The sequence below is a fragment of the Verrucomicrobia bacterium S94 genome (assembly GCA_004299845.1).
Lineage (GTDB): Bacteria > Verrucomicrobiota > Kiritimatiellia > Kiritimatiellales > Pontiellaceae > Pontiella.
In genome coordinates, this window is the sequence record CP036201.1 from 2,419,181 (window position 1) to 2,649,866 (window position 230,686).

The 230,686-nt window shown below is 52.8% G+C and carries 225 protein-coding genes, 3 tRNA genes, 2 pseudogenes and 1 riboswitch (2 of these 231 cut by a window edge); of the genes and pseudogenes, 82 read left to right on the forward strand and 148 right to left on the reverse strand.

Annotated elements, in window-relative coordinates:
* From EGM51_10435 to EGM51_10450, 4 genes are all read right to left on the reverse strand, one after another.
* Window positions 1-133, reverse strand: the 5' end (the start) of a protein-coding gene (locus EGM51_10435; protein QBG47789.1) for a 30S ribosomal protein S10. The gene continues 176 nt to the left of window position 1, outside the view; only the first 133 of its 309 coding nucleotides appear in the window; it begins with the start codon at window positions 131-133; its stop codon lies beyond the left edge, outside the window.
* 13 nt (window positions 134-146) lie between these two features.
* Complete coding sequence (fusA, locus tag EGM51_10440) at window positions 147-2,279, reverse strand: elongation factor G (protein QBG47790.1); 2,133 nt, start codon at window positions 2,277-2,279, stop codon at window positions 147-149.
* Between the two features lie 146 nt (window positions 2,280-2,425).
* The gene (locus EGM51_10445; protein QBG47791.1) at window positions 2,426-2,899 is read right to left on the reverse strand and encodes a 30S ribosomal protein S7; all 474 of its coding nucleotides are present in this window, start codon (window positions 2,897-2,899) and stop codon (window positions 2,426-2,428) included.
* A gap of 13 nt (window positions 2,900-2,912) precedes the next feature.
* Window positions 2,913-3,287 (reverse strand): 30S ribosomal protein S12, encoded by a 375-nt coding sequence (locus EGM51_10450; GenBank protein QBG47792.1) that lies wholly within the window; start codon window positions 3,285-3,287, stop codon window positions 2,913-2,915.
* A 654-nt stretch (window positions 3,288-3,941) separates the two neighbouring features.
* Between EGM51_10450 and EGM51_10455 the strand changes: the two genes are divergently transcribed.
* The gene (locus tag EGM51_10455) at window positions 3,942-4,145 is read left to right on the forward strand and encodes a cold-shock protein (GenBank protein ID QBG47793.1); all 204 of its coding nucleotides are present in this window, start codon (window positions 3,942-3,944) and stop codon (window positions 4,143-4,145) included.
* 170 nt (window positions 4,146-4,315) lie between these two features.
* Here the strand turns inward: EGM51_10455 and EGM51_10460 are convergent, their stop codons facing one another.
* The 15 genes and pseudogenes from EGM51_10460 to EGM51_10530 all read right to left on the reverse strand — a co-directional run bounded on the left by EGM51_10460 (window position 4,316) and on the right by EGM51_10530 (window position 20,818).
* Entirely contained in the window at window positions 4,316-5,245 is a 930-nt protein-coding gene (locus tag EGM51_10460) for an IS110 family transposase (GenBank protein QBG47794.1), read from the reverse strand.
* Window positions 5,246-5,636: 391 nt separating this feature from the next.
* Window positions 5,637-7,070: pseudogene (locus tag EGM51_10465) on the reverse strand (nitronate monooxygenase).
* Window positions 7,071-7,134: 64 nt separating this feature from the next.
* The gene (locus tag EGM51_10470; GenBank protein ID QBG47795.1) at window positions 7,135-8,172 is read right to left on the reverse strand and encodes a methylated-DNA--[protein]-cysteine S-methyltransferase; all 1,038 of its coding nucleotides are present in this window, start codon (window positions 8,170-8,172) and stop codon (window positions 7,135-7,137) included.
* Window positions 8,108-12,280 carry a DNA-directed RNA polymerase subunit beta' gene (gene rpoC / locus EGM51_10475; protein ID QBG47796.1) on the reverse strand — a complete coding sequence of 1,391 codons (4,173 nt, stop codon included), beginning with the start codon at window positions 12,278-12,280 and terminating at the stop codon, window positions 8,108-8,110. The genes EGM51_10470 and rpoC overlap by 65 nt, the downstream gene beginning before the upstream one ends.
* A 47-nt stretch (window positions 12,281-12,327) precedes the next feature.
* The gene (gene rpoB, locus EGM51_10480; protein ID QBG47797.1) at window positions 12,328-16,095 is read right to left on the reverse strand and encodes a DNA-directed RNA polymerase subunit beta; all 3,768 of its coding nucleotides are present in this window, start codon (window positions 16,093-16,095) and stop codon (window positions 12,328-12,330) included.
* A gap of 119 nt (window positions 16,096-16,214) precedes the next feature.
* Entirely contained in the window at window positions 16,215-16,589 is a 375-nt protein-coding gene (locus tag EGM51_10485; protein ID QBG49296.1) for a 50S ribosomal protein L7/L12, read from the reverse strand.
* An 87-nt stretch (window positions 16,590-16,676) separates the two neighbouring features.
* Window positions 16,677-17,207 carry a 50S ribosomal protein L10 gene (locus tag EGM51_10490; protein QBG47798.1) on the reverse strand — a complete coding sequence of 177 codons (531 nt, stop codon included), beginning with the start codon at window positions 17,205-17,207 and terminating at the stop codon, window positions 16,677-16,679.
* Window positions 17,208-17,226: 19 nt separating this feature from the next.
* Window positions 17,227-17,919, reverse strand: a complete 693-nt coding sequence (locus EGM51_10495) for a 50S ribosomal protein L1 (protein QBG47799.1) — start codon at window positions 17,917-17,919, stop codon at window positions 17,227-17,229.
* Window positions 17,919-18,344, reverse strand: coding sequence for a 50S ribosomal protein L11 (gene rplK, locus EGM51_10500; protein ID QBG47800.1), 426 nt, complete (start codon window positions 18,342-18,344; stop codon window positions 17,919-17,921). The genes EGM51_10495 and rplK overlap by 1 nt, the downstream gene beginning before the upstream one ends.
* A gap of 20 nt (window positions 18,345-18,364) precedes the next feature.
* Window positions 18,365-18,919, reverse strand: coding sequence for a transcription termination/antitermination protein NusG (gene nusG / locus EGM51_10505; GenBank protein ID QBG47801.1), 555 nt, complete (start codon window positions 18,917-18,919; stop codon window positions 18,365-18,367).
* A 22-nt stretch (window positions 18,920-18,941) separates the two neighbouring features.
* Window positions 18,942-19,145: a preprotein translocase subunit SecE gene (secE, locus tag EGM51_10510; GenBank protein QBG47802.1), complete on the reverse strand. Its 204-nt coding sequence runs from the start codon at window positions 19,143-19,145 to the stop codon at window positions 18,942-18,944.
* Between the two features lie 25 nt (window positions 19,146-19,170).
* Window positions 19,171-19,246: transfer RNA gene (locus EGM51_10515), tRNA-Trp, on the reverse strand.
* A 17-nt stretch (window positions 19,247-19,263) separates the two neighbouring features.
* Window positions 19,264-19,416 (reverse strand): 50S ribosomal protein L33, encoded by a 153-nt coding sequence (rpmG, locus tag EGM51_10520; GenBank protein QBG47803.1) that lies wholly within the window; start codon window positions 19,414-19,416, stop codon window positions 19,264-19,266.
* A gap of 70 nt (window positions 19,417-19,486) precedes the next feature.
* Window positions 19,487-20,686 carry an elongation factor Tu gene (gene tuf / locus EGM51_10525; GenBank protein QBG47804.1) on the reverse strand — a complete coding sequence of 400 codons (1,200 nt, stop codon included), beginning with the start codon at window positions 20,684-20,686 and terminating at the stop codon, window positions 19,487-19,489.
* Between the two features lie 56 nt (window positions 20,687-20,742).
* Window positions 20,743-20,818, reverse strand: a tRNA-Thr gene (locus EGM51_10530).
* Between the two features lie 246 nt (window positions 20,819-21,064).
* Between EGM51_10530 and EGM51_10535 the strand changes: the two genes are divergently transcribed.
* Window positions 21,065-22,984 (forward strand): type II/IV secretion system protein, encoded by a 1,920-nt coding sequence (locus tag EGM51_10535; protein ID QBG47805.1) that lies wholly within the window; start codon window positions 21,065-21,067, stop codon window positions 22,982-22,984.
* Between the two features lie 9 nt (window positions 22,985-22,993).
* Here the strand turns inward: EGM51_10535 and EGM51_10540 are convergent, their stop codons facing one another.
* Window positions 22,994-23,710, reverse strand: a complete 717-nt coding sequence (locus EGM51_10540; protein ID QBG47806.1) for a hypothetical protein — start codon at window positions 23,708-23,710, stop codon at window positions 22,994-22,996.
* 137 nt (window positions 23,711-23,847) lie between these two features.
* On the opposite strand from EGM51_10540, the gene EGM51_10545 reads away from it, so the two are divergent.
* Complete coding sequence (locus tag EGM51_10545; GenBank protein QBG47807.1) at window positions 23,848-24,756, forward strand: SDR family NAD(P)-dependent oxidoreductase; 909 nt, start codon at window positions 23,848-23,850, stop codon at window positions 24,754-24,756.
* On the opposite strand, the gene EGM51_10550 is transcribed toward EGM51_10545, so the two are convergent.
* Window positions 24,713-25,990 (reverse strand): hypothetical protein, encoded by a 1,278-nt coding sequence (locus tag EGM51_10550; GenBank protein ID QBG47808.1) that lies wholly within the window; start codon window positions 25,988-25,990, stop codon window positions 24,713-24,715. The genes EGM51_10545 and EGM51_10550 overlap by 44 nt on opposite strands.
* A gap of 104 nt (window positions 25,991-26,094) precedes the next feature.
* Here EGM51_10550 and EGM51_10555 point away from each other — a divergent pair, with 104 nt between their 5' ends.
* Entirely contained in the window at window positions 26,095-27,282 is a 1,188-nt protein-coding gene (locus EGM51_10555; protein ID QBG47809.1) for a DNA polymerase IV, read from the forward strand.
* A gap of 294 nt (window positions 27,283-27,576) precedes the next feature.
* On the opposite strand, the gene EGM51_10560 is transcribed toward EGM51_10555, so the two are convergent.
* From EGM51_10560 to EGM51_10700, 29 genes are all read right to left on the reverse strand, one after another.
* Window positions 27,577-29,151: a hypothetical protein gene (locus tag EGM51_10560; GenBank protein QBG47810.1), complete on the reverse strand. Its 1,575-nt coding sequence runs from the start codon at window positions 29,149-29,151 to the stop codon at window positions 27,577-27,579.
* Window positions 29,148-30,797, reverse strand: a complete 1,650-nt coding sequence (locus EGM51_10565; protein QBG47811.1) for a hypothetical protein — start codon at window positions 30,795-30,797, stop codon at window positions 29,148-29,150. Before EGM51_10565 ends, EGM51_10560 begins: the two co-directional genes overlap by 4 nt.
* Entirely contained in the window at window positions 30,797-31,351 is a 555-nt protein-coding gene (locus EGM51_10570; GenBank protein QBG47812.1) for a hypothetical protein, read from the reverse strand. The genes EGM51_10565 and EGM51_10570 overlap by 1 nt, the downstream gene beginning before the upstream one ends.
* Window positions 31,348-32,163: a hypothetical protein gene (locus tag EGM51_10575; GenBank protein QBG47813.1), complete on the reverse strand. Its 816-nt coding sequence runs from the start codon at window positions 32,161-32,163 to the stop codon at window positions 31,348-31,350. The genes EGM51_10570 and EGM51_10575 overlap by 4 nt, the downstream gene beginning before the upstream one ends.
* Window positions 32,163-32,756, reverse strand: a complete 594-nt coding sequence (locus EGM51_10580; protein ID QBG47814.1) for a hypothetical protein — start codon at window positions 32,754-32,756, stop codon at window positions 32,163-32,165. Before EGM51_10580 ends, EGM51_10575 begins: the two co-directional genes overlap by 1 nt.
* Before the next feature lie 156 nt (window positions 32,757-32,912).
* On the reverse strand, window positions 32,913-33,164 hold the full coding sequence (locus tag EGM51_10585; protein ID QBG47815.1) for a hypothetical protein: 252 nt from the start codon (window positions 33,162-33,164) through the stop codon (window positions 32,913-32,915).
* 43 nt (window positions 33,165-33,207) lie between these two features.
* The gene (locus EGM51_10590; protein QBG47816.1) at window positions 33,208-33,996 is read right to left on the reverse strand and encodes a hypothetical protein; all 789 of its coding nucleotides are present in this window, start codon (window positions 33,994-33,996) and stop codon (window positions 33,208-33,210) included.
* On the reverse strand, window positions 33,993-34,796 hold the full coding sequence (locus EGM51_10595; GenBank protein ID QBG47817.1) for a hypothetical protein: 804 nt from the start codon (window positions 34,794-34,796) through the stop codon (window positions 33,993-33,995). The genes EGM51_10590 and EGM51_10595 overlap by 4 nt, the downstream gene beginning before the upstream one ends.
* Complete coding sequence (locus EGM51_10600) at window positions 34,793-35,296, reverse strand: hypothetical protein (protein ID QBG47818.1); 504 nt, start codon at window positions 35,294-35,296, stop codon at window positions 34,793-34,795. The genes EGM51_10595 and EGM51_10600 overlap by 4 nt, the downstream gene beginning before the upstream one ends.
* Before the next feature lie 10 nt (window positions 35,297-35,306).
* Entirely contained in the window at window positions 35,307-37,268 is a 1,962-nt protein-coding gene (locus EGM51_10605; protein QBG47819.1) for a hypothetical protein, read from the reverse strand.
* Entirely contained in the window at window positions 37,261-37,971 is a 711-nt protein-coding gene (locus tag EGM51_10610; protein ID QBG47820.1) for a hypothetical protein, read from the reverse strand. The genes EGM51_10605 and EGM51_10610 overlap by 8 nt, the downstream gene beginning before the upstream one ends.
* Window positions 37,880-38,629, reverse strand: a complete 750-nt coding sequence (locus EGM51_10615; protein ID QBG47821.1) for a hypothetical protein — start codon at window positions 38,627-38,629, stop codon at window positions 37,880-37,882. Before EGM51_10615 ends, EGM51_10610 begins: the two co-directional genes overlap by 92 nt.
* Window positions 38,626-39,318, reverse strand: coding sequence for a hypothetical protein (locus EGM51_10620; protein QBG47822.1), 693 nt, complete (start codon window positions 39,316-39,318; stop codon window positions 38,626-38,628). Before EGM51_10620 ends, EGM51_10615 begins: the two co-directional genes overlap by 4 nt.
* Window positions 39,315-39,806, reverse strand: a complete 492-nt coding sequence (locus EGM51_10625; protein ID QBG47823.1) for a hypothetical protein — start codon at window positions 39,804-39,806, stop codon at window positions 39,315-39,317. Before EGM51_10625 ends, EGM51_10620 begins: the two co-directional genes overlap by 4 nt.
* 5 nt (window positions 39,807-39,811) lie before the next feature.
* On the reverse strand, window positions 39,812-40,750 hold the full coding sequence (locus tag EGM51_10630; GenBank protein QBG47824.1) for a hypothetical protein: 939 nt from the start codon (window positions 40,748-40,750) through the stop codon (window positions 39,812-39,814).
* A 14-nt stretch (window positions 40,751-40,764) separates the two neighbouring features.
* Window positions 40,765-41,214 carry a hypothetical protein gene (locus tag EGM51_10635; GenBank protein ID QBG47825.1) on the reverse strand — a complete coding sequence of 150 codons (450 nt, stop codon included), beginning with the start codon at window positions 41,212-41,214 and terminating at the stop codon, window positions 40,765-40,767.
* A complete protein-coding gene (locus tag EGM51_10640; protein ID QBG47826.1) occupies window positions 41,201-41,488 on the reverse strand; it encodes a hypothetical protein in 288 nt (95 codons plus the stop codon). The genes EGM51_10635 and EGM51_10640 overlap by 14 nt, the downstream gene beginning before the upstream one ends.
* Window position 41,489: 1 nt before the next feature.
* Complete coding sequence (locus tag EGM51_10645; GenBank protein QBG47827.1) at window positions 41,490-41,912, reverse strand: hypothetical protein; 423 nt, start codon at window positions 41,910-41,912, stop codon at window positions 41,490-41,492.
* A gap of 60 nt (window positions 41,913-41,972) precedes the next feature.
* A complete protein-coding gene (locus EGM51_10650; GenBank protein QBG47828.1) occupies window positions 41,973-42,941 on the reverse strand; it encodes a hypothetical protein in 969 nt (322 codons plus the stop codon).
* Between the two features lie 25 nt (window positions 42,942-42,966).
* A complete protein-coding gene (locus EGM51_10655; protein ID QBG47829.1) occupies window positions 42,967-43,353 on the reverse strand; it encodes a hypothetical protein in 387 nt (128 codons plus the stop codon).
* Between the two features lie 24 nt (window positions 43,354-43,377).
* Window positions 43,378-44,670, reverse strand: a complete 1,293-nt coding sequence (locus tag EGM51_10660) for a hypothetical protein (protein QBG47830.1) — start codon at window positions 44,668-44,670, stop codon at window positions 43,378-43,380.
* A 152-nt stretch (window positions 44,671-44,822) separates the two neighbouring features.
* Window positions 44,823-46,337 (reverse strand): DUF935 family protein, encoded by a 1,515-nt coding sequence (locus tag EGM51_10665; GenBank protein QBG47831.1) that lies wholly within the window; start codon window positions 46,335-46,337, stop codon window positions 44,823-44,825.
* On the reverse strand, window positions 46,337-47,842 hold the full coding sequence (locus EGM51_10670) for a hypothetical protein (protein ID QBG47832.1): 1,506 nt from the start codon (window positions 47,840-47,842) through the stop codon (window positions 46,337-46,339). Before EGM51_10670 ends, EGM51_10665 begins: the two co-directional genes overlap by 1 nt.
* The gene (locus tag EGM51_10675) at window positions 47,842-48,399 is read right to left on the reverse strand and encodes a hypothetical protein (GenBank protein QBG47833.1); all 558 of its coding nucleotides are present in this window, start codon (window positions 48,397-48,399) and stop codon (window positions 47,842-47,844) included. The genes EGM51_10670 and EGM51_10675 overlap by 1 nt, the downstream gene beginning before the upstream one ends.
* 69 nt (window positions 48,400-48,468) lie before the next feature.
* Complete coding sequence (locus tag EGM51_10680; protein ID QBG47834.1) at window positions 48,469-48,804, reverse strand: hypothetical protein; 336 nt, start codon at window positions 48,802-48,804, stop codon at window positions 48,469-48,471.
* Window positions 48,805-48,817: 13 nt separating this feature from the next.
* Window positions 48,818-49,057 (reverse strand): hypothetical protein, encoded by a 240-nt coding sequence (locus EGM51_10685; GenBank protein QBG47835.1) that lies wholly within the window; start codon window positions 49,055-49,057, stop codon window positions 48,818-48,820.
* Window positions 49,054-49,368, reverse strand: a complete 315-nt coding sequence (locus EGM51_10690; GenBank protein ID QBG47836.1) for a hypothetical protein — start codon at window positions 49,366-49,368, stop codon at window positions 49,054-49,056. Before EGM51_10690 ends, EGM51_10685 begins: the two co-directional genes overlap by 4 nt.
* Window positions 49,369-50,037: 669 nt before the next feature.
* Window positions 50,038-50,484, reverse strand: a complete 447-nt coding sequence (locus EGM51_10695) for a hypothetical protein (protein QBG47837.1) — start codon at window positions 50,482-50,484, stop codon at window positions 50,038-50,040.
* On the reverse strand, window positions 50,481-50,981 hold the full coding sequence (locus EGM51_10700) for an XRE family transcriptional regulator (protein QBG47838.1): 501 nt from the start codon (window positions 50,979-50,981) through the stop codon (window positions 50,481-50,483). The genes EGM51_10695 and EGM51_10700 overlap by 4 nt, the downstream gene beginning before the upstream one ends.
* On the opposite strand from EGM51_10700, the gene EGM51_10705 reads away from it, so the two are divergent.
* The 16 genes from EGM51_10705 to EGM51_10780 all read left to right on the forward strand — a co-directional run bounded on the left by EGM51_10705 (window position 50,939) and on the right by EGM51_10780 (window position 65,679).
* On the forward strand, window positions 50,939-51,139 hold the full coding sequence (locus EGM51_10705; GenBank protein QBG47839.1) for a hypothetical protein: 201 nt from the start codon (window positions 50,939-50,941) through the stop codon (window positions 51,137-51,139). The genes EGM51_10700 and EGM51_10705 overlap by 43 nt on opposite strands.
* The gene (locus tag EGM51_10710) at window positions 51,136-51,423 is read left to right on the forward strand and encodes a DNA-binding protein (GenBank protein QBG47840.1); all 288 of its coding nucleotides are present in this window, start codon (window positions 51,136-51,138) and stop codon (window positions 51,421-51,423) included. Before EGM51_10705 ends, EGM51_10710 begins: the two co-directional genes overlap by 4 nt.
* A gap of 184 nt (window positions 51,424-51,607) precedes the next feature.
* Window positions 51,608-51,862, forward strand: a complete 255-nt coding sequence (locus EGM51_10715; GenBank protein QBG47841.1) for a hypothetical protein — start codon at window positions 51,608-51,610, stop codon at window positions 51,860-51,862.
* A gap of 50 nt (window positions 51,863-51,912) precedes the next feature.
* Entirely contained in the window at window positions 51,913-52,881 is a 969-nt protein-coding gene (locus EGM51_10720; GenBank protein ID QBG47842.1) for a hypothetical protein, read from the forward strand.
* 4 nt (window positions 52,882-52,885) lie between these two features.
* The gene (locus EGM51_10725) at window positions 52,886-54,952 is read left to right on the forward strand and encodes a hypothetical protein (GenBank protein QBG47843.1); all 2,067 of its coding nucleotides are present in this window, start codon (window positions 52,886-52,888) and stop codon (window positions 54,950-54,952) included.
* A 19-nt stretch (window positions 54,953-54,971) separates the two neighbouring features.
* The gene (locus tag EGM51_10730) at window positions 54,972-56,024 is read left to right on the forward strand and encodes a hypothetical protein (protein ID QBG47844.1); all 1,053 of its coding nucleotides are present in this window, start codon (window positions 54,972-54,974) and stop codon (window positions 56,022-56,024) included.
* A gap of 25 nt (window positions 56,025-56,049) precedes the next feature.
* Entirely contained in the window at window positions 56,050-56,490 is a 441-nt protein-coding gene (locus EGM51_10735) for a hypothetical protein (GenBank protein QBG47845.1), read from the forward strand.
* On the forward strand, window positions 56,490-56,705 hold the full coding sequence (locus tag EGM51_10740) for a hypothetical protein (GenBank protein ID QBG47846.1): 216 nt from the start codon (window positions 56,490-56,492) through the stop codon (window positions 56,703-56,705). The genes EGM51_10735 and EGM51_10740 overlap by 1 nt, the downstream gene beginning before the upstream one ends.
* Window positions 56,705-56,902, forward strand: a complete 198-nt coding sequence (locus tag EGM51_10745; GenBank protein QBG47847.1) for a hypothetical protein — start codon at window positions 56,705-56,707, stop codon at window positions 56,900-56,902. Before EGM51_10740 ends, EGM51_10745 begins: the two co-directional genes overlap by 1 nt.
* 31 nt (window positions 56,903-56,933) lie before the next feature.
* Window positions 56,934-57,548: a hypothetical protein gene (locus EGM51_10750; GenBank protein ID QBG47848.1), complete on the forward strand. Its 615-nt coding sequence runs from the start codon at window positions 56,934-56,936 to the stop codon at window positions 57,546-57,548.
* Complete coding sequence (locus tag EGM51_10755; GenBank protein ID QBG47849.1) at window positions 57,548-57,739, forward strand: hypothetical protein; 192 nt, start codon at window positions 57,548-57,550, stop codon at window positions 57,737-57,739. The genes EGM51_10750 and EGM51_10755 overlap by 1 nt, the downstream gene beginning before the upstream one ends.
* Before the next feature lie 44 nt (window positions 57,740-57,783).
* Entirely contained in the window at window positions 57,784-58,353 is a 570-nt protein-coding gene (locus tag EGM51_10760; GenBank protein ID QBG47850.1) for a hypothetical protein, read from the forward strand.
* On the forward strand, window positions 58,350-58,724 hold the full coding sequence (locus tag EGM51_10765; protein QBG47851.1) for an ASCH domain-containing protein: 375 nt from the start codon (window positions 58,350-58,352) through the stop codon (window positions 58,722-58,724). The genes EGM51_10760 and EGM51_10765 overlap by 4 nt, the downstream gene beginning before the upstream one ends.
* 939 nt (window positions 58,725-59,663) lie before the next feature.
* The gene (gene metH / locus EGM51_10770; GenBank protein ID QBG47852.1) at window positions 59,664-63,365 is read left to right on the forward strand and encodes a methionine synthase; all 3,702 of its coding nucleotides are present in this window, start codon (window positions 59,664-59,666) and stop codon (window positions 63,363-63,365) included.
* Window positions 63,362-65,191: a bifunctional homocysteine S-methyltransferase/methylenetetrahydrofolate reductase gene (locus EGM51_10775; protein ID QBG47853.1), complete on the forward strand. Its 1,830-nt coding sequence runs from the start codon at window positions 63,362-63,364 to the stop codon at window positions 65,189-65,191. The genes metH and EGM51_10775 overlap by 4 nt, the downstream gene beginning before the upstream one ends.
* A 68-nt stretch (window positions 65,192-65,259) precedes the next feature.
* Window positions 65,260-65,679: a globin gene (locus EGM51_10780; protein QBG47854.1), complete on the forward strand. Its 420-nt coding sequence runs from the start codon at window positions 65,260-65,262 to the stop codon at window positions 65,677-65,679.
* Here EGM51_10780 and EGM51_10785 read toward each other — a convergent pair.
* Together EGM51_10785 and gltX are read right to left on the reverse strand one after the other, a co-directional pair.
* Entirely contained in the window at window positions 65,676-67,124 is a 1,449-nt protein-coding gene (locus EGM51_10785; protein QBG47855.1) for a response regulator, read from the reverse strand. The two genes, EGM51_10780 and EGM51_10785, sit on opposite strands and share 4 nt — an antisense overlap.
* Window positions 67,125-67,168: 44 nt before the next feature.
* Window positions 67,169-68,476: a glutamate--tRNA ligase gene (gltX, locus tag EGM51_10790; protein ID QBG47856.1), complete on the reverse strand. Its 1,308-nt coding sequence runs from the start codon at window positions 68,474-68,476 to the stop codon at window positions 67,169-67,171.
* A gap of 114 nt (window positions 68,477-68,590) precedes the next feature.
* On the opposite strand from gltX, the gene hpt reads away from it, so the two are divergent.
* From hpt to EGM51_10825, 7 genes are all read left to right on the forward strand, one after another.
* The gene (gene hpt / locus EGM51_10795) at window positions 68,591-69,130 is read left to right on the forward strand and encodes a hypoxanthine phosphoribosyltransferase (GenBank protein QBG47857.1); all 540 of its coding nucleotides are present in this window, start codon (window positions 68,591-68,593) and stop codon (window positions 69,128-69,130) included.
* A gap of 101 nt (window positions 69,131-69,231) precedes the next feature.
* Entirely contained in the window at window positions 69,232-70,464 is a 1,233-nt protein-coding gene (locus tag EGM51_10800; protein ID QBG47858.1) for a lactonase family protein, read from the forward strand.
* Window positions 70,465-70,585: 121 nt separating this feature from the next.
* Entirely contained in the window at window positions 70,586-71,707 is a 1,122-nt protein-coding gene (locus tag EGM51_10805; GenBank protein QBG47859.1) for a hypothetical protein, read from the forward strand.
* Window positions 71,683-73,386 (forward strand): hypothetical protein, encoded by a 1,704-nt coding sequence (locus EGM51_10810; protein QBG47860.1) that lies wholly within the window; start codon window positions 71,683-71,685, stop codon window positions 73,384-73,386. The genes EGM51_10805 and EGM51_10810 overlap by 25 nt, the downstream gene beginning before the upstream one ends.
* Complete coding sequence (locus tag EGM51_10815; GenBank protein QBG47861.1) at window positions 73,247-73,702, forward strand: hypothetical protein; 456 nt, start codon at window positions 73,247-73,249, stop codon at window positions 73,700-73,702. Before EGM51_10810 ends, EGM51_10815 begins: the two co-directional genes overlap by 140 nt.
* A gap of 48 nt (window positions 73,703-73,750) precedes the next feature.
* Window positions 73,751-74,491 (forward strand): polyprenol monophosphomannose synthase, encoded by a 741-nt coding sequence (locus tag EGM51_10820; protein QBG47862.1) that lies wholly within the window; start codon window positions 73,751-73,753, stop codon window positions 74,489-74,491.
* Between the two features lie 4 nt (window positions 74,492-74,495).
* Entirely contained in the window at window positions 74,496-74,780 is a 285-nt protein-coding gene (locus tag EGM51_10825; protein QBG47863.1) for a hypothetical protein, read from the forward strand.
* A gap of 54 nt (window positions 74,781-74,834) precedes the next feature.
* Here the strand turns inward: EGM51_10825 and rsmA are convergent, their stop codons facing one another.
* The 14 genes from rsmA to EGM51_10895 form a co-directional block, all read right to left on the reverse strand.
* A complete protein-coding gene (rsmA, locus tag EGM51_10830; GenBank protein QBG47864.1) occupies window positions 74,835-75,665 on the reverse strand; it encodes a ribosomal RNA small subunit methyltransferase A in 831 nt (276 codons plus the stop codon).
* Window positions 75,662-76,615, reverse strand: coding sequence for a 4-hydroxythreonine-4-phosphate dehydrogenase PdxA (gene pdxA, locus EGM51_10835; protein ID QBG47865.1), 954 nt, complete (start codon window positions 76,613-76,615; stop codon window positions 75,662-75,664). The genes rsmA and pdxA overlap by 4 nt, the downstream gene beginning before the upstream one ends.
* 102 nt (window positions 76,616-76,717) lie before the next feature.
* Window positions 76,718-77,704, reverse strand: coding sequence for a DUF4340 domain-containing protein (locus EGM51_10840; GenBank protein ID QBG47866.1), 987 nt, complete (start codon window positions 77,702-77,704; stop codon window positions 76,718-76,720).
* 10 nt (window positions 77,705-77,714) lie between these two features.
* A complete protein-coding gene (locus EGM51_10845; protein QBG47867.1) occupies window positions 77,715-79,607 on the reverse strand; it encodes a hypothetical protein in 1,893 nt (630 codons plus the stop codon).
* 61 nt (window positions 79,608-79,668) lie between these two features.
* On the reverse strand, window positions 79,669-80,415 hold the full coding sequence (locus EGM51_10850; GenBank protein QBG47868.1) for an ABC transporter permease: 747 nt from the start codon (window positions 80,413-80,415) through the stop codon (window positions 79,669-79,671).
* Window positions 80,415-81,353 (reverse strand): ATP-binding cassette domain-containing protein, encoded by a 939-nt coding sequence (locus EGM51_10855; GenBank protein QBG47869.1) that lies wholly within the window; start codon window positions 81,351-81,353, stop codon window positions 80,415-80,417. The genes EGM51_10850 and EGM51_10855 overlap by 1 nt, the downstream gene beginning before the upstream one ends.
* A 218-nt stretch (window positions 81,354-81,571) precedes the next feature.
* Window positions 81,572-82,054: an Hsp20/alpha crystallin family protein gene (locus tag EGM51_10860; GenBank protein QBG47870.1), complete on the reverse strand. Its 483-nt coding sequence runs from the start codon at window positions 82,052-82,054 to the stop codon at window positions 81,572-81,574.
* Between the two features lie 24 nt (window positions 82,055-82,078).
* A complete protein-coding gene (locus EGM51_10865) occupies window positions 82,079-82,582 on the reverse strand; it encodes an Hsp20/alpha crystallin family protein (protein QBG47871.1) in 504 nt (167 codons plus the stop codon).
* The gene (locus tag EGM51_10870) at window positions 82,482-82,916 is read right to left on the reverse strand and encodes an Hsp20/alpha crystallin family protein (protein QBG47872.1); all 435 of its coding nucleotides are present in this window, start codon (window positions 82,914-82,916) and stop codon (window positions 82,482-82,484) included. The genes EGM51_10865 and EGM51_10870 overlap by 101 nt, the downstream gene beginning before the upstream one ends.
* Window positions 82,917-83,165: 249 nt before the next feature.
* The gene (locus EGM51_10875; GenBank protein QBG47873.1) at window positions 83,166-85,202 is read right to left on the reverse strand and encodes a glutamine synthetase type III; all 2,037 of its coding nucleotides are present in this window, start codon (window positions 85,200-85,202) and stop codon (window positions 83,166-83,168) included.
* A 291-nt stretch (window positions 85,203-85,493) separates the two neighbouring features.
* Window positions 85,494-86,534 carry a UDP-3-O-(3-hydroxymyristoyl)glucosamine N-acyltransferase gene (gene lpxD, locus EGM51_10880; GenBank protein ID QBG47874.1) on the reverse strand — a complete coding sequence of 347 codons (1,041 nt, stop codon included), beginning with the start codon at window positions 86,532-86,534 and terminating at the stop codon, window positions 85,494-85,496.
* Window positions 86,531-87,148, reverse strand: a complete 618-nt coding sequence (locus tag EGM51_10885) for an OmpH family outer membrane protein (GenBank protein ID QBG47875.1) — start codon at window positions 87,146-87,148, stop codon at window positions 86,531-86,533. Before EGM51_10885 ends, lpxD begins: the two co-directional genes overlap by 4 nt.
* A 749-nt stretch (window positions 87,149-87,897) precedes the next feature.
* Window positions 87,898-88,998, reverse strand: a complete 1,101-nt coding sequence (gene ychF, locus EGM51_10890) for a redox-regulated ATPase YchF (protein QBG47876.1) — start codon at window positions 88,996-88,998, stop codon at window positions 87,898-87,900.
* A gap of 74 nt (window positions 88,999-89,072) precedes the next feature.
* Window positions 89,073-89,882: an SDR family oxidoreductase gene (locus EGM51_10895; protein QBG47877.1), complete on the reverse strand. Its 810-nt coding sequence runs from the start codon at window positions 89,880-89,882 to the stop codon at window positions 89,073-89,075.
* 153 nt (window positions 89,883-90,035) lie between these two features.
* Between EGM51_10895 and EGM51_10900 the strand changes: the two genes are divergently transcribed.
* Window positions 90,036-91,646 carry a hypothetical protein gene (locus tag EGM51_10900; GenBank protein ID QBG47878.1) on the forward strand — a complete coding sequence of 537 codons (1,611 nt, stop codon included), beginning with the start codon at window positions 90,036-90,038 and terminating at the stop codon, window positions 91,644-91,646.
* Here the strand turns inward: EGM51_10900 and thiC are convergent.
* Window positions 91,643-93,556: a phosphomethylpyrimidine synthase ThiC gene (gene thiC, locus EGM51_10905; GenBank protein QBG47879.1), complete on the reverse strand. Its 1,914-nt coding sequence runs from the start codon at window positions 93,554-93,556 to the stop codon at window positions 91,643-91,645. The genes EGM51_10900 and thiC overlap by 4 nt on opposite strands.
* A 48-nt stretch (window positions 93,557-93,604) precedes the next feature.
* Window positions 93,605-93,705: riboswitch (TPP riboswitch) on the reverse strand.
* A 138-nt stretch (window positions 93,706-93,843) separates the two neighbouring features.
* Here thiC and bioB point away from each other — a divergent pair.
* A complete protein-coding gene (gene bioB, locus EGM51_10910) occupies window positions 93,844-94,845 on the forward strand; it encodes a biotin synthase BioB (protein ID QBG47880.1) in 1,002 nt (333 codons plus the stop codon).
* A gap of 69 nt (window positions 94,846-94,914) precedes the next feature.
* Window positions 94,915-95,910 carry a tRNA-dihydrouridine synthase gene (locus EGM51_10915; protein QBG47881.1) on the forward strand — a complete coding sequence of 332 codons (996 nt, stop codon included), beginning with the start codon at window positions 94,915-94,917 and terminating at the stop codon, window positions 95,908-95,910.
* Here EGM51_10915 and EGM51_10920 read toward each other — a convergent pair.
* Window positions 95,888-96,583, reverse strand: coding sequence for a hypothetical protein (locus EGM51_10920; GenBank protein ID QBG47882.1), 696 nt, complete (start codon window positions 96,581-96,583; stop codon window positions 95,888-95,890). The genes EGM51_10915 and EGM51_10920 overlap by 23 nt on opposite strands.
* 108 nt (window positions 96,584-96,691) lie before the next feature.
* Window positions 96,692-97,390: a hypothetical protein gene (locus EGM51_10925; protein ID QBG47883.1), complete on the reverse strand. Its 699-nt coding sequence runs from the start codon at window positions 97,388-97,390 to the stop codon at window positions 96,692-96,694.
* A 74-nt stretch (window positions 97,391-97,464) separates the two neighbouring features.
* Here EGM51_10925 and thiE point away from each other — a divergent pair, with 74 nt between their 5' ends.
* From thiE to EGM51_10945, 4 genes are all read left to right on the forward strand, one after another.
* Window positions 97,465-98,157, forward strand: coding sequence for a thiamine phosphate synthase (gene thiE, locus EGM51_10930; GenBank protein ID QBG47884.1), 693 nt, complete (start codon window positions 97,465-97,467; stop codon window positions 98,155-98,157).
* A 48-nt stretch (window positions 98,158-98,205) separates the two neighbouring features.
* Window positions 98,206-98,290 (forward strand) — tRNA-Leu (locus EGM51_10935).
* A 15-nt stretch (window positions 98,291-98,305) separates the two neighbouring features.
* Window positions 98,306-98,638: a hypothetical protein gene (locus EGM51_10940; GenBank protein ID QBG47885.1), complete on the forward strand. Its 333-nt coding sequence runs from the start codon at window positions 98,306-98,308 to the stop codon at window positions 98,636-98,638.
* 54 nt (window positions 98,639-98,692) lie between these two features.
* Window positions 98,693-99,841: a 4-phosphoerythronate dehydrogenase gene (locus tag EGM51_10945; GenBank protein QBG47886.1), complete on the forward strand. Its 1,149-nt coding sequence runs from the start codon at window positions 98,693-98,695 to the stop codon at window positions 99,839-99,841.
* On the opposite strand, the gene EGM51_10950 is transcribed toward EGM51_10945, so the two are convergent.
* The 5 genes from EGM51_10950 to EGM51_10970 form a co-directional block, all read right to left on the reverse strand.
* Entirely contained in the window at window positions 99,838-100,173 is a 336-nt protein-coding gene (locus EGM51_10950; GenBank protein QBG47887.1) for an SET domain-containing protein, read from the reverse strand. The genes EGM51_10945 and EGM51_10950 overlap by 4 nt on opposite strands.
* Window positions 100,166-101,506, reverse strand: a complete 1,341-nt coding sequence (locus tag EGM51_10955) for an ATP-binding cassette domain-containing protein (protein QBG47888.1) — start codon at window positions 101,504-101,506, stop codon at window positions 100,166-100,168. Before EGM51_10955 ends, EGM51_10950 begins: the two co-directional genes overlap by 8 nt.
* A gap of 25 nt (window positions 101,507-101,531) precedes the next feature.
* The gene (gene uvrA / locus EGM51_10960) at window positions 101,532-104,348 is read right to left on the reverse strand and encodes an excinuclease ABC subunit UvrA (GenBank protein ID QBG47889.1); all 2,817 of its coding nucleotides are present in this window, start codon (window positions 104,346-104,348) and stop codon (window positions 101,532-101,534) included.
* A gap of 87 nt (window positions 104,349-104,435) precedes the next feature.
* Window positions 104,436-104,696 carry a hypothetical protein gene (locus EGM51_10965; GenBank protein ID QBG47890.1) on the reverse strand — a complete coding sequence of 87 codons (261 nt, stop codon included), beginning with the start codon at window positions 104,694-104,696 and terminating at the stop codon, window positions 104,436-104,438.
* Between the two features lie 8 nt (window positions 104,697-104,704).
* Window positions 104,705-105,757 (reverse strand): tRNA-dihydrouridine synthase family protein, encoded by a 1,053-nt coding sequence (locus tag EGM51_10970; GenBank protein ID QBG47891.1) that lies wholly within the window; start codon window positions 105,755-105,757, stop codon window positions 104,705-104,707.
* A gap of 110 nt (window positions 105,758-105,867) precedes the next feature.
* Here EGM51_10970 and EGM51_10975 point away from each other — a divergent pair, with 110 nt between their 5' ends.
* The 3 genes from EGM51_10975 (at window position 105,868) to EGM51_10985 (ending at window position 107,864) form a co-directional block, all read left to right on the forward strand.
* Window positions 105,868-106,530 carry a DUF3137 domain-containing protein gene (locus EGM51_10975; GenBank protein ID QBG47892.1) on the forward strand — a complete coding sequence of 221 codons (663 nt, stop codon included), beginning with the start codon at window positions 105,868-105,870 and terminating at the stop codon, window positions 106,528-106,530.
* Window positions 106,531-106,581: 51 nt separating this feature from the next.
* On the forward strand, window positions 106,582-107,307 hold the full coding sequence (locus tag EGM51_10980) for a TIGR00730 family Rossman fold protein (protein ID QBG47893.1): 726 nt from the start codon (window positions 106,582-106,584) through the stop codon (window positions 107,305-107,307).
* Between the two features lie 251 nt (window positions 107,308-107,558).
* Window positions 107,559-107,864: an antibiotic biosynthesis monooxygenase gene (locus tag EGM51_10985; GenBank protein ID QBG49297.1), complete on the forward strand. Its 306-nt coding sequence runs from the start codon at window positions 107,559-107,561 to the stop codon at window positions 107,862-107,864.
* A gap of 46 nt (window positions 107,865-107,910) precedes the next feature.
* Here the strand turns inward: EGM51_10985 and EGM51_10990 are convergent, their stop codons facing one another.
* From EGM51_10990 to EGM51_11000, 3 genes are read right to left on the reverse strand one after another with little or no spacing between them, the layout of a single operon-like run.
* Window positions 107,911-109,512 (reverse strand): hypothetical protein, encoded by a 1,602-nt coding sequence (locus EGM51_10990; protein ID QBG47894.1) that lies wholly within the window; start codon window positions 109,510-109,512, stop codon window positions 107,911-107,913.
* A 14-nt stretch (window positions 109,513-109,526) separates the two neighbouring features.
* Window positions 109,527-110,645, reverse strand: coding sequence for a M48 family peptidase (locus tag EGM51_10995; GenBank protein QBG47895.1), 1,119 nt, complete (start codon window positions 110,643-110,645; stop codon window positions 109,527-109,529).
* Between the two features lie 3 nt (window positions 110,646-110,648).
* Window positions 110,649-111,596 carry a ParB/RepB/Spo0J family partition protein gene (locus EGM51_11000; protein QBG47896.1) on the reverse strand — a complete coding sequence of 316 codons (948 nt, stop codon included), beginning with the start codon at window positions 111,594-111,596 and terminating at the stop codon, window positions 110,649-110,651.
* A gap of 193 nt (window positions 111,597-111,789) precedes the next feature.
* On the opposite strand from EGM51_11000, the gene EGM51_11005 reads away from it, so the two are divergent.
* The 3 genes from EGM51_11005 to EGM51_11015 are packed head-to-tail and all read left to right on the forward strand — an operon-like array spanning window position 111,790 to window position 113,494.
* Window positions 111,790-112,707: a Dyp-type peroxidase gene (locus EGM51_11005; protein ID QBG47897.1), complete on the forward strand. Its 918-nt coding sequence runs from the start codon at window positions 111,790-111,792 to the stop codon at window positions 112,705-112,707.
* A gap of 33 nt (window positions 112,708-112,740) precedes the next feature.
* The gene (locus tag EGM51_11010) at window positions 112,741-113,199 is read left to right on the forward strand and encodes a hypothetical protein (GenBank protein ID QBG47898.1); all 459 of its coding nucleotides are present in this window, start codon (window positions 112,741-112,743) and stop codon (window positions 113,197-113,199) included.
* 7 nt (window positions 113,200-113,206) lie between these two features.
* Window positions 113,207-113,494: a glutaredoxin 3 gene (locus EGM51_11015; GenBank protein QBG47899.1), complete on the forward strand. Its 288-nt coding sequence runs from the start codon at window positions 113,207-113,209 to the stop codon at window positions 113,492-113,494.
* On the opposite strand, the gene EGM51_11020 is transcribed toward EGM51_11015, so the two are convergent.
* The 8 genes from EGM51_11020 to accB form a co-directional block, all read right to left on the reverse strand.
* A complete protein-coding gene (locus EGM51_11020) occupies window positions 113,477-113,983 on the reverse strand; it encodes an O-acetyl-ADP-ribose deacetylase (GenBank protein ID QBG47900.1) in 507 nt (168 codons plus the stop codon). The genes EGM51_11015 and EGM51_11020 overlap by 18 nt on opposite strands.
* 179 nt (window positions 113,984-114,162) lie before the next feature.
* The gene (locus EGM51_11025; GenBank protein ID QBG47901.1) at window positions 114,163-114,498 is read right to left on the reverse strand and encodes a hypothetical protein; all 336 of its coding nucleotides are present in this window, start codon (window positions 114,496-114,498) and stop codon (window positions 114,163-114,165) included.
* Between the two features lie 10 nt (window positions 114,499-114,508).
* Window positions 114,509-115,264, reverse strand: a complete 756-nt coding sequence (locus EGM51_11030) for a hypothetical protein (protein ID QBG47902.1) — start codon at window positions 115,262-115,264, stop codon at window positions 114,509-114,511.
* 5 nt (window positions 115,265-115,269) lie between these two features.
* Window positions 115,270-115,836, reverse strand: coding sequence for an SIS domain-containing protein (locus EGM51_11035; protein QBG47903.1), 567 nt, complete (start codon window positions 115,834-115,836; stop codon window positions 115,270-115,272).
* 10 nt (window positions 115,837-115,846) lie between these two features.
* Window positions 115,847-116,455: an alkaline shock response membrane anchor protein AmaP gene (gene amaP, locus EGM51_11040; GenBank protein QBG47904.1), complete on the reverse strand. Its 609-nt coding sequence runs from the start codon at window positions 116,453-116,455 to the stop codon at window positions 115,847-115,849.
* Complete coding sequence (locus EGM51_11045) at window positions 116,397-116,825, reverse strand: Asp23/Gls24 family envelope stress response protein (protein QBG47905.1); 429 nt, start codon at window positions 116,823-116,825, stop codon at window positions 116,397-116,399. Before EGM51_11045 ends, amaP begins: the two co-directional genes overlap by 59 nt.
* A 21-nt stretch (window positions 116,826-116,846) precedes the next feature.
* Window positions 116,847-118,208: an acetyl-CoA carboxylase biotin carboxylase subunit gene (gene accC / locus EGM51_11050; GenBank protein ID QBG47906.1), complete on the reverse strand. Its 1,362-nt coding sequence runs from the start codon at window positions 118,206-118,208 to the stop codon at window positions 116,847-116,849.
* Between the two features lie 12 nt (window positions 118,209-118,220).
* Window positions 118,221-118,682: an acetyl-CoA carboxylase biotin carboxyl carrier protein gene (accB, locus tag EGM51_11055; protein QBG47907.1), complete on the reverse strand. Its 462-nt coding sequence runs from the start codon at window positions 118,680-118,682 to the stop codon at window positions 118,221-118,223.
* Window positions 118,683-118,870: 188 nt separating this feature from the next.
* On the opposite strand from accB, the gene EGM51_11060 reads away from it, so the two are divergent.
* From EGM51_11060 to EGM51_11070, 3 genes are read left to right on the forward strand one after another with little or no spacing between them, the layout of a single operon-like run.
* Window positions 118,871-119,824 (forward strand): xylose isomerase, encoded by a 954-nt coding sequence (locus EGM51_11060; GenBank protein QBG47908.1) that lies wholly within the window; start codon window positions 118,871-118,873, stop codon window positions 119,822-119,824.
* 13 nt (window positions 119,825-119,837) lie between these two features.
* Entirely contained in the window at window positions 119,838-121,169 is a 1,332-nt protein-coding gene (locus EGM51_11065) for a Gfo/Idh/MocA family oxidoreductase (GenBank protein QBG47909.1), read from the forward strand.
* Entirely contained in the window at window positions 121,162-121,884 is a 723-nt protein-coding gene (locus tag EGM51_11070; GenBank protein ID QBG47910.1) for a DUF1080 domain-containing protein, read from the forward strand. Before EGM51_11065 ends, EGM51_11070 begins: the two co-directional genes overlap by 8 nt.
* 95 nt (window positions 121,885-121,979) lie before the next feature.
* Here the strand turns inward: EGM51_11070 and EGM51_11075 are convergent, their stop codons facing one another.
* The 13 genes from EGM51_11075 to EGM51_11135 form a co-directional block, all read right to left on the reverse strand.
* Complete coding sequence (locus EGM51_11075; protein ID QBG47911.1) at window positions 121,980-123,335, reverse strand: adenylosuccinate lyase; 1,356 nt, start codon at window positions 123,333-123,335, stop codon at window positions 121,980-121,982.
* A gap of 222 nt (window positions 123,336-123,557) precedes the next feature.
* Window positions 123,558-124,151: an XTP/dITP diphosphatase gene (locus EGM51_11080; GenBank protein QBG47912.1), complete on the reverse strand. Its 594-nt coding sequence runs from the start codon at window positions 124,149-124,151 to the stop codon at window positions 123,558-123,560.
* 20 nt (window positions 124,152-124,171) lie between these two features.
* Complete coding sequence (locus EGM51_11085) at window positions 124,172-124,816, reverse strand: hypothetical protein (protein QBG47913.1); 645 nt, start codon at window positions 124,814-124,816, stop codon at window positions 124,172-124,174.
* An 84-nt stretch (window positions 124,817-124,900) separates the two neighbouring features.
* The gene (locus tag EGM51_11090; protein ID QBG47914.1) at window positions 124,901-127,870 is read right to left on the reverse strand and encodes a phosphoribosylformylglycinamidine synthase; all 2,970 of its coding nucleotides are present in this window, start codon (window positions 127,868-127,870) and stop codon (window positions 124,901-124,903) included.
* Window positions 127,871-128,006: 136 nt separating this feature from the next.
* Entirely contained in the window at window positions 128,007-128,792 is a 786-nt protein-coding gene (locus EGM51_11095; protein QBG47915.1) for a TIGR00266 family protein, read from the reverse strand.
* A gap of 12 nt (window positions 128,793-128,804) precedes the next feature.
* Complete coding sequence (locus tag EGM51_11100; protein ID QBG47916.1) at window positions 128,805-130,502, reverse strand: hypothetical protein; 1,698 nt, start codon at window positions 130,500-130,502, stop codon at window positions 128,805-128,807.
* A gap of 83 nt (window positions 130,503-130,585) precedes the next feature.
* Window positions 130,586-131,419 (reverse strand): META domain-containing protein, encoded by an 834-nt coding sequence (locus EGM51_11105; GenBank protein ID QBG47917.1) that lies wholly within the window; start codon window positions 131,417-131,419, stop codon window positions 130,586-130,588.
* Between the two features lie 100 nt (window positions 131,420-131,519).
* Entirely contained in the window at window positions 131,520-133,214 is a 1,695-nt protein-coding gene (locus EGM51_11110; protein ID QBG47918.1) for a DEAD/DEAH box helicase, read from the reverse strand.
* Window positions 133,215-133,462: 248 nt separating this feature from the next.
* Window positions 133,463-135,079, reverse strand: a complete 1,617-nt coding sequence (gene purH / locus EGM51_11115) for a bifunctional phosphoribosylaminoimidazolecarboxamide formyltransferase/IMP cyclohydrolase (GenBank protein QBG47919.1) — start codon at window positions 135,077-135,079, stop codon at window positions 133,463-133,465.
* Between the two features lie 147 nt (window positions 135,080-135,226).
* Window positions 135,227-135,871, reverse strand: coding sequence for a hemolysin III family protein (locus EGM51_11120; GenBank protein ID QBG47920.1), 645 nt, complete (start codon window positions 135,869-135,871; stop codon window positions 135,227-135,229).
* 20 nt (window positions 135,872-135,891) lie between these two features.
* Window positions 135,892-136,368, reverse strand: a complete 477-nt coding sequence (gene msrA / locus EGM51_11125; protein QBG49298.1) for a peptide-methionine (S)-S-oxide reductase — start codon at window positions 136,366-136,368, stop codon at window positions 135,892-135,894.
* A 157-nt stretch (window positions 136,369-136,525) separates the two neighbouring features.
* Window positions 136,526-137,905: a PFL family protein gene (locus tag EGM51_11130; GenBank protein ID QBG47921.1), complete on the reverse strand. Its 1,380-nt coding sequence runs from the start codon at window positions 137,903-137,905 to the stop codon at window positions 136,526-136,528.
* A gap of 31 nt (window positions 137,906-137,936) precedes the next feature.
* Window positions 137,937-138,476: an ACT domain-containing protein gene (locus EGM51_11135; GenBank protein QBG47922.1), complete on the reverse strand. Its 540-nt coding sequence runs from the start codon at window positions 138,474-138,476 to the stop codon at window positions 137,937-137,939.
* Window positions 138,477-138,671: 195 nt separating this feature from the next.
* Between EGM51_11135 and EGM51_11140 the strand changes: the two genes are divergently transcribed.
* A complete protein-coding gene (locus EGM51_11140) occupies window positions 138,672-139,658 on the forward strand; it encodes a hypothetical protein (protein ID QBG47923.1) in 987 nt (328 codons plus the stop codon).
* Here the strand turns inward: EGM51_11140 and EGM51_11145 are convergent, their stop codons facing one another.
* From EGM51_11145 to EGM51_11180, 8 genes are all read right to left on the reverse strand, one after another.
* Entirely contained in the window at window positions 139,659-140,363 is a 705-nt protein-coding gene (locus EGM51_11145) for a two pore domain potassium channel family protein (protein ID QBG47924.1), read from the reverse strand.
* Window positions 140,360-141,793 carry an efflux transporter outer membrane subunit gene (locus tag EGM51_11150; GenBank protein ID QBG47925.1) on the reverse strand — a complete coding sequence of 478 codons (1,434 nt, stop codon included), beginning with the start codon at window positions 141,791-141,793 and terminating at the stop codon, window positions 140,360-140,362. Before EGM51_11150 ends, EGM51_11145 begins: the two co-directional genes overlap by 4 nt.
* A gap of 66 nt (window positions 141,794-141,859) precedes the next feature.
* Window positions 141,860-143,065, reverse strand: coding sequence for a hypothetical protein (locus EGM51_11155; protein ID QBG47926.1), 1,206 nt, complete (start codon window positions 143,063-143,065; stop codon window positions 141,860-141,862).
* A complete protein-coding gene (locus tag EGM51_11160; GenBank protein QBG47927.1) occupies window positions 143,032-144,138 on the reverse strand; it encodes a VanZ family protein in 1,107 nt (368 codons plus the stop codon). The genes EGM51_11155 and EGM51_11160 overlap by 34 nt, the downstream gene beginning before the upstream one ends.
* A gap of 39 nt (window positions 144,139-144,177) precedes the next feature.
* Window positions 144,178-145,179, reverse strand: coding sequence for a cytochrome d ubiquinol oxidase subunit II (gene cydB, locus EGM51_11165; GenBank protein QBG47928.1), 1,002 nt, complete (start codon window positions 145,177-145,179; stop codon window positions 144,178-144,180).
* A 2-nt stretch (window positions 145,180-145,181) separates the two neighbouring features.
* On the reverse strand, window positions 145,182-146,540 hold the full coding sequence (locus EGM51_11170) for a cytochrome ubiquinol oxidase subunit I (protein QBG47929.1): 1,359 nt from the start codon (window positions 146,538-146,540) through the stop codon (window positions 145,182-145,184).
* 257 nt (window positions 146,541-146,797) lie between these two features.
* Window positions 146,798-147,658 carry an NAD(+) kinase gene (locus EGM51_11175; GenBank protein ID QBG47930.1) on the reverse strand — a complete coding sequence of 287 codons (861 nt, stop codon included), beginning with the start codon at window positions 147,656-147,658 and terminating at the stop codon, window positions 146,798-146,800.
* Between the two features lie 184 nt (window positions 147,659-147,842).
* Entirely contained in the window at window positions 147,843-148,175 is a 333-nt protein-coding gene (locus tag EGM51_11180) for a hypothetical protein (GenBank protein QBG47931.1), read from the reverse strand.
* A 220-nt stretch (window positions 148,176-148,395) separates the two neighbouring features.
* Between EGM51_11180 and EGM51_11185 the strand changes: the two genes are divergently transcribed.
* The gene (locus tag EGM51_11185; GenBank protein QBG47932.1) at window positions 148,396-149,862 is read left to right on the forward strand and encodes a hypothetical protein; all 1,467 of its coding nucleotides are present in this window, start codon (window positions 148,396-148,398) and stop codon (window positions 149,860-149,862) included.
* Window positions 149,862-150,836, forward strand: a complete 975-nt coding sequence (locus EGM51_11190; GenBank protein QBG47933.1) for a hypothetical protein — start codon at window positions 149,862-149,864, stop codon at window positions 150,834-150,836. Before EGM51_11185 ends, EGM51_11190 begins: the two co-directional genes overlap by 1 nt.
* On the opposite strand, the gene EGM51_11195 is transcribed toward EGM51_11190, so the two are convergent.
* The 14 genes from EGM51_11195 to EGM51_11260 form a co-directional block, all read right to left on the reverse strand.
* The gene (locus EGM51_11195; GenBank protein QBG47934.1) at window positions 150,833-152,035 is read right to left on the reverse strand and encodes a cation-translocating P-type ATPase; all 1,203 of its coding nucleotides are present in this window, start codon (window positions 152,033-152,035) and stop codon (window positions 150,833-150,835) included. The genes EGM51_11190 and EGM51_11195 overlap by 4 nt on opposite strands.
* Window positions 151,930-153,150, reverse strand: coding sequence for a cation-translocating P-type ATPase (locus EGM51_11200; GenBank protein ID QBG47935.1), 1,221 nt, complete (start codon window positions 153,148-153,150; stop codon window positions 151,930-151,932). The genes EGM51_11195 and EGM51_11200 overlap by 106 nt, the downstream gene beginning before the upstream one ends.
* A complete protein-coding gene (locus tag EGM51_11205; protein QBG47936.1) occupies window positions 153,143-153,820 on the reverse strand; it encodes a sulfite exporter TauE/SafE family protein in 678 nt (225 codons plus the stop codon). Before EGM51_11205 ends, EGM51_11200 begins: the two co-directional genes overlap by 8 nt.
* A gap of 65 nt (window positions 153,821-153,885) precedes the next feature.
* Window positions 153,886-154,566 carry a hypothetical protein gene (locus EGM51_11210; protein ID QBG47937.1) on the reverse strand — a complete coding sequence of 227 codons (681 nt, stop codon included), beginning with the start codon at window positions 154,564-154,566 and terminating at the stop codon, window positions 153,886-153,888.
* Window positions 154,567-154,618: 52 nt separating this feature from the next.
* Complete coding sequence (locus EGM51_11215) at window positions 154,619-155,500, reverse strand: zinc ABC transporter substrate-binding protein (GenBank protein ID QBG47938.1); 882 nt, start codon at window positions 155,498-155,500, stop codon at window positions 154,619-154,621.
* A gap of 72 nt (window positions 155,501-155,572) precedes the next feature.
* Window positions 155,573-156,328, reverse strand: coding sequence for a 4Fe-4S binding protein (locus EGM51_11220; protein QBG47939.1), 756 nt, complete (start codon window positions 156,326-156,328; stop codon window positions 155,573-155,575).
* Window positions 156,329-156,510: 182 nt separating this feature from the next.
* Window positions 156,511-157,095, reverse strand: a complete 585-nt coding sequence (locus EGM51_11225; GenBank protein ID QBG47940.1) for a c-type cytochrome — start codon at window positions 157,093-157,095, stop codon at window positions 156,511-156,513.
* Between the two features lie 13 nt (window positions 157,096-157,108).
* Window positions 157,109-158,227, reverse strand: a complete 1,119-nt coding sequence (locus tag EGM51_11230; GenBank protein ID QBG47941.1) for a cytochrome oxidase — start codon at window positions 158,225-158,227, stop codon at window positions 157,109-157,111.
* Complete coding sequence (locus tag EGM51_11235; protein QBG47942.1) at window positions 158,164-158,493, reverse strand: hypothetical protein; 330 nt, start codon at window positions 158,491-158,493, stop codon at window positions 158,164-158,166. The genes EGM51_11230 and EGM51_11235 overlap by 64 nt, the downstream gene beginning before the upstream one ends.
* The gene (locus EGM51_11240; GenBank protein ID QBG47943.1) at window positions 158,493-160,253 is read right to left on the reverse strand and encodes a c-type cytochrome; all 1,761 of its coding nucleotides are present in this window, start codon (window positions 160,251-160,253) and stop codon (window positions 158,493-158,495) included. The genes EGM51_11235 and EGM51_11240 overlap by 1 nt, the downstream gene beginning before the upstream one ends.
* Window positions 160,254-160,337: 84 nt before the next feature.
* Entirely contained in the window at window positions 160,338-161,597 is a 1,260-nt protein-coding gene (locus tag EGM51_11245; protein ID QBG47944.1) for a DUF4405 domain-containing protein, read from the reverse strand.
* A 27-nt stretch (window positions 161,598-161,624) separates the two neighbouring features.
* On the reverse strand, window positions 161,625-162,098 hold the full coding sequence (locus EGM51_11250; GenBank protein ID QBG47945.1) for a (2Fe-2S)-binding protein: 474 nt from the start codon (window positions 162,096-162,098) through the stop codon (window positions 161,625-161,627).
* Entirely contained in the window at window positions 162,098-162,277 is a 180-nt protein-coding gene (gene ccoS, locus EGM51_11255) for a cbb3-type cytochrome oxidase assembly protein CcoS (protein QBG47946.1), read from the reverse strand. The genes EGM51_11250 and ccoS overlap by 1 nt, the downstream gene beginning before the upstream one ends.
* 9 nt (window positions 162,278-162,286) lie before the next feature.
* A complete protein-coding gene (locus EGM51_11260; GenBank protein QBG47947.1) occupies window positions 162,287-164,074 on the reverse strand; it encodes a 4Fe-4S dicluster domain-containing protein in 1,788 nt (595 codons plus the stop codon).
* Window positions 164,075-164,454: 380 nt separating this feature from the next.
* On the opposite strand from EGM51_11260, the gene EGM51_11265 reads away from it, so the two are divergent.
* Window positions 164,455-164,667: a cold-shock protein gene (locus tag EGM51_11265; protein ID QBG47948.1), complete on the forward strand. Its 213-nt coding sequence runs from the start codon at window positions 164,455-164,457 to the stop codon at window positions 164,665-164,667.
* 89 nt (window positions 164,668-164,756) lie between these two features.
* On the opposite strand, the gene EGM51_11270 is transcribed toward EGM51_11265, so the two are convergent.
* The 3 genes from EGM51_11270 to EGM51_11280 all read right to left on the reverse strand — a co-directional run bounded on the left by EGM51_11270 (window position 164,757) and on the right by EGM51_11280 (window position 166,669).
* Window positions 164,757-165,182 carry a hypothetical protein gene (locus tag EGM51_11270; GenBank protein ID QBG47949.1) on the reverse strand — a complete coding sequence of 142 codons (426 nt, stop codon included), beginning with the start codon at window positions 165,180-165,182 and terminating at the stop codon, window positions 164,757-164,759.
* 133 nt (window positions 165,183-165,315) lie between these two features.
* Window positions 165,316-165,807 carry an 8-oxo-dGTP diphosphatase gene (locus EGM51_11275; protein ID QBG47950.1) on the reverse strand — a complete coding sequence of 164 codons (492 nt, stop codon included), beginning with the start codon at window positions 165,805-165,807 and terminating at the stop codon, window positions 165,316-165,318.
* 76 nt (window positions 165,808-165,883) lie between these two features.
* Entirely contained in the window at window positions 165,884-166,669 is a 786-nt protein-coding gene (locus tag EGM51_11280; GenBank protein QBG49299.1) for a mechanosensitive ion channel, read from the reverse strand.
* Between the two features lie 243 nt (window positions 166,670-166,912).
* Here EGM51_11280 and EGM51_11285 point away from each other — a divergent pair, with 243 nt between their 5' ends.
* The gene (locus tag EGM51_11285) at window positions 166,913-167,779 is read left to right on the forward strand and encodes a methionine synthase (GenBank protein ID QBG47951.1); all 867 of its coding nucleotides are present in this window, start codon (window positions 166,913-166,915) and stop codon (window positions 167,777-167,779) included.
* A gap of 76 nt (window positions 167,780-167,855) precedes the next feature.
* On the opposite strand, the gene EGM51_11290 is transcribed toward EGM51_11285, so the two are convergent.
* The gene (locus tag EGM51_11290; protein QBG47952.1) at window positions 167,856-168,713 is read right to left on the reverse strand and encodes a mechanosensitive ion channel; all 858 of its coding nucleotides are present in this window, start codon (window positions 168,711-168,713) and stop codon (window positions 167,856-167,858) included.
* 176 nt (window positions 168,714-168,889) lie between these two features.
* On the opposite strand from EGM51_11290, the gene EGM51_11295 reads away from it, so the two are divergent.
* Window positions 168,890-169,771: a TraB/GumN family protein gene (locus EGM51_11295; GenBank protein ID QBG47953.1), complete on the forward strand. Its 882-nt coding sequence runs from the start codon at window positions 168,890-168,892 to the stop codon at window positions 169,769-169,771.
* A gap of 28 nt (window positions 169,772-169,799) precedes the next feature.
* On the opposite strand, the gene xth is transcribed toward EGM51_11295, so the two are convergent.
* Window positions 169,800-170,573 carry an exodeoxyribonuclease III gene (gene xth, locus EGM51_11300; GenBank protein QBG47954.1) on the reverse strand — a complete coding sequence of 258 codons (774 nt, stop codon included), beginning with the start codon at window positions 170,571-170,573 and terminating at the stop codon, window positions 169,800-169,802.
* 74 nt (window positions 170,574-170,647) lie between these two features.
* On the opposite strand from xth, the gene EGM51_11305 reads away from it, so the two are divergent.
* The 4 genes from EGM51_11305 (at window position 170,648) to EGM51_11320 (ending at window position 174,026) form a co-directional block, all read left to right on the forward strand.
* Window positions 170,648-171,145, forward strand: coding sequence for a redoxin domain-containing protein (locus EGM51_11305; protein ID QBG47955.1), 498 nt, complete (start codon window positions 170,648-170,650; stop codon window positions 171,143-171,145).
* Window positions 171,138-171,722 (forward strand): thioredoxin family protein, encoded by a 585-nt coding sequence (locus tag EGM51_11310; protein QBG47956.1) that lies wholly within the window; start codon window positions 171,138-171,140, stop codon window positions 171,720-171,722. The genes EGM51_11305 and EGM51_11310 overlap by 8 nt, the downstream gene beginning before the upstream one ends.
* A 145-nt stretch (window positions 171,723-171,867) precedes the next feature.
* Complete coding sequence (locus EGM51_11315) at window positions 171,868-173,523, forward strand: glutamine--tRNA ligase/YqeY domain fusion protein (GenBank protein ID QBG47957.1); 1,656 nt, start codon at window positions 171,868-171,870, stop codon at window positions 173,521-173,523.
* 224 nt (window positions 173,524-173,747) lie between these two features.
* A complete protein-coding gene (locus EGM51_11320; protein QBG47958.1) occupies window positions 173,748-174,026 on the forward strand; it encodes a hypothetical protein in 279 nt (92 codons plus the stop codon).
* 50 nt (window positions 174,027-174,076) lie between these two features.
* Here the strand turns inward: EGM51_11320 and EGM51_11325 are convergent, their stop codons facing one another.
* Window positions 174,077-175,288 carry a uracil-xanthine permease gene (locus EGM51_11325; GenBank protein QBG47959.1) on the reverse strand — a complete coding sequence of 404 codons (1,212 nt, stop codon included), beginning with the start codon at window positions 175,286-175,288 and terminating at the stop codon, window positions 174,077-174,079.
* Window positions 175,289-175,441: 153 nt separating this feature from the next.
* Here EGM51_11325 and EGM51_11330 point away from each other — a divergent pair, with 153 nt between their 5' ends.
* Together EGM51_11330 and EGM51_11335 are read left to right on the forward strand one after the other, a co-directional pair.
* Entirely contained in the window at window positions 175,442-177,742 is a 2,301-nt protein-coding gene (locus EGM51_11330) for an RNA-binding transcriptional accessory protein (protein QBG47960.1), read from the forward strand.
* A gap of 103 nt (window positions 177,743-177,845) precedes the next feature.
* Window positions 177,846-178,886, forward strand: a complete 1,041-nt coding sequence (locus tag EGM51_11335; protein ID QBG47961.1) for a mechanosensitive ion channel — start codon at window positions 177,846-177,848, stop codon at window positions 178,884-178,886.
* A 79-nt stretch (window positions 178,887-178,965) separates the two neighbouring features.
* On the opposite strand, the gene EGM51_11340 is transcribed toward EGM51_11335, so the two are convergent.
* The 3 genes from EGM51_11340 to EGM51_11350 all read right to left on the reverse strand — a co-directional run bounded on the left by EGM51_11340 (window position 178,966) and on the right by EGM51_11350 (window position 182,158).
* Window positions 178,966-180,735 carry a chloride channel protein gene (locus tag EGM51_11340; GenBank protein ID QBG49300.1) on the reverse strand — a complete coding sequence of 590 codons (1,770 nt, stop codon included), beginning with the start codon at window positions 180,733-180,735 and terminating at the stop codon, window positions 178,966-178,968.
* 309 nt (window positions 180,736-181,044) lie between these two features.
* Window positions 181,045-181,587 carry a DJ-1/PfpI family protein gene (locus EGM51_11345; protein ID QBG47962.1) on the reverse strand — a complete coding sequence of 181 codons (543 nt, stop codon included), beginning with the start codon at window positions 181,585-181,587 and terminating at the stop codon, window positions 181,045-181,047.
* Window positions 181,588-181,651: 64 nt separating this feature from the next.
* Window positions 181,652-182,158 (reverse strand): NERD domain-containing protein, encoded by a 507-nt coding sequence (locus tag EGM51_11350; GenBank protein QBG47963.1) that lies wholly within the window; start codon window positions 182,156-182,158, stop codon window positions 181,652-181,654.
* A gap of 341 nt (window positions 182,159-182,499) precedes the next feature.
* On the opposite strand from EGM51_11350, the gene EGM51_11355 reads away from it, so the two are divergent.
* Complete coding sequence (locus EGM51_11355; GenBank protein ID QBG47964.1) at window positions 182,500-183,468, forward strand: formylglycine-generating enzyme family protein; 969 nt, start codon at window positions 182,500-182,502, stop codon at window positions 183,466-183,468.
* An 81-nt stretch (window positions 183,469-183,549) separates the two neighbouring features.
* Here EGM51_11355 and EGM51_11360 read toward each other — a convergent pair whose 3' ends face one another.
* The 10 genes from EGM51_11360 to EGM51_11405 all read right to left on the reverse strand — a co-directional run bounded on the left by EGM51_11360 (window position 183,550) and on the right by EGM51_11405 (window position 192,563).
* Window positions 183,550-184,371, reverse strand: coding sequence for a 4-hydroxy-tetrahydrodipicolinate reductase (locus tag EGM51_11360; GenBank protein ID QBG47965.1), 822 nt, complete (start codon window positions 184,369-184,371; stop codon window positions 183,550-183,552).
* Window positions 184,371-185,240, reverse strand: a complete 870-nt coding sequence (locus EGM51_11365) for a 4-hydroxy-tetrahydrodipicolinate synthase (protein ID QBG47966.1) — start codon at window positions 185,238-185,240, stop codon at window positions 184,371-184,373. Before EGM51_11365 ends, EGM51_11360 begins: the two co-directional genes overlap by 1 nt.
* A 10-nt stretch (window positions 185,241-185,250) precedes the next feature.
* Window positions 185,251-186,516, reverse strand: a complete 1,266-nt coding sequence (locus EGM51_11370; protein QBG47967.1) for a diaminopimelate decarboxylase — start codon at window positions 186,514-186,516, stop codon at window positions 185,251-185,253.
* 124 nt (window positions 186,517-186,640) lie between these two features.
* Complete coding sequence (locus EGM51_11375; protein ID QBG47968.1) at window positions 186,641-187,843, reverse strand: argininosuccinate synthase; 1,203 nt, start codon at window positions 187,841-187,843, stop codon at window positions 186,641-186,643.
* 40 nt (window positions 187,844-187,883) lie between these two features.
* Complete coding sequence (locus tag EGM51_11380) at window positions 187,884-188,243, reverse strand: DUF3127 domain-containing protein (protein QBG47969.1); 360 nt, start codon at window positions 188,241-188,243, stop codon at window positions 187,884-187,886.
* A gap of 23 nt (window positions 188,244-188,266) precedes the next feature.
* Window positions 188,267-189,508 carry an aspartate aminotransferase family protein gene (locus tag EGM51_11385; GenBank protein QBG47970.1) on the reverse strand — a complete coding sequence of 414 codons (1,242 nt, stop codon included), beginning with the start codon at window positions 189,506-189,508 and terminating at the stop codon, window positions 188,267-188,269.
* 4 nt (window positions 189,509-189,512) lie between these two features.
* Window positions 189,513-190,382: an acetylglutamate kinase gene (gene argB, locus EGM51_11390; protein ID QBG47971.1), complete on the reverse strand. Its 870-nt coding sequence runs from the start codon at window positions 190,380-190,382 to the stop codon at window positions 189,513-189,515.
* 32 nt (window positions 190,383-190,414) lie between these two features.
* Window positions 190,415-191,596, reverse strand: a complete 1,182-nt coding sequence (gene argJ / locus EGM51_11395; GenBank protein ID QBG47972.1) for a bifunctional glutamate N-acetyltransferase/amino-acid acetyltransferase ArgJ — start codon at window positions 191,594-191,596, stop codon at window positions 190,415-190,417.
* Between the two features lie 118 nt (window positions 191,597-191,714).
* On the reverse strand, window positions 191,715-192,113 hold the full coding sequence (locus EGM51_11400; GenBank protein QBG47973.1) for a 30S ribosomal protein S9: 399 nt from the start codon (window positions 192,111-192,113) through the stop codon (window positions 191,715-191,717).
* 15 nt (window positions 192,114-192,128) lie between these two features.
* Complete coding sequence (locus tag EGM51_11405) at window positions 192,129-192,563, reverse strand: 50S ribosomal protein L13 (GenBank protein QBG47974.1); 435 nt, start codon at window positions 192,561-192,563, stop codon at window positions 192,129-192,131.
* Window positions 192,564-192,698: 135 nt separating this feature from the next.
* Between EGM51_11405 and EGM51_11410 the strand changes: the two genes are divergently transcribed.
* Window positions 192,699-193,349: a cytosine deaminase gene (locus EGM51_11410; protein QBG47975.1), complete on the forward strand. Its 651-nt coding sequence runs from the start codon at window positions 192,699-192,701 to the stop codon at window positions 193,347-193,349.
* Complete coding sequence (locus EGM51_11415; protein QBG47976.1) at window positions 193,349-193,846, forward strand: GGDEF domain-containing protein; 498 nt, start codon at window positions 193,349-193,351, stop codon at window positions 193,844-193,846. Before EGM51_11410 ends, EGM51_11415 begins: the two co-directional genes overlap by 1 nt.
* Here the strand turns inward: EGM51_11415 and EGM51_11420 are convergent.
* Genes EGM51_11420 through EGM51_11430 form a run of 3 tightly spaced genes read right to left on the reverse strand, consistent with a single transcriptional unit; the run spans window position 193,809 to window position 196,495 of the window.
* Entirely contained in the window at window positions 193,809-194,327 is a 519-nt protein-coding gene (locus EGM51_11420; protein QBG47977.1) for a chromate transporter, read from the reverse strand. The genes EGM51_11415 and EGM51_11420 overlap by 38 nt on opposite strands.
* Window positions 194,324-194,905: a chromate transporter gene (locus EGM51_11425; protein QBG47978.1), complete on the reverse strand. Its 582-nt coding sequence runs from the start codon at window positions 194,903-194,905 to the stop codon at window positions 194,324-194,326. Before EGM51_11425 ends, EGM51_11420 begins: the two co-directional genes overlap by 4 nt.
* A gap of 12 nt (window positions 194,906-194,917) precedes the next feature.
* Complete coding sequence (locus tag EGM51_11430; GenBank protein QBG47979.1) at window positions 194,918-196,495, reverse strand: ACT domain-containing protein; 1,578 nt, start codon at window positions 196,493-196,495, stop codon at window positions 194,918-194,920.
* Window positions 196,496-196,616: 121 nt separating this feature from the next.
* Here EGM51_11430 and EGM51_11435 point away from each other — a divergent pair, with 121 nt between their 5' ends.
* A complete protein-coding gene (locus tag EGM51_11435; GenBank protein ID QBG47980.1) occupies window positions 196,617-197,135 on the forward strand; it encodes a hypothetical protein in 519 nt (172 codons plus the stop codon).
* A gap of 132 nt (window positions 197,136-197,267) precedes the next feature.
* Here EGM51_11435 and rpsT read toward each other — a convergent pair whose 3' ends face one another.
* The 4 genes from rpsT to EGM51_11455 all read right to left on the reverse strand — a co-directional run bounded on the left by rpsT (window position 197,268) and on the right by EGM51_11455 (window position 204,054).
* Window positions 197,268-197,531, reverse strand: a complete 264-nt coding sequence (gene rpsT, locus EGM51_11440; GenBank protein ID QBG47981.1) for a 30S ribosomal protein S20 — start codon at window positions 197,529-197,531, stop codon at window positions 197,268-197,270.
* A gap of 108 nt (window positions 197,532-197,639) precedes the next feature.
* On the reverse strand, window positions 197,640-198,761 hold the full coding sequence (gene lepB, locus EGM51_11445) for a signal peptidase I (GenBank protein QBG47982.1): 1,122 nt from the start codon (window positions 198,759-198,761) through the stop codon (window positions 197,640-197,642).
* Window positions 198,762-198,772: 11 nt separating this feature from the next.
* Window positions 198,773-200,578, reverse strand: a complete 1,806-nt coding sequence (locus tag EGM51_11450) for an elongation factor 4 (GenBank protein ID QBG47983.1) — start codon at window positions 200,576-200,578, stop codon at window positions 198,773-198,775.
* A gap of 128 nt (window positions 200,579-200,706) precedes the next feature.
* Window positions 200,707-204,054, reverse strand: coding sequence for an autotransporter domain-containing protein (locus EGM51_11455; protein ID QBG47984.1), 3,348 nt, complete (start codon window positions 204,052-204,054; stop codon window positions 200,707-200,709).
* A 222-nt stretch (window positions 204,055-204,276) separates the two neighbouring features.
* Between EGM51_11455 and EGM51_11460 the strand changes: the two genes are divergently transcribed.
* The 9 genes from EGM51_11460 (at window position 204,277) to EGM51_11500 (ending at window position 212,442) form a co-directional block, all read left to right on the forward strand.
* Complete coding sequence (locus tag EGM51_11460; protein ID QBG47985.1) at window positions 204,277-205,062, forward strand: dihydroorotate dehydrogenase electron transfer subunit; 786 nt, start codon at window positions 204,277-204,279, stop codon at window positions 205,060-205,062.
* Window positions 205,055-205,972 carry a dihydroorotate dehydrogenase gene (locus tag EGM51_11465; GenBank protein QBG47986.1) on the forward strand — a complete coding sequence of 306 codons (918 nt, stop codon included), beginning with the start codon at window positions 205,055-205,057 and terminating at the stop codon, window positions 205,970-205,972. The genes EGM51_11460 and EGM51_11465 overlap by 8 nt, the downstream gene beginning before the upstream one ends.
* A gap of 366 nt (window positions 205,973-206,338) precedes the next feature.
* Window positions 206,339-207,343 (forward strand): hypothetical protein, encoded by a 1,005-nt coding sequence (locus EGM51_11470; GenBank protein QBG47987.1) that lies wholly within the window; start codon window positions 206,339-206,341, stop codon window positions 207,341-207,343.
* 17 nt (window positions 207,344-207,360) lie between these two features.
* On the forward strand, window positions 207,361-208,218 hold the full coding sequence (locus EGM51_11475; protein ID QBG47988.1) for a hypothetical protein: 858 nt from the start codon (window positions 207,361-207,363) through the stop codon (window positions 208,216-208,218).
* A gap of 18 nt (window positions 208,219-208,236) precedes the next feature.
* A complete protein-coding gene (locus EGM51_11480) occupies window positions 208,237-209,697 on the forward strand; it encodes a hypothetical protein (protein ID QBG47989.1) in 1,461 nt (486 codons plus the stop codon).
* A gap of 8 nt (window positions 209,698-209,705) precedes the next feature.
* On the forward strand, window positions 209,706-210,161 hold the full coding sequence (locus tag EGM51_11485; protein QBG47990.1) for a DUF1425 domain-containing protein: 456 nt from the start codon (window positions 209,706-209,708) through the stop codon (window positions 210,159-210,161).
* A 20-nt stretch (window positions 210,162-210,181) separates the two neighbouring features.
* Complete coding sequence (locus tag EGM51_11490) at window positions 210,182-210,784, forward strand: penicillin-binding protein activator LpoB (protein QBG47991.1); 603 nt, start codon at window positions 210,182-210,184, stop codon at window positions 210,782-210,784.
* A 97-nt stretch (window positions 210,785-210,881) separates the two neighbouring features.
* Entirely contained in the window at window positions 210,882-211,484 is a 603-nt protein-coding gene (locus EGM51_11495) for a hypothetical protein (protein QBG47992.1), read from the forward strand.
* Window positions 211,474-212,442, forward strand: coding sequence for a hypothetical protein (locus EGM51_11500; GenBank protein ID QBG47993.1), 969 nt, complete (start codon window positions 211,474-211,476; stop codon window positions 212,440-212,442). The genes EGM51_11495 and EGM51_11500 overlap by 11 nt, the downstream gene beginning before the upstream one ends.
* Window positions 212,443-213,233: 791 nt before the next feature.
* Here the strand turns inward: EGM51_11500 and EGM51_11505 are convergent.
* Window positions 213,234-213,687, reverse strand: a pseudogene (locus EGM51_11505) (nitrous oxide-stimulated promoter family protein).
* Between the two features lie 93 nt (window positions 213,688-213,780).
* On the opposite strand from EGM51_11505, the gene EGM51_11510 reads away from it, so the two are divergent.
* The 3 genes from EGM51_11510 to EGM51_11520 all read left to right on the forward strand — a co-directional run bounded on the left by EGM51_11510 (window position 213,781) and on the right by EGM51_11520 (window position 218,635).
* Window positions 213,781-215,022 (forward strand): hypothetical protein, encoded by a 1,242-nt coding sequence (locus EGM51_11510; protein QBG47994.1) that lies wholly within the window; start codon window positions 213,781-213,783, stop codon window positions 215,020-215,022.
* Window positions 215,023-215,814: 792 nt separating this feature from the next.
* On the forward strand, window positions 215,815-218,025 hold the full coding sequence (locus EGM51_11515; protein ID QBG47995.1) for a hypothetical protein: 2,211 nt from the start codon (window positions 215,815-215,817) through the stop codon (window positions 218,023-218,025).
* Between the two features lies 1 nt (window position 218,026).
* A complete protein-coding gene (locus tag EGM51_11520; GenBank protein QBG47996.1) occupies window positions 218,027-218,635 on the forward strand; it encodes an RNA polymerase sigma factor in 609 nt (202 codons plus the stop codon).
* Window positions 218,636-219,114: 479 nt separating this feature from the next.
* Here the strand turns inward: EGM51_11520 and EGM51_11525 are convergent, their stop codons facing one another.
* Window positions 219,115-220,548 (reverse strand): MATE family efflux transporter, encoded by a 1,434-nt coding sequence (locus EGM51_11525; GenBank protein ID QBG47997.1) that lies wholly within the window; start codon window positions 220,546-220,548, stop codon window positions 219,115-219,117.
* Between the two features lie 247 nt (window positions 220,549-220,795).
* On the opposite strand from EGM51_11525, the gene EGM51_11530 reads away from it, so the two are divergent.
* From EGM51_11530 to EGM51_11580, 11 genes are all read left to right on the forward strand, one after another.
* Entirely contained in the window at window positions 220,796-221,566 is a 771-nt protein-coding gene (locus tag EGM51_11530) for a PEP-CTERM sorting domain-containing protein (GenBank protein ID QBG47998.1), read from the forward strand.
* Between the two features lie 57 nt (window positions 221,567-221,623).
* Window positions 221,624-223,171 (forward strand): alkaline phosphatase, encoded by a 1,548-nt coding sequence (locus tag EGM51_11535; protein QBG49301.1) that lies wholly within the window; start codon window positions 221,624-221,626, stop codon window positions 223,169-223,171.
* Between the two features lie 81 nt (window positions 223,172-223,252).
* The gene (locus tag EGM51_11540; GenBank protein ID QBG47999.1) at window positions 223,253-224,386 is read left to right on the forward strand and encodes a YibE/F family protein; all 1,134 of its coding nucleotides are present in this window, start codon (window positions 223,253-223,255) and stop codon (window positions 224,384-224,386) included.
* A 54-nt stretch (window positions 224,387-224,440) separates the two neighbouring features.
* Window positions 224,441-224,920: a hypothetical protein gene (locus EGM51_11545; protein QBG48000.1), complete on the forward strand. Its 480-nt coding sequence runs from the start codon at window positions 224,441-224,443 to the stop codon at window positions 224,918-224,920.
* 49 nt (window positions 224,921-224,969) lie between these two features.
* Window positions 224,970-225,497, forward strand: coding sequence for a sigma-70 family RNA polymerase sigma factor (locus tag EGM51_11550; protein ID QBG48001.1), 528 nt, complete (start codon window positions 224,970-224,972; stop codon window positions 225,495-225,497).
* Window positions 225,494-226,153: a hypothetical protein gene (locus EGM51_11555; protein ID QBG48002.1), complete on the forward strand. Its 660-nt coding sequence runs from the start codon at window positions 225,494-225,496 to the stop codon at window positions 226,151-226,153. Before EGM51_11550 ends, EGM51_11555 begins: the two co-directional genes overlap by 4 nt.
* Window positions 226,154-226,235: 82 nt before the next feature.
* A complete protein-coding gene (locus EGM51_11560; GenBank protein QBG48003.1) occupies window positions 226,236-226,463 on the forward strand; it encodes a hypothetical protein in 228 nt (75 codons plus the stop codon).
* An 89-nt stretch (window positions 226,464-226,552) separates the two neighbouring features.
* On the forward strand, window positions 226,553-227,260 hold the full coding sequence (locus tag EGM51_11565) for a TetR/AcrR family transcriptional regulator (GenBank protein QBG48004.1): 708 nt from the start codon (window positions 226,553-226,555) through the stop codon (window positions 227,258-227,260).
* On the forward strand, window positions 227,257-228,660 hold the full coding sequence (locus tag EGM51_11570) for an efflux transporter outer membrane subunit (protein ID QBG48005.1): 1,404 nt from the start codon (window positions 227,257-227,259) through the stop codon (window positions 228,658-228,660). The genes EGM51_11565 and EGM51_11570 overlap by 4 nt, the downstream gene beginning before the upstream one ends.
* Window positions 228,647-229,858, forward strand: coding sequence for an efflux RND transporter periplasmic adaptor subunit (locus tag EGM51_11575; GenBank protein QBG48006.1), 1,212 nt, complete (start codon window positions 228,647-228,649; stop codon window positions 229,856-229,858). The genes EGM51_11570 and EGM51_11575 overlap by 14 nt, the downstream gene beginning before the upstream one ends.
* A 56-nt stretch (window positions 229,859-229,914) precedes the next feature.
* Window positions 229,915-230,686, forward strand: the start of a protein-coding gene (locus EGM51_11580; protein QBG49302.1) for an efflux RND transporter permease subunit. Its footprint extends 2,336 nt past the window's final position; only the first 772 of its 3,108 coding nucleotides appear in the window; its start codon is at window positions 229,915-229,917; its stop codon lies beyond the right edge, outside the window.

Genomic DNA, 230,686 nt, shown 5'->3' on the forward strand with positions numbered 1-230,686 from the left:
GGGTCGGCAACGGAATCGGGCCCGCAACGCGGGCGCCGGTACGACGTGCCGTTTCGACAATTTCAGTGGCGGAAACATCGAGGACACGATGGTCAAACGACTTCAGCCGGATTCTGATTCTCTGGTTTGTCATTATTTTCTCTCTTCTAACGGTTAAGGATAGCGTCTGTCATATGCGACGGAACCGGGTCAAACGCTTGCGGTTCCATCGAATAGCTCGCTCTACCCTTTGTTAAGGAACGCAGACTGGTTGCGTATCCGAAAACTTCGGCAAGCGGAACATCCGCCTGCACGACCTGCAGATCATTTGAAGCCGTAATTTCGCGAATTCGTCCGCGGCGGCTGTTGAGGTCACCCATAACATCGCCCAGGTGCTCCTCGGGGGACTCAATTTCCAATAGCATAATCGGTTCAAGCAGAACCGGACCGGCATTGCGGACCGCTTCGCGTAACGCCATAACCGCTGCTGAACGGAATGCTACTTCGGTCGAATCTATATCGCGGGTCTGGCCGCCGATCACTGTAACTTTTGTATCAATGATGGCAAAATTACCGAGAACACCGGTCAGCAGCGCATCGGCAATCCCCTCTTCAATTCCTTTGCGGAATTCATCGGGAATAATTTTAGTGGAAACATCAAACTGAATAACATTGCCCGCTCCGCTTGTATTCGGCTCTACAGCCAGCGTCAGGGCGGCAAAATGATTTTCATCACCGATAGTGCGTTCAAAGGTAAAGGACCCTTCACCTTTTGCGGAAACCGATTCGCGGTAAGCCACCATCGGCTTACCGGCATTGGCCTGCACTTTATATTCACGCAGAATGCGGTCCCGGATAATTTCGAGATGGAGCTCACCCATGCCTTCGATAATCGTCTGGCCGGTTTCATCGTGAATCGACGTACGGAACGTGGGATCTTCGTCGGCCAGATCTTTGAGCGCTTCAACCAGCGCATCTTTGTCAGCCGTTGATTTCGGCTCAATCGCCATAGAAATTACAGGCTCGGGAAATTCGATATTCTCCAGAACGATCGGATCATTTTCAGCGCAGACCGTATCACCTGTAGTAAACAGTTTCTGACCGACCATGCCGCCGATCTCACCGGCATACAGCACGTCAATATCTTCACGGTGGTTCGCATGCAGTCGCAACAGGCGGCCAATGCGCTCGCGTTTTTTGGTGCGCGGATTATAGATATTCTGACCTTTTTTCAACTGACCGGCATAAACGCGAACAAAGGCGAGCTTCCCGACAAATTTATCGGTCGCCATCTTAAAGACAAGACCGGTCAGCGGTTCAAAATCGGACGCTTCTCGCAACAGCTCTTTTCCCGACTTCGGGTTAACCCCTTCCACAGCCGGAATATCCAGCGGAGAGGGCAACAGGGAAACCACGGCATCAAGCAACGGCTGAACCCCTTTGTTTTTCAAAGAAGAGCCGACCAGCACGGGAACAATGTCGTTGGCAATAGTAGCTCGGCGCAGTGCAGCAATCAGTGCTTCCTCAGAAACCTCCGTATCTTCCATGTAGGCTTCCAGCAGCTCTTCATCGACCTCGGCCACTTTTTCGATCAGCTCGGCACGATACGCCTCAGCGTCGGCCGCCATATCAGCAGGAATATCAACATATTCCACTCTGGCCCCCATGTCGTCTTCAGAGAAGTGCATGGCTTTCATGCTGATAAGGTCGATAAGCCCCACAAAAGTCTCAGCCGCACCGATCGGGAGCTGAATAGCAACAGCCGGAGCTTTCAGCTTATTGCGCATCTGATCAATAACGCTGTAAAAGTCCGCTCCCATCCGATCCATTTTATTCACGAAAGCAAGCCGCGGCACACTGTATTTATTGGCCTGACGCCAGACCGTCTCGGACTGCGGCTGAACACCGCCCACAGCACACAAAACGCCCACTGCGCCGTCAAGGACTCGAAGTGAGCGTTCCACTTCCACGGTAAAATCAACGTGGCCGGGGGTATCGATAATATTGATCTGATGGTCCTGCCAGAAACAGGTGGTTGCTGCAGAGGTAATGGTAATGCCGCGCTCCTGCTCCTGAATCATCCAATCCATGGTGGCGGTACCATCGTGCACTTCACCGATTTTGTGCACTTTACCGGAATAATACAGAATACGTTCGGAGGTCGTTGTTTTACCCGCGTCGATATGGGCAATGATACCGATATTGCGAACAGACGAAAGCGAATGCGCGCGGCCTTCGGCTTCCGTACGGGAACCCGAACCGTTAACTGCTTTCTTTTTGTTTTTGCTCACAACACTCATTTTTCTTTTCAACAACCGGAAGCTTCCACACGGTGGAAGCTTCCTTTCAATCGGCGACCCTCCCCCTGGGAAGGTTTCCTATATCTGCAATTTCCTCTTCCTGCTGTTTAATCAGCAGTCGGAAAGCGGCTATCTACCGAGCCGTATTACCAGCGGTAGTGTGCGAACGCCTTGTTGGCCTGTGCCATCTTATGCGTATCATCACGCTTCTTAATAGCGGCACCCTGCCCTTTGAACGCATCAATAACTTCGTTTGCCAGTGCTTTACGCATCGGAACCCCTTTACGGTTTCCGGCATAAGAGATCAGCCAGCGGGTAGCGAGCGCAATCTGGCGTTTGGGCTTAACTTCAAGCGGAACCTGATAGGTCGCACCACCGACACGACGTGATTTAACCTCAAGGCGCGGGGAAACATTTTCGATCGCTGTAGTAAATACTTCAACCGGATCCTCGTCCTTCAGCTGCGCCTGAATGTCTTCCAGTGCTCCGTAAACAATTTTAGCCGCAACCGATTTTTTACCACGCTCCATTACACAGTTGATCATGTACGCAACCAACTGATTGTTGTAGCGCGGATCAGGAGTCAGCTCACGTTTTTCAGCTCTATGTCTTCTTGCCATAGTTCAAATATCCTTATGCTTTCGGGCGCTTCGCACCATATTTCGAACGGCCACGCTTACGCCCGTCCACTCCAAGACAGTCCAGCGCACCGCGTACGATGTGATAACGAACACCCGGAAGGTCCTTCACACGACCGCCGCGAACCAGAACCATGCTATGCTCCTGCAGATTATGGCCTTCACCGCCGATATAGGCGTTAACTTCACGACCGTTGGTCAGACGCACACGGGCAACTTTACGAAGAGCCGAGTTCGGTTTCTTCGGGGTCTGGGTTTTAACCAGCAGACACACACCACGACGCTGCGGACAGGTTGCCAGCGCGGGCGACTTGCTCTTCTTTTTCTGCAGCGTACGCGGCTTTCTTACCAATTGATTAATAGTCGGCATAATTGCTTTCCTTATTAACTGAAAAACGCACCCAGTGAGATTTAAGCATTAACTGCGATTTTATTCGCAACCCGCTCATCTCCCCGAACAGCGTCTTCCTTAAATCAAAATGCTGTTCCGATTCATGACAACCCTTTCGATTGCACAGTCATCCGGTCCAACAAAACCTAAAAAAGACAGGCGGAGGACAGTAGAGATCTACACCCACCACCGCAAGCGAAAGATGATACATTTTTCGCCTGTATTTTCCCTAGGACCTCCAAACCCTGAAAGTCCCTGTAACCACGAACTGCCCCTAACTTAACTGCAGATGAACATTCCTGCATTTCAGATCGGAACCTAATCCGGTTCGGTCTCCCGATTGCCGGTGCATTCATGATCCCCTTATGCGTGCCCGTGAACTGCCAGCCACTTCTGAAATGAAGAAGATGCAAAGGCAACTGTAGATAAAGCAACTGCCGACTCACACCCTCCTGCAATCCACAGATTGACGCGAAAGGATGGGCAACATAGAGAATCGACAGAAAAAATCCAGCGAAAAGTTGCGCTTTTTTAACGTCATAAATTTTAACCCCGAAAATATAATTTACGATTTCTTTCGCTATTGTCCGCAGAACAGGGTAGACACACATCACATTCAATTAAGGACATACAATGAATACAGGTACAGTAAAATGGTTCGACGCCGAAAAAGGCTTCGGTTTTATCACTCCGGACGAAGGCGGACAGGACATGTTCGTACACCATTCGGAGATTCAGGTTTCCGGATACGCATCCCTCGATGAAGGCCAGAAGGTCTCTTTCGAAGTAGGCGAAGGCCGTAAAGGCCCGTGCGCGACCAACGTTACTCCAATGTAACAACCAGGGGCTTACAAAGCTTTGAAGAAGGCGTCCATTCGGACGCCTTTTTTTTGCGCTCAATATCCATGGCGGCCAGAAAACCCGAACAGCAGGATATGCAGCCCCGGATTTATACCAAACGTTAAAACTTATCCGGTATAAATCTGATCCCTCGCAGAGCAACTGTGTCATAACTCAACCTTTATTTCTGCTTTTCTAAGTTCGGACTGCATGTGGATGAGCATTTTCCTCATCCCTGCGACCATTGCACATTTATAGGGTTTCCCGCGCGATTGGAGTCCATCGGTATAGGCTTTGATTACAGGATTATACATCGCTGCAGTTCCGGTCGCCATATACAGAGCTTTTCTGACCTTCGCACGCTCGCTTTTGATTTTTCGCTTTCCTTTAAATCTGCCGCTGTCTCTGTTGTAGGGGGCAACGCCGGCGAGAGCAACGAGTTCATTTCTGCTGAGCATCGTGATTTCACCGAGGAAGGCCATGATCATCCATGCGCTAACTTCGCCAACGCCTTTGATGGCAGTGAGACAGGATAAACAGGCCGACAGACTCTCATCGGATTTGATCAGTTCCCGGATGCGCTTCTCAATGGCTGTGATTTCTTTTTTCAGGACATTGAGCATGCGTTTGATAGAGGCATGGATGAAGTCCGGGGAGTTCCGGATCCGGTTCTTTTCCCGTGCACCCTGTTCTTTAAGGTGATCGCGCCTGTCGAGCAGGGCGATCAATTCCCTGCGCCGACTCGATACCGGAGCTGCAGGACGTAATTCCTTACTTTTTGCGAACTTGAGGATTACATCCGCATCGATCGGATCGGTCTTGGCCTGTATGCCTTCACTGGCCGCAAATGCCCTTATCCGGGCTGGATTGGCCCTGCAGATCGGTATATCTACTGCATGCATGCTCTCCGGCAACAGGCGTTCGTATCCGCCCGCTGCCTCACAAACAACAAAAGGCAGCTGAGCAGCTCCGGCTGCTTTAATTAAACGGGCAATGCCTTTTTCAGTGTTCGGGACATCAAAAGATCGTTCATCCGTCTGGATTTCCAGCGATTCTTTGCTAACGTCAACCGCAATCAGGGTTAATTCATGTTTCATGGTTTTTCTCCGTCTTGTAGAGGTGAGCTCAAAAGGCTCTGTCAACTGTTTGAGATAAAACCGGAGCAGCTTCGGAGGATCCCTGCTCTGCGATGAACGCTGCCTCCGGCAGGTTCTGGGCGCTGAATGATCTCTTCCGAAACCCCGCCGAGCTTTTCGTCAAAAGCCCGGCGGTTCCCTGGTGCTCCTGAGCTTACTTAACTGAGGAGCTTTTTTCCTCCCCTTTCTCCGACGAGTAATGGTTCCCATTCTCGAAAGGGGAAAAAGCTCAAATGATGTCGGGAGAAACCTACAAGACGCTGAGGACTCAGAGAAATTCAGTCATAAACGGCTCCACACTCTTGCGCGGAATAACGCTGTCGTTAAGACCGGAATGTTTTAGTAAATGGTATTACACCCCGGCCAGAATGGTATTAATCACATCCGCCGCAGAGAAATCAACTGATCTGTCACGACAGAACTGCCCGATATTCTCAAGATCGTCGCCCATCGTCACGAGCGGCTTTTCCAGCGAGCCGTCCGGCAGACGCTGTGGATAGCCAATATCAGCCGCTAGGGCATTACAGAGACATTTTCACCCGACGGTATCTTCTTCCCGTCCCCCTTTAGCGACATAGGCTTTCACCGGCTCAGCCGGACAGCGGTATACGATACTTCCATCCGCCTTTCGACAGGGCGTACGAAGAAATCCTATATCACAGATACGCCGGCGTTTTTCATAAACCGCAGGTTCGGACAGGCTCCCCTTCACATCAGCCACCTTGAACGGGAATCCGGTAGGCGAAGCCACTGGATCCGTAAATACACGCGATGTCCCTTCCAACGCCCCGCGCACCAGCTCACGGCGCGTTTCAGCAATAAGCCCGGACTCCTCACACAAACCGAAAGCCGTACCCACCTGCACTCCGGCAGCTCCCTGCGCCAGCGCATCTTTTAATCCTTCGGCAGAACCGCGCAACCCCGCCAGCCAGAACGGAACCCCAAAATCACGAAACTTCGCCAGCTTAGCATCATCGCGCAAACCGTAAACCGGCTCCCCCGCCTCGCTGAGCGCTCCCCGGCCCCGCGGCGGCGCATTATGCCCACCGGCCTGATGCGCCTCGACGATAAAACCTTCAATACTGCCATTCGCACGTTTAAGCAGAATTCCGGCAAGCGACTCGGTCGTTACAATCGGAAAGAAAGCCGGCCGCGGCAAAGGAGCCTGCCCCTCCCCCTCCATCAGCAATTGCGGATCGAATGAAACAGGAACAGTTTCCACATCACCTTCCAACCCTGTAACGGAAACCGGGTAGACCGTATGCTCGTGCCTCGACAGCGCATCCAGAATGCCGGGAATAGCCAACGGAATCCCCGCCCCCATAATCACAACAGAAACGCCGGCCAGCATAGCCCCGTAGATAGACGGTAGATGTGGAAGCTGAATCTTTTCGAGATAGTTCACCCCAACCGGCCTGTCATGTCCCTCCCGTGCCAGGAAAATTTCTACAAAATTACCAACCACACACAGCTCAATCGCCATCCGCGAACCGTCCACCGTGTGCATCGGGATACGTTTATATGGCTTACCTTCCCCCAGCCCCCCTTCAACAAAATAGGCATCCAGAATACGCTGCGCCATCTGCTGAAAAGGAAAATGTTCCAAAGCACGGCGAACATGCCCTCCGGGATCACCGTCCTGCAACGTTCGCGCGAGCACAGCATCCAAAGCCGTTCCGGAAACAACACCCAGCTGACCGAGTTTTGATACCGCACGGGCTAAACGCCAGTCCGATATTCCGAAGCCCATTCCTCCCTGAATAATTTTCGGTAAATCCTTAAACATAGCACTTAATTATGCCCCATTGCCCTGCAACATGCGACACAAAAAAATATCTGTTAGCAGGGCTTCAGGACTGTCGGGACATTTCCCGAACCAGCATGGCCCGCTTACGCTCTGCCCCCCAGGCATAACCACCGATTTCTCCGTTTCCCCGTATAACACGATGACAGGGAATCAGGTAGCCGATTGGATTATGCCCCACGGCCGAACCAATCGCACGCGCAGCATTCGGCTTCCCGACCTGCTCCGCTAAAGATCCATAACTGACCAGCCAGCCTTCCGGGATTTCCAACAGCGCCTGCCAGACTTTCATCTGAAACTGCGTACCCCGAACAAACAGCCTCAACGGCCGGATATTCTCACGCGTAGCATCTGCGGAAGCGAAAATACGGTCCGCCAGCTCCCCGGCCATTCCTTCGTCACGAACCAGCTCCGCATGAGGCCAATCTTCTTTGAGACGCTTCCACCCCCTGAAATCATCAGATCTTTCAAAAAATGAAAGATGACAGATCCCACGAGGGCTTTCGGCAATCAGACAATCCCCAAAAGGCGAAGCCACCGTTCCCGCCCTAATCCGTAACCCCGCTCCACCGGAACTGACTTCGTCCGGTGACGCCACCTCCAGACAAACGCGGGAATCCTGCCGTCGCTCCGACCCCGGCAGTCTCACATCCAGAGCAGCATCCAGTACAGCGCTGCCCTCCCGCAGGTGGTCGCATGCATGCTCCAATGTCAGGCATTTCATAAAATCATTCGGTATCAATCCCGCCCAACGCAAAAACAGATGACGGAAATGAATCGGGGTTAAACCGGCCACGGCCGCAAGCGTCTTCAGATTCGGTTGTTCTACGTGATGTACCTCGATATAACGAATGACCCGAACGATGTGATCATAATCATTCATAGAAATACTATGGCCATAGCGACCGAAAACCGCACTCGTTTTTTTCCATGAGTTTCCAAAAACGGATCCGAACCATTCAAAAACAAAAAAGCGTCCCATGCGGGACGCTTTTTTCAGAGATTGGATAAACCGATCGTCAGGCTTCGTCGTTGGTCGATTCCTGAGCGAAGGCCAATGGATCGCCCCCAAGGGCATCCTCAACCGAGATTTCCTCGCCGAGTTTCACCGGCTTGATATCGCGGTACATCGGGAACCCGGTACCGGCCGGAATCAGACGGCCCATAATAACGTTTTCCTTGAAGCCACGCAGTCCATCCACCATGCCCAGCGTTGCAGCCTTGGTGAGTACGCGGGTGGTATCCTGGAACGACGCCGCCGAAATAAAGGACTCTGTTTCAAGTGCAGCCTTGGTGATACCCAGCAGCACCGGAGACGCTTCCGCCGGACGACGACCTTCAGCTACCGCCTTCTGGTTGACTTCCTGGAAGGTCTGTTTTTCGACCTGTTCGCCCCAAAGAAACTCTGTATCGCCCGGATCGGTAATCTTGACCTTACGCAACATCTGGCGAACAATCACTTCAATGTGCTTGTCGTTGATTTCCACACCCTGCAGGCGATAAACAGCCTGCACTTCATTTACGAGGTATTCCTGCAGATCCTGAGGACCGCAAACTTCCAGCAGTTCCTGCGGGACAATCGGCCCCTCGGTCAGCTGCTGACCTTTATGTACGAAGTCACCCGGGAACACAATTACATGTTTGTTCATCGGAATCAGATGTTCTTCTTCCGCACCGGTCACGGTGTCACGAACAATCAGCTTCCGCTTACCTTTGGCAATTCCGCCCAGTTCAACAATACCTTCAATCTTGGCAATTTCAGCCGCCTCTTTCGGCGTACGGGCTTCCACCAGTTCAGCCACACGCGGCAGACCACCGGTAATATCCTTGGTACGTACCGTTTTCCGCGGAGTACGGGCCAGCGTGTAACCCGCAGCAATCGTGTCGCCTTCCTTAATCATCACCTGCGCGCCGGCCGGGATGGAATAATGACCGACATTACCGTCATCACCGACAATAAGAATTTCCGGATGAAGGTCTTCCTTATGCTCCATAACCGTCAAACCTTCAACACCGGTTGCCTCATCCACAGTCTTCTGAACAGTTACCCCTTCAATAAAGTCCTGGAATTCAAGCTTACCATTATGTTCGGAAAGAATCGGAACGGAGTACGGATCCCATTCCACAAAGACTTCACCCGCCTCAACGCGGTCTCCGTCATCAATAGATACCTGGGCCCCGATTACCATGGCATAGCGCTCAAGCTCACGTCCTTCCTCGTCTACAACCAGAATGTTACCGTTTTTATTCAGCACGATATTCTGATCGTTGACTTTGACCGAACGAATATTTTCATAGCGCACGGTACCACTTGATTTCGCGGTAACTTTCGGCTGTTTAAACACGGAGGATGCCGTACCACCAATATGGAATGTACGCATCGTCAGCTGTGTACCCGGCTCACCGATGGACTGCGCCGCAATGATACCAACCGGCTGGCCGAGCTGAGCCATCTTGCCGGTCGCGAGGTTTTTGCCATAACACTTGGCACAGACCCCACGACGCGACTCACAGGTCAGCACCGAACGGATAACAACCTGTTCAACACCGGCACTTTCCACCTTCCGGGCCGAATATTTATCAATCAGCTCTCCGGCGGCAACAATCACCTCCAGCGTATGCGGGTTGCAGATATCCTCTGCCGCGGTACGGCCGATAATGCGTGTAGCCAGCGAAACCAGCTCATCATCACCCTCGGAAATCGCCGCAACTTCAATACCGTTAAGCGTATGGCAGTCCTCTTCGGTAATGATAATATCGTGTGAAACGTCTACCAGTTTACGGGTCAGATAACCGGAGTCCGCCGTTTTCAGCGCGGTATCTGCCAGACCTTTACGAGCCCCGTGTGTCGAAATGAAGTATTCAAGTACCGACAGCCCCTCTCGGAAATTCGAGAGAATCGGCCGCTCGATAATTTCACCGGAAGGCTTGGCCATCAGACCGCGCATACCGGCAAGCTGACGGATCTGCTGACGGGAACCACGGGCCCCGGAATCAACCATTACGTAGACCGGATTGAGCTCTTCTTTCGACTTCGCATTTTTCGGATCGTCGTTCTCCTCCAGTACAGCGAACAGCTTATTGGTCAGCTTATCGTTCGTGTCAGTCCAGATATCGATGATCATGTTGTAGCGTTCACCTTCGGTAATCAGACCCTTGCGGTGCTTGGCTTCAACCTCCTCAATTTCTTTACGCGCGGCGGCAACCATAGGCGCTTTATCCTGCGGAATGATCATGTCAGTCAAACCGATAGACATACCGGAACGGGTAGCCTGTTCGTAACCCAGGTTTTTCAGCGCATCAAGAACCCCGACTGTGACGTTGTGGCCAGAGATTTCATAACAGGCCTCAATCAGCTGCCCGACAACCTTTTTCGTGGCGGTTTTATTCACAAAACCAAGCTCATCCGGCCATACTTCATTAAAGAATACGCGACCGACAGTGGTCGTGATAACCGAGCGTTCCATATCGCCGTAACGTGTTTCACGCTGATAATCCGGGTTCCGGAAACGAATTCGGTCATGCAGTTTAACAACCCCTTCGTCATAGGCCGTCTGCACTTCCATAATATCGTTCATCATGCGCAGTTGTTCATCAACCGGCTCACCGTGCTTGCGCTTCATCATGTACGTCTGCGATTCCGACGTCAGGAAGTAGCATCCCAGAGCGATATCCTGTGTCGGCGTGGTGACCGGTTTACCGGAAGACGGCGAGAAGATGTTGTTGGTCGCGAGCATAAGACTCTTAGACTCAACCTGTGCTTCGACAGATAACGGTACGTGTACAGCCATCTGGTCACCGTCAAAGTCTGCATTGTATGCTGTACACACGAGCGGATGCAACTGAATGGCCTCACCCTCAATCAGGATCGGCTCGAACGACTGAATCGAAAGTCTGTGCAACGTCGGCGCACGGTTAAGCATCACCGTATGACCGCGGGTCACTTCATCGAGGATATCCCAGACTTCATCCACTTCACGCTCGATCATTTTCTTCGCACTGCGGACCGTATGCACCACACCACGCTCTTTCAAACGCCGAATGATAAAAGGTTCAAACAGCACAAGAGCCATCTTTTTCGGCAGACCGCACTGATTCAGTTTAAGCGTCGGACCCACAACAATTACAGAACGGCCGGAATAGTCGACACGCTTACCAAGCAGGTTCTGGCGGAAACGGCCCTGTTTACCTTTCAGCATATCGGAAAGGGATTTCAGCGGACGATTGCCCGGACCGGTAACCGCACGGCCATGACGACCGTTATCAAACAGTGCATCAACTGACTGCTGCAGCATGCGTTTTTCGTTACGGATAATCACTTCCGGCGTTTTGAGAGCCAGCAGCGTACGCAGACGGTTGTTCCGGTTGATCACACGGCGATACAGGTCATTCAGATCTGATGTAGCAAACCGGCCGCCTTCGAGCGGAACCAGCGGGCGCAGGTCCGGCGGAATCACCGGCAGCACTTCCATAACCATCCATTCCGGACGGGATCCGGATTTAATGAACCCTTCCATCACCTTCATCTGGTTTACCAGCTTCTTGCGGGTCTGTTTGGAACGGGTGTTCATCATTGCTTCTTCAAGTTCCTGAAGCGTCTTGACCGGATCGATTTTACTCAACAGATCACGTACACCTTCAGCACCGATTTTGGCAACGAAGCTTTCAGCACCATAGTTATCCAGCGCTTCCCGGTATTCCTCTTCGGAAAGGAGCTGCTTTTCTTTCAGCGGAGTTTCTCCGGGATCAACAACGATATAATTATCGTAATACAACACACGCTCCAGGTTGCGCATCGTCATATCCAGAATCAAACCCATCCGGCTCGGTGTGGCTTTGAAAAACCAGATATGTGAAGCCGGCACAGCCAGCTCAATGTGCGCCATACGTTCACGACGAACGCGTGACAGCGTAACTTCAACTCCACAACGGTCACAGATGACCCCTTTGTGTTTGATACGCTTGTACTTTCCGCATGAACATTCCCAGTCCTTGGTCGGACCGAAAATACGTTCACAGAAAAGTCCGCCTTTTTCGGGCTTGAAAGTCCGGTAATTGATCGTTTCCGGATTTTTGACTTCACCGTGACTCCACGAACGGATCGCTTCCGGAGAAGCGAGCGTAATGTTCGCGTAGTCACTTTGTTCCTGCTGCTTGATACCGAAGATGTCGGCTATATTTGAATTTTCCACGAGGCATTCCTCCTGCAGTATAATGGATAGGTATCTAAGTTACGCGACTAGGCCGACAGAATGGGTTCGCCATCCTCGTTCTTCACCTGGAAGTTCAGACCGAGACCCTGCAGCTCCTTAATCAATACGTTAAACGATTCCGGACGACCGGAGTCGAGGACGTTTTCGCCCTTCACAATCGCTTCGTACATACGGGTACGTCCGGCAATATCGTCGGATTTTACCGTCAGGATTTCCTGCAGTGCGTGAGCTGCACCATAGGCCTCGAGTGCCCATACTTCCATTTCTCCGAAACGCTGACCGCCATACTGGGCTTTACCACCGAGCGGTTGCTGCGTTACAAGTGAGTACGGGCCAACTGCACGGGCGTGAATCTTTTCACTGACCAGATGATGCAGTTTAAGCATATACATCACACCGACCACTACGCGCTGTTCCATACGCTCTCCGGTACGTCCGTCATAAAGCTCGGTTTTACCATCTTCAGAAAGACCGGCTTCTCCGAGCATACTGAAAATCTGCTCTTCGGAAATACCATCAAAAATCGGCGTCGCCGCATGAATACCCAGATGCTTGCAGGCCCACCCAAGGTGGGTTTCCAATACCTGGCCCACATTCATACGTGAAGGTACACCCAGCGGGTTCAGAACGATATCCACCGGAGTTCCATCCGGCAGAAACGGCATGTCTTCTTCGGCAACAATCCGGGAAATAACCCCCTTGTTACCATGGCGACCGGCCATTTTATCCCCGACGGACAGTTTCTTCTTCTCAGCCACATAAACCTTAACGGACTTAACGATACCCGCATCGACTTCCTCACCGCTGCCGGCACGATCCATCGAGCGTTCTTTGTCCTGCTTGGCCTCAACGAATTTATTGCGGTATTCGTCAATAATCCCCATAATTTTAATGCGGATCGGAGACGGATCGATTTCAACAAATTCATAGTTGGCAGCCAGCTTACGCAGCAGTGTTTTTGTGATTTTGCGGTTAGCCGGAATAATGACATCACCTGTACTGGAATTCATTACATCCAGCGGAATTTTTTCACCAAGCAGAATATTGGACAGCGCTTCAGTGAGGTCTTCTGTCAGCTGCGCAACCACATCCTCATGGCGCTCAGCGATCTCTCTCTCAAGCTTTTTAACATCCGTCTGTTTTCCTTTATCGGCCGTCGCACCCATCGCATTGTTTTTGGATGACACTTTAACATCCATCACAATACCGTGCGTTCCCGAAGGTGCTTTGAGCGATGTATCACGAACATCTGCGGCTTTTTCACCGAAAATAGCGCGTAGCAGGCGCTCTTCAGGAGCCAGCTCTGTTTCACTCTTCGGTGTGATTTTACCCACAAGGATATCACCCGGTTTCACTTCAGCACCGACCTGAATAATACCGTCATGCGACAGATTTTTCAGAGCTTCTTCTCCAACATTAGGAATGTCGCGGGTGATTTCTTCCGGACCGAGTTTTGTATCACGGGCACCGCATTCGAACTCTTCAATATGAATCGACGTGTAGACGTCTTCGCGGACCAGTTTCTGGTTGATCAGAATCGCATCCTCGAAGTTATAACCGGACCACGGCATAAACGCGACAACCACGTTTTTACCCAGTGCCAGTTCGCCCTCATCTGTACCCGAACCGTCAGCCAGCACATCACCTGCTTTAACTTTCTGTCCTACTTTTACAATCGGACGCTGATTCAGACAGGTTCCCGCATTGGAGCGCATAAATTTGCGCAGTTTATAAATCTGGCATTCATTACCGGATTTTTTAACCGGCATTTTCCCATCTTTCGAAACCACGATACGATCGGCAGAAGCATACGCTACTTTACCGTCCTCTTTCGCAATTACCAGAACACGGGAGTCGCGGGCCAGTCGACCTTCGATACCGGATCCGACAAACGGACGTTCCGACTTCATCAGCGGAACAGCCTGGCGCTGCATGTTCGAACCCATGAGTGCACGGTTGGCATCATCGTGTTCGAGGAACGGGATCAGGCCGGCGGCAATAGACACTACCTGCTTCGGCGAAACGTCCATATATTCCACTTTTTCCGGAGGAACTTCAATAAAGTCGCCCCGGACACGGACCATAACGTGATCATTCACGAAACAGTTCTTTTCATCAAGCGGTGCATTCGCCTGTGCAATCACATAGCGCTCTTCTTCGTCTGCGGTAAGCCAGTCAATCGTTTTACTGACTTTGCCCTTCGAACATTTCAAATACGGCGTAACAATAAAGCCGTATTCGTTCACCTTAGCGAACGTCGAAAGCGAAGAAATCAGTCCGATGTTCGGACCTTCAGGCGTTTCAATCGGACAGATTCGCCCATAGTGCGAACTGTGCACGTCTCGAACTTCGAAACCGGCACGGTCGCGGTTCAAACCGCCCGGACCGAGTGCAGAAAGACGACGTTTATGCGTCAGTTCCGAAAGCGGGTTTGTCTGGTCCATAAATTGCGACAGCTGCGAACGACCGAAGAAGTCTTTGATTACCGCAGACAGCGCCTTCGGATTGATCAGTTTCTGTGAAGAAAGCCGGTCAACCGTCGTATCAAAAATCGTCATTCGTTCTTTAACCAGACGCTGAATACGTGCGAGACCAACACGGCACTGACCTTCGAGCAGCTCACCGACCGTACGAATACGGCGGGATCCAAGGTGGTCAATATCGTCCAGTGTTCCCTCACCCATACGAACCATCAGAAGGTAACGGAGAGCTTCCACCACATCTTCCGTTTCCAGCGTCAGTGATGTGCTTTCAATACCCAGTTTCTGCTGGATTTTATAACGTCCGACGCGGGAAAGACTGAAACGGGCTTCATCAAAGAAAAGACGCTTTATCATCTGACGGGCGGAAGCAGTGGTCGGCGGATCGCCAGGACGCAGCTTCTGATAGAGATCTTTGAGCGCTTCATCAACCGTACGCGTCGTGTCGGCCTGAACGGATTTAAGGAACAGTCCCTGGTCCCAGGAAACATCGACAACCGACACTTTCTTATAACCCGCCAGTTTCATACGCTGGATCATATCCACTGTCAGCTGATCATAGCGGCGACCGATGACCGACTCCGAGTCTGCATCAACGATATCGTCAGAAAGAACGAGGTTTTCGAGATCCTCTTCCTTATAGTTTTTCTTCGAAAGGGAGAACTCCGCAAACTTGTAATACAGTCCGAGGATTTCTTCATCTTTTTCATAACCGAGCGCACGAAGGAACGTGGAAGCAAGGAATTTGCGGCGCCGGCGCTTCCGGTCAAGATAGATATAGATCAGATCACTGGTGTCAAACTGGGCTTCGATCCATGAACCATGATCCGGAATGATACGGAAAGAATGCAGCGTGGACCCGTTAGCGTGCTGCGAAGATTCGAAGCAGATACCCGGCGAACGGTGCAACTGTGAAACGATAACACGTTCCGCACCGTTGATGACGAAACTTCCGCTGTCGGTCATGAGAGGAATTTCCCCCATAAACAACGTGTCTTCGCGCAGGTCTTCACCTTCACGAAGCTTGAACGTCACATACAAAGGAGCCGAGAAGGTCTCGCCTTCACGGATAGATTCCAAATGATCAAGTTTCGGCTTTTTGATTTCGTAACTGACGAAATCGAGAGCGATCTGTCCATCGTAACTTTCAATCGGAAATGCTTCTCCGAGCACTGCCTGCAATCCCATTTTTTTACGACGGGAAGGAGCAACATCCTGCTGCAGAAAGTCGCGATAGGAGTTAAGTTGGATTTCAATTAAGTCTGGCGCATCAAGCGCGTCTGTGAGTACTCCGAAGTTTTTTCTCTCAGCCATTCCGCACCTTCAAGGGTTGTTGTTGGATAACGCATGTTCCCCTTTGGGTCTCAAAGGGGAACAATACACATGCCGCACACAGGCGGCACTATCTGTCAAAGATCAAGGAAAACAAGGTTTTACTTGAGCTCGATAGATGCTCCAACACCCTCGAGTTTTTCTTTCATGGACTCAGCGTCTTCTTTGGAAACACCAGTTTTGATGCTGCTCGGAGCACCATCAACCAGCTCTTTTGCTTCCTTCAGGCCCAGACCGGTGATACCGCGGAGCTCTTTGATTACCTGAATTTTGGATCCACCGGCTGCAGTCAGAACAACTTCAAATTCAGTCTGTTCAGCAGCACCGCCGCCTTCGTCTCCGCCACCGGCCGGCGCTGCAACTGCTACGGCTGCCGGAGCAGCTGCGGTAACACCCAGGCGATCTTCAAGCGCTTTTACGAGCTGAGAAAGCTCCAGAACGGAAATGGTTTCAACCCAGTCAACGAACTCGGCCATTTTACCTTCGAGTACTACTTCATCTTTTACTTCTTCGGACATTTGATACCTCCTAATGAACTGCTATCTGATTCAAATTAATTTTGGTTATGCTTCTTGTTCTTTTTTGTCTTTTACCGCGTTCAGCACATAAACCAGCGTGGAAACCTTCTGGTTCATTACACCGACCAGCTGACTGCAAGGTGCCTGCAGGGTGCCGAGCAACTGTGCACGCAGGACATCCTTGGAAGGAAGTTTTGCGAGTGCTACAACGTCTTTGGCAGTTACCGCTTTGCCTTCAACGAATCCACCGGTTACCACCGGCTTTTCATTTTCCGCAGTAAATTTCTTAATAATTTTGGCCACTTCCACCACGTCGCCATCGCCGTGGATCATGGCGGTCTGCCCCTGAAGCAGATCTGAGATATCCGCATCAACAGCACGACTGAGCATGGTTTTCTTTACAACATTGAAGGAGGCACCGCGTTCCCGCAGCGAATTCTTCAGTGCCGTTGTCGTGGGCATGTCCATGCCGGTATAATCGGCAATGATCATGTAGAGAGCACCGGCAACGCGCTGATCTAACTCAGCCGCTTCGGATACTTTTTCCGGCCGTACGCCTTTTTCTTCAGGTTTCATTTAAATCCCTTCCCCTTCCCTATGCGGAGATTTCCTTCAGGGCGATCCGCAGACCCGGTCCCATCGTGGAGGAAATCGTAACACGTTTAATGTAGGTGCCTTTCGCGCTGGCCGGTCTTGCTCCGTTAATCGCATCAACGATCGCCTGTGCATTTTCCAGCAATGCGCTTTTCTCGAAAGAACGCTTACCGAAAGGAACGGCAATGTTACCGTTACGGTCCATACGGAACTCCACACGACCGGCTTTCAGCTGATTAACAGCCGCAGCGGTGTCATCCGTAACAGTACCGGTCTTCGGATTCGGCATGAGGCCGCGAGGCCCCAAAACACGGGCAACCTTACGGACTTCCTTCATGGCATCCGGTGTGGCAACAGCGGCATCGAAATCGGTCCATCCATCCTGAACTTTTTTAATCAGGTCTTCAAAACCCACTTCTGCGGCCCCCGCTTCACGTGCGGCTTCTGCAGCATCACCGGTTGCGAAAACGATTACACGAACATCCTTACCCGTTCCGTGCGGCAACGCAACGGTAGAACGGATTGCCTGATCCGATTTGGACGGGTCAACACCCATCCGAAACGCGAATTCCAATGTTTCATCAAATTTTGCGGTCGGATTCTCCTTCAGGAATGAAATTGCACCTTCCATGGTGTAATCCTCCTTCAGAACTTTTTCCGCCACAGCACTGTATTTTTTTCCGTGAGTAGCCATTATCCTTCCACCTCGATTCCCATACTGCGCGCAGTGCCTTCAATAATGCGAACGGCGGCTTCCATGTCATTGGCGTTGAGATCATCTTTCTTGGTCTCAACAATCTCCTCGATCTGGGCGCGGGTTACTTTGCCTACTTTATCGCGGTTAGGAACACCGGAACCTTTAGCCAGGCCGGCTGCTTTCTTCAGAAGAACCGCGGCCGGAGGGCTCTTGGTTTCAAATGAGAAGCTGCGATCGTTATATACGGTGATGACCACCGGAATAACCATTCCAGCTTTATCCTGCGTGGCGGCATTGTATGCCTTGCAGAATTCCATAATGTTTACGCCGTGCTGACCCAGGGCGGGACCTACCGGCGGTGCAGGGTTTGCTCCCCCTGCCGGGATCTGCAATTTAATATACCCTGTGATTTCCTTAGCCATAACTATCCTCAATAAATTTTCTATTCGGCCGAACGCTCAACCTGCCAGTATTCCAGCTCAACCGGCGCTTCACGACCGAAGACAGAAACAAGCACTTTCAGGACACCGCGTTCAGGATCGACTTCATCGATTATACCGCTGGAACTGGTAAAGGGTCCGTCGGTAACTTTAACGGTCTCGCCCGGCTCGAACATCACCTTAGGTGCAACAACTTCCTTCTTCTCTTCGATCTGATTGACGATGGCATTCACCTCTTCGTCACTCATCGCCGGCGGTCTGTCTCCGCCTAGGAAACCGATTACACCCGGGGTGTTCTGAATGAACGTCCAGGCTTCTGCATTAACCGACTTATCATCGTTGTACAGGCTGATATTAATCAGCAGGTACCCCGGGAAAAACTTGCGGTTAACCGTTGTCTTTCTGCCTTGTTTAACTTCCGAGACCTTTTCAGAGGGGATCAGAACCTCTCCGATAAGATCTTCCATCTCCTCCTGCTGCACGCGGCTGGCAATGTTCTTCTGAACTTTCAGCTCGTGACCGGAAAGCGCGTGTAGGATGAACCATTGTTTTGGCATGATTTTATATCCCCGAATAAACTTAATGGATGATGAACTGTAGGAAGTTCACATTGACAAGGTCACAAAGACCCACAAATGCGCCGAGAATAATGACCGAAACGATCACTACAATAGACTGACCGACCAGTTCTTTTTTAGTTGGCCATGTGCACTTAAGCAGCTCGACCTTCACTTCCTCAAGAAAAGTCCGCAGACTGCCGACGCCTTCGTTAAGTTTACTCATTGTATGCTTTCCAGTTTCAAGATAGTGGCAGGACGGAAGGGACTCGAACCCCTAACAGCCGGTTTTGGAAACCGGTGCTCTACCAATTGAACTACCGTCCTGTCGTCAAATTGATCAACTATTTGGTTTCACGGTGAAGTGTGTGATTACGGCAGCGTGCACAGTATTTTTTTACTTCACGACGCTGTGTTTCCAGCTTCTTATTGCGTGTACCGGTGTAGTTGCGCTCTTTGCACTCGGTGCAGGCCAGAGTAATAATATCTCTTGGCATGGTTTTATCCTGTTAGATGATAAACGGGTCACGGGCGGCATGCACCGCCCGCCCCGGTTAACCACTGATGTTATTCAACGATTTCGATAACACGTCCGGCACCAACGGTGCGGCCGCCTTCGCGAATTGCGAAGCGCATGTGCTGTTCCATCGCGATCGGGGTGATGAGAGTAACGTCCATAGTGACGTTATCACCAGGCATTACCATTTCCACGCCTTCCGGAAGCTGAATGTCCCCGGTTACGTCCGTTGTACGGAAGTAGAACTGCGGACGGTAGCCCTTGAAAAACGGAGTATGACGTCCACCTTCTTCTTTGGAAAGAACGTATACTTCGCCCTTGAATTTGGTGTGCGGGTTGATGGTTCCCGGCTTTGCCAGAACCTGACCGCGCTGTACTTCTTCTTTTTTCGTACCACGCAGCAGAATGCCCACGTTGTCGCCAGCCTGACCCTCATCAAGGATCTTACGGAACATTTCAACACCTGTGCAGGTGGTTTTTGCCGTATCTCTGATACCGACAATTTCGATTTCGTCGCCGGTATGAATAGTACCACGTTCAACACGACCGGTAACCACTGTACCACGACCTTCAATAGAGAATACGTCTTCGATCGGCATCAGGAAGTCCTGATCGGTAACCCGTTCCGGTTCCGGAATCCAGGCGTCGAGTGCATCCATGAGCTCCTGGATGCATTGAGCTTCAGGACCTTCCGGGTTGTTGATTGCACCCAGTGCAGAACCGCGGATGATCGGAGAATCTTCTTCAAACTCATACTTAGCGAGGAGTTCCTGGATTTCCATTTCAACCAGCTCAATCAGCTCTTCGTCATCAACGAGGTCACATTTGTTGAGGAAAACAACAATTTTCGGAACACCGACCTGGCGAGCCAGGAGAATGTGCTCACGAGTCTGCGGCATCGGACCGGACGGAGCTTCAACCACCAGAATTGCGCCATCCATCTGTGCAGCACCGGTGATCATGTTTTTAACATAGTCAGCATGGCCCGGGCAGTCAACGTGGGCATAGTGACGATTATCGGATTCGTACTCAACGTGCGAAGTCGCGATGGTCAGAATCTTAGTGGAGTCACGACGACCCTGGGATTCCGAAGCTTTTGCAACGCTGTCGTACGCGACGTACTCAGCCAGACCCTTAGCGGCCTGTACACAGGTAATTGCAGCGGTAGTAGTTGTTTTACCATGGTCAACGTGACCAATCGTGCCCACATTCACGTGGGGCTTTGTCCGTTCGAACTTATCCTTAGCCATTTTGTTTACCTCCTGATATCTCTCAGTTAATTCTTATATTTAACAAATCGAATAAATGGAGCCCATGAGCAGATTTGAACTGCTGACCTCATCCTTACCAAGGATGCGCTCTACCAACTGAGCTACATGGGCCTGTTTATCCAAAAAAAACAGACAAACAAGCCTTATGCACACCGGTAAAAGAATGCGCTCGCAAGCTTGTTCCTTCAAAATTGTCCCACCTGCCGCCCGAAGCGGGATTTGGCAAATAAGACGGCGCAATATATAGAACCCCGCGAAAGAGTCAACCCCGAAGCCGAAAAAACTTTACTAATTTCATCCGGCACAACAAATCCCTCTTTCCGTCAGATCACTCAACGTCATTCCCGGCTGCATATTATGACACAATTACGCCTCCCCCCGGAAGTTTATCAGAGAACCCCGAAAAATGACCGCTCCTCAGCTCCGGCGTTATATTTTCTTTCCCCCTTTCGTAAAAACCAAACACAACACCCTCACTTAACGCACCTCGGATCTATCAAGCGGAATATAATAAACTGTTGCTTTTTCCAAACCCCGAATGGCACATTCATAGATGTGATGCTTACTACAACCCCAAGAATCTACGACCTTTTCGCAGCCACAGGCCTGTTTGAAAAAACAAAACTTCAGAACACCCTGAATGAGGCCCGCGCTAATGGAGCACCGGTATGCCGGTTTATTATCGACAACACCGGAATCAAGGAAGAGGAACTCCTTTCCAAACTAGCCGAGGCGATGCAACTGCCCTTTCAGCGCCTCAAAGAGATAGAAATTGAACCCGGTATTCTGGAAAAACTGCCGACCAAAGCCATTTTCCAATACAACATCATTCCGATTACCGAAGAAAACGGATGCCTGAAGGTTGCGACCAGCGACCCCTTTATCCCCGGCCTGGCTGATGCACTTCGGCTGGCGGCTGAAACCCGGATTCGTCTGATTCTCAGCCCTTCGGAAGACATCGAAACTGCCGCCAAAAAATTCTACGGCGTCGGCGCCGAAACCCTTGACCGCATGATGGAAAACGGCGGTCTGGATTTTGACGACGAGGAGGATCTTCTAAAACAGGACCTGAGTGAGCTTGATCAGGAAGCTTCAGTTGTGAAATTTGTAAACCAGATTATCTGGGAAGCCTACAAAGACCGCGCAACTGACATTCATATTGAACCGATGGAAACAGACCTGCGCATTCGCTACCGCATTGACGGCGTCCTGCACGAAACGCCTATGCCCCCGCAGCTCAAACGTTTTCAGTCTTCGGTGATTTCGCGCATAAAAGTGATGTCTAACATGGATATTGCCGAAAAACGCCTCCCGCAGGACGGACGGATCAGTGTCCGCATCAAAGGGGCCGAAATTGATGTCCGGGTATCCACCATGCCTACCGTTTATGGAGAATCCGTCAGCCTTCGTCTTCTTATGCGGGGCGGCGGCCTTGTTACCATGGCCGATCTGGGACTGAACGGCCACGATTCCGATATGCTGAAAAAAATGATCACCCGCCCCCACGGCATCCTTTTGGTCACCGGCCCGACCGGCTCCGGAAAATCCACCTCCCTTTACGCCTGGCTTCACACCATCAACTCCGTCGATAAACGAATCATGTCCGCCGAGGATCCTATTGAATACGAAATGCCCGGCGTCAATCAGGTGCAGATGCGCCCTGAAATCGGGCTGACTTTCGCCAATACCCTGCGCACCTTTCTGCGTCAGGATCCGGACGTCATTATGGTCGGGGAAATCCGCGACAAAGAGACCGCCGAAATCGCCATTCGTGCGGCCCTGACCGGCCACCTGGTATTCAGCACCATTCATACAAACGACTCTGCCAGCACCGTCACCCGCCTGCTGGACATGGGCATCGAACCGTTTCTGGTCGCCTCCTCAGTGGAAGGCATTGTCGCACAGCGCCTGGTGCGCGGGCTATGCAACAACTGCAAGGCTCCCAAAGAATACGATGAAAAATTCCTGAAAGAACACAGCTTCCCAATTGAACGCCTAGTCAATGAAGGCCCGATCTACGAAGCCGTCGGCTGCGATGAATGCCGCGGCAGCGGTTACAAGGGCCGAACCGGCATTTTTGAAATTCTGCACGTCACCGATGAAATCCGCCCGCTGATCATTGCTCACGCGTCTGCCGCCGACATCAAAACCAAAGCCCTGGACCAGGGCGGCATGAGAACGCTGCGCGAAGACGGGTGGGATAAAGTACTCGCCGGCATCACAACGATCGACGAAATTCTCCGCGTTACGGAAGATGACGAGTTCGAGGAAGTTTAATTCTTCGCCTTACTGTCCAGGAGCAGACGGACCGCTCGGCGGAAGAATCCCCTCTGCCACCAACTGATCATCCATTTCCTTGGTCAGCGGAATCGGAAGCGGCGGCATACCCTGGCGAATAACCTCCATCTGATACTGCCGCAGATTTTCACGCACTTCCTCACGCCTGGCCGCCTGCTCCTCGGGAGTCAATTCCGGCTCAGCCGGCTTTGCCGGCTTCTCCGGCCGGCGGAAACCGCTGCCGAATTTGCGTCTCTGCGCGACCGGAGCAGCTGTTTTAGCCGGTGCAGCCGCAACCGCCTGGGTCAGCTCAAAAGTAACCGGCTTTCCATTCATTTCAAGCGTAGCACTGCTGTTCAGCACATCAATATCCGTCAGCTTCATCCCCTGAAAACTCTCATTCAAACGCAACATAATACTGCGGGGATCTCCAGCCTTTGCCCCCTTGTTCTCAAAGCCCGCGCGCAGTTCCCCGTTATCAGCTTCGAGCAGATAGCATAGACGGATTTTCTTTTCCATCTCCTTTGCCAGCTTCGCCGCCTCAGCAGCCTCTTTCTGACTCTGCGCCTGCTCCCTCGCCAGATCAGCCGCAAGTCCCGGATCTTCACCGAAAGGCGAACGCTCCACAATCACATCATAACGTTCGCGCTTATATTCCTCGATATCGGCAGAAACTGTTGCCGTTATTACCAACATCAAAAAGATCTGTATCAGTTTTCCTGCCATTGGAAATTCCTTCGTTCGAATACACAAAACAATGGGCGCTGACCCGCTGTTCGTCAAGCCCGCTTCCAATTCTTGGGAAACAACGTTCCAGGACCAGAAACATTGCCGCTGACGCCCGTTTCTTCTACCCTCTCTCAATGACCGTAAAAACCATTATTATCACCGGAGCCAATTCCGGCATCGGCAAAGCCGCCGCCAAACATATTGCTGCGGCCGGCCACCACGTGATTCTTGCCTGCAGAAACCGTGCAAAAGCCGAACAGGCCCGTCGCGAAACAGGAGGAAAAACCATTGCGGCCGAACTCAACCTGGCTTCCCGGAGCAGCATCCATCAATTCACAGAATGGGCTCACCGCGAACTCGACCAGATCGACGGACTGCTCAACAATGCCGCCGATTTTAATCTATCCAAAACCGACCGCGAACTGACCCCTGACGGTTTTGAGCGCTTCTGGTTCACCAACCACCTTGCACCGGTTCTGCTGACAGACCGCCTGATGGATCAAATCATTGCCAGTCCGCAGGGACGCATTATCAACATCTCCTCAAAAGGATTGCTCGCCCGTCCTTTCCAGACGGTGAATTTGGAAGACCCCATGTTCGGGGAGCGTCATTTCACCCCGACGGCAGCGTACTACCAGTCCAAAATGGCCCAGAACATCTACACTGTCTGGCTTGCGCAGCAGCTCACCGGAACCATGGCAACCGCCAACTGCATCCGCGTCTCCAATGTTAAAATCGACATCAGCCGCTATCCGAACCTGCCGCAGTGGATGAAAAATCTATATACCCTGAAATCACAGTTTTCCATCACCCCGGAAAAAATGGCGGAAACCTATGCGGCAGCCCTGCTCGACCCCGCCTTCAACAACATCTCCGGTGCCCTCATCGATCACTCCGGGGAACCGGTTCCGTTCCCGGCTTACGCAAAAGACCCGCTCTGCGTTGAGCGGGTCATGACTCTCACCTACCGACAGTTGGGCATGGCCCCCTCCATCAGCTTCACCGCCGCTGACGACCAATCGGCACCGACAGGGTTCCATTGAAAAATTCAATAAGATGCCCGCGCTCAACCAGCCAGCTGATCGGTTTCAGCGCCTCCTTGGCCTCCGGCGATTTCGGATCAAGCGAAGGATGAAGAACCTCCAGCAGCTGCTGACGCGTTGACCCCGGGTTCTCCTTCAGAAACATCAGCACTTCGGCAATATTCGGCACCGTGTCCTGCGGCTTGATCGGATGAGGCTTAATATGCGTCACAAAATTGATTTTCCCGGCTTTAAACAAATGCAGATGCATATGCCGGAATGCAGCGCGCATCGAAAACGACAACGTTAACGGAAAACGGCTCTCTTTGCTCCAGACCCGCTTGATGGCAAATGTAACATCCCGGTCATCCAGCACCCGCGCAATTTTGGAAGGAACAATGGCCCGGTGCGTTTTCTCGATCATGGAAGGCAGCTCTTTTTTAAACTCGAGTTCAGCTTTTTTCAAATCCACCGCTTCCGCTTCGGGATCAGACTTCAGCCGATAAACCGTCTGCTTCCGACTCTCTTCCCGCCACTGCTCCACAAGAGCCTCATCTTTCACCGTTTCAACAAATCGCTTATAGTCCTCCAGCGACATATTCGAAAAGTGTGCAGCATGCACTTCAGCCACCTTGTCGTTATAACTGTGGTGATTCGGCGGCCCCAGCAGCGTTCCGGTTTTCGTACATCGCGCAACCCCGGGAAAATTTCCGGCCGGCGGCTCGGTCTCAACCTCTTCCTTTTCATACAGATCTTCCAGATGACTCGAAAGAATATGCTGTTCAATCAGCTCTTCCGATGCAGCAACTGATTTACACTTTTTGCACTGGTAGAGATAAAAATCCGGCGCATCCTTATTGACTTCAATTTTAACCAGATACCCCTCCTCATCATGAATCAGCAGATTGGCCAGATCCATCAGCGGATAGGCGCGGCGCGAATGATGAATCTGCCGAACCAGCGAAGCCAGCCGCTTCTGCTCCGGAAGAAACGAAACACTGATCGGCAGTTCCTTGGCCGGTTCGCGCGACTCCCGGCGCGGGCGGTCATCGCGGCGAGGCCGCCCTGAACGCTCCCGATCGTCCCGCCGTCCCTCACGGCGAGGCCGCTCCTCTCGCCTCGGGCGTTCATCAAAATCCTTTCTGGAATAATGATTTTCTCCCGGAGGCTTCCTGGCCCACTGCGGAACAAAGTTCAGGTCCAAAATCACGTCGCGGGCATCCTGCTTATCCTGGGAATGTATTTTATCTTCCATGGCCATAACCGTGTGTTTTAATAATAAGTGAATTGCAAATCAGTTTAAATGATATTCGCTCTATGAAAAGCATTAACCCGATGTAGATTTCCACCTCAGGAAAAATGAAACCGACCACCCAGACCTTTCTACACGTGGATATGGACGCCTTTTTCGCTTCCGTGGAACAGCGCGATCATCCGGAACTCCGCGGTAAACCCGTAATTGTCGGGGCCGCCGCCGACCGGCGCGGCGTTGTGGCCGCCGCCTCCTACGAAGCACGCAGGTACGGCATTCATTCCGCCATGCCCTCCCGTATCGCCAAACAGAAATGCCCGCATGCTGTTTTTGTTTCCAGCAACATGGCCAACTACAAAGCCGTCTCACGGGAAATCATGCAGATCTTCGAATCGTACACCCCCCACGTCATGCCCCTGTCGATCGATGAAGCTTTTCTCGATGTTACGGGCTCACAGCACCTTTTCGGCGACGGAAAAACGATTGCCGAAAAAATTCGCAACGACATTAAAGAACAAACACAGCTGACCGCCTCCGTCGGCGTCGCTCCGAATATGTTTCTCGCAAAACTGGCTTCCGATATGAATAAACCCGATGGCCTCACCGTGGTTCCGTTCGAACAGGACGCCATCGAAAAAATGCTCGCCCCCATGCCCATCGGCCGCATGTGGGGCGTCGGAAAAGTAACGCAGAAAAAGCTGCTTTCCCTCGGCATCTCCACCATCGGCGACCTGCAGCAATTCGATATTCAAAGGCTGGAAGAAACTCTCGGAAGAAAAGCCGCCTACAGTTTCTCCAGACTTTGCCGCGGAATCGACGAACGGCAAATCGGCTCGGAAACCGATGAAAAAAGCATTTCCAATGAAACCACATTCCGGCACGACGTCATTGACCGCGAACAGATTGAAGCAACCTATAAACACCTGATCGATAAAGTCGGCGCCCGGCTTCGTAAAGCCGGTTTTTTTGCCACTACCATTCATCTGCGGTTACGCTGGAGCGACTTCTCCACCATCACCCGACAGACCAGAATATCCATTCCGGCCAACGACGACATCACCCTGCGCGAAGTCGGCATGGAACTGCTCAACAAGCATCTGCGTCACCGTCCTGTCCGTCTCATCGGCTTCGGAACCAGCGGCCTCACCGAAACCGACCAGCCGCAGACCCTTCAGATGAATCTGTTCGCCCCCCCGACACAGCCGTACACGAAAAGCGAAGCCGCCTCAGCCGGGCTGCAGACGCCATCCGGGAAAAGTACGGTGCCGGCAGCCTCCGCCGGGGATCAGAGTTAGACTGAATGATGATTCAAAACCTTTTTTGTCCAATACACTTCATATACACGCGTTCCATGCTCCGGAGACTTTACTGGTTTCTTCTTCCTATGGGCGCCGCAGGATATACCCCTCTTCCTGCGGCGCCCCTCTTTATTCCTGCTCTGTCGCAGATGCCCTGCAACGGCGGACCGCCCCCGAAAAACCTCCCTCCTCAAATCACAGTATTCGCGAAAACGGTTTGAACCAGATTCGAAACGGTTTGAACCAGATTTTAGATATGCAGCACTTCTGCACGTGAACTGCATGTGGTTGTCAGGTTGCCGATTTCCATGTTCTTCGCAGAGGTTTTGATACTGATCGGTTGGCGCGCAGCATGTCGATGAAGTCGCTGACACCGGCCTGCTCTGGGAAACCGAATTTGATCTGCTCGATCTCGGCCAGCCAATTCCGCGTCACCTGCTGGACGGGTGCCCGCATGTCCTTAAGTTCTTCTTTCCCTCCGTGCAGGCTGATGTTGTGCTGAGGGCTCGCCAGTCGGGATGTCGAGGTTATCTCCTGCGGCACAGTTCCTGAGTAAATAGGCCAGTGACGTGCTTTGTAGATAGCCTCGGCCACTCCGGTCGGAATACTCTCTCCAGGAACGACAATCTGCTCGGTGCTCTCATAATTACCACTCGGAGATGATGTAAACAGAAATGATCGAGACACTCTCTTGGTTATCTTGAGCGGTGAGGGCCATGTGCCGCAAGCGACTCTGTAATCAGGGATCCCAAGCAACGGATGCATCACCCAGTGTTCGACGACGTCCCACCAGACGGTTACCTCGACGGCTGATACGCCGTATCCTTCCTTGTAGCCGGACTCGATGTAGTTCACCGCCGGAGAGCCGCCCTCTGAACCTGAATCAACGATACTGCAGAAATAGTCATCGTTCCCGGGGAACAGGTATTTAACCCACGCCAGATTCGTCGCCCAATCCGTCGGCCAACTCCTGCACACAAGATCAATAGAGCTGTCATTGTTAACCACATAACTACCCTCAACACTGACCGTCTGGACAAGCACATTCTTGCCTGATGTATTGCCGTATGAATCTACCTGTATCTCCTGTGTGGTGCCATCAATCAGTTCGTTTTCGATCTCGTAATAAATAACAACGCCATCAAGCGCCTGATCATCATTCCGCTTCACCGTAACAGATCCGCCGGACGTCAACACCTCGGTCATATCAACCGACAGCGCGACCTCGGAGTCCGCATCGAGGAATCTTATGGTTGCCGGGGAGGTGGAGTAATCGAACCGGGTGAAGACATCCATCTGAAGACGCAGGCATTTAAGCAATGCCTCTGCGCAGGTTAGATCAGTTACTTCGTCCGCCGGCGGCTCGACCGTTAACGCCTCAAGATCAGATGCGATATACTGAATATCGGCGCCCTGACTTATCGCATAATCGAGGATTTCTTTTGCCTGATCACCGCATGTCATGCGCTCACCGGAACTGTCCCGGAAAAGAATAACATGAGATCTGTTGTAGGCTGATGCGGAGAATACCGTGCGCTGGAAAGGGACTGACAGATCAGCCCAGGCATCAACCGCTGTCACAGTATCAAGCGCACGGCCTGACTGCATGGTGCGCTCAGGAGAACCCGATACACGTCCTCGGAAAAGCATTGTCCAACTATCGTCGTCTGCGTCATCATCACGACCGCGCAGCAGAACAATGTCTCCATGGTCATATCGAAACTCGGCATCCACCGCCGTTTCGTAGGACCACGTCAGCTCACCGGCCGCCTGACTGGTTACCGTCTGGTTAAGCGAAAGGAACTCAAGCTCACCGATTGGCGTCCACGAATCTCCCTGTCGAAAGAACTCCAGCTGCACACTCATGACTTAAGACTCCTGATCTGAAACTCAAGCGCGCTGATTCGATCGGCCTGCATCTGCACCTTTGACAATAGCTGAGCGGTAGCATCAAGCTGCTGTTCGCCAATAGATATCGACCGTTCCGCCACTCGCTTCGACTGCTGCCAGTCTGCCGATACCTGTTCCATCGATGTACGCAGCGCAGCGCTTGCCTGCGTCGCTGCGTCCAACGTCTTTCCAGCGGCGGTCTGCATCTCTTCCACGGCCTTTGCTGATGCGTCCGCCGAATCCACCGCAGACGCCGAGGCATCGGCTGAATCGCCGAGGGAATCCATCAGTGCAGCCAAATCCTCCTGATTCAGCTCCCAACTCCTGATCACCGCATCAATTTCATCGGCACTCATACCACTGGCCAGCATACTCGCCAGTTCATCAACCCTCGCCGCCTGATCACTCTTTGCCAGATTTGAATAGAAGATGTCGGCAAAACTCTGCATTGAATTCTCAGACAACTCAACGGTAGACGATAACGCTCGCCCTTCTGCCTCTAACCGTTCCGCCCGAACGATCTCCAGGTTCTCCGCTTTACGTTCGCGGTATTCCCTCGAAAAGAACCCTCCCGATCTTGTTCCGAGTTCCGCATTCGTTCGTGCGGCCGCCTCCTTGTTATCCTGCGACCTGTTAAATATCGCATCCTTAACCGCGTTTCCAATAGTTGCTCCGATGGAAGGAGCCTTCGACAGTATAAACTTAGCCGCTTCAACGCCGCCCTCTTTGAGCTTAATTTTAAGCCAGTCGCCAATCGACTCCGCCAGCACCTTGAGATCCTGCAGTGAGTTTATCTCCTGGACGATGCCCGCGATCAGTTCAGCGAACTCTCGCACCCGTTCCGCCGCAGCCTTAATGATCTCATGAATTTTCCCGGTTTTGGCACTTTCCTGCCACTCCCCGAATTTGGCAATCACCGCATCAAGGCCGTCTTTCAGACCCAGCGACTCCGCCAACGTGCGGCCCACTTCCTCGCGGAAATCGCCGACCGCATTTTTCAGCGCCGCAAACCGGCCTGAGAGCGTCTGGGCGCGGGCCTCCAGTAAACCGCCCCCTTTTTCCGAAAGGGCGGTCATGAGCGAATCCAGGTCCTTAACCTTATCGCCCGTCAAATCAAGGGTTATGCCGTAACGGGAGAACATCGAGAATTCCCCCTCAAGCGCACGCTGCATCGCCAGAGCCGCACCCTGAAGGTTGCCATCCATCAGGGCAGCAAGATTCTTTGTTGCCTCGGCCACCTGGTCAATATTGTCCGACGTCGCGCCGAAGCGCGTCAGCTGCGCGAATGTCTTAAGCCAAACCTCATCACCGATATTGGTCAGCGTCTGATACTGATTGGCCAGCTCCACCAGCTTCTGCCGATACCCATCCGTATCCTGCCCCATCTGCTTCAGCGCCGAAGACAGATCGGTTTCGCCCAGCTCCTGCGCCGCGAAATCCTTCACCGATTTGGTCAGCTGCCAGAACGCCGCCGTCAGCCCGGCCACCGCACCCAGCGCCAGCGCATTGAACGCCCCTTTGATGCGCTGCGTGACACTGTTGACCACATCAGGCAAGCTCTTCAATCCGGAGATCGACAGCTTGTCCTTAATATAGATGAGCACTTCCGACGCTTTAGCCATTAGCCGCGATCCCCCTGCATATCTGTCCACACTCTCAAGTCATCAACCACCTGCTCGCGGATATCCTTATCTGTCGGAAGGACAGACGGGTCCGGGCGATGCACCGCCTGCGTCGTCACGGCGTACAGGACGCGCGAACCCAGCGTCACCACCCCTTTGCCGCTGCGGCGGTTGATGACCCAACTCGCGCTATCGCCAAATTCGCGCACCCGGCGGCCATGCGCCGCAGGGTCCACCGGAATAGTCAGATACTTCGCAATGCGCGGACGCACTGTTCCGCCGAAGCGGCGCAGTCCGATCCCCACATGGTCGATATTTACGACAGCCTGACGTCCCCGCACCTCGCCCTTGGTTGAGCTCGCCGCCTGCCGGTAAAAATGAAACGGGGAAGTCCCGCGATGCCGCTCCTTTTCCAGTTTAAGGAAATGCGCCTTCACCACATTCGCGCCGGATGCCGCCATAATTTTCCGGTGCGTTCCTTTTTCATACGCCCGGCGAAGCGCCTCGGTCTTCGGTATCGCGGAATCTTTGACGGTTACATCAAAATTAATCACCGCAACGCCTCCATAACAATTCGTCCTGCCTGCACCTTGAACATATCCATCAACGTCTTTTTGAGCCCCTCCGAAATCCCCGAAGGCATCGCAACCGACACCTCCTCATTAATAAGGTTGCGCTGATCCGGCTGCACCACCGTACTGTGCCTGATCACGCCCAGCCGTTCGGCCTCATCGCGGCGAACATCGCGGACGCCCATCCCGGAATTATAATCGAACGGCGGATAAGGAACGCCAAAGGCCGACAGCTTTGACCACACCGTATCATCCTTCCGGGCAATCATCCGGCCGCCGTAAAACGACCCGCCGGCCGCCGACCAGCGCTGCTCCCAATCGAGGCGAGGATCATTGCGGGCTTCCGTGCGAACGAACTCCTGACACGGCCAAAGGTCAAGCAGGTCTGGATCCTGCGCGGCCATATGCTGGCCGTATCCGTGCGCAAATTTTTCCTGCATGTCCGCAATCAGATTAAGCCGGGCATCGCTTCCAAGATCCTGAACCGACCCCGGCCGCTCCGGCTCATAACCCAGTTTTGCCAGCTCATCGCGCATCTGCAAACGGAACTGCGCCACATCAACCGCCATTTCTCCGCGCTGCTTCCGCGCCGCCGGCGAGATCATATCCGACAGCATTCGGTCCATCTTCGCCAGATAGCCGGCGTTCGTTGTGCGCGCCGAAAACAACGCTCTTTCACGAATATCAGCCCCTAACGACGCAAGTTCAGCCGATCCTGCCGAGGTCGGCAGCACCCGCTGCGCGGCCCGATACTCAAGTGCTTCCGCAAAAGGAATTGGCTTATCAAAGATCATCAGCGCAGTCCCTCTTTAAGCTGGATGACCGGCCTGCCGTTGCGGACCCATGGCGTTCCCGTCTTCCATTTTCCCGCCGACATCTGCACAGGAGAATGACTCATATCAACAGGACTTGTCTGGTAAGGCATGATATTCTTTAGGAACAGATAGCCGATCTGCCTGAACCCCTGCATTATCAGCTGAGAGCAGAATACAGAATCCCGCCCGTGCGCATGATCGGCCCGCAGGGTAAATCCAGAGATAACGCCGCGAAAACCGTACTTCGCCTTTGGATCAGCCGCCTTGCGTTCAAAGTAAAGAATGAGTTCAATGTATTTGGCGTCAGACAACGGAATGGCCTCTAAATCGACCTCCGTACCCGGCGTGTGCAGATCACCTGCAACCCCCTTGCGAACGCCTCGCCGCGATGCGCCCTTAGCCTTGCGATGCCAGCTCTCATAAATGGTGCCGGCAGGGATGAAATAATGACGACCGTGATGCATGAACGAAAAATCGCGATCAACAATCCATGCAACGTGAGAGTAATCTCCCCAGGTCCGCCACTTGATCAGGCGCGACACCAAGCTCTTTCCTTTAAAATATGCAATCATCAATCGAACTCCCCCTCAAAACCGATCGTCGGCAGCTCAATTGCCTTGTACGTCATCGGGATATCAAAATATTTCCATTTGTATTCAACGGTTAAACGGGCTGAAGAACAGCCGGACAGCAGAGCCGCCAGCAGCGGAAGTAAAAATAGATTTTTTTTATTTTTCATTATCTTCTCCAGGTAAGGCCGGCGGCGCGTTGGTTGTGGCGGCCGCGAGGGTGTTGGTCGTGGCTTCGATCAGCGGCTTTGTGGCGGTGTATTTTATGCGGAAAAACTCGGCGTCTTTTACCTCCGGCAGATAAATCAATACGCTTTCCGACCGGTTGCTCGCCGCGCCGAAAACCTTCCAGTCGTTGGAAGTCAGGTTGGTGCATTGTTCGACGTGCCAGGGGTGCAGGCTCTTATCCACCTTAATCTCAACGACTACTTGCGGAATAATCGTAATCTCCGGCTCAGATTGATTTGCGGCCGCCGCCGGGAGGATGCATGAAAGAGAGGAGAAAAAACCTGCTGCGGCGACCGCAAAAGTGATTGACATAAAACGACTCATTCGGACTCCCCCAAACCGTACTCAAACTGCCTGACCCGGCATTAAAAAACAGGTTCGCACTTACGCGGTCATAGAAGCCGCCGTTGGCGGTGGGGATTAGTACAACACTGTCGTCTATCGTGATGCTGTAAATTACACCAACAAACGATTGCCAGCTACTAGAAAAATCATTGCCAAATAGGACACGCAACCTGTTGAGGTTAGATGTATTAAAAGAACCATTGATTATAGTCTCGACTAACGTGCTGTCTCGGTAAAACCTCACGGAAGTTCCGTCTACCTCTATGCGATATACGTGTCGTCCTGCGGTGAAATAAATATTATTAGACAATTCCCCGGACACACCATTACGCTGTATAAATACTCTACCGACAGCATCGGCAACTATACGATCAGAGGAGCCAGCAGATGTTAGATATCTGTTGATGCCATCAAACATGGCCGGATCACATACCATATCAAATTCAATCGTCGTCCACTCTTTTTTAAAACCAAGCTCAACATACTGCCCCGACCCATCACTCTGAACGGCCGCATCATAGCCGGCGAACGTCGCAACACACGCGGCATTGGTGAACGGATCGCTGAATCCGCTGAACGTCTCAACCCCGTTGGTGGAAATACGCATCTGCAGCGTATCCGCAAAGGCGCTGCAGGCCATGAAAAGAATAATCAGCAAGCGAATCATCATGGCGTGTAGAACTCCCATACGCCGTTTGTGGCGGTAATCGACATGCCCGACGGCCAGGTGACCGTATCACCGTCAAATGAGTAACCGTTAATCGTGACATCCCGGCTCGTAACACTCAGGCAACGGAAAAATGCCGTTTCCGCGTCCGGCGGCTCTATCGTAATCGAATAACGATTAGATGATGCCGTCGGCCAGTCCTCATCAATCACCGTCACCGGCCGCCACTCTAAATGACCGTCCGCCGCGCACCACTCAATCTCGGGGCGATAGCTCACCCCGTTGGTGCTGACGGACATCACGATATTTGTGGATGACGCAGCATCGATCTGCACCTCATGCGCCGCCACCTCAATGTCAAGACCGATCATATCAAAGCCGCCGAAGTTGATGGTTGCGCTGCTGCTGTTGGTCGTCTGCGCCGTCTCAAAATGCCAGTTGTTCCCCAGCTGCACGATCGATCCGCGCACGACCTTGGCGGCATCATTGCCGTAATCCTCAATCCTGGTCACCGCGTATTCCGTCGCATTGGTGTAATATTCCCGCACGGTATCAAGGCGCGCCGCATGCAGCGAATAGGTCGGCGGAGATACGATATAGTTGTTGGGGACATAATACCCGCCCGACAGCAGTTCCGGATTTTCGAAACCGGTAATCACTATATTGGTCGGGATGCGGATTTCATCCTCCCAGTCAAAACCGGGCACCGAAAAAAAACCGCTGCGCGCAATCCGAAGCCTGGCATCGGTGCCGAAATAGGGAAGATCAACCGGCGTTTGCGTGGAGTTGGTATAGACCGTCACCGACCACTGATTACCCCATCATGATCAATTCCTGTCAGATCATAGCTGTTTATCCCGGCAGTCAGCGGTGGCGACTCCAGCCACGCGCCCGCCCCCTGCAACGCAATCGCGCCGTTTGTCAGCAGCTCAACATCACCATAGACCGACCAGCCCAGCCAGTCAGCATCCGGACTCATATCAACCGTTTCAACACGCGGAACACCGCCGTCTGTTCCCAGCGCACGGACAAGCCGCTCCCCATCGCTAACAGCGATCGGTACGGACGCATCGCCGGTTACCGCATAGACGGTGCCGGTAGCGGGAACCGCCATGTGATCAAGCATATCTTTTGTCACATACTGCACCTGCAGCGCAGAGGCAGACACGGCAAATAACATGATCGACGCCAGCAGAGCTGGAATGGGGTAATCGCTCATAATTATCAACCTACCTCCGCCGGACCCATTCCGGCGCGAGGGAACCACTCTGCCGACGCCGATCAAATCAAATCGATTAAACATACCCATCTCCTCAGAACTCCGTGAATCCGCTCAGATCAACCGTTTCCCACTCGTTGGTGTCGCCAATGGCCCGCGCTCCGGCCATAATCGCATCATAGTGCCACACGGCCGAACTCCATGGAGCACCTGCTCCGGCAAACGTGGCCGTAGCCGTCAGCGCCAAATCATCGCCGATCTTTATCAGCGTCGGACTGCTTGAATCACCGACAATCTTTGCCCGATAGAAATCAACATACGTATCCCTGCGCTGGAAATAGAACCCTCCAGGAGGATTGAAAAGATGCGGCTCACTGTAATTCGGATAGTCGGAATTATAACTGCGACCATAAAGCCCGATATAATAACTCTCAACAATGCTCAGGCGCTCTAGATGATCGGTAATGACCATCGGATAATTCACCTGATACCTCTTGTTATTAAGTAAATTTGTAAACCCCTGATCATACGGAATATAATCAAGCCAGTCTTCCGGCAGACGCTTAACCGGCGTGATCGAGTCCGGCAACGGGGAGTCCAAATGGAATACAATGTAATCAGGACTTAGATTTGTCGGAACAAAATGCCACGTTTCTGGATCAATCTGATATGCCGCCATCATATTGGTAACCGACCAATCCGCATTGGTGATCACCAGATGATCCACACAGCGCCTGATAACCACATCGTTATCATTATCGACGAAACGTATCTCGAAATCGCCATACACTTTATTAGTATCAGACCACCAGCTACTGTCCTGACTCGGATAATAGTGTGCCGATCCAATCACTGTCTGCGGTGTTATCGCCGTCAGAGCGCGGAACTGACCGCTCGGCACCCCATACTTATTCGCCAGCGATCCATCGCCGATCTCATTCCACGGGCTCAGGCCGGTAAGGTCCATCTGTCCATACGCCCAGCAGTTCGTGTTGCGAACATAATTGGTATTCGCGTGATCCTGCAGAGAGAATACCTCGAGCACGGAATCATCCGTACCGTCAAAACCGGCAATCATGGCGGCCATGTTCGTATTAACGTACTCCTTCACCGACCCGGCAATGTAGGTGTGATTGCTCAGCACCTCGACATACCCTTCATCACCAATCGCAGTTGCCGCCGCCGTCAGCGTCTGCGTCCGCGTCAGACTGTCAGACACCAGCGCTATCTTCCCGACGCCATCCACCACACTCACCGCATAGCCGTTCGTCTCGTTAACGTCGAAATAACCATCAAGCGAATAAAACCGCACCGTCTCCGGCGCATCGCCGACAACAACATCATAACCCGATGTATATGCAAGAGGCGTCAGCTCCGCATAATACGTAATAACGTCAGCATTGTTCGTAATCGTCGTTTCCGGCGTAACCGTCTGCGCCATCCGCGCCAGCCCGCCGACCGTCGGTTCAAACCACCATTCCATCGGATACCCGCTGGAATCAGCACCTCCATCCTCAAGCTCGGCAACTTTCGAGCTCAGCAGATCGATCCTCGCCGCATTATCAGCAATCGCTCCCGGAACCTCAGTCGACAGTATAATCTGCCATGGATCAACAAGATCCAAACCGTCGGACGACGGCGACCATCGAACATCGGCATTAATCCAGGCCAGCACGGTCTGACTCCCGCCTGATACCGCCAACGCATAGGCGTTATAGGTACCCTCAGGCAGGTTGGCCTGTTCCGGGCTCAGCCTCCAGCTGGCTGTGGTCCCGCTAACCGTCCCGGTGGCCGACAGATAGGCATTGGTGCCGCTCCAGTCGGTCACCTCGAAAATAACACTCGATCCGTCCAGATCAAATGCATCCCGACCGATGACCGGCCGAAGATCAATCTGCACCGACTCTCCAGCGAACCACTGCATCGGCAGCCGCCGGTTCGGTCCGTTTCGAACATCCCATTTAACATCGATCGGACGATTGGCAGACCATGCTGCAGCACTCGCTGCAAGCACCATGCAAATCATTAACCTGCTCACCGTTCTCATATCATTCATAACCAACAGACCCCTGATAAACGACCATATCCAGCGTGGCGGTAACCTTCTCTGCCGACTCAAAGGTCTCAAATACCACTCGGCCCTTCGAATCCGTACGCTCACAGAGCACGAACTGTGCAGCGGCGGCCGGCTTAACCTTCCGATACGCCACCCCTGGACCGCGCGCAGGGTGTGAAAATGCACGTTCCTCCTGAATGGTTATAATATCCGACACATAAGCCGGGATGAAATAACCCGGCGACATCTTAAAGGTGTAGTATCGTTCAGTACCCGCCGAATATCCATACGGCGTGACATCGAACCGTACAACCACCAGACACCGGCGCTCGCCGACCACGGAACTGAAATCAATTGTTTTCGGCGTTCCGACCGTACATAACCCCAGATCAAACGATACATCCGGGAAAGACACAATCCCGGCCTCAACATCGAGATCCTCGACGGCCGAAATCTGACTCTGAGCATTCGAAAGCGCAATCCCAGTCTCTAATGCAGCATTCAGATCGGCGAGCGTCCAGCCGCTCGATCCAAGACTTCCCGACCAACTCTCCAGCACATCAAGCCGATCAACCGTGTTTGAATTATCCAAACCAATACCCAGCGCGATGTTAATTTCCGCCGGCGTCAGAACCGTCTCCACCGCCGCATTCGACCCAAAAGCGACCTGCAGCAGCAATGTAATTATTAAAGGCCTCATCATTCCCCCTCCCGATAAACCCAATAACCCGTATGTTTCCGGTTCCCCATCGATCAGACACTTCGATTACACCGTTTGTGTCAGTTATTGCCGATATGATATAGGGATAACTTCCGCCATCATCTGTCCATAGCGTGGTCTCGGAAATTCCGCCATAAACAGCACCGACAGTCCCCGGCGTGCGGGCCGACAGATAGCTGTAGGAGAAAGGGCCGCGCGCAACCGGTTCGTACTCAAGCAGCACAAATGCTTTATTCGATCCGACAACTGAGCTCAAATCAATAGACTGATATGCGTACTCATTGCTACTGACCAGCACATCTGACGATGAGATCAACGAGAACACACCGGCCGACCCCACCGCACTCTGCGCAAGATCATCATCAATAGCATCAAGCCGCTCAGGCGCATCGGCATTGACAAGCAGATTGTTGAGCGCTGAGTCAATCTGCTCTGTGTCATATAGGATGTTTGACGCTCCGTCGGTATCAGACATGAACACCTCCAACTTAGTCAGCCGCTCAGGCGCATTCGACACAGCCATCCCGGTCTGCAGCGCGGAAAGAATATCCGCTGCACTGTAATTAAGGTTTGTCACCGCCCCCAACGAAAGAGAAGAGGAGGCGCAGCACAACAGCATCAACCAAAAGAATCGCATCATTCATCTCCTTTATTTATGACCGCCGCAAGAAGCCTGAACTCCACGCGATCAGGATCAGCATTCCTGTAATTAACCCACAGCCAGCCGTCCTCTCCGGTAAACCCGAGAAGTCGGTAATTACCTCCAACCTCAACGCCGGAAGACACCGCGATTCCGTCGTACCAGATCGGTGAGTTAGTCTCTAAGACCGGCGACACACGGAACGTACCCACATCAGGCGTATCGAGCGGCTTAAGCTGAACAAGCACAATGGCAGAATTATTCGTGCCTACATAACTGCTCAAATCATATCTCATCCAGTGAGCGGAATTGGTACTGATAACCGCCGAGCTGATCACCGCATTCGGGTAGATGACCGAATATATATTTGTTGCGGAAACGTTATCTGTATAATTCGTCAGAGCCGCCGCACGAGCTGCCGTGTTCGTATTGCGGGCGGCGGAATCAAGAGCGAGGGCAACATAATCATCACTGTAAGCCGTCTCGCTCAATCCGGTAAGGCTTCCGTCAATCATAGCATAGAGCGCATCGGTCCGGCTCACACTGTTGCTGTTCTGCAGCAGCCAGTTAAGCGACGGGTTAACATCATCGGGGCTGAAATCGAAATTAACATTCGTTGTCCCCGACACTTCCTGTGCCTGTACCCGGCACAACAAGACCACCATCAAAATCAATAGTTTCCTCATCATATCAGCTCTCCTGAGACTCCTTCCGTCGACACCCATTGCTCCCCGCCGAAGCTGATGGTCACTCCATCCTCGTCAGCAAGCACGGTCTGCGCAGGAATCGGCTTAATTCCGCCGAAGGTGAGTGTCCAGGCAACCGTGGTAAGCACACCGACAGGGGCTGATGCGGAGAATTCAATGACGCATTCGGGAAGAAGGTATCGGGTTTCTCCGTCAGACAGCTCCACATCAACATCAGCCTGCAACGGAACCAGCGTGTGCAGCTCGATCAGATACTGCTCAGCATCTTTCTGAGAGTCATGCTCTGTCTGGATCGTAAACGTCCAGGTGCGGTAGGTATTGCCGCGCGCCTTAGGTTTGGCAAATTCTCCCTGCACAAACGTCAGCACATCCTTGTTCCGCACCACCTGCGGAACGAAGTTTGATGGGCCGCCGCGACCGTGATCGCAGAGAACCACCTCTTCTTCGCCGTTGTTTGTCCAGATCTTCAACGCCGTTACTCCTCGATCAATCCGAGGCTGAATACCTGTGAGTTCATCCCGTTAAGGCTAACGAGCGAGAGTTCGCCAACGCGGTTAGACTCCGCACCGAAATTTGAGACGTTGTTGCTGATCACTGCCTTGCTGAGCGTAAAGGTAGGATCGCCGGCCTGCTCACCGGCCAGCACCAGATCCTTCGCCAGGCCGTACATGCTGCGGCCGCGCCGTGCGCCGATTCCCTGAACTCCGAGAGCGGTAAGCACCTGTTCCGGAGTAATTCCCTGCGGAACAAAGGTGGCCGTAACGCTCAGGCCGGTGATCTTCTTGTCGGCAATGCCGTAGGCATCGTTCATCTTGTCGGCAAGCTCCAGATTGAACGACACGACCACACCGCCTTCGGTTTCGATATCATCCCACGGCGCAGATTCTCCCCATGCCGCTGCATAATGAAGACGAAGATCTTTGGTCCGATCAAAGCTCGTATCAGTAAATACCTTTGACTGCACAGCGGAAAAGTGATCGGTTCCCGACCATGCTTCGGTGCAGTCACCCAGACAGGTAAACACCGCCTCTCCGTCATAAAGCGGGAGGTCGGCCCCGAAGGCCAGCCCCGGCATCTGGGTCAGTGCGCCGTGTTTATAGGTGTACTCCTTCCCGTCAACAGACCAGACCACAATGTCGTCAGGCGTTGCGCCGTAGATCGAGGATCCAAGCACCGGCGTGTGATATGGGAAGAGGACGTCGAAATAGGCCTGCGTGGCCATCGGAGCAGGCTTAAAAGATACGGTGTGCAACACACTCGATTGAAACTCATCATATTTTCCCATCACCGAGTTCCGGCCCTCAACGGTGGCCACCTCTGCGGTAACGACTACATTCTCTTCGGTGTAAAGGATTGTTGACCCCTTTTTAATTACGGCCGGGCCTGTGATAATATCTGTTCTGCTGTCAAGCATCGCTGTCTCCTGTATTAGGTGGTTCCTAATTTAAAATTGGCATCAAAAGTAAGAAGGTCTTCCGAGTTACCGGGCTCAATGGCATTCCTGGCAGAGTAGATCGTATAGTTCGAAAATCCGGTATCAACAGGCCGCCAATGGTGCAACCGGCGATGTGCCTGCATGGCCAGCGACAGCGCATCAAGTTGACTGCTTCCCGGCGTTCGGTTAAGCATCACGTTTTCCGCAACGCTCACCACAAAGGTAAGCCCGTCAAACTGCGGGCCTGGAAGGTTCGGATTATTTACGGCCGCCGTCGCCACACCGACCACCATACATGCGCCAAGCTTCGCCATGGCGATCTCGATACGATTGCTCAGATCCTGTTCATCCTCGGCAATGATCTCCACCCGGCTCAGCAGGGGATCACCTTTAAGGCGTTCAACCACCGCCCCCTGCAGTGTGGTTAATTCATTCCCCCTCATCAGCAGCCTCCAGCATGACCGTCAGCACCAGCAGATCTGCAGGCACACAGGGAAAGATTCTGCAGTCCGCCTGCAAGCCGAGTGCAGAGCACACCTCAGCGGCACGGAATTCGCCGTCGTCGGATTTCAGCCCGGCCGGTTTAAGCAGCAGTTTAACGGTTCCGTCCTTGCGAACAGCGGCTTTAATCAGTAGATAACCGGCCCGTTCAAGCTCTTCGCTGATGCGCTCATCCGTCAATGGTTCGGTACGGATATTTTCCTGCAGATTTTCCATATCAGAGTCCTCTCATCGTATCGCGAGTTACGCGCGGCGATCGACGGCCGACAACCGACACCCCGCCATCAACCGACTGCTCGACACCGGTCACCGGATCATCGACCGAAAACTTTCCGGCCGCCACATCGCGCAACCGCTGCAGGGCTTCGTCTTTGGCATCCTTGCGATGCCCTTTGGGGTCAACAAGCGTGCCGCCAAGCGAGATGTACGCATCAACCAGGATGATCGCGCAGGCCGAACCGATGAGACGGTCGGGAATGGTCGTCGGATCCTCATCCATCTCCGCGCCGGAGCTGGCCACATAACCGCGCACCATATCGGTAACGGTGGTCATGACGTCATAGACCACATTGCTGACCGCGCTAAGCTCTGCCTCGGTCATTTTCTGCAGCAGATCATCTTCTGTAATTGCTCGCCACATGATTTGCCTGATGTTGAGGGTTAAGCGCAGCCCGCATCAGATCGGGCTGCGCTGTGGTCATCAGCTGTCCGAAACTGTGAATTTCCGAATGCCGGTTGTGTCTGTCGCGGCAATGGTTGAATACTGCTCAACCACCACCTCAACCGTCTTGGCCTTGGAATCGTCCACATAAACGCGGAACTGCTCGCCGCCGTCGCAGGGCGTCCAGAAGCGTTTGATGTTAGAGGCATCGTCCTTTGAGACCACATCATCCGTATAGTACGCATAGATGAGATTGCTCATGAAGGCCGTCTTGCTGCCGGACTTCGTCGGCTTGGTGACGGTCTTGGACACATGGAATTTATCCACCCCAAGCACACCTGCCACATCAGACGGAGTCATTGCGGCCAGCGAGAGCGATCCCGCTTTGGTAGATGCGCGATAGGCGGCTTTCCGGTAGGCCCACGCTGTCATGCCGGAAACCACAATGTTCGGATAGATACCGCGTGCTCCGTGCGCCGCGAGAAGACCGGTCTCAATCAGACCGTCAGGATCAGTCGAGCTGGAGAATGTCACATTGGTATTCGTTGCGGCGGCAGCAAGCACCGCATTGACGCGCAGCAGATCGTTGCGCAGCAGAATGGCGGTCAGCCACTTGGCGGTCTGCTCGAGCGAGCCGTCAACCATCTCATCGCGGTCCAGCGTATAGCTCAGACCTCGGTTTGCGGTCTTGGCACTCACCGTCGTGCCACGAGCATCGAGCTTGCGGAAGTCGGCGCCGATAGCGCGTTCGTCGTCCTGGTCGGCAAGGAAAGACAGCCCGGCCGGCGATGTCATGTATTCAAAGCGCCGAGCTGTACGCACCGGCGGAGCCAGCATATCCAGCTCGGTCTGCAGCGGCATCAGATCGGAACCAAGTACGCCGACCACGAATTCAGTGACCGCCTCACTGTAGGTAGATCCTTCCAGGCGGTTTTCATTGGCCAGCGCAAGCACGCCGGACTGACCGGCCTGCGATGCGGGGGCAACTGCGTGTTCGAGTGATTTCATATTTCTATCTCCTTAAATGTTATGGTTAGGAACCGGACACGGTGACGGTGAACGGGACGCACGAATCAACCTCGATCTCATCGCCGTCGCCACCTCCGGTGAGCGCAACGCCTACGCAGAAATAATCGCCATTGGCCTCCGGCAGGGTGGACACCTCGCCGCCTGCGGCGGCGAATACGCGCTCGCCGGCTTCGATCGTCTCCGAAGCTACCATGGTGATGGAGCCGGGGAAGGACCCAAGAAGATGCACGGCTGCGGAATCATCCGCTGCGGGGGTATCGGCACAGGTGCCGATCGGTGCGTCAGACGCTCCGGCCACCGCAATGTGATCGGCATCGCTGCCGAATTTAACGAGCAAATGCTGTGTCGACAGCGCAGCATCTGCGATCTTGGTCATGGAACCTTGGTACATAATTATCTCCTAATTTAGGTTCATTTACTGCGCGTCGGCCTGTTCCGCCGGGAACAGGTGCGCAAATTCGTCGGTACTCTTGAGCGAGGCATAGGCGGTCTCGTAGCTCATTGACTTCTCATTGGCCAGCTGCGTGGCCGCACGGCGCAGATCAGCGTGCGTGGCCGCGATGTTGCTTTCCGGCCGCTTGCCTTTAGTCACCGACCCGGTCTTCATGATCGGGTCGATGGAATCGAGTTCATTGGCCAGCGCTTCGAAATCGGCATCTTCGGCGGCAAACCGACTTTCCCACTTCCCGCGAGTGGCCGGTGTAATTCGTCCGTCGGCCAGTGCCACATCAAGCAGCACATTCTTCAGCCGGGATTCCCGTGCGGCCAGAGCTTCGTTCGCCAGCTCCATCTCAGCACTCAGCTGCTCAATGGTTGCCGTTGCTGACTCGGGCACCGTCTCGTTGGCCAGCTGCAGCTCTGCCGCATTGGCTTCGGCCAGAACTCCGAGGTATGCGGCCAACCCGGCTACCGGATCTTCATTTTCCAGTGCCATATAGGCGGCGTCTTCCGCCTTCCATCGCTCCTGCTGGGAGTCGCGTAGCGCCTTAAGCCCCTCCAGCATCTTCTGGAAGATAGAGACAAGCTCGTCTTCCGTTTTCACATTTTCCTGCACCTTTTCGGGCAGCAGCGCTTTCAAACGCTCAAGCAGCTTATTCATGCTGTCTCCTTGGTTAATGATTTCCTGATCATCGCCGCCGTCTTCGCAGGCCAGCGCTAAATATTCGATCATCGGGGTATGGGTCAGCCCGACGCTGATCATTTTAAACGGCAGTGCTTCGCCTGCGCCGCCTTTTACGGCCAGCCAGTTCGGCGAAAAATAAGCGAAGTGTTCGTTGGTCAGCAGTTGCCGGCCCGGCTCGTTCCATTCGACCGTCAGTTCCAGCTTCCGGTCGGCATCGTTGGCGATCATATCGACGACCCATCCGTAGGCTCGATGATCCTGATACTTGTCACGGAAACTTTTCACATCCGGATGACCTATATATACGGGCAGGCCGCGAAATCCGTCTTTAACCGATGCTGTCATGAATTCATCAACCATCATGGCGGCGGTCTTGGAGTTGATCAGCTGCGTCACTCTGCCGACCTTGTGTGGGTATGAGCCATAAGGGATCACCAGCGGCCGGTCGGCGGCAGTCAGTTCGTTGCTCAGGCCTATAAATCTAAGATGTTCTTTCATGCCGCTCATTCTCCAGAAAATGAATATCGATGTACGGTTGCGGTTTGCTCGGTTCGGATAAAAGATGATGCGATTTCCGCACAGCATCACTGATCTTCCCGATAGAACTTGCGGCGACGTTATAAATGCGCCTGCAAATCACCGGAACCGTGTTGCAAAGCTCGAAACAAATCACCGGCGAGCAATAAGGTGCATTTGCCGATAAACAGCTCAGACGCAAAATACGGGCGTTTTTATAATTAAGCATCACGACCCTCCCTTACCTCACTCATACCGTTGAACAGATTGGCAGACATGGCATCGGAGATAGCATCAGCGGCGGACGGGTCGGTCAGCACATCAGCGGCCAGCGCCGGAAGCTCATCAACCTGGAAACGCTCCAGCGCATCCAGCAGCGCATCGTAGTCATCGTGGTCATCGAGAATCTGCTCGAGCCGCCTGACGACCGGGGACAGATCATCGGCAATCGCAACCGCAAGCGCACTGCGCGTGGCAGCTCGAAGCCCGGCGGCACGGTCATCGACCGCATCCTCATTCGCCAGCGGCGTCGACGGAAGTGCCTGTCGGCGCAGCGTTGAGCGATTGTATCGCCGCTGCAGATCTGACTCGTCCTGCTCATAACCCATCTCATGCAGGCCACGGTCTATTTCAAGATCATGTTTTATATCATCGCGCGCACCGGTCTTAATTTTCACCCAAGCCTTCGGCTCGGTGTCGCCGGTGGCGTAATAGATCGCCCATCGGTCGAGCTGCTCGTTCAACACATCGGTAATATTCTGCGCGTCGTCATCTTCCAGCAGATCGGTCTCATCGGCCTGCAGACTCGCCCCCTGATTATCGGCCGAGATGGTGCTCAGATCAGCACCGCGCCAAACGGTGGCAATCGATCTATCCATTCGCTCAACGAGTGCCGGCTGCGGCAGGTTGGTCATTGTTCCAACGTTTGGAAATTCGACAGAGCCGCTGGCACTGATCACCACGCCGTCGCAATTCCCCAGCGCGGCGGCGGCATCTTCTGCGGCTTTCCAGTTGTCATCGCCGGGATTCCCGGTCGTCTTCACCACCGGTATCGGGATGCCGTATTTTTCCGACACGAGCAGCCAGTCCTGCAGCGGAAGGTGTTTGTACATATAGGCCACCGCGACCGATTCCATCACGCCGCTTCCCGCGTTAACGATCCACTCTCCCGGTTGCAGCTCCTCTCCGGTCAGATCGCCGATACCGTTCAGCAGGCGCAGTTCGCCGGTGGTGTTGGAGAAATACCAGAGCGGCACAAAGACCAGCTCGGCGGTCAACCCGTTCGGCGTCGGTTTCCAGATGATCTCGTGAGCGGCATAGCGTTTGCCCTCCGCGTCCATCATGTTGCGTATAGCCAGGGGCAGCCCCCCGCGAATATTACGGTCATCGCACCGGGTAGCCACCAGCTGGTCGTAAAAGTACTTCAGCACCTCTGCGTGCTGCCTGGCCTTTGGCGAGTCATCATCAGTAATGATCTCGAACCCATGCCGGCTTACCGCCTTCTTCCGCTTCTGTGCGGCAACCAGACAAACATCGTCGGTGCGCTCGATCGCATCCCAAAGCTTTGCCGCTTCTTTAAGCCGGCCGGCGTTGAACTCCTCATGCACCCGGACAATATAACCAGGCTCCACCCGCCGAAGCGGATTAAAGCGGCTCATCCGTTCAATCGCCACGCGCCGGGCATCAACCGAACTCCCGGGCTTCCGTTTAAATCGTTTTGCAAATTTCTTAATCATTATCCGATGGCTCCTGTTCGTTTGCGGGCGCGGCGGCCGAACAGGCCGCCATCTCGGCGCTTATCCCTCCCCGGAACCGTAACCGAAAACGGGCCGGCATTTGTTTCCGCCGCATAGATAGCCAGCGCTTTTGCCCAGAAATGGTCGGCGTGGTCCTCCGAATTGCGACTGGCAGCGATACTTACACGGCCGCCGGGCGACACAATGCGTTCGGGCAGGCGGAGGTCGTCGCGCATGCGCTGGTCATAGACATGCTCAATCAGGCCATCTTCGTAAACACGCAAAAGCAATGTGGCCATGTGCTCCGTGACCTTGATAGTCTCACCCTTGCGGCCGGTCCTCTGCACCTCGGCAGAGATTGGCACCGTGCTTGAAAAGTTGACGCCCTGAATACGGAGGTATCCATATTTCTCCTGGGTGTACTCGGTCACGCCAAGCCCGATGCCGGTCATATCTATCTTTGCACAGCGGAAGCAGGGGTGCTGCACAATAACTTCAAGGCGTGCCTGCTGGGCAGGCAGCCGCATATCAGCGAGGCGCAGCGTTACTCGTTCACGGAAGATCGGCCCGACCTTTTCCATTACGCTGATCACGGAGATATCGCGCTTGCGGCCGACATCATATCCGACATAGATCGGGTTTGTTATTTCCGCCAGTTTATCCAGCGCGGCTCTGCTCCACTCCTGTTCACAGATAACTCCGACGCCCTCACGTTCAGCCTTGCCTATCAACTCGTAGGTGAGCAGGTTCGAATTTTCATCAGCCCACTTCAGTTCATAGTTCTGGTCATAGGCCTTCTTATCGATGGCGGCGGCGCGGGCTTCATCCGGCGTGATCTCTTTTCGCGTTGTCGGGTGATAAATCTTAAGCCCCTGCTTATAAGCATCGGAGCGGCGCACTTTGACCACCTTATATTGCCCGCAGGTAACCATGACGTAGAACATATTCTGCGTGCCGTTCGGAGTTGATGCGATGCGGCAAAGAAAATCCGGGTTAGATGAAAGTATTGGTTCCGCTGCTTCCCAGATCGCTTTGCCATTTTCGTGGAAGGCAAACTCATCCAGCACCAGGTCGCCGGAGAACCCGCGCGCCGTTCGCGGGTTGGCTGCAAGCACCTTGCATCGGCTCACTTTGCCGTCAACCTCGATGCGACTCTCCATATTCATATTTTCGTACTTCAGATCTTCGGAAAGATCTTCCTGCTGAACCACCTCTCCGAGGAGGTCACATATTTCGCGCACTTTCTGGTTGAGCTCTGCCCCGTTGTCTCGGCTGTTCGACAATACTGTGATCAGCCGACCAGGCCGGGTCAACATGCGGTCAACAATCCAGCAGGCCAGGGTGAAGGATTTCCCGATCTGGCGGGACCAGAACCAAATGCAGATGCCACTGGTGCGGTCAAGAAACGGTTCCTCCTGATATGCGCGAAATCTGATTTTTGCGATTCTCGCGACCTTCTCAGGATCCTGCGCGACATCATGCGCCTGCTTTGCAAAAGGAGCCATTACTCGCCATCCTCCGGAATTACGCTGAACAGTTTGCGGCGGGCAGCAGTAATTTTATCATCCGACGACATCGATCGATCTGACTGAATTGATTTAAGCGTTGCGACATTATCCAGAGCAGCTTTGGCTGCATCAAACTGAAAGCGGTCAATCTGCAACTCCAGCTGCTTCTCATCCAGCGCGGCCTTCTGAATGCGCAGCAGCACGTTGGTGAGTTTGGTTAAGCCGTCTTCGTCTTTCGTAAGCACCGCTTCAAACGCCGCCTGCTTGAGGGCGGCCTCCATAGCCTGGTCAATGCGCGGCAGGTTATCGGCTGCAGCGCCGAGAATTGCATCAGCACCGGTTACGGCCTGGAGAATGCGATTCTCGCTCTCCTGCTGCGCCCAATACTGATAGGCTGCATGGAGCGCGCCGGTGCTGACCTTTACGCCGAGATTTTCCGCAATCCACAGCCGCGCCTTGGTGTAACCAAGACGCTTAACGGCATCATAGGCCTGCGCCTGATCTTCGTCGGGCAGGTTAAGCAGCTTGCTGTCTGATCGTGGTTTTCTGCTCATTATTGATCTCAGTAAAATTAAATTGGCCGGGCGGCGGCAACGGAGGAACCGCCGCCCGGCCGGGTGCTGTTATGGAGAAACCGGCGCGGATTCCGCGCCCTCAGTTCTTCGCCTGATGCGCACTTTTGTGCCGTCGGGCGCAGTAATCAGAAACCCACCTTCTTCGGTAAGCTCGTAGATTATTCCGGTCTGCAGAGATCGGTATGTCGCTTCGGTAATCGAGCCGTCAACCATCACGAACCGATTGCCGAAATTGTCCTGCCATTCGACGGAGACGTCGACAGGAAGGTCGATCTTCCCGTTTCCTAAGGTGTCACAGCCGGTGATAAAGAATGCGGCCAAAAAAACCAGCACAGAGACAGCCACAATGTACAGCATCTTCAGCGCTCTCTTAAATGATCTCATAATTACTCCTAGGTTAGTTGTTGAGGTAGGCCTTGCCGGGGCCGGTGATGCGGTAGCGTTTATCGAGCGTGATCTGATCTACCTCGTAGTCGATCATGCCCTTGGACAGCAGGGACTTCAGGGCCGCCTGATATTCGGCATCGCCGACCGGGGCGCGATGCCTGGTTTCGATTTCAGTGCGCAGCACATCGTGTGGCATCATGTAGGGGTCTGATGCGTTGCAGATCTGTAGTATAGAGGTTTTTATATTCATTTGATCTTCTCCACGTGCGCCTTAAGAATTCCGGACAATTCGCGTAGTTCTCCAAACACATCATTGATGCGTGCATGCAGCGCGCCGATCTGTCGTGAGATCTTGTCCTCGTGATCCGACAGTCGTGACTTCGTGGCGTCCAGGTCTTTTTCGATATTGTCCAGCCTGGTGTTTAATGTGCCCAGGTCGGTATCGACCGATGGATTCCGCCGTGTTGCTGCAATCGTCCTTTTCCAGCTCAGCCCGAACAGCCCAAGCTGCAGCAGAATAATGATAACTGCCCAGCCGACGCTGGGATCAATCGTTCCCATTCTTAACCCCTGTTCTCGTGTTCATGGGGCTTATCTAAACAAAATCATGCCGAAAAGATCCGCACACGGTTCGCTTGGTTTGGATAAAAAAAAGACCCTGAAAACAGGGTCTTTGGTCAAACAATATGTGCAAACGATCTATTCAAGACCGGTCTTCTTCCGAAGCCATGACGTCAGCTTCATGCCGTCGGCCGACGCCGACCGGACCAGCTGCGCCTTTTCGCGCGGACGCAGCTTCCAGGTGATGCGTGCGGTCTTTGCCTCTCCCTCCGGCTTCTTCGCGTTTTTATTGCCAATTCTTCCTGACATTGCAAATCTCCTGTTACCCCGCAGAGGCGGGGTTGGTTGCGATTGGTTATCTTGCGATGTCGCCGGTTGAGATGAGCTGATCTCCTGCGACGTCGTAGACCTCGCCGGTGTTATCGATGATCTTGTGGCTTCCCGGTTCCGCCGGGTCGGTGGCACTGCTGCCCTTTCGATGGTTTATAAGCTAAATCTCTCTTTTCGTTTTGGCAACCCTAAACGAAAGAAAAAAGCATTTTATTTTCAAAAAACATCAAAAACCCAATAAAAACGGCCATTTTACGTGGTGGAAAAACGAAACTTCCACCAGGTGGAAATTTCCACCATGGTGGAAGTTCCACCTGGTGGAACATTCTGCGCAGCGCATTAGAGATCGACGTTGGCGTCTTCCGGTCCCCATAAATGTGAGGAGTATGCCGCGAGATACAGCGACATCTTTCCGGTTGCAGCATCGAATACAGCAACAGCGTCATCACTGCGCAACCAGATCTCCTTACCGGAAAACCGATCGGCGAACACCGGCGGTATATCCATCTTCGACCATTGCTGTCCATCAGCATTAGCCGCCAGGATTGCCGGCTTATCATCGTCATATATGCGGCCGGTGCGTTTCTCGTAGACCACCGCAACAGCAAGACCATGTCGGAAAACGCAAATGAGGTCATAATGGCGGGTGCTGTATACAGATCCGCCGTCAAATTCTGACACGGCTTTCCCGTAGCGTTGATCGCACTCGGGTTCTGACTCTCCCAACCTTGCGTGCAGGTTAAGTGCAGCGGCCATACAGGCCGCAAGAACGATTGTTTTTTTCATACCTTTTCCCTCTTTCTTATCTCATAGGCAATAGCTTCAACCGCCGGCCAGTCGCGCAGCGCACGTGCGGCATCAAGCATTGCCTCAAGCGTCTCTACCCTGCATGCCGGTAGGCCGCGCGTGTGATAACCGGTCAGCTCTTCACCAAGAGTGGAATTCCCCTGATAATTCTCGTCGAATTCCTCGATTGAATCCACATTCACTGAGAAGAATTCAGCTATAGCTTTTTGCTTGGCAGGGTCAGCAATTCTCCGTTTACCCTTTTCTGCGGCGCTTATATGCGATACGGAGATTCCTGTGGATTTTGACACATCACCCTGTGTAATTCCTCGGCTTTTCCGCAATGTTTTCAAACTATATGTGGAATTCTTCAATTTTCTACCTGCCGCCTGTGTAAATTCTACTAAATTTCGCTGTGTAAAACCTACACAGGGCAATACACCCGGAGAATTTAATGAGCAAGACAAAAACCGATCTGAAATTAAGCCCGCCTGAATACCGGGGGGAACTAATCAAGCGCGGAATGACGGTATCCGGCTGGGCGCGCAAGCATGGCTACCGCCCGACAACCGTGTTCGAGGCGATTAAAGGAAACCGGCACGGAAAGATCTCAAAACAGATAATTAATAAGATCAATAGGGAGGTGGACGCATGAAGCAGAATCCGCAGCTGGAATTCGTTGATTTGCGACGGGATCGAGCAAGGCCGGCCGGCGGCGGCCAGCTTGTCGACGGCGCATTCGTTTTCGACGCCATTGTTCAGCGCGTCGATCAGGTCGCATACACAATCGGCTGCGACCCCGTACATATCTACCACCTCATTCAGGAGGGGGCTTTCCCTAACGCACGAGACATATCATCAACTAGCGCTAAACGCGCTCATTATCGAATCCCTCGATGCGATGTAATCGCCTACCTCGACAACACGAAGCTTAACTAGGAGAACAGACATGCTCATCATCATCGGAGCAATAACCCTTTATATCGGAATTGCGCTCGGAATTATAACCCTGGTTGCCCGCAGCCGCATGATGCTCATCACGTCGGCCGTGCTTGGCCTCCTGATCGGCCCGGCACTCATCATTATCGGCACCATTTAACTTAACCAAAACGGAGAAAAGAACATGCTAAATGCAATAACACACGGAATTGAGGTTGATATTGACAGTGTACGTCAATACCTCGATCTAGCATCACGCACTCTCAATCGTGCCATGGGCTCGGCCCAGGCCGAACGCTTCCGGGCTACGACGGAAGAGCGCGAAGAACTTGACCGGCTGATTGATCAGTGCAAGGCCGAACAACAGCTGATCTCTCACGCCTGCGACGCTCACCAGGGTATTGACATCTCATTCATCAAGAATGCGAGGGCCTGCTGATGCACTTCCTTGATCTAACATCTGATCAGCAGCTCGAGAGTGTCGACCGTATGAGCAGGTGCGAACTTGTTGAAATATGCAGTATGGATCTTGACCATCCCGTCAGATTCTGCGCCGAAAAGAAGCTCTACGCCGATCTCGATGTCGGTGACGATACCTACCGCTGGAACGTCGGCTACGCCGATACTGTGACCATCAAACGCCGTACATTCGGAAAAGACGGGAAAAGCTACGGCGGTTGGTCTACGGTCGCCAAATTCTCAGCAGAAGAGCGGGATAATGCATACAACACCTGGTCGGATCTCTGCTTCAGGTCGGAGAATCCAATGCTGCCTGGAACAGAGAGTGTCGACATCGACACTGAAGACATGCAGCCGATAGAAACAGGTTCCGACCATTACCGAACGCCGATGGATATTGCTGTTCAGCGTGCGATCGAACTCGTTGATCTATCTAAAAAATTCGCAAAAGTATCCGTCATCTGTGCCGCTCAGGCCGGAGCTGAGTTCGCACGGATAAAAGATCACTGCGAGCGCGGCGAGTGGATGAAGGTCCTGAACGAACTGCCGTTCGGTAAATCAACGGTCTATAAATACATACGCGTTGCAGATGAGATGCAGACTCGTCTTGCTGAGGGTGAGACCGCTATTGACCTGCATCACCTTCCTTCTCCCGAAGAATTGATATCAGGCGATCATGCCGATGTTATCGACCGCATCAATGCGGTTACCGGCGAGCAGAGCCTGCGGCAGCTCTATTTCGACTGGGGGATCCTTAAATCCCCGGAGAAGACCGCCGTAAAAAAACCGGCACAGGACAATAATACGCCGGCACAGCTGGCGGAAATCCGCCGGCGAGATGCAAACGAGGCGATAGGTTCTCTTTGCGTTGACCTGCAGAACATCTGCATCAACGAAAAGCGATGTATCGAGCGTGCCGACCTTGACCATATAAGGACGTTGGAGGGAGACCTCATAGACGCGCTGAAGAACGTAAGAACCATCATAACCGCAGGATAATATCATGAATTCGCCCGCAACCCTTTCAACCACCGACATTGACGAAATGGCCCAGCTGCCGCTGGAGGTAAGAGATGAGATCTTTGAACTCATAGCGGTATGCGAGCAGATCGACGCAGCGGCCAGCGTGAGTGCCGGTATTCGGGAGGCGCGGGCGAATGGTTATAAGGAAAGCACCATCAAACGGAAATACTACCGCTGGAAAAAATTCGGTTGGCGCGGTCTGGTAAACAACGCCAAGGTTGGAAAACAGAAGGCCGCCATCGACATCGGCGATGTTTACAAGTCGTATTGCGAACAGAATCAGCGCTCATCACGTGAGGCCTGGCGCCAGATGATGCGCGACTTCCGCAACGGAAAGTTGTTCCCGGAAGTTGGCACCTGGCGGGAGGTCTGGGCCGCTGAACATCCTGACATTGCCACTCCTGAGCGGTGTCCGAATGACTACACTCCGAGGGGTTGGACCTATTCAAACCTGCAGAAGAGCTGCGGACTGTCAAAATATGAGATCTTCGCCAGCCGTATCGGACGCGGACGGGCCAAAGATCTCCTGCCGTCAGTATACTCAACACGCGTAGGTCTTCAGGTCGGAGCCATCTACATGTTCGACGACATGTGGTGGGATATGAAAGTCAACTACCCGGGCAATGCCAGAGCTCAGCGGGTGATCGAGCTGGCGGCGGTTGATGTGGCCAGTGCCTGCCGTTTTGCATGGGGCGCAAAGCCAAGACGGGAGGACCTGGACACGGGAAAAATGAAGAACCTTAACGAGTGCGACATGCGCCAGATGCTTGCACACGTTTTGATAAATGTCGGCTTTCACCCGGATGGGTGCAGATTGATCGTCGAACACGGAACAGCAGCCGCGTCTGATGATCTTGAGGGCCTGATCGGCCGACTGTCTCAGGGCCGTGTGACCTTTGAGCGGTCAGGAATTATATCAGCGCCTGTACATAAGGGCCTCTATTGCGGCCAGCCGCGCGGGAACTACAAACGCAAGGCGGCGCTGGAGTCGCAGCACAGTCTATGTCACACGGTAGCCGCCGCGCTCCAGGGACAGATCGGCAAAGATCGTGACCACGCGCCAGAACATATGTACGGACTGGAGCAGTACAACACCTCTCTGCTTAAGGTGGCAGCAGCGCTGCCGCCTGAACGCGCGAAGCTGCTGATGATGCCGGTGCTTGATTTCAACCGTGCGGTGGCGGTGATGGGAGACCTGTATCGAGAAATGAATCTCCGCACATGGCACAACTTAGAGGGTTGGGAGGAATGCGGATACACAGCAACGGAATTCAGGCTAAGCCCGATGTCCGATGAGTGGCTTCCGATGGAGAGCATCACCGACCTTCCGGCTGATGAGTACCTTATGATTTACAATGCCATTCATTCAATGCCGGAAAAGTTAAGCAGGACAGTAAATCTATCACCACAGCATGTGTTCGACAGCGGCCGTTCGGATTTCGTTCGGCTCCCTAAATCATGCATGCCGCAGATATTAGGGAATAGGCTGGCAGTCATGAAAACAATACGCGAAGACGGCCTGATCACGTATTCGAACCAGGAATTCGGACCGAACGAATTCCGCTATCTGGCACGATCGGTACGTGATGTTAACGGCTTTTCCATCGCGCTCAATCCCGGTCGAAAGGTGGCTGTTCACATCAACCCGTTCAACACCGACGAATGTTTTATATCAGACCCTGATTCCGGTGCTTACATAGGGCTTGCTGAACGGTGGCAGACGGTCGGCAAGTTGGACGTCGAAGCCCTTGAACGGCAGGCCGGAAGACAGGCAAAAATTGAAAGTAAGTTGCGCGCTCCGATGGCGCGGCGCGGCGCGAAGATAATCAAGGAGCGCACGGAGATGCTGCGTAACAATCTTTCCGTGATGCGTGGAGAGCCGATCACAGAAGAGGATAAAAGCGAACTTGTGCGCATCAGGAAAAACAAGGAATCGGCGGACTCTTTCCTGACCGAACCAGATCCCGACATGCTTGCGGAAGAGATGACGATTGACGATTCAGGCGAAGGCTTCTGCGACATATTCGGGAGTGAATTTGACAACTAACACGGAGGAACAGTAAGAAATGAATAACGGACCGAAACAGAAGCCTGACTACATCAGAAAGATGCACAACATCGCGATGCGCGATTACGGCGTATCTGAAGCTGATGCAGAGTTAGTTTTCTGGCTTTACTCTTATGCCTGCGATAAGGGGCTGAACAACACCGAAGTCGCCCGATTAACAGGCATCGATGCATCAAACATCACCCGCATTTATGAGCTTACCTATAACGGAGGAAAGCTTGGTAAAGAGGTATTGGGCAAGATACAGCGAACGAAGGATGATGCAGAGGTTGAGCTTGAGCGCGAACTCTATGGACATGCCGGATTTGTCGAAACACGCCTTTCAAAAGGCATCTTTGAAGCATGTCATGCGTGCAGGGTGTCTCAGGAGATCTCTCAGATCTGGGGGGAGCCTCAGACCGGTAAGAGTGAGGCGCTGAAGCGATACGCACAGCTAAACAACTCCGGCCGCACGCGCTACATTGAGCTGAAGTCCGGCATGTCTCATCGCCACTTCATGCAGTACGTAGCCGAATGCTGCCATGTATCAACGTCAGGCGATGTCAATGTTCTGCGCCATGCGATCAACCGAGTGCTAACGCCGAACACGCTGCTGATTTTCGACGAACTTCATAAGCCGATACTGCATGCGACCAAAGGCACACGTCTTAAGATCATGGACTCGATTCGCGATTTCAACGACGAGATAGGATGCGGAATCATGATCTGCGGGACCAACACCCTGCGCGATGAAATTACCCAAGGCAACATGAAGGACTTCCTCGATCAGCTTAATAGACGTGGAGTCATCAAGGTTCAATGCCCGGACACGCTGCCTTTGCCTGACCTGTGGCGGTTCGCTGCATCATACGGCCTGCCTCAGCCAAAAGCTGGAACTACCGAACATCAGCTATGCCAGCGCATCATCAGAAACAACGGCATCGGCGTGTTCTCAAAGTTCCTTAAAAACGGAATGAAATACGCGAAGAATCAAAAGGAGAGGTACGGCTGGAAGCATTTCATTTCCGCTCACGACATCATCGTTAAACGCAACCGGCCGGGCTGGTGCTGAAAAACATAAAAAGGAGATATAAATTATGATCAAACAATGGGCAGAATGGAAAGTAGGACAGGCTGGAGCCCGAAAGGCGATGGCGAGAATAAAGCTGTCAACAAAGGGAACGCTTACATGCTCTAAGTGCCAGGCTCCGGCTCAGCATGTACTCTTCGAAGGAGGAAGGTGCGCGAAGTGCTTCCGGCCAAAACGGATTTCCGAGTCACAGCTTCCGCTTAACACAACGGCCGCGCCGTCTGAAGTGGTGGTCCATCCGGAAACAGAAGCGCTGAAAACACGGTTCTCAATACTGATGAACACGCTTGATGTTGATTCAGTCAGCACGATCGCAGGCATCCTTCAGCTTCCTGTTGCGTCAACGTATAAATGGTATAATGACGAACTGCATTCGCTAGGTCAGCATCGAATGAATGCGCGTATCACGAACGCTATCGACCGGTTTGAACGGGGAGCGGTTGCATAATGGCCACCAAAGCCGATCAGCGCCGTAAGGTCGACAGTTCCCTCGCGATCATGCACGCCGTGCGTGATCGAGAGGGCGTGCATCGGCCTTTTTCAATAGCCGAGATTGCCGACGTCTGCGACTGCAGCATCCAGTTGATCAGAGAGATCGAGCAGCGTGCGCTGCGAAAACTTCGCCACCCAGCACGGGCTGAGATCCTCAAGGAGATGATTTAATGACTTACCGCACGGTAACCGCCGAAAACAACACCTTCCATGTGATATGGAAAGGTAATCTTACCGCCCCGGTCTGCGCCTGCAACGACATTCGCGATGCCCACCGCATCACCGCAGCGCTGAACCTGTTGCAGCGACTGCTCGACTCAGGGCTGACCCCGAACGACATCACAGACATGATAAAGGAGATCAAATGAAATACATCGCACGAAGCATCGTCACCGCCGTATGCATTGCCGGAAGCATTGCGGCGGCAGAACTGGAAAACCCGAAGACCGGAGCGGTCCTGCTGACGCTCGGGGTCATTGCCGCACTGGTGGCGCTGTCCGGAGGAAAGGAAGCATGAAGCGCATCGACGACCAACGTATTGCCACCGCAGAAGAGGCTGACCAGGTGATGGCTCAGATCAATACCCGCGAGGCTAGAAAAGCCAAGATCACTGCCGTGGCGGAATCAAAAATCGCCACCATAAAATCACAGCTGGTGAAGGATCTGGCCCGCTACGACGAAGACCTGCAGCCGCTCTACGAACGGATGAAGACATTTATCAATGCCAACCCCGGATTGTTCCAACGTCCGAAAAAACGGAAGACCCCGGCCGGCGAGTATGGACTGCAGGCGGCCACCGAGCTGATCATATCAAACGAAGAGGATCTGATCGCATGGCTGAAAAAAGAGGAACTCACTGACTGCATCAAGGTGACGGAAGCGCCGATCAAAAAAGAAGTCACCAAGCTGCTGAAAAATAAACAGCAGGTGCCCGGCTGCACCCTTAAAACGGGCGACACCGCCGTCATTAAGCCGGACCCGGACACCATTCGTTACGCGAAGGAGATCGACTGATGCACACGCTTAAAAGCAGAATAAAGAACCTCTTCACCGTGGCCGACCTGAAAAAAGCTATCGCTGAAATCGACCCGAAGTACGACCACGCACCAATTCAATGCAACCTGGAGAACACCGTCTGCATCGAGCACTGGGTGCCTGATGAGGATACGGAGTTCCCTGAATATTTCGAAATCGACGGACAGTAATTGTGCGGGCGGCAATCGTGCCGCCCAAGCCACGGAGGATAACAATGCCGATAAGCAGAGGACAACAGGGAAAATACCGAACACTGGTCGACGCGGCCTACATGGCCGAGGCCCAGCGGCTGCGCGGAGAAATACCGAGAAAAGACGAATGGCGCAGACAACTCAACGTCAGGACCACCGGAAAGTATTCCACCAAACAAATGAACAGCACAACGGACTTCGATGCGGTGATGCTTGAGCTCGCCATCATCGCCGACGACTATTACTGGATAAACCGCCTCAGCACCGCCGCTGAACGGCGCCTACGACACATCATCGAATGGTTTATCTATGACCTCGAATACCTCACCAAGCAGACGATCACCTGGAAATATATACAGGGAATATGCAAACAGGCCGGCTATGCGGACTCCCTTATGGATTGCCCCGCTGAACACCTTGCAAAGGTAATGCAGATGACCGACACGCACGTAAGGCGCCTCGCAAATAAAGTCGATATAGCACGGTCAGACCTGCCCAGTGCCTATATGCGAAAAGGCCTGTCCGACGCCGAAGCCATCGCCCGTTTCCGCCACGACCACCATCACCACATCAACCACAGGAGCGCAGCGTGAGAAATATCTCATTCCTTATGACCACTGATCAGATCTTGGACAGATCGAAGTCAGTTACCCGCCGCCTCGGGTGGAAATTCCTGGAGCCCGGCGACACCCTTCAGGGCGTTGTTAAATGTCAGGGACTCAAGAAGGGGGAGAAAATTCAAACCCTGCGCAAAGTGCGCGTTGTCTCCGTGCGACGAGAACGGCTATCCGCCATGCTGCACGAACCATACGGCACAAATGAAGCCGCGCGGGAAGTATTCCCTGGAATGAGAGGCCGCGAATTCGTTTCAATGTTCGCAAAAAACATGCGGTGTTTTGTTAACAGAACCAAAGGCGCGGGCGTTTTTGCGATAGCCTCTAGCCGCTGGTTCGATTTTTATTAGGAGATAATATCATGCCATCAAGCGTATCCAGTAACATCGAAATCCCGCTCTTTGCATATCGCCGGAAGTCCGACGGAGCTATTTGGTGTTGCGATGATGATAACAAAGAATCATGGGCAATTCCTGCGACGTATAGCGACGATAAACTTTTCCCGAAGGATGGATGCGAGATCATTGTAATTCAATCGAACGACCAAGATGAGACGCGGGGAACAGAAACATGATTGAGGATGAAAGTGGAATGCAGTTCGTTGAATGCACCAGAAAGCGTTGCCCGGCCTTTGATGGAAGCAGACTTTGTACGGCGTTAGAATGTACTCAACGCATTCCGCCGAACTCCGAACAACTGGCGACGGCCCCCGTCGAACCTCAATCGGCTGGTTGGGATGAGTCGCTCGAACGCGAGCTGAGAGATCGGTTTCGGCATTTTTTTATGCGAGTTGATGGAACATATGTTTTCCCTAATTCGATGGAGGGCGACTTGCTTAAGATGACTCACAAACTGCTTCAAGGGAAGAATCCCAACAGAGTGTTAGACATAAATATAATTTAATATCATATTCACAACGTTGCGATTGCTCCGTCTACGCTGTCAGCATTTGTCAGCGTTTTTTTTTGCCGACACATCGTTTGCAAGCTATTCGCACGTCCTGTGCAAATGTATTGCGCATTGGTTCAAACCTATTCGAATATATGCAGATTGATGACAATTTGGCTCAATCCGTAATAACGCATATTATCCATTCATGATCCACATTATACCCCCTGTTTTCAGTGTCTTTCGGGATGTTTCATCATTTTTCATGCTGGCTCAATCCTTCTTCCTCATCTGCTCACCGCTTAAAAACCCGTATTTTAATTGCATGCCGCTTTTATATTGCAATATCCGGATAAACGGATATACACCCTTTCAATCTTTGAAATTCGAGGTCTTCTGTTATGAAAGAAACTGCATACACATCCGACGCCGGCAACCGCTTTGCTCAACTGCTGAAAAAACAGCACCTGATGCTCGATGGCGCCATGGGCACCATGATTCAGCAGCATAAACTCGAAGAGGCGGACTTTCGCGGTGAACGCTTCGCCGACCACCCCTCCGATCTGAAGGGCAACAACGATCTGCTGGTGATTACCAAGCCGCAGATCATTGAAGATATTCATGTAAAGTTTATCGAAGCCGGCGCTGACATCATTGAAACCAACACCTTCAGTTCCACCACCATTTCCCAGGCCGATTACGGCCTCGAACCGCTCGTCCGCGAACTGAATATTGCGGCCGCCCAGGTGGCGCGCAAAGCCGTGAACCGGGTGCTTGAAAAAAATCCGGAACGCTCCCTGTTTGTTGCCGGCTCCATCGGTCCGACCAACCGGACGGCATCCATTTCACCGGACGTGAACGACCCGGGCTATCGCGCCGTCACTTTTGATGACCTCGTCACCGCCTATGCTGAACAGACCGAAGCCCTGATTGAAGGCGGTGTGGACATCCTGCTGGTTGAAACCATTTTCGATACCCTTAACGCCAAGGCCGCCCTCTTCGCCATTGAGGAGGTTTTTGAAAAAACCGGAACCCGGCTTCCCGTGATGATTTCCGTGACCATTACCGACAAATCCGGCCGGACGCTTTCCGGTCAGACGCCGGAGGCATTCTGGTATTCCATCGAACATGCCAATCCGATTTCGGTGGGTCTTAACTGCGCGCTGGGCGCCGCAGATATGCGCCCCTATCTCGAAGAGCTTTCCAATGCGGCCCACTGCTTTATCAGCATTTATGCAAACGCCGGCCTGCCCAATGCGTTCGGCGGCTATGACGATACCCCTGAAGATATGGCCCGAGTCTACGACGACTTTGCAAAGCACGGCCTCGCCAATATCTGGGGCGGATGCTGCGGTACGACCCCCGACCATATTCGGGAGCTGGCCGCTGCGGTAAAAAAATATCCGCCGCGTGTTCCTCCCGCACGATCCACCACACCGCGGTTCAGCGGACTTGAACCCCTGCGGATCACCCCCGAAATGAATCTGGTGATGGTGGGCGAACGGTCCAACATTACCGGTTCACCGAAATTTGCCCGACTGATCCGTGAAGGAAATCTCGACGAAGCCCTTCAGATTGCCCGTCATCAGGTGGAAAACGGGGCCAACCTCATTGATATCAATATGGATGAAGGTCTCATTGATTCCAAAGATATGATGGTCAGATTTCTGAATCTGGTCGCTTCCGAACCCGACATCTGCCGCGTTCCGATCATGATCGATTCATCCAAATGGGAGGTCATTGAAGCCGGTCTTAAATGCATTCAGGGCAAAGGAATCGTCAACTCGATCAGCCTTAAAGAAGGCGAAGATCAGTTCCGCGAACACGCACGCAAAATCCAGCGCTACGGTGCCGGCATGGTGGTTATGGCTTTTGACGAAAAGGGGCAGGCCGACACCACCGAGCGGCGTATCGCAATCTGTACACGGGCCTACCGCATTCTCGTGGATGAAATCGGAATCGATCCGACCGATATTATTTTCGACCCCAACGTTTTTCCGGTCGGCACCGGCATGGAAGAGCACCGCATCAATGCCGTCTCCTTCTTTGAAGCCACCAAAGTCATACGCGAAACCCTGCCCGGCGTTTCCGTAAGCGGCGGCATCAGCAATGTCTCATTCTCCTTCCGCGGCAACAACCGGGTACGCGAAGCCATCCACGCCGCCTTCCTCTATCACGGCATGGAGGCCGGCCTGAATATGGGCATCGTTAATCCAGGGATGCTCGAAGTGTATGATGAAGTACCTAAAGAACTGATGACACTCGTAGAAGACGTAGTGCTGAACCGCAGCGAAGAGGCCACAGAAAAACTGATTGACTATGCCGAACAGATCAAAGCCGAAGGCAACGGCGCAAAAAAAGAGGTTGAAACCCAGGCCTGGCGTGAGGAAAGCGTGGAAAAACGGCTTAAACATGCTCTAGTGAAAGGCATCGTCGAATATGTTGAAGACGACGTCGAGGAGGCCCGGCAGAAATACGACCGCCCGCTGCATGTGATTGAAGGACCGCTGATGGCTGGAATGGATGTGGTCGGCGACCTGTTCGGTTCCGGTAAAATGTTCCTCCCGCAGGTTGTGAAAAGCGCGCGCGTCATGAAAAAGGCCGTCGCCTATCTCCTCCCCTACATGGAGGAGGAAAAAGAAGACGGCGAAGTCACCACCGCCGGAAAAGTCCTGCTCGCCACGGTGAAAGGCGATGTACACGACATCGGCAAAAATATCGTCGGCGTCGTTCTGGCCTGCAACAACTTCGAGGTCAAAGATATCGGCGTCATGGTGCCATGCGAAACCATCCTGAAAGAAGCCCGCGAATGGGGAGCCGATATCATCGGCCTCTCCGGCCTGATCACGCCGTCGCTCGATGAAATGGTGCACGTGGCCAAAGAGATGGAACGCGAAGGCCTGAAAACGCCCCTGCTGATCGGCGGCGCCACCACCAGCAAAAAACATACGGCGGTGAAAATCGCCCCCGAATTCAGCGGACTCTCCATGCATGTGCTCGATGCATCCCGTGCGGTTACGGTCGTGCAGTCCATCCTGAGTAATGATGAAAAATTCCGGAAGGCCGTGAAGTTTGAATACAACGCCATCAAAGAACAGCACGAAGCCTCGCAGGAGGTTCGCGAATTCCAGACGCTTGAAAATGCGCGGGCACGTGCCCTGCCCTTCGACTGGGAAAACTATACACCGCCCACGCCGGAATTCATCGGTATTCGCGAGGTGAATGTAACCCTGAAAGAGCTGGCCGAATGGATCGACTGGACACCGTTTTTCTGGACCTGGGAACTGGAAGGCAAATATCCGACCATCCTGGAAAAACCCGGCGAACCCGGTGCCCGCGCCCGCGAGGTTTTTGACGATGCCCAGGCTATGCTCAAACAGATTATTGAAGAGGACTGGTTTACCCCGAAGGGTGTTCACGCCTTTTTCCCGGCGGCGCGTGTCGGCGACAGCATCGAAGTTTATGCCGATGAATCGCGTACCGAAAAAATAAATACCCTTCATTTTCTGCGACAGCAGATGATTAAAAAAGACAAAACACCGAATCGCAGCCTGTGCGATTTCATCGCTCCGAAAGACTCCGGCTGTACCGACTATATCGGCGCCTTCTCTGTCACGGCAGGCCCCGAAGCCGTCGTTAAAGCCAATGCATTCAAAGCCGATCACGACGATTACAACGCCATCATGGTGCAGGCGCTCGGCGACCGGCTTGCCGAAGCCTTCGCGGAGTACCTGCACAAACAGACGCGCGATGCCTGGGGCTATGGGAAAACGGAAACCTGTACTATTGAGCAGATGATCAAAGAAAAATATCAGGGAATCCGCCCGGCGGCCGGCTATCCGGCCTGTCCTGATCACACCGAGAAAAAGACCATTTTCCAGCTCCTGGAAACGACAAAGAGAACCGGCATTGAATTGACCGAATCCATGGCCATGACCCCGCCGAGCTCTGTTTCCGGACTCTATTTCTCGCATCCGGAGTCCCGCTATTTCCCGCTCGGCCGCATCAATAGAGATCAGGTCGCCGACTATGCCGAACGCAAAGGCTGGGATATGGAAACCGCCGAAAAATGGCTCGCACCTAACTTAGGATACAACAAATGAAATCAATCCTCGAACGCATGAAAGACCATCCCCTCATTTTTGACGGGGCAATGGGTACAATGATCTATTCGAAGGGGGTGTTCATTAACACCTGTTATGAACACCTGTGTGTGACCAACCCGAAACTGATTCGCGGAATTCATCAGGAATATGCCGATGCCGGGGCGGATGTGATTGAAACCAACTCCTTCGGGGCCAATCGCAAAAAACTGGAAGCCCACGGCCTGGCCGCCGAGCTCGAAGCCATCAACCGCGCAGCTGTGAAACTGGCGCGGGAAGTGGCCGGAGACGAAGCACTGATTGCCGGCTCTGTAGGTCCTGTCCTGAAAGCCGGTCAGGTTTATCTCGAAAACCGGGCAGCAGAACTCGAAGAAATTTTTCACGAACAGATTTCCGTTCTGGCCGACGAAGGCGTCGATTTCTTTATTTTCGAAACCTTTTCTCATGTACAGGAAGCGCAGCTTGCCGCAAAAGTGGCCCGGAAATTCGATGTGCCGGTTTTTGTTTCCATGACCGTTGGCAAGGAGGGCGAAACCGTAAAAGGCCGACCGGTTGAACAGATTATCCAAATTCTGGAAAACGACACCAATGTCGATGGCATCGGGCTGAACTGCGGCGTCGGCCCGGCGGCAGCCTACAGCAATGCCGAACGCGCCCTGCCCCACACCACCAAACCCTTTATCATCATGGCCAATGCCGGTCTGCCGCAGGAGGTCGATGGCCGGATGATCTACATGGCCTCGCCGGAATATTTTACGGAGTATGCAAAACGCATGATTGAGCTCGGTGTTCGCGGCGTCGGCGGATGCTGCGGTACGACCCCGGCCGACATCGCCACTATGGCCAAAAGCGTCAAATCGATGACCGGCGTTAAAAAGCACGTCACAATTTCCAGTCATACCGAGCAGACTGCTCCGGAAGTGGATATCATTCCCCTGGCGGAAAAATGCAGTTTCGCGGCCAAGCTGGCCCGGGGCGAAAAAGTGACCAGCGTGGAAATTACGCCGCCGCGCTCCATTGACCTGCAGCCAATGCTCGAAAAATGCCGGAAATGCAAGGACGCCGGCATTGATGCCATCAATATTCCCGACGGCCCGCGTGCTTCGGCGCGTATTTCCCCGATGGTTGCCGCTTTGGCCGTTGAACGCGAAGTCGGAATCGAAACCGTGCTGCACTACTGCTGCCGCGACCGGAACCTGATCGGTATGCAGTCCGACCTGCTCGGCGGATATGCCGGCGGCCTGCGCAACTATCTCATCATTACCGGCGACCCGCCGAAACTCGGCGATTATCCGGATTCCACCGCTGTGTTCGACGTCGATGCGGTCGGCCTGACTCAGGTGGTGAACAATCTGAATCATGGTATCGACGTCGGCGGAAATATCATTGATCCGCCAACCGGCATCCTGATCGGAGTCGGGGCCAATCCCTGTGCCGTGGAACCGGAGCGCGAACTCCAGCACTTCCTCAACAAGATCAACGCCGGCGCAGAATATGCCATTACCCAGCCGATTTTCGATCCCGAGGCCCTGCTGCGTTTTCTGGATCACGCCGATGCCAGAGGCGGAAACATTCCGGTCGTCGCCGGCGTCTGGCCGCTCGTCTCTCTGCGCAATGCCGAGTTTCTGGCCAAAGAGGTTCCCGGGGTTGAAATTCCGGATGCCATCCTCGAACGCATGAGCCATGCGAAAACAAAAGAGGACGGTCGCGCTCTGGGCATTGAAATCGCCCGCGAAATCTGCGAGACCATTTCCGACCGCGTTGCCGGCTATCAGGTCAGCGCCCCGTTCGGTATCGTTGATCTGGCCCTTCAGGTTCTTAAATAAAAGTATGCCGAGGCTGGAAATTCAGCGGCCCCGCGAATATAGTACCTTTTCAGTGAGGTATTAAATTTATGGCACAGGATTTGGAAAAACTTTTTGAGTATTACCGCGAAGGCGATAACCAGTTTAGAATCGCCGGCGGTGTGGAGGGTTGCTATAAACTCGCCAACGATTTTTATGATATCATGGAAACGCTTCCGGAAGCCCGGAAGATTCTGTTCATGCACCCAAGCGACCTGACGGAATCGCGCGATAAACTCGCCTGTTTTCTTTCCGGTTATATGAACGGTCCGGAACTGTACGAGGAAAAATACGGCCCGCTCGCGCTCGGCGCAGCGCACGCGCATCTGCCCATTTCAGGCAAAGAAAAAGATATGTGGCTGCTCTGCATGGAAAAGGCCCTCGAGAAACAGGACTGGCCGGAAGAATTCAAAGCCTTCATGCTGATGCGGCTCAGAACCCCTGCATCGCGAATCCAGAACCGGCCCTAGTTTTCCAATGTCTGGAAAATAATATTGGAGAGATCAGCGACATTGATAGGCTTGGTGATATACCCGTCCATGCCGGATTCCAGACAGCGTTCACGGTCGCCGCTGAGTGCGTGGGCGGTCATGGCAATAATGGGCATTCTCGTCAGGCCGGTTTCTTTTTCCAGCCCGCGGATAACCTGCGTGGTTTCAAGCCCGTCCATTTTCGGCATCTGAACATCCATCAGGATCATGTCGTATGCCTGATTTTTAACCCGTTCAATGGCTTCTTCACCGTCGCTGACCGCCTCCGCATGAACCCCCATTTTTATCAGCGTACGTACCGCCACGGTCTGATTGACGCGATTATCTTCAACCACCAGAATCCGCAGTTCATTCTCCAGTTCGCGAATACGGCGGCGGGTGGCAACCATGATGTCCCTGGCCTCTGAAGGATCATCTTTTCCGCTGCGGCCTGACGATTTTTCAAAATCAAACATCGCCTGCCCATGGACTTTCTGCAGATCCACAGGGATCTCAAACCAGAAGAGCGAACCCGCTCCGGGAGTACTGGTCACCCCGATTTCACCACCCATAATTTCAACCAGCTGCTTACAGATCGTCAACCCCAGACCGGTTCCCCCGTATTTCCGTGATGTGGAGGTATCCTGCTGCTGAAAGGCCTCGAAAACATACGGCAGTTTATCCTCTGCAATACCGATTCCCGTATCCTTCACCTCAAACCGAAGGTGGATATGCTCCGAACGCTTATCGGCCACCCGGACAGACAGCGAGACTTCGCCCTCATCGGTAAACTTAATGGCATTGCCGAGCAGATTGGTAAGAATCTGCCGCAACCGGGCCACATCACCACAGAGCTTTTCCGGCGCACCCGGATCAACCCGGACATGCAGGCCGATGTCCTTTTTCGCAGCCTGCACGGTCAACATAGCCTTAAGGTCATCCAGCACTTCCATCAGATTAAAGTCGCGGATCTCCATCGCCATATGACCGGCTTCAATTTTTGAAAAATCGAGAATATCATTCACAATGCAAAGCAGGGCTTTACCGCTACGCTGAACAGTTGAGGCCAGTTCCTGCTGCTCTTCATTCAGATTGGAGTCCAACAGCAGATTGGTTACGCCGATAATACCGTTCATCGGCGTCCGGATCTCATGACTCATATTGGCCAGAAACTGACTTTTGGCCACACTGGCCGCCTGGGCCTCAATGGCCAGTTTGTTGGCCCGGGCAATGGACTCCTGTAACTGCGCGTTGGCTTCCTGCAGTTTTTCGCGCGCCTCCTGCGTATCCTCGTTCATGCTGACCAGAATCGCAATATCCGCATCCCGCTTACTGACATCCCGGGCATCTTTCAGCAAACGTCGAAGAGAACGGTTCTGAACCACCAGAATGATGATTACCGTCACTGCAGTTACTAGCGCAAGAATTAAGAACGTCAGGTCCATTTCCTCCAATCGCGGAAGTGCTGTATGCCCTCCACTGCCGGTGACTATTTCAGAAACCGGTCTATGGTTCGATCTATTCGCGCAATGACCCGCTCACGCCCGAGCACGGCGAGCATCGGAAAAAGATCCGGTCCGGACTGCATACCCGACACCGCCAGACGCGTCGGCGCCATCACAGCCCCGAAACCCAGTCCCGATTCTTCGACAAAATCATGCAGTGCTTTATCAGCGGAGGCCTCATCAAAAACCTCCAGCGACTGAAAGATCGCCTTCACCCGGCTGAGCGTATCCGCCACGCCCTCTTTCTGCAGTTTTTTACGCACGCCCTTTTCATCGTACTCAAAATCTTCGGTGAAAAAGTATCCGGTCATGGGAACAATTTCCTTTGCATTTTTAACACGGTCGCGGATGAGTGCGATGACTGATTTTCCGTATTTGTTATCAGCATCCACTCCGGCCTCGCTCAGTTCCGAAAGAGCCATGGTTTCAAATTCGGTGGCGGGAAGTTTCTGGAGGTATTCCCCGTTCATCCAGGTCAGTTTTTTCATATCAAACTGTGCCGGAGACGACTGGCAGCGCTCCAGCGTGAATGCTTCAACCATTTCGTCGCGGGTCATCACTTCCCGGTCATCGCCCGGAGACCAGCCAAGCAGAGCCAGATAGTTGAACAGGGCATCGGCGCAGAATCCTTTTTCCCGGAAATCACCGACAAAGGCATCGCCATCGCGCTTCGAATAGGGCTTTCCCTGCCGGTTTACAATCATAGGCAGATGCGCAAACTGCGGCACTTCTGCACCAAGTGCTTCATAGAGTGCGATATGACGGAAGGTATTTTCAACATGGTCGTCGCCGCGGATGACATGCGTAATGCCCTGCTCTATATCGTCGAGCACGTTGGCTAGATGGAACACCGGCGTACCGTTGGAACGGACAATGACAAAGTCCTGCATATTTTCGGCCTTTTTCGTCATTGCCCCCTTAATGCCGTCCACAAAGCTGACATCTTTACCCGGCATTCTGAACACCACACACTCGCCCTGTCCGGTACCACCTTTATCCTCTTTGTATGCCAGCCCTTTTTCCAGCAGCATTTCAGCGGCCGCAAGATGCGCCTCCTGACGGGTGGTCTGATAGAGATGTTCACCGTCAATATCAAAACCGAGCCACTCCATGGCATCGAGCATAGCCTGAATAGCCTCCGGCGTGGACCGTTCAATATCCGTGTCCTCCACCCGAAGGACAAACTCGCCGCCGGTATGACGTGCAAACAGCCAGTTATAAATGGCTACCCGGATATTTCCGATATGAACTTTCCCGGTTGGACTCGGGGCAAAACGTGTACGCACTTTCATTACATCACTCCAGCTGTATCACCGGAAAACTAAACCTTATCCGGTTTATCCTGTTATCCGGCCAAAAAATTATTCACATTACTTTTTTCGAATTTTGAACTGCGGAGACTACCCATGAGAGAACATGATGTAAAAGAAATCCTGATTGATAAAACAGCAATTGCCAGGCGCGTAGATGCCCTGGTGGATGAAATTGTAGAGGCTGAGCAGCCCGATCGCCTTGTCGTGATCGGCATTTTAAAAGGCAGTTTTATGTTTTTTGCCGATCTGATGCGCAGTTTCTACCGCCATAATGCCCATCCCCATATCGATTTCATGACCCTCTCCAGCTACGGCGCCGGAACTGTCTCCTCCGGTTCCGTTGAAATCATTCACGACATCCGCGAAAATCTCACCGATGCCGACGTCCTGCTCGTCGATGACATTCTTGATTCCGGCCGCACCCTCGCCTTCACCAAAAAACTGATGCTCGAGCGCGGCGCCAAAACGGTGCACTCCTGCGTGCTGCTGGACAAAAAAACCAACCGCGCCGTCGAATTTGAGGCGGACTATGCCGGATTTCAGATCGATGACCTCTTCGTCGTCGGCTACGGACTCGACTACGACAATAAATACCGCGAGCTCCCCCACATCGCCCGCGTGAACTTCCACTGACAGAAAAACCGTTCCATCCAGATTGATTACAGCCGGGATCTCTCAGATCCCGGCTTTTTTTCGCTTTTTACATGCACTGAATTCCACGGTCTGTTAAGCTGATGCCGCTTGGCACAGCTTACACTTTCGGCTGCCGGGCAGAAAACCCGAGCCCTCGTCACAGGCCCTCATTTAAAAAGTTCCAGGGTTTGGAAACCCGCCGCTGTTTTACTACTATGCCCCTCATACTGATCGGGAGTTTTTATATGAAAGCCATCTTGCTGTCTCTGGCCGTCGCGTCGCTTCTTTCCGGATGCACCACCGCAAAAACCGAACGCATTTATATCGGAACCGGAAAAGGCGGCGGAATTTATTTCACCGACCTCGATACCGGAACCGGCCGCCTGTCACCTCCGGTCAAAGCTTCCGATACCCGGGGCGCCGGTTTTATAACCGTTTCCCCCGACAACCGCTTTCTCTACGCCACCGGCGTCGCCTCCTTTAAAATCAATGAAAACGGAACACTTACTCAGCTCAGCGAACAGCAGAGCGGTGAAAAAGGCTCCTGTTATGTCAGCACCGACCATACCGGACAAATGCTGATGACCGCCTACTACAGCTCGGGAAGCGTCGCCTCCTTTAAAATTTCCGATGGAACCCTTTCCGAAGCCATTTCCATTCACCGCCACACCGGATCCGGCCAACATCCCAACCGCCAGAAAAAACCCTTCGGCCACTCTGTCGTTCCGAACCCCGAAAATACCCATGCCTATGTTGCCGATCTCGGCATCGATAAAATCATGATCTATAGCATGAATCCCGAAGAAGGCACACTCTCTCCTGCCGGTGAAGCCGTCGTCCCCGGCGGCGCCATGGGACCGCGGCATATGAAATTCTCACCGGATGGCAAAAGACTGTATGTTCTTAACGAACTCGACCTCAGCGTCTCCACGTTCCGGACTCTGGCCAACGGCCGCCTCAACTTCCTCAGCACCACCCCCATGCTGCCCGAAAACGCAGACAAAACCGACCTCACCGCAGCCGAGATCCGAATTCATCCCAACGGAAAGTTTATCTTTACCTCCCTCCGCGATGGCTCCGACCGCCGCCGCGATTCCATCATCACCTACCGCATCATCTCCGATGGACTTCAGCGGATACAAACCACACCTGCGCAAGTGTGGGTCCCGCGCAACTTCAACATCGATTCCTCCGGCAAATGCCTCATCGTCGGCGGCCAGCTCTCCAAAGATATTGTCACCTTCAGAATCGATCCGAAAACCGCCGCCCTTACGTTTACCGACTCACGGATTCCGCTGGAAAGCGAGCCCATCTGCTTCGAATTCACCCATTAAGCCACTTACAAATCCACACTTCCCCTGATCTTCGACCTACATCTAAAGGGCTCTATCGCGCCAGCAAAGATTTTCCATTCCGGCTTCTGCCGACTTTCAAAGGGCTTTATAGTTTCTCTTTATGAATATTGTGTACAATGCTTCTGCCGGAACCGGGAAAACCTATCAGGTGACCGGTCTCTACGAAAAACTGGTGCTTGAGGAAAATATTGACCCGCGCAAAATTCTCCTGATGACGTTTACGGAGAATGCCGCGGCCGAACTGCGGATGCGCGTGGCGCACCGGTTTCAGAAAGCCCGGCGCACCGCCGAACAGCATGACGATTTTGAAACCGCCGAACGGGCCATCACCGCACTCAATCATCTGCCTTCAGCGCCTATCGGAACGATTCACTCCTTCTGCACCAAACTGCTGCGCGAACATGCGCTCGATGCAGGACTCTCACCGGCGTTTAGCGTACTGCAGGGCGATGAACACAAGGAACTGCTGGACCGTATCTGCCGGGAAGAACTGCTTCAGAAACTCGAAACAGACCCGGATTTCCGTGATCTCTGCTCAGGCATGCACATCATCGGAACCGGCGGATTCGGCTCCAGCATTACCGAAAGTATTCCGAAGCTTTTCGAGGCCGCCGATTCCGCCGGCATCACCCTCGACCACGCCGTCAACCTGCTCCCCTCCCCGCAGTCTCTCCCCTCGTTGGCCGATTTTTCATCGATTCTGGAACGGATGAAAGAGCTGCCGAAACTCACCGCCAAAGCACAACCGGTTTTCCAGGCCCTGGAAACGCTGATTCCGACCGTTGGCAGTCCGGAAGAACTGATTGAAAAACTGAGCGCACTCCATCTGGGAAAATTCGGGGCGGGCAAAGGGCAGAAACCGATATCGGATGATTTTTTTGCGTTGCTCGAAAACGGCACCAACACCCTCGGCTATACCCAACGTTTTCCGGCAGCCAAAGCATATGCAGAATATGCCCAGATCGTTTACCGGAAGTTCAAACAGGCGAAACACGAAACGGATGCCGTCGATTTCGCCGACCAGCTGCATATGGCAGCAACGCTGTTGAAATCCGGAAAAGCAAAGCCCGAATTCCGCTATGTAATCGTCGACGAAGTGCAGGACACCTCCCGGATTCAGTGCGAACTGATTCAGTCCCTTTGGAACGAAGAAACCTATCTGGTGATCTGCGGAGATAAAAAGCAAAGCATCTACACTTGGCGGGGGCCGATCCGCAGGTGATGCCCGACCTTGAAAAGGCCATCCTTTCGCGGGAAAACTGCAGACGTGAAAACCTGCAGATCAGCTACCGATCCAAAGCACCGATTATCGACTGTGTAAATGCTCTTTTCAGTACAGTCTATGCTTCCGAGGACTATGCGGAGGGTGATCAGCTGAAAACCAACGAGGCCTTTAATACCGACGGTGAAAAATCCTGCGTTGAATTCCTGCTTTATGACGGAGACGATGAAATGTCCCGCCCCGAAAAAACGGCACAGGAAATGGAAGCTGTCGCCAACCGGATCCGGCTGCTGGTCAGCGGCTCCGCCGATTGGAAACCGAATTTCCGATATTCCGACGGATTCCAGCCGTCGGAATACAACAACACCTACCGCTATTCCGATATCCTGATTCTGCTTCGCCGTACCACCAATCAGTCGGCACTTGAGCATGCCCTGCAGCATGCCGGCATTCCCTACACGCTCGGCGGAAAAGGGCGAGGTCTGTTCAGCCGGCAGGAAACCAAAGACGTTTCTCTCTTTCTCACCGCCATAACCAATCCCGACGACGCGCTTTCGCTCATCGGCTTTCTCCGCTCTCCCTGGATCGGACTTTCCGACGAACAGATTGCCCGGCTGGCCTGCAGCAAAACCGGATTTTCAATCGATGAACTTAAAGCTTCGTACGATGAGGAAACGGATGTCATCGACCGCTATGCCGCATTGACCGGAACCCACCTCGCCTCAGAACTCGTACGTATGCTGATTGCGGAAACCGGCTACGATGCTCTGCTGGCGGGACTGCCGCGGGGCGAACAGCGACTTGCCAACCTGCGGAAAGTGCTCGACTGGCTTCGCGAAACGGAACGCGGAGCACAAACCACCACGGCCATGGTTGCCCGAAAGCTGGCCGAAATGATTGCCGAACCGCCGCAGGTTCCTGAAGCCGCTCTGCTTGATCCTGCACAGAATGCCGTAACCATTATGACCGTGCATGGTTCCAAAGGACTGACTAAACGCGTGGTGATGATTCCTGACTGCAGCTTTTCCGATAACGGCGACAAAGGCTTCACCCGTATCCATGAAAATGCGCTGGAGATCCGGCTGACCAACCCCGATAAAACCCAGGCTGAATCGCCTGGATTTGCCAAAGCCAGCGCCGCAGCCAAAGCCGTCCGCCAGCACGAAGACAAAAACCTGTTTTATGTGGCCATGACCCGCGCACGTGACCTGGTCGTAACTTCAGCCACCGTCGGCCGGAGTCCTGCCGGCTGGCTGAAATATCTGGAACCCATGATCGGCAATCAAATCCCTGCCATTACGTACACCGAACTGGCGGAGGCCGTTGACCGGATTCAGACCAGTCCCTGCAACATTCCCACCGAAGCCGAACTGCAGGCCGCCCTGAATCAGCTTCCCGCCCCCCCGAAAAACCGAAACTTGAGCGCATCCCCGCCACCCGCTTTGCGAAAGAGCAGGATGAACTGGAGGAATATGATGAGGTTTACGCCCCCTCTTCCCCGTCCCCCCTCTCCCCCCGACCGGAAAAAATGCCGCAGCTATGGGCTCCCTCGGCCACGCGGTCCTCGAACAGCTGGCACTGAATATCTGGCAGGGCGACATCTTCGAATGGCTGGAAAAACTGAGAAAAGAGTTCGGCGTATCCAAAACCGACGCCGCTGGCCTGTCCGAACGGATTGAAGAGGTGCGCCGCAAGATGGTTACAGCAACAGAAGGCATGAAACGGCTTCGCCCGGAACTGCCTTTTGTGCTGCATCAGGACGGAAAACTGATCGACGGAACGATCGATCTGCTCTGCGAAACACGCACCGGCTATGCACTTTTTGACTATAAATTCACGGAAGCTCCGGATGAACACGTCATAGCCGTCTACCGGAGCCAAATGGAACTCTACGCACGGGCCGCGAACCGGTTTTATCCCTCCGCCGCCGATGCGTCCGTTCATCTGGTGGTTGTTTCCGAAAAGGGCCCCCGCATGATCCCTATCGAAATTTAACCGGCAAGCACTTGATGTTTTGCGGTCATTCAGCCTACATTTTTTACTATGAACGATATAGACACGCTGGTCATCATCCCGACCTACAATGAAAAAGAGAACATCAACAAGATGGCCATGGCTGTGCTGGATGCATCGCCGCATGTCGACATTCTGATCGTTGATGATAATTCACCGGACGGAACCGGCGAGCTGGCGGATGCCATTTCCAGCAAGGAAACACGCGTCCACGTTATGCACCGGACTTCCAAAGACGGCCTAGGGCGTGCCTATATCGCCGGCTTCAAATGGGCGCTGGAACGGAATTATAAATATGTCATGGAGATGGACTGCGACTTTTCGCACGATCCGCAGGAAATCCCCAATTTCCGCGATAAAATCATCGCCGGTCATGACCTGGTCATCGGCTCCCGCTACTGCGGCGGCATTCGCGTTCTGAACTGGCCGATGTCCCGCCTGCTGCTCAGCCGCGGCGCGGCAGTATACGTGCACCTCATCACCGGCATGCCGGTCTCGGACCCCACCGGCGGCTTCAAATGCTTCCGCCGCGAAGTGCTCGAATCCTGCGATTTCGACCTGGTCAAAGCCAACGGCTACGGTTTTCAGATTGAAATGACACACAAGGCCTGGATGAAAGGTTTCCGCATCGGCGAAGTCCCGATCGTCTTTGAAGACCGTCAGGAAGGTACGTCAAAAATGAGCGGCAACATTGTCTACGAAGCCCTATGGGTGGTCTGGACCCTCGCCATCCGCAACGGCTTCCGGCGAAAGCCGAAAGCAAAGAAATAGTTTCATGGATCGAGAGGTCATTGGATTAACCATTGTCGGAATTTACACCCTCCTGCTCATGGTGTATTCAACCTGCGTCATCGTATCGGTTAAAAAATTCCTGAGACGCCATGGCGACCGGTCGTTCAAGATCCCCTGCAGACTTTCCTTTTTTGACCTCATCGAAGGATACAGACTCGTTCGTCTGACTGGCGAACGTCCGTACTTCGTCATCGGCGTACCCATCGCTGCGGGGGCCTTCGTCATTGCAGTTTGCCTCTTCGCGGTTTGCGAAAAATATTTTTTCTGACGAACAATCAGAAATACGTGGATTCCCGACCAGGCGACGAATAACTCTAACCGTTTATTTAAGCAAATACGCCAGCTCCGCCCAGCGTTCGATTTCGATGCGTTCAGGGCGCTCGGCATGCTCGATCCCTGCATCGAAAAGAATATCGTCGACCGGTGAAACACCCAGCTTTTTAAGGATGGTGCCGATCTGCTTTCTGCGTTGGGAGAAACAGTGCTTCACCAGTTTCTTGAAAGTTGGATAGACATCACTGCCAACCATTGGAACTTTGCGGCACTGCATTTTCACCACAGCCGACCACACTTTCGGCGGCGGCAGAAAACAGGTCGGGCTGATTTTTTTGACCAGGGTGTTTTTATAATAAACGCCGGTCAAAACCGACAAGACCCCGTAATGTTTATCCCCCGCCGGCGCGCACAGGCGGTCCGCAACCTCTTTCTGAATGGTAAGCGACATCAATTCCGGCCGGTGTTCACACTCGGCAATATCGACCATTAACCGGCTCGCCACGGAATACGGAAGATTCGCCGCCACCTTCGTGATGCCTTCCGCGAAGAGCTGCTCCATATCCACATCCAGTGCATCGGATTCAATAAGGTTAAAATCGCTGAACCGCGTTTTCAGATAGCTCGCCATCACCGGATCTTTCTCGATACACGTAACCCCCGCCGATTTCGGAATAATCCGCTCCGTCAACGCCCCGAGACCTGGACCGATTTCGAGTACTTTTTCCGAAAGTTGGATATCGGCCGTATTGGCGATGATATCCAGAATATTGGCATCGATCAGATAGTTCTGCCCCAGCCCCTTATTCGGCCGGTGCCCCAGCTTTTCCAGCAACGCCCGTACATCCTTCGGGCTCGTTAATCTGAATTCTTCACTCATGGCTTCCAGGGATTGGGTTTTCCAGCGAGATCAACAGCAAGTTCAATGGCATTCCGCATACTTTTCGCAGAGGCTTTGTTCCGGCCGGCAATCCCGAATGCAGTACCGTGGTCGGGCGATGTACGGATGATCGGCAGACCGAGCGTAATATTGATCCCCTCGTCAAACCCGATCATTTTCAGCGGGCCGAGGCCCTGGTCATGATACATGGCCACAACAGCGGCGTAGTCGCCCCGCAGGGCTTCGTAGAAAATGGTGTCGGCCGGAATGGCATCAGTAACCTTAAAACCCTTTTTGCGTGCGAGCTCGATGGCCGGATTGATGATTTCAATTTCTTCGCGACCAATCACCCCGCCGTCACCCGCATGCGGGTTCAATCCGCACACGCCGATTTTTCCATCATTCAATCCAAACCATTTAAGGGCATTTCCGGTGAGTTCAATATGCAGCTGAATTGTCTTTTTACTCAATGCTGATGCCACCGCTGAAACCGGAATATGCCGCGTCACAAGCATAACCCGCAGTCCGCCGCCCATCAGCATCATGCCGAAATTTTCCGTCTTCGTAAGCTCCGCCAGATATTCCGTATGCCCGGGAATCATGATCCCCGCTTTATGCATGCCCTCTTTGCAGATCGGTGCCGTGACCATGGCATCCAGCTCGCCCGAAAGACAACCTTCCACCGCACTGCGGATTGCTTCTTCCGCCATCAGCGAAGCTTTCTCCTCGATTTTTCCGGGCTCCCATTTCGGCTCCGTTTCCTGAGATTGAAAATGAATTTTCCGGGAAACCGGAAGATTCATGGTCTTCGCCTGCTCGCGTACGACCTGTTCCGACCCTAGGAACACAAATTCCACATCGCCGGGCCAGCGCCCATAGGCCACCGCCTTAAGGGCCACCTCGGGACCGATTCCATTCACATCACCGATTGTGATTCCGATTCGTTTCATAGGCGAAGGGTTCTAGCATAACCCCCTTCGGCCATGCAAAGAGAAAGCCCCCGGCAGAAGCCGGGGGCGATGAGGAGGAGGTAATGAGTAGCCAGCAGATCACTACTCGCCGTTTTCATCCTCTCCCGCTTCGTCCGGTTCCTTTTCTTTAACCAGTTTTTCACGGGGAATGATGAAATCGTCAGCATCGTAACTGCGTACGACATAGGTCCAGTTCGTGAGCGTTTCCGGAACATCACCGGACAAACGCACATAACGTCCGTCATCGGCTTCGCTACCGACCTGAACGGTATAGGTTTTATTGGTGGTTGAAGCCGTATAAACCACGGCATTGGTAAACCCGAGCTCCGCATCCGACAGCGCGGGGTCGGCCACGGTGGTGCAGTTCAGATACTGCAGCGCCCGACGGAGTTTATCGGCCTCCGAGGACTGGAACTCCTCGGTTTCTTCGTCGAGATCCACCAGAGTCCAGGAATTACTGACACTGTGCAGCTCCACATCGCCGACCTTCACCGATACAATATCCGACGAAGAAATGTTCACCAGTTCCGTTTCAATCCACTCTTCGGGCTCCACGGAAAACGGCCGGAAATCATAATCGACCAGATAGATATTTTCCGATCCGCTCTTTCGCAGAAAATGCTGGTTGGCCCAGCCCGCCGCGCTTGATCCTTCCCGCCTTGCTCCGACTTCCACCGTCAACTCTTCAGAATCCTGACTTTTGAGCGTGATATTCTTCGCCTTATCCAGACCGTATTCTGAAGCATCGACGTTGGCCGAACGTACCGGATCACCCATTTTGACCTCGGCCATATCCTGCAGCGCATCGGCCAGCTTTCCGAAATCGGCCGGATAATCGAACAGCGAAGTCACCACCCATTTTCCATCCTTCTTCGCCAGTGCCGTACGGCCTTCTTCGTCCGAAATTTCAATTGCCTCAATACGATTGAGCTCCAGTCCCTGCAACAGGGTTGCTCCGTTTTCCGTTTTTCCCGAACGATGCTTTTTCCCGCCGGCATTCTGTAAAAGAGCAATGCCGGCCAGTACCACCAGCGCAATCGCCATACCTATCAGTTTTTTTGAATTCATCGTATTCCCCCTATCGCGTCTTTTTCATCCAGATACCACGACCGATTCCGAAAGCAGCCACCAGCAGCGGAATGCCCAGAATATTGAACGCCTTCAGCCGAACGCCGAGCATTTCAATATCGCGCCGCAGGCTTTTGCGGACTTCCTTGAGCGACTGCTGCGTCTGGAAGACCTCTTCACGGAATTTTTTAATTTCAGCCTCCTGCTCCGGAGTCAGGAACATCTGCTGGCCGTCATCCCGCGACTGCTGGAGTTGCGAAAGTTTAGCCTGCGTAGCCTGAAGCTGTGCATTCAACCGCTCCTCTTCCGCTTTCCATTTGAACGCCGCCTCCTTTTCCAGAGCAATCACCCGGTCGAACGGCCGGTCAAATGCATTCCGGCTGCGCAGACCGATCAACGCTTCACTGCCGCAAAGCTGCTCTACCATATTCACGGCAAAAGTCAGATTGTCGTTCCGCGGCTGAACAATGGTCTGCCCCATAAAGTTCACGCTGTCGGTTGCTATACGGTCGGCCAGCATATCGACATCAGAAACCAGAATGACCACGCCGGGTTTCTCCGATTCTTTCAGTCCCTCTTCACGATCCGGGAAAGCGGTTTTGAACGTTCCGGTAATCCGGAGAGCAAGCGGAACACGTTTTTTGAGCGCCGGGATATCAATATCGCCTGTGCGGGCCGCCATCGTACCGGCGGTGAAACCGTCATCCGCGGTAAAGACCAGCTCGGTCACTTCGACTCCGTTACTGGCCGCAACTTCAAACGCCCCGGCGAAAGGAAGCATCAGATCATTGAGGGAACCTGTTGCAATATCTTCGCGGTTAATATTCTGCTCTCGAAGCGAAAGCCAGGTGGCATTACGCTGTGCCCGACCGCCTCCGGCATTCAGCAGACTGGCTGCCGCTTCATCCGCTGCCAGTTGTCCGGGCATCATTTCAATCCCCCAGGCCGACGTCAGCGCATTGAGATCCGACTCCGTTTGCGGAGGCGGCATACCCATCTGCATCATCTGAGGATTCACAGATTCCTGTGCAGTAATACACATGGCATCCGTAAAGGCCAGCAACCGGCCGCCCCGCAGCACAAACTGGTCAAGGGCATAGAGCGTATCCTCCGAAATATCCGCCGGATGAATGAGCACCAAGGTATCAATATCCTCTGCAATATTGGTGGCCGTCATATCAACCTGCTCAACCTGATACTGGCGTTCGATTTCCGACACCACCGCCCAGGAGCGGCCGGCACCCTGCTGCATCATCATCGGATTCATGGCTGATGAACCGTTCACCGGAAGCGCGCTCATGATGCCTACTTTAGCCGACTTTTCGGACGAAACTTCAGACACCATGCGGGTCAGCAGATATTCCAGTCGCGGCTCCGCACTTTGCGACAATACCGGAATTACCGCCTCGCGGTTACCGGATACCGCAACGATGCCGAAATAGAGACCTCCGTCGAGCCCGAACATATCCACAGTCTGCGGCTGCAGTCCATAACGCTGCGCCCATTCCTCTTCGTCGGAATCGGGCTTCGGATCATATTCCTCCACCACAAGATATCCGCCGGAACGCGATTCATATTCGCTGAGCAGATCCCGCACACGTGAAGCAAAGTTTTTCAACGGCACCGGCAGCCGGTCGTTACTTTTGGAAAAATAGAATTTAAGCGTCACATCGCGGTCCAAATCACTCAGCAGCTGCTTGGTTCCATCAGACAGCGTGTAGAGTTTATCCTCAGTAACATCGGCCCGCAGCCGCACCGGTTTCAGTACCGCATTGAATGCAATAAGAATGCCCAGCAATAGAAATATGCCCGCCAGGCCGGTCATTTTTTTCATCTGATTCATTTCGTGTTCCTGAATGTTGATTTTAAATGCTGATTTTAGATCCGGGGTTCTCCAACGCATCGCTCTTTAAAAGATCGACGCCGCCTGAGCCCCCTCAACAATCTTAATCCGGAAATCCTCCCTATCTGCCGACCTTGCTTTTCAGCACCACCTGCGTAGTAAAGAGCATGAAAATCATCACCGATGCAAAATAGACCAGGTCGCGCAGATCAATCACTCCGCGCTGAAGCGTTTCGTAGTGAGTCATGAAACTGAACGATGCAACCCCATCGACCATCCATAAAGGCGCCCAGCGGGACAGCAGATCAGTTACAGGAGGATATCCGGCCAGGATAAGAAACAGCCCTATCACCACCGCAAGAATAAAGCTGATCACCTGATTGCGGGTCAGAGCGGAGGTGAAAATTCCGGCGGCCACATAAGCACCGGCCAGCAGACCGCTTCCAATATAGCCCGAAACGATGGTGCCGCCGTCGGGAGATCCAAGATAAGCCGCCGTCATCGGCACCGGAAAAGTGAGCAGCAAAGCCAGCAGCATAAAAAGCCACGCCGCCAGAAATTTGCCGAGCAGCGCCTGCAGCGGTGTTACCGAAACGGTGAATAGCAGCTCAATCGTTCCCGACCGTCGCTCCTCGGCCCAGAGGCGCATGGCCACAGCGGGTACCAGAATCATGTAAAGCCACGGGTGCCATTGAAAAAATCCATTCAAATCGGCCTGCCCCGCTTCATAAAACTGCGCCAGCGAAAAGGTAAAGAATCCGGCCAGCATGAGGAAAATGATGATAAACACGTAGGCAACTGGCGAATCAAAATAGGCCCGCCATTCGCGTTTGGCTACCGCCAGAACATGAGAAGCTGCTTCGTTCATCAGGCCACCTCCTTCTTCTTCGTATCCTCTGTCGTGGTAATCTGGTGGAACACATCATCCAGTCGCCCTTCATCCACTTTGATATCTGAAACCGACCATTTATGCTGCTGAGCGGCACCGAGAATATCCGGAGCAATGGATTTTCCACCCTTTGGAAACGCCACGATTTTTCCATTGTCGAGGGTTTCAACCTTACCGATATTCGGAAGTTTTTTGAGCGTATCCACAATCCCCTTACCTTCGGCGGAAAGGGTAACCGCATTGTATTTGGTGCTGCGGGTTTTCAGTTCGACCGGAGTATCGTCGGCAACCACTTTTCCGCCACTGATAATAATAGCCCGTGTACAGATGGCTTCCACCTCTTCCAGCACATGGGTCGAAAGCATCACCACACGCTCTGCAGCCATTTCGCGGATCATCTCCCGCACCACCTGCTTCTGATTCGGGTCCAGGCCTTCGGTCGGCTCGTCGAGCAGAAGAATATCGGGATCATGCAACAGGGTTTGCGCAAGGCAGGTGCGTTGGCGGTAACCTTTAGACAGCGTATCAATCGTCTGATTCCGGACCGGGCCCAGAAAACAGCGTTCGATGGAACGGTCAACCCGCGAATCCCGCTCCTTCCCGCTGAACCCGCGGACTTCAGCAAGAAACCGAAGAAATCCAGACACCGTCATATCCTCATAAAGCGGAGTGGTTTCCGGCATGTAACCGATATGTTTCTGAGCAGCTACCGGATTTTCAGCCACGTTGATTCCCTTCACATCAACGGTTCCTGATGTCGGAGGCAGAAAACCCGCAACCATCCGGATCGTAGTCGTTTTCCCGGCCCCGTTGGGCCCCAGGAAGCCGAGCACGGTTCCCTTTTCGACTTCGAACGACACGCCATCCACAGCACGGCGCGTCCCGAAGTCCCTGACCAAACCCACAGCTTTGATCATCTCTCAACTTCTCCTTGTTTAACTTATAATTATTCCTTTCTTCGGTGGAGCCTTTCAGCCATCTCCCCCATTCCATCCCTCCCGGGGCTGGAAAGTTAAATCAGACTCACAAAGTCTGAACGCGTTGAAAAAATCAGCGTAAAAATTTCCACCAACAACTGAGCATTTTATACAAAAGCAGAACAGGGACCTCCGAAACCGCCCCTGCTCTGCAGATCTTAATCGATGGTGACCGGGATGCGTTTCTGCTTCAGTCCGGACTGCCCGGTCTTCGGTAATTTCAGCGTCAGCAGTCCGCGCTTGAACTTCGCCTCAGCGCGGTCACTGTCCACCGATACCGGCAGCCGGATGGAACGGCTTACCCCGCCATAGTTCACTTCGGAGATATGATAATTCCGCTTGCGATGCTCCCGCTCCTCTTTCCTCACCGCACGGATTGTCAGAATATCTTCATCCAGCGACACCCGTATATCTTTCCGGCTCATCCCCGGGAGCTCTGCATGAACGATTACGTGCTGATCCGTCTCCGACAGCTCAACACCGAAATCGTGTTCCATGAAATCACCCACCTCACTCAGTCTGCCATGGTAGGTATTCATGAGATTATCGATTTCCCGCGACAGCCGGGTAAACGGATCATAATCCCACTCATGCGAACTGCGCATCGACCGTTTTCTGAATGGCATCAATGCGTGCTTCATCGCGCTTGAACCTCCTTGTTGCTGCTATGCGGTGACCTTGATCTTTCTCGGTTTCGCCTGTTCAACTTTGGGAAGCTCCAGATTAAGCACTCCATTGCGCAGGTGTGCCGCAATCCGATCACGGTCAATGCGCTGCGGGATCGTGAATTTCCGGCGGAATACGCCGTCGTCGTATTCTCCGACAATCAGATCCATTCCTTCGAGATTGACCTCATGCTGCGGAGCCGAAACCTGAAGCTCCGTGTTATCCAGCCGGATATCAATCTCATCCTGCGCCACTCCGGGGACATCAAAACGAATGATAACCGCCTCATCCGTTTCATAAATATCCGCTGCCGGCAGGTATTCCCGTCTCTGACGGCTTACTTCTTTGCGGTCTTTTTTCTGAACAGCTTTTTCTTTGCTTTCTCTCATCACGATCACCTCCTCAGGACGCTTTGATTTCGATACGTTTGGGTTTTGTGGCTTCGTGCCTCGGCATATAAATGCACAGAATGCCGTTTTCATACCTTGCCGATACACGGTCATTTTCAACACTGTAGGGCAGACGTACTGTACGCACAAACCGTCCTGTATCGCGCTCGCAACGATGGCACACCGCATCTTCCGACGGTCTGTCGTCTTTACGTTCACCTTTGATCGTTAACTGGTTGTCAACCACGCTGATATCGATCTCGTCCGGATTCAGTCCGGGCAGTTCCGCAGTGACAACAACCTGCTCTTCGCTGCCCCACACATTCAATGCAGGGAAACGGGACATAGCAGTCCCTCCGTCGAGGCCGTCGAACAGCCGATTCATGTCCCTCTGCAGGGAACGGAGCTCATCAAACGGGCTCCATGCGATGGGATCATTCCAATACATTTTGCACTCCTTTCGTTTGCAGTTATCCGCTCCGCATACTGCACGGAAGCTTTGTTTACACCTGTGCTCTAATCAAAAAATGTGCCATTCGCCATCCTCTGGTTTTCCCGAGAAAATCCGGAAATCTCCCCGTCTGGGCTGTGAAAAAAAGTGCCACTTCCGCTTCCCGGCTGAGTCAATTTTTCACACACCAGACACAAAAAAAGGCCCCCGGAATCCGGGAGCCTTTCATCGATTACGTCGAGGACTTTATACTTCGAGCAGTTCGTCGTAACTCGGCAGCGGCCAGAGCTCTGCCGGAACAATCGCTTCAAGCGAATCAATCGTCTCACGAAGTGCACCCATGGCTTCGATCTGTGCAGCCGGGCCTTCAGCCGCTTCAAGTGCTTTCACTTCAGCTAGTGCTTTTTCGGTCAGCGAAGACATTTCTTCGGTCAGACTGGCCACCGCCGGAACGGAAGCATATTCATTGATCGCCATAACCGCAGCCGGAATCAGCATGGTTTTCGCGATGTCCGCAGCCGTTGCCGCTTCGATCGCAATCAGCGTTTCATAGGTTTCACTGTAGATATTATAGCGCGATTCAAGCTCTTCGTTGGTCAGTACATTGTACTTCGCGAAGAGATCTTTAGCCTTCTGCGTCTGCAGCACCGGAAGGGCATCCGCTGTAGTAACCAGATTCGGCAATCCGCGCACTTCAGTGGCTTCCTTGATCCACTCGTCAGTATAACCGTCACCGTTATAAAGAATGCGCTTGTGCTCTTTGATCACACCGGCCAGCACCTCCTGCAGTACCGCATTGAATTCGCCGCCTTTTTCAAGACCGGATTCAATTTCGGTGCAGATGTAATCGAAGGCTTCGGCAACGATCGTGTTCAGCACCACGTTAGCACCCGCCGGACTTTGATTGGAACCGACCGCACGGAATTCAAAGCGGTTGCCCACAAATGCAAACGGAGATGTGCGGTTGCGGTCCGTGTTGCCGCGCGGAAGCTTCGGAAGCATATCTACGCCGAGCTCGATGTGGCCGCCACTTTTGGACTCTTTGGCCCCGCCGGCTTCTATCTGTTCAATAATGTCGGTCAGCTGATCGCCGAGGAAGATAGATACCACAGCAGGAGGTGCCTCATTGGCCCCTAGGCGATGGTCGTTACCGGCCGATGCCACCGAAACTCGCAACAGATCGGCATGCGTATCAACCGCTTTCATCAGAGCGACAACAATCGTCATGAATTTGGCATTTTCATGCGGGTTGTCTCCCGGCGACAGCCAGTTTTTACCATCCGGTCCTGCAAGAGCCCAGTTGTTGTGTTTACCGGATCCGTTCACACCGGCGAACGGTTTTTCGTGCAGCAGGCAGGCAAAGCCATGCTTTTCTGCAGTCACTTTCAGCGTTTCCATCGTGATCATGTTGCGATCAACCGAAACATTGAGCGTTTCAAAGACCGGAGCAATCTCGAACTGTGCCGGGCACACTTCGTTATGACGGGTTTTTGCCAGCACGCCGGATTCCCAGAGCGCTTTATCGAGATCAGCCATGAAGGCCGCAACACGATGTTTGATGGCTCCGAAATAGTGGTCGTCGAGCTGCTGATGTTTAGACGCCGGTTTACCAAAGAGTGTACGACCGGTACGGATCAGGTCCGGACGTTGAGCATAAAGATCGGCGTCGATCAGGAAATATTCCTGTTCGGAACCGAGGGTCGCTTTAGCCATGGCATCGCCGCAGTCAATGCCGAAGAGTTTACCAAGACGCACAGTCTGTTCGGACAGCGCTTTCATCGAACGCAGCAGCGGAGTCTTCTTGTCGAGCGCTTCACCGTTATACCCGCAGAAAACCGTCGGAATGGTCAGCGTCGGTGCGCCGCAGGAGTCGTATTTAATAAACGCCGGACTGGACGGATCCCAACCGGTGTATCCACGCGCTTCAAATGTTGCACGCAAACCGCCGGACGGGAAGGAGGAAGCATCGGGTTCTCCCTGAATCAGCTCATCACCGCTGAACTGAGTAACCACACCGCCTTTAAAATCGGGAAAAATGAACGAGTCATGTTTTTCGGCCGTAGAGCCGGTGAGCGGCTGGAACCAGTGCGTGTAGTGAGTTGCACCCTTTTCCATGGCCCACTCTTTCATGGCTTCTGCAACTTCATCCGCAATCGAGGGATCAAGTGCGGTGCCGGAGTCGATCGTCTTTTTCAGCGATTCAAAGGTCGGAGCCGACAGACGGGCTTCCATTTCAGGCAGGCCGAATACCAGATCACCGAATGCTTCGATATTATTACTCATGTTATCTCCTTAATAATTAAATCACCGCCGGTGCCCGACGGTAATGCACCCTACTTTCAAGAAATCCAGTCTTCCAAACCGAGGAAAAACCAGCTCTGACAAAATCAGATGTTTCTAAAATAAGTGCTTACCTTGGAGCATGTAGTGTACCAAACGGCAACGCCATTTCTATCCACCATAAAACCAGCATGTTACAAATATTTCCGAATTCCACAGCGAATTCCGATTAAACATATTTGTAATCAGCGGATGCACAATAATACATAAATGGAATATTGTATTTTCGGCCTGTCAGTCGTTTTTTTCGGCCATGAGCTTTGCAACTTCAGCTTCGAGCTTTTTCACTTTTTCCTTCAGTTTCGGAAGCGTTACGGTACCCGCAATAATTTTTTTCGCCTGGAGATGATTCATGGCCGGAGACCCGATGACAAAATCTCTGGCCGGTACATCACGCATCACACCCGACTGAGCCCCGACGATGGCGCCGTCACCCACCTCCAGATGACCGGCAAGCCCGGCCTGTCCGGCCAGGATCACCTTCGAACCGATAATTGAACTTCCCGAAACACCGGCCTGGCCGCACATTACCGAATGCTCTCCAACGACCACATTATGAGCAATCTGCACGAGATTATCAATTTTCGTGCCCTTACCGATTCTGGTTTTTCCAAAACGCGCACGATCAATGGCCACATTCGCACCCAGTTCCACATCGTCTTCGATAACCACTTTTCCAATCTGTGGAATTTTGGTACGTGATCCATCCTCCTGCACGGCATAACCGAATCCGTCCGAACCGATCACCGTGCCGTTGTGAACTATAACGTTGTTTCCAATCTCTGTATATTCGCGCGTAGAAACCTGCGGATAAAAATGACAGTTACTGCCGATTATCGTTTTATAGCCAATAAAGCATTGCGGTTCGATGATTGTGCCATCGCCGATCACCACGCCCTCTTCGATCACCACGTGAGCACCGATCGATACGTCCTCTCCCAGTGTTGCACTCGCAGCCACAACAGCGGAAGGATGCACCCCGGCACACGGCTTCGGTACAGGTTCGTGAAAAAATTCCGCAACCTGAGCAAATGCCTGATCCGAATTCACCACACGTATCAACGCGCATTTTACTGCACGGTCCCAATCCTGCGGAACAATAACAGCGGAAGCATGGGTGCCGGCAACCAGGGCCGCATATTTCGGATTTGCAAGAAAGCTGATATCTCCCCGGACGGCCTCCCGCAAACCGGCTACAGCGGTAATCTCCAGATCACCGTTTCCTTCGAGCACGCCTCCTACACGCTCAGCAATTTCTGAAAGTTTCATGCTTATTCCTCCACCTTCGACCCGGCGGAAAAAGTCGCCCGCTCCTTTTTAGTTGGTTCACGCCCCTCGTTGAGCACGGCCAATACCTCAGCGGTAATATCAACTTTCGGGCTCGTGTAAAGAATGGTTTCCGTACCGATGCGACTCTGTGCCGAGCGGTCAATCACCGCCGAATAGCCCTTCGCTTTAGCATGCTGAATGATCACTTCATGAATTTCATCGAACAGTTTCTTGGTCATCCGTGCATTCTGCTGCTCCATCTGCTCCCTGCGCAGCTTCTCAAAGTCAGCCATATCCTTCTCTTTACGCTGCAGCTCAACCAGTTTTTCCTCAAGCAGGTCGCGTTTATTCCGGCGCACATCCTCCGGCAGTGTTTTATCGCGGGAATCCTTGCGCAGCACATCAATTTCCTCTTTGAGCACTTTCACCTCATCTTCAATCTCATCGCGCTCCAGCTTGATATCATCCGCCTGCTGCCGGATCTGATCCTGAGCCAGCTGTGTTTTATAGAACTGCTTGAACACCTCCTGCAGATCGACAAAAGCGATTTCATTGGCAGCCCGGGCACTGCCGAGCAAAAAGAACAGAGAGAGAAAACATGCAGAAAACAGTCTATTCATGGAATTATCCTTTCGGTGAAAAACAGGAGAAAACTCTAACCAACCCGCAACCACCTGACAATCTATTCATTGACCTTTCCAAATTCCGAACCCGCCCCGGAGATGAACATCATCATTCGATAAAAAAGACTCGAATCGGAGTAAAGTCCAGCTTGACCCTCCCCAAAAAAGCGATTTTCCCTATCTATTATTACTCCTTGAATAAGAGCACATAATGCTGGTTGTCGCGCAAAAAAGTGAAAATTAGATAAAAATTTTGCTGGTCAACCATCAGCTTTCATGATCAATTGTCGCCGTTCTCAGGGAATGAGAACCACAATTTATTTAAAAATGGGTATCTTGTTGGGTTCCCGTTTTTCGGCGGAAGGTTTCCCTCCTCTTTTCCTTCCGCCGTTTTTTTGTTTAATTCCTGGCTCGGAAAAAAACTCGATATTTTTTGAACCTTTTTCCGAAAACAGGTCTAACACTCCGTAACAACTCCCTGAAAAACGGAAACCTTGTTGGGTTCTCTGTTTTTAGCGGCTCAAGGTTTCCTCCTCTTTTCCTTGGGTCGCTTTTTTTATTTCAGATTCCGTTGAACATTTTTCCCCGAAACAGTCTAAGGAATTACCAACAACTCCCTGAGACGCACGCCCCGCGTCTGACAGCGCGCAGGTTTTCCTCCCCTTACTGCGCGCTGTTTTTTATCTGCACAAAAAAGCCCGCACTGCAACAGAACGGGCTTTTTTCCGGTATACCGCGCTACGTCCTCAGACATTGAACAGGAATTCGATCACATCGCCGTCCTGAACAACATATTCCTTACCTTCCGTACGCAGCAGTCCAGCCTCCCGGCAGGCTGTTTCGCCGCCCTTCTCAATAAAATCATCGTATGAAATCACCTGTGCCCGAATAAATCCGCGCTCGAAGTCGGAATGAATCACCCCGGCCGCTTTCGGTGCCGTGTCACCGCGGTGAATGGTCCACGCACGCGTCTCCTTCGGCCCCTGAGTCAGGTAGCTGATAAGTCCGAGCGTGCGGTAACCGGTATGAATAATCTGATCAAGTCCGCTCTCTTTCACGCCGAATTCCGCCAGGAACTCATCACGCTCCTCGTCCGACATGCCGTTGAGCTCTTCTTCCATTTTTGCACAGATTTTCACCACGTCAGCCCCGCGCTCAGCCGCATAAGCCTTAACCGCCTTGACGTAGTCATTGTCCTCCATCAGGCCGTCTTCATCCACGTTGCAGCAGTAAATCACCTTCTTGTCCGTCAGAAACTGCGATTCCCGGAAGACCGTCCTGGCCGCGTCTGATTCTTTATCCTCAAACGTATAGGCCATTTTTCCTTCACCCAAATGAGCCAGCAGCCCCTCGAAAACAGGCAGCGTTGCCGCAATCGCTTTATCTCCGCGCGCTGCTTTCACCACACGGTTATGCCGGTTCTCCATCATCTGGAAATCGGCAATGATCAGCTCTGCTTCAATAATCTCAATATCGCGCACCGGATCAACCGATCCATCGACATGCACCACGTTGGGATCATCAAAACAGCGGACCACCTGCAGAATCGCATCCGTTTCACGAATATTGGTCAGAAATTTATTCCCCAGTCCCTCGCCCTGACTGGCCCCTTTCACCAGCCCGGCGATATCCACAAAATCCACCGTCGCCGGAAGAATCTTCTGCGAACCCGCAATTTCGGCCAGTTTGGCCAGTCGCGGATCCGGCACCGGCACCACCGCCTTATTCGGCTCAATGGTGCAGAACGGATAGTTGGCACTCTCCGCATTCTGTTCGCGCGTCAACGCATTAAAGATGGTCGATTTTCCAACGTTTGGAAGTCCAACGATTCCGATACTCAGTCCCATGGTCTTTCTCCTGACAAGTGAAACGTGAGCCGTGAAATTCATCACGCCTCACGTTTTCACGGATCATGCAAAGGTTACTTTGCAGGTTTTTCGTAATCCATCAGCACTCCGCCGATAAAGTTTGCACCCCCGTCCACAAACAACGTCTGTCCGGTGATCTTTTTCGAATATTTACCAAGCATGAAAACACAGGCATTGGCCACTTCCACCTTATCTTCAATCGTATCCCACGGAAGCGGGCTGATTTCGTCCCATGTTTTCGCAAGATGGTCAAAATACGGAATTGAAGATGCCGCCTTCGTCGTCAGCGGACCGGCAGACACGGCATTTACACGAATATAATCCTTACCCATATTACGCGCCAGCGCCTTAACCAGCGCTTCCAGAGCCGCCTTGTTCACACCCATCCAGTTATAATACGGAAACGGCCGGCCGGCTTCAAAAGACAGCGTCACAATCGAGCCCCCGTTTTTCATCTTCGGAGCAGCGAAATGCGCTACCGTGGCCAGCGAGGCGGCGGAAATATGGAACCCCTGCAACACATCCTGCGATGCTTCGGTATACATTTCCTCACCGCCCAGACAGGTTTTCGGGTTGGCATACCCGATCGAGTGCAGCACTCCGTCAATATCACCGACTTCCTCAAAAAGGGCTTCAACCTCGGAATCGACCGTTACGTCGCAGTATTTGAAATCCATAGCGTCTTTCTCTTCCTGCGTCAGATCTTTACAACCCCGGTCGAAAAAGATTTTCTTCATGCGCTCATTCTGCGCTGTCCAGATTACCTTGCCGCCCAGCTCTTCAATCAACTTCCCCGTTGCATATGCGATGGAATCGGTATTCAGAATACCCATCACCACATATTTGCTTCCTGGTTCAATCATAGTCTCTACGCTCCTGTTTGTTAAAAAACGGCTGATAACCTATGTGATTTCACCCCGGCATTGCAATCCATGAAACCACCCTTGTTCTGTAGCGGCCCATTTCGTGCCCGTCGGAAACTTGATCATTTACCCTTGATGCTGTAGTTAATACTCATGCACAAAAAGACCGTTTCAGTCCTGTTTGCATTCACTTATGCGGCTCTCGCCGCAAAAAATGCGGCCTACATCCATGGTGATGTGGCTTCTGACGGCACCATCCCTTCAGGCAGTTCCCCTGCCTATGATCAGATGCTGCTGACCGACACCGGAACCACCGGCTGCTCTCAGTTCAAAGCCATGGTCGAGGCCGAGGGATACACCATTTCCCAGCACTATGATCAAGATACAACGCTGGATGCCGCTTTCCTGCATTCGTTCGACGTCATCATCTTCGGCCTACACCAGAAGATCTGGTCCAGCACCGAAAAAAACGCCCTTGATACCTGGATCCGTGCCGGCGGCGGCATCCTGATGTACAGCGATTCCGCAGCAGGAGGAAAATACAACGTCGTAGGGATAAACAATCCAACCGGCCAAAACGCAGTAAACAACATTCTTTCCCAATACGGAATGGAAGTGACCGTCGACCAGGGCGGCGGGGTTCGCTCTTATTTCCCGGATGCGGAGTCTTCGAATCCGATAATTTGGGATCAGCCCGTTTTCGAAGGCGAGGGCGTCTCTCCCGTCGCCGTGGATCCGAACAGCAGTGCACAGGTGCTGATTCCGTTCAGTGACAGCAACAAACTGACCGGTACAAGCATGAACTCACCCGCCGCCGGCGGCATAACCATCGCCAATCCTCAATGGGCGGTAATCGCCGTCAACCAGATCGGCGACGGAAACGTTATAGCAATATTCGACCGGCAGCCCATATGGAATTCGGGGCCCGGCTCCGACATCAACAAAGAGGATAACAAGGAAATCCTGCGCCGCATCGTGCGCTACCTCGCCCGCGACTACGGCAATTCCGGCGAATGGATCAACCTCGTTTCCACCAATCAACTCGAACTCACCTACCGCCAGTGGACCGGTGGAACCGGCATTCCCGGAATCGACTACACCGCAAAAAATACACGGATCACGATTGAACACGCCTCCGCTCTCACCAACAGCACGTGGTCCGCGAATTCAAACTGGGTCCAATATGTATCCTCAACCCCCGAATCTTCAGAAACAGAACGCACCACGGTACGGATTCTTCCAGACTCCGGAAACCTGCACCGCTTCGCCCGAGTGGTCATCAAACCGGCCGCAAATGCACCGCCCATTGTAACAAATTCAGCCGTAGTAGCAATCAACTGCGGCAGTACCGGCACCTTTACAGGAACAGATGGGACCCAGTATCAGGCCGATGCTTATTATGTGGGCGGTCATACCGATAATGTCCTGGGTACGGCGGTTGCAAACACCGACGACGACGCGCTCTATAACGAAGCTCGTTCGAACTTCACCGCCTATAACATTCCATTGACGAACGGCAGCTACACGGTGACCCTTAAATTTGCCGAAACCTGGGCAATCACATCAAATCAGCGCGTTTTTGATATTTCCCTCGAAGGAAATCAGGTAATCGACAACCTCGACCTCTTCGCCACCGCTCCCGGAAAATGGGTCGCATACGACCTCGAATTCCCGGTTACGATTAACGACGGACAACTGAATCTGACCGCATCAGCAAGCATCAACAATGTCCTGCTGAATGCGATCGTGATCATGCCCGACTAGGTATAAATCTCGGCACCCTGCTCGGTAAATTCCTGCGACTTTTCCTGCATCCCTTTTTCAATGGCCTCTTCTTCGGAGAGCCCCTGTTCGGCGGCATACTGACGCACGTCTTCCGAGATCCGCATCGAGCAGAACTTCGGCCCGCACATGGAGCAGAAATGCGCGGTTTTCGCCTCCTCGCCCGGCAGCGTTGAATCGTGGTACGACCGCGCGGTCACCGGATCAAGTGCCAGATTGAACTGGTCCTCCCAGCGGAATTCAAACCGCGCTTTGCTCAGTGCATTATCACGCACCTGCGCTCCGGGGAACCCTTTCGCCAGATCCGCAGCATGAGCCGCGATTTTATAGGTGATCACACCCGTTTTCACATCCTCTTTATTCGGCAGACCCAGGTGCTCCTTCGGCGTCACATAACAAAGCATCGCGCAGCCGTACCAGCCGATATTCGCCGCGCCGATGCCGCTGGTGATGTGATCATAGCCCGGTGCCACATCGGTGGTCAGCGGACCGAGCGTGTAAAACGGAGCTTCGTGGCAGACATCCAGTTCCCACTCCATATTTTCCTTCACGCCGTGCAGCGGAACATGGCCCGGACCTTCAATCATCACCTGCACATCATGCTCCCAGGCCATCTTCGTCAGTTCACCCAGCGTTTCCAGTTCGCCCAGCTGCGCTTCATCGTTGGCATCGGCAATGGCTCCCGGGCGCATGCCGTCGCCCAGCGACAGCGAAACGTCGTACTGTTTGCAGATTTCACAGATTTCGTGAAAATTTTCGTAAAGAAAACTCTCTTTATGATGCGACACACACCACTTCGCCATGATCGATCCGCCACGACTGACAATACCGCAGACCCGCTGTGCCGTCATCGGCACATAACGCAGTCGAACGCCGGCATGGATCGTAAAATAGTCGACGCCCTGCTGAGCCTGCTCAATCAGCGTATCACGGAACAGCTCCCAGGTCAGATCCTCCGGCCGCTCACCCACTTTCTGCAATGCCTGATAAATCGGAACCGTACCGACCGGCACCGGGCAGTTACGCAGATTCCATTCACGCGTATCATGAATATTTTCCCCAGTGGAAAGATCCATAATCGTATCCGCGCCCCAAAGCGTCGACCACTGCACTTTTTCAACCTCTTCGCCGATACTCGATGTCACCGCCGAATTACCGATATTGGCATTAACTTTCACCAGAAAATTGCGGCCGATAATCATCGGTTCCGCTTCCGGATGGTTGATGTTCGCCGGAATAATCGCACGCCCCGCCGCCACTTCGTCACGAACAAATTCAGGCGTAATAAAATCCGGAATATTGGCCCCGAACGATTGACCCGGATGCTGATGATGCGGAGAACGCATACCGGCGGTCTGCGCCTGCTTCAGCAGACCGGTGTCATGCTCGGATTTCATGTAGACCGATTTAAAAGCTTCCTGGCGGCCGAGGTTTTCGCGGATTGCAATAAATTCCATCTCCGGCGTAATAATGCCTTTTCTCGCATAATGCATCTGCGAAACATTCGCCCCGGTTTTCGCAACACGCACCGTTTTATCCGATGACCGGAACGGCATGCGGTTGACGTCGCCGCCCTGCCCGTCATCGCCCGGCTGAAAACCACGGGCTTCGACTTTGACGGTATCGCCGCGCTCTTCAATCCACGCCTCACGCAGTTTCGGCAGCCCTTTTTCAAGATCAAGCGTGTAATTCGGGTCCGTCATCGGTCCGCTGGTGTCATACACCATCACCGGCGGGTTTTCCTCGACCGATCCATCGGCTCTTTTTGTATCCGTCAACCTGATTTCACGCATCGGCACCCGGATATCCGGTCGACTTCCGGTGATATAAACCTTACGAGAATTGGGGTAATCGGTTCCATAGTCGTCATACGTATGCTTTTCCTGAATCATGGCTCGCTCCTAATCTGATTTATTCCAAGGTCTGGAAAACGCGGAGCGGAAAGCAGAAATTCGCTTCCCTACGCCGGCATTATCCGTACAGGTTCCAAGGGTTATTCTCAGCCCGCCTCCTCTTAAACCGGGCACCCCTAGCGATGAATTGCAGAAAATCTACTCTTCGGCGAAACAGAGTCAAATTATAATACCGACTATATTGATCATATTTACCCCTTTGAGCGGTTTACAACCGCGCACTCCGTGTTAGTATGCGGCCCCTTAACCTTTTTTGGAGAGCAATTATGAACTGGAAAGCAATTGGCGACCGCATACTGGACGGCGGTAAAATAACCAAGGAAGAGGCTCTTGCTGTTTTGGAATCCTCGAACGATGAACTGTTGGAGATCGTCCAGGCCGCTTACCGCATCCGCCTGAAATATTTCGGAAAAACCGTATCCATCCACCTGCTTCAGAATGTAAAGAGCGGAAAATGTCCCGAGGACTGCACCTTCTGCTCGCAGTCCTCCAAATACAAAAACGATGTCGAGCGTTACAGCATGCAGACCGTCGAGACCATCGTCAATGGAGCCCAGGCCGCCGTCGACCGCAATGCCAAACGCTACTGCATGGTCGCCAGCTCCCGCGCCCCGAGTCCGAAAGAACTTGAAATCATCTGCGAAGCTACCCGCCAGATTAAACAGAAACACCCGAACCTCGAAATCTGCTCCTCGCTCGGACTCCTCACCGAAGAAAAAGCTCTGCAGCTCAAAGAGGCCGGCGTCAACCGCTTTAACCACAACCTGGAAACCTCTGAAAACTATTTCCCGGAAGTGGTCACCACCCACGACTTTGAAGAACGAATCCATACCGCGCGCGTCGCTAAAAAAGTCGGTCTGGACCTCTGCTGCGGCGGCCTTTACGGTATGGGCGAAAGCCTGCAGGACCGCGTCGATCTCGCCTTTGCACTGGCCGACCTTGATGTCGATTCCGTACCGGTCAATTTTCTCGACCCGCGACCGGGCACACCGTTCTACGGAAAACCCAACCCGCTCAGCCCGAACGACTGCATCCGTGCGCTCTGCATGATGCGTTTTGTCTGTCCTTCATCCGAAATACGTGTAGCCGGCGGACGCGAAAAAACGCTGCGCGGCCTGCAGTCGCTCGCCCTCTACCCGGCCAACTCCATTTTCACCGCCGGTTACCTGACCACCGGCGGGGCGGAATATGAAGAAGACAAACAGATGATTGAAGATGCCGGATTTGAAATCGAAATTCAGGGCGCAAAAGAGCCCGCAAACACATAAACCGGCAGCAACGGATATCCCCTTTTCCCGGAGGAGAGAAAATACTCCTCCGTCCCTCTCTCTGAATCTATGAACTTCTGGAATTCCATAGACCGCCCCATCATCGCCCTGGCACCGATGGAGGATGTCACCGACACCGTACTGCGCGAACTGCTGCTCGACGTCGCCGATCCGTCAGCCATTCACGTCGTGATGACCGAGTTCGTCTCAACCGACGGACTGGTTCACCCGAAAGCACGCAAACGGATCATCCACCGCCTCCGCGTAACCGACGAGGAACGACGACTGCTTAAAGCAAAAAACGTCAAAATCGTGGCGCAGATCTGGGGAAACACGCCGGAAAACTATCAGCAGGTGATTCGGGAAATCACCGACGAAATGGAATTCGACGGCATCGACATCAATATGGGGTGCCCCGTTCCCAAAGTGGTACGCCGCGGCTGCTGTTCAGGACTGATTGGGAATCCGGCACTCGCCAAAGAAATTATCTATGCCGCCAAAGAGGCCTCAAGCCTCCCCGTCTCCGTCAAAACCCGCATCGGCCTGAAAACGGTGCAGACTGAAGAGTGGATAAACCACGTTCTCGAAACCGATCCCGCCGCCCTCACCATCCACGGCCGCACGCAGAAACAGATGTCCGACGGATTGGCTGACTGGTCTGAAATCGCCAAAGCCGTAACCATTCGTGATGAACGCGGCCTGAATCTTCCAATCCTTGGCAACGGTGACATCCAGTCTCTGGAAGAAGCCCGCGCCAAATGCAAAACATTCAACCTCGACGGAGCGATGATCGGGCGCGGCATTTTCAATAATCCCTGGCTCTTCATGGAAGAGCAGCGCGAGCGCACCAAAGAGGAAAAACTCGAGATGCTGTGGAAACATACCGAGCTGTTCGACCGCGTCTGGCAGGGCTCAAAAAACTTTCACATCCTGCGCCGTTACTATTCCATCTATTCCAAAGGCTTCAATGGTGCGGCCGAACTCCGAGCCAACCTCATGCGCACTGAAAGTATTGAGGATGTAAAACTGCTACTGAGCAGTATCAGCGATTCTGTCTCCAGGTAAATTTATCCTGCAGTCTTTCAGGATCGCAGATGTTCCGAACAAAGCGCTTTCCAGATGGCGTAGTATACGTAAGCTTCACCCAGACCCCTTCAAGATCATCCTCACTGATCTTATTATATGATGTACTCATCGAACGTCCACCATACTGATCATATGAAACTTCGGTTTGCTCTTTATACCTGCGGTATAGCTTCACCTGATCTGAGGTAATATTCTTCCGTGCACCCGGTTTCAACTGAAGATCCTCTTCTGATCCGGTAATGAGCTTTAATTCATCATCCCCCTGAGCAAGATCGCTCACAGCATAAATACAATACTCAACCGTCAATCCAGTAAGATCGGTATCAGAACGGTTCTCAAGGTTTATTTCGTAATAGACGGGTGGTTTTGGACGCTTGGTTTCAGAACGATCTTCTTCAACCGGTTGCTTCCGCCGATTGAGCTCAACCTTCAACTTCGCTTCAGACATGAAATCCTGAACCTTCAGCCATTCCCTGATGTAAACCTGATCGGGCTCGGAAAAAATATTCAGAGGAACCGTTGCTTTTCTTTGATTTTCACGCTCAAGCGTAATTTTCCGAGACCGTATATCAATACGGACGATTTTTGCACGAATTTCCCGGCCTTCACCATCTGTAAAAACTCTATACTCCTCCTGCGCCGCACCCGACATAGAAACTCCGAATAAGAACGCACATAAAATTCGCTTCATGCTTCATCCCTCTGGCCATTATCGTCACATCCCCTGTCAGGCCGTTCCGGGGGATGCATTCTGCTCTATTTACCAGGTATATTTACCGGCAATAGACGACGGACTGTAAACATCACGGATCACTTCATTTCCACTCTCGAGCTTAACAATCAACCGGATCCAGATGCCCAGCAGTTCACCACCGGTGGATTCCGGATCTCCGCCGGGCACATAATAATTAGAGGTATTGAACTCAAATTCCTCCAGAACCACTTCCTTGGTCGTGCGCGATATTTTGGCTTTGGCGGGCACCGTCACCTCAGTAATTTCATCTTTTAATGTTCGCTGATGAGTATCCACTTTTTTTGTCGTGGAGTTGTTCTCCTCCTGCTCATAGAAGATTTTGTATTCCACGCGCATCGGTCCGATGTCACTTTCATTGCGGTTTTCAAATTCGATCTCGTAGACAAAATGTTCATATTTCCGCTGAAAGGCATCATTTTCATCCTTTCGCTGGTTTGTTTTTTTCTTTGAGCAGGTAACCCGGAACGCGGACTCGCTCCTGAACCCTTCCAGCAGGCCCCACTCCCGGATATATACCTGATCGGCTTCGGAAAATACGGACACCGGAACGGTCGCTTTTCTCCGGTTATCCCGTTCAATAGTCACCGCATCCCGCCTATTATCAAACGACAAAATCCGTCCGCGAATAGCCTTCCCGTCCGCACTCATAAAGTCCCGATACCCGTCTGCGATCACCCCGGTCGCCAGCACCAAAAAACAACTCATTAACGCAATCAGTCTCATCGTATCCCCAAGTAACGTTCAGCTAAGCTTAAAATTATTTAAATAAAAATCGCAAGATGAAAATGCTGCTTCCCGGAATATCGCCATTTAAAACCGAAGCCGCATCCAGTATAAACAAGCCGATGAAAGAACATTTTGGACTCTATCTTATTCTGACCGATCCCGTTGCCGGCTACGAAGCCTGCGCTGAAGCCGCTGTGACCGAAAATATCCGTTATCTGCAGCTCCGCATGAAGCATGCTGCACGGGCCGACGTGGTCGCCATGGGCAAACGCCTTAAATCAATTACCGCCGGCACAGCCACCCGCCTCATTATCAACGACGATCTCGAAAGTGCCATGGACTGCGATGCTGATGGTATTCACCTGGGACAGCACGACCTCAATCTGGCTGAAGCGCGAAAACGCTGGTCGGCAAAGGATAAATGTTTCGGTCTTTCCACCCATAGCCTGGCACAGGCTTTTCAGGCTCTGGAACTGCAGCCCGACTACATCGGCATCGGCCCCGTTTTCCCCACACAAACCAAATCCGATGCTGATCCCGAACTCGGAGCCGCCGAAGCCGGACATATTGCAACGACCATTCCGCTCACCTCCGTCGTGATCGGAGGAATCAACCCGAACAATCTGGCGGAAGTCCTGCAGGCTGGAGCCTCCAACTACTGTGTCGTCAGTGCTGTCAATGCTTCGCCTACCCCGCGCACGGCCATCCAGACGCTTCAGAACGTCTGGAAAAAGCATACAAATTGACTTGAGCCTCCTGCCATCCGCCCTCTATGTTCTTCGAGCTTTTTTCACGGACGAGTGGTGAAATTGGTAGACACGCGGGATTTAGGTTCCCGTGCCCAACAGCGTGAGGGTTCGAGTCCCTCCTCGTCCACCATTTTCAGGAAATAGAATGCAAGCAGGAAAAGTACCCCAGTTTACTATGCGCCCGCATCCCGCCGTAACCGGCGGGCTGATCATGGTTCTGCTCATCGGTATTCTTCTGGCACTGTCTTTCTTCTCCAAAGAAGACGGGACCGGTATATGGAAACAACGCGGCATCCTGACGCTTATCATCACCGGTATTCTCAGCTCTTTTTTCATCATTCTGGCTACCGCCAAATTCTGGCACACCCACCTCTGGAAAAGAAACTCCACGCACGCTCGCCATCACCAGCACACCGAACACCATCCTGCCATGCGTGAAAAACGGATGCAGGCTCAGCAGCACCGGCGGACACACTGATTTTTCCGAATTTTGAAACTTGTGCAGAATTCCTGATCAGCAGAGAATCCCCCCATGAAAATTATCTGTGCAGAAACGGTGCTTCTGGGAAACCATGCCTTTTCCCATGCCGGCGAAACGGTGGTGCTCCCCGACCGGGAAATCTGCCGCAACGATCTGCTCGATGCCGATGCACTGATCATCCGCTCAAAAACCAAAGCGACGGAAGAACTGCTGCACGAAACCCCGGTTAAATTTGTCGGCACTGCCACCGCCGGCACCGACCATCTCGACACCGAGTGGATGGAACGGCACGGCATCTACTGGTGCGCATCCCCCGGCTGCAACGCCAACAGTGTATCCGAATACCTCGTGGCCGGCCTGCTCACCCTCGGAAACCGACACGGCTTCACCCTCGAAAACAAAACCATCGGTGTCATCGGATGTGGCAATGTCGGCAGCCGTGTCGTCAAGAAATGTCACGGTCTCGGCATGAATGTTCTGCGCAATGATCCCCCGCTTTCAGCGGTTTCCGCCGATCCCGACTTCCAGCCGCTGGAAAATCTCCTTCCCGAATCCGACATTGTCACGCTCCATGTCCCGCTGGTGAAACATAAACCCTGGCCGACAGAACGCATGGCCGACTGGCTCTTTTTCGAACAGATGAAACCCGGCGCCATTTTCATTAACGCCGCACGCGGAAGCGTCTGCGATTATGACGCCCTGCTCGATGCCCGGAACTGCGGTGCCGTTGCCCAGACCATCATTGACGTCTGGTCTCCGGAACCCGCCTTCAGAACCGACGTGCTTAAACTGACCGATCTGGCCTCACCGCATATTGCAGGGCACTCCTACGAAGGAAAACTTAACGGAACCATTGCCTGCTACAATGAGCTCTGCAACTTTTTCGAACTCCGGAAAACATGGGACATCGCCTCATCACTTCCCGAACCCGAAGTTCCGGAAATTGAAATGGACTGCGCCGGCCGTGACGATGAAGAAATTCTGCTCGATATCATTCGCCAGGTGTACAACATCGAAGAAGATGACCGGATGATCCGTGAAGCCGCTGTTCACTGCGAAATCGAACGCGCCCGGAATTTTGACCAGCTACGCAAAAACTACCGCACGCGCAGGGAATTTCATAATACCACACTCCGGCTGCATGATGCATCGAACCCACTGATCCGGAAATGCAGAACACTGGGATTTAACGTCGCCTAGTCATCCTCGGCGATAGATGCAAGCCACTCCTCAAAGATCTCTCCGTAATGGAAAGTGATCTCTTCGCCGGGCAGAATATCGCGTAGCGCATAGAGTTCATCACCGTCAAACTCGGCATTCGGTTCCTGAGAATGATTCAGAAATTTCAGGTCCGATGTTCCGTCAATTCCATATTCCCTGCCATTTTCATCGGTCACCCAAAGCACATACGTATCGTCCTCGTCGGTCTCATTGCCATGGTACGTACCGATCATCGTCCCCGCTTCGATTTTCTCTTTGGCATAAACCCCACGCCCGTGGATCGGACTTTTTTTCACTTCAATTTTATGCATGTTCGGCATGCTTATTCCCCATTTTCAATTGCCGTTTAATACACGGAATTTCATCTGTTGCGTGATGTGAAACATACAGCAGCGTCGTTTCGCTGTTTTCTCCGATATAGTTAATCAGATTCAGAACCATCCGTCGGTTGACTTCATCCAGCCCCTGGCAGGGCTCATCCAGAATCAGCAGCTCCGGCCGCTTGATCATCGCCCGCGCAATCAACACCAGCCGCTGCTCGCCATACGACAGCCGCCGCAGCGGCTGGTCCATCTTACGCCCAAGATCCAGCAGATTAATCCACTCCTTTGCACAGCGGATTTCATGCAGCGACGGCTGACAGTAAACACCGATCGAATCGTGCAGCCCCGAAATCACCACATTCAGGATCGAGGTCGAAACCCGGTAATTCACCTGCACCGCCGACGAAACATGACCGATATGTTTTTTAATATCCCACACGCTCTCACCCGAGCCTCGCTGAATTCCAAACACCCGGATATCGTTGGCATACAACTGCGGCAGATCCCCGCTCACCATTTCCAGCAGCGTCGTTTTACCACAGCCGTTCGGCCCGGAAATCTGCCAGTGCTCGCCGCGTTCCACCCGCCAGTCCAATCCCTGAAAAACAACATTTCCACCATAGGCCACCTGCGCATGCTTCACCTCGATTAAAGGCTCCCCCGAATCAATCTTCAGCCGTTCCCGCTCCGGCGGTTCCGGCAGCACAGCCGGCAGCTCATTCATTTTGAAAAACCGTTCCAGCTCCTCCCCGGCCTCCACCCGGCCCACCTGCCCCGACTCATCAATGAGAAAGAGGGCTTTAATTGCAGCAGGAACTTCATCCACCCGGTTCAACAGCACAACAACCTGAAGCCCCTCATCCACTAATTCTTCCAGCAAAGCTGACAGTTCAGATTGAGAGACCGCATCCAGCCCTTCGAAAGGCTCATCCAATATCAGGCGTCGGGGCTCCGAAGCAAGTACCCGGCAAATCTGCGCTTTCCTGAACTCTCCTGTTGAAAGAAACTTCAGCCCGCGCGCCAGAATCGAATCCATTCCAAAACGCGAAAACCGGCGTTTCAGCTCAGGAGTCACTGCACCGCCTTCCGAAACAAAATCCAGCACCGATCGCCCCGGATCCGGACGATTCATAAAATCCGAATCATCATTCCGTCGCTCTTCCTCAATTACCGCAATCTGCTGCTCCAGAGAAACCAGCGCACACGGCACTTCCGAGGTCCGGAAAATCTCTTCCGCCAGCAGACTCTTGCCCGATCCATTTGTTCCGAGAATCACACACGACGAACCTGTTTTCAAAACCTGTTGAATTTCTTCGATCATAATAAAACGGAGGGCGAAACAGCCCTTAAAGCAATTCCTTCAGATACTGCCCGGTAAAGGACTCCTCGCATTTAGCGACCTTTTCCGGCGGACCGGAAACAACGACCTTTCCGCCGTTCACCCCGCCACCCGGGCCCATATCCACAATATAATCTGCGCGTTTAATCATATCGAGATTGTGTTCAATCACAATGACGGTATTGCCCTCATCACGCAGACGTTCCAGCACTTCAAGCAGTTTATGAACATCCGCAAAATGCAGACCGGTCGTCGGCTCGTCCAGAATATAAACCGTCTGGCCTGTAGAGCGCTTACTCAGTTCTGTCGAAAGTTTTACCCGCTGTGCCTCACCGCCTGAAAGTGTTGTAGCCGGCTGACCCAGCTTCAGATAGCCCAGCCCCACATCGCACAGCGTCTTCATCTTCCGCTGAATTTTCGGCACCGCATCAAAAAAGTCCAGCGCCTCATTGATCGTCATATCCAGCACATCGGCAATGCTTTTTCCTTTGTAATGAACCTCCAGCGTCTCCTTGTTGTACCGTTTCTCGTTGCACTGTTCACACGGTACATACACATCCGGCAGGAAATGCATCTCGATCTTCAGAATACCATCGCCCTTGCACCGCTCGCAGCGACCGCCTTTGACATTAAAACTGAAACGCCCCGGTTTGTAACCGCGCATTTTCGACGCCGGCAACGTGGCAAACAGATCGCGGATATCCGTAAATGCGCCGGTATAAGTAGCCGGGTTCGACCGCGGCGTCCGGCCGATCGGTGACTGATCGATCACAATCATCTTATCCACAAATTCAAGACCTTTGATTTCCCGGTGCTTTCCCGGGAGCGCTTTGGACCCGTTAAAATGACGTGCCAGCGCACGTTTCAGCGTGTAATCAGTCAGCGTACTTTTCCCGCTGCCCGAAACCCCGGTCACACAGGTGAACAATCCCAGCGGAAATTTCACATTCACCTTTTTCAGGTTGTTCGCCTCCGCCCCCTTCAGTTCAATCCAGCCCTTGTACGGCTTCGTCCGTTTTTCCGGCACCTCCACCTTCAGCTCTTCACGGAGATATTTCGCCGTCAGCGTATCTGCCCTCATCAGCTTATCGGTCCGGCCCGCAAACACCACCTCGCCGCCATGCCGTCCGGCAGCCGGCCCCATATCAACCACATAATCCGCCGTACGGATGGTCTGCTCATCGTGCTCCACCACAATGACCGTATTGCCCAGATCTCGCAGTCCCTGCAACGTATGAATCAGCCGGTCATTATCCTTCTGATGCAGCCCGATGCTCGGCTCATCCAGCACATAAACCACGCCCACCAGCCCCGCACCGATCTGCGTTGCCAGCCGGATGCGCTGCGCCTCCCCGCCGGAAAGCGTTCCGCTTTCACGGTCGAGGTTCAGATAATCCAGCCCCACATTCACCATAAAACCGAGGCGCGAACGGATCTCTTTCAGGATTTCCTTCGTGATGACCTCTTCCTGCTTCGTCAGTTCCAGCGAATCAAAGAACTTCTGAGCATCCAGTACGGAATCGGAAATAATCTCGCGGATATTCCGCCCGTTCATCCGGCAGGCCAGCACTTCCGGCCGCAGCCGCGCGCCGTTGCAGTCCGGGCAGACCCTACGGGTCATATAGCCGCGCAGCCAGTGGCTCATGGCTTCGCTCTCATTATTCTCCACCCGCTCGTTCAGCATGTCAAACACGCCGCGAAACGGCTTCCTGATCAGACGACGGCGCATATAATATTCAATCGGTTCATCGCCCGTACCGTGGAAAATCTGCTGCTGCACCTTTTTCGGCAGTTCATTAAACGGCGTCGCCGGATCAATCCCGTTTTTAGCCGCCACCGCCTGCAGCAGTTTTTTATGATAAATAATCATCCGCCGACCGCCGTAGCGCCACGGATGCACACACGACTCCAGCGCCATCGTCCTGTCCGGTACCACCTGATCTTCATCAAAAACCATCTGCGTCCCCAGACCGTGACACGTCGGACAGGCACCATAAGGACTGTTAAACGAAAAATGCCGCGCCTCAAGCTTGTCGAAACTGATGCCGCAATCAAGGCAGGCATTGTGTTCCGAAAACATCCGTTCCTCCCAGTTTCCATCCTCTTTGGCAATCAGCACGGTCACCAGTCCGCCCGCCTCACCCAGCGCCAGCTCCACCGAATCCGTCATACGACTGCGGATATCACCGGTAATCGCCAGACGGTCCACCACCGCTTCTATGGTGTGTTTATAAGTCTTCTTCAGCTTCGGGACGTTTTCGATTTCATAGGTTTCCCCATCCACGCGGGCCCGCACAAAACCCTGTTTTCGCATCGTTTCATATACCTCGACATGCTCGCCTTTGCGACCACGCACATACGGCGCAAGAATCATCAGCTTCGTCTTCTTCGGCAGCAGCATCAGCTGTTCGACAATCTCTTCCGCACTCTGACTCGTCACCGGCTTACCGCATTTATAGCAGTGCGGTTTTCCGATGCTCGCAAACAGCAGGCGCAGATAGTCATAAATTTCGGTCGTCGTAGCGACAATCGATCGCGGGTTCGCACCGGCCGTGCGCTGTTCAATGGAAACCGCCGGAGAAAGCCCTTCAATATAATCCACATCCGGTTTCTGCATCTGCCCCAGAAACTGGCGCGCGTAGGCGGACAGGCTTTCCACATATTTGCGCTGTCCTTCGGCATAAATCGTATCAAAAGCCAGCGACGATTTACCCGATCCGCTCAGTCCCGTCACCACGGTAAGCTCATCACGCGGAATCTTCACATGCACATCCTTCAGGTTGTGCTCCCGCGCGCCCGCTACATTGATCCATTGTTTCGCCATATTTCTTTCCTCAAACCCAGTTGAAGCTGAAAACGGTGTATCCGCCCGTTCTTCACCGGAACAACGAAGCGGCCTCCTTCGTTTACACTAAAGATCCTTTTTCCCGCGATAGGTAAACAGATCCTCCCAGGTATAGGATTCCGGCGCGCTGTAGATATTCAGCGTATCGAGAATCTTCTGCTGCATATGCATCGTCAGCCGGCGTCCTTTCCGGCCCTTCTGGATCTGCTTATGGTTAATAAATCCCGGCGGCGCAATCGAAACCAGATCGTTGTTCTTAATACCCTTTTCGGTCATCAACGCATCCAGCGGCTGGGTCCCGACATTCATTTCCAGTTCTTCACTCATTCTTATCCTTAACGTGCCTCGCACGATTTATTCTTTTCAACCAGTCTATCGACTTCTTCCATGATCGCCTTGACGGTCATAAGGCTCGCAAGCTTCATCAGCAACTGCTTCTTATCAAACATCCCCTTCACATAATAGGGAATATGGGTACGGAACTGAATACAGGCCGCCTCTTCAGCCGTATAACGCTTCGCCCTTGCAGTCATTTCCTGCTTTTGTTCATTCAGTTCCACCAGCCGCCGCAAATGCTCCGCCATCATTTCCCGCTTTTCCCGGAGCCGGTTCGAAACAGACAACACATCGGTACCGGCCACCTTCAGTGGTCCCCGCTGCATTTCGTTGAAAATCCACGGATTCCCGATCGCCCCGCGCCCGATCATTACGCCGTCTACTCCGGAGATTTCCACCATTCGTTCAGCATCTTCCAGATACTGAACGCCGCCGTTTCCCAACACCGGAATCTTCAGCAGCTGCTTCATTTCGCCCAACTTTTCAAAATCCGGCTCTCCGCCGTGAAAATGTTTGGCCAGCCGCGCATGCACGGCAATCATATCCGCCCCGTTTTCCTCCACCACCCGGGCGATTTCAAGATGATCTGCCGTATCGTGGTTGAAACCGATCCGCGTCTTCACCGACAGCGGCAGCGAGACCGCCTTACGAACACTGGAAATCATCTTTCCGAGGCTCGGAAGATCCTTCAGCAACGCCGCTCCCGCGCCGCGCGATACCACCTTTTTCACCGGACAGCCGCAGTTCAGATCAATCCAGTCAAACTGCCCGGTCTGCTCCACATATCGCGCCGCCTCGGCCATCGCTTCCGGATCGCGCCCGAAAATATGTCCGGCAACGGGATGTTCATCACCCGCAGTTTTCAGTACAGCAAACGTATGCTGCGAATCACGCCGAATACCCTCGGCGCTCGTCAGCTCCGTATACACCGCACCAGCCCCCTGCTCCAGGCAGAGCGTGCGCATCGCCGCATCCGTATACCCCGCCATCGGGGCGAGTACCACGGGAAAATCAATCGTAACAGAGCCAAAGTGGAGAGGTTTTAAATTCATCGGGCAGGAAATATTTCTCAGACGTTCAAATTTGTAAACTGTGAACGAAATTATAATCGGAATCCGATCCGCAAACCGCTTAAATAGATGCAATTTTCAAGGAGAAGTTCATGGGCGGAGCCATTATTGCAGTAATCTGTATTATCGGAGCGGTTATCTGGGGTATTTGTGCCGGAAAAAAACGGCGCGACGGCATGACGCTGCTGGCCGAAGAACTCGGGCTTGATTGCCATCATGAGCGGAATTATCAACTGGCCGATCGCTACCGTTTTCCGGACAAACTGCGCCAGGGCTCCAATTGCTATGCCTGCAATATTCTATCCGGAAACTACCGTGACCATGAAATCGCGGCATTTAATTACCACTACGAAACCTACTCCACCGATGCCGACGGGAAACGCCAAACCGATCACCACCACTTTTCTTTTTTCATCCTCACCCTTCCGAAATGCTTTCCGGAACTGACCATTGCCAAAGAGGACCTCTTTTCAAAAATCGCCCGGACCGTGAGCGATGAAGATATCGATTTTGAAAACCGCGAGTTTGCAAAGCAGTTTACGGTTCGTTGCACAGATAAAAAATTCGCCTACAATTTCTGCAACACACACATGATGGAATTTCTGCTCAGTCATCCCGACATCAATATTGAGCTCGATCAGAATCAGCTGGCGGTCGGCTACCACTCGCAACTGAAGGTTGAGGAAATCCGTCCCCGCCTCGACCATCTGATTGAAATCAGAAACCTGATGCCGGATGCGCTCTTCGCGGACTGATCCTGCCGTTCACGCCCTGCGGGAAACTTTAAACATAAATCTGGAGGACCTATGATTGCACCACCGAAAGCCTATGAAAATATCTCATTTCTAAACTCGCCCTATTGCCGGCCCGTACGGTTGCAGCTCGAATACCTGCATCCGGAAGTGACGATGCAGGAACAGGGCGTCAAATCCACCATCGTTCTCTTCGGCAGCGCCCGCATTCCTTCTCCGGAAAAAGCCGGCGAATGCAAAAACGAAAAACTGGCGGCGCTGGCCCCCTACTACGAGGAAGCCCGTAAGCTGTCGCATCTGGTCAGCACCACCTGCCAGACCAACCATGATTGCGAATATGTAGTCATCACCGGCGGGGGCGGCGGTATTATGGAAGCGGGCAACCGCGGAGCGATGGAAGCCGGCTGTAAATCGATCTCGCTGAATATCCAGCTGCCCTTCGAACAGGAGGCCAATCCCTATGTAACCCCCGAGCTGAACTTTGAGTTCCACTATTTCCACATGCGCAAAATGCATTTTCTGCAACGCGCCAAAGCCGTGGTGATTTTTCCGGGCGGTTTCGGCACTTTCGATGAACTCTTTGAAGCGCTCACTCTGATCCAGACCGGAAAAATCGACCCCATGCCGGTTATTCTCTTCGATTCCCGACATTGGAAAAAACTGGTCAACTGGGACTATCTGGCCGAGTGCGGCCTGATCAGTCCGAAAGACCTCGATATCATCACGTTCTGCGACAAGGCAGAAGAGGCCTGGGAAGTCATCACAGCGTTCTACGAATAGCTGAAAGGAAAAAGATCATGAAAAACACGATCATCCTGTTCACCGCATTGACCGCCTTCACCCTGCTCTCCGGCTGTAACATCGCCCGTTTTTCAGCCGCACAGCAGCATGCGGTAGGCCGGGAACTGCTCGACCTGCATGAAGCGCATACGAAGAGGATTATCAGTGATGCAGAATACACCCGGCTGAGAAACCGGGTTCTGGCATCCGTTCACGACACAAACCTGCAACAGGAAGGAAACAACAAAACCATGATTCATGTCATTGCATTCATTAAAGTCAAACCGGAGCATCGGAAGGAGTTCATCCGTATCTTCAAAGCCAACGTTCCGAACGTACGGGCAGAAGACGGTTGCATCCAGTACACCCTGACCACCGATACCGACAGCGGCATCGACATTCAGTCCAAAGATCCGGACATCCTGACGGTCATCGAAAAATGGGCCTCCAGAGAGACGCTGCAGACGCATCTGGCGTCCCCTCATATGGAGCAGTACCGGAAAGATACCGAAGGCATGACCGAAGGACTCGACCTGCGTGTGCTTGAAGACGTCTGAGCGCTGAGACAGACTGCCGAAACCGCTCCGGATTCCGGGGCGGTTTTTATTTTACCAGAAACTGAAGTACCGTATTCAAACGCGGAATATCCAGTGCCTGGAAATCCTCCGTATCCTCCCTGCGAATCAGGCCCAGATAGCGGATACAAAGCACAAACAGCAGCAGATAAACCAGACCGATAATGAACAGCTGCCCGATATTCAGCCACTGATTTTCCAGCCAGAGAAACAGTTTGATTTTATCGCTCAACAGATGCAGCAGCAAGGCCAGTGCCGTCAGGACGAAGGTGATACGGAAAAAAAAGGCGGTCGGAAAATAGAGACCACCCAATACGCGACGGATTACGATGGTCCGGAACGGAATGGTGCAGACAAATGTCCCCGCCACCGCACTGATTCCACCCCAGACCCCCAGCCGGAACTTTACAATCAGCAGCCAGTCGAGAAACAGATTGACCACGATCTGAAGAATAAGCATGGGCACCATATGCAGCACTTTCTCTTTTGCTTTAATGGCGGCGGAAAGCGGCATGGAAAAAAGCGGCATCAGCAGCACAATACAGAATACAGAAGCCAGTGCGCCCGCTTCATTCATCGTCCCTTTATACAGAATCCGATAGGCGTCCGGTGCATAGAACGCCCCCAAAATGCCCACCGGAAGCGCCAGCAGCATCAGTATTTTATAATAGGAGCTGATCAGACGGCCCAGACAGCTGCGGTCCCGCACATAAGCCTCCGCAAACGCCGAAGTGAAAATCGGAAGCAATGCAAGGGGCAGGAATGTGATAACGGTGTACGGAAGCGTGTAACCGAGATCATAAACACCGGCCACTGTAGCCCCGCCGATGGCCGCAATAAAAAACACCTCGGAGTATTTAAACATGACCATACGCAGAATCGTGCTGAGCATCACCGTGCCGGAAAAGGTCAGCGTGCGTCGCTTTCCGATGCCCGTTTCATCCGTATTCCAGGGCAATGTATGAACATGACGATACAGAAGTACCGCTCCGAAAGAATAGATGCAGATAATCGAAAGCATCTGCACAAAAAAAACCACGCCCACCTCAGGGGAATGCCGCAGCCAGACAATAAGCAGTACCAGCCAGATCGCCCCATGCGTCATGGAAAGAAGGGCAACCGTACGCGTTTTGAAAAGCGAGGTAAAAACCGTGCCCACAAAATCTTTGAGCAACAGCAGGCCCGCCAGACCGCACGCGAGTGCCAGAAAGAATTCAAAATGCACCACATGTTCAGCCAGAAACAGACGCTGAAGCGGAATCCGCAGCAAAAGCAGAACCATGGAAACCACCACCACGGCAATACACTGTAACGCCGCTGTTTTCCAAATGAGATGCAACAGCCCGCGACGATTTCTCCGTGCAGCGAGCTCCGGAATATACCGCATCAGTGCTGCACCCAGCCCGAGACTGCACATCACAACCATATACTGAGAGATATTGGTCATCAGGCTGTAGACGCCGTACTTCTCTTTGCCCAGACCGTTCACCGTAAGCATGCTGATACCGAAATAGACAAAAAACAGCACCAGCTTGCCCAGAATCATCCACGGAACACTGCCGACGGCTTCCCGCGAAAAAAAGCCCGGTTCCCGGGAATTTTTTCGCGCACTCTGGGCCTCACTATCCATATTTCATGGCCGGGTCAGCCGTTGCGCGCCCGATCAATGCGCCGCCCCATCGAAGGATGACTGTGCAGTAGAAATTCAACCCAGGCCGCTGGCTCTTTATTCGCAAGATTCTGATCGGCCAGTTTTTCAAGCGCGGAAACCAGCGGACCGGGCGCCCCCATCGTCGCCACCGCATAGGCATCAGCCGCAAATTCCCGACGCCGCGAATGCATATTCGAAAACGGCATCGAAATGAGAGAAAAAACAAAAAGAGAGAAAATAAACACCGGCGCAGCCGCAATGTCATAGATTTCGCCCAGGTTCAACAGCCCGGTCAACCGGATCAGGCAGAAATTCGCCACAAAAAATCCCAGGAGCGCCAGCACGGACGCAGTAGCCATAAGACGCCAGGTATCCTTGTTTTTATAATGACCGACTTCGTGGGCCAGAATGGCCAGAATTTCCTCTTTTGAATAGCCGCTCAACAGCGTATCCCCGAGAATAATGCGCTTGGTTTTCCCGAATCCGGCAAATGCAGCATTCGCCGTACTCGTTTTTTCCTCCAGCCCCCACTTAAAGACTCCGACCACTTTAATGCCCGCCTCTTCCATCATGCTCCGCACAGCATCGGTCAATTCCCCCTCTTCCAGGGGTTCGAACTTATGAAACAGCGGCATAATCAGCACCGGAGCCAACGTGGAAATCACCACGGAAAAAAGGATATAGAATACAGCGGAAGCAAGCCACCACCAGTCGGGAATCCACCGCAGCAGCGCATAAATAACCGAAAACAGCACCGCAGCCAGCAGCATATCAATGCACAGCGACTTCACAAAATCCGCCAGCCACTCGCCAAACGTTTCGTTCGACAATTCATAATGGTGCTCCAGCACATAGCCGCTGTAATAGGTGAACGGAAGCATGAAGGCCGAAAACCCAAAGACGGCAACGGCAGTATACACTGCATTTGTCACAAACCACAGCCCCTCACCGAACCGGGTCTCCAGCCCTGCCGCAAGTGCCGAGGATGCCCCCGAAAACTGAAATGCGGCCAGCAGCACAATCATGACGATAATTTCGACGACAAAAAGACGGTTGTGGACGGCATCATATTCCTTGGCCATCGCTTCGCGGTTGTGTTGTTTTTCAGCCATAACTTAAAGATCGCTCACATAACCGATGATCGTCAGCAGACGGTCAAGTTCATCGTTGTCATGATAATCTATTTCAAGCGAACCCTTCACTTTCTTTCCGTTTGCCAACGTTTTTGAAGGCGTAATCCGGATGCTTGTTCCCAGATACTGATGCAGCTCATCGGTGAGTGTCTGCAGATAATCACTCGGCAAATCCGATTTTTCCGCCCGCGGTTTTTTCGGCGGAGAGGTCATTTTCTTAACCAGCTTTTCAAGCGCCCGTACAGACAAACCGTCTTTGATCGCTTTGCGGGCAAGAACGGACTGATTCTTCTCCGAATCAAGCGAAAGCAGCACCTTTGCATGCCCCACCGAAAGCAGCCCTTCGGCCACATATTTCCGAATCGAGTCCGGCAGTTCCAGCAGCCGCAGCGCATTGGCCACCGAGGCCCGCGCCTTCCCCACCTGACGGGCAACCTGATCCTGCGTCATATTAAATTTTTTCTGCAGCAGCGCATACCCCTCCGCCTCTTCAATCGGATTCAGGTCTTCGCGCTGCAGGTTTTCAATCAGAGCAATTTCCAAGGCTTTTTCATCAGAAGCTTCGATCACAATCACCGGCACACGCTTCAACATCGCCGCCTGAGACGCACGCAGCCGTCGTTCACCGGCAATCAGTTCAAATTTGCTTCCCACTTCGCGCACCAGCAACGGTTGCAGAACACCGTGCACCTTAATCGACTCTACCAGTTCCGTAAGGGCATCCGCCTCGAATACGCTTCGGGGCTGCCAAGGACTGGCCACTATTTTGGCCACCGGGACCTCCCGCACACCGCCGGCATCAGCTTCCGCCGTTTTCTTCGGCACCGCCTTGGCCGATGCTTTTCCAGCCGGCGTTTTTCTTCCGGTTGTGGAGCCATCCTTAATAAGTACATCGAGCCCTCGCCCGAGCGCTGGTTTTTTCCCCGCCATAAATCTTCCTCTCACTTGCCTTAAAGCTTCGAATATTCCCTGCAAAACAGGCAAAAATAAAGGCTAATCGTCGCACAATCGCGCTCACAGCCCAACTACAGAAACCGGCATCCGCCACTTATTTTCCACTATTTTCTGACGGCGGCTATTCCTTAATCTATACAATACTCCGTCACAACACAGGAAAAGAACTATGACATATTATCAGACCGGAATCGTTGATAATCTCCCGGCCCATGGACGCTACCTCACCTTTGAACATCTCCCCGGAACGCCACCGACCGGAGCTCTCCAGCGCCTGCAGACCGTGGCCGACGGCAGTGAGCTGGTCGTCGGTCTGGGCCGCTCGCTGACCCTCGAGCTGAATGCCGACATTCCAAACCTTGGAACTTTTCCGGCCGATCCGAAGGCGCGTATCGAAGTTCCCTCCACGCCCGCTGCACTGTGGTGCTGGCTGCGCGGTGCCGAACGTGGCGACCTGATCCACCGAAGCCGCGAACTTAAAAACCAGCTTTCTGAGGCCTTTGAATGTATCAACACGATTGATGCATTCAAACACGGCTCCGGCCGCGATCTTACCGGCTATGAAGACGGCACGGAAAATCCAGAAGGTCAGGAAGCACTGGATGCCGCATTGCTGCGGGGAGCCGGTGACGGCCTCGACGGATCAAGCTATGCCGCCGTACAGACCTGGGTGCATAACCTCAACCGATTTAAAGCCCTGCCTCCAAACAAGCAGGATCACACCATCGGCCGGCGACTGAGCGATAACGAAGAGCTCGCTGATGCTCCGCCATCAGCACACACCAAACGCACCGAGCAGGAAAGCTTTTCCCCAGAAGCATTTATGATGCGACGCTCCATGCCCTGGGCCGACTCATCAGCCGAAGGACTAAATTTTGTGGCCTTCGGGCGCGATTTCCGCTCTTTCGAAGTGCAGCTGGCCCGCATGGTCGGTATCGAAGACGGCATCACCGATGCCCTGTTTAATTTTTCGAGGCCGGTGACCGGAAACTATTTCTGGTGCCCGCCAGTTTTTCAGGGCCGGCTGGATCTCCGCGCCCTGAACCTGCAGCAACCGGACCTTGCCGCACTTCCGAACTTCGGATAACGTTCATCCATTAAAATAACAGAGGAACTACCGATGAAAAAATTCTTACTGCTTGGTGCCGCCCTGCTTACCGCCGGATATGTACTGGCCGACACCAGCCTTTCGGCTTATGGAACCTATTGGGAAGCGGATTCATCCGGACTCGGTGCCGGGCTTCGCCTGAAAAAAACCATTCTGGGCTTCGGAGCCGTTGAAGCGCGCGGCGGCTATGTGAACTTCGACAATATTGAAACCGACATGATTCCGCTCGACGCCTCCATCAATGTCCGCCTCCCCTTCATGATTTCGCCGTATGCCGGCGTGGGAGCCGGATATTATTTTCTGGATTCCGATTCCGGCGGCATAGACGATACTTCCGGCGTTTTTGCCCAGATCGGTGTGGAAGCCACATTGATCTGGTTTGGTGCTCTTGCGGAAATCCGGTATTATGACCTCAACGAAAATTATTTTGACGGCCCGACCTACAATGTCGGCCTCTTGCTGAAATGGTAAAAAGTTTATGAATGTTGATATATACTACGCCAAAGTCTGCGGTCTGTGTACCGAAGCCATCCATTTCCTGCATAAACGCGGGATCACCTTCACCGCCTATGCCGTCGAATACGACGCTGCAGCCGATCAATTTGTCGATTCAGAAAATACCCGGGAGATGTACCGGCGCTGCGGCGGCCCGGTCGATATTGTGCCGCAGATCTTCATCGGTGACCGCCATTTTGCCGGCTGGCGTCAACTCGAACCGCTGATTCAATCCGGCGAAATCGACCGTATTCTACCCGAAGGTGGATAGAATCCGCTGATACAGCTCGAAATCTTCATCGGAAAAGCAGACGCAGAAAACCTGTTTCACGCGACTGCCCTCGCCCAGCGCCCGAAAAATTTCGCACAACGCGATTCCGCAGGCACGCTCGAACGGAAAATTATAAACACCGGTGCTGATGCATGGAAAGGCCAGCGAATCAATGCGATGTTCCTCTGCCAATCTGAAACAGGCCCGATAGCAGGAAGCCAGTAGTTCATCCTCGCCCTGATCCCCGCCATGCCAGACCGGCCCGACCGCATGAATAACGAAACGTGCAGGAAGATCATAGCCCTCGGTCAGTTTTGCTGACCCGGTCGGACAGCCGCCGACCATGGCGCATTCGGCTTTCAACCGGGGACCGGCTGCACGATGAATCGCTCCGTCAACTCCGCCGCCGCCCAGCAGCGTCGGATTAGCCGCATTCACAATAGCATCTACCCTTAATGTAGTGATATCGCCTTTGATGATCTCTACCATGACGGTTGCATAGTGCTTTACACCGCAGTGGTTTTCAAACGGAAAATATCAGGGTATGCATGGCTAACCCCTCAGCGGCAACGTTAGCCCTTACAGCCCCCGGCAACGGAAGGATTCCGAACTCTGGAAAATGCGTTCTGAAGATCAACAGAAGAATGGGACCGGCTGATACGACACCGTTAGCTGAATGTGGATCCGTTCCAGCCCCAGTGATCCCGCTCAAGCGACTCAAAATTGATATAAATCCGTTCCGGCGGAATATCGAGTTTCATATGGAGCAGCTCACACAGATTTTCACTGATTGACCGGTTCACAGCGGCGTTCAGTCCACCCAGACTTTTAACCTCTGCAAAGGCGGCATCGCCCTCGATCCCGGCCATCATAATCGTTGCTTTTTCAGCAACCACCATGACGTATTGCTCCGGCTTTCCGATGCCTCCGGCGATAAGACCGGACAGTTCGGGAAGAAGTTCAGCAGGAATTTCCTTTGTACATTTCAGATTAAGCATCGGCATATTCGCCTCCTTATTTCAACGCGGAAGGAATCTCAATGGTATAGCCGGAAACCGTATGTCTTCGCAGAATCTTCAGATGAGGCTCAATAATCTCAAGCGCCGTATCACGCTGCACACTACCGAGCGTTTCCAGCCAGGCATCAATATCAATGCAAAGCCATTCCGGACTCCGGGGATTCGGTTTGGTAAAACGGATCATTTTCGGATACGCCTCGGGACAGGCCGCTTTCAGATCACGCATCATCCGATAGGACCGGGCGTAAGGATTTTTTTTTGAACGATTGAAGTGCCGCCCCCAATCGCCCCAGAGTTTGTTTTTCTCGGTGCAGATTTCTTCGGAGAAAACCGTGGCAAACCCTTCCATATACCAGTCCTTGATACGGGCATTCATCAAATGCCCGCACTCATGCGTCAGCAACGGATAGAAATTCTTTTTTCCCGCATCGACACCGATATAAACCACAAAAACACCATTGGACGGATCAATGCACTGGGTCAGCGAAAAATCCTCAGCAATGCGGTAGCGACGCGCTGTTTCGTCCTTCCTGGAACGCCGGAAAATCACCTCATTCACCGGCACATCGGGGTTTCCGTACTCCTCAGTCAATTCGTCCAGACACCGGAAAAAGAAGGCTTCGGCCTCAGGCTCACCGAGAGGCTGATAGGCGGCGTGAATCGGGCCTTCCGGAAGTCCATTGATCACGGTGCTGCAACTGCACATTAACACAGAGACCATCAACGCCGCAGTGACCGGTAGCCAGCGCATAGAAATCAGCCTTCCATAAGCTCTTCAAGGCGCTCACAGATCAGGTGCATCATAAGTTCATGTCCTTCCTGAATACGCGGGGTATGCGATGAGCAGGAAACCACCAGTGCATAATCGGAAAGAGGAAGTATTTTCCCGCCGCTTCCTCCAAGAAAAGCGACGGTTTTAATCCCCAGCTCTTTCGCCGCTTCAAATGCTTTCAGTACATTCCCCGAATTTCCGGAAGTTGAAAAGCCCACCAGAATATCACCGGAACGCCCCAGCCCTTCCACCTGTTTAGAGAAAATCTCTTCATAGGAAAAATCGTTGCTGATTGAAGTCAATACAGACGCATCGGTGTTGAGTGCAAGACCGGCATAGGGCTTCCGGTTCATCAGAAACCGGTTTACCAGTTCCCCGGCAAAATGCTGGGCATCGGCAGAGCTTCCGCCATTCCCGCAGGCCATCACTTTTCCGCCGGCTTTAAGACAGTCTGCCATCAAAACCGCAATTTGCTCCACAGCGGGAATCAGCTCCTGAAAAACCTGATCCGACACAGCGCGGGACTCCGCCTTAATTCCTGCAATATCCATAACATATCCTCTATTCCTCAACCAGCGGCGCATCGGCGGTTTTACGAGTTGATTCTCCGACAATTTCAGCAATCTTGACGGTTATATTCCCAATTCCCTCAATACCCAGCGATTCGCGCACACGCTCACGGACCCGTTGCTGCAATTTCTGAGTCAATTCGGGAATCTTCGTGTCGGACACCACTTTGATACTGATGACAATATCGACACTTCCTTTGTTATGTACCAACCGACTATCAATACTTTTTACGGAATCAAATTCCTTGCCTACACGTTCGATAAAGTCCCGGATGGCCTTTGTGCTGATTCCGACGTTGCCGTCATCGGACTGGAAATCAATAAACTTTTCCTTTTTTCCGACAAAACGGGCAGCCCGGCTGAGAATAACAGCAGCAATCATTACACTGCCGAGAACCAGGCTGCCAAGCGGGGTCGACAGCACTTTACTTATACGTACACCCAGCTCGCGATTGAAGGTATTGCCGTATACCAGCGCACCACCGAGAATCAGCAGCACGGCATTAGTAATGATACTGCCCATTCCGGTTCGTTTCATCACTTTATTCCTCAATCGCCCGTTTATCGCCCTGATTGTTGCGAATCCCCTGAACGACGACATTCACAGCATAAACCTGTTTCCCGGTCATATCCTCAATGGTCTTTTTAACCGCCGCCTGCAGCTGCAGGCAGATCTCGGGAATGTTAACTCCAAACTCAAGAACCACCGTCAGATTAACCGTCAGAAGATCCTGCTCCTCTTCAACACGAATCCCCTTATCCTTGGCTTTTTTCCCAATGATTCCGGCAATGCCGTCCGCGAGCGAACCCTGCAGTTCAACCACACCGGGAACCTCTTTGGCCGTCTCGTGCGCAATAATAGCAAAAACGTTAGGATTGATACTGATCTGTCCATATTCGGAACCCGAAGTTTCCGGTGATACAGTCAGATCCTGCGTATCCAGTACAGCATTCCCTGCGGTGTTCTCCATAGTCTGCGTCCCCTCCTTATTCTATCCGTTCAGAAATACCTCATGCATGAATTTTTCAAGATAGGCCGTGTTGTAGCTCCCGTCAATAAAGGCCTTATCCGTCATCAGTGCCTCACCCAGCGGAACCGAAGTATGGGGCCCGCTGATGGTGAACTCTTCGAGAGCGCGGCGCATACGCATAATCGCTTCTTCACGATCTTTACCTCGAACAATGATTTTCGCGATCATACTGTCGTAATACGGTGAAATATTATACCCGGAATAGACATGAGAATCGATTCGAATGCCGGGTCCGCCCGGAAAATGAACCGCTTCGACAGGCCCCGGTGCCGGTGTAAAGTTGTTGTATGGATCTTCCGCATTGACCCGGTATTCAATCGCGTGGCCGGTAATCTTCACATCGTCCTGGGTGAACGACAGTTTTTCCCCGGCAGCAACCCGAATCTGTTCTTTCATGAGATCAATGCCGGAAACCTCTTCAGAAACCGTATGCTCCACCTGAATCCGGGTGTTCATTTCCATGAAGTAGAATTTTTTCTCAATTTCGTCATAGAGAAATTCCAGCGTTCCCGCACTGTTATATCCAACAGCCTTACCGGCTTTAACCGCTGCATCGCCGAGCGCTTTACGCTCTTCATCTGTGAGCGTCGGACACGGAGCCTCTTCAACCAGTTTCTGATGCCGCCGCTGAATCGAGCAGTCACGCTCTCCCACATGGCAGACATTTCCATGCTTGTCGCCGATAATCTGCACTTCAACATGCCGGGCTGACTCTATATATTTTTCCATGAACAGATCCGGGTTCCCGAATGATGCCTCACCCTCGGCGGAAGCCGCCATAAACCCCTGAACCAGAGAAACATCGTTGCGCGCAACACGCATCCCTTTGCCGCCACCACCGGCCACTGCTTTGAGCAGCACCGGATAACCCATTTTCTTAGCCAGTGCCAGTGCATCATCGGGCGTCTTCAGCACTCCGTCGGAACCCGGAGTGATCGGCACACCGGCCGCTTTCATGGTATCGCGCGCAATGGCTTTATCACCCATCTGATTGATGCATTCTGCGGAAGGGCCGATAAATGTGATATTGCAGTTGGCACAGATTTCAGCAAAATGAGCGTTTTCCGCCAGAAAACCATACCCGGGATGAATGGCATCCACATCTGCCACTTCTGCCGCACTGATGATATTGGTGATTTTCAGATAGCTGTCGGTCGCCGCTGCAGGTCCGATACAGACAGCTTCATCAGCCATCTGAACATGCAGCGAATCAGCATCTGCCTCGGAATAAACCGCAACGGATTGAATGCCCAGTTCCTTGCACGCACGGATGATGCGCAGGGCAATTTCGCCGCGGTTGGCAATGAGTACCTTCTTAAACATCGGCAACCCCTTTTATTTCGGTTCTACGAGGAAGAGCGGCTGGCCATACTGTACCGGCGAAGCGTCATCAACAAGGACCTTCCGAATGATCCCCTTCACTTCGGCTTTGATTTCGTTCATCACCTTCATAGCCTCAACAATACAGACGACCGTATCTTCCGTCACTTCCATGCCGACATCTGCAAAGTTATCCGCATCCGGCGCCGGTTTGCGATAAAACGTTCCGACAATCGGAGAAGGAATCTCAACCAGTCCTTCATTTTCATCTACAGCAGGAGCTGCCTCAGCCGGCGCAACAGCGGCAGCCGCAACAGGAGCGGTTCCAACAGGAGCTGCCGGAGGAGCGGCATAGACCACCGTCTCTTCACCGCCACGCTTCATCGCCAGTTCAAAATCGTTGTCCTTCATTGAGAACTCGGTCAGCTCGTTCGCTTTCATCAACTCAACGATGCGCTTAATATCCTTGATTTCCATAGTCAGCCTCTCCTGTTAGAAAATAGTTCAATCTCTGCCGACTAAACTAAATTTGGGCACTAATGCCCAGCCCTAATCGAAAACTAGTGAACGTATAAAATAGCCATGGGGAAATGTCCATTTTCACGATCAATTCACGTCTTTTTAAACACGACAAGGGATTTCAGAATCCCGGGAGAGCTGTACACATGAACAGAAGATCATTCGGAGCCGCCGGAGCATTGCTGGCTGCCGGAACGGCTGCATCGGGCATATCCGGAACGGAAACCGACAGTCCCGGACAGGTATTCCGGATGAATTATGCGCCGGGCTTCCGTCATTTTGTACACAGCGCGGGAAAAGATCCGCTCGACCAGATCCAGTTTATGTACGACCACGGATTCCGGGCCATTGAAGACAACGGCATGATGAACCGGCCACCCGAACTGCAGCAGAAAATCGGCGATCGGCTCGCAGCTCTGGACATGACCATGGGTGTATTTGTCACCGGATTCGGCATGAACAGCCTGATGCTCACCTCCAACATTATGGGCGACAAATACCGCGGAAAAGGCATCACCCCCGATAAAAAAGCCGTCAGGGCTGAACTGAAAAAAAATTGCGAGAAAGCGATCACTACCGCCAAACGCGTGAATGCCAGATGGACCACCGTTGTTCTGGGCGCATACAACCCGAACCTCAACGCGGAATATCAGTTTGCCAATGTAGTGGAAAACCTCAGATTCTGTTCGGAACTGATGGAGCCGCACGGACTGATCATGGTAATGGAACCGCTGAATTACATAAACCATCCCGGTGTATTTCTGAAAACAGTCCCCCAGGCCTATGCCATTGCCAAAGCCGTCGACAGCCCGTCATGCAAAATTCTCGATGATCTCTATCACGAACAGATACAGAACGGGAACCTGATTCACAACCTTGACCGCGCCTGGGACGAAATCGCCTACATCCAGGTCGGCGATGTGCCGGGCCGCAAGGAACCGACCACCGGTGAAATTAATTATAAGAACATTTTTCAACACCTTCATCAAAAAGGTTACAAAGGCATCATCGGTATGGAACACGGCATCAGCCGGCCCGGTATCGAAGGTGAACGGAGCCTGATTCAGGCCTACCGTGAAGTCGATAACTTTGAACTCTGAAACGGAGAACCGCATGAGTATTGAAACCAGAAGAAGAACATTCCTCGCCTCATCAATAGCCACAGGTGCCGGCCTGACCATCCTCCCCTCAGGTTCACTCGCCGGGAAAGGACCCGGCGGAAAAATCAACATCGCGTTAATCGGCGCCTACGGGCGCGGCAAACAGCACTATCACGATCTCAAGACCCAGAATGTGGTAGCTATCTGCGATGTCCACAGCGAATGCATGAAATTTGCCGCAAAGGAATTCCCCAAAGCCAAGCAGTACACCGACTGGCGGAAATGCCTTGAACAGAAAGATCTGGATGCCGTTGTTATCTGCACCCCCGATCACCACCACGCCTTTATCTCAATCTGGGCTATGAACCGCGGACTGCACGTCTACTGCGAAAAACCGCTGGGCGACTGCGTAGCCGAAGCCCGCGCTGTGCGCGAAGTCTACCTGCAAAACAAGAATAAACTGGCGACCCAGCACGGCACACAGCGGCATGCCAATCCCAACTTTGACCGGGTTGCAGAAATGATCAAAGGCGGTGCCATCGGCGAGCTCCAGGACGTACACACCTGGGGAAACCGCACGCACAACAAAACCGCCTACCTGCCCGATGCCGGCAAACCGCCGGCCGGAATCAACTGGAACCAATGGATCGGACCGGTCCAGTGGCACCCCTACAACCCCGGCTACTTCGATTTACACCCCGGCCGCGGCTGTCTGAGCTGGAACATGTATGACGATTTCGGAAGCTGGCAGATCGGCGACATGGGCAGCCATACCGTTGATCTGGCCTGGAACACGATTGATGCCGAAGCCCCCACCAAAATCAAAGCCTTCGGCGACCCGCCCAGCCCCTATGTCTGCCCCTCCAAACTGACGGCAATTTTCACTCTTCCCGCAAATGACTGGCGCGATGAAATCCGCCTGGCCTGGTATCAGGGAGGACCGCTTCCGAAATCACCGAACAATGCCATCGACCTCAGAAAAATCAGCCACGGCGCCATGTTCAAAGGAACCAAGGGCGTTCTGATTGCCGATTTCAACAACCGCATTCTGCTTCCGCTCGGAAAAGACACGGATATGACCTACTACACCCCGCCCCACAAAGCCCGTGCACCGATCGGCGGCTTTATGCAGCAGTGGTTCAATGCCTGCAAAGGCGACCTGAAAACCGACTGCGATTTTGATTATGCCGGCACCATGATTGAAACGCTAATGCTCGGGCTGGTGGCACACAAGGTCGGCAAAGAGCTGACCTACGACCGTAAAACCGGGAAAGTAACCAACAACGAAAAAGCGAACGAATATCTCTCCAAACCCTATCGTGAAGGCTGGGTACTCAATGGTTAAACCTCTGCTGTATTTAATCATTGCCGCATCAGCGGCTCTTGCCGGAAGCGACTGGGAGAACTGCTTCAACGGAAAAAATCTGGAAGGCTGGATCGTTAAAGTAAACGGCTTTGAACCCGGAGAAAATCCCGGCAACCTGTTCCGCGTCGAAAACGGTCTGCTCACCGTCTCGTACGAAGATTTCCGGAACAATCGCTTTAAAGATGAATTCGGCCACATCTTCATCAACAGGCCCTTCACGAATTATCATTTTTACTGCGAATACCGTTTTATTGGGGAGCAGTTCCCCGGCGGGCCGGAGTGGGCCCATTCAAACAGCGGAGCCATGCTCTCCGGTCAGGCCCCGGAAACCATGGAAATAAATCAGAAATTTCCGATATCCCTCGAATTCCAGTTCCTGGCTCAGGACGAATCCGGCACACGAACAACCGGCTCCATCTGCACACCGGGAACATACGTTGACGTCAACGGCGAAACCGTTAAACAGCACGTCATCCCAAGCCGCGGCATTGCGCGGCCCCTCGGTGAATGGGTTCAGGCTGAAGCTGTTTTTCAGGACGGAAAAATCAAACACATCATCAATGGCGAAACCGTCATAGAATACAGCAACCCGAAATACGACGACGGAACCCCCATCACTCATGGCTGGATTTCACTTCAGGCCGAAAGCCACCCTATACAGTTTCGTAACATCCGGATCAAAGAACTCGATTAAATCACTCACACCGGAAAAACCACCGCCGGCTTTTCAGAAACCGGCATAAAAAAAGGCGGCCATCGAAGACCGCCTTCACCATGCATAGATGCCGGCTAAAGCATATCTGCAATTTTTTCCGCCATGCCCACATAAGAAGCCGGCGTCATTTGCAACAGCCGCTGCTTATCGGTGTCATCGATTTCCAGCCCTTGAACAAATTCACGGATCGTCTCTTTGGTGATTCCGTCTTTACCTCGGGTGAGGTCTTTGAGTTTTTCATAGGGTTTTTCAATACCCGCTTTACGCATAACCGTCTGCACCGGTTCAGCCAGCACTTCCCAGGCATGATCAAGATCGGAAGCGAGAACCTCCTCCCGCAACTTGAGTTTACCGAATCCTTTAAGTGTGGAAAGATAGGCGATTACAGAATAACCGAAACCGACCCCCATATTACGCAGGACGGTGGAATCGGTCAGATCACGCTGCAGACGGGAAATCGGAAGCTTGGCAGACAGATGACCAAAAAGCGCATTGGCTAGGCCGAGATTACCTTCCGAGTTCTCGAAGTCGATGGGATTGACCTTATGCGGCATGGTGGAGGATCCCACCTCACCCTTGATGGTTTTCTGACCGAAATAGCCCATCGAAATATAGGTCCAGATATCCCGGTCGACATCGATCAGAACAGTATTGAAGCGGCTGAACGCATCGAAAATTTCCGCCATGTAATCGTGCGGCTCGATCTGCGTAGTAAACAGGTTCTGTTTCAGACCCAGCTTATCTTCAATTACCCCTTTCGCCAACGACAGCCAGTCGACATCCGGATAAGCCGAAAGATGTGCATTGAAATTACCCACCGCTCCATTCAGCTTACCGAGAATCTCAACCGATTCGATTTTCCGTTTCTGCGTAGCCAGCCGATCGGCGAAAACAGCAAGTTCTTTACCGATTGTCGTCGGAGACGCGGTCTGCCCATGTGTGCGGGCGAGCATCGACACTTTTTTCCAATCCTTGGCAAAGGATTTCAGCTGACTGATGATTTCCTGCTGATGCGGCAGAACGGCTGCCAGTCCATCTTTAAGCATCAGCGCATGGGACAGATTGTTGATATCTTCAGACGTGCAGGCAAAATGAAGAAATTCAGAAAGTTCCTCAACCGTTGTGCCCTCGATCTTCTGTTTGAGATAATATTCAACCGCTTTGACATCGTGATTCGTGGTGCGCTCGATGGCCTTGACTTTCTCGGCCTCCTGTGGCGTGAAATCTTCAACAATCCCCATCAGCAGAATCTCTTCTTCGCTGGTGAGCGCACGGCACTCCGGAATTCCTGATTCGTCACACAACGCCATAAGCCAGAGCACTTCAACACGCACACGGTTGCGTACCAGTGCATATTCTGAAAAACATTCGGTCAGTTCGGCAACCTTCGAAGCATAGCGCCCGTCAATCGGGCTGATGGCAGTAATCATTTATTTTCTCCTGAATCTGTTCGCAAAAGCGGGAATATAGACACCCCGATCCCATTGAGCAAAATAAAAGCCGCCCGATATTCCGGTTCGTTGCCGTTATCCCGGAATCTCATCAGGTTTCTGCAGGCCGAACCGAACAAGGCGTGCAGATCCATAAGCAGCCTTCTCCGTTGCAGCGGAGAACACATACCCGGTAACGGACAGCACCGATTAGAATTGCATTTACAACGCCGCCAGCCGGGCGCCCCATTTTTCCTGAGCAGCCTTCAGCGCATTCGCCCGATGCGAAATACTGTTTTTTACAGAAGCATCAAGTTCAGCAAAAGTTTCGTCATACCCCTCGGGCACAAAAAGCGGATCATATCCGAACCCGTTTCTGCCGCGTTGCTGCTCGATGATACGGCCTTCACATTTTCCGGAAACCGTTTCCACCTTTCCGGAAGGATCAGAAAGCGCTATCACTGTCCGGAAACGGGCCGAGCGTTCATTTTGTCCATTCAGTTCACGCAACAGCCTGGCATTGTTCTTTTCATACGAACACGGCTCACCGGCATACCGGGCAGAGTAAACTCCCGGCGCACCTCCCAGCGCATCAACCTCCAGACCGGAATCGTCCGCCAACGCCCAGCAACCCGTCGCCAACGCAATTTCAACCGCTTTTTTACAGGCATTGCCTTCAAAAGTATCCGCATCCTCAACCACATCAGGAAGTTCCGGAAAATCAATAGCCGACAACACCTCCAAACACCGGAAATCAAATACGGCCCGAATCTCTTCGAGTTTATGCGGGTTGCGGGTTGCGATAACCAGTTTCATACCATACTCCTGCCCGATTTTTATCCGTTGTGCGGACGGGCAATACGGGCTGCCCGTTCTAAAAATGAATCACGATTCGATTTAACAGCAATCGGGTTTCCGAACCGGTCCCAGACCACCAGAACATACCCCGCATAAACTCGACCCGATTTTGCAGAGCTCTTCGCCAACTTAATCGAAGAGGTTTCAAATTCGACAGGAACTCCATGTTTTTCGGGAAGTGTAAAGGTGAATTCTTTCGAAGCTCCCGCTTTTGAAAATGCACCGGTTCGCATTTCCTCTGCGATGATAACGAGAACTGCCGTCAGTTCACCTTTGTATGAACGGGTATTCGCCTTTTTTATGGAAGCCCGGCAGATGATGGACTCGGCCTTACCCGATGTGCTGCTGTCCGACGATTTGGAAACATCAAGACTCAACCGGGGAGGAATTATTTCCTCCAGATAAGACACATCATTTTCAGAAAGTTCATCGGGGCTGTACTCCTGCTTTTTTCCGTCCCGATCCTGAATAACCACTTTGCCGGCATTCATAGTAACGAATTCACCCTCCCAGACCTTCCCGGCTTTATCCTCCCAAATACGGAATTCAGCGAAAGAAGCGGAAATCAGAAAGCATGCGATACCTATCACCGAAAATGATTTATACATGAATTCCCTCACCATCTCTAAAACTGAACGTAAAGGCCATTTCAGCCACCACCCTTCCAGCAGAGCTATTGAAAAACGGGTGTCAATGCCCGTTTTTCATCAGATGCCGTGCAGCGTCGCTTTAAACGGTTTTACAAGTGCATCAATATCCACATTCACCGAACCGGCCACTTTCAGAACTCTGTCAGCCGTCACTGTTCCGACCTTCGTGATCGGCAACCCGCTGAAGAGCGCTTCCAGTTCTGCAGTTTTTTCCGGAGCAACAGAGACCACAAAGCGGCTGTTGGATTCGGAGAAGAGTGCGGTTTCGTTATCCACACCCAGTACAGACAGATCCACATCCGCGCCCAGCTGCCCGCCGATGCAGACCAGCGCCAGCGAAACCGCCAGGCCGCCCTTGTTCGGCGTAGTGGCCGATTTCAGCAGACCGGCGTCCGTAGCTTTATTCATTGCCGCGTAGATTTTCAGCGCCTTTTCGCCATCCACCGCCGGAACCGTTCCGCCATAGTTAAGCGGCGTACCCTGTTCTTCCGCCAGCATACGATAATACGCCGAAGCTCCGAGCTCTTCCCTGGTGTCGCCGATCACATAGATCACATCCCCGGCCGCTTTAAGCGGCATCGTAACCGCTTTTTTCACATCATCAATCTGACCAATTGAAGAAATGAGCAGCGTCGGCGGAATAGAGATTTTCTTTCCGCCCCGCGTAGAATCGTTTTTACACGAATCCTTACCGGAAACCGCCGGCGTTTTATACAGTGTGGTGTAATCGTAAAGCGCTTTATTGGAACGAACCAGCTGCGCCATTTTATACGCGCCGTCCGGCGTTTTTTCCGATTCAACCGGATCCGGCCAGCAGTAGTTATCCAGAATCGCAATCCGGTTCAGGTCGCCGCCGACTGCAATCACACGGCGAACCGCTTCGTCGATAACCGATGCCGTCATATCGTAGGTATCAATATCGGAAAACCACGGGTTGATCCCTTCCGCAAGAACCGCACCGCGATCGTTGTCGTATTCCACCCGCATCACCGTCGCATCGGACGGAACATCGGCATTCACACCGACAAACGGCTTCACCACAGAGAGGCCTTTCACTTCGCCGTCATAGATCCGACTCTTATATTCACGCGAACAGATGTTCAGATCACCCATCAGCTTGGTCAGCGTTCCGGAATAATCGGTCTGCTTTTCAACCTGCGGTGCCGGAATATTCGGTTTTTTCCAGACACCGGGCATCACCAGCGTCGGGCAACCGGTTTCATAGAGGAAATCCATATCCAGACTGGCGATTACTTTCCCATCCTGTTTGACGGTAAAATAGCCGGAATCGTTGTATTTGCCCATGAAGGCAACTTCAACGTCACGCTGTTTAGCCAACGCTTCAAATGCCTCCCGTTTTTCCGGCGGCACCGCAAGTGTCATGCGCTCCTGCGCCTCGGAAACCAAAACCTCCCAAGGCTGGAGACCCTCATATTTAAGCGGCGCACCTGCCAGCTCGCACTCGCAGCCGCCGGAATATTTACCCATTTCGCCGAACGAGCACGAAATTCCTCCCGCACCGTTATCAGTAATACAACGGAACAGACCGAGATCGCGCGCTTCGATCAGAAATTCATACAGCTTACGCTGCGTCAGCGGGTCACCGATCTGTACCGCCTGCGCCGGCGATTCCGTACGCAGTTCTTCCGACGAGAAAGTCGCGCCGTGAATCCCGTCTTTACCGATACGGCCGCCGCACATGACCGTCCAGTCGCCGACCTCGATCTCTTTGCGCTCGGATGGGCGGCCGTTGACTTTTACCGGAATCGTACCCATCGTTCCGCAATAGACCAGCGGTTTTCCGAGGTAGCGTTCATCAAAACACTCAAATCCGCGGCTGTACGGAATGCCCGACTGATTGCCGCCGTCGATCACTCCTTCATGCACACCGTCACGAATGCGGCGCGGATGCATCAGGCCTTCCGGCACTTCCTTATCGTAGAACGGCGAACCAAGACAGTAACCCCACACATTGGAAACCAGCGACGCACCCATACCGGTACCCAGCGGGTCGCGGTTAACACCGACAATACCGGTCATGGAACCGCCGTACGGATCCAGGGCCGACGGTGAATTATGGGTTTCCACTTTATAAACCAGGTGCAGATCTTCATCGAACTTCACGATGCCGGCGTTGTCCGTGAAAACAGAAACCAGCCAGTCAATCGACTCTTCCACCTTTTTGGTCGAGGCTTTGACGTAGGTCTTGTAAAGTGAGTGGATCGTTTCCGATTCGCCGGTCTCTTCATCTTTATACTCAACCGTACCGGCAAAAATCTTGTGCGAGCAATGTTCCGACCAGGTCTGGGCAATACACTCCAGCTCAATATCGGTCGGCCACTCCGGCAGATCGAGCTCTTTGCGATGCGCCTTCACGTCTTCACGCAGATAATGATTCCGGATCGCGCGCATTTCCTCCAAAGAAAGCGACAGAATCCCTTCCGATGAAATTTTCATCAACGCTTCGTCGTCGTCCGGCAGCTCAATCACATTCACCTTGATTTCCGGATGATCATCAAAGATCGGAGCAGTCATATCCGGCTCAGAGGCCAGCCACTCCTCTTTCGAGAAAACCTGAATCGTCTGAATCAGGGTATTGGCAAGCAGATCACTGCCCAGACGCTCCACATCTTCGCGGCTCAGGTCGCCGGTCAGGAAATACTGAATGCAGGTGTAAACCTGTTCTTCCCACTCCAGCTCGCGGCCTACTTCGTCCTGCAGCGCCCCGCGCGCCGTACGACCGACGTTATCGGTGACACCGGGTTTAAAACCGACTTCGAGCATCCAGTCGAACGTTTCCGGGGCAGGAAGACGGCCCATAGCCGATTCTGCAACCACCGGATCAGCAAACGCCCGCTGAACCTCCGCCGCTTTTTCCTCATCGATGTTCGCCACCACTTTATACACATCACGCGTGCGGCACTCAGTAATATCCATTTTCAGAGCGCCCTGCGCCCGATAAATCACTCCGCGACCGCGCGCATCCGGCACACCATCTTTCAATCCGATTTCAATCCGATAAATCATAGTCCTGCTCCACCCGATTTAGGTTCTTTCAAGTAAAACAGGGACCTTAGCCATTAAGACGGGCCGGTGAAACCCAGAAATGAAAAATCCCGCCGAAACCGACGGGATTATTAAATTTTACAAGGCAGGAAACAGCTCAGCGTCCGCCAATAAGGTCGCCCAGACCGCCGAGTACAGAGCCCTCGCCCTGACGTTCTCCACCGACCGACGGCGCGTGTTCGATGATCCGGTCCGCCAGACGGGAGAACGGAAGACTCTGCAGATAGACCGTTCCGGTGCCGCGAAGCGTGGCCAGGAACAATCCCTCACCGCCGAAAAAGGCGGATTTGAGACCGACGCCTTCGATACTGTAATCAATTCCCGGCGTAAACCCGACAATACAGCCGGTATCCACTTTAATCACCCCATTGTTCAGCTCTTTCTTCACAATGGTTCCGCCGGCATGCAGAAACGCCATGCCGTCACCCTGAATCCGCTGGAGAATAAACCCTTCACCGCCGAAAAAACCGGCTCCGAACTTTTTGGTGAAAGCAATCCCTATAGAGGTGCCCTTGGCGGCACAGAGAAAAGCATCTTTCTGACAGAGCATTTCCCCGCCGCACTGTGCCATATCCAGCGGAACAATCTTTCCGGGATACGGCGCACCGAAAGTCACCGAACGTTTGCCACTGCCCTGATTGGTAAAATGGGTCATAAACAGACTCTCACCGGTCAATGCACGTTTTCCGACGCTGAAAAGTTTGCCCATCAGCCCTTCATTGGCCTGCGATCCGTCACCCATGCGGGCTTCAAACGTAATGCCGTCATCCATCCAGTTCATGGCACCGGCTTCAGCCACCACCGTTTCGCCCGGATCAAGTTCCACCTCCACCGTCTGCAGGTCATCACCAATGATCGTATAATCCACTTCATGACATTTCATGGTCGTTCTCCTCTACTGTTCCGGTACAGCCGGCGCACTTCCCGGGGCACCCGGACCCGGCTGCGACGACTGCATATTCTGCATCTGCACCATCATGATCATCTGACCGTATTTTGCAATCAGATCGCCGGGAATCGTTACGCTCCAGCTGACCATGCCGTCTTTTCTGAATCCGGCAGAGGTAACCGGGCTCGTTCCCTTGAACATCGTGCTCATCTGCTGCTTCATCATGGCGGCAGACGGACCTGCAGGAAGGGATTCTGCAACAAAGGCCATGTATTCACCCATATCCCAGTCCAGATAATAGAAACCGCCTGCAGGATACCGGGTATGCGCTTCGATTTTCGCGGCATCTTTTCCGGACTTCACTTCAGCCACGAGCGTTTCAACCCCGCCCTTTTCCGCATAAAAAAGCTTCCCGTCAGTGATGGCCAGATCGAACATCATTTTCTGAACGCCCATGGACTCCATCTGCTTTCGCTGCTCTTCCGGCATAGCAGAGAGGTCGTATTCAAATCCGAAGGCATGAACCTTCAGTCCATCGGCATCACGGACATTTTCTTTAAACGTCATCGATACCGGCATTCCGAGCGATTCATACATTTTCAGGAACGGCGCCATATCGCTGTTCATTTCCCGCAGGGCCTGCAACGTCCGGGCTTCGTCCGCCACCCCCATCACATAGCGCACATTGTATCCATTCTCATCGAATGAAACCACTTCACAACCGGTCCCAGCAAAAATATTCATCCACTTGGTCATCGTACCGGCCAGCGCATCGGCATCAACATCCACAAGATCAAGCGCCTTCACGGCTTTGAGCGTTTCGGCCACAACAAAACGGGAAAGAGCTTCCGGATTAGCAAATCTCATATCGAGCCGCAGGGTGCCGTCGCCCAGCACTCCGGCGTGCAGTTTCGCATTTTCCTGATAAACCACCGGTGCATTCACCAGCTCCGCCAGCGGCGTTCCGGCATTCGGAACAAAGGTTTCACTTAATACCAGCGATCCGTTTTGCGGTGCCAGTTTAATCTCGGCTTCCGAGCACTGCTCCGCAAGCGACAGCAGAACCAGCAATTCGGCCTGAAGCAGTTTAGAGAGACTTTCCGTGGAATCCAGCGTGGCCCCCGGCTGATGCATCATACTCATACCCAGCATAGCCGGCATCATCTGTATAAATCCGTCAACCGCCTCGCGATTCTGTTCAATCACATCCGCCGGCTGCATCGCCAGACTCAGGACCGGATCCTTACCCGCCAGCAGAGCGGACTTCGCAGCTCCGGCATTGGCCTTTGCCGTTTCCAAAGCAACAGCATTTCCGGCCACTACCACGGCACCATCGAGATATACCGCCTGCAGCTTCTGGGCTTTCGCCATATTCAGATAGGCCGAAGACTGTGCCTCCGAAACCTCCAGCACCGCAAAAATATTGGTTGTATCCATCGCCACAATCGAAATCCCGCCATCGGCCGGAATACCGGCAAGGTTCATATCGCCCAGCTGCATGCCGATCATACTTTTAAGCATCGCCCCGTTCATCATCGGCGATGCTTTTGCCGCCACAAGTCCGACTTCATCGAGAAACCCATGTATTCCCGGAATGGAAACCGAAAGCATGGCTTTATCCATCACCACCGGTTTTTTCACCTGCGCCTGTGCGCTGATCACCATAGACAGAACGGTTACTGTCGTTATCCTACTCCATTTCATGCCATGCTCCTTTTTGTTGTGCGGACATCATCCCGGCGGCCGCCCGCTTCTGCCATTATAAATTGTTCCAATGATTGGAACCTCTATTTCACTACACCTTTAACCTGTAACCCACCGGATTCGTCCCGCAATTCCAGAACGCCCATCTTGATGTTACAACTCTTCGAATGTTCCAACGCCTGAAGAAAGACGGCTTCCTGTTCCATGACCCCTTCAGGCTGAAAACACATCCGGCGGGTTGTCGCCAGCGAACTGAACCGGATGGTCTCACCGTTCAATACGTAGCTTCCATTGAATACATTGCACCCTGCCGAACCCGACACCGCACCATCCTGCGTAAATTCGAGCGTAATTTCGGAGCCGGTCAGCAGGCCGGTCATACCGCCTTTTCCGTTATTTACCCCCGTGACTTTCCAGACCGTGGAAAAAAGCGGCGGCTCTACACGCCGCTTCATCGTTACCATAACATCCTGATCCGCATTCCGTAACCGCAGCTCACCATCGATGATCCGATAATCGACGGTTTCACCCAGCACTTTCAGCAACCGCATTTCCTGCGCCATCAGTTCCGGCGTACCCATCATCATGCCGGAGCCGGTAAGCGAAAAGCGGATCGTACGCCCCGATAAAACATACTCGCCGAAAAAACGATTCGCCCCCGCATTTCCCGTAATCCGGCCCTCAGACAGTTTAAACCAGACCTGCGCATTCTGAACCGGCGGAATCAGATTTCCCTCCGAATCGGAAATTCCGGAAAGTTCCCATGCGATCCCTTCAATCTGAGGCACCTCCTGCACCGGTGTTTTACAGGAAACACTCAGCATTACACCCAGGAAACAAGCCAACACTGCCCATCGATTCATCATACGCTCCAACACGGTCAATAAAGTACCGGAGCATGATGACTCCACAGACATTCTGCAAATTGAAAAGAGTTTTTTTCAGAAACAGAACAGCCGGTCAACGACGGTACCGAGCAGGAGTCATTTCCGGCTGTGCTGCAGATACTTCCGAAAACTAATCGCGATTACGACCTTTACGGGGACCGCCGCGTCCACCCTGTCCTCCGCCAGCGGCGCGCCCACTCGCAGAGCGGATGCTGACCTTACGGCCGTCGAGTTTCAGGTTCTGCAACCCTTTTCGGATATCATTGGCAACATCCTTGGCGACTTCAAAGTTTGAAGAGTCGCGTCCGAGATCAATCGCCCCGATTTTATTGGATTTAATCCCGCTGTGCTCACAGACCAACCGGACAATAGCACCGGCATTCACGCCGTGCACCCGGCCGATATTAATCGAAAACCGCTTGGTATCATAGGCTTCCATCCGGCGGTTACGTTTGGCATTTTCAGAACGCGGCTGTCCCGCCTGACGTTCCCGGCGCGGCTTGGATTTGGCATTCAGATCTTCCGCATTCCGGTAGTAATCGAGGAAGTGATTAAACTCAACAGCAATAAACCGTTTGATAATTTCTTTCTTATCGAGATGGCAAAGGGCTTCGTAGGCCGGAGGGAGATAATCGCCGATCTCCTCCTCGTTCACCTTCACATCCACCACCCGATGAATCAACGCCAGCAGCTGGTTTTCACAGATGGCCTTTGCATCCGGAATTTTTTCCAGCTTGATCCGGATATTGTTACGGCGTTCCAGATCCGCGATACGACGGCGCTCATGCATGTTGACCAGCGCAATCGACACACCGGATTTACCGGCACGTGCAGTACGGCCTGATCGGTGTGTATAAGCGGCAGCTTCATCCGAAAGTTTATAATGGATCACGTGCGTGATGTCGTTCACATCGATGCCACGCGCGGCCACGTCCGTCGCCACCAGCATCTGCACCGTCTTGGCACGAAACTTACGCATCACCGCATCGCGCTGCGCCTGCGAAAGTTCACCATGCAGCGCTTCGGCCGAATACCCATCAGCCATCAGCTTTTCCGCCACCGTCTGGGTTTCAGCCCGGGTGCGGCAGAAAATCACCCCGTAAATTTCCGGGAGATAATCGAGAATCCGCTTCAGTGCCGGGTAACGGTCTTTTTCGTGCACCATAAAACAGAAGTGTTCGATGTTGGCCGCCGCTTCGTTACGGCCGCCCACCGAAACTTCCACCGGGTCGGTCTGATAGTTGGCGGCAATACGAGCCACCCCCTTGGCCATCGTGGCCGAGAACAGCCAGGTAACGCGATCTTCCGGTGCCTTCTGCAGGATGGCGTCCAGCTCATCCTTAAAGCCCATATTGAGCATTTCGTCCGCTTCGTCCAAAACGACTACGGATATCTGATCGAGTTTTGCCGCACGGCGCTCGATCAGATCAAGCAGGCGACCGGGAGTCGCTACAATAATCTGTGTACCACGCTTCAGATCGCGAATCTGCGTGGAAATGTTGGAGCCGCCGTAAACGGCCGTGATTTTTACATGCTGGTGCCGGGCAAATTTTTTCAGGTCATCGGCAATCTGCAGACAGAGTTCACGGGTCGGCGAAAGAATAATGCCCTGAGGCATATCGTTTGACGGATCGACCCGTTCGAGCAGCGGCAGACCGAATGCCGCAGTTTTTCCGGTACCGGTCGACGCCAGACCGACAAAGTCCCTGGAACCTTCCAGCAGAATGGGAATGGCCTGTTCCTGAATCGGAGTCGGGGTTTCAAAGCCTAGAACCTGAATAGATTTAAGTGTATCGGGGCTCAGCCCCAAATCGGAGAATGTCATATGTTTTCCTACGTTGCGGAGCAACAGCACGAATGCCGTTCATAGACGATGCAACCATCGCCTCTCCAGACTACAGGGCACTTTTCCCGCGCCCATCGCAGAAAATTGACCCCGAATGAACAGAACGCTTAAAACGTGGTTCTGTAAAAACGAAGGGCGGTTATACGCATATATTTTTTATTAGCAATCTTTTAAATGAAAAAAGCCCGCTCTTATGAACGGGCTTCCTCACACCTTAAAAATAAGAATCAATGTTTAAAGTGGCGCATGCCGGTCATCGCCATGGCAATGCCGTATTTATTGCAGGCTTCGATCACTTCATCGTCACGGATCGAACCGCCCGGCTGCACGATAAACTTCGCACCCATTTCGCTGGCCGCATCAATACTGTCCGCAAACGGGAAGAACGCTTCGGAAACAAAGACACATTCGCCGATGACGTTCTGAATCTCCTCTTCAGTAATGTCCGGATTTTCGGTTTTCAGGTTTTCCACCGCTTTGGAAACCGAAAGTTTTTTCAGCGCGTCCACGCGGTTCGGCTGACCGGCCCCCATACCGAGCACACGGAACTGGCCCGGTTTATACTCCTGCACCAGCACGATGGCGTTGGATTTGGTATGTTTAGCCGCAGCGATTCCGAAAAGCGCGAGCTCTTTTTTATTTTCATCGAACGGAGCTTCTGTAGGAACGTCCCACTTCTCCAGAATTTCCGTATCCACATCCTGCACCAGCAGACCGCCGTTAATGTGCTTAACCATCCGCTGCGGCAGCGCCTTACCCATCGGCTCGTTGAGCTTCAGAATACGCAGGTTCTTTTTCTTCTTCAGATGATCCAGAGCATCTTCGTCGTAACCCGGAGCAATGATAGCTTCGATGAAACGGCCGTCGAGACACTGAGCGGTCGCCATATCCACCTTTTCAGTCACAGCAATCACGGACCCGAAAGCCGAAACCGGATCACCCGCCCACGCCGCTTCAAACGCTTCCGCCAGTGTTTCACCGGTGGCGTATCCGCATGGGTTGGTGTGCTTAATCACAGAGACACCCGGCCGGCCGGCCAGATCCTTCACGGCTTCGAGTGCACCATCGCCATCAACATAGTTATTGTAGCTCATTTCCTTACCGTGCAGAACGTTCGCCAGCGCGATAGTGGATTCACGGGAGTCGGCATCTTTATAGAGCCAGGCTTTCTGATGGGAATTTTCACCATAGCGCAGTTCCGTGCCATCGGAATACGCCTTCACAAACGGTTTCGCCAGTTTCTGTTCAGCAACCTGTTCAGCGAGATACGCAGCAATCGCGGCATTGTATTCCGCAACACGGGCATACACTTTCTGCCCCAGCACAAAACGGAAAGACTCCGTGGTGGCCCCGCCGTTGGCTTTCATTTCGTCAATCACCCGCGCATAATCCGCCGGATCAGTGACAACCGTCACAAATTTCATATTTTTCGCTGCAGAACGAATCATCGTCGGACCGCCGATATCAATCTGCTCAATCGCTTCCGGCAGGGTGACCCCCTCTTTGGCAATGGTTTCTTCAAACGGATAAAGATTCACACATACGAGATCGATTTGACCGAGGCCGTGATCCGCCATGGTCTGCACATGCTCTTCGTTGTCGCGCATGTAGAGAATACCGGCATGAACCTGCGGAGTGAGCGTTTTCACGCGGCCATCGAGCATTTCCGGGAACCCGGTGAATTCAGAAACATCCTTTACAGGAATACCGGCCTCGCGAATCGCCTTCGCGGTACCGCCGGTGGAAAGCAGCTCCACGTCCATTTCGTGCAGGTGACGGGCAAAGTCCAGAATCCCCGCTTTATCGGATACACTTAAAAGTGCGCGCTCAATCTTTACGTTCATGCAAATACTCCCTTGGGTTTGGCTCAAAGGCGTTGTTTTTACCGATCACCCGCCCTGAACGCACGCCCTTTTTTCCAAAGGGTGGAACTTTTCACAGTACTTGTATCTGAGAAGCACGATCGCGTCCCTCAGATGCAAGCCCCCGAATTATAAAGCGATGCCGAAAAGAATACTGAAAAAATGACAGAGACTGCCCGCAAGAACAAACAGGTGCCAGATGGCATGAGACCACTTTACCGATTTCATGGCGTAGAATACCGCACCGATAGTATAACACAGGCCGCCGACCACAAAAAATACAAATCCCGTCGTGGAGAGCGATTCAAACAGCGGTTTCACTGCAATCACACAAAGCCAGCCCATAAAGAGATAGCTCCCCAAAGAGACCCATTTATAGCGTCCGGTAAAAAAGGCCTTAAGCACAATGCCGATCAGCGCACAGCTCCAGATGATGCCGAAAATACTCCACCCCAGAGCACCGCGCAGAGGGGCCAGCGTGAAGGGCGTATAGGTTCCGGCAATCAGCAGATAAATGGCGGAATGATCAATAATCTTCATCACCTTCCGCACCTTCGGCTGCCTTGAGGAATGATAAAGTGTGGAACCGAGGAACAGGATGATGAACGTCGCCCCGTAAATTGCACAACTGACAATTTCCCACGGTCCTTTCCGAAGCGCACTGAAGACAACCAGCAGAACCAGCGCCGCCACACCGATGACTGCGCCGATTCCGTGTGTAATGGCATTTACCAGCTCCTCGCCGGCACTGTAATCCGGTTTTTTACGGTCCATGACTCCCCGCAATCCCCCTCTTACCAATCCCGCAGATAATGACAGCCGTGCGGCCCGTGTTTTTTGAAGTAATTCTGATGATACTCTTCAGCCCTGTAGAAAGCAGAGGCCTTTGTAATTTCGGTAACGATCGGTTTTTTCCAACGTTTCTGCGCTTCGGGAAGAACCTTTTCCGCCACAGCTTTCTGCTCATCGTTCAGATAGAAAATGGCGGAACGATACTGCGACCCGCGGTCGGGACCCTGCCGATTCAGGGTGGTCGGATCATGCAGACGCCAGAAATAGATACAGAGTTCTTCGTAGGAAACTTTTTCAGGATCATAGATGACCTCAACAGCTTCGGCATGGCCGGTATCCTGATAACAGATCTCTTTATAGGTCGGATTTTCAGTGTGTCCGCCGGTATATCCCGAAGTCGCTTCCTGCACGCCGTCCAGTTCTTCAAACAACGCCTCAACGCCCCAGAAACACCCCGCCGCAAAAATAGCCTTTTCCATATCCGACTCCTTTTCTACTGCACCGGCCGTAACAGCCAATCCCAACAATGCACATAGCGCAAACCGTCTTGTGATCATATCGCCCTCCTGACTGCCTTAGAGCATCTTCAGTTTTTTTCGTTCAACGGGCCGGAACGGAAGAACCATTCACCGGTTCTCAGTTTTTCAGACTGTGGATCGGAGCCGGGATTCGACCGCCGAATTTTACAAAGCGCGAAGAACGTCCCGCATTGCGGACCGGCATCACCACACTGGCCCCGAACAAACCGCCGAAAGAGACATATTCCCCCGCCGCTTTTCCAGGCACCGGAATCAAGCGCGCAGCAGTCGTTTTCGAATTAATTACGCCGATCATCAATTCATCGGCAATAATCGCCGCAATCGTTTCCGGACTGGTGTCTCCGGGAATCGGCACCATATCCAGACCCACCGAGCAGACACAGGTCATCGCTTCGAGCTTTTCAAGAATCAGACATTCCCGCTCGGCGGCCTCGGCCAGCACCGAATCCTCCATCACCGGAATAAATGCACCGCTCAGCCCTCCGACACTCTGGGATGCAAAGGAACCGCCTTTTTTAACGGCGTCGTTCAGCATCGCCACAATCGCCGTCGAACCCGGTGCACCAATATCATCCACTCCAAGAATATTCAGAATTTCGCCGACTGAATCGCCGACCGACGGTGTCGGAGCCAGCGAGAGATCAACCACACCGAACGGAAGATCGAGCGCTTCCGCCACCTGACGGCCGATCAGCTCGCCGCAACGGGTAACGCGGAACGTCGCCTGCTTAATCTCTTCCGCCAGATCATCCAGCCCCAGATTCTCCGCACCTTCGGCCTCAATTTTACGTTCCAGCGCCCGCGCAATCACTCCCGGTCCGCTGACACCGACATTGATCACGGCTTCAGCTTCGCCGAGACCGTGTATCGCCCCCGCCATAAACGGATTATCGCCGGGCTGATTGGAAAAAACCACAAATTTGGCTGCACCGAATCCGCCGGATTCCCTACTCGCTTCGGCCGCCGCTTTCACGGTTTCGCCCAGCAGAGCCACGGCATCCATATTCAGCCCATGGCGCGTTGAGCCTGCATTAATCGAGGAACAGACGCGGCTGGTCGTGGCCAGTGCCTCGGGCACCGCCTGAATCAACTTCAGATCGCCCTGACTGATCCCCTTCTCCACATTGGCCGAGTAACCGCCGATAATATCGATGCCCACTTCCTCGGCGGCGGCATCAAGCGCTTTGGCCAACCGAACGAAACCCTCGTGTGAAAAGCCTGCCCCCACATGAGCAATCGGCGTAACCGATATCCGTTTATTCACCACCGGCACGCCATACATCCCGCCGATCCGGTCGCAGGTCTCCACAAAATCGCCTGCCAGCAGACGAATCTTTTCCTGTATTTTCTGTGCAGTGGTTTCGGCATCGCCGGTACGGCAGTCCAGCAGGCTGATACCCATGGTCACGGCGCGCACATCCAGATGTTCTTTCTGGATCATGTCGACGGTTTTAAGAATCTGGTCAGAGCGGATCATTTCAGTTTTTCCATTTCAAATTTCAGGTTGTTCAGATTTCGTTGGTGGCACGGAAGATATCGTTGTGCTGCAGAACCAGATTCAGGCCGCTGGCCTTTCCGAAGTCGGAAAGCTCAGTCCTGAAAGTCTCCAGCTTCCGGATATCCGGAAATTCCAATTGAAGCATCATGGTGTACTGATCGCCGTCAACATAGGAGGCAAGATCAAGGATGTTGACCCCGCGATCGTAACAGAAACGCGAAACCTGGGCCACAAGTCCAACGCGGTCTTTCGCCACAGCCGACAGAATATAGGTCTGCTCCGAACGATCGACTTCATCAAGCATTCCCTCCACCTGTTCAACGGAAACATGAGAGGTTTTTCCGGTTGCAAGCGCTTTCTGCACCTGCTCTACCGTCACTTCAACCGGGAAATCGACCACCAGGATCATTGTGAAGTAGCCGCAAAGCACTGATTCCCGGAGGTCCGCCAGATTGCCGCCAAGCGAGCTGATTCCCTCCGTCACCTCGGCCACAATGCCCGGCCGGTCACGGTCCATTACTGATATTACCAAATTGTTTCTGTTCGCCATTTCTACCTTTCCAGTGATTGGACAAACACTATCGCTCTTTTTCCATCTATTGGAATTAAAAAAAAGACCTCTTTAGGGAAAGCGGTTTTTCTGGATTGCGTTTCGACGGTGATGACATAGCATTACGCTATGTTTTCCCGTCGATCCATGTTAAGCGCATTGCGGATACTCCTTGTACTTCCGGGCACGAAACTGATGGCGGAGGCAAACCCACCGACCGTATGCGAAGTCTGCGGAGAGCCGTTGCCCGGACGTTACTGGAATTATGAGGGCCACGCCTGCTGTTCCCAGCAGTGTGTCGATGTACTTCGTCCGAAATGCGCAAAATGCGGGCGACCGATCAGCGGCCAGTATATTGAGGCGGACGGAAAGATCTACTGCTCGCAGAAGTGTTTCAACAGCACCCTGCCGCGTTGCGAAATCTGCGGGGTGCATATCGAGTCGGGATACAGTATTACCCGGCACAACTATTGCGACGAATGCCTGAAAAACAGCCCGACCTGCTTTTCCTGCGGTCTGCCGGCAAAAAATCCGACCGAGCTCAGCGACGGACGTATTGTGTGCAGTATCTGCCGGAGCGCATCGGCGGACACGATCGACGTCGCACTGAAGCATTACGACCTCGCCCGTCGGGAACTGGAAAGCTGGTGCGGGTTACAGATGCAGACCGTTCCACAGCTTAAACTGGTGGATCGCGACGATATGGGAGAACTGTCCGGCACCCTTCGCAAAACGGATGAACCGGTGACCATCCGCGGGCTATACAGCCGGCAGACCATGCTGGTTAAACGCGGCCTGTTCGGCAGCTGGCGCAAAGATGAAGGGCAGTCGAACGAATCCATCTATATTCTGGACCATCTCCATGAGGAAGTTTTCCGTGTTGCCGCCATACACGAACTGATGCACGACCTGGTACATGAACATTTTCCAAAGCTCGAAAATGCTCCGCTGTGGGTTCACGAAGGGATCTCTCAGTTTGCCGCCGCGGAATACTGCCGGAAGCGGAACTATCTGGATGCCCTCGATACCATTGAAACCAGTAAAGACCCGGACTATGGCGACGGGTATCGCTATTTCAACGCACTGGCCGGATCCGGGGGCTGGCCCGCTCTCCGGCACTGGATTGAAAAAGTAGAGGTTTCCGGACTTCCCCCTCAGGCTCCGCTTCCCGCAGCACAATGATTATTCCGGCTCGTTCACATGAGTCCGTTCATGTGAAATATGCAGTGCTATGAGCCGGGCCACAATGACCGCCAGAAAAACCTGACCGATAACCGCCTCCATCATCGCATAGGACTGTGCAAGCGGCGTCTGTGGCGTAATATCGCCGTAGCCGAGCGTGGTCAGGGTGGTAAAACTGAAATAAACCGCCCAGAAACTGTTTACAGAACTATACGACAACCAGGCTTCAGGCACATTGAATGACACCGGATTATGGATAAAAAATCCGGTGTACACAAAGGACCAGATTACCCCCATCAGAAAGTAGGCGGAGACAGCCCCGTAAATTTTATCCCCGGTGACCGCATCATTCATCAGGACAAACCGCATGATGCTGAAGAAGACGAGCACAAAATAAATCACCTTGAACCCGACAACGGCCAGCAGAAATCCGTTGGTCTCGCCCGTATTTACCAGCTCAACGCCGCTCAGCACCATATTGACGAGCGTCAGCAGTGTCATACCCACAAAAAACTTCCGCGTATTGGAAACCGCACGGAGACAGGACAGAAGAACCACAATACCGAGCCAGCCTAAAACCTGATCAACCAGAACCCGATTATCTCCCGCCAGCGGCATAATAAAAAACATGGCCACCATAGTGGAGAGAAATAAACTGAAACGCCCCTTCAGAAACGCCTCAAGAACCGGGCGGGTATGCATCATTCAGCCGCCTCGTCCGGAAGGGCCCATCCACCGCCGAGCGATTTATAAACCCCGACCAGATAAGAACTGACCATTCCTCTGCTCAACGCCAGCTGATCCTGCTGTTCCAGCAGAGCCTGCTCCATGTTCAGCACATTCTGAAAATCCGTCAGTCCCGAAGTATACAGTTCTCTCACCAGCTCAACCGATTTTTCCGCCGATTCCGCCGCCACTTCCAAAGACTCGATCCGGTCTTTTTCATAGGCATAGGCCGACATGTTATCTTCGACCTCTTCCAGTGCCAGCAGCAACGTCTGCTCATACGTGTGCAGCGCCGCACGGGTTCCGGCTTTTTCAGCATCCACCTGACTGCGGATACGACGGCCGTTGAAAATGCTCCATTTCAATTGAGGCCCGAAACTGTAGTAAGTATTCGCTCCACTGAAAAGATCGCCCCCTGAGGATTCCACAGCCAGCGTGCCCGGCAGCGTCAGCGTCGGATACAGCTCCGCCTTAGTCGCTCCGATCAGCGCATGCTGAGCGGCCAGCTCGCGCTCAGCCCGGCGGACATCCGGCCGCTGGCGCAGAAGATCCGCCGGCACACCAGCCATCAGTTCCTCCGGAGGAACAGGAATCGGCTTACGCACCCCCAATTCCTTTTCAAGCGCATAAGGCATTTCGCCCACCAGTACACTGAGTCGGTTGATCGCGACCACCAGTTCCTGCCGCAATGACGGAATTGCTGATTGGGTACGGAAAAAATTCAACTGCGACTGCGACACATCAAGCGCCGGAACAAGTCCGGAGTCAAAACGGTTCCTGGTCAGTTTCAGCGTTTCACCCTGAGCTTTCAGGTTGTTTTCCGCCAAATGAATACGCTCCTGCAACGTACGGACGTTTATATAGTTCTGCGCAATATCAGCATAAAGAACGACGAGAATATCCCGGTAGTTTTCCACCTGCGCCTGCAGCGATGCATCAGCCGATTCAACCGACCGGCGCACCCGGCCCCAGAGATCGAGCTCCCACGCCATGGAAAGAGAAGCGTCATAAAGCTCTCCCTTCCGGTCAACGGCTCCGCCAAACGTATTGTCCCTGGTCAGCTGATAACTGCTGGCAGAAGCGCCGGCCATGATTTCCGGCCACCAGAGGCCGGCATTGACACCGCGCAACGCGGCCGCCTGCTCAATCCGGGCCGCAGCAGTCTTCAGATCGTAGTTTTTCGTAGCAGCACGTTCGATCAGAGCGTTGAGTGTGGGATCATTGAACGCCGTCCACCAGCTCTGAAGATCCGGCTTTCCGCTCTTGAATTCATCCTGGACGGCATCGTGCCAGGCATCGGGCGTGGATTCCTCGGGCATTTCATAATCCGGGCCCACAGAAGGCAGGGAGGAACAGCCGCTGAGCAGAGCCAGACCGGCAATGGAATACAGAAACCAACGAAACTTCATGGAGGAACTCCCTTATTAGAGTGATCATTAATTGAGGGTATATGATAGAAACCCCATCTCTGTAAGTCAAACGCCGAAACGGGATCCGGCCTGCCCGTTTCCGGGAAAGACCGGAATGATGAAACGAACCGCACCAAACAGCAGCAGGGCCAGCAGCATACCGTAAACATCAACCATCCAGTCACTGCATCCCGGCGTCCGGTCCATGGTGAGATACTGCAGCGATTCCGATATCGCGGCAAAAAGCAGAATATCAAAGGCCACCTTCAGCACATATCCCCGGCCCTGCCCCTCCAGTGCAGCCGAGCAATAGACCAGAAAACAGAGTGATGCAAAGAGTACAAAATGGCCGATGCGATGCACCTGTTCCACGGCTTCAATCATGCCGTCGACGGCCGAGGTTTCCTTTTCAAAAACCACGGATCCGGATGCGGATTTTTCCGGTGACTTCGCTTTCGGAACTTCCGCTTTTTTCGAAGGAGCCTTCTGCTCCCGGACCTGCAGACGTTTCTGCAGCTGTTCCAGCCGTTCCTTCACACCGTCGACCGGCTTCTGAATCCAGACGGTCGGCACCAGCGTACCGAAGAGAATGGCAATAACATTCAGCAGAATCAGAATGCGCAGTTTCCGGTGGTCCAGCCGGCAGCGCCGGAAATAGAGAACCCCCATCCACAGCCACGCCACCATAAATACCAGACGCATGGGAAGACAGGATGGCTTTACCTCAACCGGTACGGCAACAACCTGATCAAACCATGCCGTCCCTGATTTCCCGATCTGTTGCAGCACAACCTCTACCGTGGCCGCCTCGGGAAAGATTTCAAACTCCTGCTGCTGAAAGGTCCACGGCACGGTTCCCTCTTCATCGAGAAGACCATGTGTTCCCGGAATCCATTTGCCTTTTGCATCGCGCTGAATCAGCAGCAGTCGTGCACTGCTCCACCGGTATTTGCCACGCACCACATCCTCCGTCCGGATTCGACCCTGCAGGCGAATTTTTGATACCGTCGGATTTTCCAGTATCCGGAAACGCACCTCCGCAGTTTTGCCCCCTTTCGGAACCAGCAGGCGGTAAAGGCCGTTGGTTTGGACCACATCACCACGCATTCGCCATGCGTCTCCGAGCTTCGGCATCTCCAGCAACGGTTCGCCCAGCGGTCGATAGCAGTCGTAGCTGCCCCAGAACAGCAAAGTGATCCCCAGCATCAGTAACGCCGGAAGCCGCAGTTTAAGCTTTTTCAGTCCGTCTGTCTGCACTCCGCCAAATTCCATACTTTTTTAACCCCCATAAACAACAGCATCGCAGCCAGCATCCCGTATGCATTGCAGAGCATGTCCTGAATATCGACGGTGCGTTCGACCGCAAAATACTGAAGAGACTCGGTCACCGCACCGAACAGCAGAATATCGAGCCCGGCCCTCGGATAAAACCGGTATTCCCTACGCTCCAGTGCTCCGGAAAGAAACGTTAAAAACGACAGCGATCCGAAAAAAAGAAAATGGCCGGCAGAACGCCCGATAATGTATTTGAAATGATCCAGCAGACCGCCTCCCAGCCCGGCACTCACCAGCTCATATGCCGGCGAAACAGCCGGAACCGCCTGCATTTCGAGCAGAGAAAACCAGCGCAGAAATCCCGGCCCGTACTGGAACCAGCGTGTCGGCAGCATCACTCCGATAATAATCACCAGCGCATTAAGTAGAAGCAGGTGCCGCAGCGGCCGCTCATGAAGACGGCAGATCCGGTAATAAAGCATGCCGAGTAGACACCAGGTCAGAATGAATCCCCAGCGGATAAAAGGATAGAATCCGCTCCACTGTACCGGAACCGCCCGGATTGAATCGAACGAAGCCGTGCCCACCGAACCGTGACGCGACAGCACCACCTGTGCGGAAACCGCATCGCTCTCCAGAATGTAGTCCTGAATAAAAAAAGAGCGCTTAAGAGTGCCAACGGCCGACATCCGGTGCCAGCTTCCGCGTAAAATCCGCTCGTCGGCCAGCTTCTGATCCAGCCGCAGCGCTACAGTATGCCCCGCATGAATATCCGGAACCGGAGCCGCCTGCAGATAGCCGCTCAGACGGATGATTTCATAGCGGGATACATTACCCAGATCAAAGATCACTTCCGGATGGTCGCCTGCGGCATGCTGATTGATCTGAATAACGCCATCCGATGCGGAGCAATCACCATGAACAAAATCAGCTTCAGCCAGCGACGGATAGTCAAGCAACGGCTCGGCGGACGGGCGGCAGGGATCAACCGCAGGCCAGATAAACAAAGTGGCTGCCAGCATGATCAACGCAGGCAGCCGTTTTTTCAGTTGGTTCATTCCTTCATCCATCGACCGGAAAACATACCACCGGCAGAACGGATGCCGAACCTAATCTTTGTGGACTTTAACCTTATCACGGAAGACGCGATGAATGAACCAGGTGTAGCCCAGTACAAGCGGCATACCGATGAGGGCAATACCCAGCATCCACCCCAGAGTGCGCATCGAGGAGGAGGAATTGAAAACGGTAAGGCCCCAGTCCGGCTCGTTGGTACACGGGACAATATTCGGGAAAAGCGCCGCCGCAACGGACAGCATAACCAGTGCAATCGTGGCCGATGAAGAAAGGAATGCCGCCACTGCTTTGCCTTTTTTATTGAAGGCAAAAGCCAGAAAATTGGTCACAAGCGCCAGCACAACCAGCATCATACAAATAACTTTATAATCCCCGCTGATGCAGAACTTCACCCCATAGGCCAGCGTCGGCATAAAAGCGAACAGGAATGCATACCAGGCTTTCTGCGCCCACTTTCCGGCTTTTTCGGCGGTTTCACCTTCGAGCTTCATCGTCAGATAGAGCGCGCCGTGGTGTGCAAACATAGCCAGACCGACAATACCGCAGAACAGTGCAAACGGGTTCAGCAACGCAAAAAATCCGCCGGTATAATCGCCGATGGCGTTGAGTTCCAATCCCTGAAGAATGTTGCCAATGGCAACGCCGTAGAGAATGGTCGGTAGTACTGAACCGAACGCAAAGGCGCCGTCCCACGCCTTAACCCATTTTTCAGATTCAATCTTATTGCGGAATTCGATCGCAACCGCGCGGAAGATCAGCCCGAGCAGCACCAGCATCATCGCCAGATAAAAACCGCTGAATACGGTGGCATAGACCGGCGGAAACGCTGCGAACAGTGCTCCGCCTGCGGTCAGCAGCCAAACTTCGTTGCCGTCCCAGAACGGTTCGATGGAATGAATAAACGCAGTGCGCTCGCCTTTCTTCCGGGCAAAGAGATGCCAGAAACCGACGCCCAGATCAAATCCGTCGAGAATCGAATAGCCGATAACGAGAATACCGATAAGCAGGAACCAGACAATTTGCAGTGCTTCCATAATTATTCAACCTCCCCTTCAAGGGCTTCAACGGATTCGGGCCCTTTGGCAAACTGGTTTTTCAGCAGATAAATCCAGAGTCCGAAGAGCAGTGCATAGATGATGGAAAACATAATAATCGAGGCCAATACCTGTCCGGCCGGCACCGATTTGGATACGGCCTCTTTTGTGCGCAGCAGATTATAGACGACCCACGGCTGGCGCCCGACTTCGGCCGCAATCCAACCGACCTCGTTGGCAAGGAATGGAATCGGAACCGTGAAAGCACAGATTTTTAGATAAAGCCGGTGGTCAAGCAGCTTTTTGTTGAGCCAGAAAATCACCCCGATGAAGGCGACAAAAGCCATCCACATCCCCATGTAGAACATCAGATGAAATGCCCAGAACGAAATCGCCACCGGCGGACGGTCCTCCTTCGGGAAGTCTTTCAGACCCTGAATTTCCGTATCAAAACGTCCGCCGACCATCAGACTGACCATACCGGGAATCCGGATGGCAAAATGGTTTTTTTCGGCATCCTGATCCGGCAGGCCGAAAAGCATGAGCGGTGCATTCGGTCCGCTTTCCCAGATCCCTTCAAAAGCCGCCAGCTTGGCCGGTTGCGTTTCAGCCACCTGATGACCGTGTTTATGACCTACAAACATAGTAATCAGAATGACCATGAAAGCCGGAACAATGGCCGTACGCATGGAGGCACGGAAAAATTCCACATTCCGCTTTTTAACCACCTGCCAGGCCGACGTGCCGAGAATAAAAAATACACCGACGGTCAGTGCTCCGGTGATGACGTGGGAATAACGCGGCAGCGTGGATGGATTAAATACCGCCTGCCAGAAGTTGGTGAGCACCGCTTTCTGAATTTCGATGCCGTTTACCGTTTCAGTGACCACTTCGTAACCGGCCGGCGTCTGCTGCCACGAATTGGCCACCACGATCCAGAAGGCCGACATGGTTGCACCGAGGGCCACCATAAAACTGGAAAACCAGTACAGCTTCTGCGATACACGTTTCCGTCCGTACAGCAGAATGCCGAGGAAACTCGATTCCAGGAAAAAGGCGAACACGCCCTCCGCCGCCAGCGGAGCCCCGAAAATATCACCGACAAAGCGGGAATAACCCGCCCAGTTGGTGCCGAACTGGAATTCCATTACAATACCGGTTGCCACTCCAATGATAAACGAAATCGCAAACACCTTCGTCCAGAAATGGGCCAGCTGCCGGAAAAGCGGATTTCCGTTTTCCTGATAGCGCGTGTTGTACATAAAGATCATCCAGCCCAGACCGATGGTCAGCGGCGGGAAGATATAGTGGAACATGATCGTCAGCGCGAACTGTATGCGCGCAAGTAACACTGCATCCATTCAACTCTCCAGTTTCGGTGAAAATTTTAAAACAGGTATATGCTTGTACATGAATTGAAGCTACATGGATACATTGAGCATTTCGGCAATTCAATACCTATTTATCGATAAATATCAAACCATTAAAGTGATCATGTTTTACTTGTTTTTATTTGCCGGCACAGAGCGCCAAAACAGGAATACCCGTCCGGCCGGCACTTGTATTTAAAGATAGAATACAACTGAATACCCTGACATCAACCGAAACATCCGATTGATCAAAGACTTGAACCGCGCCAGTGCAGCTTCTGGGCAAGGACCGAAAAATAGCTGTGATTTTCGAGCTGAAGAAACCGTACACCGTACTCACTGCGCCGGATTTCGATCCGTCCGCCCTGCTCCATCAGAAACTCATCCTGTCCGTCAATCGAAAGAATCAGCTCTTTCACCGCCTTGACCACCCGGATTTCAATGCAGCTGGTATTCGGCACCACCAACGGCCGGGAACTGAGCGTATGCGGACAGATAACATTGATACCGAAACCGCATACTCCGGGATGCAGAATCGGCCCGCCCGCCGAGAGTGAATGCGCGGTACTGCCGGTAGGCGTCGAAACAATCATGCCATCGCACATAAACGAGCTCACATCTTCTCCATCGATGACCAGATTGAAGGTATTGATGCGCGACGACGCGCCCCAGCCCAGAACAATATCGTTCAGCGAACGCTGCTCGCCGATCAATTCCCCGTTCCGGAAAACCCGGCATTCCGCCACATCGCGCACAGAAACGTTGTAAGTCCCGTTTTTTATGGCTTCCAGAGCCGGCCGGATTTCCGAATCACTCACGCTGGTAAGAAACCCCAGACTACCGAGATTCACCCCCATAATCGGCACGCCGGAACCGTGCAGCGCAAGTGCCGTGTAAAGCACAGTACCATCACCGCCCAGCGCAAGTGCCACATCAACCTCACGCCCGAATTCAGATGCCGGAAGCAGTCCGGCTCCCAGCGCTTCCGCCATTTCCGGCTTCTCCGCAAAAAGCTGAAAGTCAAACGCCGCAGCGAGATCCCGCAGTTCATTCAGCACATGCGCCGCACGCGGGCGCTTCGTATTTACAATAACACCGATTTTTTTCACGATTCCGAATGTAGCTGTTTCAAAACGCCGGCGCAATCGCCGAAACGGATGCTTCGAACCTTCGGAACGTTACGCGAAAGCAATCACCGGTCGTGCTCCTCCGCGACGGACTTACACAATACCGATCTGAAACGGATGATCCGCCTCCGCAGAATAATTGAAAACACTGGCCCGATACCGAAATTCAGATGGAAAATCCGTCGAACAGCAGAATCACAAAAGTCAGCAGACAGACACCGCAGAGGGCAAAGGAAAAAAACGGCAGCGGAGACCCGTCAATCTTTCGACGGCCCATTTTTGAAAAAACAGATAATGCGGCCAGCACAAAAGTCAGTAGCAGAACCGTCAGAAAAGCAACTTTGTTCTTCCCGGCATGCTCCACCCGGCTTCCCGCCGGTCCCACCAGCGGGAGAATCATACAGAGAAAAAAGAAGGAAAGTCCCGAGGCAACCGCGAGCCCGGTACCGACGGCCGGTCTGAACATCACATCGTTTTCGTATTTCTGATCCTGATCCATACTGCTGTTTCCAAGGGTTGGAATTTAAGAGCCTGAATTTATAGGCCGATTTCCCCGCTGTTGGAAGCAAAAAGCGGTTTCAGACCTCCCGGATACCCTATCCTTTCCACTTTCCCTTACGTCAGCGTTTTTACCAATCTCATCGATTGCTTTGACTTTCCGGGAGGGGTTTGCATAAACTTTTGCGGTTGGTTAACTCGGTGTGTTGAGCAAGGGGCCTATGGAAGTTCAGAAAACAAAAAAGCGCATTGCCAGTTCCAGCGCGGCACTCATAAGCATCCTACTGCACGCGGCGCTCCTTCTCGTGGCCGGCGGTGTGGTGGCCCTGAAATATTACCAGAAACAGGGGGCTGCGTTCCAGGTTGAAAAACAGCGTCCGAAACTGGAACGCCGCAAACTCCAGATGCCGGTCAAGGCACAGCCCTTCATGGAGCAGATGTCCAAACCCAAAGCGCGGACCACTACGCGCATCACCGCCAATGCACCGCAACTGGTCAACATTCCGGAACAGGGCGAATATGTAAAAATGGCCCCGATGCCTACATTTAAAGGTAATTATACCAACTTTGTGCAGATGGACCGCACACTGGAATTCAATTCAAAATACCGCGATGTCAATTTCGGGATTTCTTCGGTCGACTTTTTCGGAACACGCGGAAAAGCGGAGAAAGTTGTAGTCGTGGTTGATGCCTCCCGCTCCATGCTCTATGACGACCGCGGCGGAATTGATTCCTATGATATGGTCCGTGAAGATCTGCGCGAAGTGATCGGCAGCATGCGCTCAGCCACCCTGTTTAACGTCATCCTCTTTGATGACCAGCAGGTCGCCCTGTTCAACGCCAATATGGTCCCGGCCACGCCCACTGCAAAAACCAACGTCATTGAATGGGTCAGCGGCATCAACACCAATCTTGATTTTGTCGGACTTCCGGACGACATCGCAAACTATACCCCGAAACGCGCTTATGATATTCCCATGGCCAACAACGATATTACCGGCTGGCTGAAAGGTCTGCAGGCGGCGATCGAACAGAAGCCGGAAATTATTTTTCTGCTCACGGCCGACTGGGGCAACGTCACCTCCATGAACTACGGCATTTCCTACTTCCTGAAAAAAGACATGTTTAAAGAATACCAGAAACGGCGGATCGAATATTTTCTGGAAGACGAGAGCTTTGCCGAAGACTGGGAAGGCTATCTGGCCGAATATGATGAACTGCGCACCGTCGCCATCAAAATGCTGGAGCTTGAAAATCAGGCGCGCTACGAAGCCGAAATGCAGCCCAAAGTGGTCCGCGACTGGGACGAAATCCTTTATGACAATGAGGTGGAACTGCCGGATGCCCCGCTTGCCGAAGACCAGCAGGCGGTCGGCATGATGCCCGCCGAAACCCGATACACCTTCGATGAAGTGCTCGAATCCTTTTTTGTGATCGTGATGGATAACTACCGGAATCTCGGTTTTCCCCAACTCAACTTTGTACTGCTGCAAGGCGACGGCGCAGCCAACTACACCGCAGAGACGGCCTCAATGATGACATCCGACATCAAATTTCAGAATCTCAGCAGAATGGTCGGCGGGCATTTCCGCTTTCTGAAAGGTATGCCGAGAATCAGCAATCTGCTCAACCTGAATATTGATGATGCCATGGATGCCGTTTTGCAGGATGAAGAAGGAGAATTCTGATGAAACGGATCCTCTGCCTGCTCCTCCTCACCGCCTCTGCCGCTGTGGCACAGTTTGACCGGACCGAACTCCACACCTTCACCAACAGCGAAGGCAAAACCCTCACCGACCGCATTGCAAAATATGATGTGGAAAAACAGGAGGTTCTGCTCGAAAAAAGCGGAAAAGTTCCTCTCGAAACTTTCAGCGAAGCCGATCAGGCCTACATTCTTCACTGGAACCAGGTCGAAGGATTCAGCTCCGCACTGCGCTTTAAAATGGAGCTGAAAAAGAATACCTGGTCTAGCATGAAGCATGAACAGAACATTACCCCCTACTACATGGACGCCATTCAGATTCCCGGCAAACGAACCCCGAATCACAATGTAATTCTGCTGGAGGATTACGAGGAATACAGCGCGGTCTATCTGCAGGCCGAAGGCTACGAAATCACGCTCCGGAATCAGAACCTTTTTCCCATCGAAAATATCACTGTGGAAAGCAAGATTTTCTATGAACAGGAACAGTACATTGTTCCCGACAGTCTTTTTGCCAGTGAGGATAATGATTACTTCGACACCGTGCTGACCAACAAATACCGCTATATGTCCGAAACCATACCGATCATGGTTACACGTGAAGAAGTCGTCCTGCATTCCGAAGCCGCGATTATTGCAGATCATCAGATCGAACGAAATGCCCTCATTACTTCGACACAGGACGACGGGGAAGATCAAGTCAGTGACGGCTCCACGGATATTGAAGGATTCGGCGAATGGGACGATCACGGCCGGCGGCGCAAAGGGCGGGTTATCGGCGCATGGTTCCGGGTCGGCATCAAAGGGCTCGACGGCAACATGGTCTGGCGCGATATCGCCTCACCCTCTTCGCTGATCGACAGATGGCCCTCTTTCGAAACAGCCGGTCTCCCGGAACAGGCACAGAATGACCGAGAGAAAAACGCACCTGCCGATCCGCCGTCTACCGGAGATTAAACCGTTTTCCGTACCGCTTTCGGAAGATTCATGCCGTAGACCGAATTGAAGATGACCACCAGGTTGGAGAAGACCATGCCGACTGCACAGTATTTCGGGGACAGCCAGCCGACACCGGCCAGAAACATCCCTGTAATATTGTAGGCAAACGCCCAGCCGTAATTCAGACGGATTTTATGCCGCACCTTGCGTTGCATAAACGGCAGGCTGGACAGTTTTCCAATCTCCGGAACCATAAACACGCCGTCGGCACTCATTTTTGCCGGAATCTGTCCGGAAAACACCGCAAGACCGAAGTCGGCCGCCGCCAATGCCTGCGCATCATTAATGCCGTCGCCCACCATCATCACGCTGTTTCCATCGGCCTGAAGCCGGGCAATTTCCTGCTGTTTATCGCCGCTGCCCATTTCTCCGAAATAATGCTCAATTCCCAATTCACCGGCCACCTGCTCAACCACCGGTTTACGGTCGCCCGAAAAAATATAGGGTTTGACGCCGTTGTTCTTCAGATCCTGAATGAGACCGCCCGACTCTTCACGAACGGTATCCCTGAGCCCGACAATACAGTCGCACTGCTCAGGCGTACCGAACATCACAAGCGTTGAATCCCGCAGGTCGGGCGGAATTCCAATGTCCGGAAAAAGACCGGCACTGCCGGCGACATAGTGCTTCCCATCCACTTTCCCCGAAACCACAGTACGCGCAATGGTCCGCTCCTCCACCGGCTTCGGCGTTCCGATTGCCGCCAGAGCGCGGGCGATCGGATGCTCAATCCCGTTTTCAAGCGAAGCCAGCAGGTCGAGTTTTTTTTCGTTCTTTTCCGTAAGCCAGACCACACGGTGCACCTCCGGTGTCCCGCGGGTCAGTGTGCCGGTTTTATCAAAAACCGCCACCGCCGGTTTAAGAGCCAGCACAGTGCCATTAAAAATCTGAATACCCAGTCCACGCACCTTTTCAATGGCGGCGGTGAGTACGAGCGGTTCGGCAATCCCGAATGCACAGGGACAGGCCACAATCAGCACCGACAGCATACGGATAATCGCATCATTACGATCGCCCCAGAACACATTGCCCGTCAGCACAATCAGCGAAATCAGCACCACAACCGGCACAAAATACTGGCTGATATGATCCCCGAACGACAACTGTTCCTTGCGGGTGTTGAAAGCCTCAATCGTGCTTTCAACAATCTTTTTAATAAGGTTGCTCTGCCCCCGGCCGGCACGGAAAGTCTGGCATCATCGGAGAGCAGTCGGGCACCGGCTCCGACATAGTGACCCTGTTCCAGCGAAACACCGTGCGATTCCCCGGTGATCAGACTGAAGTCAAATTCGGCCGGTCCCATCAGTATACCATCGGTCGGAACAAACTCATCGCGCTTCACCAGAAATTCTGTACCGGGCTCCAGCTCTTCCACGGCAGCATAATCTTCATCAACGTCATTCCCTTTGATCCGCGCTTTTTTCGGCAGCTGCCATGAAAGTGAGCTGACGCGGCGGCTCAGTTTTTTGTAGAACGAACCTGAAATCAGGTTTCCGGTTTCAATCAGCATCAGCAGCAGTGTAACCACATCAAAATAGAGATGGGCAAAATCGCCGGTGAGCATGGAATAGACCGAATAGATCCAGGCCGCAGAAGTGGAGAGCACCACAAGACTCTCCATACGGAACTGACGACTGACAATCTGCCGCCAGCCCATCACCATCGTGGTCCTGGCGGCATAAAACGGAACCAGTGTGCCGAACAGAGCCAGCAGAATGGAACAGACCAGCTGCATGGCGAACGGCACATCCCAGCTTTCGGCCGAATAAACGACAAACGAAATCATCATATTATTCAGCGCAAAAAACCAGCCGGCTCCAAAACGGAAATAGTCGAACGAATCGCGTTGTGCGTCCTCACCTTCGTAGTATTTATAACCGAGTTTTTCGATATTCGACTGAATGGTATCCTTACCGATCTGCATCGGGTCATAGGAAAGAGTGCACGTTTCGGCAATAAAGTTAAGGTTTACATTTCCAACCCCGGGAAGTTTCCCCAGACTGTTGTGCACCAGCCAGGAACAGGCGGGACAGACCATGCCGCCCACGAGAAAACAGAGATCCTGTCCGTTTTCAATTTCCTTCTCTTCCGTCTCCACTTCCCGTCCATCGGGAAAAACACCTTCCAGAAGCTGGGCAATACGTTCATCGCGCTCCGCCCCGTCGAGCTCCATTTTACCGATAATGACGTGTACAGCAGCGCAGCCGGGACAACAGAAATCGCCCTCGCCTCCCGGAACCGTGCGGTTACAGACTATGCAGTGATCAGCCATTTTCCGCCGGAGTGATTCGAAGTACAAAAAGCACGCAGTACACGATGCCGATGATCAGACAGAGCCACGGAAAAGCTTTCTCGAAACGGGCACCCCATTTTTTATCGACCAGCCTGCCGAGCGAAATACCAAGCTGCATGAAAAAGGTCTGGGTGATCACAAACGCCAGCATAAAGGCCCCGCCCTTCCACCAGCTCCCCTGACCGACCGCCATAGCGAACGCAGCATAGAGCATGCCGCACGGAATCAGCGATGTGCAGGCTCCTCCAAGTGTCAGCTTACCCAGCCCTCCGCTGAAAAAACGGGACAGCCAGTTGTTTTTCGGCGCTTTGAGTCCCTTGCGGCGGAAAGCATAAAACGCGATAAAAAACATGATCACTCCAGGAAACAGCAGCGACAGCAACGCTCCGCGAACCGGGTTAAGACCGATCTGACAGCAGAAGTGTGCGGGCCCGATATCGATGAACTCCCCGAATGCGCCGAACAGAATACCCGCCAGGGTATACCCCGCAATCCGGCCCAGATTGAAAAGCGATAACGCCTTCAGACTTTTTTCGCGGTGAAGTGCACAGACGGAGACGTGCAACGGTCCGCACATCGCATAACAATGAGGAATGGCGGTGAAACCGATTCCGGCTCCGAGAATGATTGCGGCAATAAGCTGTTCCATAATTATGCAGAATCCTATCACATTTTCCCGCAAACACAATTCCACCCCATGGGAAAAGCGGGGCTTCAGCGGTTCATCGGAGTACGATTATAAAAAGACGCCGTATCCGTGTTAATATAAGGGTTTTCCTCTTCAGCTTTGAAAATTCGGTGCTCACGGCGAGCCGGTTTACCGTAATGCGCCGGCTTCCGGTAGCGGTAAAAACAGTCTCTCCGATAGGATGTGGAATACCCGTAAGTAATCGTGGTTGTCCGGCGGCGGCTCTCGCCGTTCAGCAGACTGCGGGCACGGTCGGTGTCGATTTTTTCCCTTTCAAGAACGGCCTGTTCCCGCGCCAGCTGAATGCGCTGTTTTTCAAGATCCAGCCGGTGTTCCTCCCGACGCTGAAGGAGCTCTTCTTTCTCTTGCGGAGTCATCCAGTTGCCTTCAAATTCGATCAGTCCCTTTTCGCGCTGTGCCAGTTCAAACGCGCTGCGCCGGGCTTCCGCCTCCGTCACACGCGCCTGACGCGCCGCATAACGCTGCAACTCCACCTTCACCTTTTCCCGCTGTGCAGCCGAAAGCGAATCCGCCACAAGATCCCTGAAATAAACCTGACTACCGCCGCCATCGTGAACAATCAGCATATGGTCCGGGCTCGCCGAAATGATTTCAGCGTTACGAAAGACCGTTCCATCCCGCAACTGCAACGACTCAGCTCCGGCTGCACTGCAGAACATCGCAAAAACAATCAACAGATTTTTCATGGCCGATCCCTCCGGATTACCGGGCAAGTATAGCACCGCCGTCAAACTCCGGCTATTTTATCGTTTTTACCGCCGCAAGATTGGCCTGCATCACCGTCATAAAATCGCCGTCATCCGGTCGGTTTCCACAGGGGTTGAATACGATGCTTTTTATTCCTTTTTCGGCCAGCGCTTGTTTAACCTGCGGAAGCGGATCATCCTCCCAGAGCATCACATCGGCATGATGGGTCTCGAGTATATCCTCCAGCTCGCGCCACATTGCCGAATCCGGTTCGCTATCCGGTTCCCAGTGCACACTTTCCATGCTCAGATCATAGCGCGCAGCGAGATACTGATAAACCGGATGCGATCCCAGCAACGGCCGACCTTCAAGAGCCTGGAAAGCCTGCGCCAGGTCAGCATCCAGCGCTTCAAGATCCGCAATCAGTTTCTCCAGATCCCCCTCTTTCACTTCAGCGATTGAAGCGAGAGCCTGATACACCGCAGCAGCCTGCTGAACCGCCAGTTCAGGATTCAGCCAGAGGGTAAATGCAATATCGCCATGCACATGAGCCGCACCTTCGCTATGAGTATGACTTCCGGTTCCATTCAGCGCAATAAACTCCGCCTCCAGCCCCGCCGCCGTATTGACCGTGCGCTCCGGCGGGAACGAAACAGCAGGCACCCACTTCGCATAATCCGCCCCGTTAAGCAGAATGAGATCCGCCTTTTTAAACGCTTCAATCTGATCAGACTCCGGTTGCCAGAATGCGGGATCACCATCCATTTCAGGGAAAACGGTTTCAACCTGATCCCCGGCAATGCGCTCCGCAAAATAGGCCAGCGGATAATTGACGGTATAGACTGTCGGCCGGGTTGTCAGTCCACCCTGCTCCGCCCGGTATACGCATCCGGCGAGCAACAGCCCGGCAACAAAAAGATATCCTGATTTCATGTCATTCCTTCGATTAAATATGTTTCCGGTTTAAGCTAAACATTACCACGCCACTCCGTAATCGGAGCAGATTTACTGCGTAACGTTTTCCGGTTCCGGATCGTGAAAATGAAACAGCGTATTTCCAGGTCCAAGCTCGGACGTACAGGCTTCAGCACATAGGTTGCAGTTGGTGCAGTCAGGCCCTTTGCTTTCAAAGCGGGCCCGCAGATTCATCGGGCAGATATCTTCGCACTTGCGGCAGTTCGTACAGCTTTTCTCCGGATTCTCAAATTTCATCATCCGGGTGAGATCGGTCTGCAGCAGCATCTGAATCAGCGCATAAGGACAACCCTTTTTGCAGAATCGTTCCTGATATCCGACAAAAAGGAACATAAAACCGCCAAACAGCGCAACCCCTGTTCCAAGGATGGGAAGGTTTCCGGCAGCGGCCAGCTTAACCTGGTTTTCCAGCGGCTGGAAAAAAGAAAGAATCACTTCCGTCAGAATCCCCGAAAAAAGCAGTGACCAAAGTAGAACAATTCGTTTCCGGTGTGCCGTGGTTCTGTTTTTCGGGTTGTTTACTTTTTCAAGAAACATGTGCATCGGACAGAGATGTGAACAGAAAATCCGCCCTTTTTTCATTCCGATTCCCACCACTAACAGCAGCAGCGCAACAATGCCGAACAGCGGATAGAACATCGTGGCCAGCCCGAACTCGGCCCCGAACAGCCGAATACATTCGCCATCGAGATCAAAACAGAAAAAACGAAGCGGTATACTCAGCAGCACCAGAACGCTCAGCGTCTGGATGAGCCTGCGCCGCTTCGTATAGAGGTCTCCACTCATCAGCCCGGACAGATCGGCCTAAGGATTGAAATTCAGAATGAGGTAAACAATACAGACAATCGTCAGAATAATTTCAACTGCGATATTGAATTTGCCGACATCCGCGTGGCCCTGTTTTATTTCTGTGGTTGTTTCAAAATCATATTTTTTTTCTTCAGCCATAGTACTCCTTTCAGACTCCGTTATTTTTCGTAGTCGTTCAGCGGATTTCCGTCTTTATCCACGCGCCAGTTTTTATTGCGCCCCAGCGTTTGAATATAAGCCGTCAGATCGGCGATCTCTTCATCGGTCAGATAAGCAAACGACGGCATGATGGAAGCTTTTTCATAAATCCCTTTACGGTCGGGAAATTTATCGCCCATATCCCGCGGATTCTTGAAATGCGCATAATGCCATTCCGAGGAATATTTTCCGCCGACACGCGCCAGATCCGGCCCCGTGCGCTTGGTACCGAGAAAGTGCTGCTTATCATTTACATATTCCCAGGATTCAGAAGGCGGCGCTTCTACAAGACGCCATCCATAACGGCGCTGATCGGAATCAAGATGACGCACCTGCTGCGTGTGGCAGTATACGCAGCCTTCCCGTTTATAGATGGCAATGCCGCGCAGTTCCTGCTCGGTGTATTCATGCACATCGTGATCGGTTTTATACATCACCGGTGAAACAATCGGTGGAAGAACCGTTGTACATACAGCACCGACAGCAAAAATGGCAAAGGCCCCGACCGACGTCCAGAGTAAGCTTTTTTCTACATCAATTTTCATGAATCTTTTCCTCTTACTGCGCTGCTGCAGTTTCTGCTTCTGCCACTTCCTGCTCTTCCGCTTCTTCCGGATATTTACCGAAGAAGGTCTGCAGAATGTTATACAGGAACAGGAAGTATGCGATGAAGATCAGCCCGCCGGTCGAAAAACGCATCCAGTGGGCATGCTTCAGTGCCGCCAATGTATCGACAAAAGTATTCTCCGGATTCAGCCAGGCGAAGCCCTGAATAACCCCGCCGATCCAGAGCACCGCGAAAAACGGCACACTGGCCAGCGTCATGAGCCAGAACTGGGTATCGCCTAATTTTTCGGAATACAGTCGGCGTCCCGCCATTTTCGGAGCAACATAATAGATGCCGGCCATGGCGAAATAGGAAAAAGCTCCGAACAGCGCCATATGCGCATGCCCGACCACCCAGTCGGTTTTACTGGTGATTTCGTTGACCGAACGGATGGCCTGGAACGGCCCCTGCAGACAGGTGAAAACATAATAAACCGTGCCCATCATCAGCAGCTTCGGAATCGGCCCTTTCATCCGGGTTCCCCGCGGCGCAGTGGCAAAGGTTCCGAAGAAGTTGGTGATTACCGCCATCACAGGTATGATGAGGCTGAATGAGAAAATGATCGAAACCGTCTGCAGCCAGTGCGGTTGCGGACCGTGGATCATATGGTGCGCGCCGGTCCAGACATAGACAAAGGAAATGACCCAGAATCCAATCATGGAAAGTTTATGTGAATAGATCGGCGTATTGAGCTGTTTGGGAATCATGTAGTAGGCAATCGCCACCCCCAGCGGAGTGAAAATCAGGCCCACCGCATTATGAACATAGAACCAGATCAGGTTGGCCTGATTGACGCCGGTGACCATCGGCATCTGACTGAACATGTTCCCCGTAATGTAAACAAAGGTCGTCCAGATGACGGCTCCGAGGGTATACCAGACCGTAACGTAAAGGTATTTCACTTTACGGATCATAACCGTTCCGAACACGTTAATGGCAAACATCACCCAGCAGGTTGCAATCAGATAGTCAAACGGCGGAGGAATTTCTCCGTATTCAACATTTTTCACATGCCCGAGCACAATGGAAGCGATGCCGCCGACAACAGCAATGTTATACAGCACACCCATCGCCACCCGAGTTTTTCGGAAAAAAGCCGGGTATGCAGAATACGCGGAAGCACCCAGAACAGAACCCCCATATTCGCCTGGAGCAGCCACCCGAACAGATTGAGGTTGGTATGCATCATCCGGACGCGCGGCATCGAGAGATATTCAATTTCCCCGACCGTTGGAACCACAAATTTAAGCGCGGTCAACAGGCCCATAGTCAGCGCCATACCGAAGTAGACGCACGATGCAATAACCATCGTTTTTGCAGCAGTATCTTGTTTCATTATTCAGCCTCCCTGGTGTTCGCGCGGATGTAGGCGATAATATCAATTATGGTCTGATCCGACAGATGGTCGTGCGGCGGCATCGGTGTACCGGCAACGCCCAGCAGAATCGACTGATAAAGGCGCTCATCCGTCACACCTTCCTGATTTAAAAACGCCTTGTTCAACAGGTTGCGCGGCAGCGGATGGTGTAGATTGTATGCATTCGGCCCTTTGCCGTTTGCGAGCTTTCCATGACACGACGTGCAGTATTGCTGAAACGCAACGGCACCATTCTCAGCGTCTCCGGCCTGAATCACTTTTCCTTTGTTTTTCCAGTCGCGACGGTCAGGATCACCAATCTCCGGAAGGCTTGCCTCCACGCGTCTGAATTTATCCGGCACATTTTCCAGCGCCTTCTCATGAATAAAGTTCACCAGCAGTTCCACATCCTGTTCGCTCAGCGTATTCTTCCAGGCCGGCATCGCGGTACCGGCCACACCGTTGAGAATGGAATGTTTGAACCGCTCTTCATAGGCACTCACAAACTGATGACGACTGAAATCGCGCGGAAGCGGATCGAGCATTTCTGAAATCACACCGCGCCCATCCAGGTTTTCACCATGACAGGAAATGCAGTAGGTGTCATACAGCATCTGCGCCTTGGTATCCGACGCGACTTCATAATCAAACGTCGAAAGGAACATCACAAGGCTCTCAAGTTCGGCATCGTTATAATCCCTGAACGTCGGCATAATGGAATCAGGGACATGCTCGCGGGCATTCACGATGTGCTCCCGAACATATTCCCTGCCCCGGTTGCGGATCGACCAGGTCAGCTCCGGACCGATATGACCGCCGGCCAGCTGGCCTTCATCGTTACGGAAGGCATGGCAGTTTATGCAGCCTCCGCGACTGAGGGAACCTTCATACGGAATCCCGGCAAACAGGGCACGGCCGGCCTCCACACTCGGCTCGCTAATCCGTATTTCATCGGCTTTCGGCTTAATGTATCCGATCGGCGCGGTTTCTTCAGAGCGCAGTTTGGTTTTCTGCAGCCCTTTCAGATACGTCGCCAGCGCCACCACTGTTTCATGGTCATGAACCCAGTCAAATTCCGGCATTTTTGAATTGGCGTCATTGGCCTTCGGATGGACGATCGATTCATACAGATAATCAAAGGTGTATTTTCCGCCGGCATTCGACAGCTCCGGCGCCTGCGACGACGTAGAAACGCCGGCCACGGTATGGCAGCCCCAGCACGCTTTTTCCAGAAACAGTTCCCGGCCTTTTTCAAATTGTTCTGCTCCGGCCAGATGACCGCTTTCCATCGCATGACAGCGCACGCAGTTGGCCTGAGCAATCTTTCCGCTCACCAGCGGTGCAATCCATCCATGCGCCTTGCCGTGGGCAAGATGTTCATCCAGATCGCGGCTTGAACCATCGTGGCAGACGGCACAGCCGATTTTATTGAAGTCATGCGGATCTTCCGCAGCTCCCGGAACGATCGGCGGATGAGCAGTCAGCGGCATTTCAAAATCCCGGGCGGCAGGATTGGACGCGCCGATATGGCAGCTCTGACAGCGGTCAACCAGCATCGATGAAGGCGTCTTTACGTTCACCTGCTTTACCACAGGACCGGGAAAGTCTTCACCGAGCGCTTCATAGTAGGCTTTCTGGTAGCGGATATAATCCTCATCAAACCCTTTGCGGATGGCCAGACCGAGCAGAACCAATCCCAACAGACCGATAAACAGAAGAATACGATAATCCTTAATCATCTTAGTGTCCTCCTCCTGCGGCCTGTTCCACCCAGGGGTAGACAATCGACCAGTTTTCACCGCGGAAGTACACGCCGATAATGATCAGCGTAAGCATGAACAGATACATGCCGATGAAGAGCGCATTTTCAATCCAGCGTTCACGCGCAAACCAGACACCGGGAATATTTTTCCGGTAGGTTTTCGTAAAGGTTTCCAACGCAATTTCAACGTACGGCAGGAACATGACACCCCCGCCAGAATACCCGGTATGACAATACCTCCGATAAATCCGTCGTAGGAGGTCAGTTCCTGCAGACCCAGGAAATACCACGGCGCCTTTGCCGGGTTGGTCGGATGGCTCGGATCGGCCGGACCCTCCAGCGGTGCATCAAAGAATACGGAGATCAGACTCATGACCACCATGAGACCGGCAAAAACCATCAATTCACGAACAATCAGTTTCGGCCAGGCGAACATCATCTGATCCACTTCCTCGTTCACCTTCGGTTCGTTGCCCTTCACAATTTCAACCAGTTTATAACTGCGCGCCGCTTTGAAAACCGAGTTGTTTTTCACTTCGCCGAACTCCTCATCCGGAATCTGTTTTTCGTTGGAGGTATCCGCCGGCCGGGCCAGCCCGCCGTCTTTTCGGATGCGGAAAAAGTGGACCGCAATCAGGAAACCCATCACACTCGGAAGCACCGCCACGTGAAGCACATAGAAGCGGATCAGCGCTTCCGCTCCCACGTCGGTATCACCCAGCAGCACGGCACGAATCAGCGCACCACCCGGAGCGATTTTCGCAATTTCAGTACCGACTTTCACCCCCCAGAAGGCCAGCTGGTCCCAGGGCAGCAGATAACCGGTATAGGAAAGGAAAACAGTCAGCAGACCGAGCAGACAGCCAACCACCCAGTTGAATTCACGCCCGCCGCGGTGGGCGCCCGCCAGATAAACCCGCAGCATGTGCAGCGCCACAAACGCCACCATACCATGAGCCGACCAGCGGTGCATGTTCCGCAGAAAATCGCCCCAGAATACGTTGGAACGCAGGTTGACCATGCGGCTGTAGGCATCCGGCAGTCCATCCGGACCGATCGCCGTCGACGGCACATAATGGAACATCAGCAGAATACCGGTCGTTGCCAGCAGCAGAAACAGGTAGAAGGTAATCAGTCCGAGCCCCATCGTGGTCTTGAACTTCACCGTACGTTTGTGAATCTTGACCGGTTGAATATGCAGCAGCACATTGCTGAACATAATCTTGGATTTGGTCAAACCCGTATTATCCATGCGATGCCGGAAGAAGGAATAATACAGTTTATTCCCGAATTCCTTCATCTGTTTTCTCAATTCATCCATCAGCTATCCCCTTACAAGATGAAGCAATTAGGCTATATTAAAAGTTGTACCTTCCGGCAGTGCCGTACCGGTATCGATTTCCAGCTGTCCGCCCGGAACAGGTTTAATTTCAAGCCAGGGCAGCGTTTTCGGAGCCGGACCGCCGACCACAATACCGTCGGTATCGTACTGCGAACCATGGCAGGGACACTGAAAGCCGGTTTCCACTACATTGACGGTGCAGCCGAGGTGCGTACATACCAGCGAAATAGCGGCAACTTTTTCTTCTGCCACCCGGCGCAGAATCACCTTCATTTCTTCAAAAACCAATTCATCACCGACATCCGGCAGATCTTTAACCGGCACCAGAAATTTCTGAGGGGTTCCGTATGAAACCACCGGCATCATATATTTAAACAGCGCACCGCCCGCACCGGCAGCCGCCAGTCCCATTAAGCCGAAAGCCGACCCCATTGTGATCAGCTCGCGCCGGCTCTTACCTTCTTTTTTCTTTTCCGACATTATTTACTTCCTCCGTCAACGGCTCCTTCAGAGGGCCTTTCCTCTTCGCGGAATATGACATACTTGGCTTCTTCCGGATCATCAAACTGCCCATCCTTGACCGCCCAACGGAACAGCACAAAAAATATGCCGCCCAGAATGGTCGTCGTTATCAGCAGGATAATCGTTAAAATCAGCATGGATCTGTCCTATGCAAAACAATCCTCAAATTCATTCACCGACATTTTGCACGCGCCCGTCGGGCATTTCTGTGCACACATACCGCAGCGGATACACTTCAGCGGATCGAACAGCATGACCGACCCTTCAGCCTCCGCCACTTCCATACTGCCGAACTCCATGGTCGCCAGCGTTTTCAACGCTTCACCGCCATCAACCCGATCCACCGTCTTCATCGAAAGACAGTACGACGGACACACATCAACACAGCCGCCGCAGAGAATACAGATATCTCCTTCAAACGTCGGGTGAATGTGACACTCGAGGCAGCGCCCCGCCTGTTCCTTCGCTTTTTCATCCGGATATTCAACCGTCGAATTAAACTCCGGCTGCTCCGCCGGCTTGACCGGCAGTTCCTCCCGCTCCTCACGTCCATCATCCACATACACCGAATCTCTTCCATATTCCGGAAGATCCGTGAACGTGATTTTGCGCTTCAGCGACTGCGGAGCCTGACCGGTGATGTATGAATGAATACCCTGAGCCGCCCTGCTGCCGGAAGCAACCGCATCGATAAACAGTTTAGGACCGTGGGCAATGTCACCGCCGACAAAAACATTCGGTTTACTCGTCTGCAGCGTTTCTTCATTTTCAACTTTCACCCAGCCCTGCGGCGTCATTTCAACACCGGAGTTTTCAAGGAAAGCCAGATCGGAACCCTGACCGACGGCAAAGAAGACCTTTTCGCCTTCAATCAGGCGCGTCTCATCCTCCAGCTGCGGAGAAAATTTCCCGTCTTCATCAAATACACGGATCACCTTGCTGACCAGCAGACCTTTCACTTTGCCGTTTTCAATGACGATTTCACGCGGGCCCCAGCCATCGTTAATGGTTACGCCCTCGCGACGACCGCCTTCACGCTCCTCAAGCGAACCGGTCATTTCATTCATATGCTCACGTTCCAGACAGGCCAGCTGAACATCCGGCGAACCGCAGCGCAGCGCCGAACGCGCAACATCGAACGCCACATCACCGCCTCCGATTACAATCGAACGATGTTTTGTAAGGTCCCACTTTTCGCGCATGTTGAAGTCAAAAAGGAACGAAAGACCGATATGCACATCCTCGTGGTCGGCACCCGGCAGCGGAATCTTTTTGCCCCTGGCCAGACCGACAGCAATGAATACGGCATCGTGCCTCTCTTCCAGTTCCTGGAACGTGATGTCGACACCGACATCCACACCGTTCTTTACTTCGATATTTTCAAACAGTTCAATCGAGGCCAGCTCATCGGCAACGACTTTACGTGAAAGCCGGTTCACCGGAACGCCCTGCACCAGCTGACCGCCGGACTTTTCCCAGCGCTCGTAGATCGTTACAGAATAACCCAGACGCGCCAGGTCATGCGCACAGGTATAGCCGGCACATCCGCCGCCGATAATACCGACGGATTTCCCGTTCAGTTCCGGCTCCACAGATCCCGGAGCAATGGAATAGGTCAACGGCGTTTTCAGATCGCCCGTTTCCGGGCCATGTTTATCGGTCAGAAAACCTTTAATGTTCCGGATAACCACCGCTTCATCGACATCCGACCGCCGGCACCCTTTTTCACACGGTGCACCACAGACTTTTCCGCAAATCGATGCAAAAGGATTGGTTGCGCGGGAAATGGCATAGGCTTCTTCGTATTTCCCGGCCACCGTGGCCATCAGATAGCCCCGGGCATCCGTACTTACCGGGCAGGAATTACGGCATTTCACCTCGGCTTCATAATATTCATCCGTCGGCAGCTCTACCTTGATTTTTTCCAATGCCATTTGCACGTCCCTCCTCGTGAATAAACCGATTCTAATAATGATGCGCAGTTTAGTCACGTCTTCATTGTCGGAAATTTATGGCACCGCTTTAGTCCCCTTGCAACCCTAAATCGGTATTAAAATACCAATTTAGTCATATTTCAACACCGCCGCCGCTCCAGCAGCCCCGATAAAAGATTAACAACCCCTGAAAAAGCCCTGAAATTCCCTAACAACCCTAACAAAATAAGTAAAAACAGTGCTGGATATTACCGTTGAACCGCTTTAGCCTCCGACCATGGATTGAAAGCAATCCATATGAGTAATGAGAGTGACCGGTTCTTTAAAGGGGGATTGGTCGGAAAATCAGGTCGGTAACGGCCGCAAGGAGTAAAAGTAGTATGTCAGACCAAATCGAAACCGGTACGGTTAAGTGGTTCAATGATGAAAAGGGTTATGGATTCATTGCCCGCGAAACCGGAGACGATGTGTTCGTTCACTTCACCGCCATCAATATGGAAGGGCGCCGTACGCTGGTCGAAGGCCAGAACGTTTCTTTCCAGGTTGAAGCCGGTCAGAAAGGCCCGCAGGCGACTAACGTCTCGGTAGCCTAAGCCTTTACGGCCAATTGATCCAAAAACCGTCCAAAGGTTGGAAAAACCGTTTTCCGACCCTTGGATTTTTTTGTTAAAACTTAAATCAATTATCTGTCTGGAGCCCCCCCGGGATCGCCCGGATTGTCGCCCGGGTTCGACGGTCCATCGGAACCACCGCCACCGCCTCCACCGCCGCCGGCAGCCATAGCGGCCACTCCGCCGACCACTACGGCTTCGCCCAGCAGAATACGTCCGGTACGCCCGGCATCATCGCTCCACGCCACGGGATTGAGCCACGAAAGACTGCCGCCCGTTTTGATCGGATTTTTCCAGCGGTTCGGATTGACCACCGCAAAAAAGTCCCCGGCGGTCGAAAAACTCACACCCACTTCAGCATACGATCCGCTGCCCGTGGCATATCCCCGGGAAACCAGCTCCGGTCCATGCGGACCATCTGCTCCGGGGATTGAGGCACAACCGGCCAGCAACGTCCCACTGACTCCCAGACTCGTCAGTTTTAAAAATTTGTTCATATCATTCTCCCGAAATTGATGGGCACCCTACTCCCGTTCCAACTCCATGCAACTGAAATTGATGCATTAATATGGCACATGCCCATCCATGCGTAAGATTAAAGCAATTCCCGCGCCAGAACCGGGTTCCGGCTTAACCCAACTCGATCACATGATCGAGCAGCCGATCCCCGTCAAAAATAAACCAACCTGTGAATTTACGCCCTTCGAGCATATACGGAAACCAGATATGATCGTCTTCCCACATATGTTCAAACGGCAGGTCATCGATGGAACACCAGATCGGCGCAGCCTCTTCGGTTTCACTCGGTTCTCCCTCATAGCCCGTAGCGGTATAGACAAATCCATGGATCGAATGGCTATCGGTAAACTGAAAACACAGCTCGCCGGCGAGCTCAACACCCCGTGCTTTAATGCACAGCTCCTCTTCCGTCTCCCGGACGGCACACTCCTGCAAGGTTTCACCCGGCTCCAGCTTGCCGCCGGGGCCGTTGATTTTCCCCTTTCCGAACCCGCGCTTTTTATGAATCAGCAGCACCTGTCCATCCTGAATCACAAAAAGCAACGTAGCCTTTACGACCGGCGTCCAGTTTTCCCAATCCACATCCCCGACTTTTTCAACCATCTGTAATCTCCCGAAAAAACTGCCGCGCAGTGTGAACGGCGCGGCAGATGCAGACAAGTTTCCAATCGAGGTAAAATCAGCCTGCAGTGTGTTCGTAAAGGTGAACATCCCGCTGCGGGAACGGAATGGTAATGCCCCGCTCATCAAACTTCTTCTTGATCGCTTCGGTCACCCCGTAATAAACAACCCAGTAATCAGCCGGTTTACACCACGGGCGCACATCAAAGTTGACCGAACTGTCCGCCATGGCTTTCACCAGAATATCCGGTTTCGGATCCGACAGAATTTCATCGAACTCCGAAAGGGCCTCTTCAATCGCAGCCCGGGCCCCATCAATATCATCACCATAGCTGATACCGGCCACAAGATCGACGCGCCGCTTATCATTGTATGTGTAGTTGATAATGTTGTTCGACATTACGTTGGAATTGGGCACCACCGCATGTTTATTGTCGAGCGTATCCAGTTCGGTGGTCAGAATTCCGATTTCCTTCACAATGCCCGAAACCCCGTTCACCTCCACAAAATCCCCGAGCTTGATCGGCTTGAAAATAATCATGAGTACACCCGCCGCAAAATTCGACAGCGAGCCCTGCAGGGCCAGACCAACCGCCAGACCCGCCGCGCCGAGTACCGCAATGAACGATGCGGTTTTGACCTGCAGCGCCTCAAGAGCCGCAATAATGACCGCTATTTTCAGTCCGACGTGAAGCAGCGTCGCCGTGAAACCGACCAGAGTCCGGTCCACCTTATGGTGCTTCATCGCACGGACCATCAACGTTTTGACAACTTTAGCCATCCAGAAACCGATAAGCAGAATCGCCACTGCTCCCAGAATCCGGTAGGCATATTCAACCCCCATGCTCTGCACGGTCTCAATGACCGTTGTACTCGGCTGCAGCGCATCGGCTGCATCGACCACATTTGTATTCATTCCATCTCCTCCTTATTTAAGGCTTGGTTTCAAATAATACGGCGAAGCTATTGATCTTAAAAATAATAGCAAGAAATATAAATATCTCATCCATCCTCCGGAAACCTGCGATTGTCTGCCCATCGGATTTCCTCTACCTTCCTTACGAACATTGAAAACCAGGGGATAACTATGCATGAAACCATCAAAGCCCTGCTGGGCGAAAAACCGGTCCTGATCGACGGGGCGTGGGGAACGGAACTTCAGAAAAAGGGACTGAAGCCCGGAGAATCACCGGAAGCGCTGAATCTTGAAAATCCGGAAATTGTTGAAGCGGTTGCCAAAGCCTATGTCGATGCCGGCAGCCGCATTATCATCACCAACACCTTCGGCGGAACCGTCTACACACTCGAACGTCACGGATTGGCGGATCGCGTTGAAGAAATCAACCGTATCGGCGCTGAACTCTCCAAAAAAGCCGCAGACACGCAGGCCCTCGTCTTTGCATCCATGGGACCCTCCGGAAAAATGCTGATGATGGGTGAGGTTACTGAAGATGAGCTTTTCGAAGCTTTCTCCGTTCAGGCCAAAGCACTCGCGGCAGGCGGAGCGGATGGACTGGTTATTGAAACCATGTCTGATCTCGAAGAAGCCCGGACAGCACTCCGGGCGGCCAAAGAAACCGGCCTCCCGGTCTGCGTTTCAATGGTCTACGACACCGGTGCCGATCTGGACCGAACCATGATGGGAACCCCGGTCGAGCAGGCGACGGAAGAACTGACCGAAGCCGGAGCCGACATCATCGGTTCCAACTGCGGACAGGGCATTGAAGGTTTCGTTAAACTGACCGGAAAAATGCGGTCCGGAACCGATCGCCCCATCTGGATTAAAGGCAATGCGGGACTTCCCGTAATGGAAAACGGCAAAGCTGTCTATAAAACCACCGCCGAGGATTTTGCACAGTTTGCCCGGCCGCTTGTTGAAGCCGGTGCCGATTTTATCGGTGGATGCTGCGGCACCACCCCCGATTTCATCCGGGCTCTGAAATCCGCTTTATAAAACACCGCAGATCATAAAAAAAAGCCGGAGCAGTAACGCCCCGGCTTTTTTATTCTGTTTTCCAGTACCCGGAAAATCAGCCTTCTTTGTGCTCGTAGATATGCACGTCGCGCTGCGGGAACGGAATACTGATTCCCTGCTCATCAAAGGTCTTTTTAATGGCTTCCGTGGTATCAAAATAGACGCCCCAGTAATCCTCGCCTTTACACCAGGGGCGGACCACCAGATTCACAGAGCTGTCAGCCATTTCAACCACAGCCACCTGCGGTGCCGGATCTTTCAGCACCCGATCATCGGCAGCCAGAATACCTTCAAGGATTTCCTTGGCTTTATCGATGTTATCGCCATACCCGATTCCAGCCGTCAGATCCACACGACGGATGCCGTTGGCGTTGAAGTTTGTAATCACGCCGCTCATGATGGCGGAGTTTGGAACAATCAGTTTTTTATTATCCGGCGATTTAAGAATGGTGGTGAAAATGCCGATTTCCTCGACACCGCCCATTGCTCCGCCGCCCTCAACAAAGTCTCCGACTTTGATCGGCTTGAAAATAATCATCAGCACACCGGACGCAAAATTCGAAAGCGAACCCTGCAGAGCCAGACCGACCGCCAGACCGGCAGCACCCAGAACAGCCACAAACGAAGCCGTCTGCACATTCAGCTGCCCCAGCGCGGCAATCACCACAAACACTTTCAGCGCCATATGAACAAGTGAGGCAACAAATTTCGTAAGCGTTACATCAACGCCCTTCTTGTCCATGGCCTTGACAACCAGCCCTTTCAGCAGCTTCGCCAGCCACATTCCGACAATAAGAATCAGAATGAAACCGAGAATGCGGGTGCCCCAGGCAATGGCCAATTCAATAATCTGTTCCTGTAAACCGGTGTCCTGCAGCGGTGAATCCGCAAAAACTACAGCATTGGTATTCATTTAATCTCCCTTAAGTTTAATACTCTTGTCATCTCGTTTCGTTGCCGGTGAGTATAGAATCATATAAAACTTACTCAAGAATATAAACCTATAAGCATTCATTATAAGCGTATGGCGCAATAGGGCTTTTCAGTACCGTGTAAATCTGTACAGTTCAGCAAACTTCAGGAGCAGTTATGAAATCCGGTCTTTTGCGCATTTTCACTCGGTCCGCTTTGACAGCCTTTCTGTCTCTGAATCTGCTTCCGGCACTTGCCGAAAGTACGCTATGGAAGGCTTCATCCAAAAAGGGAACCCTGTACATTCAGGGCTCCGCTCATGTTCTGAAAGCCGATAACTATCCCCTCGCCCCGGCCATTGAACAGGCCTACTCCAACTCCACGGCCCTCGTCCTGGAAGTGGATATGGGAGAAATGATGTCACCCCAGACCCAGCAGCTCATCATGAGCATGGCCATGCTGGAACCCAGCGACACCCTGAAAACGCTGCTGACCCCGGAGACCTATGAACAACTCGCCGCAGCGGCAGCCGAAGCCGGCCTGCCGATCGCGGCCGTTGAACGGTTTAAACCCTGGTTTGCCACCCTGTCCCTCTCCCTGATGAAAATGAAACAAATGGGACTCGATGAAAACCTCGGCCTCGATAAATACTTCTATGGGAAAGCGACTGCTGACGGCAAAAAAGTGATCGGCCTGGAATCCATCGACTTTCAGATTTCCCTGTTCGACAACCTCTCCCATGAAAACCCCGACGACTTCGTCAGACGGGCCCTGATTGAACTGACACAGCTCGAAAATGACTTCAACGAACTGATTGAAGCCTGGGAATCCGGAGACCTTCGGACGTTGGAAACGCTGATCACCAAAAGTTTCAAAGACTATCCCGGGCAATACCGGAAATTCATCACCAACCGGAACAAAGCCTGGGCTGAAAAGCTGTCTGCAATGGCAACCCGGAAGGAAACCTACATGGTCGTTGTCGGAGCCGGACACCTTCCCGGCGAAGAAGGCCTCATCAATCTGCTCCGCAAAAAAGGCCTTCAGGTTGAACAACTGTAGAAGAGCACGAAACGTACGGCCGCACTCTTCACGAACTGAATTCCGCAATCATAAAGGTATGATCTGACGGCTTCTCTTTTTTACGCGGCTCCAGATCAATGTCACAGGACGTGCACCTCTCCGCCAGCGGATCGGTCGTCAGCACATAATCGATGCGCCAGCCCATATTCCGCTCCACGGCATTTTTCACCCGGTAATCGAAAAACGAATAAATCTCCTCATCCGGATGGTGCTTCCGGAATACATCCGTGAACCCGAAAGAGCAGACATCCATAAAAGCGTTATGCGCATCGATGTGATAACAGGGATCATTCTTTTTTCCGGCCGGATTGTTTACATCAATCGGCTCCACCGCAATATTGATATCCCCGATCCACGCGAGCGGCTGATCCGCCGAATATTCCGCTTCAAACAGTTTTTTAAGTCGGCGGTACCAGCCCAGCTTGTATTTGTACATCACATGATCAATCGCCCGGCCCTGCGGGACATAGGTGTTCACCACGGAAATCCCATCCACCACCGCCCGGACCAGCCGTGTTTCATCCGCCGGACCGCCGTCATCAAAACCGAAGTGCACCTCCTGCGGTTCGTTTTTACAGATCAGCGCCACACCGTTATATGACTTTTCCCCTTTAAATACCGCATAGAAGCCCGCATCCCGAATCGCCTCAACCGGAAAATCCTCATCCTGGCACTTGGTTTCCTGAATGCCCAGCACATCCGGCTGATGGTCTTCCAGCCACCGGAGCAGTATCGGGAGGCGTGATCGGATCGAATTCGCATTGAACGTTGCAATTTTCATGGTGTCTCTTGCTTTGATTAAATATAGCACCGATCAAGTCGGATAGGCGGCGGACTGTCAAGAGGGATCAAACCATGAAAATAATGCTTCCGTTCTTATGCGTATGCTGCACAGGGCTGACCGCTCTGTCAAACCCGCCCAGCCCCGAGACCGGACCGGCTTCTCCGGAAAAAATCGCAACAGCCATCCGCTCTTCGAAAAAGCTGACCATGGTCCACACCTGGGCCACCTGGTGCGCGCCCTGCCGCGACGAATTTCCGGAATTAGTACAGATCATCAACGACTTCCCCGAAATGGACGTCATTCTGGTTTCCTGCGACAACCCGCAAAATCTGCAGCCCGTGAAGAATTTTCTTGTTGAATACAACGCTCCCGTCAGTAGCCTTGTATCCACTGATCTGAACCAGAATTTTATCGAAACCTTATCTCCGGACTGGTCCGGTTCGCTGCCCTCCACCTTTTTCTACATAAACGGGAAACTCGTCCGCGAATGGGAAGGCAGAAAAAGTTATGAGGACTACCGGAAAACCATCGAGACACTGTTAAAAACGAAAGGAGCTCAATATGATTAAACATCCTATAACCACAATCCTGCTCACTGTCGGCCTCGCCGCCAACGCCCCCGCACTGGAAATCGGCGACGAAATCGTCGACACCCATGTGAAAATGCAAAGTATCGACGACGCCACCCTCACGCTCTCCGAGCTCAAGGGCCCGAAAGGAACCCTCGTCATTTTTACCTGTAGCACCTGTCCGTTTGTCCTCAACTGGCAGAAAACCATGGTTGAAATCGGCAATACCTATTCCAAAAAAGGCATAGGCGTTATTTTCATAAACTCCAACGATCCCGATCAAAACGGCGATACCTTCGAAAGCATGAAAACAATGGCACGGGAAGAAGGCTATCAGTTCCCCTACCTCGTCGACTCCACCTCAGATGTCGCCCGCAGCTTCGGAGCCACCAAAACGCCGGACGTCTTCCTTTTTGATGCCAATGACAAACTCGTTTATAAAGGCGCCGTCGGCGAGGGCGGCCACACCGTCGGAGAAAAAATCTGGCTGAAAGATGCTCTCGATGCGCTGCTCAACGGCGAGAAAATCGAAAATCCCGTAACCAAAACTGTCGGCTGCGGAATTAAATTCAGATAAGCGCATCCAACCGCTGCAAAGCCGTTCCGTTTAAGTCGGGACGGCTTTTTTTATGGATTGCCTCTCCAGCCCGAATCAGGGATAAAGAGCACTGTTTTTTCCAATGAGTGGAAATCCCGGAAATTGAAGTACAGAAAGCGCAGTAATGAGCGACGAAATAAAAACCACAAATTTTATTCACGATATCATCGATGCCGACATCGCGGCGGGTAAATACGAAACCATCGTCACGCGTTTCCCGCCCGAACCCAACGGCTACCTGCACATCGGCCACGCCAAGGCCATCACCCTCGATTTCGGCACCGCGCTCAAATACGGGGGCCGCTGTCACCTTCGCTTCGACGACACCAACCCGGAAGCCGAAGACATCGAATACGTCAATGCCATACAGGAAGACATCAAATGGCTCGGCTTCGACTGGGGCGAACACCTCTACTGGGCCTCCAACTATTTCGACCGGATGTATGAACTTGCGATTGAGCTGATCAAAAAAGGCAAAGCCTACGTCTGCCACCTCTCCTCGGAAGAATTCAAGGATTACCGCGGTGTACCGACCGAACCCGGCAAAGAACCGCCCGGCCGCAAAAACTCCATTGAGGAAAATCTTGCGCTTTTTGAAAAAATGAAAAACGGTGAATTCGAGGACGGCGCCTGTGTGCTTCGTGCCAGAATCGATATGGCTTCGCCCAACCTTCACCTGCGCGACCCCGCGATTTACCGAATCAAACACGCCCGCCATCACAACACCGGCGACAAATGGTGCATCTATCCGATGTACGACTTCGCGCACTGTATCGAAGACTCCATCGAAGGCGTGACCCACTCCATGTGCACCATGGAATTCGAGGTGCACCGCCCGCTTTACGACTGGATTCTCGAAGAACTCGGCGTTTTCCGCTCCCGCCAGTATGAATTTTCCAAACTGAACCTGACTTATGTCGTACTCAGTAAACGCCGGCTGCTTCAGCTGGTGAACGAAGGATATGTGTCCGGCTGGGATGACCCGCGCATGCCGACACTCTGCGGGATGCGCCGCCGCGGCTTCACCGCCGAGGCCATCAAAAAACTGTGCGAAGTGGTCGGCTGCACCAAATATGAAGGAATCACGGAAATCGAACTCTTCGAATCCATCATCCGCGACGACCTCAATGAAAACTCACTCCGGGCCATGGCGGTTGTCGATCCGATCAAAGTCATCATTGACAACTATCCCGAAGACCGTACCGAAGAATTCGAAGTTCCGAACCATCCGAAAAAAGAGGAACTCGGCACCCGCAAAGTCCCCTTCTCGAAAGAACTCTGGATTGAACGCACGGACTATATGGACGATGCCCCCAATAAATTCCGAGGGTTCACCGTCGGCCGGGAAGTCCGGCTGCGTGGCGCCTACCTCGCCACCTGCGACTCTGTTGAAAAAGATGCCGAAGGCAACGTGACGGTGCTGCACTGCACCTACGATCCGGAAACCAGGGGCGGTTCCGCACCGGATGGCCGTAAAGTCCGCTCCACCATCCACTGGGTTTCCGCAAAACATGCCGTCGATGCCGAAGTCCGGCTCTACGACCGCCTCTACACGGTCGAAAACCCGCTGGCTGATAAAGAGAAGGATTTCAAGGAATTCATCAATCCGGATTCGCTGAAAATCATTACCGCAAAACTGGAACCCGGACTGGCCCGGGCCGAACCCGGAACCCGTTTTCAGTTCGAGCGTGTCGGCTATTTCTGCGCCGACAAAGATCACACTCCGGGAAAACCGGTCTTCAACCGGACCATCACGCTGCGTGCACCCCGGAAAAACTGACCCGGAAATCACAGGAGACGTCACTGCCGGACTTGAACATCATGCAACCGTTGCGCGAAGTTAAACTCAACCTGCCCGGATCGCTCTATCTCCACAGCATGCCCGGAAAGGAAGAACCGCTGGCCGATTGCTTCCAGGCGTTGCAAGAGGCTTCGGTGAATGTGATCATCTGCCTGAACCCGATGCCGGAGATTGAGGCGAAATAACCGGATTACGCCAACGCCATTCAGAAGAATGGAATCCCCTTTGAATTCATTCACTTCCCGCTCGGAAACGGTGGCGTGCCGGAAGATACCGAAGCGTTTCTGAGTCTGGCGCGCGATACCGCCGAACAACTGAAAGGCGGAGCCGGTTTTCTGGTTCACTGCAAAGGCGGTGTCGGCCGAACGGGTACCATGGCCAGCTGCATCGTCGCCGCTCTGAACCAACCGCTATCGCTCGTCACCGATGCCGGCGGAAAAGCGGAAACCGACCGGCAGCGGGAACTGATTGCATCGCTGTAAAGTGCGCAAATTTGAATAAACGGGCAGACTGTATCCGCCCGTTCAGCGGTTCAGTCATTATCCGGGTCGTCCGGCAGAATAATGTGCAGCACCAGGTTGGCGATCATACCGACCAGTGCCGACAGACCGATGCCCTTCAACTCCACGCCGCCGATGGTGAACGACACCCCGCCCAGTCCGCAGACCAGAATCAGCGCCACAATAATCAGATTGCGGCTGCGGTTGAAATTCAGCTGCGCATTACTGATTGTACGGATCCCGACCGAGGCAATCATCCCGAACAGAATAAAACTCACCCCGCCCATCACCGCCTTCGGAATCGTCTGCAGAAAGGCCCCCACCGGACTGAAGATTCCCAGCAGAATAGCCACACCCGCGGCAATACGAATGACTGACGGATTATAGTTTTTCGTCACGGCCAGCACGCCGGTGTTTTCAGAATAGGTCGTATTCGGCGGTCCGCCGAACAGCCCCGAACACATCGTGGCCAGGCCGTCACCAAGCAGTGTACGGTGCAGACCGGGCTTTTCAAAAAAGTTCTTTCCAACCACCGCACCGTTGGTGGTGATGTCACCGATATGCTCCATCACAGAAACAACTGCAATCGGCATAATCGTCCCGATCGCCCCTGCACTGAATTTCGGGAATGTGAAATTCTGCGCACCGATCAGAATACCGGATCCCTCAGTCAGAGCCGTGTAATCCACGCGTCCCAATACCGCCGCCAGCACATAGCCGACAAATATGCCGATCAGGATCGGCACTAGCTTAAAGAAACCCTTCATAAAGCAGGAAACCGCAATAATCGTCAGAATCGCAACCCCCGAAAGCAGCCAGTCCGACGAAGCCATATTCACCCCGATCGGAGCCAGCGATAAGCCGATCACCATAATCACCGGACCGGTGACCACCGCCGGAAAAAGGCGCTTGATCACTTCCGCACCGCCAAGCCGCACGATTCCGGACATAATGACATATACGAGCCCCGCACAGATCACTCCCCCCAGCGCATAGGGCAGTCCGCTTCCATCTTCGCCGGCCACCGCTTTAATCGCACCGATAAAAGCAAAACTCGATCCAAGGAATACCGGTACCCCCCCGCCCGTCACTCCGTGAAAAATAAACGTGCCGATCCCTGCAGCCAGCAGCGCAACACTCGGATCCATCCCCGTCAGCGTCGGCATTAAAACCGTTGCACCAAACATGGCAAATACATGCTGGATCCCCAGAACCAGCTTTTTCGGCATCCCTATTTCTTCCATCACATTCTCCCTGTAGTTAAAGCCCGCGATTCTACACATTCCATACCCCCGGGAAAGCCCGCATCACAAAATCCAAACCCGCATAAGCTTGACGCCCATTACCGCTTTTTAGGAACCTCACCCCCTTTGAATTAAAGAAGGATGTACCCCAACATGACAACTGAGACACCCGCATTCGATCCCGTTCCTTTCGTATCGAAGGACCTCAATATATCCAGTCGACAGGTCGCTGCCGTGGCAAAGCTTTTTGCCGAAGGCAACACCGTCCCGTTTATTGCCCGCTATCGTAAAGAAGTGCACGGCAACCTCGACGAAGTACAGATTTCCGACATTCAGGAAAAGCTCACCTACTACAACACCCTTGAATCCCGCCGTCAGACCATTCTCAACTCCATTGAGGAACAGGGCAAACTGACGGATGAGCTGAAAAGGAAAATTGAGCAGTGCCACTCCAAAACCGGGCTTGAAGACCTCTATCTGCCTTACAAACCCAAACGCCGTACCCGCGCGATGATTGCCCGGGAAAAAGGCCTCGAACCGCTGGCGGAGCTGATTCTCGGTCAGGGAGCTTCCGGCCATGTCGAAACCGAGGCGTCCAGATTCATCAACAAAGAAAAAGAGGTTCTGACCCCGGAGGATGCGCTTCAGGGTGCGCGTGATATCGTGGCGGAACAGATTGCTGAAAAAGCGGAAATCCGCGCGCTGATTCGCGAAGCCTACTTCAAAACCGGCACCATCATTTCCGAACCCGCCCTTTCTTCTGAAAAAGATGAAAACTCAAAATACAAAGACTACTTCGATTTTTCGCAGTCCATTGAAGATATTCCTTCCCACCGCTACCTCGCCATCCGCCGGGGCGAAACCGAGGGCGTACTTCGCCGGAAACTGAGCATTGATGCAGAACCGCAAATAGAGCGGATGAAAGAACTGACCGGAGCCAACCCCGCCTCACCTTTTTTTCCTGAACTGGAAAAAGCCATACATGATGCTTACAAACGACTGCTCACCACCAGCGTTGAAATCGATGTCTCGGTTGAAATGAAAATGAAGGCCGACCGCTCGGCAGTGGAAGTCTTCGCCAAAAACCTGCGGAATCTGCTACTGGCCGCTCCGTATGGCGAAAAGGCGGTTATCGGCATCGACCCCGGTCTGCGTACCGGATGCAAATGCGTCGCGCTTGATGCCACCGGGAAATACCTCGACACCATCACCATCTATCTCGGACAGGGAGCGGACAAAGAAAAACAGGCCGGAATCAAACTTGCTGAATTCATTGAAAAACATCAACCGATGGCGATTGCGGTCGGTAATGGAACCGCCGGCCGCGAAACGGAAGCTTTTGTAAAATCGCTGCTCAAAGATATGCGTTCGAAAATCAGCGTGGTTTCTGTGAGTGAAGCCGGCGCCTCCGTCTATTCCGCCTCACCGATTGCACGCGAAGAATTTCCCGATCTCGACCTCACCATCCGCGGCGCCATCTCTATTGCCCGACGACTGCAGGACCCGCTGGCCGAACTCGTAAAAGTCGATCCTAAATCGATCGGCGTCGGCCAGTATCAGCACGACGTTTACCAGCAGCTCCTTAAAGACAAACTCGATGAAGTCGTCGTCAGTTGTGTAAACCACGTCGGAGTCGAACTCAACACCGCCAGTGCCCCTCTGCTCTCCCGCGTCGCCGGCATCGGCGACAGTCTGGCCAAAAAGATCGTGGCCTACCGCAATGAGCACGGCGCGTTCAAATCCCGCGAAGAACTGCTGAAGGTTTCCGGTCTCGGGCCCCGCGCCTTCGAGCAGGCCGCCGGATTCCTCCGCGTACGCGGCGGTGATAACCCGCTCGACGCATCGGCCGTTCATCCGGAACGATATAAACTGGTTGAACAGATTGCCGAAGATCTGGGCGAACCGCTTGAAAAACTGGTCGGGAATGTCGAGATCGTGAAAAAGATCAACATAGCCAATTATGTCTCAGAAGAGGTCGGCGAACTGACCCTGAAAGATATCATTGCCGAACTGAACAAACCGGGCCGCGACCCCCGTGAGCAGTTTGAAGAAGTCGGTTTCCGTGACGATGTCATGGAGATGAAAGACCTTAAAGAAGGAATGGAACTGAAAGGTATTGTGACCAATGTCACCGCATTCGGCGCCTTTGTCGATATCGGCGTGCATCAGGATGGGCTGGTTCACATTTCGGAACTCTCCAACCAGTTTGTAAAAGATCCGGCCGACGTGGTGCAGGCGGGCGACCGCATCAATGTCCGTGTTCTCGAAGTTGACCTGCAGCGCAAACGTATTTCACTTTCCGCGAAAAAGAAAAACGCGCCGAAAAATGCCCATGGCCGGAAACCGCGCGGAAATCAGAATCAGCGCCGCAACGCCAACAGACCGCGGAATGATAAAGGCCGGCCCGACAACCGGCCCCGCGGTTTCGTCAATAATCCCTTCGCCGACTTATAACTGAAGCGGATCGCCCGGCCGCCTCCCTCCATACCCATAGTTTGACCCCTGCAGGATCCCGTGTCACTATGGGTACAGGAGCAGAGGCTTCAGGAGGAGTATTATGGACGGATGGGAGTATTTTCGAAGCAACCTGTTGACGCTGGCGGCTATGGCCGCTGCATTCATCGTGGCGGGCGGAATCATCGCCAGCGCACACCATCTGCTGCTGGGCCGCAGAAAAAATATGGAGCAGGCCCGCCAGTTTCCCCGTCAGATCATTATGGTACTGGTGATCCTGTTCTGCACCATCGGGATTATTCTTGCACTGCCGGTCAGTGAATCGGCCCGGAATCAGTTAATCGGCCTGCTGGGTATTCTGCTCTCCGGGATGATCGCCTTTTCTTCGTCATCGGCCATGGCCAATCTCATTGCAGGCTTCCTGCTGCGGATAACCCGGCCGTTCCGCATCGGCGACTTTATCCGGGTGCAGGATCATTTCGGGAGGGTATCCGAAATGGGACTTTTCGATACCGAAATTCAGTCGGAAACACGGGAACTCATCCACATTCCCAATGCAGTTCTGGTGCGCAACCCCGTATCAACGACCCATCGTGCAGGTGCCCTGATCTCGGTGACCCTTTCACTCGGCTATGAACTTGACCATGCCAAGATCGAAAAACTGCTGATTCAATCCGCCGAACTGAGCGGGCTGAAGGATCCTTTTGTGCACATTATCGAGCTCGGAAACTTTTCGATTTCCTACCGGGTCTCCGGTGTCCTCGAAGAGCTGAAAGGCATGATCACGGCGAAATCCCGCCTGCATGCCGAAATTCTCGACACCCTTCACCGTGAAAACATCGAAATCATGTCCCCCGGTTATATGAACCAGCGTCGCCTTGACGAAAACCGGAAGGCCATACCGCCCTCTGTCTCCGTCGAAACCCCGTCCTCTGCCCCGGCGGCCGAAGAGATCATCTTCGACAAAGCCGAAGAGGCCGAACGTCAGGAAACTGAAAAGCAAACCTTACAACACAACCTCGAAACGCTGGAACAGGAGCTGAAAACCGCTGAGGGCGATGAAAAGAAAAAGCTCAAAGCACAGCTTCAGACCCTTTCGCAACGTCTGGATAATCTGAACAAGTCCGAAAACGAAGACCGCTGAGAACCTGCCCGCCCTTTTGCGGTCACCTTCATGCCATGTATGAATATATCCAAAGAGCAGAAGCTCATACGAAAAGGGATCAGGATTCCGCTTCTTCCAACGCGCAGGTCCGGTTCATCAGCGCGCGGTTGTAGGCCGAAATCATATCGTGGCGCGAGATGATTCCGTGCAGCCGGCGCCGGGTTTCGCGATCAACCACCGGCAGCTGTTCAATATTACGATAGCCGATTCTGCGCATCGCCGTATCCAGATTTTCCTCGGCAAAAACGGTGATAACGTCCGTAGTGGCCAGTTCCTTGACCACAACCAGATCCATCAGGTTGTTCTCGAAAACAACATCCATAAAATCCTGTACCGAAATAATCCCGGTCAATTCACCGGCGACGTTGACGAGCGGAAAATTGGTGTGCTGTGTGCGCTGAATAAAATCGGCGAATTCACGCAACGTCATATTTTCGGGAATGGTCTCAACGTGAGTCTGCATCACTTCACCCACCGTCAGACTCTTCATGATATTGCGCTCTTTCCCCGCCTCCAAATCAATACCGACACGGGTCAGTTCCACCGTTTCCAGACTCTCTTTTTTCAGATGCCGGGCGATAGCGGTACCGATCACACAGGTCAGCATAATCGGAATGATCAGCTCATAACTGTCGGTAATTTCAAAAAGCAGAAAAATGGCCGTCATCGGCGCATGAGTTGTAGCTGCAAGAAAAGCCCCCATACCCACCAACGCATAGGCTCCCGGAGAAAAAGCCGCCCCCGGTATCAGCACGGCCATCAAATGACCGAAAGCACCACCGGCAACGGCGCCGATAAACAGACACGGCGCAAAAAGTCCGCCCGGAAGCCCGGACCCAATGGTAACTCCCGTCGCAATCATCTTGGCCAAAACCAGCAGCAACAGCAGATGCCAGGCATACTGACCGGATAACACTTCGCCCATAAAATCATACCCGTTACCGAATACCTGCGGCAGAAACAGTCCGATCAATCCCACCACCAGACCGCCCATCACCGGCTTCGCCAGCTTCGGAAGTCTGGTGGCGTCGATGACATCTTTGATGCGGTAATAGATATTAATAAATACAGCGGCCAGTCCTCCGATAATGAGACCGAGCAGCAGATAGAGCCCCAGCTCCCAATAACTCTCCATCGTGTACGCCTGCACCACAAGCTCGGAGCTGTTGCCCAGCATCGCCCGCGAAAGTACCGTGGCAATACCGCTGGCAATTACGATCTGGGTGAAACTGACCACCTCAAACGACGAAAGCAGAACAATCTCAGTCGCAAAAAAAACACCGGCAATCGGTGCATTGAAAGTGGCGGCCACTCCGGCCGCAGCGCCGCAGGCCACCAGAACTTTAAGCTGGGAACCGCGAATTTTAAACAGTCGGCCGAGCTGGCTGCCGATGGTGCCGCAGATGACAGCAATCGGCCCTTCCTGACCGGCACTGCCGCCGGTACCCAGCGTAATAGCCGCCGCCAGACCTCGGGTAAACAGCGGTCTAAACGGAAGTTTGGCCCCTTTAAGATTCACGTTTACCAGAAAGCCGGCAAAACCGCCTTTGAGATCTTTCCCGAAAAAGATCCACATCGGAATCATCAGCAGCCCGCCGATCACCGGCATGAACACAACCAGCAGCCGTCTTAAATTCCACTCCTCTAAACTGATATCAAACAGCATCGAGGACTGTTCAACCACCAGCCAGTGAAACAGCTCAATGGTTTTACGGAACAGATAATTACCGAGTCCTCCGAGCAACCCGATAACTACGGCCAGCAGGGTCGCGAATGTGTTGTCGCTGATATTAAATCGATTCAGTGCAGCCCGGGTATTCTGATACAGCTTGCGTGAAAAAAAAATACGAACTCTCTGTCTGATTGCTGCCACGGAATCGACCTCTGCTGTCTACAGTGCCGAGGCGTTGAAAACGGCCTTTATTCAAGGCACTGTCTAAATGGTTGATAAATCACTTTTCAGGCGATGGAACGAACGCTCCGAAAAACCGGCCCGAAAAACGGTACGTGGCGAAACATCTACTCCAAGGCCGGGGTTGTGTCAAGATTGGGAAGAGTCCCCGTTCCGTCCGGAAAACTCTCCCCTCGGCACAGACCATGCGTTTATCAAAAACCAGGCAGCACCTCTCGGTGTACATTAAAGCAGTAAACCGGCACGCACTTCATCGGAAAGGTTCGGACTGCCGCATTCTGCAATAACCCTGAGCGCAAATTCAAAGGCCGTCCCCGGCCCCTGGCTTGTGATCAGATGCCCGTCGACCACCACAGGGTCGCTTACCGGCTGCACATTCGGCGGCAGATTCTTCTCTACACCGGGATAGCAGGTGAACGTCTTTCCTTCCAGTACTCCGGCTTCATTCAACGCCAATGCCGCGGCGCAGATGCAACCGAACCATTTTCCGGCGGCGTCAAAATCCTTCAGGGCCTGCTGCACACCTGCGTGCTTCATAAACGCTTCCGTCCCGCCGAAACCGCCCGGCAGCAGCAATACATCGAATTCGGCCGGATGAATATCATCCCATATCATATCTCCCACCAGTTTAACGCCGCGCGACGCCTCAACGGTACCGGGAGTCAGACTCGCCACGGTAACATTGAATTCCGCCCGGCGCAGCGTATCAATAATAATGACAGCTTCCATCTCTTCGGAACCGTTAGCAACAGGTACAAGTACATTCATGTTTACCTCCGTTTATGATATGCAACCACACACAACCGCGCATTCATACTTCACGGTTCATACATCACTCAATGACTTTTCTCAGTTCGTCGACAACTTGATCACGGATGGATGCTGCAACAGGTTCATCAAACGTTTCCTGTAGCACTTCCGTAAGTTTTTCACCTTTACAGACCACCACACCGTTTACATTCATGATGTCTTCCGGAAGTCCGGTTTTTAAAAAACAGAGCACAGAATGGACCGGAAGATCCCCGCATCCGGCATCATCGATAAAACGGATCAACTCGGCAGCTGCGTCCTTCACCTGTCTGAGCGGCGGCCTGCCGGGTTCTTTACCGCCGGGAAAAACCAGCCGCCCCTCCTTAAACTCCACCGAACCCTGCCAGTTCTTTGTTTCCACCACAAAAATGCCGGTCGGTGCCACGATAATGTGATCAAAGTTATGTTTTCCGCCCAGGCGGAGCCCATTAAACACCGTGTAATTTGATGGAAGAAAAGCCAGTTCGTGTGCCACCCACTCTTCCCCTTCGCCCCTTTCAGAAAATGGCCCAGCCGGCGCTCGCCCCATGCCAGCAGAATGGCGGTTCCTACGGCCAGAAGAAAAAAGAGAACGCCGACAGAGGATACACTCAGATAAGGAGCAGGAAACCAGGCGCGCAGCAGATAGCCGGTAACAAAGCAGATCACCAACAGCGGCCAGAACGCACGTAACAGACCCAGAACACGCGGCTCTTCACCGGGACTTCCATAGACCCGGGCAAACTGCGCACTTAACGATTTATCAGGAATTTCCATACGTCGTGACCATAGGCGATCGGATGGAGTGACGCAATCGAAGATCGGATTAAGCTTATTTTTACTCGTCCGGAACCCCCGGGAAAGTTATGAAGAAGCCTATTTAACGGAAGGATGAACATCATGGGAAACGGAACCTGCTGCACGCCCGGCGGAAAACGCTGCGGATGTGATGAAGGCCACCTCGGCAAACCCTTTCAACGGATTTCTACAGGATCAACCGATCATATGGTGCGCCTTGAAGGCGGCGTGTTCCTAATGGGGACCGATGATTCCATCGGTTACCCTGAGGATGGCGAAGGTCCCGTCCGGGAGGTCTCGCTTGATCCGTTTTATATCGATCAATATGCCGTCACCAATGCGGACTTTCAACGGTTCACCGAAGCCACCGGCTATGAAACCGACGCCGAGAAATTCGGATTTTCCTTTGTCTTTCACCTTCTGCTGCCCCCCAGTCTCAAACACACACTCGACCTGCTCGGCCGCAGCGTAACAGGCCTCGAATGGTGGTATAATGTAGAAGGTGCCGACTGGGCGCATCCGTTCGGACCGGATTCTGATTTAGAGGGATTGGAAAACCACCCGGTCACTCATGTTTCCTACCGTGATGCCCTCGCCTATTGCGAATGGGCCGGGAAGCGGCTGCCGACCGAAGCCGAAATGGAATATGCCGCCCGCGGCGGACTGGAAGGGAAACGCTATGTCTGGGGCGATGAGCTGATGCCGGAAGGAAAACACAGATGCAATATTTTTCAGGGCAAGTTTCCGAAATACAATTCCGGCGAAGACGGCTATATCGGTACCGCACCGGTCGATGCCTTTGAACCCAACGGCTACGGACTCTACAATATGGCCGGCAATGTCTGGGAATGGGTATTTGACTGGTGGAGTCCCGACTTTCATATTAACGGACCTCGTGAAAATCCAACCGGACCGCCAACCGGAGACCGCCGCGTTAACCGCGGAGGTTCCTACCTCTGCCACGAATCCTACTGCAACCGTTACCGCGTCGCCGCCCGAACCTCCAACACCCCCGATTCCTCTACCGGCAATCTCGGTTTCCGCTGTGTGCGGGACATCTAAAAGAAATGACGTTTCCCATACTTGGAAACGCCTTTCTGAATCCGCAGGAACGGAAGCTCCCGATTACAGACCCCGCTTTATTTAAATGCCCAGAACATGCTTCATGGCATCTTTCATCGTGTAGAGCTTTGCTTCCTTACCCGCAATCCATAACGCAGCCTGTAGGGCACCGATGGCAAAAACATCGCGGCTCGTTGCACGGTGCGACAATTCCAGCTGCTCACCCACTCCGGCAAACATCACCGTGTGGTCGCCCACAATATCGCCGCCGCGGATCGCATGAAAACCGATCTCTTTTTCCGGCCGCTCGCCCGGCATACCGGTACGCCCGTCAACCTGCGTTTCTTTAAGATCCCAGCCGTACCCATCCGCCGCCGCCTGTCCCAGCATCAGTGCTGTGCCGCTCGGCGCATCCTTTTTCTGGTTATGATGGCTTTCAATAACTTCAATGTCGTACCCTTTGTCTTTCAGTGACCGGGCACCAAGCTCAACCAGGTGGCAGAGCAGATTAATGCCCATGCTCATATTGCCGGAAAGTACAACCGGTGTTTTTTCCGCCGCCGCGTAAACGGCGGCCAGCTCTTCCTCGTTCAATCCCGTGGTTCCAATCACCCAGGCCGTACCCCATTCCGCAATATGCGCCGCATTTCCTGCGGTTCCGACATGCGAAGAAAAATCGATGATCACATCGGCATCCGGTCCGACCTCCTCAAGGTTTCCGGTCACATTGACCCCCGCCGGTTTACTGCCCGCCACCAAACCGGCATCCTTTCCATGGTCGGCTTCCCACAGATCAACAGCACCAACGAGTTCCAACCCCTGAACCTTTTCCTCCAGAATACAGCGGATCAGCGCTTTCCCCATGCGCCCGCAGGCTCCTTGAATTACAACTTTTACTGACATTACAACACTCCTGCAGCTTCAAGCGTTGCCCGCAGCACCGCTTTGTTTTCATCCGTCGTCGCACACATCGGCAGACGATAGGTTTCCTCAATCAAACCCTTCATAGCCATTGCGGCCTTAATCGGAATCGGATTGGTATCAATAAACAGATCATCGAAGACCTTTGCATATTGATCATGCAGTGCCTGCGCCTCTTCATATTGTCCATTCAGCGCAGCAGCCACCAACGCCGACACTTCTGCCGGTATGATATTGGAAGCCACGGAAATGACGCCGAGCGCACCTTCTTTTATCATCGGCAATGCAAGCGAATCATCGCCGGACAGCACTTCAATATCACACCGTTTTTTAATATCGGTAACACGCTGTACCGAGCCCGCCGCCTCCTTTACGGAAACAATATGCTCATGTTCTGCCAGCTCGACCACCACTTCCAATGGAATTTCCAGCGCAGACCGCCCCGGCACATTATAAAGAACCACCGGAACTCCGAGATCGGCCACGGCCGAAAAATGCTGAATCAGGCCGGAGTTGTTCGGCTTGTTATAATACGGCGTTACCTGCAGCGTACCATCAATTCCGAATTCCTTTGCAGCCGCTGTAAGTTCAATCGCTTCCGCCGTGGAATTAGCACCGGTACCCGCCATAATTTTTACCCGGCCGGCCGCAACCTCCGCTGCAGTCTTAATGACCTGAAGATGCTCTTTGGTATTGAGTGTCGGCGATTCCCCGGTGGTTCCTACCGGAACGATACCGGAAACGCCGCCTTCGATATTAAACTCAACCAGTTCGGCAAGTTTATCGAAGTCAACCTCACCCGTTACTGTAAACGGTGTGACCAGTGCGGTATAAACTCCTGTAAAATACATAGCCCTCTCCTTACGCCTCAAACGACGTCAGTCCGTCAAAATCCAATGTGGCAAAATAATCCTCCAGCGTTTCCGGCCGCCGGATCTGAACCACCTCACCATCTTCACGAAGCAGCAGCTCGGCGGAACGCAGTTTGGCATTATAGTTAAATCCCATCGAATGGCCATGGGCCCCCGCATCATGAATCACGACCAGATCGCCGACCTGCGGTTCCGGAATAGCCCGGTCGATGGAAAACTTATCATTATTTTCGCAGAGGGATCCCGTAACGTCACAGACAAAATCCGCCGGAGCATCTTCTTTTCCAGCCACCGTGATGTGATGATACGCACCATACATACCCGGCCGCATCAGGTTGGCCATACAGGCATCGAGCCCTACATATTCCTTATAGGTGCTTTTGCGGTGCAGCACCCGACCCACCAGATATCCATACGGCCCCGTAATCATACGTCCGCATTCCAAGCGGATATCCAGTTCTTTCAGCCCTTTTCCGGTGATGTATTCCTCGTACAGTTTTCTGACGCCTTCACCGAGTGCCTCCAGATCCACCGCTTCCTGTTCCGGTTTATACGGAATACCGATACCGCCACCGAGATTTACAAACTCAAATTCGATTCCAAGCTTTTCGCTCAGCTCACCGACCAGCTCAAACAGCATGTGAGCGGTTTCGATGAAATAGCCGACCTCCAACTCATTCGACGCCACCATCGTATGCAGTCCGAAACGTTTCACTCCTTTTTCTTTCAGGATACAATACCCCTCAAACAGCTGCTCGCGGGTAAAGCCGTATTTGGCCTCCTCCGGATTGCCGATGATGGCATTGCCTTCTTTCAGCGGTCCCGGATTGTAGCGGCAGCAGACCAACTCCGGCAACCCCGTATGTTCCTCCAGATATTCAATATGCGAAATATCATCCAGGTTGATTACCGCACCAAGCTCCATGGCTTTTTTAAATTCATAGGCCGGGGTATCGTTCGAAGTGAACATAATATCATCGCCGCGGATGCCCACTTCCTCCGACAGCACCAGTTCCCCCATCGATGAACAGTCAGCCCCGAAACCCTCCGCTTTCAGAATTTTCATCAGATACGGATTCGGTGCGGCCTTGACGGCAAAATATTCCTTAAACCCCGGATTCCAGGAAAAGGCCGCTTTCAGTCGCTTCGCATTATCGCGAATGCCTTTTTCATCATAAATGTGAAAGGGGGTTGGAAAACGCTTCGTCAGTGCTTCCAGTTCATCTTTGTTCAACGGGATCTTCTTTTCAGCCATATTTTTCTCCTAAAATCAATCGCGGGACTATACACGAACACACACCTTTTCCAATGTCCGGAAAACACAAAAAAAGGGTTTTTCCAAACCCGGAAAAACCCTTTCCAATGTCTGGAAACGCCGATCAGTTCTCTTTTTTCATGGAAGCCAGTACCCGCAGGCGCAGCGCATTCAGCTTAATGAAACCGGTTGCGTCGGACTGGTTATATCCGCCCGCTTCATCAAAACTGACGAGTTCCGGACTGTAGAGCGAATACGGAGATTTACGTCCGCACACATGCACGCCGCCCTTATAAAGTTTCACACGGACATCGCCGGTTACAGTTTCCTGACTCTGCGTAATCGCCGCCTGAAGCATTTCACGCTCCGGCGCAAACCAGAATCCGTTGTAAACCAGTTCCGCATATTTCGGGATAAAGCTGTCGCGCAGATGCATCACTTCCCGGTCCATACAAATGGACTCCAAGCCACGGTGCGCCGCCTGCAGAATCGTTCCGCCGGGCGTTTCATATACACCGCGGTCTTTCATGCCCGTGAAACGGTTTTCAACAATATCGATACGGCCGACCGCATGTTCACAGCCGAGTGCATTCAGTTTTTTCAGCAATGCTGCCGCGCCCAGCTTTTCGCCGTTCACCGCAACCGGAATCCCTTTTTCAAAACTGATTTCAACATATTCCGGTTCATCCGCCGCCTGACTCAGCGGTTTGGTCATGCACCACATATCCTCGTCCGGCTCGTTCCACGGATCCTCCAGAATACCGCCTTCAAAACTGATGTGCAGCATGTTGCGGTCCATTGAATAGGGCTTGGCCGCGGAAACGGTGGTCGGGACCCCTTTTTCCTCCAGATATTTAATCATATCAGAGCGCCCTTCGAACGGAAAATCCTCCGGCATACGCCACGGAGCAATAACCTTCACATCCGGTTTCAAGGCATAGGCGGTCAGTTCGAAACGAACCTGATCATTCCCCTTACCGGTGGCGCCGTGGCAGATCGCTTCAGCACCTTCAAGATTGGCGATATCGATCATACGTTTAGCGATCAGCGGACGCGCAATGGAGGTGCCCAGCAGATAGGTCCCTTCATAAATCGCATTGGCCTGCATCATCGGATAGATGTAATCAGCCGCAAATTCGTCCTGTACGTCATCGACATAGCACTTCACTGCGCCGTGCTTCAGCGCCTTTTCCTCAAGACCGTCCAGCTCTTCCTCCTGCCCGACGTTCGAACAGTAGCAGATAACCTCTGCATCATATTTTTCCTGCAGCCAGGTCAGCAGTACGGTCGTATCGAGACCTCCGGAATATGCAAGTACAACTTTCATCGTAAATCGTCCTTCCTATATTTAAATGCAACGCAACAGCTTAAAACGGAATATCGTCTTCAAATTCGTCAAAATCGGCCGGAACGTCTTTATCCGAAACCGGCGGCTGGTCATCGCTCCCCGCCGGAGCCGCCGCGCCGGACTCAATTTTCCAGGCCTGGAGATTATTAAAATAGCGCCCGTTATATTCGCGGCCGCGGATATCAAACGTTGCGGTAACTTCCTGCCCCACTTCAATGGAATCCAGCAGGCTCACTTTTTCCTGCACCACCTGCAGAATGATGTCCTGCGGATATTTCCCGTCCTCCACCGTAACCACAAATTCCCGCACCGTAAACCCGCTCGCAAAGGTTTTCGGCTCCAGGATCACCTTGACCTTACCGCTCAATTCATACGCCATCTTCCTATCTCCTTATTTCAAAACTATTCACCCATACCGCAACGACAGGGATTGGGCGACAGCCCGGCCATTTCGTCGTGCAGATCAGCACATGCTTCGCCGATCAGACGCAAAGCAAGATCAACTTCCTCCTGCTTCACATTCAGCGGGGGTAACAAGCGCAGAACATTACCCGCAGTCGCAAGGGCAAGCATACCTTTTTCCTGCAGTTTTTTCTGCAGAGGCGCCGACGGCACATCGAGCACAAGCCCCAGCAGCAGCCCCAGTCCGCGCACTCCTGAAATCCACTTTTTATGCTTCATCGCAATTTCACAAAGCCCTTCGGCAAAATATGCACCCATCATCCGGACATTTGACAGCAGCTCCTCCTCTTCGATTACCTCGATCACGGAAAGCGCAGCCGCACACGCCAACGGCGTACCGCCGAAAGTCGTGGCATGATGCCCCGGACGGAAAAGCCCCGCCAGTTTTTCGCCGGCCACAATGGCTCCGATCGGGAAACCGTTCCCCAGCCCCTTGGCCATCGAAAAAGCATCCGGAATGATATCATAGTTCTGAAACCCGAACCACTTTCCGGTCCGGCCCATGCCGGCCTGAACCTCATCGCAGAGCAGCAGAATCCCCCGTTCATCACAAAGTTCACGAAGACCGGAAAGGAATTCCCGATCAGCCGGAATCACACCGCCCTCACCCTGCAGGGCTTCAACCAGCACCGCAGCGGTTTTTGAAGTAATGGCCTCCTCCACCGACTGGAGATCATTGAAACCGGCATAAATAAATCCTTCCGGCAACGGCCCGAATCCCGTCTGCACCTTTTCCTGTCCGGTTGCCGTCAGTGTTGCCAGCGTCCGGCCATGGAATGACTGCCGCATGGTAATAATTTCATATTTTCCATGCTCCGATCCCCACAGCCGCGCCAGTTTAATCAGCCCTTCATTCGATTCCGCACCGGAATTCGAGAAAAAACATTTGGCCCCGGGGAGTCCCGAACACTCTACCAGTTTTTTCGCCAGAACCGGCTGTTTTTCATTAAAGAAAAGATTGGATACATGAACCAGCGTTTCCACCTGATCCTGAATGGCACGGACCATTTTCGGATGACAGTGCCCGATATTCGTTACAGCGATCCCCGACACAAAATCAAGATACTCATTGCCGTCTGCATCCCACACGCTGGTCCCCGAACCTTCAACCAGGGCCAGCCCCGGCGCATAGGTGGACATCAGGTAATCATGATGTAAACGTTCGATTTCCCCTGCGGTCATTTCTCTACTCCGTAATTTCGGTTCCCACACCCTCTGATGTAAACAGCTCCAGCAATAAGGAATGCGCCAGAGAAGAATCAATAATATGAGCCTTTCTAATGCCCGATTTCACCGCCCCGACCATTCCTTTGATCTTTGGCAGCATACCGCCCGCAATCACTCCGCGCTCAATCAGCTCGTCCACCTCACTGAGATGAAGCGATGAAATAACCGACGATTTATCCTCCGGATCCAGCAGCAATCCCGGAACATCTGTCAGAAAGACCAGCTTCCGGGCTTTCAGCGCAACCGCCACAGCCGTTGCGGCATCATCGGCATTAATATTGTAAAGATGCCCGTCAGGACCTTGACCGAGCGGAGTGATCACCGGAACAATTTCAGATTTCAGATAGGCCTGAATAGGTTCAATATCCACATGGGTCACCTTACCGACATAGCCCCAGTCCACCGGTTCATTATTTCCGTCGATACCCTCCAGTTTTTCTACGCTGATAATATCTTCACCATGAATCCCGCGCGCTTTGCCCTGAAACTGCTGGATAATCTCCACAAGATGCGGATTCACCTCATGATTCAACACCTGTTCCACCACCTGTACGGTAGCTTCATCACTAACCCGCAGCCCCTGCACAAAATTCGGCGCAATATCCGCCTCCTTCATCGCCCGCGAAATCGCCTTGCCGCCACCATGTACCACAACCGGATGCATACCGATGCATTCCATAAAAGCAATATCCTGCATGATGCGGCTGTAGCCCTCTTCACTCTCCATAATGCTGCCACCCAGCTTCACCACCACGGTCTCACCACGGAACTGCTGGATAAACGGAAGGGCTTCAATCAGCCCTGCGGCTTTTTCGATATATCTTTCCATTAAACTTCTCTTCCTGAGCCGTAACTCACAAATCAATAATTGATGCGCACATATTCCTCTGTGCAGTTGCAGGTATAAACCACGGCCTCCCCGTCCCCAATGTGCAGATTGATGGTTATAGCAAAATCAGTCTGCGAAACCACCTTAATCAAATCCTCTTGTGCAACCCCTGAATGACAGCCACCGGCTACCGCCTGCATATCGTCATAAAAAATATCCACCCGCTCTTCGACAACCTTTGCCTTTGAATAGCCGATGGAATCCATAATCCTGCCCCAGTCCGGGTGCGTTCCGGCCCAGGCCGTTTTGTTCAGCATGGAATTGGCCACTGCCCGGGCCGCCAGCTCCGCATCCTCATGCGACGCCGCACCTTTCACCTGTACGGTTACAAATTTATCCGCACCCTCACCGTCGTGCACAATCATCATTGCCAACTCAAAACACACACTCTCCAGAGCTTCGGTAAATACGCTCCAATCACGCGAATGTTCATTCAACGGCGGATTTTCCGCCGCACCGTTGGCCAGCGCCAGCACGGTATCGTTGGTACTCTGGTCCCCATCAATCGAAATCCGGTTGAAACTTCCATCGACCGCCTTTTTCAGCGCGGCCTGCAAAGCATGCTGCTCTACCGCTGCATCCGTTGTGATGTATGACAGCATCGTGGCCATATTCGGCTCAATCATCCCGGCGCCTTTGGCAAAACCGACAATCTTCACCGGTTTATCCCCGATATTCAATTCGGCAACAGAAACCTTCGGCCGCGTATCCGTTGTCATCATTGCTTCGGCGCAGCCCTGAACATTCCCGGCTCCGGCCGACTCAAAAAGCGTTTTAATACCCGGAATAATTTTATCCAGCGGCAACTGCGGACCGATCTTGCCCGTGGAACAGACAAAAACCTCCTGCGGCTCGCAGCCGATCACCCTGGCCGTCTCAGCCGCCATATCCTTGGCTGCAACCAGCCCCTCCGAGCCGGTACATGCATTCGCAATTCCGCTGTTCATCACAATTGCACGGGCCACGCCGTGCGCTAAATGCGCCCGGCACACCTTGACCGGTGCGGCACAAATCTGATTCGTCGTAAACACACCGGCCGAGGCGGCGGGCTTCTCCGAAAGGATCAACGCCATATCTTTTACACTCGCCGGTTTAATTCCGGCGGCAATACCTGCGCATTTGAAGCCTTTCGGCAAATGGATTTCTGAATACATGTTCCGTTCCTTTACTTCCAATGATTGGAAGACGGATTAAAAAGTTTTTCCAGTGGTTGGAAAACAAAAAAAGCCCCCCGGCTTCGGGAGGCTTTGTTTCGTTCGCAGTTCGCAACGATTAACGTTTGGAGAACTGGAAGCGTTTACGCGCACCCGGCTGACCCGGTTTTTTACGTTCTTTCATTCGCGAATCACGCGTCAGGAAACCGGCCTTTTTCAGAACCGCCTTCAACTCATCATCGGAAGCGGCCAGCGCACGGGACACCGCATGAACCACAGCATCGCACTGACCGGATTTGCCGCCACCCTTAACGGATGCAATAACATCGTATTTACCGGTCACACCGGCCGCCTCGAAAGGCTTCTTGAGCATTTCCTGCTGAAGGGCGGTGTTGAAATATTTATCAGACTCAAGGCCGTTAACGGTGATGGAACCGGAACCCTCAGTCATGCGTACACGTGCAACAGAAGTCTTGCGACGTCCGGTTGCGGCTAATGTCAGAGTATCTTTTGCCATGATCAATTATCCTGCTTAGAAGTTGAGGGCCAGTTCTTTCACCTGCTGCGCCGCATGCGGATGCTCACCGCCGGCATAGACCTTCAGACGCTTGAGCGTCTGACGGGACTGACGGTTGGCCGGCAGCATGCCTTTAACCGCCTGGGTGATGATACGTTCCGGATTCTTTTCGCGGATGTCTTTGGCCTTTGTTTCAGTGCGGCCACTGGAGTATCCGGAATAATCCTGATAGATTTTGTTATTCTCTTTGTTGCCGGTCAGCTTAATTTTATCAGCATTAACCACAACAACAAAGGCGCCGGTGTCAACGTGCGGCGTATAAGTAGGCTTGTCACGACCACGAAGCGCGTCGGCAATAACCACAGCCAGACGGCCAGCCGGCTTGTCGGTAGCATCGACAACATACCAGTCGCGTACAATGTCAGCCTCTTTGGGCATAAAAGTTTTCATTTAAATAGTCCTCTAGCGTTGTTCGGTAAAAACACAAGGTGGGGGAAGTTATAGAAGCGGCATGGTCATGTCAACCCCTGTAAGCAAGAAGTTTCCGGTTTTTCCGCCCCCCGTAAACCTGCTATAAAATCCGCCATGCAGTGGAAACTCACCAATACCCGCCCCCGCAGAAGACCATCCTGGCTTGGTTGGCTGCTGATTACAACCCTGCTTACAGCAATCTGCAGCGGCACCCTGGCCAACCTCTACCCCTTCCTTTCGCCGGAAAAAACACCTCATAAAGGACTTATGGTCATTGAAGGATGGATTCACGACGGCGCGCTCGACGAAGCCATCACCCTATTCCACCACGGCGACTACGACAAAATCGTCTGTACGGGCATACCCATTGAGACCGGCAGCTACATCCAGCAGTTTAAGTCCTACCCCGAAATGACCGCCCGGCGCCTGCGTACAATGGGGATTCCCGAAGAAAAAATCATCGTGGCCATCGCCGATTCCGCCAAAAAAGACCGCACCTACATGTCAGCCGTCGCCCTGCGCGAAGCACTGATTACTCACAAACTCCGGCAGACCGATCTACATCTGATTTCCGTCGGCGCCCATGGCCGCCGCAGCCGTATGCTTTTCCGGAAAGCACTCGGGCCGGAATACAGCATCGGCGTCACCTGCCTCAACCCGGCCGCTTATGAACCGGAAAACTGGTACAAGTGCAGCGAAGGCGTCCGGGAAGTGATCGGTGAAACCATTGCCTACCTTTACGCCAAATTCCTTTTTCACCCCTGATGAACCCTTCTGAACATAATCCTCTGCTATGGCTCACCGTTCTGGCCCTTACAGAACAGGCCACCCGCGACTGGCTCACCGGTCTCTACAACCGCCGCTACTTCGAAGAGACGCTGACCGACCATATATCCGCAGCGCGGCGCTACGACCGGCCGCTCAGCCTCGTCCTCTTCGACATTGACCGTTTTAAACAAATCAACGACTCGGCGGGTCATGCCGCCGGCGACACCGCACTCAAATCCTTCGCTGAAATTCTGAAGTCCACTGCCCGCGCTGCCGATATTCTCTGCCGGTTCGGCGGCGATGAATTTGCCGTGATCCTTCCCGAAACCGATGCCTCCAATGCCTGGAAATTTGCCGAGCGTGTCATGGCCAGACAGAAAAACCCCACCGTCACTACCGGCGTCGCCGCTCTGCCCGCAGCCGATCTCGTCAAAGAAGCTGACGCGGATCTGATGATCAGAAAAGCAGAATCCCGGCAATCGCCGAACCAATGACCAGCCAGACCGGACTGACATTCCATTTGGCGACCAGAACCAGCGCCACGACCGTAATCCCCGCTGCAGCCCAGCCCGCCACCGCGACCCTGCCGATCTGCCATGCAGCAGCGGCGATCAATCCAACCACCGCCGGGCGCAGCCCGCTGAAAACCGCCTGCGTGCCGCTGCGTTCGTAAAAACGAAAAAAACAGAGCGCAAAAAGGAGCACCAGAATCAGGCCCGGCAATGCCACCGCCAGCGTAGCTACCAGTGCTCCCGGAAGCCCGCCGGTTTCATAGCCCACAAACGTCGCCATATTGATAGCAATCGGCCCGGGCGTGCTCTGCGAAATGGCAATCATATCCACAAACCGCTCAGTCGACATCCAGCCGCGCCGCTCCACCTCCTGCTGCAGAAAAGAAAGAATCGCATAGCCGCCGCCGAAGGCAAAACTGCCGATCACAAAAAAGGCATAAAAGAGTTCGAAGAGAATGGTCATGAGCCACCGCCCCCGGTCTTACGAAACAGAATCGCCCCGAGGCATCCGCCGAGCAGGATCATCAGTACCGGATGCACGCCCGCGAAAACAATCAGCACAAACGATCCGGCGGCAATGCCAAGAGCAGGAAATGTTGAGATCGATTTTTTTCCCACCTGCCAGACCGCCATCACAATCAACGCGACCACTGCGGCACGAATACCCGCAAAGGCCTTCTGCACCCATGGGTGGTCAAACCACGGCGAAAGAAAGGCTGCCACCAGCAGAATAACAATCAGCGACGGTGCAGCCATACCCGCCGCCGCAAAAACGGCACCCGCAAAACCGCGCTTACGAAAACCGATCAGCGTGGCGGAATTCATGGCGATAATGCCGGGAATGGACTGACCGAGTGCATAGTAATCGACCATCTCCTCAGCCGAAATCCACCCCTTTGCATCCACGACCTCCGCCTTCATTAACGGAAACATGACATAGCCACCGCCGATCGTGACAGCGCTGACTCTTAAAAAGGCAAAAAAAAGTTCCAGCAGTCCGGGGCGCACAGCGCTTCCGGACTCTGGAACTTCAGATTTCATTTCGGCATTTCGTTAGAAGGTAATGCAGGAGGCGTGAAGTGCATCGATCTGCTCGGCAATTTTATCAATCACGTCGCAGTCAGCTTTGCCGGTAATCCGCATCAGTGCCAGCGAATTTTCACCGGACGGATCATGCGGATTGCGCATATCGTCAATATTCACGCCGACATCCGCCAGCGCCCGGCCGATCTGGCCGATGACGCCGGGCCGGTCTTTATAGATGAAAATCACGCAGGTTCCGACCGGTTCAAAATAGAGTTTGTCGAAATCGTTGATGCGCGAAATCATCATATTTCCTTCAGCCACTGTGCCGCGGACACTGATTCGCTGGAAGAGCGCGGCATCGACAGAGGTGGTCACATCCACAGTTATGGAATTGCCATACCCTTTGGAGGTATCTGCATCGCGATTGAAATAGTCAACCCCCATCTCCTTCAGGTAGTCCACTGCAGCATCGAAGCCGAGCGAACGATCGAAACCATCGGAAAGGGCCGCCACAATCTGCACCAGCAACCAGTCACCGAAATTGGCGAGATCACCGTAAAAACTGGTTTCAATCAGCTTCATCTGCTTATTGCCGCCGGCAATTCCCCGGCATGCATGCGCCAAAGCGAATGCGAGCTCGGAATAGGCCTTGTCCAGCCCCATCGGTACGTCGCGGTTGACCACATAGGATGCAATGCCCTTGTCATCGTATCCGATGAGCTGTGTGGCCGAACGGTGTGCGGCATTCCAGTTAGCCTCCACCGTACTTGCTCCCAGATGCGGCAGCATGATGTCGGCAATATCGGCAATCGGTTTTTCGCCCGCTTCATCCTTCGGATATACATCATTCAGGAAGCGAATCCCTTTGTCTGCTTTCAGCGAGCGCAGATCGTCTTCGTTCAGAATGCCGGCGCGAGCGCAGTTGATGATGGTCGCTCCGTTTTTCATACGGGCGAAAAGCGTTTTATTGATAATGCCGCGCGTTTCATCATTTTCCGGCATATGGAGCGAAATATAATCGCACGTTTCAAAAATCTCCGTCAGCTCCGCAGATTTTGCACCCAGGTCGCGCGCACGCTCTGCGGAAAGAAAGGGGTCATAAGCCAGAATCTTCACCTCGAAACCGGCGAGGCGCTTGGCTACCAGCTGGCCGATAGCCCCGAAACCGACAATACCGACGGTTTTGCCGGTAATCTCTTTGCCCATGAAATTTTTCTTTTCCCATTTTCCGGCACGCGTGGACGCATCGGCCGGAATGATGTGGCGCGCATCGGCCAGCATCAGAGCAAGCACCTCTTCAGCCACCGCATTGGCGTTGGCTCCGGGCGTATTCATCACATCAATATTTCTGGAACGGGCATAGCGCGTATCAATCGTGTTATAGCCCGCACCGGCACGGATCACCACTTTCAGTGACGGCAGCGCATCAATCACCTCAGCCGTTACTTTTTCTGACCGGACGATCAGGGCATGTGCATCAGGATGTTCGGACGCGAGAGAACTGAGGTCTGACGATTCATCCTGTATCACAACATAGCCGCCATGGGCTTCCAGGGTTTCGCGGGCCACCGCATTCAACTTGGTCGGTATCAGTACCTTTTTCATTGTTTCCTCTCGGTTTGGTTTGAAAAATGAGCGCCTGACACTAAGGAGGCTTCCTGCCGGAATCAAGCTTTGACAATTTCCATTTTTCCGGCACAGTTTTCTCTTCTATCTGGATAAATTTATGAAGAGACAATTATTTCTGACCGGCACATTCACCTCCGCCCTGCTGCTCAGCGGCTGTATGGGCTATCAGCTCGGCGGCGCAACTCACGAAGGAATCGACACGGTGGCGATAGCCTCGGTCATCAACAACACCTCCGAACCGGCAATCGAAATTCAGGTGACCCACGCCATGCGGAACCGGCTTCAGTTCGACGGCCGTGTTCAACTGGTTAATCAGGCTGAACATGCCGATGCGGTCCTGGAAATTACGCTGACCAAATACGACATGAAGCCCATTGCCTATAAAACAGAGGAAGGGAAACGAACCACTCCCGACCTCTACCGGCTGCGTATAACCGGCGAAGCGGAACTGCGGAATACCGCAACCGGCGAAGTCATCTCCAAATCCAGAACATATGGCGAATCCACCTTTACATTCACCAGCGACCTCACCACCTCAAAACGTAACGCACTGCCCCCGGCAGCGGATGAAATCGCCAAATTTATCCTCGACGACCTGATTGAAGCCTGGAATTAGCCTCCCGGCCGTTTTATGCACTAACGCCCGGATTTCAGATGCCCCACCAACGGTGTCGTATCATTCAAACGGAAGTTCCGGACACAAAAAAAGCCCGCTCAAGGCGGGCTTTTCCAAACACCGGAAGATCGGTTAAGCAATCTTACGCAGTCCGTTTGCGGCATTGGTTTTACGGCGGATTGCGGTGTTTTTCTTGATAACACCCGCTTTGGCCGCTTTATCGAGCACGGAGCTGTAGGTTTTCAGTGCAGCAGCACCCGCTTCCGCGTCCTTGGCTTCCAATGCTTCCATCATGCTGCGGCGCGCCGTTTTGATGCGGGTACGGACCTGTACATTGCGGTCATGGCGCACCGTGTTCTGACGCATTCTTTTCTTAGCACTCTTTAGATTCGGCATTTCAAATACTCCGTTTTAACAAATTCGTTCCCGCAGTTCGGGAAAAGAGGATGGGATAGTAGCGAAGCGGATTTTGAAGTCAACCCGCAAATCCCTCATTTTTATCAACTAGCGCACTACACCCCAGTGGTCGCGAAAGGGCCAATAGACAAAAATAGCCGGTCCCTGAAAATCATTACGCGGAACGCCGCCGAAAAACCGACCGTCAAGACTCATATTCGGTTTGGTGTTATCACCCATCATCAGATACTCATCTTCACCCAGCTGAATAAAGTCATCTTCCGTTTCCAGCAGAGACCCCGGAGCTGTATTGTGCCCTCCACTGTATTTCGGGTCCGTGGCAATGGTTTCAAACATGGGCGGATCGGAAACGATTTTTCCATCGGCGACCAGCCGTCGATTCTGAATCTGGATTTTTTCGCCGGGCAGTCCAACCATACGCTTAATGTAGAAATTATCCTTCCGGATCTGCGGATGGTTCAGACTGCGCGTGGAAAATACGGAAATATCGCCCCGTTCCGGCTTCATCCAGTTGTATTTCATTTTATTCACCAGAATATGGTCTCCGGCAATCACCCGGCCCGAAACGATCACGTCTCCTTCATTATAATAGGGCTCGCTGGTCCGCTGCTGCGCACTCCGCTCAGCAATCTGCCGGCGCAGCTCCTCCTGCATGTAACTGGGGAATTTATGATCCACACCGCCGATCGTAATAATAATCTTATCACGATCCCCTCTCACGTTGCGCTGCATAAACCGCCCGGAAGCTTTTGCACGGATTTCCTTGTACGATGTGCCCGTAAGCAGCCATTTAGGAAACTTTGTCAGCGGATTATCAAAAATCCCCGGTTCAGCCTGCTGTTCCACCGTAATCCCATTCAGCGTAGGCTGCATTGAGCCCGTCGGAATTTTAAAGGGCTGAAAGAAAAACGCGCGGATCGCCATAGCAGCCCCCAGAGCCACAATCAGCGTTTCCGTCCACTCCATCATCGGGGTTTTCCGGGCAAACGGATACACCCGGTTCGCCGCCTCCTCCAGCGTCTGGACAGCCCGCTCCACATCGCCTTTCCCGGTTTTGCGGATTTCCATCACCACAGTTTCAGCCTCGATCAACGCAGCCAGATCGGCCGGATCGGCAATATCCTCGCGCATGTGCCGCGCATGCCGCGCCATATGCAGATATTCCTTCAGCTGTTTCTTCAGTTTGCGTTTTGCAAAATATCCCATCATTGGAAAATCCGTTATTTGTTATTGGTTTTCAGGACAGCAATGAAGGCCTCCTGCGGAATATTCACCTTGCCGATCGCCTTCAGCTTCTTCTTACCTTCCTTCTGGCGTTCGAGCAGCTTTCGTTTACGGGAAATATCACCGCCGTAACACTTTGCCGTCACATCCTTGCGATAGGCGCGAATCGTCTCGCGGGCAATCACCTTGCCGTTCACCGCTGCCTGCAGTGCCACGGCAAAGGCCTGACGCGGAATGACGTCGAGCAATGATTTGCACATCTGCCGCCCGCGGTATTCCGCTTTCGAACGGTGAACAATACATGAAAAGGCATCGACCACTTCACCGTGTATGAGAATATCCATCCGCACCAGTTCCGACTGCTGGTAATCGGCATATTCATAATCCATCGAAGCATAACCGCGCGAAATCGTTTTCAGACGGTCGTAAAAATCAATCAGCACCTCATTTAACGGCATATGGCAGGTGAGCATCACCCGGTGCCCGTCGATCGAGTCGGTTTTCACAATCTGGCCGCGTTTGTCCATAATAAGCGCCATCATATCGCCCATATGATCCGTCGGGCAGATAATCGTGGCATTAATCATCGGCTCTTCAATATGCTCAATCAATGATGGATCAGGCAGATACATCGGATTATCGACCTCTTTGACCTCTCCGTTTTTCAGCACAACACGGTATTCCACATTCGGATAGGACGAAATAATATCGAGGTTAAACTCCCGCCGCAGACGCTCCATGATGATTTCCATGTGCAGCAATCCCAGAAATCCGCAACGGAAGCCGAAGCCCAGTGCAATCGAGGATTCCGCCTGAAAAGTAAACGAAGCATCGTTCAACCGCAGCTTATCCATGCTCGCGCCGAGCTTTTCATAATCCGAGGTCTCCACCGGATAAATCCCTGAAAAGACCATCGGATGGATTTCCTTGAATCCCGGCAGCGCATCCACTGCCGGTTTTTTCGCCAGCGTCAGCGTATCACCGATCTGGATCTCCGAGGCATCCTTCATATTGGCGATCACATAGCCGACAGCCCCTTCTTCAAGAATTCTGCACCTTTCCATTTCCGGGGTAAAAACACCGACTTCCTTGATTTCATAGTCGGTGCCGGTGCTCATCACGCGGATTTTATCGCCGGCCTTCAAGGCCCCGGAAAAGAGGCGCATATACACCACCACACCGCGAAACGCATCATACTTCGAATCGAAAACAAGGGCACGCGTCAACTTATCCGCAGCCGGGGTCGGCGGCGGAAAACGCTCAACCACAGCCTCCAGCACCGCCTCAATCCCGATTCCCTTTTTGGCGCTCACCTGCAGAGCATCGGTCGCCTCAATCGCCAGAATATCCTCAATCTGCTGAGAGACTTCATCGATATCCGCATTCGGCATTTCAATCTTGTTCAGTACCGGCAGAATTTCGAGTTCGTTTTCAACCGCCAGGTACGTATTGGAAACCGTCTGCGCTTCCACGCCCTGCGCCGCATCCACCACCAGAATCGCCCCTTCGCAGGCCTGCAGACTGCGCGAAACCTCATAGGAAAAGTCCACGTGGCCGGGGGTATCGATCAGATTGAAGGTATAGGTTTTTCCATCCTTCGCCGTATATTTCATCGTCACCGGATGGGCCTTGATCGTGATACCGCGCTCGCGCTCCAGGTCCATGGAGTCCAGCAGCTGCTCCTTCATCTTGCGCTCTTCAACCGTCTGCGTCAGTTCCAGCATGCGGTCGGCCAGCGTCGACTTGCCGTGATCGATGTGAGCAATAATTGAGAAATTTCGTATTAAACTAAGATCGTTCATAAACCTGCGCAAAAAGTTCCGGGCACAACGGCCCACAGAAATAGAGCGCACAAGCTACCCGAGCCCCGCCCCAAGGTCAATTTCCAAACCTTGGAAGGCGGTCCGGGAATTTTCCGGAGTCTGTAAAATCAGAACTCGATGTTCACGCGGGCATTGAGAATATTCGCTGTATAGCCGGAACCGAAACGGCCGTCAAATCCAAGGGCATATTCATAAACCGTGCCCTTTTTATTCTCCGTCCAGAGTGAAATGGCCGCACCCAGCTCAAACAGATCTGAAGCCGGAGAAACCATGCCGAATGAATAATTCCCCGTTCCACCATCCAGCGTATAGCCCAGACTGTCCTCATCCGTATTGAATTCGTGCAGCCACTTCGCGTGCACTTCCGGCATCAGCACCACATTGCGCAGTTCTTTCCGGAATACAGTTTCAATGCCGAGTTCCGATTTAAAACTCCAGCGATTATAGTCATCGACCTTTTTCACCACGGAATCAGAGGATTTTTCTTTATAACTATCCTGCATCCAGTTGCCGCCGGAAAGCGCCAGCGTCGGCGTCAGGAAGATGGTATCCCGACGATAAACCAGTTCCTTTCCGCCGCCCAGATAGAACCCGAACTGACTGGCATCAAAATCACTTTCGGTATCAAAAGCGGTTCCGGTTTTGTTTTCCACCGAACCCATGCCATACGCCAGGCTGGCGTCAGCAAACCAGGACTTCGACCCATAGGAACCATAAAGAATACCGTAGCCCATATCGGACTCACTCTCATCGCCGTCGTCCTGATCAATCTTCGATACGGAATAACCGCCGGCCAGACCGATCAGCAAATCCCGAAAAGCTTTGTCGTAACCCACAACCACGCCGTAAACCGACTGATCATAACCTGAAAATGCGCCATCGTCATCCTGTTCGCCCCAGCTGCCGAAACTTTTGACCCAGAATTGAGCCTGTTCGCCCGGAAAATGCGGTCCGGAAACCCCCACCGGCCAATAGGAATCCGGAACAACTCCACGATTCTGCACCTGCCGCATCGCCTCGGACACCCCTTCCATATGCATATAGGTCGGTGCTCCGCGATCATACAGTTGCGTCAGTTGCGCATTCTGAGCTGCACTATCCAGCGCTCCCAGCACCTCCAACTGATTTGCCGCATTCTGATCGCCTCCGGTTGCAAGCGAGTCAATCTCCTCCGCAACGGCATACATCTGGGAATTGGTATCAAAACCGGCACTCATCGCAAGACTTTGGCGCACCAGCTCTATAAAGAGGTCATTACCAACCACCGACATATCAATATCGAACAGTCCGTTTTCGGCTTCGGCATTCAAAATAGAAGGATCAATCCCGCCGCCGATCAGCAATGAAGACGATGCGTTTACAATCTGCCGGGAATTCGTAATCCCTACATCGGCATCGCTCACAAAACCGGTAAATCGGATCGTAGCATTCGACTCAAAAGAAGCACTCGCAACATCAAGCACCGGCGTAGCGGCAGTCACACTGTCAAATTCCAGCACGGAATCGGCATCCTGCACATAGGATCCCGCCGTAACGACCGCATCATCCCCGACCTGAAGCAGCCCGCCGCCGGACACCGACAGCGTCTGCGTTACATCAAGCTGAGCCGTATCGGAAATCTGCACAGCATTGCCGGCCCCCGATATCGTAAAATCGTTCCCACCGGAATAATCAGCCCCGCCTTCAAGAACCAGCAGATTTCCGGTTCCTGTACCGCCGATAACGGCATCGCCCGAAACCGCGAGTGATCCGTCCGTGACCCGCACCAGGTTATTGTCACCCTGATTTCCCAACTCCAGATTATCCGTAGATACGTAACCTCCGTTAGTGACCACCAACTGGTTCATTGAACCGGTTTCACCGATGGAAAGAACTCCGGTGTTGTTCCAGTCCGCATGATCAATCAGCACCGAGTTTCCATCTCCGGCTTCGCCCAGATCCGCGCCGGCACTCGTCAGCGTCCCGCCATCCGTAACCTGCAAAACAGTTCCGCCATTCGTCGCTCCGAGCGACAGCGCATCGGCTCCGAGATCCCAGGTGCCTCCGCTCAGCAGAAGTGCTTTACTGCCATCCAGCGCGTTGGTCATCCCCGAAAGTGCTCCGGTTACCTCGAATGTACCCCCTTCACCGAACACAAAGCCGTTTGCCGGAACAGTGAAATCATTACTGGCCATCAGCCAGCCTCCGTTTTCAAAAGTAAAGGTATTGTCGCCGGCTATCGTCAATCCATCCGCCGCATTCAGAACAACTTTACCACCACTGCTCACATATACGCTGTTGTTTGAATTTGATGCATGACCCAGCACAAGCGAATCCGTCACCAATTGCGCACCGTCGCCCGAAACCGCAACCGCATTATCAACCGCATTGGAACCGACACCTACTTCCAGCGACCCGATGACCGCGTCGGCGGTAATATTCAGCTGATTTCCCGAAGTTGAAGCGCCAACCGCAATTGTTCCGGCTTCATCCCATGTGCCGTGAACCCCGAGCGTCCGGTTACTCTCCAGCCCCGTAACGCCCGTCAACGCGCCATAAACATTCAGACCGCCGCCCGCATTCCATACAAAACCATTCGTCGCAGCATTAAAATCAGCCTGAACATTCAGCGTTCCGCCATCATTCAGTTCAAAAGAGTTTGTTCCGGCAATGATCAGCTCATCCAGAGTAACCGCTCCCCCCTCATTGACCTGAACCAGATTCATGCGGTTGCTCACGTTGCCGACCACCAGCGCCTCAACGTTCAAATCCGCATCAGCAACAACCAGCAGATTACTGTTAGCCGCGGCCGCATAGCCGACATATCCGGTCACCGCCGAAACTTCGGCTGCATTCAGAATATCCATCCGATTTGAGGATCCGCCATAACCGACTGCCAACGTCTCTCCGACGCTCAATCCGCTTTCATCCACCACAACCCGATTGCCCACAGAATCACTCTGTACCCCGATCAGAAAATTATTCGCACCGACGGTGCCGCCATTGGTCACGACCAGACTGTTGCCGGAGCCGCCATCACCGACAACCATATCCCCATAGACCCCAAGTACGCCCGCATCAACCAGTATTGCATTGTTATCCGCAGAATCCTCAAATCCAACCACCGCATTATTTGCTTCCAGATAGGAGTCGGCCTGAACCCAGAGCCCATTGTCCGCACCCTCTTCGCCGACATACAGCATCCCGTTCACATCCATCGCCGAAGCCGATTCCAGTGTCAGCAGGTTGTTCGATGCCGACGATTCCCGGCCGATATAGGTGGTCCCCGCCGAGAGCGCAACTTCATCGGCCACCGTCAGCGTGTTGTCTGCAGCAACCTCCCCGACCGTCACCGTGGCCGTCCCCAGATCAGCGCTGCTGTTGAGAACCTCGCTGTCTCCGTCATCCACCAGAATCTGCGCCTGAACAACGCCGCACAGTCCGAGCATACATACAAACAAAACCTTCGATTTCATACAAATCCCCTATTTTATCTGGATAAAAGAAACTGCAAAACGACCTCAATCTGCCGAAATTGCCTTCATTTTGAAACTTATTTTGCGAGCAGAAAATATACCTCACTTCTTCCTAATAAAGATTAATAACGCTTATCCGCACCGCTTCCATCCTCCGCAACACTTCCCGATCTTGGAAAAGTTTGACCCGCTTCGGCGAAATCCCCATTATCCCGCGCTTATATGAAACAGGAACTCACCAGCGTAATTGAACACGATAATTTCCAGGGCGAATACCGCATCCTCCGGCTGGCCGCACCGGTCACCGGACCGCAGGTAAAACCCGGACAGTTTCTCGGCCTTCAGGTGCCAAATCTGGGCGAACGCATTCTGCGCCGACCGTTCAGTATCTATCAGGCCGATACTTCCGGCGTCGCCGTTCTCTATAAAGCCGTCGGGCGCGGCACCGAAGCTATGGCCAATATTAAAGCCGGCGACGAAGTCAGTATTATCGGCCCGCTCGGCAACGGCTATCCGGATCCGGATCCCGCCAGAATTCCCGTACTCGTAGCCGGCGGTTACGGCAATGCTGCGCTTTACATCCTCGCCCAGCGCATGAAGAAAAAGGGTATCGCCTTCTTCGGCGGCCGTTCCGCCATCGACATTCTGCTCGTAAAGGAATTTGAAGCGCTCGGCTGGGACGTTCGACCGACGACTGATGATGGTTCGCTCGGTACCAGAGGCCTCGTCACCGACGCTTTCGATCCCTGGGCGGCGGAACAGAACCTCCAATCCCTGGAAGTGTTCTGCTGCGGCCCCAACCCGATGCTCAAGGCCATCGGCGACCGCGCCATTGAACATAATTTCACTGCATGGCTTTCGATCGACCGTCACATGGCCTGCGGCGTCGGCGCCTGCCTCACCTGCGTCATTAAACGCAAAACCGAAGAAGAAAACCAATGGGAATGGTCACGCTGCTGCAAAGACGGCCCCATCTATGAATCACGTGAGGTGCTGTGGGATGAGTAAACCGAATCTTGAAATCAAAATCGGTTCCATGACCATGAAAAACCCGGTGACCGTTGCCTCGGGAACATTCGGTTACGGCCCCGAATATGCCGATCTGGTGAATCTGAATACCCTCGGTGCCATCACGGTTAAAGGCATCTGCCCGGAAGAACACGTGGGCAATCAGACCCCGCGCACCTTTGAAACGCGCGGCGGCATGCTCAATGCCATCGGCCTGCCCGGCCCCGGTGCGAAAGGTTTTATAGAAAAATACATCCCGTTCCTGAATCAGTTCAACACCCCCGTCATCGTCAATATCTGGGGAAAAGTCATGGAAGACTACGGCCGGGTTGTCGACATGCTGGATGATGAGGACGGGATCGATGCCTACGAAATCAACCTCTCCTGCCCGAACGTTAAAGAAGGCGGTTCCGCTTTCGGTACGGATGTTGCCACCTTTTCAAAAGTGATTGAACTCGTCCGCGCCAAAACCGGAAAACCGATCATCCCGAAACTCGCACCGAACGTTCCGAACATCGGCGATTTTGCCAAAGCGGCCGAAGACGCCGGCGCGGATGCCATTGCCATTATGAACACCATGCCGGCCATGGCGATCAATATCGATACGCTGAAACCGGAGCTGGCCAATAAATTCGGCGGCCTTTCGGGACCTCCGATTAAACCGATTGCCATTAAACTGGTATTCGACGCCTCCCGGGCCTGCAGCATTCCAATCATTGGAATGGGCGGAATTTTCGAACCGGAAGATGCCATCGAATTTCTGATTGCCGGTGCAACTGCCGTGGCCGTGGGCACCGCCAACTTTGTCGACCCAACCACCGTCAACCGCGTAATCAACGGCATTGGGGCCTATCTGACCGAAAAAGGACACACTTCAGTGTACGACATTGTCGGCACAGTGAAATTATGACAAAAACAATCCGAATTCAGTCAAAAGCCCGCCCTTTCTTCCGAAAAAAGGAATTCTCCCTTCTCGACAATTGATTTTCACACTCGGAGGTCTGCAGAACCACACCCTCATCCTTTTTAAAGAAAAAGATTTCATTATAGCAGGACAAGCTTTTTAATGACCTCGCTTCGTTGCACTTTTAACAAAACTGATAGCGTGTAAAGTATTCTAACCACCGAAAAGGGGGAAACTATGATCATGAAATTACTATATATTTCATTGCTTGCAACCTGCACAATCACCCAACCACTTCTTGCCAAAACTGATAAGGAAACGATCCCCCCGAAAAAAGTCGCTATCTTTACAGCGAACAGAGCAGATGCCACATTGAACAGCCAGCTCCCGATCTTCGAGGATATGATTATCGCAGAGGTTACGGACCTTGGCTTTGAAATCATAAGCAGAGAGGTCACCATTGATGCCGTAGGCAACCTGCTCAAGGACGCCAGGAAAGACAGGCTTGAGGAAGTGCTGGACAGTCAGACTTCTGCCCTCCGTCTGTCACAGAACCTCGGTGCGGACTATTTGCTGTTTGCAACACTCATGGGCATGGATGAGGAAAAGCGTCACGTGAACGCCCGCGGCATTGAATACGACAACTACAAGTATACTCTGCGCGCATCCTACCGGGTGCTCGAAGGCAACACCGGCGCTTCGCTGACCTCCGGCATGATGGAACCCAGTCGCACCATCCAACAGACCAGGCATTCCCACACGACCACCACCGGCATCGTAACCGAACTGCTGGTTCAGGCCAGTAAAGACATGGGGGCCGCTCTAAACAAGACCAACAAAAGCGGCAGCATCAAAGAGGTGAACGTGGCTGAAGAGCAGGTCACCTTCCAGGTTGTGGTCAGCCTGAATGAGGTCAATTTCCCACAGGCTGAAATTGATGCCGATGGCCATGTAACGATTGTAGCGAACAAGGGTACCGTGGAGCCGATGGCTGTACCGGTGGAGCTTGACGGCATGCTGGTCGGAACCACTGGAACCGGTACGATGCTCACTCCTCTCAAAGCATCGCCCGGACTCCACCGCATACGTCTGGTTCGCGATGATCTTGAACCCTTCGAACGTATGGTGAATATTTATGATGGTATGCAGCTCAACATCACCATGCAACTTAATGACAATGGCCTGAAGCGCTGGAAAGAGAAAACCAGGCTGTACACGGAACTCATGCAGCAGACCAAACTCAACGATGCGCAGGTCGAGCTGATCCGCGGCGAAGCACAGCGCCTGCGCCAATCAGGCTACAAAATCAATCTCAAAATCGATACCGACGAAGGCGTTACGATCGAAAAAAATCAAAGTCTTTTAAATCAGGATTGAACATTAGGAGAAAAAAAATGAGCAAAATTAAACTCGCAGCAACCCTGCTTTTTTACACCGCCGTTTTCTGCGGCACCACTCAGGCACAACGCAAAGTACTCGCCGTAGCAGAAGTTAAGATCGCCGATTCAATCAAAAGTTCAGCACAAAAAGATAATACCCTACTGTCGCTTCAGCGGGTTACGGACGCAATCGACGGACAGTTGATTGATGCGATGAACGGAACCCGGAAATTTGAGCTCACGGCACGTAGCGATCTGGATGCTCTGCTCGAAGATGCTGCTTTAACCGGCGATACCATTCAGGCCACCAAAGCCGATTACCTGATTGTTCCCTCCGTGGACGACTTCCAGGATTTCCTTGAAACCATGACCTTCAGCGGCATCGGTAAAACCGTCAGCAAACGTAAAATACGGCTGGGTATGGTCGCGCGCATCTATGAAGTAAAGACAGGCAAACTTATCGAGTCGGCTAATTTTCAGCTGGATAACAAACAGATGGAAGACCTGCTTTCCTCCTCCAAAAACGGTTCTTTTTCGGATGAACTGTTGCGCAAAATCGCCCAGCAGATGAGCCTTCAGGTGGCCAACCGCGTCGTGGACGTAATCTATCCTGCAAAAATCCTGAGCATCACCGGCAAGCAGGCCATGATAAACCGTGGAGACGGAACCGGAATTACCGCCGGACAAGTGTGGGAGGTCTTTGCTATCGGCGAAGAAATGATCGATCCTGACACAGGCGAATCACTCGGCGGAAGCGAAATCAAGGTAGGAGAACTCAAGATCACCCGAGTGAACCCCAAGTTTTCCATCGGAGTACTCACCGAGGACTTTGGAGTGGTTAAAGGAAGCGTCGTTCGACAGACCATTCAATAAGAGGAAAAATATTCTATAATGAGAAAATTAATTCAGCTCATTGCGCTGGGTGCTTTAAGCACAGCATTTTTTGGGTGCACAACCTACACCCAGCAAAGTGCAAAAATCACGGAAGCATGGAATGCCGGCGATGGTGCCCTTGCCGCATCGTTGATCTCCAATAAGGTCGAAAAAGTCGAGGGCAGAAAAGACGAACTGATCTGGAATCTGGAATACGGAACCATCCTCCAGACGATTGGCAAAATCGAACAGAGCCAAGCCGTTTTCGACCACGCAGAGGATATTATCAATAAATATGAGGAGGAAGCCAAACTTAGCGCAACAAAAGAAGCGGGAGCACTGCTCACCAACCAGGCCAACCTCCCTTACCGCGGACGCAGCTATGACAAAATCATGGTCAACACCTATAAAGCCCTCAATTACATGCTTCTTGGCGAACATGACAAGGCTCGGGTAGAACTGAACCGCAGCCTTCAGCGGCAGAAGGATGCCGTGGAAGAAAACAGCAGGCGTATCGCAAAAATGCAGGAAGAGGCCGAAAAGGCCAAAAACACACCGGACGAAAAGGAGGCGGAAGCCGAAGAAAACACGGAAGACGAAGTCGCAGACTATGATGTGGACCGCGCGTTGGAAGATCCCAAGTTTTCCGCAGCAGTCGAAGAACAGATGACTCAGCTGGACGAGCGGCTATTGCCTTACGCGTCCTATGTAAATCCGTTCGCTGTTTTCCTCGACGGCCTCTTCTTCAGCTACCATGCAACCTCCAGCTCCGATTATGAACGCGCCCGCAAATCGTTAGAGCGGGTCAAAGGAATGTCACCCGGCAAATATATCTCGGAAGACTATGCGATGGTGGAGCGACTGGAAGCCGGTTCCTCAACCAACAGCACAACCTATATCCTGTTCATGACCGGTTCAGCCCCTTCCAGAGACCAGATCCGGATAGATATCCCTCTGTTTTTGGTCACAGGAGAAATCTCCTATGTCGGAGCGGCTTTCCCTCGGCTTGAATATCACGACGACTTCATCCCTTCGATATCCACCACGAACTCAGCAGGAGAAGTCCTGACCAGTGAGCTGCTTTGCGATATGGATGCTGTAATCAGCAGAGACTTCAAAGATGACTGGCCTGTTGTTCTAACCAAGACTCTTTTGACTTCTGCAACCAAGGCCCTCGCGGCCTATGCCATAGAACAAGCTGCCGAGGAATCCGGAAACATCTGGGTAAAGATTGGAACCAAGGTCGCAACCGTCGGTTATCAGGCCGGAACCAATATCTCCGACACGCGCACCTGGCAAACCCTCCCCAAACAGATTTCATACATCCGGATGCCATCGCCCTCCGACGGAAAAATCAACCTTATGGTCGGATCGCGGAATGTCCCGGTTGAAGTTTCCCCCGGAAAGAACAACATCGTCACCATCCGCTCGGTCAACAGCAGGTCTGCACCCATTGTCGACACCTTTTGCGTTAACTAGGAGAAATTATGAAAAACATAGCAGGAACCGTCATTGTCGCCTCATCCATCCTCGCATTGTGCGGATGCCGATCTGCCGTCAACAGCACCGAACGCGCAACCCCTAATGCAAGTCCCTCGATCGTTGAGGACAAACGCATTGAAACCGACTCCTCTCTTGCAGGTAAACTGGCCATTGTTCAGGTTAACGAAGGAGTCGTCAGCGGAGATATGCTACAGATACAGGTTGTTCTCCAGAACCGGAAATCCAAGTCCATGACCGCAAACTACGCCTTCGAGTGGGTCGACCAGAACGGCATGGTCTTAAATACATCCCAAAACTGGAAGCCCCTGCAGTTTGCAGGCGGAGAACGCAAAGCGGTCATCGGAGTCGCTCCCACACCGAATGCCGTAGATTTCAGTCTGAAAATCCAGGAACCGCGCCCATTCTTCAAGCGCAACAACATCAACCCCTTCAAACCATAATCGAAAGGATGAATGTTATTATGAACAATAAAAATATCGTAACAGGAGTGCTTGGACTCACATCCGCTCTGCTGATCAGCGGATGCGCCACCCAAACAGGCTATATTGAGTCCGGCGGCACAGAAAGCATCGTATCACTGAATAAAATTGATATTCAGGACTGGCAAAACGCCGCCGACCAGATGGTCCAATCGTTGCTGACCTCCGGTCGTCTGGAAAACGCCCCGAGACAACCTGCCGTACTGGCCATCAGTCGCATCACCAACAACACCCAGCAAATGGTTGATACCGATGCCCTCGTGAAAAAAATCCGCGTTCAGCTCAACAAATCCGGCAAGGTTGTCACAACAACGACAATTGGCCTGGGCGGAGCAGCGGAAGATCCCCTGGCCAAGAGCCAGGCCGAATATAATGCCTTCATGAACGATGAAAAGCCTGCCGTTGCACAACCCGATTTCAGCCTCTCCGGAAAGCTGACGGAGTCGCGCACAAATGCGGGACGGAAAAAGCAGGTCACATACGCATTCCATCTTTCCCTCACTCAGATTTCAACCGGTCTGGCCATCTGGGAAGATGAAGTCGAAATCACTAAACAGGGGAAAAAAAATTCTGTTGGCTGGTAATTGATCTTACGCTATTAGATAACAGCTCTGGGTTAAGACTTCACCCAGAGCGTTTTTTTTGCACCACAAAGGTATTCCGAAACAGCAGACCCGCGTAATGGCAGACAAACTAGAAAAAAAGATCACCCTACTGCTGGGCACCTTCTTTGCAGGGGCCGTCTTCTTCTATTCCTTTACCCAACCCTTTCAGCCCGATGCCGTACATTGTGCCATTCCGCAGGAAGCCACGTTTGTTTTCAAGGCTGAAAACCTTGACGAATTGCTGAACAGTCCCGTCTGCGGGCAGATTGAAAAAGCACTCGGCACCGGCACTTCATTGCGTGCCATTGCGGAGTCCAATGATTGGATAAATCTGGCGGCAGCTTCTGAAATTGCAGTGGCGGACCTCCCTTTCCGCAGCGCCGGACGGCAGAAAACCTGGGCAGCCTCGAGCTGGGTCGGCTGGCGCAGTCCGTGGCTGCGATGGAAACTGGAGGCCGCCGAGGGCGGAAAGCTGCAGTTTATGGGCAAGCATGCGGTCTGGCCGGTCTGGACATACGCTGACCCTGAGCTGATTACAGGACTCCATCTGACTTTTGCACTGACCGACAACGTTCTGCTGGCGTGTCTTTCTGAAAATCCAACTGACATTCTCATTCTGCTGGACACCTATGATGGTAAACTGGCGGCTTTCAACGAGGAAAAACAATATGATGATTAAACACATCTCGCTCACCGCTCTATGTACTGTACTGCTCGCCGGCTGCGCATCGAAACAGTATGGCGAAGAGGAGTTTCTTACTGAACGCGAACAGAAACAGGCTCTGGCCCGCACAAAACCGCCTCAGTACTTCGGTTTCCATGCCTTCCCGACCCAAGGCGGCATCGGCTTCCGCGGCCAGGCACGACTGCACCCGAACCACCAGGCGGAGATGGATTTTATCAACCATGTACCCGTCATTAAATTCCGGGGAAAGATGGCCCGCAACAACGGCAACGCCCTGCTCGATTTCAGCTCTCCGCTGACCTGGATGGAATACTCGACCGCCGAGGAGTTCGGAGCCACCTTCATGAGCATGAATGATAAATACATTCCCTATCGCGGTCAGTTCGCCAACGATGTAAAAGCCTATGCCGCCGTCATTGGCCAATTGCGTTTCGATCAGCTCTTCATGGAATATGTACCGTTGTATATCCGCATGTCACGCGGCGCTCTGGGTCCGTTTGCTCGGAATATATTTGACCCGGAAATTCACATGTCGGTCGGCTGGGATCTCCTGAGCCAGTTTGAAACCATCCAGATCAACCCACGTGACGAAGTGATAATTTTCTCTTCGAGTCATCCCTACACCCCCCACGAGGACCTGCTGCTTTCCAAAGCACAGATCAAGCGCGTATCCGGATACGGCCTGTGTGTAGACGGCGCTATTTACGGGAACCCGACGCCAATCGTAATCGATTTGGCCGGCGATTTCTATCTGACCCGAAGTGACAAAAAAGTAGCACAGACCAAACAGGTCAGCCTCGGGGATCTGGTGATACGTAAAGTCAACACCAGACATCTTCCGTTTCAGGGTGCACTGCCGCGCGCAGGGCGTAAGCTGCTGGAGAATTATCTGATTACGGTCTGTCCGCAACAGAACGTAGTGTATTTTGAACGCTATCCGGAACCGGAATAATATGAACGGCCGCCTACAGACACTAATTGCCGGCCTGATGGCGGCGGGCAGCATCCAGGCTCAGAAAGAATTCGTGATGCCGCGAATGCAGCAAAACACCTATCTCTGGCATGCAAAGCCGGCCGAACAGTTCGGCTTGAAAACAGTGGAAAGTGAGAGCGGCCCCGCTTACGCCGGCTCCGCAAAAATCATTCCGGAACAACTGGTCACTATTGCGTTTGAAGCCGGTCCGATCCCTATTATCCGCGTCTCCGGGATGTCCGCATCTGAAAATCTGAATGCCCTGCTCGATACCGGATCACCGGTATCGTGGATGGAATTCGGAACGGCACAGAAATTTGATGCCGTCTTCCTGGGCACTGCCCGGAATCCCATACCCTATACAGGCAAACTGAACACCGGAAAAGCACCAGGCTATGCAGCGGCGGTTCCCTTCATGAAACTGGGTGATATTGAAGTGGAAAATACCCCGCTATACGTCCGTATGGCCCTGAATTCGCTGGGCCCGCTGGCGCGAGGCATTAAAGCCCCGCAGGTTGACGCGGTCTTCGGTTATGACCTGCTGAAAAACTTTGAATATATCCGCTTTGATTTCCGAACACGGGAAGTCCGCTTTTCTTCATCCGATATCTATGTCCCGGAAACCGATCTGCTGATGTCCATCTGCAGCATCGTTTCCGTTCCGGAAGGCGGGCTGGCGGTTGAGGGCGGTATTTCCGGAAGCTCTACTCCGATTATTCTCGATGTAGCCGGCGATTACCACTTTTCACGCGGAGATGCGAAAGTGAAGATTACGCGGCAGGTGAGTCTGGGCGATGCGGTCTGGCGCAAAGTCCCCACCCTGCTGCTGCCAACCGGAGAAGAGCGCATGCCGCGCGCCGGGCGGAAAATGCTGGAAATGTACACGGTGACCATCTGTCCGAAAAAGAACGTGGTCTATTTCGAGCGTCTGCCGGAATAACATCTGGAACGGACCAGATGACGAATTGCCATCACCGGATGCCGCGCCAGCATCCGCGGACCGGAAAAACGCATAACCTCTTTCACGCGCTCGCGCATTTCCGGCTTATAGCAATGAACCGTGCAATTCTCGCACGTCGGTTTTTCAGTTCCGAATGGACATTTTTCAATACGCATTCGGGCATAATCCAGCAGTTCCCGGCATTCAGCACAACAGGGTTCCCTATGATTTCTCCGGCAGTACAGCCGGACCATGGCTTCTATGGTTCTATATTCGAAATTCATACTCTACCCGCCCGGAATGATCCGACTTGATTCAGCACTATATTCGACTATGTTCCTTTTATATAACAGAATCATGCCTAACAACGAAAGGGGATGCACATGAAACATCTGTTGATTACCGCCACGCTGATTTCCACTGCGGCATTTGCAGAAAAAGCAGTGGTCGAAACACCCGCTGAAGCAAAAGTGGAAGAAGACCGGATGAATAAAGAATGGCCTTCACTTGATGAATGGGCTACAGCAGAAAAACTGAAGGAGGGAAATCTGTCCGCTGAAGTGTTGCTGGGGTATGAATTTGTCGACCAGTCCGGCAACGGTCTGAAAAATGCCCACGCACTGCTCAGCCGTGCCAGAGTTACCTATGAGGCGGAAAACGAAGAAGGCTTCGGCGGAAAAATCCTGGGCCAGTATGTCGGTCCGATTAATGACCATTTTTCTCCGGAAGATCCGGCGTACGACACGGTCAACGACCCCGAATCGTTCAGACTGCACGAAGCCTATCTTTCCTATACCGGATACGACACACATGCCCGGATTGGCTCGCAGGAAATCATTCTCGATAATGCCCGCTTCATCGGCAATGTCGGATGGCGGTTCAATGCCCAGTCCTTCAATGCTGCACTCGTGCAGAATGAATCCATTGAAAACCTGAAACTGCTCTATGCCTACGCCGACAGCATCAACGAGATCAGCGGCGAAGTGAACCACAACCGCCAGTACCACCTGATGAACGGCGAATACAAAATCGGTAAAAATCATCATATCTCCGCATTTGCCTATCTGCAGCGTAATGACGGCTCCGCCGATATCGATACTTTCGGTGCCCGTTTCCGGGGAAAAACAGAAACGTTTTCCCACGATGCCATGATTGCTTTTCAGCGGGACGCCTACTACGGTTCTCTCTCTGGTATGCTCGACCTCGAAGCAGCAGATATCGAACTCGGAACCGAATATATCTCCGGCGGGGATACATCCCGGGAACGCTTCCAGACACTGAATGGAACAGCACACGCCTTCAACGGCTGGGCCGATGTCTTCCTGGATACCGGGGCCGGACGGCCGCTCGGACTCGTCGATGTCTGGCTTAAAGGCATCGTCACTCCTTCGGAAAGTCTGGACCTCATTGCGGTGTACCACTATTTCAACACGGCCGCCGAAACACCCGCCGGCTCCTTTTCCGGAAATCTCGGTAACGAAATCGATGCGATGGTAAAATATAAAATCTGCAGGAATTTCGAAGCATTAACCGGCGCCGCCTTCTATATGAAAGGCGAAAGCGGAAGTCCAACCGAGGACAAAACCGTGTTCTGGCTCCGCGGCACACTGCATTTCTAAAACCGTAAAACTGTAACACGATGTTCAGAGGCTGGATTCTTCCAGCCTCTTTTTTTAGGGTCTTCCGCTGAATCTGAGGGTGAAACAAGTCGAGTTGACCACAGCTCCGGCGGCGAGGCGTCTTGGGGCCGACGGATCTATGGACAACTCTCGGAAAAATGGCTCTTTGGGTCGCAATCTCCAACGGAAGCTCCGTTTCAAGAGGCTGTGCAGGGGCGGGATTTTCTCGTACGAGAAATAAACAGCTCCTTTTGGGGCATAAAAACAACATTCATAGGGATTTTGAGCCATTTAGCTCAGAGATTACCCACAGATGCTGCGGAAGAGGCTGTCTTAAAAGCTTCACCATAAAACCCGTTATTGAAAACGTTCCTCACGCATGCGGAATAATTTTAATAAAATTCTATACTTCAGAGTAACGCTTCAGACCTTTCATACGTATACATTAATGAACCCAACACAACCTAAATAGTGAAGCTCGCAGCTCAAGTGAACCCAAACCCGTTGCACCAGCTTCTTAAAATTACTCCGATTACCCCGGCCTAACCCCCGGGGTTTTCTTTTTCAGACTGTCGCGTGCAAATGAAACTCACCTTATATTTCATACATTTAAATGTATGAAGTAGAGATTATTACTTCAGTTTTTGACTGATATTATTTTCATACATTAAAATGTATGAATTAAAAGAACGCAGCCACTGAATGTTTTCAAATTCCGTGTTCTGATAAGGAGGAACTTCCTTTTTTTTTGCCCGGGTGAATCACCCATGCTAGCTTTCCCATAGGTCAATTATGGACGATCCTAAAGACAAGCCTCAGAAAACCAACGCTCCGAAACGCGAGATCGGGAACGCCAGCCTCTTCGCGGATGACATCATCTTTTCCAGTACTGAAAAAATTCTTTTTGAAGAGGATCTGGAACGCAATCCAGCCAGCGGACGCGGTGGTCTAATGGATGGAAATCCTGAGGACCGTTATTCGGTCAGCAAAAAACTGAACGAAGGCGGAATGAAATCAATCTGGGAGGTCGATGACCATCGGACCGCCCGGAAAGTGGCAATGGCACTGATTCAGGATTCAAGAATTGCTTCCGAGGATGATATCGATTCATTTCTTTATGAAGCCCGGCTAACGGCAAATCTACAGCACCCGAATATCATTCCGATCTACGATATCGCTCTGGATGAAAACGGGAATCCTTATTTTACAATGAAAGCGTTAAAGGGGGAAACGCTGGGCGATATCCTTAAGCAGTTGCGAAACGGAAACCCTGAATATATTGCACGTTATACCCGTACGCACCTGCTCGGTATTTTCCTGAAAGTCTGTAATGCCATCGACTATGCCCACACCAAAGGCGTAATCCATCTTGATCTGAAACCTTCGAATGTAAACGTCGGTGATTTCGGCGATGTACATGTACTCGACTGGGGACTCTCCACACTGATTACACACCTCAATGAATATGACGGGGAACCGATTTCCTGGCAGAGCATGGATGATGTAGAGCTGGAGAACGGCCAGACCCTTACCCGCTATCTAGAAGGGTCCGCGAAACGGCGCGAACGTAAAAATACGGTGGGCGGAACACCGGGCTATATGGCACCGGAGCAGGCACAGGGCGTTCCGTCGGATATTGTTTTCCAGACCGACGTCTACATGCTCGGTTCCCTCCTCTATGAAATTCTGACCTACAACTGCCCCATAAAAGGAGACACCGTAAAAGAAGTACTGCAGAAAACGGTGCGTGCTGATTTTCAGGCACCTGGAGAGCGTGCACCGGAACGGAAAATTCCGGCCGCACTCAATGCCATTGTTATGAAAGCCATGGCGCTAGATCCTGCAGACCGCTATCCGAATGTCGCGGCCCTGATCAGCGATATCCATAAATATCAGGAAGGATTTGCAACCACAGCAGAAAACCCGACATTCATCACGCATGTACTGCTGCTGGTGAAACGGCATAAACTGGCCGTCAGTCTGGTCGCCGCAACAATCGCAATAATTGCCGCCGTCACAATTCGCAGTTTTCAATCAGTAAAACGAAGCGAGCAGATCGCTCTGAATGCGCTCGGCAGATTACAGGAAAAGAATGAATATATTGCCAGCACAGCAAGACAGGTCGCCCCGGACTATCTCAACCTCGCACGCCAGCAGGAAAACGACCTGGCTTTTTCCAAAGCCGGCAAATCCCTCGACACAGCCTTGGCTTTCGATCCCGAGCTGGCCGATGCCTGGCTCCTGAAAGGCAGAATGCTGATGGCCCAGCGCGACTTTTCCAAGGCCTGGAACATTCTTTCCGGTCAGCATGGTCACGCCGTTACCAAAGAACCGCCATCCATCCGTTTGGCAAAAAAATACAGCGATCTTGATCAGGTGACGGACGAACTGCTGCCCCGGTTAGTAAAAGATTTTGTGGCCTACAACGTTGCCGGGCAACTTCCTCGCTTTTTCTACGAGCTGAACAGATCCGGCTTTCAGGCTGAAACACGGTTCCCCGCCCTTGCCGAAGCGCTCGAAATTCTCAATCCGGAAGCCGGTGAAATCAATTTAAAGTGGCAGCCGACCGGTTCCAACGGATGGATCATCGATATCGACGGCAATCCGGGACTGGATGATATAACACCACTGTGCGGCCTTAAGATCACGATGCTCAATCTGAATAACTCCGGTAGTCCCGATCTCCGTCTGCTGACTGAACCGGGCATGGTAGAACTCCGCTTAAGCGGAAGTCAGTTAAACCATCTTTTCGATCTCGATCCACTGACTTCACTTCAGTCACTTGATATCAGCGGAACGAATATTCGTAATATTTCAAACATTCTGAAGTATTCCCGCCTCCGGACGCTTGATATCAGCCGGATTGAAGATCTATCCATCTCTCCCCGGCTGATCTGGCTTCGTAATCTGAAAATGCTGACGGTGTCCGAAGCCTTCCGCGAAGATCCCACGATCCAGTCCTTGTCCCGGCGCGGTGTAATCATTATTTATTCCGACATGTAACATGAGTGAAGAAAACCAATATCAAACGCGGGTCACCCTGCTTACGAAGCTGAAAAAGACCGAGAACCATGAAGCGTGGATCGAGTTCGAAACGATTTACCGCCCCTTCATTCTCAGCCTGATTCTGCGTATGGGCATTAATGCCGACGATGCCGAGGACATCAGCCAGGCCGTACTTACGAAGGTCTGGCAGAAAATCGAGGATTTTGAATACAACCAGAATAAGGGCAAATTTCATAACTGGCTGGCCGCCATGACACGCAATACCGTGAAGGATTTTTTCCGAACGAAAAAAAACTTCATTACCGGACGTGATTCGGTGGAATATCAGGAGCAGTATGTCTCCATCGAAGAGCACGTACTTCCCGATATTGAAAATCTTGCGCGCGAAGAATGGGTGCTGCACATTACCAATCTGGCTTGGGATAACATCAAAAACGACATCTACAAGACCAAACGGGACGTATTCAAACTCGTATCCGATGAAGTCCCAACAAGGGAAATTGCCGCCAAACTGGGTATTTCCGAAGCCAGCGTCCGGGTATACAAAGCAGAAGTGTTTGAAAAAATGCGCGCGGAAATCACCCGGCTCAACCGGGAACTGGGCTGAAACCGGGATTCCGGCGTTTTTACCAGCATTGGCACTTTTTAAAAAAAGTGCGTTTTTCAGTAACACCGCTCCGTCCCCCCTCGTATACATTGGTACAACCCATTTCATACCGGGCACCAGCGGCAACCCAAGTGAACCCAAATTCACCGCCGCCCGTTACTCCGAAAAGAACCCGGCCTAACCCCCGGGGTCTTTTTTTGTCCGGTCAACAAATTCCTGATATGATCCCGAACAAAGGGAAAAATGCACAGGAGCTTTATGCTCTTGCTGCTCAAAACAGGTCGACACACGGACCCTGAATACATTGATCGCAAGGTCTCGCATCAGTATATCGACCTGCCTGTTCAGCCTCACAATGCGAATACAAGCAGATCTGAACGACTGAATCACATCTCCCCGGAAAGTCCGAAAAAAATTCAGCCGGAAAGACAGAGTGAATCACCAATCTAAGGCATTCCAATATTTGGAACACTTTTCTATTACAGGCGCGTGACGAGGTCTTCGGTATTTTCCGGTTCGTCCAGTGCTTTTCTGCGGTCGAGCAGATCGATGGTTTTCCACCGGCCGGAACGGAAACGCAGGAAAAATCCGACGCCGAGAATGAATACATAAAGCAGAGTCCACGCCCAGCTGATGAAGATATTCAGCTTCAGCCAGACGACAATAACCAGCTGGCCCAGCACCAGGATGCCCCAGGCGACGGCGGACTGGAAATACATCACAAAATGGGTATCCCCCGCCCCCTTCAGCGCTCCGGAAAGAATCAGAGTAACCGCATCAGCCATGCCCCAGACCGCCAGCATAACTAATAAAATCCGTACTGTATAAAGCAGCTTTTCATAGGAGACGGTCGCTGCCGACTGCCCATTGAATATATTGATGTAGAATTCCGGGAACAGCACAAAAGTCAGCCCGGTCAAAGCCACATAACTGACCCCGATTTTCATGGCCAACCAGCCTACTTTTTCTGCATTTTCCGGCTCTTCACGACCGAGATACTGCCCCACCAGAATCGAAGCGGCAATGCCCATACCGACCATCGGCATAAACGCCACCAGATTGATGCTCAGCGCAATATTGCTGGCAATGTGGGCAATGGCCCCCATCCGACCGACCAGCAGTACAAACACAGTAAAGGCGGCCACGTCGAGAAACCAGTGCACCCCCGAAGGAAATCCGAAACGCAGCATCCGCTTAAACAACCAACCGTCAAATCGCATATTTTTCCAGGTCTTGAATTCGCGACTGACCCGGCCGGTGAAATAGATGGCGGCAAAAATCAGAGGACAGAGCCAGGAACCGACCACCGTCGCCCAACCCGCTCCCGCAATGCCAAGCTCGGGAAAAGGGCCGGCGCCGAATATCAGAACATAATTCAGCACCACATTAACGCTATTGGCAATGATGTTTGTACTCATCACGACAAACGTTTTTCCGCGCCCGGAAAAGAACCCGCTCAGCGCCGAGCTCATGGTCATCCCGCCGCCGCACCACATAAGAATACCGAAATACTCCTCCTCCATCGCCAGAATGGCAGGCTCGTGCCCGCTGATGCGGAGAAAAAACAATCCGACCGGCACCAGCAGCATGATCAGCGGAACCGACAACAGGGAAAAAATGATGCCCTGCGCCGTCGCTCTGGAACACCCCGCATTATCCCCGGCCCCGTACATCTGAGCTACAAATGTGCTCACATAACCGGATAGCGCCATGAATCCGCAGACCAGCGTAAAAAACAGAATTCCCGCCGGCAGCGAAGCCCGGAATTCCGCATCGCCATAGTTGGATAGAAACAGACGGTCGCTGAAATTGAGCACAGCGAACGACGCCGAATTGACAATCATCGGCCAGGCGATATTCATCAGTTCCCGCCAGCCCCCGAAGGGCCGCGCATCTGTTCCGGAGGAATTCATAGAGCGCGGAATGTACGCCGACCCCAGCCCGAATTAAATCCTTTATTGATAAAAACCCGATTGCTGCATCCCCAAATTTATATTCTGTCTAACCAGCATCAATCACAGCTGAAAATGTTAGCGCCATCTTCCGGAACCGGCGGATTTATAAATCCGGTTTAACATACCTGTTTACAGGGAAACTGAACCGTAACCGTCCGGTCACAGCCCTAACCGTCCAATTACACCCAAAACACATGATGCTTACATGTATTTAATGAAGCCTCTCCATCTTCAGCGCCTCAAAACCAAACAACATCCCCACTATTCACTGAAGAAAGGAAATCATATGAAAAAACAAATCATTGCCATGGCTGTTATTGCAGCCGGAACAACACTGGCCGGCCCCTTCTCGCCGGACTGGGCCGACGACAACGGTTCCGTTTATGCCGAATGGAACAACTGGAGTTATTATAATCCCGGTACGGTTTCAGCCGCCGATGAATTCGGCGCATATGACTACAACACCGGAACCTGGACCGATACGGTCGGTTCTTTCGGAGAAGCGGATGTTCTGTCCGATGCCGCGGGCGGACCGCTTTCCGGCCATGATTATCTGGATCTCTGGGGCACTTCGGATTCGCTCTCTTTCTGGATGCCGACGTTCAGCGGTTTCGAAACTACCGAAGTTGTTATTCAGCTGTCCTACTGGGACGACGAATCCGACGACAGCTGGCGCGCCGGGTTTGACCTTATGCCGCAGCTCAGCGACACCTCGGTCGGACACATCGTCAATGTCACTTCGGAGGAATACCACGACCTGAATGCCGAACTGATTACAGAAGCCTGGAGCTTCACGGTCAGCGGCAGTACCGACGGGTTCTTTGCCGACTTCACCTATGCCGACGACAACACCTTTATCGATTCAGTAAGCATCGATGCCGTTTCCTATGACGCCGTTCCCGAACCGGCATCCGTGATTTCCATGATTTTCGGCGGGGTGATCCTGGCCGGCACGCGCAGAAGGCTCCGGAGATAATCCGGGTGCTCAGTTACTTATAATTATTACTAACCAAGGAGAATAAAAATGAAATCTATGTTTATCAAAGGTGCGGCAGCCGGTTGCGCACTGGCTACCCTCTTCACTGCGGCATCGGTCGATGCCCGCCCCTCCCGCGCCGGCAATGGAGCAAAATATGTATTTTTCTTCCTGGGCGACGGCATGACCAGCGTTCAGATGCAGGCTGCCGAAGCCTATAAAGCCAGTATGATGGAAGGAGGAGAGGATAATCCGACCAACCTGCAGGCCAGCATGCTGAATATGAATCTGCTTCCGATCTCCGGCATGGCCACAACCTATTCAGACACCCGCTTCATTACAGACTCCGCCGCTGCCGGCACCGCCTTCGCCTGCGGTGTAAAAACCGGCACCGGCGTCATCGGACTGAATAAAGATAAGAATATTGCCTACAAAAGCATCGCCGAACTGGCCCACGAACAGGGCAAATCCGTTGGAATCATTTCCAGCGTATCCCTGCCGCACGCTACGCCGGCATCCTACTATGCCAACGTCAACAGCCGGAATGAATACACCGAAATCGGCTATCAGGCCGCCCAGAGTGGTTTTGAATTTTTCGGCGGAGGTCAGTTCCGTTACATGACCAGTTCCGACAACGCAGGCGGAATCAGCGTCAGTGACGCCTTTGCCAATCAGGGCTATACGTTTGTAAACAGCATCGACGATCTGGAAAATGTTTCCGGGAAAGTGGTCTGCTCTGTAGCCACTTCCTACGATTCCAACGCCATGCCGTACCACATGGATACGCCGCCGGAAAACTTCACTCTGGCCGAAATCACCGAGGCGGCGATCAACCGCCTGCAGCATGATTCCGACGGCTTCTTCATTATGGTTGAAGGCGGCAAGATCGACTGGGCCTGTCACGCCAACGATGCCAAAGCCACCATCATCGACACCATTGCCTTCGACGATGCGGTCGGCAAAGCGCTCGAATTCTACTATGCCCATCCGGCCGAAACCCTGATCGTCGTTACCGGCGACCACGAAACCGGCGGCATGAGCATCGGCTACAAAGGAACAAAATACGAGACCGCCTTCGCCACCCTGGAAGACCAGAACATCTCCTACGACCTGTTCAACCGTCAGGTTATGGTCGACTATAAAAGCACCCACACCTGGGTGGACGCTGAAACCAGTAACATCGACGCGGATATGATGGAGGCCATCTCCAACAGTTTCGGTCTCGTCTGGACGGATCTCTCGGAATATCAGCAGGAACAACTTGAAGCGGCCTATGACCGTGAACTCGGCGGCGTTAAAACCGATGACCGTGCAAGCGGCTACGACATCGACGGCTCAACCGACGTAGACTACACGATTTACGGCGGCTACAACGCCATTGCCGTCACCTGCACTCATATTCTGAATCAGGAGTCCGGTCTGTTCTGGGCCTCCACTTCACACACTGCAGTTCCGGTTCCGGTGATGGCCGTCGGTTTCGATGCCTACCGTTTCAACGGATTCTACGACAACACCGACATTGCCAAATTCCTGGGCCAGGCCATGCGCACACCGTTCCTTCCGGTTCAGGATCCGGACTACTCCGGAGGAGGTCTGCCCTACTAAACCACGGCACCTTATTCGCTCCAAAACAGGCAGGATGCCATCGGCATCCTGCCCTTTTACATTTCCGATCGGTGAGAAAATATGAAATTCAAGCATCCATCCACGCAGAAAGATCTGAGCATTATTCTCCTTTTCACGGTGCTCTGCCTGATCCTCACACAAATCAAAACCGGCTTTGAATATCAGGGAAAAAATGAACGCGAGATCTTCCGGCACCGCGGCGTTGTGCTCTCAACAGACAATGCAGACATCGAAGTCTTCGGAGTGGTTCATACCGGATTCCAGCATCTGGAAACCCGGCTTCTGAGCGGTCCGCATAAAGGACAGATTCTACAGGTTCAGAACCAGCTCATCGGCATGCTGGAACGGGATGAGGTTTACACCACCGGCGACGAACTGCTGGTTCAGTATTTTCCGGAACCGGATCAGACCCTGGGCCGGGGTACCGCACGCGGCCATTACCGCATCCACCTTGAAATTGTGCTGGTTGCCCTTTTCGCCATCGCGCTGATCGCCGTCGCCGGTATTACCGGATTGAAAGCTATTCTCTCTTTTGCCTTTGCCACCCTGATGATCTGGAAAATCATGCTGCCGATGTTCCTCAAAGGGTATGATCCCATCTGGGTTGCTCTCGGCGTAGTCGCCGGCCTGACTGCTTCCATCAGCTTTCTGGTCGGCGGACTTACCCCAAAAGGATTCGTCACCTTTTCCGGCGCATTTCTCGGCCTGGCCTTCACCGCCGTTTTAGCGGTGGTTTTCAGCAGATTGTTTCATATTCACGGTGCAGTCCGCCCCTATGCCGAAAATCTGCTGCACGGCGGCTTCGCCCACCTGCGGCTCACCCCGATCTTTATCGCCAGTATTTTTCTGGCAGCCTCCGGCGCGGTTATGGACCTGGCCATGGATATCGCCGCCTCGATGGAGGAAGTTAAGCTGAAACATCCGGAAATTCACTTTATGGAACATATCCGCTCCGGTCTGCGTGTCGGCCGATCCGTCATCGGAACCATGACCACCACTCTCCTGCTCGCCTATTCCAGCTCCTATATTTTCATGTTCATGCTTTTCATCAGTCAGGACATCCCGCCCATCCAGATTTTCAATCTCAACTATGTCGCCGCTGAAGTACTCAACACGATGGTCGGCAGCTTCGGCCTCGTCACTGTCGCTCCGTTCACCGCGCTCATCGGCGGATTGGTGATGCGCAGAAATTGACGGCGGCGGCGATCCTCTCCAGAATACGCGGTTAAGTTTTGGAGACCGGCCGGCATGAGCGACAACATAAAACAGAAAAACAATGGGGATTTCGAACTTTCCATCACTAGGGAACTCCGACAGCGCAAAAACCCCTTCCTGCGCCCCGTCTTTGCAGTGGCGGCCATTGGCGCGCTTTTCATGATCCTCGGCTCTGTTCTCCAGATGGCGGCGGAATCGGCAAAAGACACCACCGGAATGACGCCCGCTTTCCAGGCAATGGAAGAAAACCACCTAACCGTTCACGGTGAATGTGTGTGCATCAAATGCACGCTACAGATCAGCGACCAGCACCACCGCGCCATCCGCTACCGCGCCGACGGCAACGAAGAAAAGGTCATTCTGCTCCAGAATAATCCATCCATGGACATGAATTCCGACTATTTCTGCAACGGCCCTACCCCCGTTCTGGTGGAAGGAAACATCCTGACCACGAACGGTCTGCGCATTCTGTCCGCCACAGCATTCAAAGCATTTCCGGCAGAGCATAAATAAATGCGATAAAACCTGTCACGTTTTCAGCTCACACGCCAATAATGGATATATGAGAGACGATGACACACTGGATTTCGACCTTCTCGTTCGTGAGCACCATGCCGGACTGCGGGCCTTTATCCGTGCGCTGGGCGTGGATGAAACCTGGGTGGATGACATGGCACAGGAGGTTTTCATTGTGGCGTTCCGCAAACGATCTGAATTCCGGAAGGAAGAGGATTTCGGAAAATGGCTGCGCGGCATTGCCCGTCGGCAGGTAATGGGTGAACGGACGAAAACCGCTCGACGGCACCGTATTATGCACGAAGGCATTACCGATATTCTGCTAAGCCTCGGCATCGAAAAACATGAACCCGAACCCAACCGCGAACTTATGGTCAACACCATGAAAAACTGTGTAGGGAAACTGAACGAACCCCAACGTGAACTGCTGCGCTGCCGCTATGAAGAGGGCCGGCGGTGCAAAGAACTGGCGGCCGAATTCTCTTCCACCGCATCGGCCATCCGCAAACAGCTGCAACGCATCCGAACGGCCGTTCGCAAATGCATGGAACAATCTGCGGGAGAAACCGCATGACAGAACGATACCAGGAACTGCTCTCCCTCTATCTGGATGGAGACCCCGCTGAAAACGAGTTGAATGAACTCGCGGAAATGCTGAAATCAGACCGTGATCTGGCCGAAAATTTCCGGCAGGAACTGCTGATATGGGAGACCTGGTCGCAGGAACATGCGCCGGAACGCTCGGCTCAGGCATTCCTCGCCGGACTTCACACCCGTTTACGGGCAGAAGCGGATTCATCGGACTTTGAACAGGCAGTTACAAAACAGCTGAAAGAGCGGAAGAATCCGCGGCCATGGCAGCTGTTACTCGCCATAGCTGCATTATTACTGGTTCTGCTATCCTTTGGATATTTCATGAATCCGTCCGATATCGATACCGGACTGATTTCCGGCACGGAAGCCGCGCATGTACACATCAAGGGCGAATGCGTCTGTATGCACTGTACGCTGAAACGCGAAGGCCGCTGCAGACAGGCCGTCCGCTTCATGGATGAAAACGGCAAAGAACAGATTCTGCCGCTTCGACGGGACCCCCACCTGCGAAAATACAGCAAACACTTCTGTAAACTGGCTTCGCAGGTAGACATCGAAGGAAATATTATACAGGAGAATGGCGAACGTATACTGGTGGCCACAGCCATCCGCATTGCCGATGAAAAAATCCTCTGAAAAAGTAAGATCGAACGTCACATTCCCAATATTGGAAACAATAAAAACCGGTAAAAGTAATTAACCCATAAGGAGTAAACCCATGAAAAAAGTAATGACCGTTGCAGTACTCACATTAATGATGGCCGGAAGTTCCGCATTTGCATGTGCCGGATGCGGATGTTCCGGATGCGGATGTTCCGCCAAAAAGGCTGAAAAAGCCAAAACGGAATGCAAAGCCTGCACAAAAGAAAAAGCATGTAAAGGCTGTGAGGCCAAAGCCAAAAAGGCTGAAAAGAAAGCGGCCTGTTCCTCCTGCTCCAAAAAATAAAATCTGCGGAATCCTGCACAGGGCTCCCCTCTCGAAGGGGGGCTTTTTTAACATTCATCCGGATTCAAATGCTCATTTGAAATAAAAACATGAATTGTTTGACAATAAACCGGTCACCTCATACGTTGCACTCCCTCTATTCAAATGAGCATTTAAAAATGAACCATACCAAATCAACCAAAGAGCGCCTGATCGAAGCCGCCGCGCCGATTTTTGCAGAAAAGGGCTACCGTGAAACCACCGTGGCCGAAATCTCTGAAGCGGCAGAGGCAAACATTGCAGCCGTGAACTATCATTTCGGCGACAAGGCCCAGCTCTATGCCGAAGTCTGGAATTATCTGGTCAGCGCCGCCCGCTCCGAATTTCCGTACCCGGATGACCACACGGAAGTGGGAGCGGAACACTGGCTGCGCCTGTTCCTCCGCTCACGGCTTGAATGTATTTTTTCAAAAGGACTTGCCGGTTTATGCCCCATGCTGATCCACAGGGAAATGAATGAGTTCACCCCGAAACATGATGAACTGTTAGCAACCTATCTGAAACCGAATCACGACCGGGTTCGGGCGGCTATTCGCGATTTTATCGAATACGAGATCGGCGAAATTCAGCTGGACCTGCTTACTCAGAACTTTATGGGGGTACACATCTCAATCAATGCCGGTTACCAGAAACATAGAAATGATCCCCACCGGCGGCACCGCTTTTCCCGCTTCCAGAACATCACTCCTTTAATTACACAGATCGAGGCCTTTGCCATCGGCGGCCTCAGGGAAGTTAAAAAGAGCCTGAATTCATGAAACAGATACTATCCGTAATAACCGCGTCCTCCGCACTGCTGCTCACCTCCTGTGTTTCTCTTGAACCGCAGCGTGAAAATGATCTGCTGAAGGAACAGACGCCTGAGCAGTTCAAAAACCCCTCCGGCCAGGCCGCTCTGCAAACCAGATGGTGGGAAGCCTTCGGCTCCGATCAGCTGAACCGGCTGATGGACGAAGCTTTTTCCGGAAACCTGAGTCTGGAACAGGCCTATGCCCGCCTCGAACAGGCCGCAGCCACGGCCCGTAAAAGCGGCGCTGACGGAAAAATCCAGCTCGACGGCAGTGCATCGGCCTCCTCCAGTTATACCTCCAACTACAATGATACCCAGAGCAGTCGCACCACCCCCGACTATTCAATGGGCCTGTATGCCAGTTATGAACTCGACCTCTGGGGCCGGCTGAAATCCACCGAACGCGCATCGCTTGCCGATTTTGAAGCCACTAAATTTGATCTGCAGTCGGTCGGCATGACCCTTTCGGCCGAACTTGCCACCGCCTATTTCTCCTGGCTGGCGCAAAATGAAATTCTGGCGCTCTACGAAAGCCAGCTGGAATCCAATCGCAATAAACTCGCCGCGATTGAGCGCCGCTACCAGACCGGACAGTCCACCCTGCTTGATGTACTGCAGCAGCGGCAGCTGGTAGCTTCTTCCGAAGCCAAAATCCCGCCGACGCATGCCCTTATTCAAACCTCGGAAAATCAGATTGCCGTGCTCATCGGTAAAATTCCGGGAACCGACCTTCGACTGGAAGCCGAAGAGCTGCCTGCCCTCCCTCCCCAACCGGCAGCCGGGCTTCCAGTCAACCTTCTTGAAAACCGGCCCGACATACAGGCTGCGCGCCTGCAGCTTGAATCCGCCGACTGGTCGGTCGGTGCCGCCCGGGCGGCGCGGCTCCCCTCGATTTCTCTCACCGGCAATATCACCACAGGCGGGGATGACGTAGAGGATCTGTTCGATGACTGGGCCTCGAACCTCGCCGCAAGTCTGCTGGCTCCGCTGCTGGATGGCGGAGCACGCAGGGCTGAAGTTGAGCGGACTGAAGCCGTATCCCGCGAACGTATTGCGGCTTACCGCCTTGCGGTTCTCGAAGCCATTCAGGAAACGGAAAATGCGCTCTCCGATGAACAGCATCAGGCCGCCTATGTGGAAGCCATTGCCAAGCAGTATGCCGCCGCTCAGAAAAGTGAAACGGAATCGATCCGCCGCTACCAGCGAGGCGTCCTGCCCTTCCTTGACGCTCTTACCGCTGTTGTTTCGCGCGAATCACTTGAGATCACCCACGTACAGGCCCGGATGGATCTGCTCAGTGATCGTATTCAACTTTACCGCTCCCTCGGGGGCGACTGGTCATTTATCCTGGAGAATGAATATGAATAAAGGAACCAAACGTCTTGTCTCAACCGCACTCGGTCTGCTTTTCCTAGCCATCGGACTTTCCATAGCAGCCTATTTTATCAAAAGTAAACCCGAAGCCAAACGCCGACGCTCAATGTCGTCGATGATTCCCGTGGTTGAAACGGTCAAACTGGGAACCGGTTCACATATACACCGCGTGGAATGCCTAGGTACCGTTATCGCTGACAAACGTGCGGCACTGCAACCCGAAGTGACCGGCCGCATTACCCGTGTGAATCCCGGTCTGGTCGCCGGCGGACTGGTGAAAAAGGGAGAAGTCCTCATTGAGATCGAGGATACCGACTACCGTCTGGCCCTCGCCGCAGCCGAAGCCGATCTGCTCACCGCGCAAAGCAGCTATCGTATTGAAGAAGGTCAGCAGGATGTGGTTCGTCATGAACTGGAACTGATGGGTAGTGATGAGGATGATTCCTACCGCGACCTGATGCTCCGCGAACCTCAGCTCAAAGCGGCCGAAGCTGCAGTAAAAACAGCAGAACTTGCTGTTGAATCAGCTAAACTAGACCTGGCCCGCACCAAAATCAGAGCCCCGTTCGATGCGGTTGTTATTTCCGAAACAGCAGATATCGGCGATTATGCTCAGACGTCATCCGTGCTGGTCGAACTCGCTGCCATTGACCGCTTCTATATCCAGTCGTCTGTTCCTTTAAGTGCTCTGACTCCCCTGCCTGCACTGGGAACCAAAACCTATCCCGCAGAGTTAACGCTTGCTGACGGATCCACCCGCCCGGCACAAACCTATAAACTGCTTCCTTCCTTAACGGAAACCGGTCGCATGGCCCGTATCCTTCTGATGGCGGATGCTCCCTATGGCGGCGATGGCCGTCCTATGCTGCTCAATGAATATGTTCGCGTCCGCATCCAGGGGGAAGTCGTAAAAGACGCCATACTGCTGCCCCGGAAATATCTGCGCGACGGCAACGTCATCTGGACCATTGATACCGAAAACAAACTGCGTATTCTCCAGGCGGAGGTTATTGACGGCTACACCGATGAAGTTCTGGTTCGGGTTGACGGACCATCAACACTCGAAATTGTTACAACCGATCTTCCCGCTGCGGTAGACGGCATGCAGCTCCGTCATACAGGCGAATCGATGCCCGGGCAGCAACCCTCCGGGAACCCGGAAGAATCTGCAGCGCCGAAACCGGAAAAATAATCTGACGCTTAACCCCCGCACTTCTAAATTTCTAATGGGTATACACCATGAATAACATGCTGGATAAATTTAAAGGGCCGATCGCCTGGATGGTCAAGAATCCGGTTGCATCCAACCTCCTGATGCTTCTCTGTCTCTTAGGCGGCTATGCAACATTCACGACCCTCAAGCAGGAAGTTTTCCCTAATCTGACGGCCGACTCGGTCTCTATTGTTGTCACCTATCCCGGTGGAACTCCGGAAGAAATGGAGCAGAGCGTCTGCCTCGCGGCAGAAGAGGCCGTCCGGTCGCTGGAAGGAATCGAAGAGGTTACCTCAACCGCCAGCGAAGGATCCGCCAGTATTGTTGCTGAACTTATTGAGGGCGTTGACCGCATTAAGGTTTATCAGGATATCAAAAGCGAAATCGACCGTATCACCACCTTCCCCGATGGAGCGGAAGAACCGATTGTATCGCTCTCAACCCGCAAGCGCGATGCCATGACCCTGATCCTTTACGGAAACGTCTCGGATACCACACTGCGCAATCTGGCGGAACAGGTCCGGGACCGCCTGCTCCAGACCGAACATATTACGCAGGTCGATTTAACCGGAACCCGCGACCTGGAAATCAGCATTGAAGTCTCCCAGGACAAACTTCGAGAATACGGTCTCTCTCATCAGTCGCTTGCCTCCTCCATTAATACGCAGTCGCGCGAAATCTCCGGCGGCGGAATTAAGACGGAAAGCGGCGAAACCCTGCTGCGTATGCAGGAACGCCGCAACTACGGCCCGGAATTTGCCCAGGCTCCGGTACTCGCAACCGAAGACGGAACCACGCTGCAACTCG

What these genes read in the sequence shown, in the direction of transcription:
- EGM51_11150 (QBG47925.1), bottom strand. Translation starts at nt 141,793, where the DNA reads ATGAAGTTTCGTTGGTTTCTGTATTCCATTGCCGGTCTGGCTCTGCTC.
- EGM51_11095 (QBG47915.1), bottom strand. Translation starts at nt 128,792, where the DNA reads ATGAAATGTCATGAAGTGGATTATACGATCATTGGTGATGACCTGCAG.
- EGM51_10610 (QBG47820.1), bottom strand. Translation starts at nt 37,971, where the DNA reads ATGATGAGGCCTTTAATAATTACATTGCTGCTGCAGGTCGCTTTTGGG.
- EGM51_10865 (QBG47871.1), bottom strand. Translation starts at nt 82,582, where the DNA reads ATGACCGTGTATCGGCAAGGTATGAAAACGGCATTCTGTGCATTTATA.
- uvrA (QBG47889.1), bottom strand. Translation starts at nt 104,348, where the DNA reads ATGGCGAAACAATGGATCAATGTAGCGGGCGCGCGGGAGCACAACCTG.
- EGM51_11365 (QBG47966.1), bottom strand. Translation starts at nt 185,240, where the DNA reads ATGTATTTTACAGGAGTTTATACCGCACTGGTCACACCGTTTACAGTA.
- EGM51_11315 (QBG47957.1), top strand. Translation starts at nt 171,868, where the DNA reads ATGAGCGACGAAATAAAAACCACAAATTTTATTCACGATATCATCGAT.
- EGM51_11485 (QBG47990.1), top strand. Translation starts at nt 209,706, where the DNA reads ATGAAAAACATAGCAGGAACCGTCATTGTCGCCTCATCCATCCTCGCA.
- ychF (QBG47876.1), bottom strand. Translation starts at nt 88,998, where the DNA reads ATGGGACTGAGTATCGGAATCGTTGGACTTCCAAACGTTGGAAAATCG.
- EGM51_11260 (QBG47947.1), bottom strand. Translation starts at nt 164,074, where the DNA reads ATGGCATTGGAAAAAATCAAGGTAGAGCTGCCGACGGATGAATATTAT.
- EGM51_11160 (QBG47927.1), bottom strand. Translation starts at nt 144,138, where the DNA reads ATGGATGAAGGAATGAACCAACTGAAAAAACGGCTGCCTGCGTTGATC.
- EGM51_10735 (QBG47845.1), top strand. Translation starts at nt 56,050, where the DNA reads ATGATCAAACAATGGGCAGAATGGAAAGTAGGACAGGCTGGAGCCCGA.
- lepB (QBG47982.1), bottom strand. Translation starts at nt 198,761, where the DNA reads ATGATGGGATATTTTGCAAAACGCAAACTGAAGAAACAGCTGAAGGAA.
- EGM51_10495 (QBG47799.1), bottom strand. Translation starts at nt 17,919, where the DNA reads ATGGCTACTCACGGAAAAAAATACAGTGCTGTGGCGGAAAAAGTTCTG.
- EGM51_10680 (QBG47834.1), bottom strand. Translation starts at nt 48,804, where the DNA reads ATGAGATCATTTAAGAGAGCGCTGAAGATGCTGTACATTGTGGCTGTC.
- EGM51_10995 (QBG47895.1), bottom strand. Translation starts at nt 110,645, where the DNA reads ATGGCTGAAAAACAACACAACCGCGAAGCGATGGCCAAGGAATATGAT.
- EGM51_10855 (QBG47869.1), bottom strand. Translation starts at nt 81,353, where the DNA reads ATGATCAAAGCTGTGGGTTTGGTCAGGGACTTCGGGACGCGCCGTGCT.
- EGM51_10545 (QBG47807.1), top strand. Translation starts at nt 23,848, where the DNA reads ATGACCGTAAAAACCATTATTATCACCGGAGCCAATTCCGGCATCGGC.
- EGM51_10970 (QBG47891.1), bottom strand. Translation starts at nt 105,757, where the DNA reads ATGAATTTAAAACCTCTCCACTTTGGCTCTGTTACGATTGATTTTCCC.
- EGM51_11575 (QBG48006.1), top strand. Translation starts at nt 228,647, where the DNA reads ATGAATATGAATAAAGGAACCAAACGTCTTGTCTCAACCGCACTCGGT.
- secE (QBG47802.1), bottom strand. Translation starts at nt 19,145, where the DNA reads ATGAGTAAACTTAACGAAGGCGTCGGCAGTCTGCGGACTTTTCTTGAG.
- EGM51_10690 (QBG47836.1), bottom strand. Translation starts at nt 49,368, where the DNA reads ATGGGAACGATTGATCCCAGCGTCGGCTGGGCAGTTATCATTATTCTG.
- EGM51_10740 (QBG47846.1), top strand. Translation starts at nt 56,490, where the DNA reads ATGGCCACCAAAGCCGATCAGCGCCGTAAGGTCGACAGTTCCCTCGCG.
- EGM51_10780 (QBG47854.1), top strand. Translation starts at nt 65,260, where the DNA reads ATGGCACAGGATTTGGAAAAACTTTTTGAGTATTACCGCGAAGGCGAT.
- EGM51_11495 (QBG47992.1), top strand. Translation starts at nt 210,882, where the DNA reads ATGGCAGACAAACTAGAAAAAAAGATCACCCTACTGCTGGGCACCTTC.
- EGM51_11045 (QBG47905.1), bottom strand. Translation starts at nt 116,825, where the DNA reads ATGGAGAACACCGCAGGGAATGCTGTACTGGATACGCAGGATCTGACT.
- EGM51_10965 (QBG47890.1), bottom strand. Translation starts at nt 104,696, where the DNA reads ATGAGTGAAGAACTGGAAATGAATGTCGGGACCCAGCCGCTGGATGCG.
- EGM51_10615 (QBG47821.1), bottom strand. Translation starts at nt 38,629, where the DNA reads ATGATGCGATTCTTTTGGTTGATGCTGTTGTGCTGCGCCTCCTCTTCT.
- EGM51_10485 (QBG49296.1), bottom strand. Translation starts at nt 16,589, where the DNA reads ATGGCCGAGTTCGTTGACTGGGTTGAAACCATTTCCGTTCTGGAGCTT.
- EGM51_10560 (QBG47810.1), bottom strand. Translation starts at nt 29,151, where the DNA reads ATGAGTGTGCAGCTGGAGTTCTTTCGACAGGGAGATTCGTGGACGCCA.
- EGM51_10550 (QBG47808.1), bottom strand. Translation starts at nt 25,990, where the DNA reads ATGGAAGATAAAATACATTCCCAGGATAAGCAGGATGCCCGCGACGTG.
- EGM51_10715 (QBG47841.1), top strand. Translation starts at nt 51,608, where the DNA reads ATGCTAAATGCAATAACACACGGAATTGAGGTTGATATTGACAGTGTA.
- EGM51_11450 (QBG47983.1), bottom strand. Translation starts at nt 200,578, where the DNA reads ATGAACGATCTTAGTTTAATACGAAATTTCTCAATTATTGCTCACATC.
- EGM51_11100 (QBG47916.1), bottom strand. Translation starts at nt 130,502, where the DNA reads ATGAAATGGAGTAGGATAACGACAGTAACCGTTCTGTCTATGGTGATC.
- EGM51_11130 (QBG47921.1), bottom strand. Translation starts at nt 137,905, where the DNA reads ATGATCCGCTCTGACCAGATTCTTAAAACCGTCGACATGATCCAGAAA.
- EGM51_11270 (QBG47949.1), bottom strand. Translation starts at nt 165,182, where the DNA reads ATGAACAAATTTTTAAAACTGACGAGTCTGGGAGTCAGTGGGACGTTG.
- EGM51_11545 (QBG48000.1), top strand. Translation starts at nt 224,441, where the DNA reads ATGAGCGACAACATAAAACAGAAAAACAATGGGGATTTCGAACTTTCC.
- EGM51_11420 (QBG47977.1), bottom strand. Translation starts at nt 194,327, where the DNA reads ATGACCATTCTCTTCGAACTCTTTTATGCCTTTTTTGTGATCGGCAGT.
- EGM51_10920 (QBG47882.1), bottom strand. Translation starts at nt 96,583, where the DNA reads ATGTCGGGTGCGGCGCAGGAGGAGTATAGAGTTTTTACAGATGGTGAA.
- nusG (QBG47801.1), bottom strand. Translation starts at nt 18,919, where the DNA reads ATGCCAAAACAATGGTTCATCCTACACGCGCTTTCCGGTCACGAGCTG.
- EGM51_11215 (QBG47938.1), bottom strand. Translation starts at nt 155,500, where the DNA reads ATGAAATCAGGATATCTTTTTGTTGCCGGGCTGTTGCTCGCCGGATGC.
- EGM51_10705 (QBG47839.1), top strand. Translation starts at nt 50,939, where the DNA reads ATGAGCAAGACAAAAACCGATCTGAAATTAAGCCCGCCTGAATACCGG.
- EGM51_10565 (QBG47811.1), bottom strand. Translation starts at nt 30,797, where the DNA reads ATGGCTAAAGCGTCGGAAGTGCTCATCTATATTAAGGACAAGCTGTCG.
- EGM51_11480 (QBG47989.1), top strand. Translation starts at nt 208,237, where the DNA reads ATGAGAAAATTAATTCAGCTCATTGCGCTGGGTGCTTTAAGCACAGCA.
- EGM51_11405 (QBG47974.1), bottom strand. Translation starts at nt 192,563, where the DNA reads ATGAAAACTTTTATGCCCAAAGAGGCTGACATTGTACGCGACTGGTAT.
- EGM51_10755 (QBG47849.1), top strand. Translation starts at nt 57,548, where the DNA reads ATGCACACGCTTAAAAGCAGAATAAAGAACCTCTTCACCGTGGCCGAC.
- EGM51_11245 (QBG47944.1), bottom strand. Translation starts at nt 161,597, where the DNA reads ATGGATGAATTGAGAAAACAGATGAAGGAATTCGGGAATAAACTGTAT.
- EGM51_10895 (QBG47877.1), bottom strand. Translation starts at nt 89,882, where the DNA reads ATGATTGAACCAGGAAGCAAATATGTGGTGATGGGTATTCTGAATACC.
- EGM51_11500 (QBG47993.1), top strand. Translation starts at nt 211,474, where the DNA reads ATGATGATTAAACACATCTCGCTCACCGCTCTATGTACTGTACTGCTC.
- EGM51_10945 (QBG47886.1), top strand. Translation starts at nt 98,693, where the DNA reads ATGAAAATTATCTGTGCAGAAACGGTGCTTCTGGGAAACCATGCCTTT.
- EGM51_11510 (QBG47994.1), top strand. Translation starts at nt 213,781, where the DNA reads ATGCACATGAAACATCTGTTGATTACCGCCACGCTGATTTCCACTGCG.
- EGM51_11200 (QBG47935.1), bottom strand. Translation starts at nt 153,150, where the DNA reads ATGGCTGATCACTGCATAGTCTGTAACCGCACGGTTCCGGGAGGCGAG.
- EGM51_10775 (QBG47853.1), top strand. Translation starts at nt 63,362, where the DNA reads ATGAAATCAATCCTCGAACGCATGAAAGACCATCCCCTCATTTTTGAC.
- EGM51_10760 (QBG47850.1), top strand. Translation starts at nt 57,784, where the DNA reads ATGCCGATAAGCAGAGGACAACAGGGAAAATACCGAACACTGGTCGAC.
- pdxA (QBG47865.1), bottom strand. Translation starts at nt 76,615, where the DNA reads ATGAAACGAATCGGAATCACAATCGGTGATGTGAATGGAATCGGTCCC.
- EGM51_11490 (QBG47991.1), top strand. Translation starts at nt 210,182, where the DNA reads ATGAACAATAAAAATATCGTAACAGGAGTGCTTGGACTCACATCCGCT.
- EGM51_10445 (QBG47791.1), bottom strand. Translation starts at nt 2,899, where the DNA reads ATGGCAAGAAGACATAGAGCTGAAAAACGTGAGCTGACTCCTGATCCG.
- tuf (QBG47804.1), bottom strand. Translation starts at nt 20,686, where the DNA reads ATGGCTAAGGATAAGTTCGAACGGACAAAGCCCCACGTGAATGTGGGC.
- EGM51_10575 (QBG47813.1), bottom strand. Translation starts at nt 32,163, where the DNA reads ATGATCTTTGATAAGCCAATTCCTTTTGCGGAAGCACTTGAGTATCGG.
- EGM51_11370 (QBG47967.1), bottom strand. Translation starts at nt 186,516, where the DNA reads ATGGCTGAAAAGAAGATCCCGTTGAACAAAGATGAACTGGAAGCACTG.
- fusA (QBG47790.1), bottom strand. Translation starts at nt 2,279, where the DNA reads ATGAGTGTTGTGAGCAAAAACAAAAAGAAAGCAGTTAACGGTTCGGGT.
- EGM51_11230 (QBG47941.1), bottom strand. Translation starts at nt 158,227, where the DNA reads ATGGGTGTGCTGTATAACATTGCTGTTGTCGGCGGCATCGCTTCCATT.
- EGM51_10870 (QBG47872.1), bottom strand. Translation starts at nt 82,916, where the DNA reads ATGTATTGGAATGATCCCATCGCATGGAGCCCGTTTGATGAGCTCCGT.
- argJ (QBG47972.1), bottom strand. Translation starts at nt 191,596, where the DNA reads ATGTATTCAGAAATCCATTTGCCGAAAGGCTTCAAATGCGCAGGTATT.
- EGM51_10925 (QBG47883.1), bottom strand. Translation starts at nt 97,390, where the DNA reads ATGAGTTGTTTTTTGGTGCTGGCGACCGGGGTGATCGCAGACGGGTAT.
- EGM51_11290 (QBG47952.1), bottom strand. Translation starts at nt 168,713, where the DNA reads ATGAATACCAATGCTGTAGTTTTTGCGGATTCACCGCTGCAGGACACC.
- EGM51_10990 (QBG47894.1), bottom strand. Translation starts at nt 109,512, where the DNA reads ATGGATAGTGAGGCCCAGAGTGCGCGAAAAAATTCCCGGGAACCGGGC.
- EGM51_11330 (QBG47960.1), top strand. Translation starts at nt 175,442, where the DNA reads ATGACAACTGAGACACCCGCATTCGATCCCGTTCCTTTCGTATCGAAG.
- EGM51_10805 (QBG47859.1), top strand. Translation starts at nt 70,586, where the DNA reads ATGAATATTGTGTACAATGCTTCTGCCGGAACCGGGAAAACCTATCAG.
- rsmA (QBG47864.1), bottom strand. Translation starts at nt 75,665, where the DNA reads ATGAGTGAAGAATTCAGATTAACGAGCCCGAAGGATGTACGGGCGTTG.
- EGM51_11075 (QBG47911.1), bottom strand. Translation starts at nt 123,335, where the DNA reads ATGATTACTGCCATCAGCCCGATTGACGGGCGCTATGCTTCGAAGGTT.
- EGM51_11190 (QBG47933.1), top strand. Translation starts at nt 149,862, where the DNA reads ATGAAACGGATCCTCTGCCTGCTCCTCCTCACCGCCTCTGCCGCTGTG.
- EGM51_11475 (QBG47988.1), top strand. Translation starts at nt 207,361, where the DNA reads ATGAGCAAAATTAAACTCGCAGCAACCCTGCTTTTTTACACCGCCGTT.
- EGM51_11275 (QBG47950.1), bottom strand. Translation starts at nt 165,807, where the DNA reads ATGGTTGAAAAAGTCGGGGATGTGGATTGGGAAAACTGGACGCCGGTC.
- EGM51_11135 (QBG47922.1), bottom strand. Translation starts at nt 138,476, where the DNA reads ATGGCGAACAGAAACAATTTGGTAATATCAGTAATGGACCGTGACCGG.
- EGM51_11435 (QBG47980.1), top strand. Translation starts at nt 196,617, where the DNA reads ATGAAGAGACAATTATTTCTGACCGGCACATTCACCTCCGCCCTGCTG.
- amaP (QBG47904.1), bottom strand. Translation starts at nt 116,455, where the DNA reads ATGTCGTCGTTCAGGGGATTCGCAACAATCAGGGCGATAAACGGGCGA.
- EGM51_11310 (QBG47956.1), top strand. Translation starts at nt 171,138, where the DNA reads ATGATTAAACATCCTATAACCACAATCCTGCTCACTGTCGGCCTCGCC.
- EGM51_10710 (QBG47840.1), top strand. Translation starts at nt 51,136, where the DNA reads ATGAAGCAGAATCCGCAGCTGGAATTCGTTGATTTGCGACGGGATCGA.
- EGM51_11465 (QBG47986.1), top strand. Translation starts at nt 205,055, where the DNA reads ATGAGTAAACCGAATCTTGAAATCAAAATCGGTTCCATGACCATGAAA.
- EGM51_11185 (QBG47932.1), top strand. Translation starts at nt 148,396, where the DNA reads ATGGAAGTTCAGAAAACAAAAAAGCGCATTGCCAGTTCCAGCGCGGCA.
- EGM51_11265 (QBG47948.1), top strand. Translation starts at nt 164,455, where the DNA reads ATGTCAGACCAAATCGAAACCGGTACGGTTAAGTGGTTCAATGATGAA.
- EGM51_11520 (QBG47996.1), top strand. Translation starts at nt 218,027, where the DNA reads ATGAGTGAAGAAAACCAATATCAAACGCGGGTCACCCTGCTTACGAAG.
- EGM51_11000 (QBG47896.1), bottom strand. Translation starts at nt 111,596, where the DNA reads ATGGCGGGGAAAAAACCAGCGCTCGGGCGAGGGCTCGATGTACTTATT.
- EGM51_11400 (QBG47973.1), bottom strand. Translation starts at nt 192,113, where the DNA reads ATGGCAAAAGATACTCTGACATTAGCCGCAACCGGACGTCGCAAGACT.
- EGM51_11560 (QBG48003.1), top strand. Translation starts at nt 226,236, where the DNA reads ATGAAAAAAGTAATGACCGTTGCAGTACTCACATTAATGATGGCCGGA.
- EGM51_10820 (QBG47862.1), top strand. Translation starts at nt 73,751, where the DNA reads ATGAACGATATAGACACGCTGGTCATCATCCCGACCTACAATGAAAAA.
- EGM51_11240 (QBG47943.1), bottom strand. Translation starts at nt 160,253, where the DNA reads ATGATTAAGGATTATCGTATTCTTCTGTTTATCGGTCTGTTGGGATTG.
- EGM51_10940 (QBG47885.1), top strand. Translation starts at nt 98,306, where the DNA reads ATGCAAGCAGGAAAAGTACCCCAGTTTACTATGCGCCCGCATCCCGCC.
- EGM51_10620 (QBG47822.1), bottom strand. Translation starts at nt 39,318, where the DNA reads ATGATGAGGAAACTATTGATTTTGATGGTGGTCTTGTTGTGCCGGGTA.
- EGM51_10950 (QBG47887.1), bottom strand. Translation starts at nt 100,173, where the DNA reads ATGCATAAAATTGAAGTGAAAAAAAGTCCGATCCACGGGCGTGGGGTT.
- EGM51_10695 (QBG47837.1), bottom strand. Translation starts at nt 50,484, where the DNA reads ATGAAAAAAACAATCGTTCTTGCGGCCTGTATGGCCGCTGCACTTAAC.
- EGM51_11030 (QBG47902.1), bottom strand. Translation starts at nt 115,264, where the DNA reads ATGCGCTGGCTACCGGTCACTGCGGCGTTGATGGTCTCTGTGTTAATG.
- EGM51_11145 (QBG47924.1), bottom strand. Translation starts at nt 140,363, where the DNA reads ATGATGCATACCCGCCCGGTTCTTGAGGCGTTTCTGAAGGGGCGTTTC.
- hpt (QBG47857.1), top strand. Translation starts at nt 68,591, where the DNA reads ATGAGAGAACATGATGTAAAAGAAATCCTGATTGATAAAACAGCAATT.
- EGM51_11025 (QBG47901.1), bottom strand. Translation starts at nt 114,498, where the DNA reads ATGCCGATGCTTAATCTGAAATGTACAAAGGAAATTCCTGCTGAACTT.
- EGM51_11010 (QBG47898.1), top strand. Translation starts at nt 112,741, where the DNA reads ATGAAAAAATTCTTACTGCTTGGTGCCGCCCTGCTTACCGCCGGATAT.
- EGM51_11080 (QBG47912.1), bottom strand. Translation starts at nt 124,151, where the DNA reads ATGAAACTGGTTATCGCAACCCGCAACCCGCATAAACTCGAAGAGATT.
- ccoS (QBG47946.1), bottom strand. Translation starts at nt 162,277, where the DNA reads ATGCTGATTTTAACGATTATCCTGCTGATAACGACGACCATTCTGGGC.
- EGM51_10660 (QBG47830.1), bottom strand. Translation starts at nt 44,670, where the DNA reads ATGCTGTGCGGAAATCGCATCATCTTTTATCCGAACCGAGCAAACCGC.
- thiC (QBG47879.1), bottom strand. Translation starts at nt 93,556, where the DNA reads ATGATTCAGGAAAAGCATACGTATGACGACTATGGAACCGATTACCCC.
- EGM51_11430 (QBG47979.1), bottom strand. Translation starts at nt 196,495, where the DNA reads ATGAAAAAGGTACTGATACCGACCAAGTTGAATGCGGTGGCCCGCGAA.
- EGM51_11285 (QBG47951.1), top strand. Translation starts at nt 166,913, where the DNA reads ATGCATGAAACCATCAAAGCCCTGCTGGGCGAAAAACCGGTCCTGATC.
- EGM51_10635 (QBG47825.1), bottom strand. Translation starts at nt 41,214, where the DNA reads ATGAGGGGGAATGAATTAACCACACTGCAGGGGGCGGTGGTTGAACGC.
- EGM51_11515 (QBG47995.1), top strand. Translation starts at nt 215,815, where the DNA reads ATGGACGATCCTAAAGACAAGCCTCAGAAAACCAACGCTCCGAAACGC.
- EGM51_11355 (QBG47964.1), top strand. Translation starts at nt 182,500, where the DNA reads ATGAACATCATGGGAAACGGAACCTGCTGCACGCCCGGCGGAAAACGC.
- EGM51_10670 (QBG47832.1), bottom strand. Translation starts at nt 47,842, where the DNA reads ATGGCTCCTTTTGCAAAGCAGGCGCATGATGTCGCGCAGGATCCTGAG.
- rpoB (QBG47797.1), bottom strand. Translation starts at nt 16,095, where the DNA reads ATGGCTGAGAGAAAAAACTTCGGAGTACTCACAGACGCGCTTGATGCG.
- EGM51_11250 (QBG47945.1), bottom strand. Translation starts at nt 162,098, where the DNA reads ATGTCGGAAAAGAAAAAAGAAGGTAAGAGCCGGCGCGAGCTGATCACA.
- EGM51_10600 (QBG47818.1), bottom strand. Translation starts at nt 35,296, where the DNA reads ATGTTTAATCGATTTGATTTGATCGGCGTCGGCAGAGTGGTTCCCTCG.
- bioB (QBG47880.1), top strand. Translation starts at nt 93,844, where the DNA reads ATGAACTGGAAAGCAATTGGCGACCGCATACTGGACGGCGGTAAAATA.
- EGM51_11335 (QBG47961.1), top strand. Translation starts at nt 177,846, where the DNA reads ATGGACGGATGGGAGTATTTTCGAAGCAACCTGTTGACGCTGGCGGCT.
- EGM51_10455 (QBG47793.1), top strand. Translation starts at nt 3,942, where the DNA reads ATGAATACAGGTACAGTAAAATGGTTCGACGCCGAAAAAGGCTTCGGT.
- EGM51_11060 (QBG47908.1), top strand. Translation starts at nt 118,871, where the DNA reads ATGAACAGAAGATCATTCGGAGCCGCCGGAGCATTGCTGGCTGCCGGA.
- EGM51_11110 (QBG47918.1), bottom strand. Translation starts at nt 133,214, where the DNA reads ATGACATTCTCCGATTTGGGGCTGAGCCCCGATACACTTAAATCTATT.
- EGM51_10645 (QBG47827.1), bottom strand. Translation starts at nt 41,912, where the DNA reads ATGTGGCGAGCAATTACAGAAGATGATCTGCTGCAGAAAATGACCGAG.
- EGM51_10975 (QBG47892.1), top strand. Translation starts at nt 105,868, where the DNA reads ATGGGCGGAGCCATTATTGCAGTAATCTGTATTATCGGAGCGGTTATC.
- EGM51_11280 (QBG49299.1), bottom strand. Translation starts at nt 166,669, where the DNA reads ATGGGGGTTGAATATGCCTACCGGATTCTGGGAGCAGTGGCGATTCTG.
- EGM51_11325 (QBG47959.1), bottom strand. Translation starts at nt 175,288, where the DNA reads ATGGAAGAAATAGGGATGCCGAAAAAGCTGGTTCTGGGGATCCAGCAT.
- EGM51_11005 (QBG47897.1), top strand. Translation starts at nt 111,790, where the DNA reads ATGACATATTATCAGACCGGAATCGTTGATAATCTCCCGGCCCATGGA.
- EGM51_11415 (QBG47976.1), top strand. Translation starts at nt 193,349, where the DNA reads ATGAACCCTTCTGAACATAATCCTCTGCTATGGCTCACCGTTCTGGCC.
- EGM51_11235 (QBG47942.1), bottom strand. Translation starts at nt 158,493, where the DNA reads ATGAAACAAGATACTGCTGCAAAAACGATGGTTATTGCATCGTGCGTC.
- accB (QBG47907.1), bottom strand. Translation starts at nt 118,682, where the DNA reads ATGGAAATCAAGGATATTAAGCGCATCGTTGAGTTGATGAAAGCGAAC.
- EGM51_10850 (QBG47868.1), bottom strand. Translation starts at nt 80,415, where the DNA reads ATGAACGAAGCAGCTTCTCATGTTCTGGCGGTAGCCAAACGCGAATGG.
- EGM51_10845 (QBG47867.1), bottom strand. Translation starts at nt 79,607, where the DNA reads ATGCGTTGGAGAACCCCGGATCTAAAATCAGCATTTAAAATCAACATT.
- EGM51_11220 (QBG47939.1), bottom strand. Translation starts at nt 156,328, where the DNA reads ATGAGTGGAGACCTCTATACGAAGCGGCGCAGGCTCATCCAGACGCTG.
- EGM51_10650 (QBG47828.1), bottom strand. Translation starts at nt 42,941, where the DNA reads ATGAAATCACTCGAACACGCAGTTGCCCCCGCATCGCAGGCCGGTCAG.
- EGM51_11455 (QBG47984.1), bottom strand. Translation starts at nt 204,054, where the DNA reads ATGAAATCGAAGGTTTTGTTTGTATGTATGCTCGGACTGTGCGGCGTT.
- EGM51_10535 (QBG47805.1), top strand. Translation starts at nt 21,065, where the DNA reads ATGACACAATTACGCCTCCCCCCGGAAGTTTATCAGAGAACCCCGAAA.
- EGM51_10590 (QBG47816.1), bottom strand. Translation starts at nt 33,996, where the DNA reads ATGATGATTCGCTTGCTGATTATTCTTTTCATGGCCTGCAGCGCCTTT.
- EGM51_11020 (QBG47900.1), bottom strand. Translation starts at nt 113,983, where the DNA reads ATGGTAGAGATCATCAAAGGCGATATCACTACATTAAGGGTAGATGCT.
- EGM51_11425 (QBG47978.1), bottom strand. Translation starts at nt 194,905, where the DNA reads ATGAAATCTGAAGTTCCAGAGTCCGGAAGCGCTGTGCGCCCCGGACTG.
- EGM51_10750 (QBG47848.1), top strand. Translation starts at nt 56,934, where the DNA reads ATGCATTGCCGGAAGCATTGCGGCGGCAGAACTGGAAAACCCGAAGAC.
- EGM51_11410 (QBG47975.1), top strand. Translation starts at nt 192,699, where the DNA reads ATGCAGTGGAAACTCACCAATACCCGCCCCCGCAGAAGACCATCCTGG.
- EGM51_11540 (QBG47999.1), top strand. Translation starts at nt 223,253, where the DNA reads ATGAAATTCAAGCATCCATCCACGCAGAAAGATCTGAGCATTATTCTC.
- xth (QBG47954.1), bottom strand. Translation starts at nt 170,573, where the DNA reads ATGAAAATTGCAACGTTCAATGCGAATTCGATCCGATCACGCCTCCCG.
- EGM51_10840 (QBG47866.1), bottom strand. Translation starts at nt 77,704, where the DNA reads ATGAATTCAAAAAAACTGATAGGTATGGCGATTGCGCTGGTGGTACTG.
- EGM51_10860 (QBG47870.1), bottom strand. Translation starts at nt 82,054, where the DNA reads ATGAAGCACGCATTGATGCCATTCAGAAAACGGTCGATGCGCAGTTCG.
- EGM51_11140 (QBG47923.1), top strand. Translation starts at nt 138,672, where the DNA reads ATGGCGGAGGCAAACCCACCGACCGTATGCGAAGTCTGCGGAGAGCCG.
- EGM51_11065 (QBG47909.1), top strand. Translation starts at nt 119,838, where the DNA reads ATGAGTATTGAAACCAGAAGAAGAACATTCCTCGCCTCATCAATAGCC.
- rpsT (QBG47981.1), bottom strand. Translation starts at nt 197,531, where the DNA reads ATGCCGAATCTAAAGAGTGCTAAGAAAAGAATGCGTCAGAACACGGTG.
- EGM51_11170 (QBG47929.1), bottom strand. Translation starts at nt 146,540, where the DNA reads ATGGATGCAGTGTTACTTGCGCGCATACAGTTCGCGCTGACGATCATG.
- EGM51_10685 (QBG47835.1), bottom strand. Translation starts at nt 49,057, where the DNA reads ATGAATATAAAAACCTCTATACTACAGATCTGCAACGCATCAGACCCC.
- EGM51_11525 (QBG47997.1), bottom strand. Translation starts at nt 220,548, where the DNA reads ATGAATTCCTCCGGAACAGATGCGCGGCCCTTCGGGGGCTGGCGGGAA.
- EGM51_11530 (QBG47998.1), top strand. Translation starts at nt 220,796, where the DNA reads ATGTATTTAATGAAGCCTCTCCATCTTCAGCGCCTCAAAACCAAACAA.
- EGM51_11380 (QBG47969.1), bottom strand. Translation starts at nt 188,243, where the DNA reads ATGGCGTATGAATTGAGCGGTAAGGTCAAGGTGATCCTGGAGCCGAAA.
- EGM51_11205 (QBG47936.1), bottom strand. Translation starts at nt 153,820, where the DNA reads ATGGAACAGCTTATTGCCGCAATCATTCTCGGAGCCGGAATCGGTTTC.
- EGM51_10785 (QBG47855.1), bottom strand. Translation starts at nt 67,124, where the DNA reads ATGGACCTGACGTTCTTAATTCTTGCGCTAGTAACTGCAGTGACGGTA.
- EGM51_11555 (QBG48002.1), top strand. Translation starts at nt 225,494, where the DNA reads ATGACAGAACGATACCAGGAACTGCTCTCCCTCTATCTGGATGGAGAC.
- EGM51_11120 (QBG47920.1), bottom strand. Translation starts at nt 135,871, where the DNA reads ATGGACCGTAAAAAACCGGATTACAGTGCCGGCGAGGAGCTGGTAAAT.
- EGM51_11210 (QBG47937.1), bottom strand. Translation starts at nt 154,566, where the DNA reads ATGAAAAATCTGTTGATTGTTTTTGCGATGTTCTGCAGTGCAGCCGGA.
- EGM51_11565 (QBG48004.1), top strand. Translation starts at nt 226,553, where the DNA reads ATGAATTGTTTGACAATAAACCGGTCACCTCATACGTTGCACTCCCTC.
- EGM51_11180 (QBG47931.1), bottom strand. Translation starts at nt 148,175, where the DNA reads ATGGATCAGGATCAGAAATACGAAAACGATGTGATGTTCAGACCGGCC.
- EGM51_10580 (QBG47814.1), bottom strand. Translation starts at nt 32,756, where the DNA reads ATGATTGCATATTTTAAAGGAAAGAGCTTGGTGTCGCGCCTGATCAAG.
- EGM51_11350 (QBG47963.1), bottom strand. Translation starts at nt 182,158, where the DNA reads ATGGGGCGAGCGCCGGCTGGGCCATTTTCTGAAAGGGGCGAAGGGGAA.
- EGM51_10955 (QBG47888.1), bottom strand. Translation starts at nt 101,506, where the DNA reads ATGATCGAAGAAATTCAACAGGTTTTGAAAACAGGTTCGTCGTGTGTG.
- EGM51_10460 (QBG47794.1), bottom strand. Translation starts at nt 5,245, where the DNA reads ATGAAACATGAATTAACCCTGATTGCGGTTGACGTTAGCAAAGAATCG.
- rpmG (QBG47803.1), bottom strand. Translation starts at nt 19,416, where the DNA reads ATGCCAAGAGATATTATTACTCTGGCCTGCACCGAGTGCAAAGAGCGC.
- EGM51_11225 (QBG47940.1), bottom strand. Translation starts at nt 157,095, where the DNA reads ATGAAAATTGATGTAGAAAAAAGCTTACTCTGGACGTCGGTCGGGGCC.
- gltX (QBG47856.1), bottom strand. Translation starts at nt 68,476, where the DNA reads ATGAAAGTGCGTACACGTTTTGCCCCGAGTCCAACCGGGAAAGTTCAT.
- accC (QBG47906.1), bottom strand. Translation starts at nt 118,208, where the DNA reads ATGTTTAAGAAGGTACTCATTGCCAACCGCGGCGAAATTGCCCTGCGC.
- EGM51_10605 (QBG47819.1), bottom strand. Translation starts at nt 37,268, where the DNA reads ATGAATGATATGAGAACGGTGAGCAGGTTAATGATTTGCATGGTGCTT.
- EGM51_10875 (QBG47873.1), bottom strand. Translation starts at nt 85,202, where the DNA reads ATGAGTAATAATATCGAAGCATTCGGTGATCTGGTATTCGGCCTGCCT.
- EGM51_10675 (QBG47833.1), bottom strand. Translation starts at nt 48,399, where the DNA reads ATGAGCAGAAAACCACGATCAGACAGCAAGCTGCTTAACCTGCCCGAC.
- EGM51_10980 (QBG47893.1), top strand. Translation starts at nt 106,582, where the DNA reads ATGATTGCACCACCGAAAGCCTATGAAAATATCTCATTTCTAAACTCG.
- EGM51_11460 (QBG47985.1), top strand. Translation starts at nt 204,277, where the DNA reads ATGAAACAGGAACTCACCAGCGTAATTGAACACGATAATTTCCAGGGC.
- argB (QBG47971.1), bottom strand. Translation starts at nt 190,382, where the DNA reads ATGGAAAGATATATCGAAAAAGCCGCAGGGCTGATTGAAGCCCTTCCG.
- EGM51_10540 (QBG47806.1), bottom strand. Translation starts at nt 23,710, where the DNA reads ATGGCAGGAAAACTGATACAGATCTTTTTGATGTTGGTAATAACGGCA.
- EGM51_10730 (QBG47844.1), top strand. Translation starts at nt 54,972, where the DNA reads ATGAATAACGGACCGAAACAGAAGCCTGACTACATCAGAAAGATGCAC.
- EGM51_10655 (QBG47829.1), bottom strand. Translation starts at nt 43,353, where the DNA reads ATGTACCAAGGTTCCATGACCAAGATCGCAGATGCTGCGCTGTCGACA.
- cydB (QBG47928.1), bottom strand. Translation starts at nt 145,179, where the DNA reads ATGGAAGCACTGCAAATTGTCTGGTTCCTGCTTATCGGTATTCTCGTT.
- EGM51_11105 (QBG47917.1), bottom strand. Translation starts at nt 131,419, where the DNA reads ATGTCTGTGGAGTCATCATGCTCCGGTACTTTATTGACCGTGTTGGAG.
- EGM51_11070 (QBG47910.1), top strand. Translation starts at nt 121,162, where the DNA reads ATGGTTAAACCTCTGCTGTATTTAATCATTGCCGCATCAGCGGCTCTT.
- EGM51_10630 (QBG47824.1), bottom strand. Translation starts at nt 40,750, where the DNA reads ATGCTTGACAGCAGAACAGATATTATCACAGGCCCGGCCGTAATTAAA.
- EGM51_11385 (QBG47970.1), bottom strand. Translation starts at nt 189,508, where the DNA reads ATGACCGCAGGGGAAATCGAACGTTTACATCATGATTACCTGATGTCC.
- purH (QBG47919.1), bottom strand. Translation starts at nt 135,079, where the DNA reads ATGAACGTAAAGATTGAGCGCGCACTTTTAAGTGTATCCGATAAAGCG.
- rplK (QBG47800.1), bottom strand. Translation starts at nt 18,344, where the DNA reads ATGGCTAAGGAAATCACAGGGTATATTAAATTGCAGATCCCGGCAGGG.
- EGM51_11570 (QBG48005.1), top strand. Translation starts at nt 227,257, where the DNA reads ATGAAACAGATACTATCCGTAATAACCGCGTCCTCCGCACTGCTGCTC.
- EGM51_10640 (QBG47826.1), bottom strand. Translation starts at nt 41,488, where the DNA reads ATGGAAAATCTGCAGGAAAATATCCGTACCGAACCATTGACGGATGAG.
- EGM51_10745 (QBG47847.1), top strand. Translation starts at nt 56,705, where the DNA reads ATGACTTACCGCACGGTAACCGCCGAAAACAACACCTTCCATGTGATA.
- EGM51_11090 (QBG47914.1), bottom strand. Translation starts at nt 127,870, where the DNA reads ATGATTTATCGGATTGAAATCGGATTGAAAGATGGTGTGCCGGATGCG.
- EGM51_11035 (QBG47903.1), bottom strand. Translation starts at nt 115,836, where the DNA reads ATGGATATTGCAGGAATTAAGGCGGAGTCCCGCGCTGTGTCGGATCAG.
- EGM51_11535 (QBG49301.1), top strand. Translation starts at nt 221,624, where the DNA reads ATGTTTATCAAAGGTGCGGCAGCCGGTTGCGCACTGGCTACCCTCTTC.
- EGM51_10800 (QBG47858.1), top strand. Translation starts at nt 69,232, where the DNA reads ATGCCGCTTGGCACAGCTTACACTTTCGGCTGCCGGGCAGAAAACCCG.
- EGM51_10825 (QBG47863.1), top strand. Translation starts at nt 74,496, where the DNA reads ATGGATCGAGAGGTCATTGGATTAACCATTGTCGGAATTTACACCCTC.
- EGM51_11295 (QBG47953.1), top strand. Translation starts at nt 168,890, where the DNA reads ATGAAATCCGGTCTTTTGCGCATTTTCACTCGGTCCGCTTTGACAGCC.
- EGM51_11305 (QBG47955.1), top strand. Translation starts at nt 170,648, where the DNA reads ATGAAAATAATGCTTCCGTTCTTATGCGTATGCTGCACAGGGCTGACC.
- EGM51_10915 (QBG47881.1), top strand. Translation starts at nt 94,915, where the DNA reads ATGAACTTCTGGAATTCCATAGACCGCCCCATCATCGCCCTGGCACCG.
- EGM51_10450 (QBG47792.1), bottom strand. Translation starts at nt 3,287, where the DNA reads ATGCCGACTATTAATCAATTGGTAAGAAAGCCGCGTACGCTGCAGAAA.
- metH (QBG47852.1), top strand. Translation starts at nt 59,664, where the DNA reads ATGAAAGAAACTGCATACACATCCGACGCCGGCAACCGCTTTGCTCAA.
- EGM51_11360 (QBG47965.1), bottom strand. Translation starts at nt 184,371, where the DNA reads ATGTCAGTAAAAGTTGTAATTCAAGGAGCCTGCGGGCGCATGGGGAAA.
- EGM51_11375 (QBG47968.1), bottom strand. Translation starts at nt 187,843, where the DNA reads ATGAAAGTTGTACTTGCATATTCCGGAGGTCTCGATACGACCGTACTG.
- EGM51_10490 (QBG47798.1), bottom strand. Translation starts at nt 17,207, where the DNA reads ATGAAACCTGAAGAAAAAGGCGTACGGCCGGAAAAAGTATCCGAAGCG.
- EGM51_11155 (QBG47926.1), bottom strand. Translation starts at nt 143,065, where the DNA reads ATGGAATTTGGCGGAGTGCAGACAGACGGACTGAAAAAGCTTAAACTG.
- EGM51_10985 (QBG49297.1), top strand. Translation starts at nt 107,559, where the DNA reads ATGATTCATGTCATTGCATTCATTAAAGTCAAACCGGAGCATCGGAAG.
- EGM51_11345 (QBG47962.1), bottom strand. Translation starts at nt 181,587, where the DNA reads ATGAATGTACTTGTACCTGTTGCTAACGGTTCCGAAGAGATGGAAGCT.
- thiE (QBG47884.1), top strand. Translation starts at nt 97,465, where the DNA reads ATGAAAATGCTGCTTCCCGGAATATCGCCATTTAAAACCGAAGCCGCA.
- EGM51_10900 (QBG47878.1), top strand. Translation starts at nt 90,036, where the DNA reads ATGCACAAAAAGACCGTTTCAGTCCTGTTTGCATTCACTTATGCGGCT.
- EGM51_10725 (QBG47843.1), top strand. Translation starts at nt 52,886, where the DNA reads ATGAATTCGCCCGCAACCCTTTCAACCACCGACATTGACGAAATGGCC.
- EGM51_11085 (QBG47913.1), bottom strand. Translation starts at nt 124,816, where the DNA reads ATGGTGAGGGAATTCATGTATAAATCATTTTCGGTGATAGGTATCGCA.
- EGM51_11550 (QBG48001.1), top strand. Translation starts at nt 224,970, where the DNA reads ATGAGAGACGATGACACACTGGATTTCGACCTTCTCGTTCGTGAGCAC.
- msrA (QBG49298.1), bottom strand. Translation starts at nt 136,368, where the DNA reads ATGGAAAAGGCTATTTTTGCGGCGGGGTGTTTCTGGGGCGTTGAGGCG.
- EGM51_10555 (QBG47809.1), top strand. Translation starts at nt 26,095, where the DNA reads ATGAAACCGACCACCCAGACCTTTCTACACGTGGATATGGACGCCTTT.
- EGM51_11015 (QBG47899.1), top strand. Translation starts at nt 113,207, where the DNA reads ATGAATGTTGATATATACTACGCCAAAGTCTGCGGTCTGTGTACCGAA.
- EGM51_10665 (QBG47831.1), bottom strand. Translation starts at nt 46,337, where the DNA reads ATGATTAAGAAATTTGCAAAACGATTTAAACGGAAGCCCGGGAGTTCG.
- EGM51_10885 (QBG47875.1), bottom strand. Translation starts at nt 87,148, where the DNA reads ATGAATAGACTGTTTTCTGCATGTTTTCTCTCTCTGTTCTTTTTGCTC.
- EGM51_10815 (QBG47861.1), top strand. Translation starts at nt 73,247, where the DNA reads ATGGGCTCCCTCGGCCACGCGGTCCTCGAACAGCTGGCACTGAATATC.
- EGM51_10720 (QBG47842.1), top strand. Translation starts at nt 51,913, where the DNA reads ATGAGCAGGTGCGAACTTGTTGAAATATGCAGTATGGATCTTGACCAT.